The sequence below is a fragment of the Butyrivibrio sp. LC3010 genome (genome assembly GCF_000424385.1).
GTDB lineage: Bacteria > Bacillota > Clostridia > Lachnospirales > Lachnospiraceae > Butyrivibrio.
This window is the reverse complement of sequence record NZ_AUJU01000008.1, coordinates 1-175,652: the sequence shown is the minus strand read 5'-3', so window position 1 is coordinate 175,652 and position 175,652 is coordinate 1. Positions and strand designations below refer to the sequence as shown.

General features: G+C 41.1%; 113 protein-coding genes. 102 read left to right on the top strand and 11 right to left on the bottom strand.

Features of this window, described 5'->3' with window-relative positions:
* Positions 1-201 precede the first annotated feature (201 nt).
* From G622_RS0108110 to G622_RS0108095, 4 genes are all read left to right on the top strand, one after another.
* Positions 202-1,518 (top strand): IS4 family transposase, encoded by a 1,317-nt coding sequence (locus G622_RS0108110; protein WP_026510296.1) that lies wholly within the window; start codon positions 202-204, stop codon positions 1,516-1,518.
* Between the two features lie 441 nt (positions 1,519-1,959).
* Positions 1,960-3,189 (top strand): nickel pincer cofactor biosynthesis protein LarC, encoded by a 1,230-nt coding sequence (gene larC, locus G622_RS0108105; RefSeq protein WP_026510295.1) that lies wholly within the window; start codon positions 1,960-1,962, stop codon positions 3,187-3,189.
* A gap of 287 nt (positions 3,190-3,476) precedes the next feature.
* A complete protein-coding gene (locus G622_RS0108100; protein WP_026510294.1) occupies positions 3,477-4,499 on the top strand; it encodes an Ltp family lipoprotein in 1,023 nt (340 codons plus the stop codon).
* A gap of 244 nt (positions 4,500-4,743) precedes the next feature.
* The gene (locus G622_RS0108095) at positions 4,744-7,440 is read left to right on the top strand and encodes a glycosyl hydrolase (RefSeq protein WP_026510293.1); all 2,697 of its coding nucleotides are present in this window, start codon (positions 4,744-4,746) and stop codon (positions 7,438-7,440) included.
* 254 nt (positions 7,441-7,694) lie between these two features.
* Here G622_RS0108095 and G622_RS0108090 read toward each other — a convergent pair whose 3' ends face one another.
* Together G622_RS0108090 and G622_RS0108085 are read right to left on the bottom strand one after the other, a co-directional pair.
* A complete protein-coding gene (locus G622_RS0108090) occupies positions 7,695-9,257 on the bottom strand; it encodes a response regulator transcription factor (RefSeq protein ID WP_026510292.1) in 1,563 nt (520 codons plus the stop codon).
* A gap of 38 nt (positions 9,258-9,295) precedes the next feature.
* Positions 9,296-11,038, bottom strand: a complete 1,743-nt coding sequence (locus tag G622_RS0108085; RefSeq protein WP_026510291.1) for a sensor histidine kinase — start codon at positions 11,036-11,038, stop codon at positions 9,296-9,298.
* Positions 11,039-11,273: 235 nt separating this feature from the next.
* Between G622_RS0108085 and G622_RS0108080 the strand changes: the two genes are divergently transcribed.
* From G622_RS0108080 to G622_RS0108055, 6 genes are all read left to right on the top strand, one after another.
* On the top strand, positions 11,274-12,923 hold the full coding sequence (locus G622_RS0108080) for an ABC transporter substrate-binding protein (protein ID WP_026510290.1): 1,650 nt from the start codon (positions 11,274-11,276) through the stop codon (positions 12,921-12,923).
* An 84-nt stretch (positions 12,924-13,007) separates the two neighbouring features.
* Positions 13,008-13,958, top strand: coding sequence for an ABC transporter permease (locus G622_RS0108075; protein WP_044914406.1), 951 nt, complete (start codon positions 13,008-13,010; stop codon positions 13,956-13,958).
* Between the two features lie 17 nt (positions 13,959-13,975).
* A complete protein-coding gene (locus tag G622_RS0108070) occupies positions 13,976-14,866 on the top strand; it encodes a carbohydrate ABC transporter permease (protein ID WP_330363586.1) in 891 nt (296 codons plus the stop codon).
* A 294-nt stretch (positions 14,867-15,160) separates the two neighbouring features.
* Entirely contained in the window at positions 15,161-17,068 is a 1,908-nt protein-coding gene (locus tag G622_RS0108065; RefSeq protein WP_026510287.1) for a glycoside hydrolase family 2 TIM barrel-domain containing protein, read from the top strand.
* A 139-nt stretch (positions 17,069-17,207) separates the two neighbouring features.
* Complete coding sequence (locus tag G622_RS0108060; RefSeq protein ID WP_044957339.1) at positions 17,208-19,748, top strand: glycoside hydrolase family 3 protein; 2,541 nt, start codon at positions 17,208-17,210, stop codon at positions 19,746-19,748.
* Positions 19,749-19,750: 2 nt separating this feature from the next.
* Complete coding sequence (locus tag G622_RS0108055; protein ID WP_026510285.1) at positions 19,751-21,274, top strand: DUF1593 domain-containing protein; 1,524 nt, start codon at positions 19,751-19,753, stop codon at positions 21,272-21,274.
* Positions 21,275-21,446: 172 nt separating this feature from the next.
* Here the strand turns inward: G622_RS0108055 and G622_RS0108050 are convergent, their stop codons facing one another.
* Positions 21,447-22,451: a LacI family DNA-binding transcriptional regulator gene (locus tag G622_RS0108050; protein ID WP_026510284.1), complete on the bottom strand. Its 1,005-nt coding sequence runs from the start codon at positions 22,449-22,451 to the stop codon at positions 21,447-21,449.
* 347 nt (positions 22,452-22,798) lie between these two features.
* Here G622_RS0108050 and G622_RS0108045 point away from each other — a divergent pair, with 347 nt between their 5' ends.
* From G622_RS0108045 to G622_RS0107980, 14 genes are all read left to right on the top strand, one after another.
* Positions 22,799-25,357, top strand: a complete 2,559-nt coding sequence (locus G622_RS0108045) for a glycoside hydrolase family 3 protein (protein WP_049945749.1) — start codon at positions 22,799-22,801, stop codon at positions 25,355-25,357.
* Positions 25,358-25,845: 488 nt separating this feature from the next.
* Positions 25,846-27,132: a prolyl oligopeptidase family serine peptidase gene (locus G622_RS0108040; protein ID WP_026510282.1), complete on the top strand. Its 1,287-nt coding sequence runs from the start codon at positions 25,846-25,848 to the stop codon at positions 27,130-27,132.
* Between the two features lie 72 nt (positions 27,133-27,204).
* Positions 27,205-28,626 (top strand): L-fucose/L-arabinose isomerase family protein, encoded by a 1,422-nt coding sequence (locus G622_RS0108035; protein ID WP_026510281.1) that lies wholly within the window; start codon positions 27,205-27,207, stop codon positions 28,624-28,626.
* Positions 28,627-28,695: 69 nt separating this feature from the next.
* Positions 28,696-29,520, top strand: coding sequence for a transketolase (locus G622_RS0108030; RefSeq protein ID WP_026510280.1), 825 nt, complete (start codon positions 28,696-28,698; stop codon positions 29,518-29,520).
* Positions 29,521-29,549: 29 nt separating this feature from the next.
* Positions 29,550-30,482, top strand: a complete 933-nt coding sequence (locus G622_RS0108025; protein WP_026510279.1) for a transketolase family protein — start codon at positions 29,550-29,552, stop codon at positions 30,480-30,482.
* On the top strand, positions 30,479-31,957 hold the full coding sequence (locus G622_RS0108020) for an FGGY-family carbohydrate kinase (protein ID WP_026510278.1): 1,479 nt from the start codon (positions 30,479-30,481) through the stop codon (positions 31,955-31,957). Before G622_RS0108025 ends, G622_RS0108020 begins: the two co-directional genes overlap by 4 nt.
* A gap of 30 nt (positions 31,958-31,987) precedes the next feature.
* Complete coding sequence (locus tag G622_RS0108015) at positions 31,988-32,947, top strand: GTP-binding protein (RefSeq protein WP_044957338.1); 960 nt, start codon at positions 31,988-31,990, stop codon at positions 32,945-32,947.
* Between the two features lie 158 nt (positions 32,948-33,105).
* The gene (locus G622_RS0108010; protein ID WP_026510276.1) at positions 33,106-35,133 is read left to right on the top strand and encodes an HlyD family efflux transporter periplasmic adaptor subunit; all 2,028 of its coding nucleotides are present in this window, start codon (positions 33,106-33,108) and stop codon (positions 35,131-35,133) included.
* Positions 35,130-35,852, top strand: a complete 723-nt coding sequence (locus G622_RS0108005; protein ID WP_044957337.1) for an ABC transporter ATP-binding protein — start codon at positions 35,130-35,132, stop codon at positions 35,850-35,852. The genes G622_RS0108010 and G622_RS0108005 overlap by 4 nt, the downstream gene beginning before the upstream one ends.
* A complete protein-coding gene (locus G622_RS0108000) occupies positions 35,842-37,119 on the top strand; it encodes an ABC transporter permease (protein ID WP_026510274.1) in 1,278 nt (425 codons plus the stop codon). Before G622_RS0108005 ends, G622_RS0108000 begins: the two co-directional genes overlap by 11 nt.
* On the top strand, positions 37,112-37,819 hold the full coding sequence (locus tag G622_RS0107995; protein WP_026510273.1) for a response regulator transcription factor: 708 nt from the start codon (positions 37,112-37,114) through the stop codon (positions 37,817-37,819). The genes G622_RS0108000 and G622_RS0107995 overlap by 8 nt, the downstream gene beginning before the upstream one ends.
* Before the next feature lie 2 nt (positions 37,820-37,821).
* On the top strand, positions 37,822-39,543 hold the full coding sequence (locus G622_RS22175; protein WP_049945748.1) for a HAMP domain-containing sensor histidine kinase: 1,722 nt from the start codon (positions 37,822-37,824) through the stop codon (positions 39,541-39,543).
* 168 nt (positions 39,544-39,711) lie between these two features.
* Complete coding sequence (locus G622_RS0107985) at positions 39,712-41,142, top strand: TldD/PmbA family protein (RefSeq protein WP_026510272.1); 1,431 nt, start codon at positions 39,712-39,714, stop codon at positions 41,140-41,142.
* 37 nt (positions 41,143-41,179) lie between these two features.
* Positions 41,180-42,460 carry a metallopeptidase TldD-related protein gene (locus tag G622_RS0107980; RefSeq protein WP_026510271.1) on the top strand — a complete coding sequence of 427 codons (1,281 nt, stop codon included), beginning with the start codon at positions 41,180-41,182 and terminating at the stop codon, positions 42,458-42,460.
* 49 nt (positions 42,461-42,509) lie between these two features.
* Here the strand turns inward: G622_RS0107980 and G622_RS0107975 are convergent, their stop codons facing one another.
* On the bottom strand, positions 42,510-44,051 hold the full coding sequence (locus G622_RS0107975) for a DUF5597 domain-containing protein (protein ID WP_026510270.1): 1,542 nt from the start codon (positions 44,049-44,051) through the stop codon (positions 42,510-42,512).
* A 153-nt stretch (positions 44,052-44,204) separates the two neighbouring features.
* Here G622_RS0107975 and G622_RS0107970 point away from each other — a divergent pair, with 153 nt between their 5' ends.
* From G622_RS0107970 to G622_RS0107760, 42 genes are all read left to right on the top strand, one after another.
* Positions 44,205-45,032 (top strand): AraC family transcriptional regulator, encoded by an 828-nt coding sequence (locus tag G622_RS0107970; protein WP_026510269.1) that lies wholly within the window; start codon positions 44,205-44,207, stop codon positions 45,030-45,032.
* A 396-nt stretch (positions 45,033-45,428) separates the two neighbouring features.
* Positions 45,429-47,306 carry an extracellular solute-binding protein gene (locus G622_RS0107965; RefSeq protein WP_026510268.1) on the top strand — a complete coding sequence of 626 codons (1,878 nt, stop codon included), beginning with the start codon at positions 45,429-45,431 and terminating at the stop codon, positions 47,304-47,306.
* A 191-nt stretch (positions 47,307-47,497) separates the two neighbouring features.
* A complete protein-coding gene (locus G622_RS0107960; RefSeq protein WP_330363585.1) occupies positions 47,498-48,415 on the top strand; it encodes an ABC transporter permease in 918 nt (305 codons plus the stop codon).
* Between the two features lie 14 nt (positions 48,416-48,429).
* Positions 48,430-49,323: a carbohydrate ABC transporter permease gene (locus tag G622_RS0107955; protein WP_242832982.1), complete on the top strand. Its 894-nt coding sequence runs from the start codon at positions 48,430-48,432 to the stop codon at positions 49,321-49,323.
* Between the two features lie 35 nt (positions 49,324-49,358).
* The gene (yicI, locus tag G622_RS22170; protein ID WP_044957334.1) at positions 49,359-51,626 is read left to right on the top strand and encodes an alpha-xylosidase; all 2,268 of its coding nucleotides are present in this window, start codon (positions 49,359-49,361) and stop codon (positions 51,624-51,626) included.
* A 71-nt stretch (positions 51,627-51,697) separates the two neighbouring features.
* Positions 51,698-52,201, top strand: coding sequence for an Ig-like domain-containing protein (locus tag G622_RS0107945; protein WP_026510265.1), 504 nt, complete (start codon positions 51,698-51,700; stop codon positions 52,199-52,201).
* A 529-nt stretch (positions 52,202-52,730) separates the two neighbouring features.
* Positions 52,731-55,067: an Ig-like domain-containing protein gene (locus G622_RS24500; RefSeq protein WP_026510264.1), complete on the top strand. Its 2,337-nt coding sequence runs from the start codon at positions 52,731-52,733 to the stop codon at positions 55,065-55,067.
* A gap of 350 nt (positions 55,068-55,417) precedes the next feature.
* Positions 55,418-55,687, top strand: a complete 270-nt coding sequence (locus tag G622_RS0107935; RefSeq protein ID WP_026510263.1) for a hypothetical protein — start codon at positions 55,418-55,420, stop codon at positions 55,685-55,687.
* Between the two features lie 54 nt (positions 55,688-55,741).
* The gene (hisS, locus tag G622_RS0107930) at positions 55,742-57,010 is read left to right on the top strand and encodes a histidine--tRNA ligase (protein ID WP_026510262.1); all 1,269 of its coding nucleotides are present in this window, start codon (positions 55,742-55,744) and stop codon (positions 57,008-57,010) included.
* Between the two features lie 103 nt (positions 57,011-57,113).
* Positions 57,114-57,773 carry an HAD family hydrolase gene (locus tag G622_RS0107925; protein ID WP_026510261.1) on the top strand — a complete coding sequence of 220 codons (660 nt, stop codon included), beginning with the start codon at positions 57,114-57,116 and terminating at the stop codon, positions 57,771-57,773.
* Between the two features lie 47 nt (positions 57,774-57,820).
* Positions 57,821-59,131, top strand: coding sequence for an HlyC/CorC family transporter (locus tag G622_RS0107920; RefSeq protein ID WP_026510260.1), 1,311 nt, complete (start codon positions 57,821-57,823; stop codon positions 59,129-59,131).
* Positions 59,132-59,256: 125 nt separating this feature from the next.
* Entirely contained in the window at positions 59,257-59,403 is a 147-nt protein-coding gene (scfA, locus tag G622_RS22160) for a six-cysteine ranthipeptide SCIFF (protein WP_044913305.1), read from the top strand.
* Positions 59,404-59,590: 187 nt separating this feature from the next.
* The gene (gene scfB, locus G622_RS0107910; RefSeq protein WP_026510259.1) at positions 59,591-61,018 is read left to right on the top strand and encodes a thioether cross-link-forming SCIFF peptide maturase; all 1,428 of its coding nucleotides are present in this window, start codon (positions 59,591-59,593) and stop codon (positions 61,016-61,018) included.
* 21 nt (positions 61,019-61,039) lie between these two features.
* Positions 61,040-63,319 (top strand): protein translocase subunit SecDF, encoded by a 2,280-nt coding sequence (locus G622_RS0107905; protein WP_026510258.1) that lies wholly within the window; start codon positions 61,040-61,042, stop codon positions 63,317-63,319.
* A 121-nt stretch (positions 63,320-63,440) separates the two neighbouring features.
* Positions 63,441-65,222, top strand: coding sequence for a single-stranded-DNA-specific exonuclease RecJ (gene recJ, locus G622_RS0107900; RefSeq protein WP_026510257.1), 1,782 nt, complete (start codon positions 63,441-63,443; stop codon positions 65,220-65,222).
* Between the two features lie 265 nt (positions 65,223-65,487).
* Positions 65,488-66,984 carry a UDP-N-acetylmuramoyl-L-alanyl-D-glutamate--2,6-diaminopimelate ligase gene (locus G622_RS0107895; RefSeq protein WP_026510256.1) on the top strand — a complete coding sequence of 499 codons (1,497 nt, stop codon included), beginning with the start codon at positions 65,488-65,490 and terminating at the stop codon, positions 66,982-66,984.
* A complete protein-coding gene (gene priA, locus G622_RS0107890) occupies positions 66,984-69,248 on the top strand; it encodes a replication restart helicase PriA (RefSeq protein ID WP_026510255.1) in 2,265 nt (754 codons plus the stop codon). Before G622_RS0107895 ends, priA begins: the two co-directional genes overlap by 1 nt.
* A gap of 66 nt (positions 69,249-69,314) precedes the next feature.
* Positions 69,315-69,806: a peptide deformylase gene (gene def / locus G622_RS0107885; protein ID WP_026510254.1), complete on the top strand. Its 492-nt coding sequence runs from the start codon at positions 69,315-69,317 to the stop codon at positions 69,804-69,806.
* Between the two features lie 62 nt (positions 69,807-69,868).
* On the top strand, positions 69,869-71,644 hold the full coding sequence (locus G622_RS22155; RefSeq protein ID WP_081675232.1) for a L,D-transpeptidase family protein: 1,776 nt from the start codon (positions 69,869-69,871) through the stop codon (positions 71,642-71,644).
* 328 nt (positions 71,645-71,972) lie between these two features.
* The gene (locus tag G622_RS24495; RefSeq protein WP_049945746.1) at positions 71,973-73,388 is read left to right on the top strand and encodes a sensor domain-containing diguanylate cyclase; all 1,416 of its coding nucleotides are present in this window, start codon (positions 71,973-71,975) and stop codon (positions 73,386-73,388) included.
* Positions 73,385-75,283 carry a peptide ABC transporter substrate-binding protein gene (locus G622_RS22140; RefSeq protein WP_049945745.1) on the top strand — a complete coding sequence of 633 codons (1,899 nt, stop codon included), beginning with the start codon at positions 73,385-73,387 and terminating at the stop codon, positions 75,281-75,283. The genes G622_RS24495 and G622_RS22140 overlap by 4 nt, the downstream gene beginning before the upstream one ends.
* 20 nt (positions 75,284-75,303) lie before the next feature.
* Positions 75,304-76,254 (top strand): ArsR/SmtB family transcription factor, encoded by a 951-nt coding sequence (locus G622_RS0107860; protein WP_044957333.1) that lies wholly within the window; start codon positions 75,304-75,306, stop codon positions 76,252-76,254.
* Between the two features lie 300 nt (positions 76,255-76,554).
* Positions 76,555-78,348, top strand: a complete 1,794-nt coding sequence (locus G622_RS0107855; RefSeq protein ID WP_026510252.1) for a glycoside hydrolase family 2 protein — start codon at positions 76,555-76,557, stop codon at positions 78,346-78,348.
* 353 nt (positions 78,349-78,701) lie between these two features.
* Positions 78,702-79,859 carry an MFS transporter gene (locus tag G622_RS0107850; protein WP_026510251.1) on the top strand — a complete coding sequence of 386 codons (1,158 nt, stop codon included), beginning with the start codon at positions 78,702-78,704 and terminating at the stop codon, positions 79,857-79,859.
* A 1-nt stretch (position 79,860) separates the two neighbouring features.
* Positions 79,861-82,980: an alpha-mannosidase gene (locus G622_RS0107845; protein WP_026510250.1), complete on the top strand. Its 3,120-nt coding sequence runs from the start codon at positions 79,861-79,863 to the stop codon at positions 82,978-82,980.
* A gap of 203 nt (positions 82,981-83,183) precedes the next feature.
* Positions 83,184-85,196 (top strand): ABC transporter substrate-binding protein, encoded by a 2,013-nt coding sequence (locus tag G622_RS0107840; RefSeq protein ID WP_026510249.1) that lies wholly within the window; start codon positions 83,184-83,186, stop codon positions 85,194-85,196.
* A 203-nt stretch (positions 85,197-85,399) separates the two neighbouring features.
* The gene (locus tag G622_RS0107835; RefSeq protein ID WP_026510248.1) at positions 85,400-86,398 is read left to right on the top strand and encodes an ABC transporter permease; all 999 of its coding nucleotides are present in this window, start codon (positions 85,400-85,402) and stop codon (positions 86,396-86,398) included.
* 72 nt (positions 86,399-86,470) lie between these two features.
* Positions 86,471-87,307 carry an ABC transporter permease gene (locus G622_RS0107830; protein ID WP_026510247.1) on the top strand — a complete coding sequence of 279 codons (837 nt, stop codon included), beginning with the start codon at positions 86,471-86,473 and terminating at the stop codon, positions 87,305-87,307.
* Positions 87,308-87,313: 6 nt separating this feature from the next.
* Positions 87,314-88,297: an ABC transporter ATP-binding protein gene (locus G622_RS0107825; protein WP_026510246.1), complete on the top strand. Its 984-nt coding sequence runs from the start codon at positions 87,314-87,316 to the stop codon at positions 88,295-88,297.
* Positions 88,290-89,273 (top strand): ABC transporter ATP-binding protein, encoded by a 984-nt coding sequence (locus tag G622_RS0107820; RefSeq protein ID WP_026510245.1) that lies wholly within the window; start codon positions 88,290-88,292, stop codon positions 89,271-89,273. Before G622_RS0107825 ends, G622_RS0107820 begins: the two co-directional genes overlap by 8 nt.
* 104 nt (positions 89,274-89,377) lie before the next feature.
* Positions 89,378-90,922, top strand: a complete 1,545-nt coding sequence (locus tag G622_RS0107815; protein WP_026510244.1) for an alpha-amylase family glycosyl hydrolase — start codon at positions 89,378-89,380, stop codon at positions 90,920-90,922.
* A 118-nt stretch (positions 90,923-91,040) separates the two neighbouring features.
* Positions 91,041-92,630, top strand: coding sequence for a sensor histidine kinase (locus G622_RS24490; protein ID WP_026510243.1), 1,590 nt, complete (start codon positions 91,041-91,043; stop codon positions 92,628-92,630).
* Between the two features lie 18 nt (positions 92,631-92,648).
* Complete coding sequence (locus tag G622_RS0107805; protein ID WP_242832981.1) at positions 92,649-93,497, top strand: response regulator transcription factor; 849 nt, start codon at positions 92,649-92,651, stop codon at positions 93,495-93,497.
* A gap of 149 nt (positions 93,498-93,646) precedes the next feature.
* Positions 93,647-95,950, top strand: coding sequence for a response regulator (locus G622_RS24485; RefSeq protein ID WP_026510241.1), 2,304 nt, complete (start codon positions 93,647-93,649; stop codon positions 95,948-95,950).
* Between the two features lie 277 nt (positions 95,951-96,227).
* The gene (fmt, locus tag G622_RS0107795; RefSeq protein WP_026510240.1) at positions 96,228-97,169 is read left to right on the top strand and encodes a methionyl-tRNA formyltransferase; all 942 of its coding nucleotides are present in this window, start codon (positions 96,228-96,230) and stop codon (positions 97,167-97,169) included.
* Between the two features lie 28 nt (positions 97,170-97,197).
* Complete coding sequence (locus G622_RS0107790) at positions 97,198-97,914, top strand: zinc metallopeptidase (RefSeq protein ID WP_026510239.1); 717 nt, start codon at positions 97,198-97,200, stop codon at positions 97,912-97,914.
* A gap of 1 nt (position 97,915) precedes the next feature.
* Positions 97,916-99,301, top strand: coding sequence for a 16S rRNA (cytosine(967)-C(5))-methyltransferase RsmB (rsmB, locus tag G622_RS0107785; protein WP_026510238.1), 1,386 nt, complete (start codon positions 97,916-97,918; stop codon positions 99,299-99,301).
* On the top strand, positions 99,301-100,371 hold the full coding sequence (rlmN, locus tag G622_RS22125; protein WP_044957328.1) for a 23S rRNA (adenine(2503)-C(2))-methyltransferase RlmN: 1,071 nt from the start codon (positions 99,301-99,303) through the stop codon (positions 100,369-100,371). The genes rsmB and rlmN overlap by 1 nt, the downstream gene beginning before the upstream one ends.
* Positions 100,372-100,639: 268 nt before the next feature.
* Positions 100,640-102,121: a DUF1846 domain-containing protein gene (locus G622_RS0107775; RefSeq protein ID WP_026510237.1), complete on the top strand. Its 1,482-nt coding sequence runs from the start codon at positions 100,640-100,642 to the stop codon at positions 102,119-102,121.
* Positions 102,122-102,325: 204 nt separating this feature from the next.
* Complete coding sequence (locus G622_RS0107770) at positions 102,326-102,781, top strand: hypothetical protein (protein ID WP_026510236.1); 456 nt, start codon at positions 102,326-102,328, stop codon at positions 102,779-102,781.
* A 259-nt stretch (positions 102,782-103,040) separates the two neighbouring features.
* Positions 103,041-103,553, top strand: a complete 513-nt coding sequence (locus G622_RS0107765; RefSeq protein WP_026510235.1) for a CarD family transcriptional regulator — start codon at positions 103,041-103,043, stop codon at positions 103,551-103,553.
* A gap of 285 nt (positions 103,554-103,838) precedes the next feature.
* Positions 103,839-105,254 (top strand): carbon starvation CstA family protein, encoded by a 1,416-nt coding sequence (locus G622_RS0107760; RefSeq protein WP_026510234.1) that lies wholly within the window; start codon positions 103,839-103,841, stop codon positions 105,252-105,254.
* A 19-nt stretch (positions 105,255-105,273) separates the two neighbouring features.
* On the opposite strand, the gene G622_RS0107755 is transcribed toward G622_RS0107760, so the two are convergent.
* The gene (locus tag G622_RS0107755) at positions 105,274-106,248 is read right to left on the bottom strand and encodes an AraC family transcriptional regulator (protein ID WP_026510233.1); all 975 of its coding nucleotides are present in this window, start codon (positions 106,246-106,248) and stop codon (positions 105,274-105,276) included.
* Positions 106,249-106,538: 290 nt separating this feature from the next.
* On the opposite strand from G622_RS0107755, the gene rhaB reads away from it, so the two are divergent.
* The 3 genes from rhaB to rhaD are packed head-to-tail and all read left to right on the top strand — an operon-like array spanning position 106,539 to position 110,223.
* Positions 106,539-107,966, top strand: coding sequence for a rhamnulokinase (rhaB, locus tag G622_RS0107750; RefSeq protein WP_026510232.1), 1,428 nt, complete (start codon positions 106,539-106,541; stop codon positions 107,964-107,966).
* Positions 107,960-109,381 carry an arabinose isomerase gene (locus G622_RS0107745; protein ID WP_026510231.1) on the top strand — a complete coding sequence of 474 codons (1,422 nt, stop codon included), beginning with the start codon at positions 107,960-107,962 and terminating at the stop codon, positions 109,379-109,381. The genes rhaB and G622_RS0107745 overlap by 7 nt, the downstream gene beginning before the upstream one ends.
* A 14-nt stretch (positions 109,382-109,395) precedes the next feature.
* Positions 109,396-110,223 carry a rhamnulose-1-phosphate aldolase gene (gene rhaD, locus G622_RS0107740; protein ID WP_026510230.1) on the top strand — a complete coding sequence of 276 codons (828 nt, stop codon included), beginning with the start codon at positions 109,396-109,398 and terminating at the stop codon, positions 110,221-110,223.
* 77 nt (positions 110,224-110,300) lie between these two features.
* Here rhaD and G622_RS0107735 read toward each other — a convergent pair whose 3' ends face one another.
* Positions 110,301-111,077 (bottom strand): response regulator transcription factor, encoded by a 777-nt coding sequence (locus G622_RS0107735; RefSeq protein WP_026510229.1) that lies wholly within the window; start codon positions 111,075-111,077, stop codon positions 110,301-110,303.
* Between the two features lie 55 nt (positions 111,078-111,132).
* Positions 111,133-112,833, bottom strand: coding sequence for a sensor histidine kinase (locus G622_RS24480; RefSeq protein WP_049945744.1), 1,701 nt, complete (start codon positions 112,831-112,833; stop codon positions 111,133-111,135).
* Positions 112,834-113,016: 183 nt separating this feature from the next.
* Here G622_RS24480 and G622_RS0107725 point away from each other — a divergent pair, with 183 nt between their 5' ends.
* The 3 genes from G622_RS0107725 to G622_RS0107715 all read left to right on the top strand — a co-directional run bounded on the left by G622_RS0107725 (position 113,017) and on the right by G622_RS0107715 (position 116,568).
* Positions 113,017-113,925 (top strand): ABC transporter permease, encoded by a 909-nt coding sequence (locus G622_RS0107725; RefSeq protein WP_026510228.1) that lies wholly within the window; start codon positions 113,017-113,019, stop codon positions 113,923-113,925.
* Between the two features lie 22 nt (positions 113,926-113,947).
* Positions 113,948-114,871: a carbohydrate ABC transporter permease gene (locus G622_RS0107720; protein ID WP_044913329.1), complete on the top strand. Its 924-nt coding sequence runs from the start codon at positions 113,948-113,950 to the stop codon at positions 114,869-114,871.
* Positions 114,872-114,969: 98 nt separating this feature from the next.
* Positions 114,970-116,568, top strand: a complete 1,599-nt coding sequence (locus G622_RS0107715; protein ID WP_026510226.1) for an extracellular solute-binding protein — start codon at positions 114,970-114,972, stop codon at positions 116,566-116,568.
* Positions 116,569-116,681: 113 nt separating this feature from the next.
* Here G622_RS0107715 and G622_RS0107710 read toward each other — a convergent pair whose 3' ends face one another.
* Positions 116,682-117,113, bottom strand: a complete 432-nt coding sequence (locus G622_RS0107710) for a flavodoxin (RefSeq protein WP_026510225.1) — start codon at positions 117,111-117,113, stop codon at positions 116,682-116,684.
* 230 nt (positions 117,114-117,343) lie between these two features.
* On the opposite strand from G622_RS0107710, the gene G622_RS0107705 reads away from it, so the two are divergent.
* The 13 genes from G622_RS0107705 (at position 117,344) to G622_RS0107645 (ending at position 141,683) form a co-directional block, all read left to right on the top strand.
* On the top strand, positions 117,344-118,723 hold the full coding sequence (locus tag G622_RS0107705; RefSeq protein ID WP_026510224.1) for a sensor domain-containing diguanylate cyclase: 1,380 nt from the start codon (positions 117,344-117,346) through the stop codon (positions 118,721-118,723).
* A 539-nt stretch (positions 118,724-119,262) separates the two neighbouring features.
* Positions 119,263-121,323, top strand: coding sequence for a response regulator (locus tag G622_RS0107700; protein WP_026510223.1), 2,061 nt, complete (start codon positions 119,263-119,265; stop codon positions 121,321-121,323).
* Complete coding sequence (locus G622_RS22115) at positions 121,320-124,568, top strand: DegV family protein (RefSeq protein ID WP_049945743.1); 3,249 nt, start codon at positions 121,320-121,322, stop codon at positions 124,566-124,568. The genes G622_RS0107700 and G622_RS22115 overlap by 4 nt, the downstream gene beginning before the upstream one ends.
* Before the next feature lie 12 nt (positions 124,569-124,580).
* A complete protein-coding gene (locus G622_RS0107690; protein WP_081675230.1) occupies positions 124,581-126,704 on the top strand; it encodes a sensor domain-containing diguanylate cyclase in 2,124 nt (707 codons plus the stop codon).
* 236 nt (positions 126,705-126,940) lie between these two features.
* Positions 126,941-129,718, top strand: a complete 2,778-nt coding sequence (locus tag G622_RS0107685) for a family 78 glycoside hydrolase catalytic domain (protein ID WP_026510221.1) — start codon at positions 126,941-126,943, stop codon at positions 129,716-129,718.
* 211 nt (positions 129,719-129,929) lie between these two features.
* The gene (locus G622_RS0107680; RefSeq protein WP_155831434.1) at positions 129,930-131,702 is read left to right on the top strand and encodes a sensor histidine kinase; all 1,773 of its coding nucleotides are present in this window, start codon (positions 129,930-129,932) and stop codon (positions 131,700-131,702) included.
* On the top strand, positions 131,692-132,480 hold the full coding sequence (locus G622_RS0107675) for a response regulator transcription factor (RefSeq protein WP_196814193.1): 789 nt from the start codon (positions 131,692-131,694) through the stop codon (positions 132,478-132,480). The genes G622_RS0107680 and G622_RS0107675 overlap by 11 nt, the downstream gene beginning before the upstream one ends.
* 102 nt (positions 132,481-132,582) lie before the next feature.
* Positions 132,583-134,145 (top strand): ABC transporter substrate-binding protein, encoded by a 1,563-nt coding sequence (locus tag G622_RS0107670; protein ID WP_026510218.1) that lies wholly within the window; start codon positions 132,583-132,585, stop codon positions 134,143-134,145.
* Between the two features lie 27 nt (positions 134,146-134,172).
* Positions 134,173-135,099 carry an ABC transporter permease gene (locus G622_RS0107665; protein WP_155831433.1) on the top strand — a complete coding sequence of 309 codons (927 nt, stop codon included), beginning with the start codon at positions 134,173-134,175 and terminating at the stop codon, positions 135,097-135,099.
* Between the two features lie 21 nt (positions 135,100-135,120).
* The gene (locus G622_RS0107660; RefSeq protein WP_026510216.1) at positions 135,121-136,008 is read left to right on the top strand and encodes a carbohydrate ABC transporter permease; all 888 of its coding nucleotides are present in this window, start codon (positions 135,121-135,123) and stop codon (positions 136,006-136,008) included.
* A gap of 123 nt (positions 136,009-136,131) precedes the next feature.
* Complete coding sequence (locus G622_RS0107655; RefSeq protein WP_044957326.1) at positions 136,132-137,472, top strand: carboxylesterase/lipase family protein; 1,341 nt, start codon at positions 136,132-136,134, stop codon at positions 137,470-137,472.
* Positions 137,473-137,492: 20 nt separating this feature from the next.
* A complete protein-coding gene (locus G622_RS0107650) occupies positions 137,493-139,391 on the top strand; it encodes a family 43 glycosylhydrolase (RefSeq protein ID WP_026510214.1) in 1,899 nt (632 codons plus the stop codon).
* A gap of 150 nt (positions 139,392-139,541) precedes the next feature.
* Positions 139,542-141,683, top strand: a complete 2,142-nt coding sequence (locus G622_RS0107645; protein ID WP_026510213.1) for an ATP-dependent helicase — start codon at positions 139,542-139,544, stop codon at positions 141,681-141,683.
* Between the two features lie 37 nt (positions 141,684-141,720).
* Here the strand turns inward: G622_RS0107645 and G622_RS0107640 are convergent, their stop codons facing one another.
* The 3 genes from G622_RS0107640 to G622_RS24475 all read right to left on the bottom strand — a co-directional run bounded on the left by G622_RS0107640 (position 141,721) and on the right by G622_RS24475 (position 145,975).
* Complete coding sequence (locus tag G622_RS0107640; protein WP_026510212.1) at positions 141,721-142,302, bottom strand: ECF transporter S component; 582 nt, start codon at positions 142,300-142,302, stop codon at positions 141,721-141,723.
* A gap of 43 nt (positions 142,303-142,345) precedes the next feature.
* Entirely contained in the window at positions 142,346-143,326 is a 981-nt protein-coding gene (locus tag G622_RS22110) for a nucleoside hydrolase (RefSeq protein ID WP_044957325.1), read from the bottom strand.
* A gap of 537 nt (positions 143,327-143,863) precedes the next feature.
* On the bottom strand, positions 143,864-145,975 hold the full coding sequence (locus G622_RS24475) for a methyl-accepting chemotaxis protein (RefSeq protein ID WP_049945742.1): 2,112 nt from the start codon (positions 145,973-145,975) through the stop codon (positions 143,864-143,866).
* A 564-nt stretch (positions 145,976-146,539) separates the two neighbouring features.
* Here G622_RS24475 and G622_RS0107620 point away from each other — a divergent pair.
* The 17 genes from G622_RS0107620 to G622_RS0107540 form a co-directional block, all read left to right on the top strand.
* Entirely contained in the window at positions 146,540-148,309 is a 1,770-nt protein-coding gene (locus tag G622_RS0107620; RefSeq protein ID WP_026510211.1) for an ammonium transporter, read from the top strand.
* A 61-nt stretch (positions 148,310-148,370) separates the two neighbouring features.
* Positions 148,371-149,954 (top strand): asparagine synthase B, encoded by a 1,584-nt coding sequence (gene asnB, locus G622_RS0107615; RefSeq protein ID WP_026510210.1) that lies wholly within the window; start codon positions 148,371-148,373, stop codon positions 149,952-149,954.
* A 53-nt stretch (positions 149,955-150,007) separates the two neighbouring features.
* Positions 150,008-152,116, top strand: a complete 2,109-nt coding sequence (locus G622_RS0107610; protein WP_044913345.1) for a glutamine synthetase III family protein — start codon at positions 150,008-150,010, stop codon at positions 152,114-152,116.
* A gap of 108 nt (positions 152,117-152,224) precedes the next feature.
* Positions 152,225-156,772 (top strand): glutamate synthase large subunit, encoded by a 4,548-nt coding sequence (gene gltB / locus G622_RS0107605; RefSeq protein ID WP_026510208.1) that lies wholly within the window; start codon positions 152,225-152,227, stop codon positions 156,770-156,772.
* An 85-nt stretch (positions 156,773-156,857) separates the two neighbouring features.
* On the top strand, positions 156,858-158,414 hold the full coding sequence (locus tag G622_RS0107600) for a glutamate synthase subunit beta (RefSeq protein ID WP_026510207.1): 1,557 nt from the start codon (positions 156,858-156,860) through the stop codon (positions 158,412-158,414).
* Between the two features lie 181 nt (positions 158,415-158,595).
* Positions 158,596-159,558, top strand: a complete 963-nt coding sequence (locus tag G622_RS0107595) for an alpha/beta hydrolase (protein ID WP_026510206.1) — start codon at positions 158,596-158,598, stop codon at positions 159,556-159,558.
* A gap of 159 nt (positions 159,559-159,717) precedes the next feature.
* On the top strand, positions 159,718-160,467 hold the full coding sequence (locus G622_RS22100; RefSeq protein WP_049945741.1) for a L,D-transpeptidase family protein: 750 nt from the start codon (positions 159,718-159,720) through the stop codon (positions 160,465-160,467).
* A 292-nt stretch (positions 160,468-160,759) separates the two neighbouring features.
* Positions 160,760-161,935, top strand: coding sequence for an aldo/keto reductase (locus G622_RS0107585; RefSeq protein ID WP_026510205.1), 1,176 nt, complete (start codon positions 160,760-160,762; stop codon positions 161,933-161,935).
* A 251-nt stretch (positions 161,936-162,186) separates the two neighbouring features.
* Positions 162,187-165,015, top strand: a complete 2,829-nt coding sequence (locus tag G622_RS22095; RefSeq protein WP_049945740.1) for an ATP-binding protein — start codon at positions 162,187-162,189, stop codon at positions 165,013-165,015.
* A complete protein-coding gene (locus G622_RS0107575) occupies positions 165,015-166,328 on the top strand; it encodes an ABC transporter substrate-binding protein (protein WP_026510204.1) in 1,314 nt (437 codons plus the stop codon). The genes G622_RS22095 and G622_RS0107575 overlap by 1 nt, the downstream gene beginning before the upstream one ends.
* Before the next feature lie 129 nt (positions 166,329-166,457).
* A complete protein-coding gene (locus G622_RS0107570) occupies positions 166,458-167,471 on the top strand; it encodes an HD domain-containing phosphohydrolase (protein ID WP_026510203.1) in 1,014 nt (337 codons plus the stop codon).
* 139 nt (positions 167,472-167,610) lie between these two features.
* Positions 167,611-169,458: a S41 family peptidase gene (locus tag G622_RS0107565; RefSeq protein WP_026510202.1), complete on the top strand. Its 1,848-nt coding sequence runs from the start codon at positions 167,611-167,613 to the stop codon at positions 169,456-169,458.
* Positions 169,459-169,579: 121 nt separating this feature from the next.
* Entirely contained in the window at positions 169,580-171,211 is a 1,632-nt protein-coding gene (locus tag G622_RS24470) for a hypothetical protein (RefSeq protein ID WP_049945739.1), read from the top strand.
* Between the two features lie 80 nt (positions 171,212-171,291).
* On the top strand, positions 171,292-171,858 hold the full coding sequence (locus G622_RS0107555; RefSeq protein ID WP_026510201.1) for a rhomboid family intramembrane serine protease: 567 nt from the start codon (positions 171,292-171,294) through the stop codon (positions 171,856-171,858).
* 751 nt (positions 171,859-172,609) lie between these two features.
* Positions 172,610-173,299 (top strand): PBECR4 domain-containing protein, encoded by a 690-nt coding sequence (locus G622_RS22085; RefSeq protein ID WP_044957324.1) that lies wholly within the window; start codon positions 172,610-172,612, stop codon positions 173,297-173,299.
* Positions 173,300-173,475: 176 nt separating this feature from the next.
* Positions 173,476-174,447: a site-specific tyrosine recombinase/integron integrase gene (gene xerA / locus G622_RS0107545; protein ID WP_026510200.1), complete on the top strand. Its 972-nt coding sequence runs from the start codon at positions 173,476-173,478 to the stop codon at positions 174,445-174,447.
* Between the two features lie 291 nt (positions 174,448-174,738).
* Positions 174,739-175,652, top strand: a 914-nt coding sequence (locus G622_RS0107540; protein WP_026510199.1) for an ABC transporter ATP-binding protein, incomplete at its 3' end; no start/stop codon positions are given.

The window sequence follows — 175,652 nt, the reverse complement described above, 5'->3', positions numbered from 1 at the left end:
CAATGTCATTTACTTTAGCAGATTTTCGTAAATAACGAAGATCTGCTTTTTTCTTACCCCTAACAAAAATTATTATGAAAAATAGTTGACAAGCCGTTCAAAATGCGCGGCCGCACTCGTTACTGATGCTGTTTAGAGGTAACGAGTGCGGCCCTTGTAGTGAAGGCATAAACGTTACTTTCACTACAAGGAGGCACTTATATGAAACATTCTGACGCAATTAAGGCACTGTTACTTGCTACCATTAGCGAAATCGCAGATAACCCCAAATTGTATGCAGTCAATCCGGGTAAGGATTTCACAAGAAATCGCAAACTTGGATTTCACGAAACTATCATGGTGTTACTTACGATGGAGGCCGATTGTATCAAAGAAGAACTGTATCGATATTTCGGGAGATCTACATCAGCACCATCAAAGGCCGCATTCTATAAGCAACGAAAAAAGCTAAATGAGAACGCTCTCGCAAATCTGCTGTTTGCATTTAACTCAAAACTTTCCAAGAAACTCTATAACGAAAAATATCAGATCATCGCCTGTGATGGTTCAGCAATTGATATCTATCGTAATCCCAATGATCCTGACACATTCTTTGAACCTAATGGCAAGTCTACGCGAGGGTTCAATCAAGTTCATGTCAATGCATTCTATTCCATACTTGACAGAAGGTTTACAAATCTTGTAATCCAACCCGGAAGAAAACGCAATGAGTATTCCGCCTTTTGTGAAATGCTTGATGAGGCAGGAAACGACGGACCTCCCACAATCTATTTTGCCGACATGGGATATGCATCCTATAACAACTTTGCACATGTTATCGAAAACGACCAGTACTTTCTAATTCGATGCAACGATAAGCGGCTTAAAGGCATTCTCGGCTATTCAATAGAAGGACTAAAGGAAGTTGATTGCCGTGTCAACCGCATTCTTACGAGGACACAATCCAAAAAGAAATACAACTGGCCTGACCTTGCAGATCAGTACAGATATATCTGTCAGGCTGTTCCAATGGACTATCTTGATGATGAACATCCAGAATACAATATCTCGCTACGCATTGTCAGATTCGAAATTATGCCTGGTTGCTACGAGAACATAGTTACAAATCTCCCAGACATAGAGTTCGACTTCGAGGATTTTAAAGGTCTCTATCACATGAGATGGAACGAGGAAAATTCATTCCGTGACCTCAAATATCCGCTTTGCCTTAAGGCACTTCATTCAAAAAAATATGAGTATATCGTACAAGAGATATGGGCACGTGCAATTCTCCATAATTTCAGTTCAGAAATCATAAATGGAGTAGAAATTGAACAGCAAGATACCAAATATCTGTATCAGCCAAATTTTGCAGAAGCCTTTAAAATATGCAGAGATTTTCTGAGAATTCATGACTGTCTAACCGTAATGGAGGTGGAATGCCTGATTGCTCAAAATATTGAGCCAATCAGGCCTGGAAGAACCTTTGCCCGCCAGCACAGGTTTAAGCTTCCGATAAGTTTCTGCTATCGTAATTAAACAATAGAGTTCCACCATTTCCATATACAATCATACAACATTTATACTGATGAAGGCACCTCTCTATTAACATTAGGTGATTTCGTCTTTTTGTCATGCTTGTCAATTGTCAATGTGCAGTATAATAATATTTCTATAGCGATAAATTATGCTGAGGGTAGTGCAATAGCTTGGCTTTCGGAACTTATTGATGATGTATCATGCTAAAGTTAACCGAACATATCTTTGGCGTTGGTTAATTCATTCTAAAGTTAATGACATTGGGTGTGAACAGTAACGCATAAATAATTCTATATAAAAGCATTGCAATTTTTTCCTTAGTAGTTGATAATAAATGTGATACAATTAGATTGCTCAAAATGATTGTTTCAACTGCAGTGTCATAGGGTTATTTTGCCGTCTGCATTATTTAATGCATTGGTATAAGGAAAGGATTCATAGATGAGTACACTATACATTGAATGCAAAATGGGCGTTGCCGGGGATATGCTGTCTGCGGCACTTTTAGAGTTGTGTGAAAATCGAGATGATGTTGTGAAAAGACTTGAGAACATGGGAGTTCCGGGTGTCACTTATTCGCTTACTAAAAGTGAAAAATGTGGAATCATAGGCAGCCATCTTGAAGTTAAGGTCAACGGCGAAGAAGAGATAAGTGAAGATGTGGATGGCATGTATCATGACCACGATCACGAGCATCATCATGACCACGATCATGAGCATGACCATCATTATGACCATGACCACGATCATCATCACCATCATGTACACAGAAGCATGAAGGATATTGAAGATATAGTTAATACTCTGACTACTGATGCTATAGTTAAGAAAGATATTCTGAATGTTTATAAGCTGATAGCTGAGGCAGAAGGTAAAGTCCATGGGAAAGATGTTTCTGAGATTCATTTCCATGAGGTTGGAAGCATGGATGCTGTTGCAGACATAGCTGCTACATGCCTTATCATGCGCATCTTAAATCCTGATAATGTAGTTGCTTCACCGATACATGTTGGTAGCGGACAGGTAAAATGTGCCCATGGAATTTTGCCGGTTCCTGCTCCTGCAACAGCATATATTCTTAGTGGAGTACCAAGCTACAGTGCAGATATAAGAGGTGAGTTATGCACACCTACAGGTGCAGCACTTATCAAATATTTTGCAAAAGGATTCGGGCCACAGCCTGTTATGAGTGTTGATAAGATTGGCTACGGAATGGGCAGGAAGGATTTTCCTCAGGCAAACTGCGTAAGGGCTATGCTTGGCGGTGAAAGCGCATCAACAGATACTATCGTTGAGCTTGTTTGCAATCTTGATGATATGACACCTGAGGCTATAGGTTTTGCAACAGAACAGCTTATGGATGAGGGAGCAGCTGATGTTTTCACTACTCCTATAGGGATGAAGAAAAACCGTCCAGGAACCATGTTGACAGTCCTTTGCAAAGAGAGTCTTAAGGAAGAATTTGTAAAAAAGATTTTCAAATATACTACAACAATAGGTATTCGTGAGAGTATCTGCAACAGATATATCCTTAACAGAGAAGAGAAGGTTGTACATACTAAAGACGGAGACATCAGAGTAAAACAGGTATCAGGTTATGGTGTCAGCCGTGAAAAGAGGGAATACGAAGACCTGGCTAAAATTGCAAGAGAAAACGGAAGAGGATTATAAAAGATCTTCTATAGAGAAGTTTGATGTCTGATACGCAGCTTTATGCAGTAAATTACTATGGCTGACAGACTTAAAAATCTTTGCATTTTGTAAGTGTGAATGAATTAAATAGGCGTAAGCAGAGCATTTGGACATTTCCATGAATAGAGCTTTGTGATAAACTTTCTTTTGATAAAAGTTTAAATGACCTTACTGGCACTTATTAGTTTTTATGTCAGGGCTAACACATTCAGATTTTAGTTAATCGGGAATGTGTCATTACAGGAAGGTTATGGAAAGAGGGAAGTATGGAGAGATTTTATGTTGGAAAATGTCCTAAATGCGGGATGGAAATTTACAGTGATAATGGCATGGCCGCAAGATTCTGTACACATTGCGGGGCAGAGCTTACATCAAACGCTAATAACGGGGGAATGGCAGTAGCCTATATGGAAAAAGAGGAAACTGCTAAAAAGGATGAAAGAAAAACTGTAGAAACTGCATCAACCTATGCGGATGCACAAAGCAGTACTCTTCAGTTTGATACTTCGATTCCTAAATTCGATGTATCAAATGCTTCAGGCATGTATGATTTTCAACAGGAAATGGTTAACGAAAAAAACAGAAAACGTGCCGTTTATGTTGCAGGTGGAATAGCTGCTGCAATTATCGGTATAGCAGCTTTGGGATTTACAAGCGGTGTGGCAAACATTCATACCGAGCCTACAGCTCCGATTGTAACTGAGGTGCCAAGTGATCCGGATATTGATCTTGTTGAAGATACAACAGTAGAAGAACCTTCCTCTGAAGAGGTTCAGACTGATAATAAGACCACTGTAACGAATATCGATGATCTTACAATTCCTGAAAAAGAGGCTGTAAGAAGAGCCTCACAGCTTCTTACTTCAATTCCTTATTCAAAGACAGAGCTTATCGAGACAATGCAGGAAGAGTACTATGGTTTTTCAGAGAGCGAAGCTACCGCAGCAGTTGAATATATGGAGAACGCGGGACTTGTAAACTTTAAGGAAGAGGCTGCCAGATGGGCAAAGACTCTTGCTGAGGATACATCCTTTTCAAGAGCAGAGCTTTTAAGAATGTTATCAGGAGAGTATTCTTCACACTATACCCGTGAAGAAGCTGAATACGCTGTTAATTATATAGAGCAGAATAACTTAGTCGATTGGAATGAGATGGCAAAAAAGGAAGCTGAGCTTTACCTTAGCCTTTCCAGCAAATATACAAGAGAAGAGCTGATTAACCAGCTTGTGGTTGGTAATGAATTTACTCAGAGTGAAGCAGAATATGCTGCAAACGCTCTTGGATATTAGACTTAAGTATTGTTGTTTATATCTAAAAAAAATACAATTATTTCTAAAAAAAGTGCAATGAATTAGAAATACTTAAATGCTATACTTCACGTTGATGATGGAATACTGTATTCATCAACCGGGTATAGCATTTTTATTTTGAGCAGAGCACTTAGCGAGGTTTTTCACGAGCTTAGTGCGAGCCATGCAAGTCCACTTGGCGAGATTTTTTACGAGCTTAGTGATATTACGATTGGAGGATAATATGGATTTAGCAGTTTTGGATTGTATTAGGGAACAAAATGGTAACTACGTTCTTCCGTTTTTTTGGCAGCATGGAGAGGACGAAGCTACTTTAAGAAAATATGTTAATGTAATTCATGATGCAAATATGAAGGAGATATGTCTGGAGGCCAGACCGCATCCTGACTACGCAGGTGATGGCTGGTTTCATGATGTGGATATAATTCTTGATGAAGCCAAAAAGCTTGATATGAAGCTTTGGATTCTTGATGATGCTCATTTCCCGAGCGGACAGGCAGCAGGAAAGATGGCAGATGCGGATCCTTCTCTTTGTAAGCAATTTCTTAAATATGCCTGCTTTGACGTGGCAGGACCTAAAAAGCAGGTTACCCTGGATGTTGCAAAAGCGGCAAAGCACTATGACAGCCCCTTTGCAGCGCCTGACATTTTTGGTGGCGGCGAAAAAAGAAAGTTTGATGATGACGAGCTCTTTGCTGTTATAGCATCAAGACTTGATGGCAAGGAAAATGATATTTATCATCTTGACGATTCACTGCTGGATCTTACTGACATGGTTAAGGATGGTAAGCTTTCATGGGATGTACCCGGCGGCGTCTTTAGAGTATTTGTAATTTACTCTACTCATAATGGCGGCGGAAGAGATGGCTATGTTAACTTCCTTAGCAAGAAGTCCTGCAGAATTCAGATTGATGCCTGCTATGAGCCCCATTATGCGCACTATAAGGAAGAGTTTGGAAAAACTATCCTGGGATTTTTCTCTGATGAGCCGGAGATTGGAAATGTGTCAGGTTACAGCGGAAGTGATTCAGCCATTGGCAATCAGAATATGCCTCTTCCCTGGAGCGAAGAGATGCCTGAAGAAATGGAAAATAGATTTGGTGCTGATTACAGAAGGCTTATTCCGGCACTTTGGATGAATGTTGGAAGCGGTGAGTTTACGGCAGATGTGCGTGTAGGCTTTATGGATATTGTCAGCAGGCTCTGCAAGAAAAATTTCGGAGAGCAGCTCGGTGAATGGTGCAGAGAACATAATGTTCAATATATAGGACACATTGTCGAAGATAACGACAACAGTACAAAGCTTGGTTCTTCTCAGGGGCATTATTTCAGGGCTCTTTGGGGTCAGGACTGGGCTGGAATAGATAACATCGGAGGACAGGTTACTGAGGGCGGAGCAGATATCAGTCACAAAGGACTTTTGGGACTTGGTTCAGATGGAGAGTTCTATCATCACATTTTGGGAAGACTTGGCACATCTCTTGCTGACCTTGATCCTAAGAAGCATGGTAATACCATGTGTGAGATATTTGGTGCCTATGGCTGGGAAGAAGGTACAAGGCTTATGAAATATGAGCTTGATCATTTCCTTGTAAGAGGCGTTAATCATTATGTACCACATGCCTTTAGCCCCAAGGATTTCCCGGATTTTGATTGCCCGCCTCATTTTTATGCTCATGGTAAAAATCCGCTCTATAAGCCCTTTGGAGAGCTTATGAAATATGCCAACAGAGTATCTCACCTCATTAGCGGAGGAAAACACTTAGCAGAAGTTGCAGTATTATATCACGCCGAAACTGAGTGGTCCGGAATGAAGTACATGGATGCTGTGAAGGTAGCAAGAAAACTCGACGAAGCGCAGATAGATTTTGATGTAATTCCTGCTGATGCGTTGGTAATGGGAGGCGAATATGCTCCAATTCTTGATAAAGAGGGACTGCATATCAATGGACATCTGTTTAAGACACTTATAATTCCCGGAGCAGAATATCTTCCTGAAAGCGTTATGTCATTCCTTGAGGATGCAAAGGACAAAGAATTTAATGTTCTTATTGCAGACTTTGCACCGCAAAATAACAGTGCGTCATCCGATGATAAAGATGCAAAAGCACTGATTAAAGGACTGGAGATTGTACCTCTTCCGGATTTAGCAGACAAGGTAAGAACACTTGGAATTGCTAATGGAAGAATAAATAAGGGCAGATCTAAAAACCTAAGAATATATCATTATGACAGAGGGGCTGAAAAAGTTTTCCTTATATCTAATGAAAGCATTTATGAAAAATTCGAGGGAGATGTAGAAATTCCCGCAAATGGCACACCCTACATCTATGATGCCATGAAGAACCGTATCATCTCTGCTGATTACAATTGCGATGACAACATTACATTAAATATTACTCTGAAACCCTATGAAATGATTATTGTTGTTGTTCCTGAAAATGATGAAGAGGTAAAAGAAATTGCAGTGACTTTGCCTAAGTGCGCAAATGAGGGCAGAAACATTTCAGGAACCTGGACAGTAAGCTTTACTGATAATGAAAACTATCCTGATTTCAAGGATGAAATAAAGATGGAAGAGCTTAGTAATATCCTTGAGCATGATCCTGATTTTTCCGGAATTATCAGATATGAAATAAGCTTTGACGGAAAAAATGAAGATAATTATCTTGTTCTTGAGGATGCCTTTGAAGCGGCAGAAGTATGGATAAATGACGAATATGCAGGAAGTGCTCTTTGCCCGCCGTATCTGTTTGAAATTGCAGGCAAAGTAAAGGATGGGGAGAACCACTTAAGGATTGAAGTAAGAACAACCTTGGAGCGCCTTGTAAACAAGATTACAGGTGGCGCAGGCTTCCTTGGTCCCGACATCAAAATCGTCAGCCCCGCAGGAATAATTGGCGACGTAACAATCTACTAATGACATAAGTAGATTATTCATTTTTGAGACCGCGGAATGAATTCAAAAAAACATATTAAATGTAACCAAAACACAGTCTCAAAATAAATATCTGAAATTAGTAGACTATTCTTCTTTGAGACCGCAGAATGAATTCAAAAAAACATATTAAATGTAACCAAAATACAGCCCCGGAATATATATATGACTTCAACCGATTATGCGTTTTTTGCAACGAGGGTGAAGTCATATATATATTCCGGGGCGTCCTATTATCACTTATTTTTGAATTCGGACCGATAGGCATTGGGGGTCAGCCCGGTTGCTTTTTTGAATTGTTTATGGAAGTAAGATACATTTGAGAATCCTGTCTTTTCAGCAATCTCCTGTGAGGAAGCCTGTGAATTTATGAGGAGCTTTTTCGCAGCTGCAATCCTTTCTCCATTTACATAGGATGACAGAACTTCCCCTGATTCCTTATGGAAAAAGTAAGAGAGATAGTCAGGCGAAATATGTACCGCCTCAGCAATGGTCGTTCTTGAAAGATCTGCATCTGATAAATGATCCTTAATAAACTGCTTGATCTGCAGTACAGTGTTTTCCTCATTTCCACTATCAGCTGTTACATCTGAAAAAGTCCTGAGCAGAGACTTGGCCCAATTAATAAGACCGTTTACAGAAGAGGTAATGCTTCTTGGATCAGCTGTCCTTGCCATTTCCGTTGAAATGCGGGTAGGAGAGCAGTTTTTCTGAGACAGCACTGCAAATACAGCAGACAAAAGCCCATAGTAAATCGACCGAAGAAAACCTGACGAAAATGTGGTATCCGTCTGCATTAGAAGTCCTTTGATACTCAGAAGAACATCATCACATCGACCCTCGGATAAAAGCTGTTCCCATTTTTCAACTTCTATTCTTTCGCTATGTTCCCTGGTTTTGGCAGATATATTTGAGAGTTCGGGATTCATGATAGATATCACTTTGCTCTCTGAGGAAATGATGCTCTTTGAATATTGGGCAAGCAGCTCATATGCATAGGGAGCCGCAGATAGCGGGGCATCTGCAAAGGAATAGAACAGGAACTTACAATTAGGATAAGATTTACTTAGCCTTTCAGTTACATTGGATAATCTTGAAACAATGCCTTTTTCGTAATCAGCAGCTGCATTTATGGGGAGACAGATGCTGAGCATAAAACAGCTTCTGTCCACTATAGTGATATTAAAATGCTCCGTAAAAAGTTCACCTACAATGCTTTTAACGGGAAGGACTGAAAAGGCATCGTCAGGGGAATGGACCTGAAGATAGGCATAGTAGTAGGAGCGGTCCGCGATCCCGTCAGGAAGAAAATTATTATCTATATATTCTGCGATTGAATCGGGGTCAGGAGACAGTGTCCCATCGAAGAGATATTGCCACAGATCATCTGCAGCCTGGGCGATTTTTGCAGCCCGTTCTTCTTTGATGGAAAGCACTTCTTCAACAGCCTTTTTAAGAACTTTAGTAAGTGAATCCTGTTCGATGGGCTTTAGTACATAGTCCAGGATCTGCAGGGATATGCCTTCTCTTGCATAGTCAAAATTTGCATGACCTGTAAGAAGAATGTTTACGGAGTTGTAGCCGTTTTCTTTTACCCAGTGAATAAGTGAAAGTCCGTTTTCTCTTGGCATCTCCACATCAGATAAGAGAATGTCTATCTGATGCTCCTCATAGACTGCTCTTGCCTGATCTGCGCTATATGCCTCATAAACTTCAGTGATACCAAGGGCGTTCCAGTCAATTGTCTTTTTTACACCCTGAACCAGTAAAAATTCATCATCAACAATAAGTAAGGTCATTTTGATCTCCGTTAATTACAATGCGTATTTACTATAATTTAAGATATTATTCCGTGAACAGTTTCTTTTTTGTTTTTGCTTTCCTGAAACTCTACATATGGAATATCAATATCAATCCGTGCACCCATACCCGGTTCATTGGTCAGGTTCATGGAAGCTGTCTCACCGTAGTAGAGCTGAAGCCTGTGGATTACATTATTAATTCCGATATTAGAACCATCAGCTTTTTTAATAGTTGTGGCATGATTTTTCTTAAAATCCTCTAAGAATGCATCATCAAAACCTTCACCGGAATCAATATGTGTGATATGAAGCCTTTTGTTTCCATCATTTTCATATACATCAATCTTGTCAATTACCTTAAGCTGCTCGCCCATTACAAGATTATGCTTAAAAGTATTTTCCATAAACATGATAAGCATTACCGGGAATATGGCGGCATTGAGGGAGCTTTCATCAATGCTCTTTTCATAAATAATACAGCCCGGAAAACGAAGCTTTGTAAGTTCTACATAATTATCAAGAAACTCCAACTCTTTTGAAATAGGAACCTGCTCGTCCGTGCCAAGTGTGTAGCGCAGATGTTTTGATAAGGTTTCTATCATCTTCCGAAGCACAGCAGTATTTTCAGGTGAGCCATCTGCAAGATAAGTTATCATATTAAGGCAGTTGATCAGGAAATGCGGTGCAACCTGAGAACGTAAAAAGAATAATTGGAAATTCTTCTTTTGCAGTCCTTCCTCATAAACGTCTACTTTAAGCTTCTGGATATGATCGACCATTTTGTTGTAGGTTGTTGCAACCTCAAGAACTTCTACACATTTTTCATTTGATATATCGATTCTGTGCTCCGGTTCGCCTGCAATTATGGCATTATTCATGGTAGTCATCATACTCATGGTTCTATGGATAAGTCTGTTGAAAAAGTAAACAATAACTGAAAATGCCATAAGGAGGATCAGGATAAACATGATTGCATAACCCCAGAAAATATCTGTACTTGAAATGATTTTTCTCATGGGTATCATAGCAGTAATAAAGTAGTCACAATACTCAAGTTCAGCAGTTGTGACCATATAGCTTTTTCCTGCAACCGTTATTACAGAGTAGGAGTTTAATGATTCATTTACCGGAAGCTTTATGTTTTCTCTGTAATCTGAAATATCATTTATGAGTTCCTTTGCCTCTGAGTAGGGACTTTCTATGCTGACAATATCCCCTGTCTTATCTGTAAAAAGAATAAGGGCATCCATGTCCTTTAGACTTCGAAGTGAAGAAGCGAGAGTCTTAAGATCAGTCCATGCGCCGACCATACTGTTGTCATAAAAAAATGTTTTAACCAGATAGGTATTATCTTCATAATTATATGGAATCCATTTTAAGCCATTTGTATTTTTGATGTCTGCAAGAATTTCCTCATTCTGAAACTGTTCCTTTAAATAAGGCTGCAGGGATATTCTTGAATCCGATGAATTACTGTAACCAACCCACCTCTTACTTCTGGGGAAATATGCGTACATACCCTTTATGGTAGGAAATGATCTTAAGTTAAATTCAAACATCTGTGATATTCGAATAATACTGTTATAGTTATCGCTTATATCATCAAGAAGTGCTACTGAAGATATGTCCGTGCTGTAATTTGAGAGCTCCATAAGATAGTAGTCAACGCTCTTAAGGTTTGAACTGGTTTGCTCATTATATAAGGAAAGAAGCTGCATAACATCTCTGTAGGTACGCTGCTGAAGCGTGTAAGTAAACAGCCCCACATATATTGACATGGCAACTATAACCACTCCTAAGAGAAGATAAAAAAAGCTCCTTAACCTGCTTTTGAAAGAATATAATCCCGTATTGTTTTTTTCTTTGATCATCATATAAGAAATTTACATAAACAACTAATAAAAGTGCAACTTTAAGTTTCCCATCTATTTTATAATTTGCATTAGTTGATGACAAGACACATGATCTGGTGTCTGTGAACAATTTGGACTTTAATAAGGGAGGTAACTAATAATGAAGAGAAAACTTATGGCATTGCTTTTATCAGGCGCTATGGTTTGCGGAGCACTCAGCGGATGCGGCCAAGGCGGTGCAGAAAAAGCTGATACAGCAACAGAGCAGTCAGAGGATGCAGGAGCAGAAGATGCTGCAAATTCATCTGAGGATGCAGGAGAGAGCACAGCAGAAGCTACAGGCGACAGCGCAGCAGCTGAGGAAGCTATCCAGGCGAGAAAAGATTCAGGCGAGACACCTACAGTTGTGATCGCATACATGAACTTTGCAGGTTCACCTGCCGGAATCGATCGCATTTCAGAGAAGCTTTCAGAGATTACAGAAGAAAAGCTTGGCGTTAAGGTTGAGCTTCAGATAATGGATGCAGCTTCATATTCACAGAATATGAACCTTATGCTTGCATCAGGCGAGCAGGTTGATCTGTTCAATGCAGTATCAGTTGGATTTATGCCTTGTGTAAATAAGGGATACACACTTGACCTTGAAGAAGATGATCTTATTCAGAATTACGGACAGGGAATCCTCAATGCATTCAGAACAAATGAAATTGATGGTTGCCGTGTAAGCGGAACATTATATGGAACACCTGTTAAGAAGGATGATGCAGCAGGTAAGTTTGGTATTTCTATCCCTGCAGCACTTCTTGACGAAATCGGATTTGATTACAACTCACTTTACAAAGATGGTGAAGAGATCATTTATTCAGATTTTGATACTATCGAGGATATCTTCACAAAGCTTCATGAAGCACATCCTGAAAAGACAGTATTCTACATGGACGTATCTTCAGTTGTAAGCCAGTGCCTTGCAATCGATATTCCTTCAGATAACTTCGGCGTTCTCCTTAATCCTACAGAGAGCCTTGAAATCGAGGATCTATTCGAAAGCGATCAGTATAAGGAACTTTGCCAGAGAATGTACGACTGGAATCAGAGAGGATGGATTTCCCCTGATGCTATCACAGAGACAAATGCTACAACAGTTCAGGTTAAGTCAGGTTCACTTATGGCTTATAAGACAGCTACAAAGCCCGGCATCAAACAGCAGGAATCCAATCTTTGCGGTGAAGATATGATTATCTTCCAGCTTGGTCCTGATTTCAAGGGCTCAAGTGCATACAACACAATGCCTTGGTGCATCAACCAGAACACAGATGATCCGGTAGCAGCTATGCAGGTTCTTAACCTTCTTTACACAGATCCTGACGCATCAACACTTATCTGCTGGGGCGAAGAGGGCGTTGAATGGAAAGAGACAGGCGATGGACACATCACATATGCTGATGGTATCGATGCTAACAATTCTGAGTACTTTAACAACGTTAACTGGGAAATGCCCAACCAGTTCATAGCAAAGATTTGGGAAGGCAACGAACTCACAATCTGGGATAGAATGCAGGAGTTCAACGACAATGCTACAGCTTCAAAGGCTATGGGATTCACATTTGATAACAGTGATGTTTCAGCTGAGTATACAGCACTTGCAAACGTTTATTCAGAATATCAGTCACAGCTTGAGCTTGGATTTATTAATCCTGAGGAAGGTTTACCTGAACTTGTAAATCGTCTTAAGGAAGCAGGTCTTGATGACTATATGGCAGCAAAACAGGCAGCACTTGATGAATGGGCTGCAGCAAACGGAGTTCAGTAATTTGTTCTGACATTATTTCAAAAAAAGTATTTCATTTCTTAAGTCCTGCGCGAAAGCGCAGGACATATTAAAGGAGACGGGGTTATGGCACAGCAAAAGAAGATAAAACAAAAGTTATCTCCCGAGAAACGCAAGTCACTGCTTAAGCGTTCTATACCGATTTATATCATGGCACTCCCGGGCCTTATATATATGTTTATTAACAACTATATGCCTATGCCGGGAATTATTCTTGCATTTAAAAATTATAAAGCTAAGTACGGAATTTACGGCTCCAAATGGGCGGGCCTTAAGAATTTTAAATATTTATTTTCAACTCAGGATGCATTTATCATTACAAGAAACACGATATGCTACAACCTTGTGTTTATCATAGTAAACACAGTATTCGCAATTCTAATAGCAATCATTCTTTCTGAACTTACACATAAAATCAAGAAAGTGTATCAGTCAGTAATACTTCTTCCTTACCTGCTTTCAGCGGTTATCGTAAGCTACCTTGTATTTGCATTTTTATCAGCAGAAAACGGATTTATCAACAATTCAATTCTTGGAGCTTTAGGAAAAGATCCTGTTAGCTGGTATCAGGAAAAACAGTACTGGCCATTCATCCTTGTATTTGTAAATCTTTGGAAGGGTATCGGTTATAACTGCATCATCTATCTGTCAACAATAATTGGTTTTGACAGAAGTTACTATGAGGCAGCAGCCATCGACGGAGCTTCAAAGTGGCAGCAGATCAAGAGTATAACACTTCCACTTTTAAGACCTACAGTTATCATGCTCACACTTATGGCTATCGGTAGAATTTTCTATTCAGACTTCGGACTTTTCTATCAGGTACCTCAGAACTCAGGAGCATTGTTATCTGTAACCAACACAATCGATACTTACGTTTACAGAGGACTTATCGAGCTTGGCGACATCACAATGTCTGCAGCAGCCGGTGTTTATCAGTCAATAGTCGGATTCATCCTTGTTATGGCAGCTAACATTGCTGTTCGTAAGCTTGATCCGGATAGCGCATTATTCTAAGAAGGGAGGATTTAATCGTGGGACAGGAAAAAAGATTTCAAATCTTTGGTCATATAGTAATGACAATCGTAACACTCTGTGCAGTAATACCGCTCATACTTCTCGTGATTTCATCCTTTACGGATAATGATGCACTTGTAAGAAACGGTTATTCATTCATTCCGGAGCAGTGGAGTTTAGAAGCTTATAAATACATATTTACCAGTGGTAATTCAGTGCCGCACGCTTACATGATTTCAATTTTACTTACAATCTGCGGTACAGCACTTGGACTCTCCATAACAACTCTGATGGGATATGCTTTATCAAAAACATTCCTCCCCGGAAGAGGAATACTCACATTCCTCGTATTTTTTACAATGTTGTTCAATGGTGGTCTGGTTCCTACTTACATTAACTACACAAATGTATTTGGACTTAAAAATACATTCTTTGCACTTTTGGTTCCCGGACTTTTGATGAATGCATTTAATGTTATGATGATGAAGTCATACTTCGTAACAGGCGTTCCGGATGAAATCCTGGAAGCAGCTTACATAGATGGCGCAACAGAATTCCAGGCATTTTTCAAGATTGCACTTCCTCTTGCCAAGCCTATCGTAGCAACAATTGGACTTTTCATCGGAATTGCTTACTGGAACGACTGGATGAACGGTTATATCTACCTTACAAAGAGAACAGATCTGTATTCAATACAGAACCTGCTTAACCGTATGATTCAGAACATACAGTTCCTTACACAGAACAGTTCAGTAGCCAGCAACGCAAACACAGCACTTGCTTCAATACCCAGCGTAGCTGTTCGTATGTCAATGGCAGTTGTAGGTGTTCTTCCTATCATAATCGTATATCCTTTCATCCAGAACAACTTCGTGAAAGGTATCACACTCGGTGGAGTTAAGGGCTGAGAACACTTGGCGAGGTTTTTCCGAGCCTAGTGTGAACGTGTTCCAGCGAGCGAAGCGAGAGCGGAACTTCCTTGTGAAGGCAAACTTAGTGAGAATTATATAGGCGAGCGAAGCGATAGCGGAACTTCCTTATGAAGGCAAACAATAATTAAATAATCAAAATCATTTAGACTCGGGGTATTCGTGCTCCGAGTCTAAATATAGTTTTTTGTTAGTTACTCCCTTTGCGGAAATGTAGTTTTGGTCTGCAATCAGTCTAATCGCGAAGAAATATATATGGAAAGAAGGTAATGTATGAAGAGTTTATTATATCCAATTACAAATGAATTTAGAAATGAGAAGAAGCTGGATGGCTTATGGCGTTTTTGTTTTGATCCTGACGAGAGAGGAATAAAAGAGGGCTGGAATAATGGGCTTCCCAAGGATGCTATAAATATGCCTGTACCGGCTTCTTTTAATGATTTTTTCACTGATAAAGCATCCAGAGATTATTGTGGTACATTCTGGTATCAGTGCGAGTTTCATATTTCTAATGCAAATTTAGAGCATAGAAATTACATTCGTTTTGGAAGTGTTACCCACAGAGCAGTAGTATATGTAAATGGTATAGAGGTTGGAAGACATGAAGGCGGATTTTTGCCTTTTGTATGTGATATCTCTGATGCAGTAAAGCCTGGTGAAAAAAATGTGCTGGTGGTAAAAGTAAGCAACGAGCTTGATGAAACTACACTTCCCTGCGGAAAAGTAAGTACCCTCAAAAATGGGAATAAGTTGTTAAAGCCATACTTTGATTTCTTCAATTATGCAGGTATCCATCGTTCAGTATGGCTAATGAGCATCAATCCGGCCAGTATAACAGATTATGGAGTGATTACTGATATTACGGATAATACCGCAACAGTAAAGCTTTCTGTTGATGCTTTGGGAATAAAGGAACTTGATTATTCTGCAAGAGCAATTCTTAAGGATGAGGATGGAAACGAAGTAGCAACTAAGGACATTACATTAAATCCCGGATGTAGTAAGGAAAATGAATTTGAAGATGATGAAGACAATGCAGAGCAGCCTGGATTAGAGAAGCTTTGCGGAGAGTGTGAGCTTACAGTAGATGAACCCGTACTTTGGGATGTCCACAGGCCTTATCTTTACAATATTGAAATTGTCTTATTAGAATCAGGAAAAGAGCAGGATAAATATGAGGATAGAATTGGTATCCGCACAATAAGCATACAAGGAACAAAGATTTTGCTTAACGGAAAGCCTGTTTATCTTAAGGGCTTTGGAAAGCATGAGGATTTTGATGTAATCGGACGTGGCTTTAACTATGGAATTGCAAAAAGAGATTTTGAATGCATGAAATGGATTGGAGCTAACTGCTTTAGAACAAGTCACTATCCGTATGCAGAGGAGTGGTACAGATTTGCTGACGAAGAGGGATTTCTTATCATCGATGAAGTTCCTGCAGTTGGTATGATGAGATCCTTCTTTAACTTCATGGATGCAGGTAGCGGTGGAAAGTACACTTATTTCTTTGAAACAGACACTGTGCCACAGCTTCAGAAAAACCATCTTAACGCAGTTCGTGAGATGATAAGAAGAGATAAAAATCATCCTTCAGTAATTTCATTTAGTCTTTTCAATGAGCCTGAAACCATAAGTACTTTTGCACATGACTATTTCAAAGTGATATTTGAGGAAGCAAGAAGGATTGATCCACAGAAGAGACCTTTGACGGGAGCTTTGGAAAAGACATCTTCTCCTGAAAAATGTCAGTGCCATGAGTTCTGCGATTTTATAAGTCTTAACAGATATTACGGCTGGTACATTAGCGGCGGATCAGAGCTTTCTGATGCCAGGGAATTGTTCATTGAAGAGATGGATAAGTGGAAGGAAAAAAATACAGGAAAGCCTTTCGTATTTACCGAGTTTGGTGCAGATACTCTTTCTACTGAACATAAGCTTCCTTCAGCTATGTGGACTCAGGAATATCAGAATGAGTACTATGACATGAACTTTGAGATATTTGATAAATATGATTTCGTGCAGGGTGAGCTCACCTGGAACTTTGCGGATTTCCAGACTGTTGAAGGAACCTTTAGGGTTGCAGGAAATAAAAAGGGTGTATTTTCAAGAAATCGTCAGCCCAAGGATATAGCATTTAGAATAAAGGACAGATGGGAAGGTATTCCTGATAAGGAGTAAGATAACGTAAGCACTCATCATTAAGGCGTTTATGGTATCCGTATCTATTGAAATGAGTCATATATAAATTACCTTTTTAGAGGAGAAAGGATTAATCCAATCACCTTTTTGGCATGATTGGATTATATGAGAAGTAATTATGGGTTATGAAAATGAGAATGAAAGACAAATACTGGCAAGGAATATCGCAACTGAAGCGATGGTTCTTCTAAAGAATGAAAATGGGGTGCTGCCTTTGGAAAATGGAAAAAAGGTAGCTCTTCTTGGAAGAACTCAGAATGCCACCATCATTGGAGGCGGTGGATCAGGTGCTTCAAGATGTGATAATCCGATGCAGATAAGAGATGAGCTTATAAATGCGGGTATTAATCTGGAGAAGGGCTTTGATGCTTTTTATCAGGATGCTGATAAAAAGGAAAAGGAAGAGGCTAAAAAGCAGGGCATGGATATGGCAGGCATGGATTTTGAAGGCCTTGTTGCAAGCGGAATTATCTATGAGCTATTTGGAAAATATCAGGGAATTACACCTGAGCCGGTTCCCGGAGATGAGCTTTTTAGCGAAGGAGCAAAGGAGACAGACACCGCTATTGTTGTAATTGGAAGACAGACAGGCGGCGAAGAATGTGACAGAAGAATAAAGGATGATTATCTTTTAAGTGACCTTGAAAAGGAGCTTGTTAAAAAGACCTGTGACAGCTTTGAAAATGTGATCGTTGTTCTCAATGTAAATGGCATGATTGACCTTAAGTGGGTGAAGGAAAATGAAAGAATTAAGGCCTGCATATTTATGGGAACTGCCGGAGAAAAGGGTGCCGGTGCGCTTGCAGATCTGATAAGCGGAAAGGCATATTTTAGCGGAAAGCTTGCCCAGACATCCGCCCTTAAATATGAAGATTATCCTACCGCGGAGCATTTTTCCTGCAACAAGGATGATAATAAAAATATTAAATCCTATGAGGACTATAATCTGTCTGCTACGGAAAACGGCAGCATAGACAAAGCTTTAAGCCCTGTTACTGCCTACATTGAGGATGTATATGTGGGCTACAGATATTTTGACAGCTTTGAAAAAGATGTGTGCTATCCTTTCGGATTCGGACTTGGCTATGCTTCCTTCAAGACTGAAGTCATAAATCTTGTTAGTGTCGGGGGCAGGGCGCTGGTTTCTCTTAAGGTGAAGAATACCTCTGAAAAGTTTTCAGGAAAAGAGACCCTGCAGCTTTATGTACATAAGCCCGAAGGCACTCAGAAACGTGTTTACAAGGAACTTGTGGATTTTGAAAAGACTTCTAAACTTAAACCGGGAGCAGAAACAAATCTTGCGCTTTCCTTTGATCTTGCAGAGCTTTCAGTATTTAATGATATGGGAGAAAAGGGCGGAGAGTATGTTATTACGAAAGGAGAGTATATTCTCCTTTTAGGTAACAGTTCAGATTCTGTAAGTCCCTGCGGTAAAATTGAAGTTGCAAAAGACATCACTGTAAGGAAGGTGACTGCTGATATCGGTATAAAAGCCTGCAACAAAGATAAGCTGGAACTACTTGATGCAGGAAATATAAAAGAAGCAGAAGAGGTAAAATCAGCAAATATCCCTACAATCAATATATCATCCGATGATCTCATAACAGAGGAAATCACAAAGCACGACTATAGCTTTGAAAACATTGAAAAGAGTGATGAAATCATCACACTTGAAGACGTAAAGTGTGGAAGAAATAGCATTGAAGAGTTCGTATATCAGATGACTACTGAGGAGCTTGCTGTTTTATGTAATGGTTATGGACCGGGACTTCCTTTTGGCGGCATCGGACAAAAGGCACCGGTGACAATTCAGTATCCGGATGGTACTGACATAGGCTTAAATTCTCATCCGTCAGCTAATCCGGGATACATTAATCCTGCTATTAAAAAGTATGGAATCTATTCCTGCTTTTATAAGGATGGCCCTGCGAGCGTTGGAAAAACAGCCTGGCCCACAGGGATGATGTTGGCCTGCACTTTTAGTAAGGAGCTGGCCTATGAGTTTGGTAATGCATGCGGAAGAGAGGCAGAGGAACAAAAAGTTGCTGCATGGCTCGCGCCCGGACTTAATATCATAAGGAATCCGATTGAGGGAAGAGCATTTGAGTATTTCTCAGAGGATCCTTACCTTTGCGGAACCATGGGAGTTAATATCTGTAAAGGTGCCATGGAAAATAATAAGGTCACAACCTGCCCGAAGCATTTTGCATTAAACGAGCAGGAAACCTATAGAAGAGGAAGCTTCAAGAAAAATATTGATGCCGTAGATTCCATAGTTTCTTCAAGGGCGGCAAGAGAAATATATTTGAAGCCATTCGAGATGGTAGTAAAAAATACAGATACCGTCTCATTTATGAGCTCTTTCAATAAGATTAATGGAACCTTTACTGCAGGAAACAAGGTGCTTTGTACAGATATTCTCAGGGATGAATGGGGATATGATGGTGCCATTGTCACTGACTGGGGAGACATGGATTTTGTTGTAGATGGAGCAGATGCGGTTGCTGCCGGAAATGACGTTGTTATGCCGGGTGGTCCTCCGGTCATAGAGCAGGTTCTTAAGGGCTTTGAAGAAAAGAGAGTCACGCTGGATGAAATGAGAATAGCAGTTATTCATCTTATGAATTTCGTTATGAAAATGGAAAACTATGAGGTGTGAAGATGGGGAAAATCAGAACAATTATTACACAGGATGCTGAAGTAGATGATCAGAATTCTCTTAGACACTTTTTATTTTATGCAAATGAAGTCGATGTTCAGGGAATAATTCAGACATCTTCCAAATTCCACTGGAAGGGTGTGCCTGGGGCTGTAAAGGCTGAAAAAAAGGTAAAAGACGATTTTGATGCAGGAGAATATGTAGAAAACTCCGGACCTTTTGATCAGCCCTACAGATGGCCGGGGACAGACTGGATGATGAGGGTAATAGATGACTATGAAAAAGATTACCCCAATCTCTGCAAGCATGCAGAAGGGTATCCCACTCCTGACTATTTGAGGAGAATAACCAAGGTTGGCAACATTGGCTACGAAGGCGAGATGGAAAAACCGTCAGAAGGATCTGATCTCATAAAGGAGAGAATCCTTGATGATGATGAGAGAACTCTTTTCATCCAGGTGTGGGGAGGTACCAATACCATTGCAAGAGCACTGATGGATATTGAAGAAGAGTATAAAGACAAAGATGAGTGGTCAGTGCTTCATGAAAAGATTTCCAAAAAGGTGGTGATCACTGCCTGCGGAGAGCAGGATCCTGCCTATAAGGAATATGTGGCAGAAGTGTGGCCGGGCATTCAATTTGTTAAAACGCTCCAGATGATGAGCTATGCATATCCCTGGTTCACCATGCCTGAGGGAGAGAGCAAGGATACTCTTAAGGCTGAATTTATGCAAAAGGAATTGCTGTCAAAAGACAGTGCATTGATAAAGGGATATTGTACCTGGTTTGATGGACATCACTATGAAGGCGAAAATAGTGAAGGTCAGTTTGGATCGAACCCCAATATTTTGAACGAGTGGTTTGGTGCTAAGTTTTTAAAGGGTGAAATAAATAAATACGACTTCCTGTCTGAAGGTGATTCACCTACGTTTTTTGTGCTTCTGCCCTTCGGAACAAGGACACTTGAAGACTTTACCTACGGTGGCATTGGCGGGCGCTACATGAAGGTTGATTATAAGAATTCAAAGGGCGTAAGCTGCAATGTCTTTGATGTTGCAAAGGATGCATATACAGACAGAGATGGAAATATCACAGAGCAGGAATCCATGTGGGGATATGTCGCTGATATTCAGCGGGATTTTGCTGCAAGAGTATCCTGGGCAGCAGAGGACAGCTATGAGAAGGCGGAGCACTCACCTCTGTTAAAAATATGTGAGGGCTGCGATATAAGTGCCGCAGCAGGAGAGCACGTTACCATATCTGCGATTGCGGAAAATCCAGATAAGCTTGGAATTGATTATTCTTTTAGAGTTTATAAAGAAGCAAGTGCAGAATGTGCAAATGAGATAAAACCTTCAAATGAATGTATTTCGAAAGAAGTGCTTGATAATAAAGCAGTTACTACAGAAATTGTAATACCTGATACAGCTGTGAGCGGAGATAAGATCCACATCATTGCAAAGGCAGCTTCCAAAGGATACTACAAACTCTTTGATTATAAGCAGATTATTATTACGGTTAAATAATAATAGAACTATAGAACAATAGGGAACTAATTGCGAAGATTTAGTGTTTTTTGTTATTATATGATGATAGGAGCAAAAGGTCATAATGTGATTATACTTAATATAATTACGAGTAAGGATCACACTAAGTGCTCTGTTCAAAATAGAAGGAACAGAAAGTAAATAGAATACACTAAACTGAGTATCTGTCTACCAGGGAAGCAGATACCTGAATTCTGACATATGAAAGTGCAGGATCGTTTATTCGCATGATAAGCCGCTTAACTGCTTCACCACCAAGGGCAGCCTTTGGCACATTGATGGTGGAAAGTGAAGGGTCTATTATCTGGCTTATGGGAAGATTGTCAAAGCCAACTATTGCGATATCATCCGGAATTCTGTAACCTGCTTCCTTTAAGGCACGCATGGCTCCTACAGCTATGAGATCATTTTCAGCAAAATAGCACCTTGCAAGCTGCTTCCTTTGAGAGAGGATATCACACATATCATGGTAAGCACCATCAATGGAAGGAGAGAGCTCATGGATAATACTCTGAGATCTTGAGAGCCCATTTTCATGAACTGCTTTTCTGAAACCATCATACCTTTCTGCAAAATTCTGAATGCGATAGCTGGACATAAGGTAGCCTGGCTGTGATTTGATTTTTCTTATAAGATATTGTGTTGCCCTGTAAGCGCCCTGGGTATTGTTTATGGTCACAAAATCTCTGTCCACGGATTCGAAATAGCCATCAAGTATGACCAGCGGAATAGGTAACTTGAGGAACATTCCAAGGTCTGCGGAATTAAGCTCGGTAGCAAGTAGAATGATTCCGATACAATCTGAAAATTGTATCGATTCAAGGTCGGATTGTGTGAAATCAGATTCGTAGTAGTATTGAACTCTTAGTTTGTATCCCTGTTTTTGACATTCCTTAGTAATACCTTCTGAAAGCTCAGCATAAAAAGGCGTATCGGCAACGACTACGCCGCTTTTTTTATATATGACAAAATATATTTTTCCGTTTTTTATAGCTGAGGTTTTGATCTTGCTAAAATCATAGCCATATTTTAAGGCTTCATTTTTAATTTTCTTTCTTGTGGCGGCACTTACACCCGGCTTGTCATTAAGCGCCATGCTCACTGCGGCTGCGCTTATGCCAAGCTTTGCTGCCAGTTCTTTAGCTGTAATTCCCATATTTTTTCCTTTATGATTCCTGATGTACTGTCTCACTCATAATTAACCAAATTGTTATATATGATTTTTTCTGCTTCGTCTGAAAATCTTGATGATGCCAAGTAATACAACATAAGAAAGCAGAAGATTAATTCTACTTAATTTAGGTTAATTTTATCATAAACTTAAGTAAAACAAAAAGTAGTATGTGAAATTATATAAAAATAAGTGATTTCATATATTATTAAGATTTTTAAATAGTAAAATACCATTATATAGAATTGCTGAAATGACGGTAGTCATGGAGCAAAACATATCTCAGATTATATTGAATACGCTAAACTTTTTTAGAGAGGAGACAAGGAATAATGGGTATTTGGAGAGCTTCAACTGAGGCAGAGATGTCAGCTAGAGAAAAAGCTCACATGGATAAGGTTCGCAGATTTGCAGCGGAGGGAATGGTGCTTTTGGAAAATGATGGCACACTTCCTCTTAGCAAGGACGTTAAAAAGGTAGCGCTTTTTGGTAACGGTGCAAGACACATGATCAAAGGAGGAAAGGGCTCCGGAGATGTAAACAGCAGAAGCGTTGTTGGAATTGAGCAGGGGATAAAGGATGCAGGTTATGAGATAGTTTCAGGTTCATGGCTTGATGAATATGATAGAATCTGCGTTGATTGCAGAGCAAAGTATGATGAGCATATTCAGGAGATGGTAAAGACTGCCGGTAATCCGATGATAGCTTTCATGGAGTATTTTAATAATCCGTATCATGATCCTGATATTCAGAAAATTTCTGATGCTGACCTTGTGGATGCAGATGCTGCAGTTTATGTAATAGCAAGAGATTCCGGTGAAGGAAGAGACCGTAAGCCTGTTGCAGGTGATTACGAGCTCACTGAAAATGAAAAGAAAAACATTGAGAAGCTGGCAGGACGCTATGAAAAGCTTGTAGTTGCTCTCAATGTCGGCGGTGTAATAGATACTAAGGCATTAAGAAGCATAAAAGGAATCGGCGCGGTTCTTCTTATGAGCCAGGCCGGAAATGTTATCGGTACTGTATTTGCAGATGTTCTTTTTGGGGATTCAATACCCACAGGACATCTTGCTATGACCTGGGCAGAGAATTATTCAGACTATCCGGCATATGATACCTTCAGTTCACAGAACGGTAATGTGGATGATGAATACTATAATGAAGGTATTTTTGTAGGATATCGTTACTTTGATTCCTTTGGTAAAAAGCCTGCTTATTCCTTTGGCTATGGCCTTTCATACACAAGCTTTGATATAAAGACCGAGGATGTAACACTTGATGGAGAAACACTTACTGCAAAGGTAACCGTTAAAAATACCGGTGATAAATTCAGCGGAAAACAGCTCGTTCAGTTGTATGTATCAGCTCCGGATGGAAAGCTTGAAAAGCCTGTTAAGGAGTTGAATGCATTCGCTAAAACAAAGGAGCTTGCACCGGGTGAAGCAGAGACTCTTACAATTAAAGCAGAGGTTTCAAGCTTTGCTTCTTACGATGAGAAGTCAGCATCCTATATTCTTGAGGCAGGAAAGTATTTCATAAGAATCGGTGAAAATGCCGGATGTACACATGTTGTTGCTGCAGTTGAGATTGAAAATGAGATTACAACCTGCAAGCTTTCAAACAGATTTAAGATTGATACGGAGCTTAATGAGATTTCTGCTAAGAATGAAAAGCCTCTCACTTATGATGGCGAAGAAGATGAGAAAGCATCCGCAAAGATTCTTAAGCTTTCAGCTGATGCAATTAAGACAGTAACTGCAGAATATGTAAAGGAGCCTGCTGAGCTTAATAATACAAGTTCCGATAAGGTTACACTTGAAGATGTTAAGGCAGGAAAAGCAAGTCTTGATGATCTTTTAGGACAGCTATCAAGAGAAGAAATGGCTGATCTGTGTGTAGGTACAGCCAGAGGCGGCTTTGGCGGGACTTCTGTTATTGGTACAGCTTCAGCAGTTGTTCCGGGTGCTGCCGGAGATACAAGCTCCAAGCTTGCAAGTGAGAGAGGTATACACAATCTTGTACTTGCGGATGGACCTGCAGGTCTTCGTCTTACTCCTTATTTTGCTGTTGATGAGGACAACAAGATTATACCTGAGATGAGTGCAATGGCATTTGATTTCCCTGGAAGTGATGACGCACCCAAGACAGAAATAAAGGGCGAAGTGACAAAGTATTATCAGTACTGCACAGCTATTCCGATTGCAACAATGCTTGCTCAGACCTGGAATATGGAGGTTATTGAAGAAGCAGGTGACCTTGTGGGAGCAGAGATGGAAGAGCTTGGTGTTAACTTGTGGCTTGCACCCGGAATGAATATTCAGAAGAATCCTCTTTGCGGCAGAAACTTTGAGTATTATTCTGAGGATCCTCTTCTTGCAGGTATGTGTGCTGCAGCAGACACAAAGGGTGTTCAGAAGCATAAGGGCTGCGGAACAACAATCAAGCATTTTGCCTGCAACAACCAGGAAGATAACAGAATGCACACCAATGCTCATGTAAGTGAACGTGCACTCAGAGAAATCTATCTTAAGGGCTTCGAAATTGCGGTTAGACAGTCACAGCCTCTTTCAATCATGACAAGCTATAACCTTATAAATGGTTTACATGCTGCCAACAACTATGATCTTCTGACAGCTGTATGCAGAGATGAGTGGGGCTTCAAGGGCGTGATTATGACTGACTGGGGAACAACCGGTGGCATCGAGATGGAGCAGAGAAAGTTCAAATACGGCTCATCAAATGCTGCTGACTGTGTAAGAACAGGTAATGATCTTACAATGCCCGGATCAGAAGCTGATGTTCAGAACATTCTTGATTCTGATGTATCAAGAGCAGAGCTTCAGGTATGCGCAAGAAGAATCCTGAACTGTGTCCTTGAGTGCAGATATTGATCTGAATGCAAATTTGAAAAAAAATAAGACGGGATGAAGGCATCTTAAAACTGCTTTCATCCCGTTTTTTATTCAATAGGAAATTCCTTCGGATTTCCTATTGAATAAAAAGCGCTCCGCTATGGATGCGACTGGTGCGCAGATGAATTTTGCAAGCTAAAGCTTGCGCGCACCAGCGCGCAAAGAGTCGCGAGCGACTCTTTGTTCCAGAGTTTTCAAAGTGGTTTTCAGAAGCTTAGTGTTAAACATGCTTAGTACAACATCTCTGAAAGTATTCGGATTAATTCTACCAATTCTATAATATGCTGCGTTGTCTTTAGTTCATTTAGCGAGAGGAATTAAGTAAATAATTAAGTGAATTATACTTAATTATATAATGAGATTAAGTTTTACGAATAATATATTTATTTATGAAGGTAATTTTCATATGAGACAAAAATATGCCACTTTATGTGGGATTAGTGACTTTAAATTGGGAGGCTTACAGCATGAGAAATTTATATTATCAGATGATTGATGTTACGGATTTTGGACCCTATGTAACAAAGCTTATTCTTGCGATGCCAAGAAAGGTTGCTGCAGATGAGCTGAGTAAGGACAGCTTTAATGTGTTTGTGGAAATGCTTAGTAAAAAAGGGGATATTATTGAGCTTCCAAAATCTTTTATTGAGAGAGACGAGTTTGTACCCAGTAAGGGCTACAGAGTGATAAAGGATGTATATCCAAGTGACATTAAGGGAAACAGAAGCTCTGAACCTTCAAGATATGTGACTCTTGAGCTTGAAATAGGACCTGCATATAAATGTTCTTCAGCTCTTGCAGCTGATTTTAAGAACATCAACGGACATGAGAGATATACAGTAAATGATTATGTGGTTACTCAGATCAAGGAAATCGGTGAGGGAGATGAACAGCTTAGAGGACTTGTCTTTGATCTCTGTGCAGGAGTATTTAACCCGAAGAAGGAACGTTTCCTTGAGTATGATTCTGAGGATGAGAGTAAAATCCTTCGCTATGGCTACTTTATTCCTGAACTTAAAGGAGGTAAAAAGCCTCTGATAGTCTGGCTTCACGGTGCAGGAGAGGGAGGAGATGACACCTCAATTTCCTACAGTGGTAACAAGGTTCCGGCGCTTACTGAAAAATGGGCTCAGGACAAATTTGGCGGAGCGTTCATTTTATCACCTCAGTGTCCTACCATGTGGCTGGATAACGGAAGCGGAGAGTATGGCGATTCCGGTGAATCCAGATATGTTCAGGTATTAAAGAACACCATTGATCATTTCATAGACAGATTTGAATACGTTATAGACACAGACAGAATCTATGTTGGTGGTGACTCCAACGGAGGATTCATGACCATGAGAATGATAATGGATTATCCGGACTTCTTTGCAGCAGCTTTCCCAATCTGCGAAGCCATGATAGATGAAAAGATAACCGACGCTCACATAGAAAAAATGAAGGAGCTTCCAATCTGGTTTACCCATGCTAAAAACGATCCTATCGTAGTTCCTGAGAAATATGTAAAGCCCACCTATGACAGGCTTATGAAGGCTGGAGCAAAGAATGTTCACTTTACTTTCTGGGATAAGATAATGGACCTTCACATGGGCTTTAAGGATGAGAACGGGAATCCTTTTGAGTACCTTGGACATTTTGCATGGATACCTATGCTGAATGATGACTGCAGGCTTGATTATGATGGAAAACCCGTTGTAGTCTCTGGCAAAGAGGTAACTCTTCTTGACTGGCTTGCACTTCAGAAAAAATAAATCGGATTGTTAATGGGAACAGGGGATGATCGTATATCGTCCTCTAATGTAAATAAAAAGGAGATTAAGACTATGGAAAAAGCAAAGATCAGAATCGGACTGGCACCCACAAGAAGAAGCATTTTCAGTGCACCGGATGCTATCAAATTTGCAAATCTTACAAGAGATAAGCTTGATGAGCTTGGTGTTGAATATGTTGACATTAAAGATATAAACGAAGAGGGACTTCTCTATGATGATGATGACCGCATAAAGATTGCGGAGAAATTCAAGAAAGAGAAGGTTGATGGACTTTTCATTCCTCATGGTAATTTCGGTACAGAGTACGAGTGCGCAAGACTTGCAAAAGAGCTGGGAGTTCCGGTTCTTCTCTGGGGACCAAGAGATGAGAGACCTGAACCTGACGGGATGAGACTTCGCGACTCACAGTGCGGACTTTTCGCGACAGGTAAGGTTCTTAGAAGATTCAGAGTTCCGTTCACTTACATGACAAACTGCAGACTTGATGATCCGGAATTTGAGAGAGGTGTTAAGGACTTCCTTGCTGTATGTAATGTGGTAAAGAAATTCAGAAGTATCAGAATTCTGCAGATCGGACCTCGTCCCTTCGATTTCTGGAGCACCATGTGTAACGAGGGAGAGCTTCTGGAAAAGTTCAATATTCAGCTTGCACCGATTCCGATTCCTGAGCTTACAGCAGAGATCAAAAAGGTAAAGGAAAAGACACCGGATAAGGTTTCTGAGGTCGTTAAATACTGTCACGAGAATATGACCTGTGATATTTCAGAGGATCTTCTTACAAATGTGGCAGCACTCAAAATAGCTATGAGAAATCTGGCAGATAAATATGGATGCAGTGCGATTGCAATCCAGTGCTGGAATGCCCTTCAGGGAGAGATTGGAATCATGCCCTGTGCAGCAAATGCACTTTTAAATGAAGAGGGACTTCCTGTAGTCTGCGAGACAGATATTCACGGTGCAATCACACAGATAATCGTCGAAGCTGCAGGCATGAATGAAAAGCGCGGACTATTTGCAGACTGGACAGTTCGTCATCCTGACAATGAAAATGGTGAGCTTCTTCAGCATTGCGGTCCATGGCCGATATCTGTTGCAAATGAAAAGCCTACAATCTGTGTTCCTGTAGCATTTGATCACAACGGTGCAATTTCAGCTGAGGCTAAGCACGGTAAACTCACACTTGCAAGATTCGATGGAGATAACGGAGAGTACTCCATTTTGCTTGGACATGCAAAAGGCGTTGACGGTCCTTATACAAAGGGGACATACCTTTGGGTAGAGGTTGAGAATTTGAAGCGTCTTGAGGCAAAGGTTGTAGAAGGACCTTACATCCATCACTGTGTAGGAATTCATGAAGATGTAGTTCCGATCATCTACGAGGCATGCAAGTACATTGGTGTTACGCCAGATCTCTATGATCCTATCGAGGACAAGGTCAAGGCATATCTTCACGGCGAAGATGTTGAGTTTTAAAAGAAACACTTTTCCTCTGGAGTGATGAGCTTACTTCAGCAGCGGATGAGGGATAAACAGGAGGCAAAATTGAGTAATTTAAAAGCATTAGCATACAAATTAAGGAAAGATACCATAGACATAATTATGGAGGGTGGCGGCGGTCATATCGGCGGAGATATGAGCGTTATGGAGATTCTGGTTGATCTTTATTTCAAACAGATGAATATATCACCGGATAATCAGGACAGCCCCGATCGAGACTTTTTTATATTGAGTAAGGGACATTCAGTAGAAGCCTATTATGCGGTTCTTTGTGAAAAGGGATTCCTTGACTATGAAGAGGTTAAGAGTAAGTTTTCTAAATTCGGTTCACAGTATATCGGACATCCCAATAACAAGCTTCCCGGAATGGAGATGAATTCAGGCTCCCTTGGACACGGGCTTCCGGTGAGTGTAGGAATTGCACTGGGTAACAGGATGAATGGCAAAACAAGTCGTACCTATGTGGTTATGGGAGACGGAGAGCTGGCAGAAGGTTCAGTGTGGGAAGGCTTTATGGCAGGAAATATGTATCATCTTGATAAACTCTGCGCCGTCATTGACAGAAACCGTCTTCAGATATCAGGAAGCACGGAGGATGTAATGGCTCATGAGGATCTGTTTAAGAGAGTTCAGAGCTTTGGCTGGCATGTCATAAGCGTTGATGGAAATGACCTTGATGAGCTTGATAAAGCCTTTGAAGAAGCAAAACAGACTAAAGGAAAACCAACCTGCATAATCGCTAATACCACAAAGGGCAAGGGCTCTAAGGTTATGGAAAATAAGGCATCCTGGCATCATCATGTTCCTTCATTGGAAGAATATGAGCAGATAGTAAAGGACCTTGAAGAATGCAGGAGCATGCAAGGCTAATTGATTTTGATAACGGAGGCTGATTTTTCATGAATAATATACCAAACAGAAAAGTAATATGTGATGTTTTGATGGAGCATGCAAAGGATGATCATGACATAGTTGTTCTTTGCAGTGATTCCAGAGGATCCGCGTCACTTACACCATTTTTTGAGAACTTCCCTGAGCAGGCTGTGGAGGTTGGAATCGCAGAGCAGGATCTTGTGAGCATAGCGGCAGGTCTTGCAAAGGTCGGAAAGAAACCATTTGCAGCATCTCCTGCAAGCTTTTTATCCACAAGAAGCTATGAGCAGGCTAAGGTTGACTGCGCATATTCAAATATGAATGTGAAGCTTATCGGAATAAGCGGCGGCGTTAGCTATGGAGCTCTTGGAATGAGCCATCACAGTGCTCAGGACATTGCGGCTATGGCAGCAATTCCCAATATGAGAGTTTACCTTCCATCTGACAGACATCAGACAAAATATCTTATAGAGGCTCTTCTTAAGGATGAAAAGCCTGCTTACATCAGAACAGGAAGAAATCCTGTGGAGGATACTTACGCAGAAGATAACTGTCCTTTTGAGATGGATAAGGCAACTATAGTAAATGAAGGCAGTGATGTAACAATAATTGCCTGCGGAGAGATGGTTAAGCCTTCCCTGGATGCTGCAAAGCTCCTTGAAAAGGAAGGGATAAGTGCAGAGGTTATTGATATGTACTGTGTAAAACCACTGGATACTGAGGCCATTATAAGGTCTGCGAAAAAGACAAAGGCAGTGATCACGGTAGAGGAGCATGCACCTTTTGGAGGACTTGGCTCTATGGTGGCTCAGGTTGTATCAGCAAACTGCCCTAAAAAGGTATTGGAAATTGCTCTTCCTGACGCACCTGTTATAACAGGAACTTCCAGGGAAGTGTTTGATTACTATGGAATGAATGCAGAGGGAATTGCAAAGAAAGCAAAGGAAGCACTCTCATGAGTAAATATATCATTGGAATAGATCAAAGCACTCAGGGAACAAAGGCAGTTTTGTTTGATGAGAAAGGTTCTCTTTTAAAAAGAGAGGACCTGCCTCACAGACAGATAGTCGACTCCAGAGGATATGTTGAACATGACCCTGAGGAGATTTACAGAAATGTCATACAGGTTGTGAAAAATCTGGTAGAAGCATCCGGGATTGATAAAAATGAGATTGAGGGCGTCGGCATAAGCAATCAGCGAGAGACCTCAATAGCTTGGACAAGAGACGGAAAACCGTTATATAATGCTATCGTGTGGCAGTGCAAAAGAGCAGAAGATATATGTGACGATATTATGAGCAAGGGCTATGGGCAGATGATAAAGGAGAGAACAGGAATCAATCTTTCTCCATATTTTCCTGCCGGAAAGCTTTCCTGGATAATGAAGAATGTTGACGCAGCAAAAAAAGCGGCAAAGGATAAAAAGCTTTGCTGTGGTACGGTGGATGCTTTTCTTGTTTACAGGCTGACAGGCACAAGAGAGTTCAGGACAGATTATTCCAATGCCTCCAGAACCCAGCTCTTCAATATCGGTAATCTCAAATGGGACGAGCAGATATGCAAAGTATTTGAAGTTCCCATTGAAGCTCTTCCGGAAGTCACAGATTCAGATGGATATTTTGGCGAGACAGATTTTGAAGGGTTTTTGCCACATCCTGTTCCGATACGAGGTGTTCTTGGAGATTCTCACGGTGCACTTTTTGGGCAGGGGTGCTTGTCCGAAGGAATGGTAAAGGCAACTTATGGCACAGGTTCATCAGTAATGATGAATATCGGTGATAAGCAGGTGCTTAGTTCTCACGGACTTGTAACCTCACTTGCCTGGAAAATCGGCGGAAAGGTTGATTACGTTCTTGAAGGAAATATTAACTATACAGGAGCTGTGATTACCTGGCTTAAGGATGATCTGCAGCTGATAAATTCAGCGGCAGAGACAGAGGCCCTTGCAAGGGAGGCTGACCCTGAGGATCATTCATATATAGTACCTGCGTTTTCAGGTTTAGGTGCACCATACTGGGATGGGAAAGCAGAAGCTGTTATCTGCGGAATGACAAGAACTACAAAAAAGGCAGAAATTGTCAGGGACGCACTTGACTGCATCGCCTATCAGATTGCTGATATTGTAGGTGCTATGAACGATGATGTCAGTTTTTCCATTAAGGAACTTCGCGTCGATGGCGGTCCTACAAAAAATGCATATCTTATGCAGTTCCAGACAGATATGGTAAGGGTACCGGTACTTGTTCCTCCGGCTGAAGAACTATCTGCAATGGGCGCGGCTTATGCTGCGGGAATTGCCCTTGGAATCTATGACAAAAACAAGCTGTTTTCCGGAATAAAGCGCACTGAATATAATGTAAAGATGAGTGAAAAAGAGTACGAAGGCCATTATAATGGCTGGAAAGCTGCTGTCAGAAAGGTTCTGCAGCCCTGATCTTTTACCTCTCTTAGATTGGTGGGTGCAATGGTTAAGATAGACCTGATAACCGGCTTTTTAGGATCCGGAAAAACAACTTTTATAAAAGAATATGCAAAATTCCTTTTGGAAAAAGGTGAGAAAATCTGCATTATTGAAAATGATTATGGTGCGGTAAACGTGGATATGGTTCTTTTACAGGACCTATATGGGGATAACTGTAATCTTGAAATGATTGTTGGAGGAGACGGGCAGGAAGCCCATAGAAGGCGCTTCAGGACGAAGCTTATTTCCATGGGAATGCACGGATACGACAGAGTTATAATTGAACCCTCCGGAATCTATGACGTGGATGAGTTTTTTGATGTGCTCTATGATGAGCCTTTGGACAGATGGTATGAGATAGGGAATGTCATATCGATCGTCGATGCCAATACCGTGACAGATCTGACGGATATATCCCGTTATATTTTTATGACTGAAGCTGCATGTGCAGGAAAACTGGTACTGAGTAAGCTGCATGAAGATGTCAGAGAGTCTGACATAGAAGGTATCGTTAAGAGAATAAATGACATAATGGCTGAGTTTACAACCGGAATCAGTTTCAGCCAGGGAGATGTGATTGCCAGGCCTTTTAATGAGCTTGATGCCGGGGACTTTGAGGGAATCATGGGCTGCGGCTACAGGCATGCTTCCTATGTGAAACTTCCTCTTGAGGACAGGCAGTTTACGCCATTATTTTACTTTGACGTTGAGATATCTGAAGAAGAACTCATTAAAAAGGCAGAAGCACTATTTACTGATGTAAAAGCCGGTCATATCATCAGAATTAAGGGCTTTGTCAAGACCGGCAAGGATGCTCAGGTACAGCTAAATGCCACTGAGAAAAAGACGGAGGTAAAGCCTGTCACAAGTAGCAGAAATGTACTGATAATCATTGGAGAAAACCTTAACAAAGAGTATATAAATGAAATATGGAAGGATTACTGCTCGGTGGTATCCTTGTGATATTCAGGTATAAGGACTACGATTAAGCCAAATCCTTACAATTTAAAACAAAATTTTGAGCCTTTGCTAATCTTAAGAAATCTTAAGATTACGCAAAGGTTTTTTTTATGTGCGGGTTTTATACTTCATTCAACAGACTCTTGAAAGGTGACAAACTTATGAAAATCAAAGAATTTTTAAGTGGAAAAAGAACCAAAGTATTAGTGATAACTTCAATTATTCTTATTGCTTCAGTGACAGTCGGAACAATTAATTACACAAGGATTACTCATGCCAGTGCAGCTGCAGATGAATCTGTAAGTATGATCGAGACAGCAGAGGTTACACGGCAGGATTTAAAGAAAACAATAAGCCTTAACGGAACGATAACAGCTCTCGACAGTCAGAGCGTTGCAAGTGAACTTACAGGAGTGAAGATTAATTCATTAAAAGTAAGAGTAGGTGACAGGGTTAAAAAGGGCGATGTCATAGCGGTGCTTGATACTACAAGTATAGAAAAGTCCCTTGCACAGGCAAAGGAGGCACTTGAAATAGCAAAGAAAAAGGACTCACTTGAGCTTGCAACTGCACAGAGAAATTATGATGCTGCTGTTGAGACAGCCAGAATTCAGATCGAACGTGCTGAAAGGGATGCACAAAAAGCTGACAAAGCTTATAACGATGCTGTTGCTGCTTCAGATGCTGCAAATGCTGAAAACAGTAGTGCGGAAAGCTCTGTTAACGATATGACAGCCGCTGCAAGCGGAGCAAAGGATGCAGCAGGAAATGCCGCAGCTGAAGTGACAAGAAGTGATGACAAGTATTCAAAGGCCCAGGAAGCCTACGAGACTGCCAATAAAGACGTTGGTGCACTTGCTGATTCCATAAGCACCTTAAAGACAGATTATGAAGCTTTTACCAAAGGCGATTTCACAACGGCTTCAGACAGATTCAGTAAAGCGGGCGATGATCTTACAGCAGCCAATAATGCACTTAAGGATGCTGAGAGTAAAAAGACCGAGCTTGATTCAAATCCTGATGCAAACCCTCAGGATGTGGAAAATGCCCAGGGAGTTCTTGATAAGGCAAGGACAGATGCAGCAACTGCCCAGGGTGTTTATGATGAAGCAAAACAGAATTATGAGAATGCAAAGACTAAGCTTGAAGGTATTCAGAGTGCAATCAGCACAGCAGAGGGTCAGTACGAAGCTGCTGTAAAAGCAAGGGATAAAAAAGAAAAGAAAATGACCAAAGCTCAGGGGGAAAATGAGAGGGCGAAAAAAGACCTTGAGGAAAAGCAGAGCGCTCTGGAGGATGCCCAGACAAATCTTGCGGAGGCTAAGACAAAACAGGCAGAAAAGGAAGCGGATGCCAAGTCAGCAAAAGAGTCAATTCAGAGTGCCAAAGACAATGCAGAGAAAGCAAAGGAAGAAGAGGAAGATCAGAAGAGAGAAAACGGAAAAACTGTTGCGGACTCAAAAGACAGCTTTTCAGAGACACAGCTCAGTCAGGGCAGCAGTACGATACAGGCTCAGCAGGAGGTTGACAAGTACGAGCAGGAGCTGGAAAAAGCTACGATTGTCGCTCCCTGTGACGGACTTGTTACATCTGTAGGTGTAAAAGAGGGCGGTATCTATGATAACGGAAATGAAATTGCGCTGATCCAGAATGACAGTGGCTATAAAGTTACTGCAACAGTTGATCAGTATGATATCTGTGATATCAAAGAGGGTATGAAAGTTACGATAAAGACAGATTCTGTTGATAATGAGATGAATGGAACACTTTCATTTGTTTCTCCGATACCGCAGGGGGCAGCATCCCAGAATAGTCAGGAACAGAGCTCTTCCGGCACCTCCAGTGATTATCCTATCGAGGTTTCCATAGATGGCGGAATGGAAGACAGACTCAGAATAGGAATGACTGCCAAAATAACCATACTTCAGCAGGAAGCTGATAATGTTCTTACTGTTCCCGATAGCTGCGTTCAGACAGCAGAGGATGGAAGCCTGTATGTTGAAAGAGCAGATCTTGATGAAAATGGAAATGCAGTTGCAACAGGTGAACATATCACAGTAAGTTATGGAATAAAAACCGATTATTATGTGGAAGTAAAGGGTGATGGATTAGAGGAAGGAATGAACCTTGTTGTTCCATCCTACGATGAATTTATGAGTACTGATACAACCGGCGGGGTGGAAGAATGACAGATATAGTGACTCCAAATATCATGATTGATGCGAAGGGGATTGTAAAAAGCTTTAATATCGGAAGCGAAAATGAATTAGAGATACTTCATGGCATAGATATATGCGTAAAGAAGGGCGAATTTGTTTCTATAGTAGGTACTTCCGGCTCAGGTAAATCCACGCTGATGAATATCATAGGGCTTTTGGATAAGCCAACGGGCGGTTCATATCTTCTTGACGGTGTGGATGTATGTAAAGCAGGGGATACTGAGCTTTCCCATATCCGAAATAGAAAGATAGGGTTTGTTTTTCAGACCTACAATCTTATTGCCAGAACCAGTGCACTTAAAAATGTTGAACTTCCGATGCTCTACGGAGGTGTGAGGGCTAGGGAGAGAAAAGAGAGGGCAATGGAACTTTTGGAACTTGTCGAGATGAAGGAGAGAATGAATCACACTCCTGATGAATTATCCGGTGGACAAAAGCAGAGAGTTGCAATTGCAAGAGCTCTCGTAAACAGACCTTCAATAATTCTGGCAGATGAGCCCACAGGAGCTCTTGATTCTGCAACCGGAAGGAAAATCATGGACATTTTTCATAAGCTTCATGAGGAGCAGGGAATCACCATTGTTTTCATAACCCATTCACCGGAGCTTGCGCAGGAGACTGAGAGAATACTTACGCTTAAGGATGGCAGGATAGTAGATGAGAGGATGGGAATAAGATATGCTTCTTGAAAATGTAAAGCTTGCGCTTACGGGACTTCTGGCAAATAAAATGAGGACGTTCCTTACTATGCTTGGAATTATAATAGGAATTGCTTCTGTAATCGCCATTATGACAGTTGGGGACGCAATGAATAAATCTGTCATGGGGCAGATGGGAGATATGGGCGTAAATAATATCAGCGCTTATGTAATGCAGAAGATGACTGAGGATTTCGATTACTCAGAGGATGCTTATATCCGCGAGATGAAGGATAAGGACTACTTTTCGGAGGATATGATTAATGATCTTTCGGAACATTTTTCAGACAGAATAGAGGGAATAGCACTTAAGAAAAGTGCAGGGGAAATCAAAGCTGAGGACGGTAAAAAATACGCAAACATTACTTTGGAAGGAGTTAACGCAGCAGCCCTTAAACAATCAAAGATAAAGCTTATAGCTGGAAGAAGCTTTTCACAAAATGAGCAGCAGGAAGCAAGGAAAGTAATAATAGTATCAGACAGATATGTTAATAACATGCTTCAAGGCGATGCCAAAGCAGCCCTGGGGAAGGCTGTAGAGGTGGTTATAGACAACAAATATTATGACTATACGATAGTCGGAGTCTATGAATATTCGGAGAGCAGCGTCGGAGGTATGAGTGCAGGTAAAAATCAAAAGGATATAAGGACTTCCGCATATCTTCCGCTTCAGACCGCACTTATACAAATGAGAGATAAGCAGCTTTATGATGAGATGGAAGTTGTTGCAAAAACAGGCGCAGATCAGGGAGCACTTGCACTGGATATCCAACAATATCTGAACAATAAGTATTACAAGGACAATGATACCTATGAGGCATATGCCTACAGCATGAAGGAAGAAATAAAATCGATGGAATCCATGCTGAATACACAGACTTATGCTTTTGCGGCAATTGGTGCCATATCTCTTTTGGTAGGAGGAATTGGTGTGATGAATATAATGATAGTGTCTATCACGGAGAGAACCAGAGAAATCGGCACCAGAAAAGCCCTTGGAGCAACCAACGGATATATCAGACTGCAGTTTATTACAGAGGCAGTTGTGGTGTGTTTTATCGGAGGAATTTTGGGCGTAATCGTTGGTCAGATTTTTGGAATAATGGCCTCCAAAATGATGGGGTATAGCGGTAGTGCTTCAATTGGCGGTATAATATTCTGTGTACTGTTTTCTATGGCGTTTGGAGTATTTTTCGGATACTATCCTGCCAACAAGGCTGCAAAGCTGAATCCTATCGAGGCACTCAGATATGAATGATAAAAAGTACAAAATACTTATAGCCGAGGATGATGTTGATATCATAGATCTTCTAAGGCTTTATCTTGAAAATGCAAATTATGAAGTGATATCTGCAGAGGATGGAGAGGCGGCACTTAAAGCTGTTGAGGCTGAGAGTCCCGACCTTTTTATCTGCGATATTATGATGCCTAAGTTAAATGGTTATGAAGTAATAAGAACTATCAGAGAGAGGAAGAACAGCATTCCGATTCTTGTTCTTTCTGCCAAAAATCAGGACAGTGACAAGATTCTTGGCCTCGACATTGGCGCTGATGACTATATGGTAAAGCCTTTTAATCCGCTTGAAATCGTTGCCAAGACAAAGGCTATGCTTAGACGTTTCTATAAATTCGGAAGCAGCCTTCAAAAGGACAATGACATCACGGTTGTGGGCGAGCTTTCCCTGGATGTGCCAAGGGCGAAATTCACAAAGAACGGAGTTGAGATTCTTCTTACTCCAACAGAGTTTAGAATCATGACTCTTCTTATGAATAATCCCGGAAGAGTTTTTACCAAGGTGCAGATCTACGAGTACATCAACGGCGAGTACTATGAAAATGATGACAATGCTCTTATGGTCCATATGAGTAATCTCAGAGACAAAATAGAGGATGACAGCAAAAATCCCAAATATATTAAAACGGTGCGTGGGCTTGGTTATAAAATGGAGCGGGGCTGAAAATGAAATTATTTTTTTCTTCGATGAGGCGTGAAAAAGGTACGCTTTATTCACTTGTTACCAGGTATTATATTTTCTTTGCGGCAGCAGTTCTGCTGCTCGCTTTCATTGTGGTAAGACTGACTGATGAATCATTGGAAATGGCAAACATTACCATTGATGTAGACAAGATAATAAACAACAAAGAAGCGCTAAAGAGCGAAAAGTATGACAGACTAAGTACCGGAGGAATGCTGGGTAAAGGCAGCTATTTTGAAGTACTTGATGAAGCTGCAAAGGTCATTTACTCAAGCGATAAATCAAAGAGTAATGAATATAGTCCTGAGGTGCTTCAGTTTATTCCGGATGTATCAGGAAATACTTACTATTATCTTGACTCTGTTATTGGAGATGATGGGAAAAACAGGGGATATATCCTAAACAAATATATGGCTGTGACTTCAGATGAGGATGAACAGTTTGGGCTTGGAGGAATAGCTGTTTTTGATGAAGACAGGAATGTTATTTTTCAGAATGAGGGAATAAACATTAAGCATATTTCAGACTCTGAATATAAGATATTGTTCGAGAATGATGAAGATACATATCTTCAGAAATTTGAGTTTACTACAGGTAGCGGTGATGTGAGAACTATGCTGATCCATCAGGATTTCAGCAGTTCTTCTGCAAACAATGCGTACAGGAAAATCTATATGACCGCAATTTTATCCTTCCTGTTTATCCTTTCTATTTTTGTGGTGTTCTTTGTTCTAAATACTGCATTTGCAGTGAGAAAGCCCATAAAAATGCTGCAGAATGCCATGGATGATTTTGGCAGTGGAAATAAGGATGTTGCGATAACCTACTCAGGACCCAAGGAATTTGTACAGATAATGGATTCCTTTAATGAAATGGCAGGGAAACTTGCCACAGCGGAGAGGGAGAAAGAAAAGCTTGAGGAAGAAAGGCAGAAGATTCTTGCTGATATTTCCCATGATTTAAAGACTCCTGTAACAGTAATTCAGGGATATGCCAGAGCAGTAGCAGACGGGTTTGTTCCGGAATCTGAAGTAAATAAGTATCTTGAGACCATCAGCCGAAAATCAGATAACCTTGCTGAACTTATAAATTCTTTTTATGAATATTCAAAACTCGAGCATCCTCAGTTTAGGATCTACAAAAAAGAATGTGATATCTGCGAGTATTTCAGAGAATATCTCGCTATTAAATATAGTGAGCTGGACTTATCAGGATATGAGATGGAGATCAGCATACCTGAAAAGGTGATTAAAAAGAGCATTGATGAAGCACAGCTTAAACGGGTATTTGAAAATATCATCTCTAATTCTGTAAAGTCCAACCCAAAAGGCACCGTAATCTATGCAGGAATGGAAGTGCTTGAGGGTAAGACTGATATAGATAATAAAGTCTATAGAAATGATAATGTCAGCAAAACAGCTGGCAGTGAAAGAGGTAATAAAAATGATAGAATGGCCCAAAACTATGATGACAGAAGTCCCAAGGTAGTTATTTATCTTGGAGATAATGGGGTGGGAGTCCCGGCTGCTATCAGGGATGATGTTTTTAAACCCTTTATAGTCGGAGATGACGCCAGAACCAGCGGGAAAGGAACAGGCCTTGGCCTTGCCATAGCAAAGCAGATCATTGAAGCCCACGGCGGAACAATAAGACTTATGGATGAAAATGAATCAGATTATTCAACAATGTTTGAAATAATATTGTGATGATGGTGGCAAAAGGTCATATTATAGACAAAAACTTGCAATTTTCATATGGATTATTGCTTATGACATTTTAAATAATGTAAAATAAAACTCTGGGCTTGCTTATAGCTCAGAGTTTTTTAGTACAAATAACGAGGGGAATTAATATATTTGGAGGTAATGAAGTTAATGAAAGCAAAATTTTCATCATATCTGGAAAAGCTTGCACCAAGCCTCAAGAAGCTGATTGATGCACTCTCTTCCGATTATGATTATGTAAGCGTTCTTGCAAGTGATTCCAAGGGCTTCTCTATCCAGGCATCACAAAAGAGCAAGGCGATAACAGGTGAAAACATGACAACAGAAAGAGGTTGTGTTGTCAGAGTTTATAAGGATGGACTTTACAGTGAGTATTCTTTTAATAAGCCTGATGTGGATGTGCAGGCCATGGCAGCTAAGCTTAAGACAATTCTCGATGATCAGATAGAAATCCTGAAGAGGACAGGCACAGAAATATTTGATACTGCAAAGCTTGAGGATGAGCCGATTGAAGTCTTCACAGAGATGGAGACAGATGTGATGCCAGAGGATGTTGATCTTGGCGCTCTTATGAAAAAGCTTCAAAGCTACAGTGATAAGGCGGTTTCTCTTAAGGAGTTTATGATCGACGCTCCGGTTTCTGCAAAGTCTACTCATGTTTGTAAGCTTTTCCTTACAAAGAACAGAGATATGCGTCAGAGTTATGTGTATACTGAAGGATCTGTTCTTGCAATCGGTATGAAGAACGGAAGAAATACCATGACAGTTGAGGGCGTATCTGGAAGAACAGGCGCAGGCATACTTGACGGCCTTGAAGAAAAGGTTGAGATTGCAGTAAATGCAGTGGGAGATATGCTCAGTGCTTCTCCTGTTGTTCCCGGGGAATATGAGATTATTACAAGCCCCGAAGTTACAGGACTTATTGCCCATGAAGCCTTTGGCCACGGCGTTGAGATGGATATGTTTGTAAAGAAAAGAGCACTTGGAGCAGAGTATATCGACAAGCGCGTAGGTTCAGATCTTGTATCTATGCATGAAGGTGCAAACTGTGTTGTTGATGTTGCAAGCTATGCCTTTGATGATGAGGGTACTCTTGCCGGTGATGTGACAGAAATAGATCACGGAATTCTTAAGACAGGAGTCTGTGATGCTCTTGCGGCTCTTAGACTTGGAACCAAGCCCACCGGTAATGGAAAGAGAGAAAACTTCGAACACAAGGTTTATACAAGAATGACCAATACCATGTTTGATAGCGGAAGTGATTCCAAGGATGACATGATTGCGTCCGTTAAAAAGGGATATTATCTCGAGGGTATGTTCTCCGGCATGGAGGATCCCAAGCACTGGGGAATCCAGTGTATTGTGGCAAGAGGCCGCGAAATCATAGATGGTAAATTTACAGGAAAAGTAGTGGCACCTGTTGTAATGACTGGTTATGTGCCGGATCTTTTAGGATCAGTTTCCATGGTCAGCACCGACCGTGAATCCTTTGGTAATGGTGGCTGCGGTAAGGGACATAAGGAATGGGTCAAAGTATCTGATGGCGGCCCGTACCTTAAGGCAGTAGCAAGACTTGGATGATTTCATTGATTATAAGGCATATACGAAAGGAAACAAGATGACCGATAAAATTATAGAAATACTCAAGGCATCTTCTGCAGATGGCTTTGAGATTACAGATACAGTAACTCTTGGTTACGAATTTTACTTTATAAAGCATAAGCTTGATCAGAACAGAGTAAGAGACGTTGAACATATAAATGTTAAAGTTTATAAGAAGCTTGATGACGGGAAAATGCTTGGAAGTGCGTCTGGCGAGATATATCCTACACTTTCAGAGGAAGAGATAAAAGATGAGATAGATAAACTCATAGGACGTGCGGAGAACGTAAAGAATCCCTTTTATGAGTTAAATAAACCTGGTGATTTTGAGGCTTCAAAGGAAAGCAATGTTGATGTTTCAAAGATTGCAGAGAACTTTGTTGCTGCAATGAAAGAGCTTCCGGAGACTGACACAGAATACATAAACTCCTATGAGATTTTTGCTGAAAAAAACAAGAGAAGATTTGTCAACTCTGAGGGGATAGATATCACTTTTGAATATCCCTCATCAATGGTTGAAGTCGTTGTCAATGCGAAAGACGATGATCATGAGATAGAGCTCTACAGAATGTACAAGGCAGGAACCTGTGACAAGGAAAACTTAAAGAAGGATATCTCAGAGGTTCTTAAGTACGGAAAGGATAAGCTTATAGCAAAGCCTACACCGAAGCTTTCAAAAGCAGCAGTTGTATTTCCTACAAGTGATGCAGTTCAGATTTACAGCTGGTTTGTAGAAAAGTGTAATGCAGGATTTATCTACAGCAAGTATTCCGATTGGGAAATTGGAAAGGATGTTGCTCCTAAAGCGAAAGGTGACAAGGTTACACTTAAATCAGTGAGAAATCTTCCAAACTCATCCAGGAACTTTGATGTGGACGAAGAAGGTGCTGCTATTTACGACATGACAGTTCTTGAAAACAATGTGCCTCAGACTTTCTTTGGTGGCAGGAGATTCAGATATTATCTGGATATAAAGAATTCATACCTTGCATACAACTTTGATGTAACAGGCGGCAGCAAGACAGCAGAGGAAATCAGAAGCGGTAAATATCTCGAAATAGTAGAGTTTTCTGATTTTGAGGTGGACTCTATTTCTGGTGATATTGCAGGTGAAATCAGACTTGGCTATTACCATGACGGAGATAAGGTGACACCTGTAAGCGGTGGCTCCATATCAGGATGCATGGAGAACTTTATAAATGAAATGTATATGTCAAAAGAGAAAAGACAGTACGATAATTTCAATATTCCGGCTCTCACAAGACTTGAAAATGTTATCGTTACCGGAGTTGAGTAAATAAATGACTTCCTGCGGGCAAAGTAGAAGTGCCCGCAGGAAGAAATTATCAATATTTATACAGTTCGGCAATGTATGCCTTAGGTATATCACCGAATTTCAAGGTCATCTTTTCATCGCCATTTAGAATGCGTCCGGGTTTCCATTCTCCGTTAATGAATTCACCTTCTTCAAGTTTTAAATAATCTGCCTTTTTATCCTCACCTGGCTTTGCTCTGAACTTAAGGGAGCACTCTGTCCCGACAATTATGAACTTATTGGGAGAGAGCTCGAATATGGATACATTTCCAAGAGGATGAGTTGCCATTCTCGGAGAATATGAGATTGCTACATCATAGCTTTCAAAACCGGCAAATACTCCAAAGTCATTTTCACCATGCCTTACAAAGGATTTAAGATGCTCTGTTCCTCTGTATTTAAGATATATTGGCTCCATGTTTTTGATAAGTCCGTAAGCAGCACTGAGTTTTTCCTTACTTCCCGTGATATCAAAGGCTGACGGATCGATATTGAGTGCAATCATCACTTCCATCGGCGGCTTGTCCACTACAGACGGATCAAGCGAAAGCTCCTCAATTCCAAAGGGTGAAAAGCATATTGCATTTTTACCAAAGAAGGAATACAGGCAATATGATGAAGCCACAGCATCCTTGCGGATTTCCGGAATAAACAGGGGATTCTCATCATATGTATATTCATCAATTACATCAGCACAATATGGCACATAAATATCAGGCGCCAGAGCAAAAAGGCTTTTTGCAATTTCCTTCCATATCTTATGAACGCCTCTTACAGGGCCGCCGGTGGGGTAGGAGCCTCTATACCAGGGGTATTGCTTAAGCCAGGCATTTACATAGCATGGAAGATCATATTCCTTTTTACCTGTACTTGCGATTTCCTCCACAGCTTTTGCATAGTAATAAGCCATGAAATATTCTTCTGCATCATCACCAAAAGCTTCCTTCCAGCTTCCTTTGGCATCGTAGATTTTTTCAACAACCTCAGGTATTTTACTGTCAAATGCATCGTTTGCAATCTTGCAATAATCCCTTTCACTGCCGAGTACTCCTATTTCATTTTCAACCTGCATAACAATGACAGTAGACTCTTTTTCATCATATTCTCTGATATGCTTCATGATATTTGAAAAAGCGCTCTTATCCTTTTCAACGGCCTCCCGGCAAAGGGGGGATATGATATTTAGCTTTTCTCCGTTTACCTTTTCTACATGAAAATACTTTTCCTGATCCTTTTTCATCCAGCCCGGAACATACATGGATTCACTGTTTTTCCAAAGTCCAAACCACAGAAAAATCAGCTTCATATCTTCCTTGCGAGCTTTATCAATTATACTGTCAATAAGTGTGAAATCATATTTGCCTTCCTCTTCCTCGATTTGTTCCCAGTAAAGCGGAACTATTACTGAGTTCATGTTGAGTCCGCTTAGCCTTTCCCACACTTCTTTTTCCATGAAATCCATGTTGGATGCGCTGGAGTTGTGAATTTCACCGCTTCTGCAAAAGAACGGTTTATCGTTTACAAAAAGTGTATATATTCCTTTTTCATCCTTCTTTACAACTGGTGTACTCATCCTGTTTCCCTTCCTTGTATAAATAATAATTCTGCTGTCACAGCTTTATCGACGCTTTGCTTTATGGATATTCTATTATTGACCGGTTGTTTGTCTCAATATTAAAATAGTGTTATGAATATAAATATTTTAATGTAATCTATAGAGGTAATTATGATTGAGTCATTTGAAATTATCCCGGGTGAGAGAAAAATGCTTCCGCTTATACTAAGAATGATAGGAATAAATCACCACCAGGAGCCTATAAACAGGCCAAGAGGACTTCCTGTTTATCAGTGGTTTTACTGCTCAGAGGGAATCGGAGAACTAATAATAAATGATGAAAAAAGGATAATAGAGGAGGATACCGGATTTTTTATAAATGCAAATGAAGGTCACAGCTATAAAGGACTCTCTGATAATTTCACTCTTCATTTTATTGGATTTGAAGGGCCGATCTGCAGCATCCTGTTACAGACACTTGGACTTGTAAAATCGGGAACCTATCATCTGCGTTCCCCTGAGGAATTTTGCAAAAAACTGGAAAGTCTTTATCAGATGACAAAACGTGATATACCTGACAAAAAGTATATGTTTTCAGAGATTCTTTACAGTATTCTGGTTCAGCTATCCTTAAATATTTCCATGATAAATGATTTTACCAAAGTTGTTGATTCCCCTCTTGTTAAAGAAATAATGCTGGAGTTGGAAAACCACTATCAGGAGAATATTTCTATCACTGATATCAGTGAAAAACTTGGGAAAACACCTGAATATATCTGTACAATTTTTAAGCACCATATGAATTCTACTATCATTGCTGAACTTACCAAAATCCGAATGATGCACGCACAACATCTGCTTATTGATAATCCTGAGAAAAAGGCCTCAGAAATCGGAGAATTGTGCGGTTTTCAGAGCCCCAGCTATTTTGGCATGGTGTTTAAGAAAATGATGGGAATGACTCCAAATGAATTCAGAATGAGTAAATTAAAGAATTGATGGAACTTTTTTGATAGATGGTTGGTGATTTATAAGCATAGTATCTAAAAAAACACCCTACATTTTTGACATCTTAGTAAAAATGACTAAATTGTATTGACTAAACTACAATATATATCCATAATGTATTACAGAACAACTAATTTCGATAAATTCATATACAAATTTCACAAAAAGCAATACAAGTTGAATACATTTAAATTTAGATCAAGGAAAAACTCAATGCTAATGGGTTAACGTTAACACTGAATAAATATTCAATCAGATCATGTTTTTATGATTATATCTGAGAATATTGCTTTTTGACGAAAAGCAGGAAGATGCTTTTGATAAGACGAAGGCTGATCCTATATATACAGAGAATTTATCGACAATATTTTTCTAAGGAGGGTGAATATGAAAAAGAAGGTTTTAGCAACCTTGCTGGCTACGGTTATGACAGTCAGCATGACAGCATGTGGAGGGTCAGGAAGCTCTTCAGGCGGAACTGCTCCGGAGAGTACAGATTCCGGCAAAACTGAGACGACCACAGAGGATTCTTCCCAAGATACTGCATCAGAAGAAACAGCAGCAGATACTACAGAAGAGAGCAGCGAGCCTGCAGCATCAGGTGAAGGAATTCAGGCTATCTGGAAGTCAGCAGATTCCGAGGCAGATGATGCGGTTCCCGGAGAGAATGATGACAGAGCATTCAAGAAGTTTGATCATGTAGTAGAAGTTCATTACGGCTATCAGGTTAATCCTGTAGATACCACACTTCCTGAGGGTGATGCGGTTGATAATAACCAGTACACAAGATATCTTCTTGATAACTACAACATTAAGATGGTTTGTGACTGGACAGCAGGTAATAATGCAGATTTCCAGCAGAAGGTTTCTCTTGCTATCGCATCTGATTCACTTCCGGATGCAGTTATAGCTCCTAACCGTAATTATCTTGTTCAGGCTGCAAGAGCAGACGAGCTTGCTGATTTGGGTTCAGTATTTAATGATTATGCTTCCAAACAGGTTAAGCAGATTGTAGAGACAACAGGCACGAGAGCATTTGAAAATGCTACGGTTGACGGAACATTCTGTGCACTTCCAAATATCACTGTTGATACAGATGGTGTTTATATTTACTTTATCCGTCAGGACTGGCTTGATAAGCTTGGCCTTGAGGCACCTAAGACAGTAGAAGAGCTTGGCGAAGCAGCTAAGAAATTTAAGGAAGAAGGACTTTCTCCTGATTATTCAATCGCAGGCATAGATGCAGGCGGACGTACATATTCAAACTTCCTTAATTCTTCAAATAACGGATATGGCTTTGATGCCCTTTATCAGGCATTTGATGCAACACCCGGATATTTCCTTAGAAATGATGCAGGTGAGCTTTATTGGGGAACAACAACTGATGAGATGAAGGAAGCTCTTACAACACTTCATGACTGGTATGAGCAGGGTCTTATCAATCCTGAGGTTGGTATCACTACAAACGGCGATAATGCAAACGGTGTTAAGAACGGTACCTGTGGTATCTTCATGGGACCTTGGTGGTCACTTGGATACGGCAATGGCGATTCCTTCAGAAATGATCCTAATGCTGACTGGCAGGCTTATCCTCTTTACAACAATAAGGGTGAGTGGAACATTCACATGAAGGATATCGGAACCACATACACAATGGTAAATAAGAATGCTTCTGATGATGTTAAGCAGGCTGTTATCATTGCTAACAACGTACTTGTAAGAGATGAGTCAATATTTGATACATCCGTGGCTATTGACTGGTATCCGCTTAGAAATACCATGGCAGCAGCAGATGAGTGCGAATACGAATATGAAGCTTTGATGAGTATTCTTAAAGGTGAGACTTCTGTTGAAGATTATCAGCAGGGCGGCTCCAAGTTCAACGGACTTTACAAGAATCTTGCAAATGATGCTGCTACACTTTCAGAGGTTATATCCCCTGATTACGATCCCAACAATGAGCTTCATGTAACAGATATGGATGTTATGACAAACAACGGCCAGTTCAATCGTTTCTATGCTATTTTCATAGGCGACCGTCCATATGCTACCGTTACACCTGACAAGAAGATCTATTCAGAACTTTATTACACAATCGATGGTATGGATACATACTGGACAACAGTATCTGATCTTGAGGATGCAGAAATTCTTAAGTTCATCACAGGTGCAAGAAGTCTTGATGAGTGGGATCAGTTCTGCTCAGATTGGCATGTTCAGGGTGGTGATCAGATTCTTGAGTTGGTTGATGAGTTTTTGAAATAATCCAGAATGCTTAATTAACCATTACTAAAGTTAGTCCGAGGCATTCCGGCAAAGAATTGCCGGGATGCCTTTTTAATTCAATAGAAATTCCTTCGGATTTTCTATTGAATAAAAAGCGCTCCGCTATGGGGATGCGCATTAGAGCGCAGAGCACTTGACGAGATTGTAATTACATAAAGGGGGTAATTGATTTGGCAGAAAAGAAATCTTCAGCAAAAGGAAGGACGCGCAGCAACGGTATAGCATACTGGATAATGGTAATTCCGGGATATATATGGTTGTTTATGTTTTCCATAGTACCTATGGTGGGTATCATAATGGCGTTTCAGGACTATAACCCCAGCAAGGGCTGGTTTGGATCAAAATGGGTAGGATTTAAATGGTTCGAATACCTGCTGGTTATACCTGATGCAAAGAGGGCGCTGGCGAACACTCTTATCATCGCTATATCTAAGGTGGTACTCAATATCGTGATACCCCTTATATTTGCACTTCTCTTAAATGAGATAAGGAATATGAAATTCAAGAAAACCGTGCAGACGATAGTTTACCTGCCTCATTTCATCTCATGGGTTATTCTGGCAAATATTGTCACAAATATGCTTGGTTCCAGCGGTATTTTGAATCTGATAATAAAGACCTTCGGAGGTGAACCCATACTTTTGATGACAATGCCTAAGACCTTCAGGCAGCTTCTTATCGGAACCGATGTATGGAAGGAATTCGGATATAACGCTGTTATTTACCTTGCAGCTCTCACAGGAATAGATCCTACATTATATGAAGCTGCAGCAATAGACGGATCCAGTAAATGGCAGTCTGTATGGCACATCACTATTCCCGGTCTGATCCCGACAATAGTACTTCTTACTACTCTTGCAATGGGTAATGTTTTAAATGCAGGTTTTGATCAGGTATTTAATATGTACAACTCACTGGTTATGGAAACCGGTGATATTCTCGATACTTATGTTTACAGAATAGGTATCACCAACATGCAGTTCTCACTTGCAACCGCAGCAGGTCTGTTTAAATCTGTTGTAAGCTTTATTTTGGTTGTGACATCTTATGTTCTGGCAAATAAGTATGCCGATTACAATATCTTCTAAGGGGGTTGCTGAATATGAATATGATCGAAAGTAAATCTCTGGGAAGTAAGATTTTCAAAATTTTTAATTACACATTGCTTACAATACTTGCCTTTAGTTGCCTGTATCCTTTGTGGTACACATTATGTGTATCTTTGTCGAACAAACTGGCAGCAGAGGGAGGTCTTGTTACTTTTTATCCTATAGGACTGACGGCAGCGACCTATAAGCTTATCATGAATGACGGTGCCTTCTGGAATTCCTTCAGAATTTCCATTATAAGAGTTGTTCTTGGTACGATATGGTCGATGGTTGCCATGATCATGATGGCGTACCCGCTTTCAAAGTCAAACAAGGTGTGGAAACCTAGAGGAATCCTTATGTGGATTCTGGTGTTCTGCATGCTTTTTAACGGTGGTACAATTCCGTGGTTTATTACAGTGAAAAATTATGGTCTTATTGATACTATGGCTGCACTGGTATTTGCAGGTTCAGTGCCGGTTTTCAATGTGCTCCTTCTGATGAATTTCTTCAGAAATCTTCCTTCAGATCTTGAGGAGGCAGCAGCAATTGACGGCGCAGGTCCCTGGCGTATACTCTGGCAGATCATCGTGCCTTGTTCAAAGCCTATAATCGCAACTGTAGTGCTCTTTGTTTCAGTAGGATACTGGAACGAGTATTTCCAGGGATTGGTTTTGATGAATAAGGAAACGAATTATCCGCTGCAGACATACATAAGACAGATATCCGTTCAGATACCTGTTGGAGTAACTCTTACAGCAGAGCAGTATCAGCAGTTGTCTCAGAATTCAAACAAATCATTGGAGGCTGCAAAGGTATTCATATCTATGGTGCCTATGCTTATAGTTTATCCTTTCCTGCAGAAATACTTTGTTACAGGTATCACAATAGGTGCAGTAAAGGGCTGATATGAAGGATTATTCTTAGGGAAGGGAATGACAAAATGAAATTTATAGATGGAAACTGGCTCATGGCCGACGGTATAAAGCCGGGATATGGTTTTAATATATTTGATTACGATATGACAGAGGACTCACTTACATTCTATCTGGCTGAAAGACCGGGTATGGACAGGCATACGGCGGTATCCTTACCATATGATACTGAGACGATCACTTCACCCATGGAAGGAGTTATAAAAGTAAATCTTGTCCACTTTGCCGGACAGGTTGGAAAAGTGCCTGCATTTAACATCAATGAGCAGCCGGTGAATCCGAAAGTCAGCTATGAAAATAATGAGTTTTCCTTTAAGACAGGCGGCCTTGAAATGAAGGCTGCCCGCACGGAACCATTTGATATCCTCTTTTATGGGGACGGGAAGCTTTTGACTTCCTCAGGAACGAGATCCATGGCACATATGGAGGATGTAAAAAATGGTAAGACCTACATGACAGATGAACTAAGACTTAATGTAGGTGATATGGTTTATGGACTTGGAGAGCATTTCACGAATTTTGTTAAGAATGGTCAGAGTGTTGATATTTGGAATGAGGATGGCGGGTCAGGCACATGGCAGGCCTATAAGAATATTCCTTTTTATATCACAAGTTCAGGCTATGGCGTATTTATAAATACTCCCGGCAGAGTATCACTTGAGATAGAGTCACAGAGAAACTTTAAAGTAGCGCTGTCTGTTCCCGGAGAGGAACTGGAGTATTTCATAATATATGGAGGAACTCCAAAGGGTGTTATTGAAAAGTATACAGCTCTCACCGGAAGACCTCCCATGGTTCCTGCATGGACAATGGGATTGTGGCTTTCAACATCATTTACGACAGAATATGACGAAGAGACTGTTACCAGCTTTATTCAGGGAATGGCAGATAGAAAGATTCCCTTGAGAGTATTCCACTTTGACTGTTTTTGGATGAGAGAAAACGAGTGGTGTAATTTCAAGTGGGATGAGAGATTTTTCCCCAATCCTCCTGAGATGTTAAAGAGACTAAAGAGCAGGGGAGTTAACATCTGTGTATGGATAAATTCCTACATAGGTCAGAAATCCTATCTTTTCAAAGAAGGAAAAGAGAACGGGTATCTGTTAAAACGTCCTGACGGAACGGTCTGGCAAAATGATGACTGGCAGGCAGGAAAAGCCATAGTGGATTTCACTAACCCTGATGCAGTTAAGTGGTACAAGGAAAAGCTTCGTGAGCTTCTCAAAATGGGTGTTGATGCATTCAAGACTGACTTTGGTGAGAGAATACCCACAGATGTAGAGTATTTTGATCACTCTGATCCTGAGCGTATGCATAACTACTATACATATCTGTATAACAAGGCAGTTTATGAAGTTATACAGGAGGAAAAGGGCGAAAAAGAAGCTGTACTTTTTGCCAGAAGTGCCACAACAGGCTGCCAGCAGTTCCCGGTTCACTGGGGAGGAGACTGTTTCTCCAATTATCAGGCAATGGCTGAAACCCTCCGCGGCGGACTGTCACTCGGACTTGGCGGATTTGGTTATTGGAGTCATGATATAGGAGGCTTCGAAGCCACAAGTACTGAGGATGTTTATAAGCGCTGGATTCAGTTCGGACTTTTATCCTCACACAGCCGTCTCCATGGAAGCGGCTCCTACAGAGTACCGTGGAACTATAGTGATGAGGCCTGTGATGTTCTTAGAACCTTTGTAAATCTGAAGATGAGGCTCATGCCTTACCTTTATCTGACAGCAAAGGATGCAAGTGAGCACGGTTATCCTATGATGAGAGCAATGTTCCTGGAATTCCCCGAGGACAGAAACTGTAAAGTGCTGGACAGACAGTATATGCTGGGTGAAAACATCCTTGTGGCCCCGATTTTTAATGATCAGGGAATTGGAGAGTACTACCTTCCTGATGGTACCTGGACCCATCTTATTTCCGGAGAAAAGAGAGAGGGTGGTAAGTGGTATACAGAGAAGTATGATTACTTCAGCCTGCCACTTTTCGCAAGACAGGGCTCAATAATTCCGTTTGGTGCGGATGAGACCAGGCCGGACTACGACTTTGAAGATGGAGTAACCTTCAGAATATTCCCTACTGATGAAGAAAAAGAAGTGACCTGCACTCTCGTAAAGCAGGATCAGACTTCAGGCTGCTCACTGACCGTGAGATTTAAGAAAGACAGTATAAGCTATAGCTATAAAGCAGAGGGAGAAAAGAAACCATACAAACTTCAGATTGGAGAGAAAGTGATAACTCCGGAATCTGATGAAGGAACAATAGAATTGTAATTACGAAAAGGCGCAGCTATAGGAGGTTGCGCCTTTTGTTGCAGTTTATATAGATTTTATGCAAGATTAAAGTGTCATGGGACAAGACTGATGGAGTATATAGATATGAAGTTTACGCTACATATTGCGGAAAGAAGTTCCCCAAAAAGCCTACAAAGACTACAAAATCAACCTCAGTCACAATCAAGAAGATTGACTTTACTAAGAACTTCAAGCTATATGTGAAGGCTTATGACAGCAACGGAAATGTAGTAGGTAACAGCGTACATACCCACTTTGCAGGAAAAGACCATGAAAAGTACAAGAACCCTAAGGACATAAAGCTTGGTGCAAAGACCATAACTCTTGACAAGGGACAGAGTACTAAGATCAAGGCATCAGTTAAGATGGAGAATGGCAAAAAGAAGGCTCTTCCTGATGACCATGTAGCAAAACTCCGCTATAGATCAAACAATCAAAATGTAGCGAAAGTAGACAGCAAGGGCAATGTCACAGCAGTTGGAACCGGAACCTGCACAGTATATGTATATGCAAAGAACGGCTTTGCTAAGAAGGTTGCAGTGACGGTCAACTGATATGTCTGATTTAGGATAAGTTTGTAATGGCAACTAACCAATTAGTGTAATTGAGAACTAAATAATTGCGAGGGCCTCCCTTTAGCTATAGTCTGGAATTCCGGATACGAAGCTAAGGGGAGGCACTTTTTCTATAAAGAAATTAATTGTTATTGAATCATATTCTAGCAACGCATTGACAAAATAAATTTATTTGTGTATTGTCATATCAGGTCAGACGACCATATAGGTATCCGGGTATTCACCCACTTATACCCTGTCTGGTTCGGTGGTTTTTGTTGTTTATCGGTATGTAAAGGAGTTTGGTGTCCGCCCCGCATTGTCTGATTGCCAGAAGTGTATGGAAGGTTCCATGCGCCAGTGTATCGACAAAGGAAAACGGTTTCTTTTCTGCGGAAGCCTCCGCGGGAAAGACATATGCTGTCGGAGACTTTGGACGCGAAAGCTTTCAAAGCGTTGGGAGTGGGTAATGTCCCCTATTCCTCCGGCAGCCGATTAGAAGAAGATGAATATGAGGAGGTAATGACAGATGAAACAGAAAATGAAACAGTGGTTAGGCGCTTTGCTCAGTATAGCGCTGATACTGGGCTTGATGCCTGGCATGAGCCTGACGGCGTATGCGGCCGGAGCGTATAATGACTATCTGGTAACTACAGATGCTAATAAAAATAAAAGCGGCGATGATCTGACGGCGTTGCAGGTGAAATTCAACGAGAAGCCATGGTATATCATCGCAGACAATTCTACAGCGGTGAATGCAGGTACCGTAACGCTGCTGGCAGCGGACACGAGCTTTGGAACGTCGGCGTTTGATCCAACTGACCCATATAGCAAAGCTTACAGCGAATCGACCGTGAAGAGCAAGCTTGATGCACTCACCGCAGAAGGTGATTCTTTTGCGGGTGTAAAAGATGCCATAGTAGAACCTGATTTGAGGGATGTTAATGTTACTGGAGCAAAGCTGTATTTGCTGAGCACAGATGAGGCGGAAAATGTGCCTGTGAATGTCCGAAAGTTCAGAAACAACTGGTGGCTCCGCTCGCCCGGTAGGGATGATGCTAATGCGGCGTTTGTGGGCTGCGGGGCCGGGGATGTCTACGCTATTGGTCACTATGTCGTCGACGAGTTTGGTGTCCGCCCCGCTTTAAAGCTCAATCTGGCATCTGTCATCTTCTCATCTGAATCAAAAGAATTTTCGCTGAAGCCGGCGGGATATAGTGTGATTTTTTTCGACGGTGCGAATGCAACAACAAGCGGCGGGGCAACGAGCCAGACCGGGCTGATAGGCGCTATGACCACAGTGACCTATACGGCGAACACCGGATATTACTTTGCGGAGTTTACTGATATTACTGACAATGGTATTACTGCCACAAGAACGAGTAGTAAGGTTGTAACGGTTTCGGGTACGCCGACTTCGGATGCGACCATCACGGTTCCGGACGCAGTGGAGAAGACAGCGGCCACTGTTACAAAGGCTCCGACAGCCAAGTCTCTGACCTACACCGGACAGGCTCAGGGGCTTGTAAACGCAGGTGAGGCGGAAAATGGCACAATGCAGTACGCCCTCGGTACAGCGACCGAAGCCACACAGCCTTATACCACATCCATCCCTACAGCCACCGACGCCGGAACCTATTATGTTTGGTACAAAGCAGTGGGGGATTCTATGCACTCAGATAGCGCAGTGGCTTTCGTTAAAGTAACTATAAGAAGACCGGAACCGGCTCGGATTACACACACAGTTACCTTCAAAGTGGCGAATGGTGCATGGAATGACGGTACAACAACTGATAAGACTGTAATACTTAATGGATATGCAGGAGGTACACTAAAGCTTAATGCTGATCAGATTCCAGCAGTTGGCGATAAGCCCGGAGATAATTACAAAGAAGGAAGTTGGGATCAAACTCCTGATACAAGTAAAGCAATTGCCACTGACGTAATTTTTACTTATACATATGCGGTAAAAGAAACCAACAATGAGAATCCTGAAGACCCGGCTAACAATAATGAGAATCCTGAAGACACGGCTAACAATAATGAGAATCCTGAAGACACGGCTAACAATAATGAGAATTCTGAGGAACCGGCTGACAATAATGAAAACCCTGATGAATCTGCTAACAATAAAGAAAATCCCAAAGAATCAGGTAACAACACTGGTGCTACTGAAGTAACAAGTGAAGTAGTTCAGGAGGTTGATACAACCAAAACTATTGAAAAAAGAATGTCAGACAGATCAGATCTGTTCTCAACTTACGCGTATGGGTATATAGATGAACCTATAAAAACAGCTGATTTTAATTCGGGTCTTAAGATATCCCAGAAAAAAGGAAAAATCAAAGTATCCTGGGATAAGACAGAGGGCGTGGATAAATATGAAGTATATGTAGCTTATTGTGGAAAACAGTTCTCAAAAAAGCCTATAAAGACTACTAAGTCTACCTCAGTCACAATCAAAAAGATAAAAAGTAAGAAGATTGATTTTACAAAGAATTTCAAACTCTATGTAAAAGCTTATGACAGTAATGGTAATTTAGTTGGAAGCAGTATACATGCACATTTTGTAGGAAAGGATAATGACAAGTATAAAAATCCTAAAGAAATAAAACTTTTTACAAAAACTTTAAACCTTAATAAAGGACAAATCGCGCAGGTTAAGGCATCCGTAAAGATGGAGAGCGGAAAGAAAAAGGCTCTTCCGGACGATCATGTGGCAGAATTTCGTTACAGATCAAATAATGAAAATGTAGCAAAGGTAGACAAAAAGGGTAATGTCACAGCTGTTGGCTCCGGAACCTGCACAGTCTATGTATACGCCAGGAATGGTCTTGCAAAGAAGGTATCTGTGACAGTTAACTGATATGCCTGGTTCATTGACAAAACCATAGGATACTGTAAGAAATATGAGATTGAAAAAGCAGTAAATATGGCAATTACAAATATGCCAGATGATTTTATGGAAGAATTACTAAAACATTAATAGATTACTCTTAGGATAGTCCTTGGTATATATTGGATTTATATATTTTTTTAGCAGGATGATGATAGATAAATGGCGGATTTGACAAGGATAATATGAGCCTTGCCAGGTTCGCCTGTCTTTTATGCTTTGGTATGGTGCAGAAATCATATTGTCGACTGACTTGTAATTTTTGACGTTTACGTTTATTATTTTTGGATGAATATATTTCTTATTATGAGGGTAAAAAGATGAAGAATTTCGGGCAGTCGTTTAAGATGACACAGACAGGGTTCCTTACATCAAAATCAGGAAAGACCTTTATCCGGATTTATTTTACAAGACCCAGGAACCTTAGAGAGAATGATACAGCAGAAGGGATTATTCCCGGTTATAAGATTCTTAAGTCCGACGGCTTTAAAGAGGATGAAATCGCTGCGCTCGAATTCTATATCAAGCATAACCGTGAGGAAATAGTGAAAAGGGCCAGAGAGCTCAGCAATCCACTTAAATGGCTGTGAGCACCTGACGAGGTGTTCTCGAGTCAAATTAATAATAAAGAAGAGGTAACCTATATGGCATTAATTAAGAAACCGGTGACAGGCATGAAAGACATTCTTCCTGAGGAGATGAAGCTCAGGGACTATGTTATTGGAGTTATCAAGGAGACCTATGCCGGGTTTGGATTTACATCTATTGATACCCCCTGTGTTGAATCACTTGCTAACCTGAACAGTAAGCAGGGCGGAGAGAATGAAAAACTGATCTTCAAGATTATGAAGAGAGGTGAGAAGCTTAAGCTTGAATCGGCTAAGGAGGAAAATGATCTTACTGATTCAGGACTTCGCTATGATCTGACAGTTCCGCTTGTAAGATATTATTCAAATCATCAGAATGAGCTGCCTTCACCTTTTAAGGCACTTCAGATGGGCTACGTGTGGAGAGCAGACAGACCTCAGAAGGGTAGATATCGTCAGTTTATGCAGTGTGATATTGATATCCTTGGCGAACCTACAAACCTCGCTGAAATTGAGCTTATCCTTGCAACCACAACTACTCTTGGAAGACTTGGATTTAAGGGCTTCCAGATAAGAATAAATGAGAGACGTATGCTCAAGGCCATGGCGGCTTACAGCGGATTCCCCGAGGAGAGCTATGATTCTGTTTTCATAACTCTTGATAAGATGGATAAGATTGGACTTGAGGGTGTTGCAGAGGAACTGGAGAAGGACGGCTTTTCCAAGGAGAGTATTGATAAGTACCTTAATCTTTTCAAGAACGTGGAAGGAAAGGGCGCAATTGACGGCATAAGATTCCTTGCAGATGAACTTGGTGACTTCCTTGATAGTGACGTAAAGAACAATCTCGAAGAGATTATCTCAAGTGTGGATTCCACTAAGAGTGCTGAATTTGAGCTTGTTTTTGATCCTACACTTGTTCGCGGAATGTCATATTATACAGGCACAATTTATGAGGTTGCTATGCCTCAGTATGGCGGAAGCTGTGGAGGCGGCGGACGTTATGACAAGATGGTAGGTAAATTTACAGGCCAGGATACACCGGCCTGCGGTTTCTCAATCGGATTTGAACGAATCATCATGATCATGATGGATGAGGGCTTCAAGATTCCTGATGAGAAGGACAAGGTGGCATTTCTTGTTGAGAAAGGCATCGGAGGAGATCAGCTTTCAGAGATTATTTCTGAGGCTCAGAAAGAAAGAGCCAATGGTAAACAGGTTCTGGTGGTCAGAATGAATAAAAACAAGAAGTTCCAGAAGGAACAGCTTACCAGCCAGGGCTATAATGACTTTAAGGATTTCTATAAGACAGAACTTAAACACTAATGTATGTAAATTAATTGCCGGATGAGGTTCCTCATCTGGCAATTTGCACGATATGAAACAAAAATAGTTTCCAATTGGAAACGGAAAGGCAGCATTGTCATAAATGTCAAAATTTAAAGCAGTAATATTTGATCTGGATGGTACACTTTTATATACTCTGGAAGATTTGAAAAACAGTGTAAACTATGCCTTGGCCAGGCATGGGATGGAAACCTGTACGCTTGGAGAAATCCAGTACAGAGTAGGAAACGGTGTTCAAAAGCTTATGGAAAGATGTGTCCCTGATGGACTTTCAAATCCGGAATTTGAAGATACTTTTCAGGACTTTAAAAATCATTATAAAATACATTGTAATGATAACAGCGGCCCTTATGAAGGGATTCCTGAAGTTCTAAAAAAACTTAAGAAAAACGGATATAAGCTGGCTATAGTCTCGAATAAGTTTATGGATGCCACAAAAGAGCTTGCTGATCTGTATTTTAAGGATACTATTGACGTTGCCATAGGAGAGACTAAGGATATTCGAAAAAAACCGGCTCCGGATACAGTAATTGAGGCAATGAAAATTCTTGGAGTAACTTCGGATGAATGTATATATGTTGGAGATTCCGACGTGGATATAAATACAGCGAAGAATTCCCAAATGCCCTGTATAAGCGTGGCATGGGGATTCAGAACCAGGCAGGAGCAGATAGATGCAGGTGGAACAATTTTTGCTGAGAAACCTGACGATATTTTTGGTATAGTAGAAGGTAACAGATAATTTTTGAAATTCTATCAAAGAATATAAGACCTAAGGAGGTTACTAGCTTGCAACAGAACATAATACAGATGATCATTTTGATTCTTCTGGTATTCTTATCTGCATTTTTTTCATCTGCAGAAACAGCCATGAGCTGTGTCAGCAGAGTAAGGATAAAGACTCTTGTGGATGAGAATAACAGGCAGGCTCTGAGAGTCCAAAAGATATTGGATGATTATCAGGATATGTTATCTGCAGTACTTATAGGTAACAATATAGTCAATCTTTCTGCTTCAGCTCTGGCTACGATCTTTGTCCAGAGAATATGGGGCGACTGGGCGATAAGTATAGGAACCGGTGTACTAACGATAGTTGTACTTATACTTGGTGAAATTATTCCCAAGACTATAGCTACGACCTATGCTGAAAATATGGCTCTTTTTTATGCCGGAATAATCCTCTTTATAATGAAAATCCTTACTCCGCTGATCTGGATAGTGAATGCGGTGGCTGACATGGTCCTTAAGATTTTCAGAGTGGACAGAAATAATCATAAATTGATGACTGAAAATGAATTAAAGACATATGTTGATGTAAGCCATGAAGACGGTGTTATAGAGAGCGGCGAAAAGGAAATAATCTACAATGTGTTCGAATTTTCGGATGCAGTTGCCAAGGATGTAATGATCCCCAGAATAGACATGAGCTGTGTCAGCTCTGACGCCGAATACCATGAGGTATTAAGAGTTTTCAAGCAGGAGATGTACACAAGAATTCCGGTGTACGAAGGAAATCAGGATAATATCATAGGTCTGATAAACATTAAGGATATGGTTCTTGTTTCAGACAAAGATAATTTCAAAATCAGTGACTATCTGCGTGAAGCATATTACACCTACGAATATAAAAAGACAGCCGATCTTCTTATGGAAATGAGAAAAAATGCTCAGAATGTTGCGTTTGTTCTGAGTGAGTACGGAGCTACCGTCGGAATGATAACCCTTGAGGATCTTCTTGAGGAGATTGTCGGTGAGATCAGAGATGAATATGATTCTGATGAGGAAGAGCAGATAAGAGAGCTTGGTGATGGCAGATTCCTTGTAGAAGGCAATATGAAGCTTGATGATGTGAATGATGCTCTTGGAACTGCTTTTGAATCTGATGATTATGACTCGATTGGTGGTCTTATGATTGAGAATCTCGACAGACTTCCCAGAGGTGGCGAGACCACAAGGCTTCCAAATGGCGTTGAACTTACAGCAAGTGCCATAAAGAGAAACAGAATTACGGATGTTCTTGTCTATATTCCGGAAGGGGCATTTGAAGAGAAGGAAAGCATGGCAGAGGCTGAACAGCCCACTGAAGAGATTGTGAAATAGTCATATTCTTAAATTTATATAAATCCAAAAAGTTGCTTTTCGCAGTGCTCAAATTATGATATACTACTGAATTGTGGAAAACTGTTGTTTTTCAGTATTATTCCTGAATGAAAAGGAGATGTATTATGAAGCATGTAAAAACACTTGCAACAAGAAATCTTAAGGAGTCCATGAAGAAGGGTGGCTGCGGCGAATGCCAGACATCTTGCCAGTCTGCTTGCAAGACTTCCTGCACAGTTGGTAACCAGAGCTGCGAGCAGGTTGCTAAGTAATAGTTGTTTAAACTAAATAGTTTTTTTAAAACCAGGCAGCGGCCATGCCGCTGCTTGATTTATGAAAACTATATCCGGCAAGAATCCGACAGGATTTAAGGAAACTGATGAATTGGCAGAGAGGGCTGTAGCCTGTATGTCGATCAATTAGTCATATTTTAATTAGAAAAGGTAGTGAGAATTTTATATGGTACATGCATACAAGAACAACGGATATGATATTGTTCTGGATGTAAACAGTGGTTCTGTTCACGTTGTGGATGACATTGTTTTTGATCTCATCCATCCTGTGGAAGAGAATTTGATTAAGCGCTTTGGTTCTGCAGATATTACTGCAAAGGGCGCAGAGGCTGTAAGTGATGAGGTGCTTTTAGGAGAGCTTCTTTCTGAAGTGGCTGATAACTTTTCACAGTACAGCACAGAGGATATAAGTGATGCGATATCTGATATACTTGAGCTTCGCAGAGGCGAGGTTTTGTATACGGATGATGTATATGAGAATTATGTTGAGGAATTCAAGGAGAGAGATACCGTAATCAAGGCTCTTTGCCTGAATATAGCTCATGACTGCAATCTCAGATGTAAATACTGTTTTGCTGACGAGGGTGAATACCACGGAAGGAAAGCACTTATGACCGAGGAGGTCGGTAAGGCTGCACTTGATTTCCTTATCAAGCACTCAGGCAGCAGAAGGAATCTTGAGGTTGATTTCTTTGGCGGTGAGCCGCTTTTGAACTGGGATGTAGTCAAGAAAATAGTTGAATATGGTCGAAGCCTTGAAAAGGAGCATGATAAGAACTTCCGTTTTACCCTTACTACAAACGGCACACTTCTTAATGATGAGATTTTAGAGTTTGCCAATAAGGAGATGGGCAATATAGTTCTTTCCATAGACGGACGTAAGGAAGTCAATGATAAGATGCGTCCTATGCGTGGCGGACAGGGTACTTACGATAATATAGTTCCCAAGTTTAAGAAGGTGGCAGAGAGCCGTCATCAGCTCAGATATTTTGTGAGAGGAACCTTTACTCACAACAATCTGGATTTCTGTGAGGATGTTAAGCATCTTGCAGATCTTGGATTTAAGCAGATATCTGTTGAGCCTGTTGTGGCAAAGCCTGAAGACTGGTATGCTATCAAGGAAGAGGATATTCCTTATCTTTGCGAGCAGTATGACGAACTTGCAAAATTCTATCTTCAGAGACAGAAGGAAGGAAAAGGGTTTAATTTCTTCCACTTCAACATAGACCTTGAAGGTGGTCCATGTGTTGCCAAGAGACTTTCAGGATGCGGTTCAGGGTGTGAATATCTGGGTGTAACACCCTGGGGAGATCTTTATCCCTGTCATCAGTTTGTTGGTAATGAAGACTTTATTATGGGTAATGTTTTTGAAGGAATCACAAGACCTGATCTTCAGAAACAGTTTAAAGAGAGCAATGTGTACTCCAGACCTGAGTGTCAGAAGTGCTTTGCGAGATATTATTGCAGCGGAGGTTGTGCTGCAAACGCCTACAATTTTAACGGCGACATAAATACAACCTATCATACGGGATGTGAACTGCAGAGAAAGCGTGTAGAATGCGCTATAATGATCAAAGCAGCTCAAGCCGAATGAGCTTAATGGAGGGTGAAAGAAATGAAAAGAGTAAAATCAGTAGTCGCTTTGCTTGTGGCACTTTTGCTGCTTGCAGGTCTTGGGTTTACATCTGTGTATGGCCTGGGAAGCGATAAGTCAGGATCACTTAAGAGTATTGATCTCGGACTTGATCTTGCGGGTGGTGTCAGCATCACTTATGAAGTACTTGGGGATGGAACTCCCAGTGCTGAAGACATGTCAGATACTATTTACAAGCTGCAGCAGCGTGTAGATCAGTACAGCACAGAGTCACAGGTTTATCAGGAAGGTTCAAACCGTATTAACATCGAAATTCCCGGTGTTACAGATGCTAACAAGATTCTCGAAGAACTTGGACAGCCCGGTAATTTGTACTTCATTGCGCAGACTGACAGTGAGGGTAATGAAAACTATACATATAATTCCGGATTCACAGTTGATGATGACGGCAATTATGTTCTTAGTGAAGATGGTCAGATAGGCTATGCTCTTAACAAGTCTATCGAAGAGCTTGAAGCAAACGGTTCAATCGTACTTAAGGGTGAGGATGTTGCTGATGCTCAGGCCGGCTATCAGAATTCAGGTACAGCAAATACTCAGGAAGTAGTTGTTTCTCTTGAGTTCACTGATGAAGGAAAACAGAAATTCGCTGATGCTACAAAGAAGGCATTTGCAAATGGCGAGTCAATCGGTATCTACTATGATGGAGAGTTTATTTCCGTTCCTAATGTTCAGGCTGAGATTACAGACGGAAGAGCAGTAATCACAGGTGAGGAATCATTTGAGTCAGCTTCAAACCTTGCTTCAATGATCCGTATCGGTGGACTTAAGCTTCAGCTTAATGAACTTCGTTCAAACGTTGTAGGTGCCCAGCTTGGTTCAGATGCTATTCATACAAGTATGATCGCTGCTATTGCAGGTTTTGTAGCAATCGTCCTGTTCATGATCGTGTTCTATAAGCTTCTGGGTGTAGCTGCGAGTGTAGCTCTTGCATTCTATTGCGGACTTGAGATACTTCTCCTTTCAGCATTTGAGATTACACTTACACTTCCCGGTATCGCAGGTATCATCCTTTCAGTAGGTATGGCGGTAGATGCTAACGTGCTTGTATTTGCCCGTATCAGAGAAGAGATTACAGGCGGTAAAGATGTTAAGGCTGCTATCAAGACCGGCTACGGTAAAGCTCTTTCAGCTATTCTTGATGGAAATATCACAACACTTATTGCTGCAGCAATCCTTGGTCTTCGTGGAACAGGTACCGTTAAGGGATTTGCTTCAACACTTGCACTTGGTATTGTTGTATCAATGTTTACAGCTCTGTTTGTTACAAGAGCAATCACAAATATCTTCTATGGCCTTGGCTTTGAGGATAAGAAGTGGTATGGAAAAGCTAAAGAACTTAAGCTTCGCGATTTCACCACAAAGAGAAAGATGTTCTACGGAATATCTGTTGCAATAATCGTTATCGGTTTCGTAGTTATGGGTATTAACGGCGGACGTGGCGAAGGCGCATTTAACTATAGTCTTGATTTCGTTGGCGGTACATCAACAAGTGTAACATTTAATGAGGCATGGACAACAGAGAAGCTTGATAGTGAAGTAGTTCCTAAGATCAGAGATCTTACAGGCGTTGATTCAGTTCAGGTTCAGACAGTTGCCGGTTCAAACCAGGTTATCTTCAAGACAGTAACACTTACTGTTGCACAGCGTGAAGCTATAGATAACATGTTCAGAACAGATTATTCTGTTCCTGCTGAGAACATTTCAGCTGAGAGTATCAGTTCAACAATCAGTAATGAGATGCGTGCAGATGCTACATCAGCTATGATTATTGCACTCATACTTATGCTTGCATATATCTGGATCAGATTCAGAGATATCAAATTTGGTGCAGCTGCAATTATTGCACTTGCGCATGATGCACTTATTGTTATTACCTGCTATGCACTTACAAGAATTCAGGTTGGCGGTACATTTATCGCAGCTATCCTTACTATCATCGGTTACTCAATCAACGATACAATCGTTACCTTTGACCGTATCCGTGAGAATCAGGTATTCATGAATCGTAAGGATCAGCTTGAAGAACTTGTTAATAAGAGTGTAAGTCAGACTATTACACGAAGCCTGTTTACTTCAATTACAACCTTTATCATGGTTCTTTCACTGTTCATTTTCGGTGTGCCGGATATTCGTAACTTTGCACTTCCGCTTATGACAGGTGTAGTTGCAGGTACATATTCATCAATCTTTATCGCATCACCGATATGGCTTGATCTTAAAAAGAAGTTTTCAAAATAATTATTTTAAATAATTTTCAGAGGGGCTGCCGCATACGCGGCAGCCTTTTCATCTTTAAGGGGCATTACTTTTGAATGGACTTTGAACTGTAAAGCCCCAAATGACAAGACAGAGGTTTAATATGGCAAAATGGTTAGAAATCAGAAAAGGTGCGGATTTTCAGAAAATAGCTAAGGATCATGGAATTTCACCAATAACTGCACGCATATTACGAAACAGAGATGTTTTTGAAGATGCAGATATAGATATGTACCTTAGCAGGGATGAAAAGTATCTGCATGATCCTCATCTTCTGAAGGATATAGATCTTGCAGCTGATATCATGAAGAATAGGATAGAGGCAGGTGATTCCATAAGAATAATAGGTGATTATGATGTAGACGGAATATGCTCATCCTACATATTGCTTGCAGGAATTAAGCTCTGCGGTGGAAATGTAGATGTTGTATTGCCACATCGTATTCATGATGGATATGGACTTAGCGTTTCACTTGTAGACAAGGCCTATGAAGATGGAAAGCAGATGATCATTACCTGTGATAATGGTATCGCCGCTATTCCTCAGATAGCACATGCTAAGGAACTGGGAATGACAGTTATTGTAACAGACCATCATGAAGTGAGCTATTCAGAGGAGGACAAGGATCAGATGGTTTTACCACCGGCTGATGCTGTCGTTGATCCCAAAAGAAGGGATGAGACTTATCCTTTTCATGAGATATGCGGAGCTATGGTTGCATATAAGTTCATCCAGGTTCTGACTGAAAAAATGGGACTTACAAAAGAGAAGGATCTTAGATCATTTTTTGATGAAATGACCATATTTGCAGGATGGGCTACGGTATGTGATGTCATGCCGCTTAAGGATGAGAACAGAATAATTGTCAAAAGATCCTTTGATGCCATAACACGAACCGGTAATGAAGGTTTAAAGGCACTTCTCAGGGTTAATAATATAGATCCCTACAATGTAAGCTGCTATATCTACGGGTTTGTAATAGGCCCTTGTTTGAATGCCACAGGAAGGCTTGATACTGCAATGAGAGGCATTGAGCTTTTGACGGAGCAGAATGTGAGTAAAGCGGCTGAGATTGCCCTAGAGCTTAAGGAACTAAATGACAGCAGAAAGGATATGACTCAGCAGGGAAAAGATGAAGCTATGGAGCTTCTTTCTGAATATGGTGATAATTTGCCGGATGTTCTTGTTTTGTACATGCCAGAGCTTCATGAATCATTGGCTGGAATAATTGCAGGTAAGGTCAGGGAAGAAGTAAACCATCCGGTAATGATAGTAACTGATGCGAAGGATGATCTTGTAAAGGGCTCTGGAAGATCAATAGAGGCGTATCACATGTTTGACGGCTTAAGCCAGTGCAGAGAACTTCTTACAAAATACGGCGGACATAAGCTTGCTGCAGGATTTTCATTAAAGAAAGAAAATCTTGAGATGTTCAGGGAAACGCTTAATAAGAACAGTACTTTGAAAGCCGGGGATTTTGTGGAGATTCTTCATCTTGATATGGAGCTTCCAATAAGATATCTTTCTTTGAATCTTTTAAGAGAAATTGAGAGCCTCGCACCTTTTGGACAAGGAAATCCCGAGCCTCTTTTTGCAGCCAGAAATGTCAGGCTCATAAAAGGACGCATTATTGGTAAGAATGCCAATGTTGCAAAGATGACGGTAAGAGATGAAGAGGGCCAATGCTTTGAAATGATGGTGTTTGGAAGCATTTTCGACAGATGGAATGAATTTCTTGACATTAACTTTGGTGCAGAGAGAAGAGAAAAGCTATATAATGGTGGATGTAATGATAATATGTCAATTAAGATTGCATATCAGCCAAAGATTAATGAATTTAGAGGTGAAGAAAGTGTACAGATTATACTCAAGGACTTTTGCTGAAAATCTTTCAAAAATAAAAAGGACTTTATCTGCTGAATCTATATGGTTCACAGATAAGTCCTTTATAATCTTCAAAAATTTCTTCATAAACCACAAAACACACGCTTAAAAAGCGTGTGTCTGCGGTTTCTTATGAGGGGGAGATAGTTAGTTCATCAACTATCTTGATAATAATATACATTTAAAATGTGAACTGTTTGTGTTCAAAAACTTAAGAAAAACAGTAGATTTATTTATGAATTTATTAAGAATAGGAGAGAGAGTTATGAAACTTGAAAAATTGCTTGAAAAGCTGGAATTTGAAGCTTATGTAGGGGGAACTGACAAAGCTGCTGATGTATCTGCAGTAGAGATAACAGAAGTGGTTAATGATAATAGAAAGATCACTCCCGGATGCCTTTTTATCTGCATTGAAGGCATGAACTTTGACGGACACAGTGTCGCTAATGAGGCAGCTAAGAAAGGAGCTGCAGCTATTCTTGTTCAGAAGGATGTAGAGATTGAAGAAGGAACAGATACAGTTGTTGTTAAGGTAGACAGCACTAGATATGCCATGGCATTCGTATCAGCCCAGTGGTTTGGCAATCCTGCAGAAAGTCTTAAGACAATAGGTATTACCGGAACAAAAGGAAAAACCACTACAACTTATCTTATTAAGAATATGTTGGAAAATGCAGGACACAAGTGCGGACTTATCGGAACGATTGAGGTAATAATTGGTGATGAGCATATTCATGCTGAAAACACCACACCTGAGTCCTACGATCTTCAGAGATATATGCGCAAAATGGTAGATGCCGGTTGTGATTGTGTTGTTATGGAGGTGTCTTCACAGGCGCTTATGCTCCACAGAAGTCAGGGCTTTATATATGACATTGGCGTATTTACCAATATCGAAGCTGACCATATTGGTCCTGGTGAGCATAAGGACTTTGAGGATTATATGCACTGTAAGGGATTATTGTTTAAGCAGTGCAGAATTGGTATTGCCAATGCAGATGACCTTAGAATGGAAGAGGTTACAAAGGATCACACCTGCAAGCTTACAACCTATGGATTTTCAGAAAAAGCGGATCTCAGAGCCATAAATCTTGCATATCTTCACAAGCCGGGTGAACTTGGTGTTATGTTCGATACCACAGGAGTAGTTGAGATGCATGCACAGGTTCCCACACCTGGTAGATTTAGTGTCTATAATGCTCTTTGTGCAATCGATGTTGCAAAGCAGCTCGGATGTGAAGAGGATGTAATAGCTGAAGCACTTAAAAAGGCTCATGTTAAGGGAAGAATTGAGATGGTCAAGGTGTCAGATGATTTTACGCTTATGATAGATTACGCTCACAATGCAATGGCACTTAAGAGTCTTCTCAGCACTCTTCGTGATTATCATCCTACACGTCTTATCAGTGTATTTGGATGTGGCGGTAACAGATCAAAGCTCAGAAGATTTGAAATGGGTGAAGTCAGTGGAAAACTTGCTGATTTTACTATCATAACCTCAGATAATCCACGTTTTGAGGATCCGATGGATATCATGAATGATATTGAAACCGGCATGAAGAAGACCGATGGCGAATATATTAAGATTGAAGACAGAAAAGAAGCTATACGTTATGCTATAGAGCATGGAGAGCAGGGAGATATTATTGTACTTGCTGGAAAAGGACACGAGGACTATCAGGAAATCAAGGGTGTTAAGTATCCTATGGATGAAAGAGTCCTTATACAGGAGATTTTGAAGGAAATTCAGGAAAAGGCTTGATGGAAAAGCAGAGCTACTCTTTTGCAAACATAATAGTTGATATCTCACATGAGAAGGTAGACAGACCTTTTCAGTACAAGATTCCTGCTGAGCTTGCAGGCAGAATTAAACCGGGGAACTGCGTTAGTATTCCATTTGGGAAAGGAAACACGGTAAGAACGGGTTATGTTGTTGAGATAACTGACATCCCTAAGTTTGATCCGGAAAAGACCAAGGAAATATTAGGTCTGAATGAAGGTGAGATGTCGGCAGAGGGCATCATGATAAAGCTTGCCGCCTGGATGAAAAATAACTACGGCTCAACGATGATAAATGCTTTGAGAACAGTTATTCCTGTGAGGAAAAAATCAAAAGCGCTTACACATCGCTATGTAAAGCTAAAAGTTGACAGCAAGGTAGCCCGGGAGCTTTATAACACTTTTGTGAAAAAGCATCAGGTTGCAAGAGCCAGGCTCCTGGAAGCTCTGCTTGAGAATCCTGCGGAGCGGATTCCTTATGAGCTGGTGACAGGAAAACTTAATGTAACCTCGGCAGTTATTAAGGCACTTTCTGATAAAGGAATCATTCTGCTCGAGAGTGAAGAGTACTACAGGAATCCTGTAGGAGATGTCAATGCTTTAGAAAAACAGATTGTTCTTAGCAATGAGCAAAGAGAAATAGTCGACAGTGTGATAGGTGACTATGACAATGGAAAAAGACAGACATATCTTATACATGGGATAACAGGAAGCGGCAAAACAGAAGTATATATCGCCATGATTGATGAGATAATAAACAGAGGGAAGCAGGCAATAGTGCTCATTCCTGAAATAGCGCTTACATATCAGACACTTATGCGATTTTACAGGCATTTCGGGGAGAGAGTTTCAGTTATGAACTCAACGCTCTCTTCGGGAGAAAAGTATGATCAGGCAAGGCGCGCGAGAGAAGGAGATATAGATATAATTATCGGACCAAGATCTGCGCTGTTTACACCTTTTCCTAATGTGGGACTTATCATAATTGATGAAGAGCATGAAACCTCCTATAAAAGTGAAACAATGCCTAAGTATCACGCAAGAGAGACAGCAATTGAACTGGCAAAGCTTGTTCCGGGAGGAGCCAGCGTAGTACTTGGGTCAGCAACTCCATCACTGGAAGCTTATTACAGGGCGCAGCTTGGAGAATATAAACTTTTTGAGCTAAACAGAAGGCTGACCGGAGGTACACTTCCTGAGGTTGAAATTGCAGATCTCAGGGAAGAGCTTAGGAGTGGAAATAGATCAATTTTCAGCAGAAGTCTGCAGGAAAAACTACAGGATTGTCTGGATACAGGACACCAGGCGATGCTTTTTATCAACAGAAGAGGACTTGCGGGCTTTGTGTCATGCAGGTCCTGTGGCTATGTATTTAAATGCCCTCACTGTGATGTTTCAATGTCAGAGCACAGAGGCGGCATGCTGGTATGTCATTACTGCGGATATACAAAGCCTGTTTCCAGAATTTGTCCGGAATGCGGATCTAAATATGTTTCAGCTTTCAGAGCAGGAACTGAGCAGATAGAGAAGGAAGTAAATAAGCTTTATCCAAAGGCACGAGTACTTCGAATGGATGCAGATACTACAAGAGCCAAGGGCAGCTATGAGAAGATTTTGTCAGCCTTTGCGTCAGAAGAGGCAGACATCCTCGTGGGAACTCAGATGATAGTTAAGGGGCATGATTTCCCAAACGTGACACTGGTAGGAATCCTGGCAGCTGATATGTCTTTAAATGCCTCAGATTATAGGGCAGGAGAGCGTACATTCCAGCTTCTGACCCAGGCTGCAGGAAGAGCCGGAAGAGGAACTCATCCCGGAAATGTAGTGATACAGACTTATCAGCCTGACAACTACGCAGTGGTAAGCGCTGCAGCTCAGGATTACAAGGCTTTTTACGAGGAAGAGATTTCTTACAGGAGTCTCCTTCGTTATCCTCCTGCGGCGCATATGCTGGCGATACAGATATGGGCTAAGGATGAGAGCTTTGGAAAAGAACGGTCAAATCAGCTCAGAGCCTACATAGACAGAATGCAGATAAGAGATGCTGCTGTCATAGGGCCTTCTTTTGCTGCTATAAGTAAGATTAACGATATATATCGCATAGTTATTTATGTAAAGCACAAGGATCATGCCGAGCTTATGAGAATAAAGGATGTATTGGAAAAAGTTCTCGATACATGGGAGATGAAAGGCATTATGAGGCAGCTCCAGGTACAGTTCGATTTTGACCCGATGAATTTTATGTAATTATTTATATTTCTGTGTTATACTAATGTACTAATTATATTAATAATATTATAGAAAGGTAGAAAAATGGCACTTAGAGAAATTAGAGAATATGGTGATGATGTACTTGTACGCCCTTGCAAAGAGGTTAAGGAAGTTACTCCCAGAATCCGTGAACTTATAGATGATATGTTTGAAACAATGTACGATGCAAATGGTGTAGGTCTTGCTGCACCTCAGGTTGGAGTTTTAAAGAGAATTGTTGTTATCGACTGCTCACCTGAGTGTGATGAGCCTCATCTTCTCATCAATCCTGTTATTTTAGAGACCAGCGGAGAGCAGACAGGATATGAGGGATGTCTTTCAATCCCCGGAAAATCCGGAATTGTAACAAGACCCAATTATGTTAAGGTAAGAGCTTTGGATATAGACATGAAACCTTTTGAGCTTGAAGGAACAGAGCTTCTTGCCAGAGCCATCTGCCACGAATGTGATCATCTTGACGGACACATGTATGTTGAGAAGGTAGAGGGTGAGCTTGTTAATAACGAGGATTTACAGCAACAGGAAGAAGAATAAACTTGAATTGAGGAGTTTGTTTTTATAGAGGGGTTCGGGGGCTTCCCCGATTATGAAAAGATATGAGTAAAGTTAAGACAAGAGGCAACATGGCAGGCTTTGTCATCGGAGCTTTAATTCTGGTTCTGGTGGCTGTTTATGTAGGAATATCAGTATATTTTATGAGTCATTTTTCATTTAATACTTACGTTAATGATATTCCTTCTTATAAACTGACTGCAGCTGATATTGAAAAGATTGTAACAGACGGAGTAAAACAGTATTCCCTTACAGTTCATGCCAGAGGTGATATTACTGATGTCATCAGTTCAGATGATATCAGTCTTTCTCTCAGGATGGACGGGCAGTTTGAGGATGCACTCAAAAAGCAGAATCCGTTTCTATGGCCGAAGTATCTTTTTACTGAGACTCATCTTACGACGGATAATATTGTTGTTTATTCCAAGGATGTTGTAGAGGCTAAGATAGCTGCACTTGATCTTTTTTCACCGGCCAATGTCATAGAGCCTGTGGATGCTTATATTCCGGAGGAATCAGGTGAAGACGGATTTTACATTGTACCCGAGGATTATGGGCAGACACCGATAATGGAAAGCGTTTCTGAAAAGATATGCGCTGCTCTGGACGTTCTTGACAGTGAAGTAACAATTGATGATGAATGCTATAAGGTTCCTGAGATCTACTCAGATAATGCTGAGCTGGTTGCATTTTGTAACAATTTAAATACCTACTGTAAGGCATCAATTACCTATGAGTTTGGTGCTGATACTGTTGTGGTAGATGGCACTAAGATCAAGGAATGGTGTAATATAAACGGCACAGAGGTAAGCCTTGATGAGGAAAAAGTCAGAGACTTTGTAAATAGTATGGCAAGGCAGTATGACACTTTCGGAAAAGACCGGACAATCACTTCTCACAGCGGAGAGCAGGTTACTGTAACAGGCGGTGATTATGGCTGGTGGATGGATAGGGCAACTGAGACATCAGAACTTATCTCTGCAATCAAAAATGGAGAAAAAGGAGTAAGAACTCCTGTCTATTTTGGAACGGCTGCTCAGTACGGCGAGAACGACTGGGGGAATTCCTATGTCGAAATTGATCTTTCCGCACAGCATCTTTGGGTATATCAGGATGGTGCGATGGTTATTGATTCTGATTTTGTCTCAGGCTGCGTTAATAAGAAGAGAGCGACGCCCAGAGGCTCCTATGCCATCACATATAAGGAGAGAGATGCTACCCTTGTCGGAGAGAACTACGAATCAGCAGTAAAATACTGGATGCCCTTTAATGGCAACGTGGGTATGCATGATGCGAGCTGGAGATCCAATTTTGGAGGTTATGACTACATTCTCAATGGTTCACATGGATGTGTAAATCTTCCTACAGCCAAGGCAGAACAGATTTACGAAACAGTTACTAAAGGAGAAGCTGTTTTTGTATACGGCGGACTAACGGATCCTGTCCCTGTCGTGGAACAGGAGATTGTTAATCCGGAAACCGGTGAAGTTACGATAAAAAGAGTTCCTGTGATTAACGGAAAAATAGCAGGAACAGATACTCCGGTACAGACTACATCACCTGCGGAGACAGCACCGGCAGCAGAAGGTCAGGCACCTGCTGCGGAGACAACACCAGCAGCGGAAGGTCAGGCACCAGCAGCGGAGACAACACCAGCAGCGGAGACAACACCAGCAGCAGAAGGTCAGGCACCAGCAGCGGAGACAGCACCAGCAGCAGAAGGTCAGACACCTGCTGCGGAGACAACACCAGCAGCAGAAGAGCAGGCGCCCGCAGCGGAGACAGCACCAGCAGCAGAAGAGCAGGCGCCCGCAGAATAGTCATCCCCGGAAACAGAAGTCTAAGTCAGGCTGTCACACTATTATTTAGTGTGACAGCCTGTTTTTCTGTACTCCATAGTGGCGATTTGTGTACATCTTTCAGTAAATCTAATTACTTCCGATAATCCATATTTAATAAATAAATTCATAAAAAAACTATAAATTCAATGTCGCTGAAGGCATTAGATTTAGATTTTTACTGATAATTCTTAATTCTTAAATAATATATTCCCGTTTATTTTATAGTTTGTATATATTGCGATGCTATAATCAAGCTAGTTAAGTTTACCCTTTTTTATTTATGTGATTAAGTGAGAACTTAAATAGAATGTGGAATAAGGAACAGGATAGTTATAAAAAGTATAGCTTGATTGCTACAATTCTGATGGTTGTATGTATCAGTATTTTTTCTGCTATCTACGTTATTGTAATTTACGGATACACCTACGATCAGAGCTTTATGAAGCTTAAGAGCGCAACAGAGGAAACCATCGATTCAATCGAGGGTGAGTTTCGTGCGGACAGAAATATGCTTCGAATTATAGCTAATATCATATCGTCTTCAGATGATTCACTACATGCACTAAGTGTAAATACATACCTGAATATGTATGATGTGAACTCGCTTATTTCTGATATTGCCATCCTCACATCTGACAATAAAGTCATTAGAATCAGTGGCATGGATCTGGACTCGGAGGGAGTCCTTAATTTTGATGAGATTAAAACCCGTGGAGAGCATATTTCCACGCTTCTTAAGGATCTGGAAAAAGAAGGAGTATATGACTTAAGAAGCTTTGTACCAATTAGAAGAAATGATGAGACTATTGCATTTTTGTATGGAACTACAACTCCGGAAGACATCCTGAATGCATGGGTTCCTGAGATTTATGACGGACATGCCACAGTAAGTGTGATAGAGAGAAGCAGTGGAATTTTCCTCATAGATGGAGCTGGCAGAATGAATAAAAACCTTGCTGACGTGGATATAAATGTTACGAGCATAAGTGTTGATGATACACTGAAAAATGCTATTTTAAGTGGGCGAAGAGGCTATGCCATAGGTAAAGACAATGAGACAGGTATCACGAAGTACTATTGTTTTTTGCCTATGAGGCTGGCAGATTGGGAGATGGTTGTAAGCGTATCCGAGGAAGATGTTTTTGCTCAGGTTAAGCCCATGAGAGTATATCTGTATGCTTACCTTTTGGTGGTTATTGCGACACTTGTAGGATATCTGCTGTTCCTTCTTAAAATAACCCATGGATCCCTTGTAGGAATTGAAAGAAGAGCCAATATGGATGCCCTTACGGGATTGCAAAATAGAAACCGGTACGAATACTTTTGCCAGCATCTGCAGCAGGGAACAGATGGCCTTGCATGCATTTATTTTGATGTAAACGGGCTGCATGAAGTTAATAACACTATGGGACATATTGCAGGCGATGCGATGCTTAAGACCGTAGCCAGGATAATCAGTGAAGAATTTGGCGAAGCTAATACTTACAGAATCGGCGGAGACGAGTTTGTGGCGTTTCGCTACGAGAGAGAAGAGGAAAATGTAAGAAAAGACCTTAGGAAGGTAGAGAAGGAAATCGAGGAGAAGGGATATCATGTTGCCAGCGGCCTTGCTATGGCTACACCTGATAAAAAGCTAGCGGTTGTAATTAAGACTGCTGAGGAGGAAATGTACGACAACAAGCGTAAATACTATGAATCCATAGGAAAGGAGATGAGAGGATGAGCAGGAGACTAGGTGTTATTCTTGGCTTTTTTTTCATCCATATGGTGATTCTTTCCGGGTGTGGATCCAAGCTGCCGGATATCGAAAATCATGTTTTTGAGGAAGCTTTTAAGGATGATGCAAAGGTTTTCAGGACTCTGTATTCATCCGAAGTGCAGGATCTTCATTATTTGAGAACAATCTCAGCGGTTGATACTGCTATTACGGCAAATATTGTTGATGCTCTTGTGGATTATGATTCCAAGGGTAATATTATCCCCGGGCTTGCAAAAAGCTGGGAGTCTAACGATGATGCCACAGAATGGACTTTTCATCTGAGAAACGGGATAAAATGGGTTGACTGTGAAGGAGAATATTACGCAGATGTGGTAGCAGATGACTTTGTTACTGCAGCTGAATATGTTAATAATGCAGCAAATGGCTGCGACTGTCAGTACATGTATTCCACCGGATCCGTTGTTTTAAATGCTCAGGAGTACTATGATTACACATCATATCTGATTTCTCCTGACAGTTTTAGTGAAGCTCCTAAGAAGGTCGAGGCGTCGGAGCTTGGGGTCATAGCGCTTGATAGTAAAACTCTTGTCTACAAGCTGGAACGACCCTGTACATTTTTCCCAAGCGTTTTGTCATATACATCATATCTTCCCATATGCAGAAAGTATTTAAATGAAGTCGGCAGTATGTTTGCAAGAAGCAATAAAAATTTGCTCTATAACGGTGCCTATATCCTGGAATACTATCAGCCCCACGAAAAGCAGATTCTTGTAAAAAATCCTTATTATTGGGATTCTGATCATGTATATATAGACAGGATTGAGAATTACTATGACACAGAGAGCGTTTCTATTGCTCCTGAGCAATATATGGAAGGTAACATTGATAAAGCTGTCGTAAGTCCTGATAAATTGGACGAATATATGGAAAATCCGCAGATCATGGATGAAATTCATCATTCAAGACCGGATGTTTCTTTTACATATTTCTATGCATTTAATTTTGCTCCAAATTTTGATTCCAAGTATCAGCCTGAGAACTGGTCTAAAGCTGTCGTAAACAGTTACTTTAGAAAAGCGATAATGGCATCAATCAATAAGAGTGAAATAATGAAAATATACGAGCCCTATAATCCTGAAAGTCTCGTAAACAACACATTCACGCCTCAGGGAGTGTTGTCGATAAATGAAATTGATTATACTTCTATGGGCGGTCTGGAAGCCATAAAGGAGAGGGACAGCTATAATCCTATATTGGCTAAAAAGTATGCAAAAGTTGCCAGGCAGGATTTATCCAGCGAAGGAGTTATATTTCCTGTAAAGGTTCTCATGCCCTACAATCCCAATGTGAAAGGCTGGCAGGAAGAGGCTTATCTTATAGAAAAGCAGATAGAGTCTACTCTGGGAAAAGACTTTATAGATATCAATGTCGAGGTTGGAGGTGATACGGGATATCTTATAGGGGCCAGAAGAAGTGGAAAATATGCCTTTATGAAATGCAGATGGGGAGCTGATTATGAGGATCCACAGACCTGGACAGAACCCTTTATGGACGATGGCGAGTATATGTTCTGGCATTTGACTGACAATAGTAATATAATGAAAATCCGTGAAGAATGGAATGCCCGAATTGACGAAGCTTCCAGGATCACCTCGGATATTGAAAAAAGAATGGAAACCTTTGCACAGGCAGAGGAGCTTATACTGAAAAACACAATTGTAATACCATTATCCATAATGAATGGTGAGGGGTATGTCATGTCAAAGCTCAATGATTTTGAGGGCGAATATGCACCCTATGGAATGGCAAATCAGCGATATAAAAATTATAAGCTCCATGAAGATTCAATGAATATCGAGGAGTATGAAGCTGAGTATAAAAAGTGGTTAGAGCACTAAAAACAGACAGGAAAAATCTGATGGCTAAAAATATTTATCTTAACCTGGGAAAACCCGACGAATTAACCGCTGTCGGAAGAGCGTTGTCGGTACCAATAAGAGCCCGCATACTTTCTATTATTTCAAAGGAACCGCTAAGCATAGCAGATATCGCAAGGCAGCTTAATATTCCCGCATCCAGTTGTGCAGCACATGTTAAAGCGCTGCAGGAAGCCAACCTTGTGAGGATAGAGCAGGTTCCCGGGACCCGGGGAAGTGTAAAAATGTGCAGACGAAGCGTTGACAGGATCGATATCAGGCTGGTGGAACCAAACGGAAATGTTGATGATGTCATCAGGATTGAGATGCCTATAGGTGCCTATACGGACTGCCAGGTGTTTGAGACCTGCGGACTTGCAGATGAGAATGGCCTTATAAGTATGGATGACCGGGAGGAAAACTTTTATCTTCCTGAAAGGACGAGAGCCAAAATACTTTGGACATCAAAAGGCTATATAGAGTACTCTTTTCCTAATCAGATTTTCTCACTTCCGTTTAAAGCAAGGCTTAACAGGATATCCGTCTCTGCTGAGATGTGCTCAGAGGCACCGGGATTTAACCCTGACTGGAAATCAGATATCACGCTCTGGATAAACGGAGTCGAGTGTGGAACCTGGACCTGCAGGGGGGATTATGGTGAGAGGAAAGGACTTAATAATCCTGACTACTGGAGTAGCGGAAGAACCCAATATGGTGAGCTTACCATTTGGGAGATAACAAGGAAAGGCGCTTATATAAATAATAACAAGGTCGGCGCGCTCACCATTGATGAGCTTGGTATAATGGATTCCCACAGAATCAATGTGAGAATCGGAAATAAGGAAGATGCCAAAAATGTTGGCGGATTTAACCTTTTTGGTAAAGAGTTCGGAGATTATAAACAGGATATAGTTATGGGACTTGCATATGAATATGCAGGTGGGAAACATTAGAACACAGAGAATGTCGCTTGCGACATTCTTTTTGTATGTACGGAAAAAAATCACGGTATTTGAACAAAAATCATGTTTAAATACCCCGAAAACGTTAAAATTCTGCATGTTTAAACAACATCTTTGTTGAATAAATCACCGCATTTTTCTATAGTTTAGATAGGGCTTTCCGGTATCAGTATCAAAACGAAATTAGTAAGAGTAGCATCGCTCAGGAAAAAAATGAGTGGGTTACGATACTGGTGACAGACCGGATTGAGTCACATAAAAACATTTATTTATAGATGAGGAGAACGAGTGATGAATAGCTATATAAAAGATTATCCAAGGCCGCAGCTTGTAAGAAGTGATTGGATTAACTTAAACGGACCCTGGGATTTTGCCTTTGACGATGATAACTGTGGTGAGAAACATGGGTGGACGAAGGGCTTTGATGCCGATTATGAGATAAATGTACCTTTTACCTATGAAACAAAAATGAGCGGAATAGGAATAGAGGAAGCTCACGAGCATGTGTGGTATCACAGAGAGCTTAATCTGACAAAAAAGGAACAGAAGAGATACATCATTCACCTGGAGGGGAGTGATTACAATTCCAGAATCTGGGTGAACGGGAAGTATGCAGGATCCCATAAGGGGGCGTATGAGCGTGCAAGCTTTGATGTCACTGAGCTCTTGAATGATGGAAACAATAATATAGTAATTTCCGTGTCGGATTCAAATAGCATAAGGCAGCCAAGGGGCAAGCAGCGCTGGATCAAAAACAACTTTGGCTGCTGGTACGTGCAGACCACCGGAATATGGAAAACCGTATGGCTTGAGGAGATTCCGGAGAAGCATATAAAGAGTATCAAGCTCACTCCTGACCTTGATAATGCAAGCATTATTATTCAGGCAGAATTCGGGAATATTCCGGTTTCTGTATTTGAAGATGAAGATAAGCCATATTCACTGTCAGGAGAAATATCCTTTAGCGGCGCTAAAATCAAGGAGTTTACTTCATCAATAAGCAGTGACCATTTGAAGGTAGTAATTAAGCTCTCCGATTACGCCGAGGCTGAGTGGGGAATACACGCCTGGACTCCTGAAAATCCCGAACTGTATGATCTTTCACTGACCCTGAAAGAAAATGGAGAGGACATTGATACTGTACTTTCCTATTTTGGAATGCGAAGTATCAGAACAGAAAACGGGCAGGTTTTGTTAAATGGGACGCCTCTTTACCAAAGACTTATCCTGGATCAGGGCTATTGGAAGGATTCCCACCTTACACCTCCAGGCGAAGAGGCTCTTATAGAGGATATAGATAAGATAAAGGAGCTTGGCTTTAACGGATTAAGAAAACACATGAAAATTGAGGATGAGAGATTCCTTTATTGGTGTGACGTTAAGGGAATGCTTGTGTGGAGTGAAATGGCAGCCTGCTATGACTTTGATGATGAAGCAATAAGTGCGTTTACGGATGAGTGGAAGGCTGTGGTTATGCAGAACTACAATCATCCCTGCATCATTACCTGGACACCTTTTAATGAATCCTGGGGAGTCTCTGACATCAGGACAAACGAAAGGCAGCAGGACTTCACAAAAGCCATATACTTTATGACTAAAGTCATCGATCCCATGCGCCCTGTTATAACCAATGACGGCTGGGAGCACACTGTTTCTGATGTTTTGACTCTCCATGATTATGAGGAGGACGGAGCTGTATTTGCTGAGCGTTATACCACAAAAAAAGATGAAATACTGAGTGGAACCTTTGCCCATAGCAAATATAAGAATGCCTTTGCAAAGGGATATACCTATACCGGTCAGCCGGTCATAATCAGTGAATATGGCGGCATTGCGTTCAACACATCAAAAGAAGACGAGTGGGGGTATGGAAATACCGTAGCTTCAGAGGATGAGTTTGTTGAGAGATACAGACGCATAACGGATGCGATATTAGACATTCCATATATTGTGGGCTTTTGCTATACGCAGGTCAGTGACGTGCAGCAGGAGGTCAACGGACTCATGACTATGGACAGAGAGTTCAAGGTTGATCCTGGAAAAATAAGGGCAATAAATGAGCGTGCCACATCTTTTCATAAGTAGATGACTACGACTTTTTGAATTGACAATGATATGGAAAATCTTGTGATACAACATGCCAATTTTTTATATTAATTGCCAATATATTTCATTTATGCCAAAAAAGATTGATGCTAATATCTAAGAAACCAATCAAAGGATAATAAAGTAATCATTTGATGGAATCGGGCTAAATGGAAACGATTTTTGCAGGCTAATCACCGTAAGCACGAATTTATGGGGACTTGCGGTATCTGACAGTTATAAAGCAAGGTGCCGTTCAAGAATGCGAAACATGATTGTGAACGGTACCGGTAGCAGACCGTAGTGAGTCTGATAAAAGGATTGGTTATAGATGTGGAGGAGTAGGGAATGCTATGAAAAAAGGTCATTTATTTCTGATCAATTCATTCATGTACATTGCCTGCGCGATATACATTCCCTTTTTAAATCTCTATTACAGACAAAACGGAATTACTTCTACCCAGATAGGAATTCTGGGAATGCTGGCCTGTGTCTCATCTTTGTTTATTCAGCCCCTGTGGGCGAAGAGAGTTGATGATACGGGAAAGGCGAAAAAGTATGCAGTGCTGATCGTATTGGGGACAGCTTTGGCACTGCAGACTTATTATCTTGGTACAAGTTTTGCCAGCTTTTTCTTTGCAGCATCATTCCTGGCGGTGTTTTCGACAACCATAATACCGCTGACAGATACCATAACACTGAGGAATGCTGCAAGATACGGCCATAGCTTTTCAATAATAAGACTTGGCGGGACCATTGGATATGCCATTGCAGTATATCTGTTTGGTATTTATCTGAAGGGAAGACCTGAGAGGTCCTTTGCAATAGCAGGGATAGCGTACCTTATAATGGCAGCTCTGCTCATGGGGCTTCCGGCACATGAAAACAGCCTGCCGATAGCTGCCCGGCATACTAAGAAGCAATTTCGCATATCTGAAATTTATAAGGACAATACCGTATGGCTGTTGCTGGTTCTGGCATTCTTTTTCCAGCTGGGAGCGAGCTTTTACAATGGCTTTATCACAGTTTTTGCAGCGGATAGAGGAATGGGCGAATCAGGAGTTGGACTTTTGCAAAGTATTTCAGCACTGAGTGAAATACCGATACTTCTGAGTTTTGGACTTATACCAAAAAAAGCCAGAGGTCTAAAACTCCTTTCCCTTGTGACTGTGCTTATGGGACTAAGGCTTCTCATAGCATCGATAGGAGTATTGCCTGCATTTCTTGTATCCCAGTCAATGAACGGACCAAGCGGAATGATATTTTATCTTGTCTGCATGGAATATATCTTCAGTCATGTTAAAAGCGGGAAAGAAACTGAGGGACAGAGCGTTCTTTACATAGTTCAGGCAGGCGCAGCAAGCATTCTGGGTAATCTTGCCGGAGGCGTTGCAATTGATGTACTGGGAATAGAAAAGGCGTTTGCATCATTAGGAATAATAGTAGCCTTAAGCGCGGTGATAATACTTTTATCACTCATGTTCAAGGCAAAAGAAAGGGGAGGACATTGAGATGAATGTTATGCATTCAGAATGGAGAGGCAGGATATCTCATTGGGTGCGGACTTTAAAGGACGACTTCTATACGCCTCTTGGAGAGATTAAATGGGAAGCAGCAAGAACCATGGAGGAGCTATCTTTTGATGATCTTGGCTCTTTGAATTTTAGCAAGGTGAAACCCGGATTTACCTGGGGAAATGTCTGGGAATACTGCTGGTTTAGAGGCAAGGTTGTACTTCCAAAGGAGGCTGAAGGAAAACGAATAGTATTAAAGCTTGATCCCGGAGGAGAGAGCACTCTTTTTGTAAACGGGAAAAGCTTCGGAACCCACCGAGCAGAATGGGTATGGGTGCCGCATCATTACATAGAGGATAATGCGCTTACTATTTGCGGAAAAGAAGGGCAGGAATTTGAAATCCTGATGGAAACCTATGCAGGACATTATTATCCTGAGGCTCCGACAGGGGGCTGTGCTACAGGACCTGTTCTTCCGGGAAGCTATGAGGATCCTCTAAAGGAGGGCGAGAGAAGGACTCTTGGACTTTGCACCTATGGCATCTGGGATGAGGATGCATATCAGCTTTATATGGATGTTGATACATTGCAGCAGCTCCTTGATACGCTTGATCAGTCATCTCTTAGGGCTTCCAAAATAGCAGAGGCACTGGAAAAATTCACATTAGTAGTTGATTTTGAGCAGGATAAGGAAAAGAGGCAGCAGAGCTACAGGGAAGCCAGAGAAGTGCTAAGGCCTGTCCTGGAAGCGGAAAATGGCAGTACGATGCCAACCTACTATGCAGTGGGCAATTCGCATCTTGATCTTGCATGGCTATGGCCCATGGCTGAAACATACAGAAAGACAGCAAGAACTTTTGCGGCACAGCTAAGGCTCATAGAGCAGTACCCTGAATATAAATATATTCAAAGTCAGCCGGCTGCATACGAGATGGTAAAAGAGTATTATCCCGAACTGTTCGAAAGAATAAAGGAAGCTATAAAAGGCGGCCAGTGGATTGCTGAAGGAGCAATGTGGGTTGAACCCGATACCAATATGGCAGGTGGTGAAGCTCTTATCAGACAGCTATTGTATGGAAAGAAATATTACAAAGAAGAACTCGGAGTAGACAGTATAGTTTTGTGGCTTCCGGATACATTCGGATACACAGCAGCACTTCCGCAGATACTTAATGGATGCGGAGTAAAGTATCTTGTTACTCAGAAAATCTTCTGGTCATATAACGAGGGCGATATCTTCCCATATCATTACTTCACCTGGGAAGGAATGGATGGCTCGAAAATAACAGCTTTTTTGCCCACAAGCTATACCTACAGAACAGACCCTTCACAGCTTGATGAAGTGTGGAAGGGAAGAAGCCAGGCGAGGGATCTTGATGCATTTCTTTTACCCTTTGGCTATGGTGACGGAGGCGGCGGACCAAGCAGAGACTACCTTGAATATGCCAAAAGAGAAAGTAATCTCGAAGGGGCACCAAAGGTCAAACTGGCAGGACCTGTAGAGTTTTTTGAGGACATGGAGAAAAAGGGAGGGCCGGTAAATACCTATACCGGAGAACTTTATTTCTCAGCTCACAGAGGAACTTATACCTCACAGGCTAAGGTTAAGAATAATAACAGACGCGCAGAGCTTGCTCTAAGAGATATGGAAATATGGGGCGCGGCAGCTCTTGTAAAAGGAGCTTCCTATGACACTAAGGAAGCAGAAATCTTCTGGAGAGAGCTTTTACTTCATCAGTTCCATGACATACTTCCGGGCTCAGGAATACAGAGAATATATATTGAGTCCAATGAACGAATGGAAAAGCTGATTGAAAAAGTAAGAAGCAATACAGAAAACTTTGCTGCAGCTGTTTGTAAGGAATCAGATGAAGCCGTAACAGTATTAAATTCATTATCTTTTGAGACCACAAGTCTCATAGAACTGCCAAAGCAGTTTGAGCACGGAGCATCCTGTGATAATGGGGAAATAGTTCCGGTTCAGGTAGAAAACGGCAAGGTTATGGCACTTGTAAAGCTTCCTTCACTTGGTGCGGTTACTCTTATACCGGCTGAGGGTAATAGCTGCAGGGACATTGCAACAGCAACAAAGGAAGGCAATGAGTTCATCCTTGAAAATAAGAAGGTAAGAGCTTCGATAAACGAAAAAGGTGAAGTGACAAGCTTTAAATTAAAAGCCCCAGATACTGAGTTTGTAAGCGGAATCTCCAATCGTTTCCATATGTATAAGGATGTACCGAGATTATTTGATGCATGGGATATAGATTCAAATTATAAGCTTCAGGAGATAGAGGGAGTACGTAACACAAAGCTGGAAATAATAAGTGATTCGGGTCTTAAAGCAGCGGTTATGGTCACAGGTGAAATAGGGAATTCCACATTCAGGCAGGTGATATCCCTTAGATGCGATCTTGACAGAATAGAGTTTGAAACCGATGTCGAGTGGAATGAACTGCACAGACTCTTAAAGACAGAATTTGCCACAAACATTTACGCAACTGAAGGCATAAACGAGATGCAGTTTGGATATGTAAAGCGTCCGACCCACAGATCAAGGGCATATGAAAAGGACAGATTTGAAGTATGCAATCACAGATATTCAGCTCTCGAGGATGGAGGAAGAGGAGCAGCAGTATTAAATGACAATAAGTATGGAATAAGCATGAACGGAAGCTCTTTGGAGCTTACCCTTTTGAGAGCTGCAGCATCTCCTGAGATGAGAGCAGATAACGGACATCATCACTTTACATATGCTTTTACAGCCTGGGAAGGCACTTTTGCAGACAGCGATGTGATCCGCGAAGGATATGAGCTTAATGTAAGTCCACTGATTACAGCAGGACATGCAGAGAGATTCTCAATGGCGCAGGTTGATAAAAAGAACATCTTTATTGATACGATAAAACCTGCTGAAGACGGAAGCGGAGACCTGATACTCAGATTATATGAGGCAGCAGGGGCAGCAACAAAAGCGAAGGTTACAACAGACTTCAGGGGAGCAGCATACAGCTGCAATATGCTTGAAGAAGATAAAAAAGAAATCAGCTTTGATGAAGGAATTCTTGAACTTGAATTTAGGGGATTTGAAGTTAAGACAATAAGAATTTCATTAGACTAAAAGAGTTAATTAAAAGCTGACCTTAATGGACTTCCCGGATGTGTCCGGATTGCAGGCTCCAAGGTGATGAGCTTGCACAGACATTGGGAAGAAGCTGGTACCTATCTGTGACAAGGGATAAATAAAAAAGGGAGGAGGCTTATAAGGGGAAATATTTTTTGTCCAGATCAGATATGACAATTTAGAGGAGGTATGACAATTATATGAGAAAGAAATTGGTTTCCATTTTAATGGCATCTGTGATGACTTTTTCACTCATGGCATGTGGTGGTGGTTCAGCTCCTGCAGGGACAGGTGGAGATACCGGAACATCTGCAGGTACATCAACTGACACTTCCGCTTCAGAGCAGACAGATGCGACTGCTGCAGAAAGTACAGATACATCTGACAGTAATGCTGAGTCAGCTCCCAGTGGAGAAATGACAGAAGTAGGAACACCGCGTAACGAGACACTAATTGTTGAAACACAGTCACCTACAGATGTTCCCGGACAGTTCAACACTTATATGCAGGGAACACAGGCAGGCTTTGGTATACATCAGCTTATGTCAGCTATGATGTGGGAAATGGACACTGCAAAGGGTGAGCAGTTTGGTGAAGTTGCAGATGGCATGCCGGAGTCGAATGAGGACTTTACAGAGCATACCGTAAAGATCAGACAGGGTATCAAGTGGTCAGATGGTGTGGATCTTACAGCTAAGGATGTGGCATTCACATTTAACATGATTATGAACACTCCCGGCATTGCAGCAAGTGATTACTACAACTCAATATTTGAATCTGTTGAAGCAACAGATGACTATACCGTAAAGATTAAGACTAAGGAATCTTTCCCGAGACTTGCACTTAAGATGGGTGTTACCATCTGGGGAAATGACCTTCGTATCGTTCCTGAGCATATCTATTCACAGGTTGACGATCCTTCAACCTTCAAGGATGAAAATCCTGTAGTTGCAGGTCCTTATACAGTTAAGTCCTATGATCCTCTTGGAAAATGGATTCTGTATGAGCGCCGTGAGGATTGGGAGAACACCACAGTAGGCGTAGTAACAGGAAAACAGTGCCCGGCAAAATATGTATGGATTCGTTATCTTGGCGATGACACAACTCGTCAGATGGCTATGATCCAGAATGAAGTTGATATCCTCTGCGAAGTTACTCCTGAGATTCTTCAGACTATGATGAGCTCAAATGATAAGATTTCAGCATGGTATAACGAATTCCCTTATGCTACAAGTGATGACCCCTGCTCTAAGGGCCTTGCTTTCTCAGAAGGACAGGGAGCTCCTTATGACAGCGCAGATTTCCGTTGGGGTATTGCACTTGCCATGAACTTTGATGAGATTTCAATGAACGTCTTTGACGGTGCCGGAAGATCATCACCGTTCGGTATCCTTTGCAATACATCAGCTTTCCAGGAACTCTATGGAAAACCGCTTGAAGGATGGCTTAAGGATTTCGAGCTTGATCTTGGCGATGGAACCACAGTAAAGCCTTGGGATTCAGAATATAAGAATCGTATGGCTGAGAAACTTGGTATCACAGGCGATGATGCATATCTTGAAGATATGTTCGGTATGGGATGCATTAAGTATGACCCTGAAGCTGCAACAAAGCTTCTTACTAAAGCCGGCCTCGAGAAGAAGGATGATGGCTGGTACTTTAACGGTGAGCCTTTCACAATCAATCTTACTTACCTTGCAGACACAGAAGCGCAGGCAGGACGTGGCGTGCAGGCAGCTTATGACCAGCTCACAAAGTTTGGTTTGAACTGCAACATTTCTTCTGAGTCATCTGCAACATGGGATGCAAATGGTGGAACAGGTAACTTTGAAATTGCAGGCTACTGGCCTACAGGTTTCATAACAAAGGACATCTACTCACAGATTAACGGCTGGGATGCTGATCTTATCACTCCTCTTGGAGAGATAGGCTCAGGTCAGGGTTCAAGATGGAACAATAAGGAAGCTACAGAGATTATTCACAAGCTTGCAAAAGTTTCTCCTGATTCTGATGAAGCATATGAGCTGGCAACTGACTTTATAAAGGTTCAGTTTACAGAGATGCCTTTCGTTTCTTTCCATTCAGGTGTTAAGTTTGTTCCTACAAATGCAACATATTGGGGCAACTATCCTAATGCAGATAATGCTTACAATGGACCATGGTGGTGGTGGAGCTGCTTTAAGTACATTCTTGCTGAATTCACTCCTCAGTAATATGGCAGCTTGGTTTATATTTTAGATTCTTGTTTTTCTAAGGAAATTCAGGGAAATGTTAAATTCGTATCTTGAGATTATCTCAAAAGCGAATGAAGATCGGGAGGCCGGATGGATATGTAGGGGTATCCATCCGGTGCAACCCACAACTATTAGTAATATATAAAGCAGATGCAGAAAACTAGTTAAAGGTTGGTGGTTTTGTGAAATTCAGGACATATTTCTTAAAACGTCTTTTGACGTGGGCGCTGACCATATGGATTGGCGTTACATTTATATTTTTTATACCCAGAATGTTCCCCTCTGACCCCGTAGAATCCATGATAGGACAGATATCTGCCCGCTCGGGTTCAATGGATCCTGTTCAGATGGAGTCTCTTAGAAGGTCACTCAGAGTCCAGTTCGGACTTGAAGGATCTTTGATGGAACAATATACAACATTCCTTTGGAAAGGACTTTTACATTTTGACTTTGGACCTTCTCTTATGAGTTATCCTGAGTCAGCAGGTAATATTATTTCGACTTACCTGCCTTATACTGTAGGACTCTCCATGACCGCTTCTTTGCTGGCATGGATAATAGGTAATATCATAGGTCTTTTGGCAGGGTTCAGGAAAAACAAAAAATCATCGAAAATTCTGGAGGGCATTGCTATTTGCATATACCCTATCCCATATTTCATAGTTGCACTTGTTTTGCAGATTTTCTTTGCATATGTTTTGGGATGGTTCCCTCTTACAACTACTATAAATAGCTTCCAGGGATTTGCAGTATTTTTTGCTTCACTGATAAAATCCTCAATCCTTCCTGCAATATCTCTGTTACTTGTCGGAACAGGCTGGTGGATCATATCAATGAAATCTCTTGCAGCAACAACATCAGAGGAAGATTACGTACTCTATGCCCGTTACAGAGGCTTATCAGAGGGAGTAATAGGAACAAAATATGTTCTGAAAAACTCAATTCTTACTCAGGTAACAGCCCTTGCAATGAGTCTTGGTGGTGTGTTTGGCGGTTCAATCATGACAGAGATCATCTTCGGATATCCCGGCGTAGGTACGCTTATCCAGAAGGCTATACTTCAGTCTGATTATAATATGATACTTGGCTGCATAACAATTTCTATTGTAGCTATTGCAACCGCGACACTTATTGTGGATCTGGTATACCCGTTCATCGATCCCAGAATCAGGTATTCTTAGCATCGCACCGACCGACATGGCAGGATTACGAAGTAATAGTGCCGTTACATAATAATAAGAGAAGGATGAAGGATGAAAAAGTTTTGGAAAAATGCTAATTTCGCCCTCCGCTCGGGCTTGATAATAACGTCTATATTTTTGATCATTGGGTTTGTAATTTACCTGATTCCTCATAATGATCCATTTATGTTTAACACTTATGATCCGAAGCTCGGTTCAAGCAGTGAACATCTTTTGGGGACTACCTCAATGGGGCAGGATGTTCTGTGGCTTCTTATTGAAGCTATCCATAATTCACTGGTTATAGGTCTTATCGTTGCCACAATAGGAACCGTTGTTGGAGTTTTTGTGGGACTTCTCTCAGGATTTGCAGGAGGTGCACTGGACAGAATTCTTATGGTTATCACTGATACCTTTGTGGTAATCCCGTCACTTCCTATTTTGATTCTGATGACATCCCTCATGAAGGGAACATCTACGGTTATTCTTATAGCTTTGGTTCTGGCCATGTTTGCATGGGCATGGCCGAGCAGACAGATAAGATCAATGGCGCTTACTCTCAAGGAAAGAGACTTTATACAGACAGCAAGATTTTCAGGGGAGAGCACTATTCAGATAGTTGTGACAGAGATACTTCCCTTTGCACTTACCTGGTCACTTTCAAACTTCATGAATGCGACCTTGAATGCTATTGCTTCTGAATCATCCCTGGCAGTTTTGGGACTTTCACCTGCAAACCTTGTATCCCTTGGAAACATGATACAGTGGGCAAGGGAAAGAAATGCCATATTTAATAAGCAATGGCTCTGGATCGGATCACCGATCGTGGCTACTATCGTGATGTTTATAGGCTTGTTCCTGCTGATCACGGGATATAACGACTATCTGGCAATGAAGAGAGGCAGGTGATTATAAATGATAAAGGTTGAGAATCTGTCGACTTCATACAAGACGATCGATGGAGATGTACATGTTTTAAATGATCTTAATTTTACTATAGGCGACAATGAAATTTTTGGAATAGCCGGGGAGTCAGGCTGCGGTAAGACAACACTTCTTAAGACGCTTTACGACATCATTGAGTGGCCCCTGGTAATAGATAAAGGACAGATTGTACTGTCAGGAAAAAAGAACGCCAGGGATTTTGCCTATTCCTCAGGTGAGATCAAAAAGACCTGGTGGAACAACATAGCATATGTTCCGCAGGCTGCCCAGTCGGTTCTTGATCCCATAACAAGACTAAAAAAACAGTTTCTTGATTCCATTCCAAAGGAGGACAGGAAAAAGGAAACTAAAGAGGAGACTCTTAAAAGAGTGGCTAATTATCTTGAGGAGCTAAGTCTTTCACCTGATATTCTTGAAGCATATCCCTTCCAGCTGTCAGGCGGAATGAGACAGCGCGTTATCATAGCCCTCGCAACATTTATGTCGCCCAATGTTGTTCTGGCAGACGAACCTACAACTGCGCTGGACGTAGTTGTTCAGAGGGGAATTCTGATGATGCTTATGCGTTTGCAGAAGCAGCTCAAAAATACCATGGTAATTGTCAGCCATGATATGGGTGTTCACTATCAGATTACAGACAGAATGGGAATAATGTACTCAGGAAGCATGATTGAACTTGGACCTACGGAAGATATTTTCGAAGACCCGATTCATCCCTATACAACAATGCTTGTAAATGCGCTTCCAAAGGTTGGCGATAAGAGTGCGAAGGTTGGTATTCCCGGAAGACCTCCGGCACTTAGGAATCCTCCGCCGGGATGCAGATTTGCACCGCGTTGTCCCTATGCTACAGATAAGTGCAAGGCATCTGTTCCGGAATTCAGGGAGATCAGGCCCGGAAGATTTGTTGCATGCCACTTACTGAAAGAGGGAGGTGGAATGATCAATGTCTGATAAATATTTACTTGAAGTAAAAGGCGTTACCAAAAATTTCCGAATAGGCGGAATGATCAGAGGAAAAAAGATGACGGCTGTTGATAACGTATCGCTTTCAATAGATGCTGATAAGCCTGTCATTTTATCAATAGTTGGAGAGTCCGGATGCGGTAAGTCTACACTTTGCAAGATGATCTTAAGACTTCATACACCGGATGGAGGAGATATCATCCTCAATGGAAAATCCTACAGTGACAAGGAAAAGTATGACGCAAAGCAGTTCAAACTGGACGTACAGCCGATTTTCCAAAATCCTTATGAATCTTTTTCTCCAAGAAAAGCTGTGGATACATATTTGTATAACACCGCGTTAAAGCTTGGAATAGCTAAAAATCAGCAAGAGGCAGAGCAAAAGGCTGACGAAGCTCTAAAGAGTGTAGGAATGTCCCTTGCAGTTGTAAAAGGTAAATATTCAGCACAATTTTCAGGTGGTGAGCTTCAGAGAGTTTCCATCGCCAGAGCGCTAATAACAAGGCCAAAGCTGATAATAGCAGACGAACCGGTTGCGGCTATTGATGCTTCAATGAAGATGAACATTGTCAATCTGTTCAAGGAGCTTAAGGATAAGTACAACATTTCATTTATATATATCACCCATGATCTGTCAACGGCATATTATGTGTCTGATTATATAGCAACTCTTTATCGCGGAGGCCTCATTGAGTACGGCCCCGCTAAGGAACTTATGGACAATCCCGCTCATCCCTATACACAGCTGCTTATGGAAGCAGTTCCGAGAGTCGGGGACAAATGGAACCAGGAATTTGTCATGCCGGACATGGAAGCAAAAGAGTATGCGCTTACCTGCTGTAAGTTTGCACCACGCTGTCCTTATGCTACAGATGAATGCAGACAGAATAAGCCGGATGAAACAAAGCTTGATGGCGGACGAAGTGTTTACTGCTTCCATCATTTAACCGCTAAAGAAGCATAGATTCCTGTTTTTCCTCGGAAAAAAAGTGGTTTCAATTTAAAGTAAAAAAAATCTTTGATGGGAAATAAATTTAATTTTTTGAAAGAAAGGAATAATAATCTAATATGGCAGCTACATGGTTAAAGGATACAGTGTTTTATGAGATTTATCCTCAGTCCTTCTATGACACAAATGGGGATGGAATCGGAGATTTTAATGGAATTATAGAAAAACTTGACTACATAAAGTCCCTTGGATGCAACGCACTCTGGATCAATCCCTGCTTTGATTCACCTTTTGCAGATGCGGGATATGATGTGAGGGATTATAAGAAGGTTGCTCCAAGATACGGTTGCAACAATGATCTTTACAGATTATTTGGAGAAGCTCATAAAAGAGGAATAAAAGTTCTTCTTGATCTTGTTCCCGGTCATACATCAGAGGAACATGAGTGGTTCAGACAGAGCCAGAAAGCTGAAAAGAACGAATACAGCAACAGATATATCTGGTCAGATTTTTGTTTTCAGAGGACAGCGGACCTTAATTATATTGGCGGTGAAAGTGAGAGAAGCGGGACCTATGCTCTTAATTTCTTTAAATGCCAGCCTGCTCTTAACTATGGATTCTTAAATCCCGAGGAGCCCTGGCAGCTTCCAATCGACCATCCTGACTGCATTGCAACAAGAGAAGCCATAAAGGATGTTATGAGATTCTGGCTCGATCATGGCTGCGATGGATTCAGAGTAGATATGGCAGGATCACTGGTAAAGCATGATGATGAAAAACAGACAGGAACCAGTGCGGTATGGCTTGATATCAGAAAAATGCTTGATGAAGAGTATCCGGAGGCTGCAATGGTCGCTGAGTGGAGCAGACCTTCAATAGCATTAAGAGCCGGATATGACATGGATTTTTATTTGAATCATCCGGGAAATGGCTATTCCACTCTTATGAGAGATTATTTTGTAAATGATAAGGAAAAAGAGGATAATTCATTCTTTAAAAAGGATAGTGACGGAGACATAAATCGTTTCCTTGATGAATATGTGAAGTGGTATGAGGATACAAAGGATATAGGTTATATTTCCATGCTAACCTGCAACCACGACACAAACAGACCCAGATATACACTTGAACCCGATGAGCTTAAGATAGCCTATGCATTCATCTTTACTATGCCCGGTGTTCCGTTCCTGTACTATGGTGATGAGATCGGCATGAGATATTTGGAGCTTCCCACAAAGGAGGGTGGCTATTACCGTACAGGTTCACGTACTCCCATGCAGTGGAATAAGGGTAAAAACCTTGGATTCTCCGAGGGCTGCAAGGACAGCCTGTATCTGCCTGTTGATGAAGCAGAAGATGCTCCTACCGTCGAGGAGCAGGAGAAGGATAAGGATTCACTTCTTAATGTAGTAAAAGAGCTCCTTAATCTTCGTCACAGAGAAGAAGACCTGCAGGCAGATGCTGATTTTAAGGTTCTCTGCGCAGAAAAAAATGCTCCTTTTGTATATAAGAGAGGAAGTCTTACAATAGCGGTTAATCCTTCTGATAAAGAAAAAACTGCAGCTTTAACAGTAAAGGGAGAAAAAATATACAGTCTTGGAAATGCTGAAATTGGAGAGGATAAGCTTACTCTTTCTTCTCAGTCTTTTGTAGTAATACGTTAAAATAGCAAGAAACTAAGGCAATACCTTTCAGTTTTTACCTTTCCTATGCAACCCCGGTGCTATAAAATGGTACCGGGGTAAATGCGCTTTAAATATTTTGACTTCCCGGAGGAATTTTTTGAAATCTAAAACGCTTTTTATACTGTTTTCAATATCATGGCTGATTCCAATAGCAGTATTGTTATCATTTATATTTAATCAATATCAGAACGCATACATAGACAGAACTGAAAGTGAGGTTATGAATGCGGTCAATGTCTCGGGGGTTTTATTAAAATCCCATATTGATGAGGCGGCCTCGCGAATATACCGCCAAAGTTCCGGAGAAGAGTGGAAAAGTAATTACAGAAAACTCCAGACGGGGAACCTTAGCAAAGAGGACTATCTGACCTGGATCCGTCTTCAGATTATCAGTAAGTTTTCTCCGGATGATCAGTTTGCTTTTACGGCATTTTATCTGATAAATGAGGATGAGCCTTCGGTTTATGCTGCAAAAAGTGATTTTAATTATGATGACTATATGAAAAATGTGGATGGATATTTAAAGCCCTTTGTTCACAATAAAGAAAAGCAGGCTCAGGTTGCCATAGTCGGTGATCAGATTTATCTTGTTCAGAATCTGTTTTTCTCAATATATGACATCAGTTATGGCGCAGTGGTAGTAGGTCTTGAAAGAGATAAATTCTTTAAGGACATACCTTTGGAAGAGCTTGAGAACATTTTTGTTGAGGTAAATAAAACCGGATATTTTCTCACATATTTCGGAGAGGTTAAAATTCCTGACAACAAAATGAATGTCCTTAGTGGGTTACGAAGCGGCTCTGCAGAGAAACATGAAAGGGGAATACGAAGAACCTTTCAGACAGGATATACAGGCTATAGATATAATGTTGATGAAAGTAATTACAGTCTGGACTTTTACTATATTAAGGATATGGGAGATCTGTACTATGAGATTTCCAGAGTCAATCTGATAGTAATAATTTCAGTCCTTGCAATGCTTCCAATAATGATAATGACTTATTATTACATGCAGAAGAACTCCAAGTACCAGCAGAGAATGGCCACAAAGGATGCCCAGATTGCGGCGCTTCAGGCTCAGATAAATCCGCACTTTTTAAATAATACGCTGGAGATGATGAATTGGCAGGCCAGGATGAACGGGGATACTGAGGTCAGCAAAATGATCGAGGCACTGGGAACAGTTCTTTCTTCCGGAATAAACAGGGACAATGTTGTACTCACAAGATTATCTGATGAGATCAGGTGCGCTGATGCATTTTTATATATCATGTCCATGCGTTTTGGTGACAGGCTGGAGGTTGAAAAGCTGGTGGACACTAATCTTGTAAATGCACTTGTTCCTCAGCTTATTCTGCAGCCAATATTGGAAAACGCCATAAAGCACGGAGTAGAGAGTGTAAGTCATGGTACAATCTGGCTTAATATCTTTGAAGATAATAATGAGCTTATTATAGACGTAATAAATAGCGGAAAGAAAATGAAGACTGAGGATATCGATAGGATAAGCAGGATTATAAGCGGGGAAGATGCTCTTGATAAGAGTGTTCCCGGAGTTCATACCTCAATTGGAATATATAACGTAAACAAGAGAATAGAGCTTATTTTTGGAGAAAAGTATGGTCTGTCCGTTCATCTCATCGATGAGGATAAGATGCAGTTCAGGATGGTAATGCCACTATCCTGAAGCAGGTAGTACAAATCAATGAATATGGAGTATGGTAACCAGATGTATAAAGTGATGATAATAGATGATGAGCCGATAATAGTGGAAGGGCTTAGGAGAAGTGTTGCATGGGATAAGTTTGGCTGTGAAGTAATTGCTACAGCTTACAACGGAGTTGAAGGAAAGACGCTTATCACGGAAAAAAAGCCCGACATGGTTTTCCTTGATATATGCATGCCGGAAATGGACGGACTAAGCATGGTGGCAGCCCTTAAGTCAGAATACAGTAACATGCAGGTGACAATACTTACGGGCTTTCGCGATTTTGAATATGCAAAGACGGCCCTGAATCTGGGGGTTCGACGTTTCCTACTAAAGCCTTCAAATATGGAAGAGATTGAAGAAGCGATTGCATTTATGGTAAGTAAGCTTGACTCTGAAAGCCAGTATGACAAAGCTGTATCAGAAGTGGATGCTGAGCCCGATTTATCAAAAGCAGGAGACCGAAAAGATGCAGATAATGGGAGCAGCATCGGGGAAAAGGCTGATAAGCATGAGGATGCTGCCAATAATTTCATAGTCAGAAATGCAATAGCATATATGGGAGAGCACTACAGTGAAAAAATAATGCTTGCAGAGGTCTCCGAGAAGGTATATGTGAGCCAGTGGCATCTTAGTAAGCTTCTAAACAAGGAGATGGGACAGAATTTTTCAGAGATATTAAACGGCATACGCATTAGAAAAGCCGAGGAGTTTCTTAAAAATCCATCGCTACGGATAGCTGATGTTGCGGAAATGGTCGGCTTTGGTGAGGTCAATCATTTTTCTAAAGTATTTAAGAAAATAAATGGTGTTTCACCTAACGAATACCGCAATAATGGTTCCTGAAGTTTCCTAAAGTGATTCGTTATTTTATAAAAAATTTATGTGCAATAGCGATAATATCAAATTATAATTAAATTAATATATTGCGACTTCTTGTGGGCAAGAATTTAATGCAATTATTCTTATAAAGATATTTTATAATTGGAGAGATTATGAATTATTCAGGGTTTGGATTATTATCGCTTGCTGTGTATGTGATCATAAACAACAGACTTCTAAGGTCAATATCTAAAAAAGAGTTGTCTGAAAATGATATTAAATACAGGTCTTTTCTTATAAGTGTCATACTCTATATGTTCACGGACATCATATGGGGAATTGCGTATGAATGGCATCTGATTAAGCTTGTTTATATTGATACTGTTGTATATTTCATGCTGATGGCCCTTTCTGTTTTGATGTGGACAAGGTTTGTGGTTTCATATCTGAATAACGGCAATTTGTTTGATACAATTCTGACATACACAGGGTGGATAATGTTCACCTTTGTAATGTCGTGTCTTTTAGTTAATTTCATGTATCCAATTCTTTTCTCATTTGATCAGAACGGAGTGTACACTCCTCATCCTGTCAGATATCTGTTTCTTATAGCCCAGGTTTTTCTGTTTGCAGCAACAACTTTATGTGCCCTGATTACATTTTTTAAGTCATCGGGAGAAAACAAACAGCGTACAATTACGATAACTATTTCATGTATTGTCATGATCTTATTTATAATTCTGCAGACCTGTGCGCCATTACTGCCTCTTTATAATATTGGCTGCCTTTTTGCATCGTGTCTTGTTCATGTTTTTCTTGAAGAGAATGAGGCTCGGAAGAAGAACAGGAAGCTTTCGAAGGCATTGTGGGATGCTGAGAAGGCAAGTGCTGCAAAGGCAGCTTTTCTGGCAAATATGAGTCATGAGATTCGCACTCCCATAAATACTATCATTGGAATGAATGAGATAATTCTTCGCGACAGTAATGATGATAAGGTCATATCCTGCGCAGAAAATATCAGGGAGTCTGCCACCAGTCTGCTGAGAATAATAAGTGGAATTCTTGAGTTCTCTAATGTTGAAATAGGAGAAACAGAGCTTGTAAATGTAGAATACTACATGCCTGAACTTATAGATGATCTCTACAATTTTATCCGTTTCAGAGTGGAGGATAAGGGACTGGAATTACATATGGATATAGATCCAAATCTTCCTAAAAGAGTGATAGGTGATGAACTAAAGATAAAGCAGGTCATCACGCATCTTCTGACTAATGCAGTGAAGTTCACGGATAAAGGCAAGATAATTTTCAGGGCACGTCTACGTGGCATAGAAGGAGAAAATGCCCATATCAGATTTACTGTCACCGATACTGGTCTTGGAATCAAGGATGCGGATAAGGAAAAACTGTTTATAGCATTTGAGCGTATAGATACTGAAAAGAAAAATTCAGAAAAAGGCCCAGGTGTAGGTCTTGCCATGTCAGCCCATTTGCTTGATATGATGGGATCAAAATTTAATGTTCAAAGTATCCATGGCATGGGCTCTGAATTCAGCTTTGAACTCACTCAGCAGATCACTGATAAAAATATTATCGGTTCAAACTGGAAGAATGAAGTTAACTCAGTAACTGAAACTAAAAAACAAGAGCACCATTCATTTAAAGCGCCTGATTGCAGAATGCTTCTTGTTGATGATACGGATCTTAACCTTGAGGTTATCTGCGGACTTCTTGAGCCTACAAAGATAAAGATAGATACTGCAAGTAGTGGAGAGGAATGTATCCGCAAATTCGGAGAAAATTCTTATGATATTGTTTTCCTTGATTATATGATGCCTAAGATGGATGGAATTGAGACATTAAAAAGGATGAAGGAAGACTATCCGGAAAAAACTCTGGCAACTCCTGTAATATCCTTTACCGCAAGTGCTGTTTCAGGGGAGCGGGAGCGTATGCTATCTGAAGGCTTCACCGATTATCTGACAAAACCGGTCGTGATTTCCAAAATGATGGATATGCTCATTAAGTATCTGCCGGAAAGTAAGATCAGTACAACGGATGAAAGCGATTTACAGGCTCAGGATGTAAGTTCTGAACAGACTCATGAGGTCAGCTTTGAAGGAATACCCCGTGAGCTTTCTGAGCTTCCATGGATTAATGTAAGTGAAGGTATCGATTACTGTGGAACCCCGGAAACCTATATGATGGCACTTTCAATATTCGTGAAGGGAATAGAGGAGAAGGCGGCATTATTGGAAGACTGCCTTTCAAAGGATGATATAAAGCTGTTTACGATAAATGTTCACGCAATAAAGAGCAGTGCGCTTACCGTAGGTATGGCTGATATTTCAGCTAAGGCAAAAGAACTTGAACTGCTTGGCAAAGCCGGCGACAGGGAAAAGATTGACGATAAGTTCCCTGACTTTATTGAAGATTTCAGAAATCTTGCGACGGTTTTGGAGAAGCTTGTAGGCTGAATTTTCTCTGAATAATATAGACTGGCAGAGTAAAAATATTGTTTTTAGCAATAACTTCGCTTATTGTAGTAAAATGTTTGTAGATTTTGAATATCGAATTTCTGAAGAAATTCGGTATCCTATAGATTATTGAATTTCTTCAGAAATTCGATAATCGTATTGGACCAGTTCCTTGCGAAGCAAGGGGCGTGTCTGGCGAAGCCAGATTTCCGAACGATTTTCCTTGTTATCGTTCGGAAAGTCATAACTTATGTACTGCGAAGGAGATGGAAACGATATGAGAATTGTTTATATGGGAACGCCGGATTTTTCCGTGCCGCCTCTTGAAAAGATGATAGAAAACGGACATGAGATAGTAGCTGTAGTTACTCAGCCTGATAAGCCCAAGGGAAGAAGTGACAAGCTTATGCCCTCACCTGTAAAGGAGTGCGCATTAAAGCATGGACTTAAAATTCTGCAGCCGGTGAAAATAAGGGAAAAGGAGACAGTCGAGGAGCTAAAGTCTCTAAATGCAGATATTTTTGTTGTTGCTGCATTTGGTCAGATTTTATCCCAGGAGGTTTTGGATATTCCTAAGTTTGGATGCATAAACATTCATGCTTCCCTTCTTCCGAAGTACAGAGGGGCTGCTCCGATACAGATGTGTATCCTGAACGGAGACAAGACAACAGGTGTTACAATTATGCAGATGAATGCAGGAATGGATACCGGTGATATACTTATAACCAGGGAGATTCCCATTGAAGAGGAGGATACTGCAGGTACACTTTTTGATAAGCTCATGTATCTTGGAGCTGATCTTGTAGTTGAAGCTCTTCCCATGATTGAAAAAGGTGAGCTTACACCGGTACCCCAGAATGATGCAGAGGCTACAAAGTGCGGCAAGATTTCCAAGGAAATGGGACATATTGACTGGAATGATTCTGCAGAAAAGATTAACAACCTTGTAAGAGGCATGAATCCATGGCCCAGTGCATATACAGGTCTCAACGGGAAAATGCTTAAGATCTGGAAGGCAGGAATCTGCAGAATCGCTGATGAGAAAGCTACGGCAGGACAGCCGGGAACCATTAATTCTGTTTCCAGGGACAGCTTTTTCGTTAATACCGGTGACGGAATCCTTGAAGTCACAGAGATTCAGCTTGAAGGAAAAAAGCGCATGCCTGTTTCAGCTTTCCTTGCAGGAAACAGTATAGGTGCAGGGGATAAGCTGCAGTAAAAGATTTATAGATGTGGAGGAATGAAAAATGTATACATATGGATATTACGGCGGAATGATGTTTGATTACACATATATTCTGGTTTTAATAGGCGCACTTCTTTGCATGCTTGCAAGTGCAAGGGTGAATTCAACCTATAACAAATATGCAAGAGTAAGAAGTATGTCAGGCATGACAGGTGCACAGGTCGCAGAAGAGATATTGAGGAGAAATGGAATTAATAATGTCTGTGTGGCGCATGTTCCGGGTAATCTTTCAGATCACTTTGATCCGAGGAATAATACGGTTAATCTGTCTGACAGCACCTATGGCTCAACCAGCGTAGCAGCCATCGGTGTTGCTGCTCATGAGTGCGGTCATGTACTTCAGCATCATCAGGGCTATGTGCCGATCAAGATCAGGTCTGCACTTGTTCCTGCAGCTAACTTTGGTTCGAAGATAGGGCTTCCTATTATTATCATAGGTCTTATCATAGGTATGACACCTCTTGCTAAAATAGGAATTTGGGTGTTCTCACTGGCAGTTTTATTCCAGCTTGTAACACTTCCTGTAGAATTTGATGCTTCTCACAGAGCACTTGTAATGCTGAATGAATACGGAATCCTTGCTGAGGATGAGGTAGATAAATCAAGAAAAGTTCTTAATGCAGCTGCACTTACCTATGTGGCAGCGGCCGCTTCATCTATTTTGCAGCTTCTCCGTCTGGTTTTGATTGTAAATGGCGGAAGACGCAATAGGAGGTAAAATGGCTGGAAAGGTCAATGAAAGAAAAATCGCATTGGATATACTGACAGAGATGGGAAAAAGTGAATCCTATCAGAAATCTGCAGTAAAACTGGCGCTTAATAAATATGATTTCCTTGAATCAAAACAGAAGGCTTTCATAAAATACCTCGCAGAGGGAACGATAGAGCGTCAGATAAGCCTTGATTATGTTATAAGTCAGTTTTCCAAAACTCCTATATCAAAAATGTCTAAGGTGATCCTGTATATAATCAGGATGGGAGCCTTCCAGATACTGTACATGGATTCAGTGCCTGATTCAGCTGCTGTAAATGAAGCAGTAAAGCTTACTTCCAAGATGCATTTATTTGGATTGAAAGGTTTTGTAAATGCAGTGCTTAGGAATATTTCCAGAAATAAGGAAGAAATAGTATGGCCAAATCCCGGTGAGTCAAAGGAATCCAGGATAAAGTTTTTATCGGTTAAATATGCTGAGCCGGAGTGGTTATCAGAGATGTTTCTTGAGAACTATGGCTTTAAACAGACCAGAGATATTTTTAAGTTCTTCCTGGAGCCAAGACCTGTGACTGTGAGATTCAGCTCCAGGTTTAGCAACGAGGAGCTTCGTAAGATTCTGCTTAAGATGAAGCATGCAAATAACGGTACGATAGAAATGAAGCCAAGCTCTTTACTTCATTACGCCATGGATCTTTATCATACAGACAATATAAGATATCTGCCCGGATTTGAGGAGGGTGCTTTCATGGTTCAGGACATCAGCTCCATGCTGGTTACTGAGGTGGCAGGCATCAAAAAAGGTGACACAGTTATTGATGTCTGCGCTGCTCCCGGAGGAAAGAGCCTTCATGCAGCTGACGTACTTAGTCAGACAGGAAAGGTTATAGCAAGAGATATATCTGAAAATAAGTGCATTTTAATTCGTGAAAACGTCATGAGAATGAAGCTTTCAAATGTGACTGTTGAAGACTATGATGCTGAGAAGCACGATGCGGGACTTGAGAATAAGGCAGATGTTTTGTACTGTGATCTTCCCTGTTCAGGACTTGGAGTTATTGCAAGAAAGCCTGATATCAAAATGAACACGGACATAAATGCAATAAATAACCTTCAGATAAAGCAGCGCAATATCTTAAACAGCGTCTGGAATTATGTAAAGCCCGGCGGTACACTTATATACAGTACATGTACCATGACTAAGCAGGAAAACGAGGAAAATTTCAGATGGATACTGCAAAATCTTCCCTTTGAAGCAGTGAGTATAAAGGAGCGGCTTCCTGAGAAAATGAGGGAGATTCCTACAGCATGCGCGGGATATATTCAGATTATTCCCGGAGAATATGGAACTGACGGATTTTTTATAGCAAAGTTTAAGCGTAAGGAAAACTAATGACAGATATAAAATCACTTACAAAAGAAGAATTAACAGACTTTATTAAAGACATGGGTGAGCCCGGCTTCAGAGCCGGGCAAATTTATGACTGGATGCACAAGAAGCAGGCAGCAGGTTTTGATGAGATGACTAATCTCTCAAAGGGACTCCGTGACAAGCTCTCGAAGGAGTGCGAATATGTATCTCTCAAAATTGAGAGAGTACAGGAATCCAGGATTGACGGAACCAGAAAATACCTTTTTGAGCTTGCTGACGGCAATCTTATAGAGAGTGTTTTCATGAAATATCGCTTTGGAAACAGCGTATGTGTTTCATCACAGGTAGGATGCCGCATGGGATGCAGATTTTGTGCGTCAACTATCGACGGAGTTGAGAGGAATCTCAGACCCTCCGAGATACTTGATCAGATCTATGCAATAATGCGCGACACCGGGGAAAAGGTATCACGAGTTGTTGTCATGGGAAGCGGAGAGCCCCTCGATAACTATGATAATGTGATCAGATTTGTAAAACTCTTAACTGACGAGAACGGATACAACTTAGGGCAGAGAAATCTTACAATTTCAACCTGTGGCATAGTTCCTAATATGAAGAGACTGGCAGAGGAAAAACTTCAGATCAATCTTGCGATTTCCCTCCATGCATCCAATCAGACAAAGCGTCAGGAGCTTATGCCTATCGCTAACAAGTACTCGATTGAAGAACTGCTTGATGCCTGCAGGGATTACTTTGATAAGACCGGACGCCAGCTGACATTTGAGTATTCACTGGTTGGTGGTGTTAATGATACGGATGCTGATGCTGATGAGCTTGCAGGTCTTCTTAAGGATCTTAACTGCGTGGTAAATCTCATTCCTGTTAATCCTATTAAAGAACGTGACTATGTAGAGAGCACAGCTGAGAGAGTTCAGGCCTTTAAGAGGATGCTTGAAAAGAGGCATATAAATGCCACAATAAGGCGAGAGATGGGAAGAGATATCGATGGCGCCTGCGGACAGTTAAGACGCCGCCATATAAGTGAGAAGAAGGGTTACTGTTCAGACAGCTCTGCGCACTTGCTGCGCTGAGCGTGAGAATGTTCTACGTCTTGAATATAGGATTTGCCCCTTTGCCGAAGGCAACTGGAATGGGCAAATCCAGTTGCTGTGAGCACCGTAAGGTGTGAACAGTAACGAAGAAGCAGGAAAACTGAGAAATTAAAACTTTTTAGAATTTACAGGAAAATTGCAGTTGACTATTTTTCCTAATTTATTGTAAAAAATATTTTGGCTTGCATATTCTTGACTATCGGATATAATGCTAAAGAAAAACTTTGTAAGAAAAGAGGAATCATACATGAAACAGGCATTTGATAATGACAAATATCTCCAGATGCAGTCTGAGCGGATCCGTGAAAGAATCGGACAGTTTGGCGGAAAGCTCTATATGGAGTTCGGAGGAAAGCTTTTTGATGATTATCACGCTTCAAGAGTTTTACCCGGATTTCAGCCTGACTCAAAAATCCGCATGCTCACTCAGTTAAAAGAGGATGTTGAAATTGTTATAGTTATAAATGCGGGAGATATCGAGAAGAACAAGGTCAGAGGTGATCTTGGAATCACTTATGATATGGATGTTCTCAGACTTATCGATGCTTTTCATGGATATGGTTTATATGTAGGTTCTGTCGTACTTACAAGATATGACGGAACTGAGCAGGTGGTTGCTTATCAGAAAAAACTTGAAGCACTTGGACTTAAGGTTTACAGACATTACACAATTCCCGGATATCCGTCCAATATTCCTATGATAATAAGTGAAGATGGATACGGAAAGAATGAGTATATAGAGACCAAGCATTCTCTTGTCGTTGTGACTGCACCGGGTCCCGGAAGCGGAAAGATGGCAGTTTGCCTCTCACAGCTTTATCATGAAAACAGACATGGTGTTAAGGCAGGTTATGCTAAATTTGAGACATTCCCTATCTGGAATATTCCTCTTCAGCACCCTGTAAATCTTGCGTATGAAGCAGCTACCGTAGACCTTGCAGATATGAATATGATCGATCCCTATCACCTTGAGGCCTATGGCGTCACAACTGTTAACTATAACCGTGACGTTGCGGTATTCCCTGTTCTTAATACGATGTTTAAGCAGATTTACGGCGATTCACCCTACAAGTCACCTACTGATATGGGTGTTAATATGGCAGGTAACTGCATCATTGATGATGAAGCAGCACAGGCAGCAGGTAAGCAGGAGATAATAAGACGTTATTTCAAGGAATTGTGTGAACAGAGAAAGGGAGAAATCAACCAGGATAGAATTGATACCCTTGAGATTTTGATGCAGAAGGCCGGCTGCAGTATTCAGGACAGAGCTCCGGTTGCTGCCGCAAATCTGAAGGCTGAACTTACAGGTGCTCCCGCAGCAGCCATAGAGCTTCCGGATGGACAGGTTGTGACAGGTAAGACCAGTGCACTTATGGGTGCTACAAGTGCCATGCTCCTTAATGCTCTTAAGGTAATGGCAGGAATTCCTGATGAAGTAGAGCTGATATCCCATACGATCATTGAGCCTATACAGAATCTTAAGGTTCAGCAGCTTGGAGGACATAACCCTCACCTTCATATCGGTGAGATTCTCATTGCCCTTACAATCTGTGCTGCTACGGATGAAACTGCAAAGGCAGCTTTGGACCAGGTTGATAAGCTGAGAGGACTGGAGGTTCACTCCACAGTAATCCTTTCTCCCGCAGATGAGTCTACATTCCATAAGCTTGGAGTTAATCTTACCTGCGAGCCTAAATATCAGACCAAGAAGTTGTTCCACGGCTGATAATACGATTCTCTGGACGTCATAAGCAAAGGATGATTCCTTTGTATGACTTGTAATAAAGAAGCAGATATGAGCAGAGTTTTACACGCTTAACGAAAAAACATTTACTTCATAATGATTTTAGATATTGTTCAGAATTGTTTTTGACAGAGCGTGCTATAATTAACTCATGAAACTTATATCGGCGTGTGTAGGAGGTTCTCTATGAATCAAAGCTTATACGATGCGGTATTTTGTGTGGATGTTGGTGGACAGAAGATTGATCCGTTTGCAGCTGCCACAATCGATTTTGGAAAAGTTATTGGCGATATGAAACTTGGCGGATATGAGATTACATCTCTTCATGTGGCTGAGTTCATAGTTCTTCATTGGCTTGATGATATAAGAAAAAATAAAACGCAGCTTATCCATGATACTATGGATATGGATAACAGAGATGATTTCTGCAGACAGAAATATGGATTATCCTGGAAAGACATTGACGCCCTGGATCCGACTTCGGATTTTGAATTCGATTTAAAGAGCGGACAGGTTATTCTGTTCCTGGCACATGATGCTCAATATAAAGAAGATGCTTATATGAAGATGTTTGGCCAGGAACTCAACAGATTCTGTCAGGAGACAGGATTCCTTTATACGAAGCTTGGCGAGGCTATTTAATTACCTTGCTTTACATTTTATTCCTCCTTTCCTTTCTAAAATATTGTTACAAAGATGGCCTGACGAGAGTATACCTCCGCCGGGTCTTCTTTTTGCGTGAAAAAGCAGAGCCATGTGGTTTGAAAAACAACTTAATCCTTCTAGTTTCTTAAGGTTTTCTTAAAAACAATCCTCCAATATTATATTTTTATTACAAATTTGCTATGATATTTTTAGTGTCGCCTTAGTCTTTTTTGTTTTGTACATAGGAGGAAAAAATATGCTGAATAGAGGAGATTGCGTTGTTTATGGTAATCATGGGCTTTGCGAGGTAAAAGACATTTTGGTTCCGTCTTTCCTTGAGAGAGGTAACGAAACGCTCTACTACAGCATGGTTTCAAGTATTGACAATAAGGGAATCCTTTATGTTCCTGTTGATGGAGCAGAGGAGAAGATGAGAGAAGCTATTGATGCTGATGAAGCAGAAGAGCTTATCGATGAGATTGAGGAGCTTGAGGTTTATGATATTCCTCAGGGTAAGAAAGCAGAAGCAGTTATCGTTGATGTTATTAAGAGAAATAAGGCTCCTGAGATGATGTGTCTTGTTAAGTCACTTCGTCAGATCAAGGCTACCAGAGCCGCTGAAGGCAAGAAGTTTGCATCCATGGATGAGAAGTATTTAAGCATTGCAGAGAAGCTTCTTTATTCTGAGATGGCTTACTCCATGGAGTCAAAACTCGATGAGGTTAAAGAGAGGGTTTGTGGTGAACTTTCACAGCTTACTCTTGTTTGATTAAAATTTAATAAAAGAATTATAATGAATTGCTAAAGATGTCAGTGATTTTTCTCTGACATCTTTTTTATTTTTATTTTATAAAATTTATAGCCATTAAAACGTATAATTATTACATAGATATATTATTGATGGTAGGGTAGAAGTCCATAATGCGATTATGGCTGTATAAATCGCAACGTGACATATTGACTGCAAAGCATGGGAAAGTAGCAATTTCTTTTGATGCACACATCATATTTTCAGGAAGTGCAAAAAATAAAGTTGCAGAATGGAGGACTTTATATGGTTTCATTTCTGATTGCTTTAGGAGTACTTGTTATAGGATATAACGGATATGGAAGAGTGGTGGAGATGATTTTCGGACCGGATGATCGGAAAACTCCTGCCTATGAGATCAATGATGGAGTTGACTTTATTCCCATGCCAACCTGGAAGGCACTTCTTATTCAGTTGCTAAACATTGCAGGTACCGGACCGATTTTTGGTGCTATCATGGGGGCATGCTTTGGACCGATTGTATTTTTCTGGATTGTGCTTGGAGCTATATTTGGAGGTGCAGTACATGATTTCATGTGCGGAATGATTTCAGAGAGACATAATGGTGCCTCTATATCAGAGCTTTCCGGTATATACATGAACAAAGTAGTGCTGTATATAATGCGTGTATTTTCACTGATTCTGCTGATTCTAACCGGAACTGTATTTGTTACCAGTCCTGCGGCGCTTATTGCCAGAATTACGCCGGATTTTCTGACGGAATCATTTTGGGTAGTTCTGATACTTATCTATTATTTGATTGCAACGCTTTTACCTATTGATAAGGTTATCGGTAAGCTTTATCCGATTTTTGCCGTAGTACTCATTATAATGGCTTTTGCAATTGCAGGTGGAACGCTTTTTTCAAAACAATATCATCTTCAGGAGATCTCACTTGTAAACATGCATCCGGACGGATTACCGGTTTGGCCATATATGTTTGTGACGGTAGCCTGTGGCGCTATTTCGGGATTTCACGCGACTCAGTCACCGATGATGTCCAAGTGTATTATAAGTGAGCGCAGAGGTCGAAGGGTTTTCTATGGAGCGATGATAATTGAGTCTGTCATTGCTCTTGTGTGGGCTGCCGGAGGATTGGCTTTTTATGGCAATACTACAGACTTAAATTCAGCAATAGCAACCTTGGGACAATCCGGGACAGTATATGACATCAGCAGAACCATGCTTAAAGGAGTTGGAGGTTTGCTGGCAATTATAGGTGTTGTTGTATGTCCAATAACATCCGGGGATACTGCATTTAGAAGTGCAAGACTCATTCTTGCAGAGTGGACCGGGCTTGATCAAAAGAGCATAAAGAAACGACTTATTCTCACGATTCCGCTCCTGCTGATCGGAGCGGTGCTTACACAGCTTGACTTTAATGTACTGTGGAGATATTTCTCATGGAGTAATCAGACACTGGCCATGATAGCACTGTGGATTGCTACATCTTATCTGATCAAAAAAGGAAAAAGAAGATTCGATTCATTGATAACAGCGCTTCCTGCAACATTTATGTCAGCTGTCAGCATGACCTATTTCATGATGGGTAAGGAATGCCTTGGAATGTCAAAGACTATAGGTTATCCTGTCGGAATTATTTTTGCAGCAGCTCTGTTTATTGTATATTTAAGGATAAATGCAAAACAGTGGAGCAATTAAGAATGACCTCTTAACTCTGTCAGGACTGGGGCTGACCAAGGCGGTAATCTCTGGGAGAAAGTCCATAGGCTTCCTTGAATTTTCTATAAAAATAGCTGCTATTGTCATAGCCGATGTAGGTGTAAATATCCTCAATAGTGAGGGTGGTATGGCTTAGAAGATAGGCAGCCTGTTGAAGACGCCTTGCAAGGAGCTGCTCTTTAAAATTTTTACCGGTATGCTTTTTTAGCAGTCTGCTTATGTAGTAAGCAGGCTGCTTTGTTTGTTTAGCGATAGTTTCAAGGGTTCCATGTTTGTAATGATCATCAATATACTTCAAGACCGTCAGCAACAGATTCTGCTCATACTGAGAAGGAGTCCCCTGGTTTACAAGTCCTGCATAGACAGACAGGGTTTGCAACAGAAGCCCCATAGTAGTGCGGTTGATGGTGTTTATAACTGTCTCGGATTCCTGATACAAAAGGGTGTATATCATGTTTTCCATAAGGTTCTGCACCGGAAGAATGTCTGAAGTAGGAAAGTGCAGGTAAGTAAGGAAGGATGAATCCGGAGAGAGGACTGAAATCAAAAAGTCTCTTAGAAGATCACCCTCCGGGATCATGTTCAAAGCTTCATCAAAGAATTCCGGTAGCAGTATGAAATTAACGGCAATATCATTTTCACCTGCGGGCATTATCTCCTGAGTAGTGTTCTGATTAAGAAAAAGCAGCTCGCCGGCTTTTAAAGTAATCTCATCAGTATCATTTAAAATGTGATGTGTTTCTCCCAAAACCATGTAGACCATTTCAACATAGTTGTGACTGTGCTTTGGAAAATGCACAAAGCGGGTATGGGGACGAATCTCTATAAGACGTCCCTTTTTTAATAACAGATCACTGTTAACTATGAAATTCTGACCTGTGGAGTATCGGCTCTTGTCAATTTCAAGACCGCTTAATATCTCTTTTTCTTCACCTGTCAGCTGCCTTAGCTGCTCTATAATCTGCTTATTCATAGCTATATTATAAATTTTTCGAATATGCAAATAAAGTCCTATTTTTTGTAGTATAAGGTCCTTAAGAATGGAGGTTCATATTTATATAATAATTTTAGATTCATGGGAATCACCTGGCATAAGCATTTGTAATCGTAAACTTATGTCAGGTGAAGCATATCCTTAGAATCTACAAGAGAAGTTTACAGAGGCGGAACCATCATGACGAAGTCATGATTTGGAATGGTTCCGACCGATAGGGCAGGATTACGAAGTAATCGTGCCGATACACACAGTGAGGAATAATTATTATGGGTAAGTATTACTTGGCGGTTGATATAGGGGCTTCAAGTGGACGCCATATGCTTTTTCATATGTCTGATGGGAAAATCCGCATGGAAGAGATCTATCGCTTTGAAAATGGCATGGTCTCAAAGGATGGGAAACTTCTCTGGGACACAGATAAACTGTTCAGGGAAATTGTAAGTGGAATGAAGGAATGTAAAAAACTTGGGAAGATTCCTGTTTCGATGGCAATAGATACCTGGGCGGTTGACTATGTTCTCCTTGATGAAAACGACAGGCTACTGGGTGACACCTATGGCTATCGAGATCACAGAACTACAGGGATGGATGAAGAGGTTTATAAGTGTATTCCGGAGAAGGAATTATATAGCAGGACAGGTATTCAAAAGGCAATCTTTAATACAATATATCAGCTCACTGCTGACAGGATTAAGAGACCGGATGTATTAAGAAGTGCAAAAACTTTTTTGATGATTCCGGATTATCTGAATTTCCTTCTGACAGGAAGAAAGGCATCTGAATATACAAATGCCACCACAACACAGCTTGTAGATCCTGAGACAAAAAAGTGGGATAAGGAGCTTATCAGAAAGCTTGGACTTCCCGGGGACATTTTCCTGGATTTGCAACTTCCCGGAAATGAAGTCGGAAAACTCAGGGATGAAATAAAAGAAGAAGCAGGCTTTGACTGCAGCGTGATCCAATGTGCAAGCCATGATACTGCATCAGCTGTAATGTCCATGCCTGATCCCGGCGATGATGGCTTATATATAAGTTCAGGAACCTGGTCACTCATGGGAGTAGAGACAAAAAAGGTGCTTTCAGGGGAGTGCGACAGGGAAAAGAACTTCACTAATGAAGGCGGTTATGATTACAGATTCAGATATCTTAAAAATATCATGGGACTTTGGATGATTCAGTCGGTAAGACATGAAGCTGATGATCAGCTTAGCTTTGCGGAGTATGCAAGTCTTGCGAAAGAGGCGGACAGCTTCCCGTCTTTAGTGGATGCAAATGACGACAGATTCTTATCACCTGAGAATATGACTGAGGAAATAAAAAGAGCCTGCAAGGAGTCAGGGCAGGAAGTTCCACAGACTCCGGGAGAAATAGCGGCGGTCATATATAAGAGTCTTGCCAAATGCTATGGAAATACCGTAAAGGAAATCATCAGCAACACCGGAGCGGATTACAAAGCGGTCCACATCATAGGTGGGGGCTGCAAGAACCGATATCTTAATCAGCTTACAGCAGATGCTACAGGACTTAAGGTTCTTGCAGGACCTTCTGAGGCAACAGCTATCGGAAATGCTATGGCTTTGATGATAAGAGAAGGAGAGCTGAAAGACCTTTCCATAGCAAGAAATGTAGTCCACGATTCATTTGAAATAGAGGAATTTAATCCTAATAGTAGGAGGATAATAAAATGTTAGTAGAAACAAAAGCGAGAGTTGGAGTATTCTCAATTGCTTTAGGGGCATATTTACCGCAGTTTCCCTCACTTGTACCTGAGTTTAACAAGCAGTTTGAGGATTTTAAGGCATCTATGCCTGATACGGTAGAGGTTATTGATGGGGGAGTTGTAACAACAAAGGAACAGTCACAGGAGGCAGGAGAGAAGTTCCGAGCAGCAGATGTTGACCTTGTTTTCATGCAGCTTCTTACATATGCTACCTCATACAATATGCTTCCTGCAGTAAAGGACCTGGATGTTCCCGTGGTTTTGGTAAATCTGCAGAAGCTTAAGGCACTTGATTATGATACAGCAGGAACAGCGGAGTGGCTTGGCGAAGCTTATGCCTGCGGTGCAGTAGGAGAGATGGTTGCAGATCTTAACAGATATGGCAAGCGCTCTGCGGTTATCACGGGTGTAGTAGAGGGCGGAGACCCGGCAGTAGCAAAGCAGATTGATGAGTGGTGCCGCGCTGCACAGGTGAGAAGACGTTTCAGAGATACAAACCTTGCCCAGATCGGAAGACCTTATCCCGGAATGATGGATCTTTATATAGATGAATCAAATCTCTACAGAAGAATGCATGTGTACACAAAACAGTTCGACTGGGAAAAAATCTGGGCTATTGCCGATGATATCACAGATGATGAAGTGATAAGGGCAAAAGCACAGGATATACTTGATACCTTTGATGTTGAAGGCGGCGGAACCATTGAGAAGGTATATGAGATGGCTAAATATGTTGTTGCTTTTGAGAGATGGGTAAAGGATGAGAAGCTTGGCTTTGTTGCTTCGCATTATGACGGATATGCGAAGGGACAGGCAGGTGTCGTTGACAGTCTTCTCATTCCGGCATTCTCAATGCTTATAAAGCAGGGAACAGCCTGTGCAGTTGAAGGCGATATCAAAGTGGCAATGGCTATGAGTATCCTTAAGACAATAGCAGGATCCGGCCAGCTTGCAGAGATGTACACCATTGACTTTAATGATGATGTTACACTCATTGGTCACAGCGGCTCAGGAGACTACGATTTCTCAACAGCAAAGAAGCCTACCATGAAGATTGTGGACGTGTTCCACGGAAAAACCGGTGGTGGATATCTAACACAGTTTTATCCACCTGCAGGAGATATCACTTATCTTGCAATCACTCAGGATGGTGACGGACATTTCAAATTCGTTGCAGCTGAAGGTGTTAATGAAGAGGGAAAAATCCTCCAGAACGGTGACACTATGATGCGAACAAGATTTGCATGCTCTGCAGCTGAGTTTGTTACAAAGTGGAGTGAGTGTGGACCTACCCATCATTTTGGTGCAGCAATAGGTCATCATATCGATACAATTGCAAAGGTTGCCAAGATATTTGATGTACCGCTTGAAATTGTGACCAGATAATAAAAGGAGAAAAAATGAGTATTTTAGATGTTAAATTTGTTAAGGGATTTATTCGTATGGCTAACGATGGATGGGAACAGGGCTGGCATGAGAGAAATGGCGGTAACCTTTCCTACAGAATGAAGGATGAGGATGTAGAAGCCGTTAAGGAGTACCTTAAAGAGGACGGTCCGTTTGCCGAAATCGGTACCGAGGTTCCGGGACTTGCAGGTGAGTATTTCATGGTAACAGGCAGCGGTAAGTATTTCCGCAATGTGATCATCGATCCTGAGGATTCGATCGGTATCATTAAAGTGGATGAGACCGGAACTAAGTATCAGATTCAGTGGGGCTTTGTAAATGGCGGGCGTCCTACCTCAGAGCTTCCTTCACATCTTATGAACCTTGAGGTTAAAAAGCGTGTTACCAACGGAAAATACAGAGTTGTTTATCATGCTCATACAACCAATACTATTGCACTTACATTTGTTCTTCCTTTAAAGGATGAGGTGTTTACAAGAGAACTTTGGGAGATGGCTACTGAGTGTCCTGTTGTATTCCCTTCAGGAATAGGCGTTGTTGATTGGATGGTTCCGGGAGGAAAAGACATCGCTGTTGCGACCTCTAAGCTAATGGAACAGTATGATGTAGCAATATGGGCTCATCATGGTATGTTTGCGGCAGGTGAAGATTTTGACCTTACATTTGGTCTCATGCACACTGTTGAGAAATCTGCAGAAATACTGGTAAAGGTATTGTCAATCACACCAAATAAGCTCCAGACCATAACACCTGATAATTTCAGGGATCTTGCAAGGGATTTCAAGGTTGAACTTCCTGAAAAGTTCCTGTTTGAAAAATAATAGTATTGTGCAACAGATATTACTTTTGCGGACTGTTTCATCTTTTTCGCAAAATGGCAAATATTTGTTGCACTTTTTTATTCCGGAGTATCATCACCGCGGCCACGGTATTCAATAGGAGTGATGCCAAAGCTCTTTTTAAAAAGCCTTGTGAAGTAGGAGTAATTATCATAGCCCACATACTGAGAGATATCGTGGATTGGATAATCAGACTCTGATAACAGTTCTTTTGCAAGAGATAGGCGTTTTTCTATGACATAGTTTTTGTAGCTCATTCCGGTCTGTTTTTTGAAAATTTTTGTGATGTAATCAGGATCAAAGAAGAACATGACAGAGAGCTGTTCACGGCTTATGTCTTCTCTGAAATGATCATCAACATATTTCAGCATGGCAGTGATGTTAGATTCATTTTCAATAGAATCTGTACCGATATCAGGAATATCAATCTTGCCTTCTAAGGACAGGGATTTCTGGTTTTGGACTTCCTCAGCTTCCTTTAATGCCTTTTTTATTATTCGTGTAAGTTCAGCATAATCTATAGGCTTTAGGAAATAGTGGAAGCTCCGCAGTTCAACGGCCTTCTGGGCATAGGAGAAATCTGCATAATTGGTAAGGAAAATAGTCGGTACGTTATTTCCCTGCTCACGAATATATTTCAGGAGATCCAGGCCTGTTCCATGGGGCATATCAATGTCGCTAAGGAGCAGGTCTATATCGTTGCTCTCCATTATTTCCTTTGCACTGTTTATATTATTTGCTGTAAAAACTTCGGTTATTCCAAGGCTCTCCCAGGCTATTCCCTTTTGAAGAGCTGCAATAACAAAGCGGTCATCATCAACCAGTAAAACTTGCATAGTGTATATCCTTTATGCTTTCTCTTTGCTTAAATACTTAGTTATTTTTGGGAATCTATGACTGTTCTGCTGTGTTTTTAGGGATACCTAAAATCACAACTCCGCCACCATTTTCCATGTTTTCAAGTCTGAATTCAAAATCGTCATTATAAAGAAGTTTAAGTCTTCTTATGCAATTGGTTATACCGATTCTTGCTCCATCGATAGTAAGGTACTCACCATTTCTGATCTTTTCAATAACTTCAGAGGGGAATCCCTGTCCGTTATCTCTTATGGAAATCTCCAGGTAATCCTCACCATTTCTCATGTAATCCTTTCCGGTGATTGAGATTTTCAGGCTGTCCTCATTGGGCTCGGCATACTTGATGATATTCTCCACAAAACTGATCACAAGAAGAGGAGGTATAAGCACATCAAAGTCCTTTTCATCAATATCACAGGTGTATTCAATATCATCGGAAAGACGCATCATCTGGATATCAAGGTAATCCTCTGCATGGGCAATCTCACTGCTCAAGGGAACGAAATCCTTATCAGCCTGGAAAAGGTACCTGAAGTACTTCGAAGTAAATTGAAGCATCTTCTGGGCTGCTGATACATCACCAAGGCTCAGCATGCTGTCGATGGTTGTAAGGCAGTTCAGATAAAAGTGCGGCTTAATCTGCTGCTGTAAAAACAGGATTCTGAATTTATTCTGGTCAAGCTCAGCCTCATAAATGTTGATTTTCAGTCTTGTAATTTCATGGATCAGACTCTTAAACTGATCGTTTATCTGGTTCAGCTCCTGTATCTTACTGTCTGTAAGATCAAGTGAGAGAGAAGCAGTATCAGATATAGAATCCATCTTTGAAAGATTACTCGAAAAAATCTTTATGGGAAGTATCACTCTTTTATAGGTCGCAAGTATGTAGCCGCCCATGATGACGCTAAGGGCAAGGGCTGTCAAAAATACCAGAAACTGTAAAAGAAAAATCTTTCCATAGCTTCCAAGCATATCTGAGTCAATAACAAGAGTAAAGGGAAGTCCAGACTTTTCACCGGGGAAATACAGCTTATTGTAGTAATAGCTTAAAAATCCCCTGGGACTTTCCGCAGTCTCATAGAAGGACTCATCATTAAGATTCTGAAGCTTTATGTTCCCATAGCGTCCAAGGTTAGTCTTGGAGAGTGGAGCAACAATATCCTCCGCTGCGACAAACGCCACAAAGGTGCGGTGATTATAGGTTATCTGGTAGTAAAGGTATGGAACCCCGTCAACTACGCAGGTGTTCCAGGAAAAGCCCTCCGCACCGATTATCTTTACCGTATCCATTATGACTCGTTTTCTTATGGCCTTATAGGTTTTATAAGATACCTTGAGCTCAGAAGCATTCATAAAAATGTTCCCCTGATCCCAATAGAAAAAGTACATAAATTCGGAACCGGTTGAATACTGCATATCGCTTACTCGTAGTCTCAGATCATTTCCTGCCTGCCTGAAGATTCCTATGCTGTTATCCAGTGAAAAGGAATCCAGGATTGGATCGTGAACTACAGTCCATTGAACAAAATGTGCAACGGCATTAAGTTTTCCTTCTAATTCTGTTTGATAAATATTTACTGCATTCTCAACTGCAAGATTATTTTGTTTTCTTATTTCCAAAAAAGAAAAACTACTTATGATCACGAAAATTATCACAACCGGAATAGCGGACCAGAGAGTTTTTCTTAAAATCTGTACAACCGTGTATGCTCTGCGTTTTTCTAAATTTTTCATACGTTCATTATAATTAAAAGCTTTTTGTATCGCCACTTATTTTGTCAGCATGTTCGGAAAAGTGCTATCCATAAAACAGAAAAGTGCTATTTTTGGATTCATAAAAACGATAAGATTTGAACTGTCAAAAATACAAGTTTTAATCAGCTTAAAGAAATTACGTTGAAAAGAGGATCGGACATAATGAAAGAAAAAGCCCTGAAAAACATTAAAAAGTATTATCAGTTGTATCTGTTACTATTACCATCAGCGGTTCTTTTATTCTGCTTCGCATACCTGCCCATGGCTGGGATTGTGATAGCATTCCAGAATTATTCACCGGCGCTTGGAATATTCAAAAGTCCGTTTGTCGGAATGAAAAATTTCATACAGTTTTTCAAGTCTTATCAGTTCACGGTAACGATAAAGAACACACTGGTGATTAGCTTGTATAGCATTCTGGTAGGATTTCCGCTTCCGATTCTTCTGGCACTTATGTGCAATCAGATGAAAACGAAGTTGTTCAAGAAAGTCTTCCAGGTTATTACATATCTGCCACATTTTATATCAACCATGGTTATGTGCGGTTTGATACTGATCTTCCTTTCACCAAGCAGCGGTCTGTTCGCTAATCTTTTCAGACTGTTCGGACAGGAATTTCCAAATCTTATGTCAAGCGCAAGCGGATTCAAGCACATCTATGTATGGAGCGATATCTGGCAGCACCTTGGATGGGACAGCATAATCTATCTGGCAGCTCTGGCAGGAATCGATCCTACCTATTACGAGGCTGCAACAGTAGACGGCGCAAGTACACTACAGAAGATTAAATACATAGATATACCGATGATCCTGCCAACAGCAATGGTACTTCTTATCATGAGAGCAGGCAGCATCCTGGGAATAGGATTCGAGAAGGTTTTCCTTCTTCAGAATGTTCAGAACATAATGAGCAGTGAAATCATATCAACCTATGTTTACAAGATGGGTATGCAGAGCATGCAGTACAGCCTTTCAACAGCAATCGGTCTGTTCAACACAGTGGTAAATGTAATTGTTCTGCTTTTAGTAAATCTTCTTGCTAAAAAGTTAACTGATAGTAGTTTGTTCTAAAAACAAATAAGGGGAATGGAAAATGGAATTAGTTGTTAGAAGTGTAGAAGAGACAGAAGTTAAAAAGAAGAGAGTATTTACTCAGGATAAGCTGGTGAATATTCTGTTTCATCTGATAGCAGTAATTATGATAATTGCGGTCATATATCCACTTTGGTTCGTTATCATAGCATCCTTTAGTAATCCCGCGGATGTAGCCAATGGAAAAGTCTGGTTATGGCCAAATGTAATTGATGTAAGGGGATACCAAAAGCTCTTCGAACAGAGTCAGATCTGGAAGAGTTATTGGAACACCATTGTATATACCTTCACCGGCACGTTCGTCGCGTTGTTCGTTAATATCACTGCCGGTTATGCTATGTCAAGAAAGGATCTGCCCGGAAGAAAATGGATCAATGTATTCTATTTGATTCCAATGTTTGTCGGAGGAGGCCTGATACCAACCTATCTGATAGTTAAGCAGTTCGGACTTCTTGACAATTTCCTCGTAATGATCGTTCCATTTGCGGTATCCACTTACAACATCATCGTGGCAAGGACATTCTTCCAGAACTCTTTGCCAGAATCCTTATGGGAAGCAGCCCAAATAGACGGATGCAGCACCTTGAGATACTTCGTTCAGTTTGCAGTACCTCTCTCCAAAGCGGTAATCGCTGTAGTAGGACTTTGGACCGCGGTAGGTCTTTGGAACTCCTGGTTCAATGCTCTGATTTATCTTCAGAACGAAGATCTCATACCGCTGCAACTACTTCTTAGAAGAATTCTTATTGCCAATGAATCTCTTCTTGGTGCAGCGACAGGTACCATGGCTCAGGAGCTCAGACAGCTCTCAGACATGATGAAATATGCTTCAATCGTGGTTTCTACATTGCCAATCATGGCTCTCTATCCGTTCTTGCAAAAGTACTTTAATCAGGGAGTAATGATAGGCGCAGTAAAGGGTTAATCAGGCTCAGTTTTTTATGAGCTGAAGATTCCTGAATACATTTTCATCTGTGTTTTCAGGAAGTCACTATTTATATAGTTAAGGAGAAGGAGAAGAAAATGAAAAAGACACTAAAAATGACAGCAGGCGTGTTAGCACTTAGCACTGTACTTGCAGCATGTGGTCAGAGCGCACAGGTTTCTGAGAATGCAGGAAACACAAAGACTGAGACTTCAGCAGATACTGTAGCTGCTTCATCAGAGACTTCCTATAAGGTTGCGACTGTAAGATGGGCAGACTGGGGTGAGGACTACCATACAGGTTTTCCGGATGCTGCAGCAAGTGAAGCGGGAATAACAGTTAATTGGGATACTATCCTTAATTCTGACTGGGGCGATAAAAAGGCTGTTCTTCTTGCAGGTGGTGATCTGCCTGATGCATTTATGGGTTCAATATGCTTTTCAGAGTCAGACATACTTACTAATACAGGATCTTTCATAGCTCTTGATGATTACATCGATGAGTATATGCCTAATTTCAAGGGCATAATTGAAAGTGATCCTACAATGAAGGCACTGGCAACATCAGCTGACGGTCATATCTATGGTCTTCCTTCCAAGAAGCCCTGCAGACCTACTGTTGCAAACCAGATGTTCATAAATAAGCAGTGGCTTGATAATCTTGGACTTGAAGTTCCTACTACCTACGAAGAATTTGAAAATGCTCTTGTTGCTTTCAAAGAGCAGGATGCAAACGGCAACGGTGATCCTAATGATGAGATTCCTTTCGGACAGGGATATGCTGATTCTGTAATGTTCTTCAGCCTTCCTTTCGGAACAACATTAGGTGCAGACGGAACATACATGATGGCAATTCAGAACGGTGAGCCTGTATACCTTCCTGTTACTGAAGGATACAAGGAAGGTGTTCAGTGGATGCACGAGTGCTTTGAAAAGGGCCTTATCGATCCTGAGCTTTTTACAGAAGATTCTTCCATGCGTGATGCTAAGCTCATGAACGAGACACCTATTATCGGTGCAGCTCCCGGCTGGACAGCAGATTCAACCTTTGGTGCAAATGCAGGAGAGTACGTTGCACTTCCGGCTCTTACAGGTCCCAGCGGAGAAAGCTATATCTCATCTGATCCTGAGCATTGGAACTACAGCAGATATGAGTTCGTTGTAACTTCTTCATGTGAGAATCCCGGTCCCCTTCTTTCATGGGTAGACAAGTTCTACACAGAGGATGCTTCAATCCAGAACTTCTATGGTTCATTCGGTGTTGGTATCGAGAAGAATGATGCAGACGGAACATACACAGTTCTTGAGCCTCAGGACGGAAATTCAGCAGATACATTTGCATGGATCGAGTCACTTCGCGATTTTGGTCCTAAGTATGTAGCTGAAGGCTTTAACGATAAGGTTAAATATGCTGCAGAAAACGGTGATGCTTCCAAGCTTGCTCTTGATAAGGAACTTGGAAAATATGCAAAGGAAGCATTCCCTAATGTAAGTTACACAACAGACCAGCTTAATACACTTTCTACACTTTTCACAGACCTTGATGCTTATGTTGCATCTAACCAGGCAACATGGGTAACAGAGGGCGGAATTGATGAGCAGTGGGATGATTACATCAAGATGCTTGAGACAATGGGCTACAATGAGTTCATCAAGATCCAGCAGGATGCATACAATACCTATAACTCAAATAAATAAGGTGATCTGATAAAATAAAAACCACCATTTCCTTGAAGCGATAAGGGCATGACCGCTAACAGGATATGGTGGTTTTTGGTGTATAAACTATAAGAAGTGTTGATGGAAATATATCACGCCTGGGCCAGCATTCTTCCGAGATCTTCGCACTGGGAAACTGCATCATCGTCAGGTGCATTGTTGGCAATCACGCCTTCTCCGCCAATGATTGTAGCTCCTGCAGCTGCAAGTCTGTCCTGCCAGTCTCTCATCCACTGACCATCTCCCCATCCATAAGAACCAAAAAGTGCAACCTTTTTACCGCTGCATTTTGTTTCATAATCTGCAATGAAAGGCTCAACAGTGCTTTCTTCAAGTACCTCTGCACCCATAGCCGGGCATCCGAATGCAATTACGGACTCATTTGCTGCATCGGAAGGAGTGATAGAACCAAAAGTTGCAACTTCTGCTTCGCCCCCTGCACTCCTTATACCATCTGCTACTGCATCTGCCATAGCTTGTGTATTGCCACTTCCACTCCAGAAAATTACTTTAACTTTACTCATACTTCCCATCCTTTCTAGGTTTTGAATCATTAAAAATCATATTACCTTCGGAAAATATGTTAGCAAATGCTAACAAAATAATCAAGACAGCTTAATGATAATAGTTATCACGGAGGTTTTTTTGAATAAAAATAAAATTTATAATAATTTAATCATTAATTCACGAAATTATAGATAAAATAGTAGTATGAAATCATGCGGGCATTTCAATCTTTTTTATGGTGATAAGTATGGATTTTAAAGCTATTATTGATTCGCTGGTATCAACTTCATGCATCATGTCAGTGGAAAAGCTTCCTGATGATGAAATAGGGGAAATACGCATTGTTGCAGCCAACAAAAGGTATAAGCAGGATTTTTCAAGCTATTATGACGGGATACTTTATACTGAACTTTTCCCAAAGGACAGGAAGTTTGAGCATTTTGTTTTTACTGCAGCTATAAAGCATAAACAGATACATACATATATTGAAGCAAAGGTCATCAATATGTGGATGGATCAGGTTTATATTCCACTTGAATCAGACAGGGATGACACAGGCTACTGTATATTTTCATATGAACTTACTGAGAAAGCAGATCCCGACAGGCTTGGAAACGTAACAATGGACACAGCAAGCTCTGTGATAAAAAGCTGCGCTGTATTTCGTACTGCTGACAGTTTTAAATCTGCTGTTGATGAAGTTGTGAAGGAAATTTTTGAGAAGTGTGGGGCTGAAAGAGTTTCGGTTGTCAGCATAGATGAAGCGACAAATGGGGTCAGATATATCGGTGGTATAGCAAGAAGCAGAGATGAAGAGACACGTGGGCGTGACATTGAGGATATCCCTCCGGATGTTGTAAAAACCTGGGATAAAACAATAGAGAAGAGTAATTGTCTTATCATCGCAGATGAGTCAGATATGAAGTCTCTTGAGGACAGGAATCCTGCCTGGGCAAAATCGATGATCGAAGCAGGTGTTCAGAGCATTTGCTTTGTGCCTTTGCAGCAGAACAGGAAAACTATAGGTTATCTGTATGTGGTGAATTTCGATACCGACCGCACTATAGAGATAAAGGAACTGCTGGAGCATACTTCATTTTTCCTGGCAGCGGAGCTGGCTAATAATAATCTTATGGAAAAAATGAAGGAACTCAGCAACAGTGACATGCTGACAGGTGTTATGAACAGAAACGCCATGAACATCAGGGTTGATGAGTTTGTATCAAGGCTTGAGCTAAGATGCAGGCCATACGGCGTGGTATTTGTTGATCTTAATGGACTAAAATATGTCAATGATAAATATGGGCATGAGGCAGGAGATCAGATGCTTTGGTCCGCCGCATCCATTATTTCATCAGTCTTTGGAGATGATGAGATATACAGAGCAGGCGGAGATGAGTTTACGATTATAACCACTGGTAAGTCAGAGGATGAGTTCCTTGACAAAATATCAAAACTGAGAGATAAGACGACGTATCCTTCAGAGATAACCATGTCTATAGGGTATTTTTATTCAAGCGGAGGAGACGATATTCGTATTGCCATGAGAAATGCAGATATTCTCATGTACAAGGATAAGGAGGAATTCTACGCAGTCCATCCTGAATTAAAGAGCAGAAAAATCTAAAAGACAAGGAAGAATGTCGCTTTCGACATTCTCGCGCCGAGCGCGGTTGCTGAAGGCAACATATTCCTATCGCGCGAGTGCGCATCCATAGCGGAGCGCTTTTTATGATATAGGAATTTCGGAGAAATTTCCTATATCAAAAAAAGCAGGACATGCAGATAGCGGCATGATCCTGCTTATTATATAATCACTGAAACTTCGAATACCCAAAAAATCTCCGGGTTAATATTCATCCAGATCCGCGATATAGTATTCTGACCAGCTATACTGGTTCATATATTCTCCGTTATTAATCTTTTGACTCATCACTATCATCAAAATGAACAATTCAGAAGTATTAACGATTGGTATTTTTGAAAATGAAGTTTATACAAAATTTATTCATATTTAATTGCGTTCATGCAGTAATTTTAGTGTAATTATAAGGAGGGTACTGTGTCTTTTTGTGGGTACAAGCGGAGAAATCCCGCAGGATTTTTGTACTGAGCACTGTAGTTAAATTTACGACTGCTAAGAATCCGTAGAGTGGAGATATAGTTGTGGGCGAAAAAAATGATCAGATAGCCAATAAGCATAATGTCGTAATTATCATTATTTCCACCGCCAGTATGGGTGTTTTGTTAGAGAGCATTCTGCAGGGATGGGAGTTCTGGATGCCGCCCCTTATTATACTTGGCATTGTTATATGCTGGGCTATCCATGTCAGAAGCTATCTTGAGCCAAAGATCAGAGAAAATATCTACATGATTTACTCGATGTTTTTGGCGTTTTATCATGGTGGGCATGGAAACAGCTTGTTCGATGCCGTTGTTTTTTCAATTCTGATGATGGTCACGGCAACGCTTCTCAAGCGTGAAGAGTATCTTTTCCCATTATTGATAGAGTTTTTTGCAATCATAATCATGCAGTTGTTATGGATTGCCGGAAGCAAAGAAGTGGACCTTAGTGGATATGATCTACTTCGTATAGCGTTTCAGGTGCTGCTTGAGATATGCTGTTACAGAGCTTTGAAGGCTGTACTTAAGAATGAGCGCACGGTAGAGGATGAACTGCAGAGTAAGAATGACGATGAGGAAACTGAAAGCATAGGACTTGAGGATTTCCTTGTAAACATATCCCATGAGCTTCGTACCCCTGTTAATGTTATAAACGGTATGACAAGTCTTATCTTAAAGAAAGTAAGAAACAATGATGTTATAGCGATACGAGATGCAGGTGTAAGGCTTTCTCTTCAGATCGAAGATATTCAGGATTACAGTGAAATACAGCGTGGAGATGCCAGACTTGAAGAGGATAGATATGAGCTGGCATCGCTTCTTAATGACATCATTACCAATTACAATATACTTTCAAAGGATGAAAGTCTCGAATTCGTCATTGATCTTGATCCCAATATGCCTTCTCTTCTAAGGGGAGATGCTGCTAAAATCCGTAAGATCGTAGATCATCTTCTTGATAATGCCTTCAAATTCACAAGCGAGGGTGGCGTTTATCTGAAAATATCAGGCATAAAAAAAGCATATGGAATGAATCTGCTAATCGAGGTATCGGATACCGGTATCGGTATGACTGACAGTGATATCGAAAGGATAACCAGAGGACGGTATCAGGTTAATAAGAGGCGTAACAGAAGCACCAGCGGAATAGGTCTTGGTCTGTCACTGGTATTTGGATTTACCAGGCTTATGAAGGGTTTTGTTACGATCGAGAGTCAGAAGAGGAAGGGCACAACTGTACGAGTAAGTATAGCCCAGGAAATCATAGATCCCTCCCCTTGTATGACAATTACGGAAAAGAAATTCATAAACATTGCCTTTTATTTTATCCCCAATAAATACAAGCGGCAGGAGGTAAATGAATTTTACAAGTCTATGGGCATGAATTTTGCCGTGGGATTAAGAATTAATTTGTATGCAGTACCAAATATGCTTGAGCTGAAAAGACTGATGGAAAAAGGTAAGATCTCACATATATTTATCGGTATTGAAGAATACAGTATTGATCCGGATTATTTCGAAAGTATTGCATCAGATGAAGTGATAGTTGCTGTGTCCAGTAAGTATGATTTTGCCCGTCCCGGAAATAGCAGAGTGATCCGGATTGCAAAGCCTGCAAGCGGTTTTCAGATGCTTAGAGTATTGAACGGAGATACCTACGTTCCTTCACTTTTGTCAGATGAGACAAAGCCTGTACTCGACGGAGTTCGTGCACTTATTGTTGATGACGAACCCATGAACCTGGTTGTGGCTTCGGGGCTTTTTAAAGAATATAACATGGATATCGATGTTGCTCATAGCGGAGCCGAGGCACTGATCAAATACACGCAATCCTTCTATGACGTAATATTTATGGATCATATGATGCCGGAGATGGACGGTATTGAAGCTATGAAACAGCTTAGGAGAATTGCTTTGGATAATCGCAGGAATGTCTGTGTGATAGCACTGACTGCCAATGCCATAAGCGGTGCCAGGGAGATGTTCCTTCAGGAAGGTTTTGATGGCTTTATCAGTAAGCCTATTAATCTTAGTGCATTTGAACGTGTAATGAACCGTGTCCTTAAAGACGGAACTCTTCAGAAAAGAGGAGGTGCAAAATGAAACTACACTTCCTTGACAAACTGATAAATACGGTAAAAGACCCGGGACGCAGCTTCAGGGAGCGTGTCTTTGTGCTGCTCACCATTATCACGGAATTCTTTGTATTATGTGGACTGGCGGGGGATGTTGCTTTTTCTGAAAATCCGGTTGAAACCACCATGGTTGCAATAGTTGCGATTATCATCCCGCTGGTGACTTATGTAGGTGTTAAGACAAATAAGGTAAAATCTGCCATAAGATTTATTGTTATCGGTATTGTTCTGGTATTTTTACCGATATTGTTCTTCTTCGGTGGAGGAATAAAGGGCGGCGGAATTCACTGGATAATTTTTGCCTATCTGTACACGGGACTGGTTCTTAGCGGTAGATGGAGACCGCTTATGCTTGTTGTGCTTACGATAGAAGCAGGCATTTTCTATGTGAACGGATATTTCTATCCAGAAATCGCAAACCAGCATCAGGAAAGCATGTTTTACATAGACTCGTATATTTCCCTGATTCTTGTAGGACTTATCTGTTGTGTTATGGTCTGGTTCGAGGAATGGCTTCTTAATGAGGAAAACAAAAGAGCCAGGGAAGAGACCAAAAAGGTTGAGGAACTGAACCGGACACAGAACCGCTTTTTCTCAAATATGAGCCATGAAATAAGGACTCCCATCAATTCAATCCTTGGTCTTAACGAGATAATTTTAAGGCAGGAGGATGCTTCAGAGGAGATACTTAAAGATGCTGCCAATATTCAGGGGGCCGGAAGAATGCTCCTTGCCCTTGTAAATGATATCCTTGATTTTTCCAAGATCGAAGCGGGGAAAATGGATATTATCCCTGTTAATTATAATCTTGAGATCTTGCTTTCCGAAATAGTAGGCATGATATGGAAGCGTGCTGAGGAAAAGGGGCTTGAGCTCAATATCGAAATTGATCCTTCAATACCGGCAGAGCTTTTTGGCGATGAAATGCGTATCAAACAGATACTCATAAATCTTTTGAACAATGCCATAAAGTACACCAAGCATGGTTCAATCACTCTTACCGTGGAGAAGGAAGAGATAAGAGAAGAACAGATAATGCTGCTGTTTTCAGTCTCTGATACAGGTATGGGTATAAAGCAGGATGCAATTCCTTATCTCTTTGATGCTTTCCAGAGAATGGATGAGGATAAAAATATCAAGATTGAGGGAACAGGTCTGGGTCTTGCCATAGTTAAGCAGCTGGTAGAACTGATGGGAGGAAGAATCACAGTTAACAGCGTTTATACCCAGGGATCTACCTTCATGATAGCCCTTTGGCAGCAGGTTTCAAGAAAGGATGCCATAGGCGATGTAAGCTTTGTAAAATTTGGAAATATCAGAAAGACAGAGAAATATATCCCGGCATTTACAGCTTCTGAAGCAGCAATACTTATTGTTGATGACAATGAGATGAATCTGGAGGTGGAGAGAAAGCTTTTGTCAGATACGGATATGACCATACATACTGCAACAAGCGGACAGCAGGCGCTGTCTATGACTCTCAGCTATCGCTATGATCTGATTTTTATGGATCATCTGATGCCGGAGATGGATGGTATTGAATGTCTGCAGAATATCAGAAATCAGGAGGGCGGCTTAAACAATAATATACCCGTTATAGTTCTTACAGCCAATGCGGACAGTGAAAACAGAGAACTCTACAGCCGCAGCGGTTTTGATGATTATCTTGTAAAACCTGTCACGGGACTGCAGCTTGAAAACATGTTGCTGAATCATTTGCCTGAAATAAAGATCAATATGACGGAAGGGCAGGATGGCGAAAAGGCTCAGATGAACACTGCAAGTGGTTATAGCAAGAAGCTTTCTGTCGCCATCTGTACAAGCACGATGTGTGATCTGCCATCTAAAGTGGTAAATGGGAAAAATCTGGATATATTACCGTTTAGTGTTATCACCGGGGACAGATCTTATAGAGACAAGGAAGAGGTTAGTACAGAGGATCTTGTTCACTATATGCATGAGGGTATTGAGTTTAATTCAGCGCCGCCTACAGTTGAGGAATTTGAGAATTTCTTTGGCCGTGTGATGAAAAAGGCACACCAGATAATCTATCTGACACTGGCTCCTACGTTTAGCAAAGAATATGAGAATGCAAAGACTGCAGCAAGGGCATACGAGAATGTAATAATATTCAATTCAGGCTTCAATTCCTGTGCACTTGGACTTATGGTACTCATTGCACACAGAAGTGCCATGCAGGGAAAAACAACTGATAAGATACTTGAAGAACTTACGAAAGTAAAAGAGAAGGTAAGGTGCAGTTTTATCACTACTGATGCCTACTTCATGATGAGGAGGGGGATTATCGGTAAAACCCTTCATGGAATCATGAGTACTTTTTCCTTCAAACCCGTAATTCGTGTCATCAACGATAAGGTGACAGTATGGCGCCTGTTTATGGGAGAGAAAGAGGAGTGCTATACAAAGTATATAGACCATGTTCTTAACAGGTTTGAGAATCCTGATACAGACCTCATTATTGTGGAACACATTAATCTTACGGAAGCAGAAAAGGACATGATAAGAGAGAGAATCAGTAAGAGGTTCCATTTTGAGCACATAGTATTTCAGAAGGTCTGCGCAGCAATGACCATTAGTTGTGGTGCCGGAGCAATTGGTTTGTCATTCCTTGAAAAGGGAGATGTGCCCTATAATCTCAGCATGATGCTTTCAAATGATAAAAATGATGAAGAAGAAAGCTTATCTGATGAGGTAGAGCTTCAGGAAATCGCTAAGAAAGAATCTATTTATTATCCGGTAAACAACTCCTATGAAAAGGTGGGAGATGAGAGTATAGAGAGGATTGCGGATGAAACATCATATATAAACAGAGATGATTTAAAGGTATCTCCAAAGGAAGAATATGCAGAAGAAATCTTCGAGAGTATCGAGGGAATAGATTATTATAAGGCTCTTGAAATAGCAGGCTCAAAGAAAACACTGAATGCAGTTTTGAAGCTGTTCTATCAGACTATTGAGCTAAATGCCAGTGAAATAGAGAAATGCTACAAGGCAAATGACTGGGATAATTACATAATTAAGGTTCATTCCCTAAAAGACTCAGCAAGAATCATAGGTGCAGACGAATTATCAGAGCTTGCGTTAAAGCTCGAAAATGCAGCAAAAGACGGAAATACTGAATTTGTTCATAAGAATACTGACAGACTACTTGGCAATTACAGAAAATATCTGAAGTATCTGGCAGAAGAATGATAAAAAGGAAGCATGATGAAAAAGAGGTCAGGGATAGCAGGAAAAGTATATAATATTCTATTTGGTATTATTCTGGCATGTTTTTTCATTGTAATACCAATCAGATCAGATATACGTAGCACCAGATATACGCAGGTGCCTATTAGCTTTTCAGAAAAATGGAGGGTCGGGTCAGAGCCTGTCAAAAGGATAGAGCAGGTTATGGCAGGTGAGCATGGTGGAACCGTAATACTTGAAAAGAGACTTCCGGCTCGTCTTTCTGAGAAGGATTCGCTATGCTTTGAATCTCAGAATTCTAATTTATCTGTTTTTATAGATGATAAATTGGTGTACAGCTTTAGAACTAAAGAGAATCTTACCGGCAGAAGTACAGGTATAGTATTTCATGAGGTTGGAATTGGAACGTCCAATATTACAAAGACCGTGAAAATCATAAATTCATGCTGTTATGACAGGCAAAAGACAGGCAGAATCATGAATGTGTATATCTGTCCGCCATCTGATTATATGCGGCTTACCTTCAGGAGAATGCTGGGTGCCTGCATCTATTGTATACTCATGATACTTTTTGGCGGATTGCAGATGCTGGTATACAGATCAGTTCCTGACAAGGATACGCTGCCATTCAACATAAGAGCCCTTGGTCTTACATCCATAATAGCGGGAACGTGGCTTTTTATAGATACAAATGTCATGCAGGTGCTTACAGGCTCCATATATGCATGGCGCGGAATGAGTAAAGTTCTTCCGTTTATGGTGGGATATCCTCTGATAGCTTTCTTTAATTCACTCACAGTAAGAAAGCGTAAAATATATCAGCATATCAGCTTCTGGATGTCGATATTCTTTGAGATAGCCCTCATAGGTTCCAGATATCTTTTGAATATGGATATGGCATATTCCTTTTCTCTTTTCCTGATACCGTACATAGTTCTTGTGATGCTGATAATGCTTATCATAGCCAATGATAATGCTCATTATTGCAGGGTCAACGGTCTGGCAATTGAGATCAGGAGTATATATTTCATAATTATTTTTGTACTCGGCTGTGGACTTTTGGACCTTATTAAGGATTTCACTGATCAGACTTTTACAGATGTTCAGGGAATATATACCAGGGCGGGCATGGTCATATTTGTAGTGTATATGAACTTCAAATTCCTGAAATGGTGGACCAAGGATCATGCTCAAATTATGCGTGAACGATTTATAAATCACGCTCTGCAATATGCTGTATCTTCAGATTCTCCTGAGCATAACATAAAGGCTATGCTGAATTTTATGGGAACTGAGCTTGAAGCTGACAGGATATTCATCTTTGAGAGTCAGATCAACGGAACATTCCGTGGAAGCTATGAATGGTGCAGGGACGGATTAAAGCCTGAATCGGTTGAACTCATACATTTAACGTATGAGGGGGTCCTGGATAAACTCTATAAGCGATACCTGGATAATGGCAGAAAATTTATAGTAAATGATATAGAGCAGTTAAAATCAACAGATCCATATTTTTATGATATTTTAAAAAATTATAAAATAGATAACCTGGTGACGGGTGCCCTTGAAATTAATGGTAAATTTATGGGAATCTGCGGAGTGAGCGGAGCTCCTGAAGATAAACTTACGGATATTTCAGAGATAATAAATCTGATATCCTACTTCCTCTCTCAGCTGATCCTCCAGAGGGAAGAGCAGAAGAGAATGTTTTCATATAATTACAGGGATGCGCTTACAGGTGCAAAAAATCATATGGCTTACAGAATGTTTCTTGAAAATTCGCTTGATATGTCCAAGACCTTTGGATATATGAGAATGGGAATTATTGGACTTGAGGATGTAAACAGGGAGCAGGGCTATGATGTGGGAGACAGGATTCTGATAGAGGTTTCGAAGTGCCTCATGGAAATCTTTGGATCTGAGAATGTCTACCGCATGAACGGTAATGAGTTTGTATGCTTTGGATTTGAGACAGAGGAGTCATACTTTGATAATGACGTTGAATGTGCAAGGAGAATGATAGAGAGGAAGGGCATAAATATATTTGTCGGAGCTGCCTACTGTGCCAACGGAACGACTGATATGGAGATAGTGTTCAGTCGTGTGGATGAGCTGATGCAGGAAGATCTGGTGCACTGAAACATACATATTCTTCGCAATTTGATTAAAGATGAACATGTCAGTTCTTGACCCTTACATCATTATGATAGATAAACCAGCTTAAAAAATGTCGGGTTTTACTGAAAAGCACCTATGGAAAGCAGGAGTGGTTTTTATGTATCATTAAGTGATAAGAGTATGATAAGAGGTGCGTGTACCTGTCATGGTGACAGATACCGCAAAATGTATCGGACTAATTCCGGAAAGGACTGAACATGCTGATTAAAGAAATGAAAATAAATGGGGTAAAAGAGCCCATAGGATACCTTACAGAATACCTTACTGCGACCTTTAAGATCACGGATACTAAATCTCACAAGGCGGATATATGCAGGCTGGAGGTAGCGCAGGACGAGAATTTTGATGATATCATTTTCACAGAAGATAATGCCAGCCCAATAGGGACAGCTATAAATATCGAATTAAAGCCAAGAAGCCGTTATTTCTTCCGCGCCTATGTCAAGGGAGATATGGGAGATGAGGCGACAGGAATGTCCTTTTTTGAGACAGGTAAAATGGAAGATGAATGGGCTGCGGACTGGATAACAGCAGGGAAGGGTGACCTTCATCCCATACTTCGCAAGACCTTCACCCCGGAGAAGAATGTAAAACGTGCCAGACTCTATATCTGCGGTGTAGGCCTGTTTGAGGCATACCTAAATGGTGAGAAGGTGGGGGATGAGTATCTTACTCCTTATGTGACCAATTATGAAAAAGGGATTCAGATCATTACTTTTCCTGTAGAAAACTACCTGCAGGGCGGCAGAGAGAACGCCTTGGAGATATATCTGGCAAAGGGATGGTATATGGGAACCTTCGGCCTTGAAGGTACAAAAGAAAACTTCGGGAATCAGATGGCAGCCATCGCTGAACTTCACATTGAGTATGAAGCCGGAAGTGAACTGATAAAAACTGACGGTTCCTGGGAATACAGAGGCTCTGATTTTGAGGATACAGGTATATATGACGGTGAAGTATTAAACAGAACACTATGGGATGGAAAAGAAAACGAATGGAAGAGTGTGTCGGTAATTTCAGAACCTCAGGATGACAAGGGCACCGCTAACCTTGTAAAAAAGAACCTCAGGGACAGACTCTCCATCCCCGTAGTTGTCAGAGAAGAGATAAATGCAAAAGAAGTTATTGCCACACCCGCCGGGGAGAGGGTGGTAGATTTTGGCCAAAATTTCGCAGGATTCGTCGAATTTAAGGCCGATTTCCCCAAGGGCACAAGAATTGTACTTAACTTCGGTGAAATCCTCCAGAAGGGCAATTTCTACAATGATAATTACAGAGAGGCAAAATCTGAATACGTTTATGTCTCCGGGGGAGAGAAGGAGACGGTAAGAACACATTTCACCTTCTTCGGATTCAGATATATGAAAGTCTCAGGGTGGCCGGGAGAGATTAGCACCAATGATTTTACCGGAAAAGTATTGTGCTCTGACGTAGAAAGAACCGGTTTTATTGAGACAGGAAATGCAAAGATAAACAGACTCTATGAGAACACTTTGTGGGGCCTGTATTCTAATTTTATAGACATGCCGACCGACTGTCCCCAGAGAAATGAGAGGCTGGGCTGGACAGGCGATGCGCAGGTATTCTCTTCAACCGCAACCTACCACACTGATACCCTTGCTTTTTTCAGAAAGTTCAACAAAGACCTGAGGGATGAACAAGAGCTTATAGACGGTGCAATCCCCAATTATGTGCCTAATATATGCCATAAGAAGGATGCAGGTCCTATATGGGGAGATGTGGGTACAATTGAACCCTGGAATCTCTACAATGCCTATGGGGATAAGGAATTCTTGAGATCAGCCTATCCGATGATGAAGGACTGGGTTGATTATATAGACAGAGAGGATGCAAAGAGGGGTGAAAGAAAATACATCAATGATTTCTCCTTCACATTCGGTGACTGGCTTGCACTGGACGGGGCTACTGAAACCAGCTTCAAGGGCAGCACAGAGGATGCATATCTAAGTACTGTGTATGATTACAGATCTGCGGTCATAGTGGCTGATGCGGCGAAAATACTGGGGTATGAGCAGGATGAGATGAAATACAGAGCCCATGCCGAAAAAATCCGTGAGGCAATTTTAAATGAGTATTTCACCCCCAACGGACGTCTTGCAATGGATTCACAGACGGGGATTCTTGTGGCACTTAAGTTTGGCATCTGCAAAGACAGGGAGAAGCTCATATCGCAGCTTAAAGCCAGATTTAAAAAGGATATGTACAAGATCAAGGGAGGCTTTGTCGGAGCTACCATGATGTGCACCGTTCTTGGTGAGAATGATATGTCAGACATTGCCTATGATTTTCTCTTTAACGAGAGCTTCCCGGGATGGCTCTACGAGGTGAATCTTGGAGCAACTACCATCTGGGAGAGATGGAACTCTGTCCTTGAGGACGGCACAATATCTCCTACAGGCATGAACTCGCTAAATCATTATTCCTACGGTTCTGTCGAGGAATTCATGTACGCTTATGCAGCGGGAATAAGACCTAAAACCGCAGGATACAGAGAGATAATTATAGATCCGCATCCGGACGTGAGACTAAAGTTCCTCAAGGCTTCCTACAACAGTGTCAGAGGAAAGATTGTATGCGAGTGGAAGATTCGTGATGATGGAGATATCAGCCTCCATGTGGAGATCCCCTTCGGAACCCATGCAACTCTCCATCTTCCGGGGAATTCATCGGAATCGGTAAAGGAGCTTGAAAGCGGAGTGTATGATATTACCTACACACCTGACAGAGATTACAGGAAGCCCTTTGGATGGGATTGCAGACTTTCAAGACTTGCAGGTAATGCAGATGCCGAGAACATTCTCAAAAAGTATGTTCCGCCCCTTGCGGGGATGCTGCATGACCCTGAGACTTCATGCAATACCTTCAGAGAACTGTCCCATATGGGATTTTTGCCGATAGATCCTGAGGGACTTAAAAAAGCAGTGGCAGAGCTTGAGGAAGTAATTGCCAGGTGAATGGCAGACACTAAACTTATTTGATTACTTACAGAGACATTCGGCAGAAGTCAGTGAATATTTTCAGAGTCATCCTGAGCATTTTATACCTTTAGCGGGAGACCATATATAGAGACGTTGAAGAGAGTGAATATTCTGTTCCCCGGGAAAAAGAGCAAAACCGGAGAGATTAATAAATTGGAATGGGTATTATCGTTCCAAGGAGTTTAATGTGAAAGTAAAACGAGGACAAGCTATATCAAATATGGGAAGTTTTCGCAAGGCTCTTTCGATGTACACCGTGAGAGCCTTGTTTTTTGTGTCGGGATTTGTAGTTGTCATATGCATGATCACAATCTTTCTTGTAGTTACTGTTATGAACGGATTGTATACCCAGCAGAAAAATAATGCTGAGTCTGCCATAAAGGTGTATGTGTCTGAACTGGACAATTCCATATTGCAGGTCACAAAGCGCATTGCCAAGGAGGCCTCCGAGAACTACGATTTTTCATATCTGAATGATGCTGATATTGCAAGAGAAAATTATTACAAGATGATGGAAAGTGTTGTCAGTGTCCGGCTCAAAATGGATGACATCAGAACGGATAATGGCCTGGTATCAGGAGTATATATAGATTATCCGGATATTGATATGTTTCTGGTAAGCAATAATGATACAACAGGAAACAGCATGGTCGTCTTGCAAGAGTATGTCAGGGATACAGAAAAAAGCGATGAGGCGCAGGGAGCCTGGAAATTTGTGGATACAGGCGAAATGAAGCTTCTGGTATATGTAAGACAATTCAGAAATGCTTATTATGGTGCGTGGTTCGACATTGATAACTGCGCAAAAGAGTTCTCTTTTTATGATACCGATATGGCGAATATCAGCGTTTTTTGTGACAAAGAAGGAACGGTAATAGGGCCGACTGACAGGCTTGCGGATAACTTCTCGGATAAGGTCCCTTCGGAAAACAGCTGGAGTAATTCCAAAGGATTTCTCTATGAGGTTGCACGGGTTGAATCTGCTGTTGCCGATTATGAGATTGCTCAGCTGATTCCTCTAAATTCAGTTCTTAGCGGGGTGCCGTCACTCATATGGATATTGGTTATTCTGACTGTCCTGTCTATACTGATGGTCCCGGCCGTTATCTATGTTCTTAATAAGTGGATGGTAAGACCTATCACAGATCTTAACCTGGCGATGGATGAGATAGGCTCGGGAAATGTGGACTACAGAATTAAGGAAAGCGGTGCAATAGGAGAATTCGAGAAGCTAAACCATGAGTTTAACAAGATGATGGATGATGTGCAGCGTCTCCAGCAGGGAGTTTATGAGGAGCGTCTCAAGGAGCAGAATGTTCGCCTGAAATTTTTAAGCCAGCAGATTCAGCCACATTTTATCATGAACACTCTAAATATCCTGTACAGCTATGAGCAGGACGAATATCCCCTTATACAGAAGATGCTGATAAATCTTTCAAGATATTTTGCATACATAGTCAATGCCAGCAGGGATGAGGTGCTTCTCAAGGAGGAGATGAAACATATTCAAAACTATTTCGCTATCCAAAAAGTCAGATATCCCGATACTTTTTCCACGATCATAGAGTGGGAAGATGAGGTGGCAAATTGCCTGATTCCGCCACTTCTTATCCAGAATTTTGCAGAGAATACCATAAAGCACTCCATCAGGATAGGAGAGGAGATTCAGATTATAATAATAGCCAGGAGATATGATAAGAACCCGAATAAAGTGCAGGTACTTATGCTCGATACGGGCAAAGGCATCAATGAAGAGACACTTGCAGTAATTCACAGATTTCAGGAAACGGGGGTCAGGGATTCTCAGCTTGGCGTGGGAATACAGAACGCCATAGAGAGGCTCAAGATCCTCTACGGCGTAGAGACCAGACTGGAAATAATGAGGGATGAGCCTCATGGAACAAGAATAGAGATAATACTGCCGCTCAAGCTGGCAGAGGATGAGGAAGATGATGAATAGGAAGCTTAATGCGCTGATTGTGGATGATGAAGCGGTTGTATTAAATTCCATGAAAAAAAGGATCATGTGGGACAAATACAACGTGGAGAATGTATATGTAGCAGGTTCGATGGCGATAGCCAAGAAGATATTTGAGAGGGAACATATTGATTTTATGCTCTCTGATGTGGAGATGCCGCAGGGCTCGGGGCTTGAACTGTTCGAATGGGTGAAGCTTCACTACCCTGCAACAGAGTGCATATATGTGACCTGCCACCCGGAATACGACTACATGAGAAAAGCGATGCTGCTCGGAAGTGTCGACTATATATTGAAACCAATAGACTACAGTGAACTTGATGAGATACTGACTAAGCTCGTGGAGAGGCTCCAAAGTGAGAGAGAAAAGGAGGAAATCCCTGGGGATATAGTCATACGTGTTGCAGTGCAGGAGTCACAGGAGAATCATAACCAGTCTGTACATGATGCCAAGCGGTTCATATTAGAGCATATTCAGGACGATATCTGCGTGGATGATATAGCTATGACTGTACATCTGAATGCCAGTTATCTCATGAGGACTTTCAAGAAAGAAACGGGGGTTTCGATTCTTGAGTACATCACGAATGAAAGAATAAAGCTTGCGAAGGAGATACTTTTATCCACTGACTATCCGGTCACCAAAGTGGCGGAACTTGTGGGGTACCCAAACTATTCGTATTTTACCAAAATCTTCAAGAAATCTGTTGGAGTGGGACCAAAAGGCTATAGGAATGAAAATGCAAAAAGTCATTTTTGAACATATAACAGGTAAGGATTTTTCTATTTTGAAAAAACCTTGCCTGTTATCATTTGAGCAGTAACAAACATTACAGCATTAATAAAGGGAGGTAACAAAAATATGAAGAAGAAACTTGTCAGTATTCTTACAGCCGGGGCTGTTGCAACAATGACTCTTGCCGGTTGCGGAGGATCTTCAAATACTGCAACAGGTGAGGAAGAGGCAGCATCAGCGGAGACATCGGAGGACGCAGCAGGGAGCGAAGAAGGCACATCAGAGGCAGCCATAGACATGAGCGAAGAGCCTTATGAGATCGCGGTTCAGTTCATAGGACTTAATGAATCCAACAATGATCTGGAGGCAGTTGAGGCTGCTATAAATGAGATTACTCTTGAGAAGATAAATGCGACGGTTGACCTTCAGCCTCTTTTTATTGGGGATATGGGAACAACTACTTCAATGGGTATCGCCGGTGGCGAGAAGATGGATATTGTGACTGTAGGACTTGTATATGCCATGAGTTCAGCAGTGAAGGATGGAGTGCTTCTTGAGCTTGATGATCTTATCGCAGAGAGAGGAAGCGCTATCACAGAGGTATGTTCAAATGTTGAGGCAGCTCAGAAAATAAACGGCAAAACCTATGCGGTTTCAGGCTACCCTTATCCGGCAGTGGCAGGTGGCTTCGTATATAACAAGACTGTTGCCGATAAACTCGGACTCGATATGCATGACGGAATGACAATCGACGATCTAACAGCTGTGGGAGAGACTTTGAAAGAGAATGGCATGTATCTTACAAGTTTCTCTAATTCCGCACAGCTCAATTTCAAATTTATGAATTCCGTAGATGTTTACGGTGCTTCGGGAGACTATGGCGTAGTTATGGATCCTTCCAATGACACTACAGTAGAGAATGTATTTGCAACAGATGAATTTAAGCATTACTGCGAGACCGTAAAGACATGGTTTGACAACGGATATCTTCCGGAGGATCAGATGACAGATACAACTTCTGTTCAGCAGCATTTTGCCAATCAGAAAGTGTTTGGAACATCTACTGCATATACACCTGATCAGATAGCTGTATGGACAAACCCTGACTTTGAGACAGGAATAGTATCTATGAGTAATCCTATTATCCAGACATCCTTTGCCCAGGAGATGATGCTCGGCATTGCTGCAACATCAGAGAGACCTGACAAATGTATGGATCTTATCAACCTTATCTACTCTGATGCAGATGTTGCCAACCTCTTTAATTACGGTATTGAGGGTACAGATTATGTTGCAGTTGATGGAACCGATAATGTTATCACATATGACGGCACAGCCAATGCAGATCACAGCGGATATTACACATCCTTTATGCACTTTGGCAATCCCACAACAAGACATATTGTGGCTCCTCTTACAGATGAGTATGTGAATGATCTTGAAGCATTCAATGATTCTGCAGTTGTTTCCAAGGCTTTTGGATATGCATTTGACGCAGAGGCTTACAGTACACAGACAGCCGGAATATCTGCAGTACTTGCAGAACAGCTTCCTCTGTTAAATGCAGGACAGGTCGAGGACGTGGATGCAGCTATCGAGAAGCTTGTCGGTGATCTTCAGACAGCAGGAATTGATGAGGTAATAGCAGCCAATCAGGAACAGCTTGATGCTTACCTTGCAGGTAATTAAGAGCAGGAGTTTTGAAGGAGCATGAGCATGAAAGGTAATAAAAAATCTCTCGGGAAACAGCTTCTGCACTGGCTTCCGTTTTATCTTATGGGACTTCCCGGATTGACTTATCTTTTTATAAATAACTATATGCCCTTGGCGGGTCTGCAGATAGCTTTCAAGGACTTTAACTACGCTAAGGGCATGTGGGAGAGTCCCTGGAATGGGGTAAAGAATTTTGAGTTTTTGTTTAAGAGCAATGACGCATTCGTTATGATCAGAAATACCCTGCTTTACAATATCCTATGGATTTTCCTTGGGATGGTACTTGGGGTTGGAGCGGCTATTCTCTTAAATGAGGTAAAAAATGCTGCGGCAAAGAAATTCTATCAGACAGTGATACTTCTCCCTTATCTGATGTCGATGGTTGTAATTGCATACCTTGTATATGCTTACTTATCGCCCACATCAGGCCTTATATCAAAAATGATCGGGAGAATTACAGGAAGCATACCTCAGTTTTATCAGGAGCCAAAATACTGGCCGTTTATCCTGACCTTTGTGAATCAGTGGAGAGGCATAGGCTTCGGAATGATCCTGTATCTGTCGAGCCTGCTGGGAATAGATCCCGCATACTACGAAGCCGCCTCATTGGACGGAGCCTCGAAGTGGCAGCAAATCCGCCTGATAACGATACCACTCTTAAAGCCGACTATTCTCATGCTCCTGATATTAAATATGGGGCAGATTTTCAGATCCGACTTTGGTTTGTTCTATCAGGTTCCCATGATGCAGAGTGCGCTTATGCCTGCGACACAGACTATTGACACCTATGTGTACAGGGCGCTGCTTAAGCTCAACAACGTGGGTATGTCATCTGCGGCATCATTTATTCAATCAGTTGTAGGCTTTATATTCATCGTCGTTGCCAACAAGATTGTAAGCAGGCTTGATGAAAACAGTTCGGTATTCTAAGAAAGGGGCTATACAGGATATATGAAAACAAAGACACAAAAACGCTGGTCTTTAGCAGCGAATATCATATTGACAATCAGCTCACTTCTGGCAATACTGCCGTTCATACTGTTGGTGATTGCTTCATTTACTGATGAGGAAGTTGCCATGAATGACGGCTTTTCATACCTGCCAGCAAAGCTGTCTATGGCAGCCTTCGGGTATATTGGACAGCAGTGGGCGATGATAGGAAGAGCATATCTGATGACGATTATTGTCACAGCAATTGGAACCGGTGCAAGCGTTGTAATGACAGCAATGCTGGCCTATATGCTCTCTCAGAGGAAGCTTCCGGGAAGAAAGATTTTGAATTTCCTTGTAGTATTCACCATGCTGTTTAACGGAGGCCTCGTTCCCACCTATATCATGTACGTGAGAATTTTTCATCTGAAAAACAGCATAGGAGGACTTATAGTGCCAAACCTCATGCTGAGCGGTTTCATGGTAATGCTGGTGAGAAACTATTTTGAAAACAGCATTCCCGAAGAACTCTATGAGGCTTCGAGGATAGATGGGGCAGGTGAGTTTTACAACTTTTTCCATATAGCCCTTCCACTGTCTGTTCCGATACTTGCCACCAGCGGACTTATGACGGGACTTGCATACTGGAATGACTGGCAGAACGGATTGTACTATCTTGATTCCAAGGGAGCAAAACTCTATACGGTACAGAACATTCTCAACAACATAAATGAGAATATCCAGTTTCTTGCATCCAATGCGACAGGCGGTGTTAACGTAGGAGATCTTCCAACAACTACAGTGAGGATGGCTATTGCACTGGTTGGAATACTTCCTGTGCTGATAATATATCCCTTCTTCCAGAAATACTTTGCAAAAGGTCTTACAATGGGCGCTGTGAAGGGATAATAGGATTTGGGACTATACTTTATGCCCGGGCTACGGCTCGGGCATGGCTTGTATATGAAGAAGAGTCATAATGGCTTGATGTGCCGACAGTAGAGGATTAAGATTAATTGAGGAGCAGTGATCATGATAATAGATACAAAATACGGAAAGATACAAGGGCTTGATAAGGAGGGGTATTCCTGCTTCCTGGGAGTACCTTATGCGAAACCACCTGTGGGAGATCTCAGATGGAAGGCACCTGTGGAACCTGAGCACTATAGCGGTGTAAGGAAGGCTACGGCTTTTGGGAACAGATGCATGCAGGAGATTATCGAAGATGATCTTTACACGAAGGAATTCTACAGTAACAATGAGTACAACTGTACCATGTCCGAGGACTGTCTGTACCTGAATATATGGACGCCATTGACAGCAAAAGACGAGCGGGATTTGCCCGGTTCTGCAGAAAATAAGCGCTATCCTGTTGCCTTCTGGATTCATGGCGGGGCGTTTATGGGCGGCTATGCCAGTGAGATGGAGTTTGACGGTGAGGCCTACTGCAAAAGAGGCGTGGTGCTTGTAAGTGTTGAATACAGGTGCAATGTATTTGGATTTTGGGCACATCCCTGGCTGACAGAGGAGAATGAGAAAAAGATATCCGGCAATTACGGGATACTTGACCAGATAGCAGCACTTAGATGGGTTCATGATAATATTGCAGCTTTTGGAGGTGATGCTGATAACATTACTATTTTTGGACAGAGTGCGGGAGCGATGAGCGTGCAGACACTTCTGTCCAGTGAGCTTACAAATGGCCTTTATTCGAAAGCCATAATGCAGAGCGGCGGCTCCTATAAATATGGGCTTCACAGGGATATAACCCTGGGGGAACAGGAAAAAATAGGAAGAATGCTGCCGGAGGTACTTGGCGCAGCCGGTCTTGAGGAAATGAGAAGCCTTGATGCAAAGACAATAATCAGAAAGATGGGAGCATTTATTGGCAAGGGAATAGCCTCTTTTGACGGTTTATTCCTTATTCCGACAATTGATGGATATGTACTAAAAGATGGCTACTATAAACTTATGGATGAGGGTAAAATGCCCGACGTGCCATGCCTGATCGGATCAAATGCAGATGATATACTTCAGGATGAAGATAAGAGCGGTATAGCCAAAAAGCAGCCGCTTCATAAAGGAAGTGTAGCTTATAGCTTAAAACTTGAGGAGACGGGAAATCAGCCTGCCTATGTGTACTTTTTTAACAGGAAGCTTCCGGGGGATGATCATGGAGCCTTCCACTCAGCGGAGCTGTGGTATATGTTCGGAACACTTGGCAGATGCTGGAGACCAATGGATAAGCATGACTATGAGCTATCTGATGAGATGATGGATGCCTGGACCACGTTCATGAAACAAGGTCAATTTGGGGATGATGAATGGAAGAGGTGCATAAAGAGCGAACCTTATTATAGGGTATTTGAGTAGAGTTTGGAAGGAGTATAGCAATGAAAAAGTATTTTTGTAACCCGATAAACATCGATTATCACTATCAGTTTATCAAGGACAGTCTTAGAGGCGGAGAACTCCATATCTCGAGGGAGGCAGCTGACCCCACATTTTTATATTGGAAAGGGAAATATTATATTTTTGCTTCAATGAATCTCTCGGTGTGGGTGTCTGAGGATCTTGCGAATTGGAAGAGTGTGAAACTTCCTGATAATCTGCCGCTTGATGATTATGCACCAGATGTCAGAGTGATTGGAGACTACGTATATTTTTGTGCATCTAAGAGGGGCGAGATCTGTAATTTCTACCGCACCAAGGACATAGAGAACGGACCCTATGAAGAAATCCCGGGTACTTTTGATTTCTGGGATCCCGATCTTTTCTGGGATGATGATGGGAAGGTTTATCTATACTGGGGCTGCTCAAATATGACTCCCATATGGGGCGTAGAGCTGGATCCCGAGACGATGAAGCCGCTTACTGACAGGGTGGAACTTGTCCACGGAAGACCCAGGGAGCTTGGCTATGAGAGAGTGGGAGAGGATCACAGTAAGCCTCTGATCGAGGGCGAGGAGCTGGACAGACTTTTTGAGGGCTTTATTAAAAACATGGGTCAAGAGATGCTGGCCAATGCTTCGGATACGGATAAGGCGTTTTTCAAGAGCATGCTCAGCAATAATCCTTTTATTGAAGGTGCTTACATGAACAAGCATAATGGAAAATACTATCTCCAATATGCAGCAACGGGCGCTCAGTACAATGTTTACTGTGACGGTGTATATGTGTCTGATTCACCCCTGGGACCATTCGAGCTTGCTGAGAATAATCCCTATTCTTATCAGCCGGGAGGCTTTATGCCGGGTGCCGGACACGGATCAACCATGGAGGATGCAAATGGTAACTTATGGCACACCTCGACAAGCCGCATAAGTCTTAATGACAGTATGGAGAGAAGGTGCGGCATATGGCGCGCAGGTTTCGACAAGGACGGCGAGCTCTTCTGCAATATGGGCTACGGCGACTGGCCGCAGTACGTGGATGGGGGCAAACTGGATCCCTGGCAGGAGCCTGAATGGTATCTTCTTAGCCGCGGCGCTAAGATGACAGCATCTTCTTACTGCGTAGGCGAGGGAAGCGGCGCCGGCGAAGGAGATACGAAAGTAGCAGTATGGGACAGCATATCAACCGCACCGGACAATGCTCCTTCAAGAGCTTCAGAGGAAGATGACAGAACCTGGTGGAGAGCTGCCGGGAAGGACGCCGGTGAATGGCTTATGATGGATCTTGAAGAGGTGAAGGACGTACGTGCAATTCAGATAAACTTTGCAGATGACCGCGTTGATGCACAGCCGGAAAAAGAGATAACAGGACAGGGTATGGGCGTAAGGCTGATCGACGACAGAACTCATCACACCAGATGGACTTTGGAAGGCTCATTGGACGGTGAGACCTTTGCTGTTTTGATGGATAAGTCCGATGCGGATACAAACCTTCCTCATGACTTTATAGTTTTGAATGATGGTGAAGGTCAAAAGCTTCGCTACATCAAGCTGACTGTTTGTGAGACACCCTTTGATCAAAATGCTGCCATATCAGGGCTTCGCGTATTTGGTAAGGGCAATGGAGAAAAGCCCCAGGAAGTGAGTTTTGAAGCGTCGAGACTCGATGACCTTGATATGCGTGTATCCATGCAGGCTCAGGGTGCAGAAGGCTACAATATCTGCTGGGGTCATGCTGCTGATAAGCTCTATCACAGCTGCATGTTTTACCCTGCGAAAGGCGCTGACAAGGCTGAGCGCATCATTGGCGCACTCATTTCCGGACAGGATGTATATGTAAGAGTTGATGCATTCAATGAGAACGGCATAACCTGCGGCAAGGTCAGGAAGCTCAAATAACGCCTTGCTATATGCCTAGTTCTTAAAATACTTTCAGATTTGCCCCTTATTAATGTTATGATATATCTTACTTTAGTGAAGTTCCTTTCCGAATGTTGCTGGTAAAGCCTTCAGAAAGGCTGAATAAAAGGAGATTGCGTAACTGTTCTCATGACGGAAAATGAATTTTTTGAAAAATATGCCATAGGACTTAGCGAGCAGCAGCTGGATGCAGTAAGGACGGTGAAGGGGCCGGTACTTCTTCTTGCTGTTCCGGGGAGCGGAAAGACTACGGTTTTGGTTAACAGACTTGGCTATATGCTTTTTTGTAAAGATATAGCACCGGAGAATATTCTGACCCTGACCTACACGGTGGCGGCTACCAGGGATATGGCTGCCAGGTTTGAAAAAATATTTGGAAGTGACATATCATCATTTCTTGAATTTCGCACTATCAATGGAATATGTGCAAAGATAATTGCCCATTATGGACGTCTTATCGGTAAGAATGCTTATCAGCTGGTCACTGATGAAAAGGTGATAAGTAAGATTCTTACCGAAAACTATGTCCGTATCTATGAAGAATATCCCACGGAGAGTGATATAAAAAGCGTGAGGACGCTTATCACCTACTGCAAGAACATGATGCTGACGAAGAAAGAAATCATGGAGCTTGAGAAAGAGGAAGATACGGCCATTCTGGATATATATGAAGCCTATAATAATGAGCTTAAAAAGAGAGAGATGATGGACTATGACGACCAGATGATCTATGCATACAGAATGCTTAAATCATCCCCGGATCTTCTTTCTTTTTACAAGAATAAATATCGTTACATCTGTGTGGATGAAGCCCAGGACACATCGAAAATACAGCATATGATAATAAGTCTTCTGTCAGGGACGGAGGGCAATCTTTTCATGGTAGGAGATGAGGATCAGAGTATTTATGGTTTTAGAGCAGCTTACCCTGAGGCACTCCTCAATTTTGAAAAGGATCATCCCGGAGCCAGAGTCCTTATAATGGATAGGAATTACAGATCCAATGCCAATATTGTAGAGGCAGCAGACCGGTTTATACTTCACAACAGCATGAGGCATGATAAGCATATGAAGGCCAACAGGGGAAAGGCCTCTGATATTGGATATATCCATCTCAACAGCAGGAGAAATCAGTACAATTATCTGCTTAAGGTGGCAGCTGATGTGACAAGTCAGACGGCGGTTCTCTACAGAGATAATGAGAGTATTCTTCCCCTTGTGGATATTCTTGAGAGGGAGAATATTCCATATAGGATAAAGAGCGCTGATATGGCATTTTTTACTCACAGAGTAGTGACGGATGTCATCAATATGCTGCAGTTTTCCATTGATCCCTATGACAGCGATATTTTTCTGAAAATATATTTTAAATTCCAGACCTATCTAAAAAAGCCACAGGCTGAGAGGCTCTGCAGGATTTCTGCATCAAGTGATATTCCGATACTGGATGCTCTTGAAGAGACGGATATGATAAATGCAAGGGTAAAGGGTAAATGCAGATCAATAAGAACCCACTTTGCAAATATGAGGCACGAAGCACCGATAAAGGCGATTAACAGAATAGAGCAGTACATGGGATACGGCGAATATATGGAGGATAATCATCTCGATACCAACAAGATGTTCATCCTGAAGATGCTGGCAATGAGAGAGGAGTCCATCGATGGATTTTTAAGGCGGCTTGAAACTCTAAAGGATTTGATAAGCAATAAGGTTCCGGATTACAAGGCTCAGTTTATTCTGTCGACCATCCATTCCAGTAAAGGATTAGAGTATGATGAAGTCTATCTGATGGATGTCTGTGACGGAGTATTTCCGGATGAAGTAATCAAGAATTACAACAGGGCGACACTTAAGGAAAAACGGGATTTTGAAGAAGAACGCAGAATTTTCTATGTGGGAATGACGAGAGCCAGAAACAAGCTTAATATATTCCTTTACAATGACGAAGAATCCACATTTGTAAAGGAAATCACCAGCATCTCAAGAAATGAAGAGCAGAGTATAAAAGAGAATGTCAAAAAAGCCAGGGCTTCCATTAAGAAGAGTCTTGAATCAAATAAAAGGAATCAGAGTACTACATCAGAGTACCCGTCAAATCTGGTGATTGGGCAAAAGATTGCGCAGCCCAAATACGGAAATGGCACTATAACTGATGTAGTCTATGATGATGATAATATCCCCTCCAAGTTCTCTGTAGTATTCGAGGATGGGAAGGAGAGGCTGTTTGCTTATCCCTTTGCATTTGTCATGGGGATGAGGCTTGTGTAATTAGTTCCATAAAGGCTCATTCAATATTGCAGTTTTATTAAAATTTAGGAGTATCTGCGTTATTTTCAATGTCATCAAAGTGAGTAAGCTCATAGGGAAGACGCTGCATGCACTGATAAACAAGTATAATTGCAATCACCTTATCAACATAGTCTGTAACAGCCTGTGTTAAGAAGGCACTTCCCAAAAGCTTTAATGCTGTCTGCGAGAGAGCCTGAACAAGAAATGTTGTGAATGCTGCAGAGGTTATTCCTCCAAAGAGGAAGGTCTCTATACATGCTGAAAGGGCAGAAGCAGGAACTGTAACAATAAGACATTTCCAAAGAATGGAAGAAATCATTATTCTCTTATTGTAGAAAAGAAGACCGGCAATTATGCCCATAAGCACACCACTGAAGGAAAAGTATATTGCGTAGATATCTCCCAGCACGCCGTTTATTAAGCCTCCAACAAGTGCTGTAAGGCCGCCGGCTATAGGACCTAAAGCCATTCCGGCGAGCATGGTTCCGATACTGTCTAGAAATATCGGAAGATTAAAAAGCAAAGCAATCTTGCTCCCAATAATATTAATGGCAACCGCAAAAGCGACTAAAGTGATTTTTTTTGCATTGTTTTTCACGATTTTTAATTCTCCTGTTTTTCGTCACTTGAGATTCCTAATGTCACCTCAGAATCAAATTACTGAATTTTGCCTTGCAATATTCAGGTTCTATATTAAGTACTCTTGTCAAAAACATTTCCCAGAACACGGCTTTGTCTACTTTCGTGTAGATGAGTGCATTACTTTCTTTCCTGTAAAAACTCATGGAATCAACTACTGTCTGACCAAGGCTTATGCCACCTGTTTCCACTTCTGTAAAGGCTTCAAATCCTGACAGGATATCAGGGTTTAGGAACTGTGCAACAGCAAGAGGATCATTTATGACGCAGCCTCTTATGTGCTCCCATTCCCAGTGAAATTTAAAGTAGAAGCTGGTGATTTTTTCGATGAAATCACCTGTAATGGGATTGGCTCTTTTCATTTCAGCCAAAATCTCAGGGGTAAGAACAATTTCTCTTGTTACATCAAGGCCAACCATCTCAATCTTCTTATGGTTCTCATAGAGCGTGTCGAAGACGAGCTTTGCACTGTCGGGATCCTCCCAATAGTTGTATTCTGCAACGGGAGAGCAGTTTCCGTGACTTCTGAAATTGCCGCCCATGGAAACCAGTCTTTTGATGGAAAGAAAAGCGGAAGGGGCCTTATCAATAAGCTCTGCCAGATTAGATAAAGGACCTAGTGCTATAACAGACACATCGCTTTGAAGTAAAGACTCCTCCATAAACTTTACTGCTGATTTTTCAGGAATCTTCTGACCTTCCACCTCTGGCAAAAAGCTCTCACCAAGACCGTCACTTCCGTGAGTATCAAGGGCATTTACGTACTCTCTTTTTCTGGGCGCTGAAGCACCTGCATATACCGGTACATCGAGCCTTCCGAGGAATTTAAGTATACGTTTTGCATTTTTAAAACCAAGTTCCACCGGAGAGTTGCCGGCTACGATGGTTATTCCGATGACATCTATCTCCGGACTGTTAAGAGCCAGCATAATAGCTAAAGAGTCATCGATACCCGGATCGCAGTCAATGATTACTTTGTTCATAAATAACAACCTCTTAAAATGTCATATGTAAAAGACTATAGTAAATTTTTTTTGCAGGGCAGTCTGTTACTTCATAAAATTATAATACATGCAATTCAGAATAGTTAACAAAAAAAGTTATTCAGTCGTTTCTGTTTTGTAAATTTTGGAAAATATTTAAGAGCAATTGTTATTGTTAATGACATGAATATTGTTTGATGATATAAATATACTCACCACTTACGACAGCAATTATATCGGAGGAAAAACATGGCTGAAGCAAATGATATGGCGATGCTTTCGCAGGAAGAAATTGACAAGCTGATCAAGAAATTGGAAGAAGAAAAAGAGTCATAAAATTTACCAAAGCGTTCATTTGGAGCAGGTTCCACCAAGGCCCTAATAGATTTTGCCAGGTGGACTTACAAGGCTCACACTTGGCTCGTATAAAAACCTATTAAGTGTGCGGCTCAAAGTCAAGGGGCGAAGACATCAGGTATTTACCAAAATGTCTTCGCCTTTTGAGCATATTTATAAGAAAGGAAATCTGATTATCTATCAGGATTTGAAGAACTGCATTTCCTCGTTGAGCTTTTCAGCTATATCCTTAAGTGTTGAAGCGGAGCCTGCAAGTGTAGTAACCGTAGCTGACAGCTCCTGCATGGATGCTCCTGTTTCTTCTGAAGAAGCTGCATTTTCTTCAGATATTGCGGAGAGTGCGCTCATGGTATCAACAACTGCATTCTTGGAGTTCTCACAGGTGTTTGCGCCTTCACTGATAAGCTGAACACCGCCAACGGTACTTCCGATATCTTCAAGCATACCGTTTACAGCAGCAAGGGTATCACCGAGGGCTGTCTGTTGGTCGATATTGCCTTGACGAACATCTTCGGCGGCATCAACAGCAGCTTTAGCCTGATTAAGGAGTGACTCCATTTCAACCTTGATATCATCAGCAAGTTGCTTGGAGTTTTCAGCAAGTTGTCCGATCTCCTCAGCAACAACCGCAAATCCTTTTCCTGCTTCGCCGGCTCTTGCTGCTTCGATAGAAGCATTGAGGGAAAGGAGATTGGTCTGGGTAGCTATGGAGGTAATACCTTCTACCTTGCCACCGATATTGGTAACGGCTTCCTGAGTTGCCTGAATGGTTCTTGATATTTCATCAATCTTAGCTGTCATCTCCTGAGAGGAATCCTGAAGTGAAGCAAGGGATTTGCTGGAAATCTCGGAAGCTTCCTTCATCTTACCTGCAGTAGTTGAAAGACTGTCAGTAGAATCCTGGACATCCGTTACAGCGTCACCGATACGTCCAACATTTTCGGATGCACTCTGGATTTCATCAGCCTGCTGTGTAGCTCCTGATGCAATTTCCTGAACGGCATTTGAAACGTCCTCAGCAGTCTGGGAAATCTGATTAGCCATATCAGATAATTCCTCTGATGATGAACTGACTGACATGGCAGAATCTTTGATATTGGTAACGATGCTTTCAAGTCGATTGATTACGTCATTTGTTGATTCCGTCATCAGACCAATTTCATCTTTTCTCTTCTTGACGCCGGTTATTTTGACAAATTCACCTTCTCTTAAGTGGGCAAGAGAATTAGCTACAACAGAGACTGCTTTGGCAATGCCGGTAGCCTGATAGATGATCACTATTGTAGTAAGTAAGACTGCTACAACACATACGATAATAGAGATGTACATGAGTGCATTAACCTGCTTTAATATCTCAGACTCAGAAATTCTAAGGCCGACTTTCCAGGTCATTTCAGGAACTTTACTCCAGAATAGAAGACGCTTGCCGCCTCCTGCTACAAAAGAACCTTCTCCGGAATCACTTGACTGCACGCTCTGAACATACTCACCTAATTCAGTCGAATCTTTGATATTCATCTGATCTTTACATGCATCAGGAAATTCGGGGTGACATATATAATTACCTACACCGTCAATTAAGAAAAGTGTTCCTGTTTCTCCAACTTTAATGGAGGCTATCTGTTCACTGATCTCTGTCAGCATAATGTCGACGGTGACACAACCGATAAACTGGCCATCAATAGTTTTTATGGGGGCAGAACAGGACGCCATGACGATTCCGCTTGCCGGATCGTAGTAAGGGTCAGTTATTGTTGCATTTGGCAGTGATTTGGCGTTTACATAGTATTCCTGTGAAAAATAGTCATAATCAGCATTTGAATAGTCCCATGTAAGCTCAAGATCTTTCCCATCCCAAACACCTTCTGATGTTGTGTTTTTATACCAATAGGGGCCGCAATATTGCTGCTCTTTATCAAATACATTTGGTTCAAACCAAAGACCTGCTCCAAGTACCAGGTCACTTCCTTCAATAACTTCGGTGAGGGCTTCTCCATAGCCATCTAAAGGGGTTGTCTCATAGGTTCCTGCAACCATTCTTGCTACGGAATCAGCCTGCGCCCGGATATTCTCCAGCTCAGAATAAATATAATTCGTATGCTCTCCAAGAGTTGCCTTCATTTCACTCGTGGAACGCTCAATTATCATATTTCTGCTTATGACGGTTGTAATTACGGTAAGGGCTATAAGAAGGATAGCAACAATAGGAACTATAGTTACAATAAGAGTTGCCTTAAGACTCATTCCCTCAATTTTCAGAGCATTGGAATTCTTGTTTTTTTCAGCAGCCATAATGACCTCCTTTAAAATAAAATCAGTATATAATTATGATAAAATATGGCTTTTATTTAGTTAATTAAAATTATATTAAATATCTCTTAAATCGTATTTTATTAGACTATGGATTAATAAATTTGCTTTGAAGAGATTGAGATAAATACAAACGCATAAAGCAAAATGTCCGGAATTTAGGCACCCGGACAAATAGTTAGGAAATTTATTTTTAAAAAACTTCAAAAACATCTTGACACTCATTTAATGCAAGCGTAAAATCACAACCTATAAAGACAAGGGCGTCTTAGAGATAACACTCTAAGGCGCTTTTTCTGTATATTCAGGCAGAGCATTTGACGTGGTGTTTTTCGAGTATAGTGAGAACCATATGAGATCACTTTACGATGCATTTAGTTGGGTGTGACATGCTATAAGAATACGACTCCGGAGAAATGTATACACGTATTCAAACTTCAAATTTAAGACTTTAGCGGTGCAATGGGGCATCAGTTTCAGGACTGGTCTCTGCTGCGCCGCTTTTTTTGCATAAACGACACAGTTATGCTTTTGGAGGAGCGGATTATGAGTGAAGAGTTAATGAGTATTATTGATGGAAAAATCTTTGGAGTGTGGTTTCTAATTGGCGCAGCTCTTGTTTTCTGGATGCAGGCAGGATTTGCAATGTGCGAAGCCGGATTTACAAGAGCAAAAAATACAGGAAATATCATCATGAAAAACCTGATGGATTTCTGTATCGGTACTGTTGTGTTTATCCTCATTGGTTTTGGACTTCTTCTTGGTGAAGATGTCATGGGGATAATCGGAAGACCGGGATTTGATATTTTTACAGGCTATGCAAATTTTGACTGGTCAAATTTCGTATTCAACCTTGTGTTCTGTGCTACAACAGCAACAATCGTTTCAGGATCAATGGCTGAAAGAACAAAGTTCATTTCCTACTGTGTATATTCAGCAGTTATTTCAGCAATCATTTATCCCATTGAAGCACATTGGATCTGGGGTGGCGGATTTCTTTCTCAGATAGGTTTCCACGATTTTGCAGGATCAACAGCAATCCATATGGTAGGTGGTATTTCAGCACTTATCGGAGCAACTTTCCTTGGAGCCCGCATTGGTAAGTTCGAGAGAGATAAGAACGGAAAAGTTACAAAAGTAAATGCTTTCCCCGGTCACAATCTCACAGCAGCAGCGCTTGGTGTTTTCATTCTCTGGCTTGGCTGGTACGGATTTAACGGAGCAGCAGCAACATCAATTGATCAGCTTGGTTCAATATTTGTAACAACAACAATAGCACCTGCTCTGGCAACAGTAACATGCATGATCTTTACATGGCTTAAGTATGGCAAGCCTGATGTTTCAATGTGTCTTAACGCTTCACTGGCAGGTCTTGTAGCAATCACAGCACCCTGTGATGTAACAGATGCTTTTGGTGCAATTGTGATCGGTATCGTGGCAGGACTTCTGGTTTGCTTTGGTGTATGGCTTCTTGATTATAAGCTTCATATTGATGATCCTGTTGGAGCAGTTGCAGTACATTGCTTAAACGGTATCTGGGGAACAATTGCAGTTGGTCTTTTTGCAACAAATACAGCTCCGGGATACAGCATTGCAGATGCTGCCGGAAATGAGATGACAGGTCTTTTCTATGGCGGTGGTCTTAAGCTTCTTGGAATTCAGCTTGTTGGTTTTGTAGCAGTTGCAGGCTGGACAGCAGTAACAATCTCTATCACATTTGCAGTAATTAAGGCAGTTTTAGGACTCAGAGTAACAGAGGAAGAGGAAATCACAGGTCTTGACGCAACAGAGCATGGTCTTGCATCAGCATATTCAGGATTTGCTCTTATGGATATTTCAAACACATTGAACATGGATGTGAATGAAAACACAGACCTTGGTGCTAGTGACTATGATACAGCTACTGAATTCCAGAAAAATGCATCAGTACCTGTTGTTACATCACCTGTTAAAACAGAGACAGCTATTCATAAGGTAGTTATTGTAACCAAGCTTTCAAGATATGACAAGTTAAGAAAGGCAATGAACGAACTTGGCGTAACAGGAATGACAGTTACTCAGGTTATGGGATGTGGAGTTCAGAAGGGCTCCGGTCAGAAGTATCGCGGCGTTGAAATGGATGTAACACTTCTTCCCAAGATCAAGCTTGAAGTTGTTGTCAGCAAGATTCCTGTTGAGGATGTCATTGAAGCAGCTAAGAGAACACTTTATACAGGAAAAATCGGTGATGGTAAGATCTTCGTTTACAGCATCGACAATGTTGTTAAGATCCGCACCGGAGAAGAGGGTGTGCTTGCTTTAGCAGATGCAGAGTGATAAAGAGATTCAAAGTCAAATACGGCTATCATAAATAAAATTTTCAGGAGGAACAATCAATATGTGCGCAATACTCACATATGCCAGAGATGAAATAAGTAAGGAGTTCTTTGAAGAAATGCTTGAAAGAACTGCATCAAGAGGTCCGGATAAGTCCAGGACATTAAAGGTTAATGGCGGCTATCTTGGTTTTAACAGGCTTGCAATCATGGGCCTTAACTGTAAAGGAATGCAGCCCTTTACCTTAAACGGAAATGCAGTTGTTTGTAACGGGGAGTTATATGGATTTAAAGCATTGAAGAACTATTTAAAATCTCTTGGCTATGCTTTTAATAGCGACAGTGATTGCGAAATAATACTTCCTCTTTATGAAAAACTTGGAACAAAAATGTTTGACCTTCTGGATGCTGAATTTGCAATGGTAATCTACGATTCTGAAAAACGCAGTTTTATTGCAGCCAGAGATCCGATAGGAATAAGACCTCTCTATTACGGTTATGACGATGATGGATATATCGTTTTTGCTTCAGAGCCAAAGAACCTGACAGGGGTATGTAAGAAAATAACTCCGTTTCCTCCCGGACATTATTACGAGGACGGTAAGTTCATATGCTACAGAGATATGACTTACGTAAAAGAAATTAAAACAGACAATCTGGAAACAATTACAAAAAACATTCACGATAAGCTCCTAAATGGAATAAAGAAGAGACTGGATGCAGATGCTCCTGTAGGATTCCTTCTTTCAGGAGGTCTGGATTCATCTCTTGTTTGCGGAGTTGCAGCAAAGCTTTCAGATAAACCAATTGAAACCTTTGCCATAGGAATGGATATAGATGCCATAGATCTTAAATATGCAAGGGAAGTGGCAGATTACATTCACAGCAGACATCATGAGGTGATAATCAGTAAAAAGGATGTAATTGATGCCATTGAACCGGTAATAGAAGCTCTTGGAACCTATGACATAACAACCATAAGAGCATCAATAGGAATGTACCTCCTATGCAAATGGATTCATGAAAACACTGATATAAAGGTGGTTTTGACAGGCGAAATATCTGATGAACTCTTCGGATACAAGTATACGGACTTTGCTCCGAGCGCAGCAGCTTTTCAGCAGGAAGCGGAGAAGAGAGTAAGAGAGCTTCATATGTATGATGTGCTTCGTGCAGACAGATGCATAAGTGTTAATTCACTGGAAGCAAGAGTTCCTTTTGGAGATCTTGATTTTGTGGATTATGTAATGAGTATAGATCCGGAGAAGAAGCTCAATACTTATGGAATGGGTAAATACCTGCTTAGAAAATCCTTTGAAGAAGACAAGTTCATCCCTCATTCAATACTGATGCGAGAAAAGGCAGCATTTTCAGATGCTGTGGGACATTCATTAAGGGATGACCTGATCGAATATGCTGAGTCTGTTTATTCAGATGAGGATTATATTTCCAATATTAAGAAATATGAACATGCAACACCTTTTACTAAGGAATCATTGCTTTACAGAGAGATATTTGAAAAATACTATCCTGATCAATCGGATATGATCATAGATTTCTGGATGCCCAATAAGAGTTGGAAGGGCTGTGATGTAAACGACCCGTCAGCAAGAGTGCTATCCAACTATGGTGCAAGCGGAAAATAACAAAAAGCATTGAAAACAATATATAGTTCAGAACCGGACTAAAGGAGGAAAATATGATAGAAGCATCAAAACTTACAGAAGAATTCGGATGTCTTGTATTTAATGACAAGATTATGAGAGAAAGACTGCCAAAGGATATTTACAAGGCAGTACATAAGACAATTGAAATGGGTTCACATCTTGAACTTGATGTGGCAAACACAGTGGCAGCAGTCATGAAGGAATGGGCTATTGAGAACGGTGCAACACATTTCACACACTGGTTCCAGCCAATGACAGGACTGACTGCAGAGAAGCATGACAGCTTTATTTCACCTACAGATAACGGATCCATTATTATGGAGTTTTCCGGAAAAGAGCTGGTTAAGGGTGAGCCTGATGCATCAAGCTTTCCTTCAGGCGGCCTTCGTGCAACATTTGAAGCTCGTGGCTACACAGCATGGGATCCTTCATCTCCTGCATTCATAAAAGACGGTTCTCTTTACATTCCTACAGCATTCTGTTCCTATGGCGGAGAAGCGCTGGATAAAAAAACACCTCTCTTGCGCTCGATGGAAGCTCTGTCCAGGGAATCAGTTAAGTTGCTCCACCTCCTGGGGTATGAGGATGTAAAACGCGTAAACACCACAATCGGCTCTGAGCAGGAGTATTTTTTGATAGATAAAGATTTTTATAAAAAGAGAAAGGACCTTCTTTTTACCGGACGAACCCTCATTGGAGCTCCGGCTACGAAAGGTCAGGAGATGGAGGATCATTATTTTGGAGTTATTAAGCCCAAGGTTTCAGCTTACATGCATGACCTTGATGAAGAACTCTGGAAGCTTGGAATCCCTGCAAAGACAAAGCACAACGAGGTAGCACCTTCACAGCATGAGATGGCACCTGTATTTGAAACAGCCAACATTGCAGTTGATCACAACCAGCTCACAATGGAGGTTATGAAGAAGGTTGCAGATAAACATAATTATGCATGTCTTTTGCATGAAAAGCCCTTCGAAGGAATCAACGGTTCAGGAAAACACAACAACTGGTCAGTATGCACTGATACAGGATTAAACCTTCTTGATCCCGGCAAAAATCCCGGTGAGAACATACCGTTTTTGCTTTTCCTTATGGCTGTAATTTCTGCAGTTGATGAGTATGCACCGATTTTAAGACTTTCTGTTGCATCAGCAGGAAATGATCACAGACTTGGTGGAAACGAAGCACCGCCGGCTATCATATCAATCTTCCTTGGAGATGAGCTTGCAGAAGTACTTAAGGCAATAGAAGATGGAAAATCCTATATCAGCCAGGGTAAGGTTCAGATGGCTATGGGTGCTAAGGTACTTCCTCATTTCACAAAGGATAATACAGACAGAAACAGAACATCACCTTTTGCATTTACAGGAAATAAGTTTGAGTTCCGTATGCCGGGCTCCTCAGTTTCAGTAGCAAACGCTAACATTGTTCTTAATACTGCAGTTGCTGAAGAGGTTGCAAGACTTTACGAGAAACTCTCAGCTTACAGCGGAGATGAGTTAAAGGAAAAGATAACAGAGGTTCTTAAGGAAGAACTTGTAGCTCACAAGAGAGTACTCTTTAACGGCAACGGATACACAGATGAGTGGGTAGAGGAAGCTGCAAAGAGAGGTCTTCCGAATCTTAAGTCACTTCCTGATGCAATGCCTTACTGGATCAGTGATGAGTCTTTAGAGCTTTTCACAAAGCACGGAATATTTACTAAGGAAGAAATTCATTCAAGATACGATATTCTTCTTGAGAATTATTCAAAATCAGTACACATTGAGTCACTTACAATGCAGGAGATGGTAAGAAAAGATCTTACAGAGGGTATCGTATCTTACCAGAAGGATCTTAGCAAAGAGATTATTCAGAAGAAGAGTCTTCTTGGTGATGGTGCTTCAGTCCTTGAGACCGGAGTACTTGCAACAATAGATAAAGCATCTGCAGGAATGTGCAAGGCACTTGAAAAGCTTGCAGCAGATACCAGGGTGGCAGAAGAGAAGGAAGAACTTCTTGAGCAGGCAAGCTATTATCAGCAGACAATTCTTGCAGATATGGATGAACTTCGCAAGTATGCTGATGAGGCAGAAGCACTTATTCCTGATAAGTACCTCAGCTATCCCACATATGGTCAGATGCTGTTTTCACTCAGATAACTGGTTATTAAAGCACAATGGTGCTGGCTCAAACGGAAATCAAACACAGAGCTAAAAATATTCCCTCATTCGGTGTAAAAACCGGATGAGGGCAAAAGGCGGTAAGGAATGGATAATTGGATGAATGAGCGCGATGCCTGTGGTATCGGCGCAGTAATTAATATAGATGGCAAGGCTGACAATAAAGTTCTCGACGATGCGCTTAGCATTGTCGAGAAACTTGAGCATAGAGCCGGAAAAGATGCTACAGGAAAAGTCGGCGATGGCGTTGGAATCCTTGTCCAGATATCTCATAAATTCTTTTCAAAGGAAGCATTAAAGTCCGGTATACAGCTGAAATCTGCTGGGGATTATGGAATAGGTATGTTCTTTTTTCCTCAGGACTCCATGAAAAGAATGTTTGCAAAGAGAATGCTTGAAGTCATAGCGGAGAAGGAGAACCTTAAGGTACTTGGCTGGAGAGATGTGGAAATTCACCCTGAAATACTGGGAGAAGTAGCAAGAAACTGTATGCCCCACATAAGTCAGTGTTTTGTTGAGAGACCTTCCGATGTGAAAAGAGGTATAGATTTTGACAGACGACTTTATCAGCTTAGACGTGAGTATGAGAAGTCCTCTGAGGATACATATATTTGCTCCTTTTCATCAAGGACAATTGTGTATAAGGGAATGTTTCTCGTAGGCCAGCTGCGCAATTTCTATGAGGATCTGCTATCACCTGACTATAATACAGCAATCGCACTTGTTCACAGCCGTTTTTCAACAAATACCACACCCTCCTGGCAAAGAGCTCATCCCTACAGGATGATAGCCCACAACGGAGAGATAAATACTATTCGAGGTAACAGTGACAGAATGCTTGCCCGTGAAGAGACTATGTCATCTGATGTTTTTGGTGATGATCTTGGTAAGGTTTATCCTGTCATCGCTTCTTCAGGCTCTGACTCAGCAATGTTGGATAATACCCTGGAATTCCTCTACATGAACGGAATGGATCTTCCACTTGCAATGATGCTGACCATACCTGAACCCTGGAAGCACAATGACTTCATGGAGCAGTCAAGAAAAGATTTTTATCATTACTATGCAACTATGATGGAACCCTGGGATGGTCCTGCTGCAGTACTTTTTACGGATGGCGAAGTATTTGGTGCAACTCTTGACAGAAACGGACTAAGACCCTCCAGATATTATGTCACAAAGGACGGAAGACTCATCCTGTCATCCGAAGTAGGTGTTCTTGATATACCCGAGGAAAACATAATCAGGAAATCACGCCTTTCACCGGGCCATATGCTTTTGGTTGATACAAAAGAAGGACGAATCATCTCTGATGAGGAATGTAAGGAGAAGTATTCTACATCAAAGCCCTATGGTGAGTGGCTTGACAGATATCTTTTACATCTTGGCACACTTGAAATACCGAATAGGAAAATACCCAGAAGCTCTCAGGAGATGAGAGATAAGCTCTACAAAGTCTTCGGATACTCCTATGAAGATGTGAAAAATCAGATTATGCCAATGGCAATGAACGGAATAGAATCTACAGTTTCAATGGGAACTGATATTCCGCTGGCAATGTTATCACAGCATCATCAGCCGCTATTTTGTTATTTTAAGCAGCTTTTTGCACAGGTTACTAATCCGCCCATTGACTCCCTCAGAGAGAAGGTTGTAACCGACACCACGGTTTACATTGGGTCAGACGGTAATCTTCTTAATGAAAAGAGCGATAACTGCCGCGTGTTGGAGGTCAATAACCCCATTCTTACAGGCGTAGACCTTATGAAAATTGAAGCCTTGGACCAGCCGGGCTTTCATGTAAGAAAAATATCACTTCTATATTATAAGAATGCTCCTGTTGAAAGAGCGCTTGAACAGCTTTGCATCTCAGTGGACAGAGCAGTAGCAGACGGAGTAAATATTGTGATCCTCTCAGACAGAGGCGTAGACGAAAACCACATGCCAATACCGTCACTTCTTGCTGTATCTGCCGTTGAGCAGCATCTTGTCAGAACCAAAAAGCGCACTGCGGTATCACTTATTCTAGAGAGTGGTGAACCCAGAGATGTTCATCAGATAGCAACACTGCTTGGATTTGGTGCAAGAGCCATAAATCCTTACCTTGCTCAGGAATGTATTGCTGAGCTTATAGACATAGGAATTCTTGATAAGGACTATCACACTGCGATTGCTGATTACAATAAGGCACTTCTAGGCGGCGTTGTTAAGATTGCGGCAAAGATGGGAATATCAACGCTTCAGTCTTACCAGTCCGCAAGGATTTTTGAAGCTATTGGACTTTCAGCTGAGTTTGTTGATAAATATTTTACAGGAACCATAAGCCGTGTTGGCGGAATCGGAATTAAGGAAATAGGTGAAGATGTAGAGCTTCGTCATAACAAGGCATTTGATCCGCTCGGATTATCTACGGATACAACACTGGATTCTATCGGATTCCATTCCCTTAGAAGCGGTGAAGACAAAGAAGACCATATGTACAGTCCCAAAACAATCGTAACCCTGCAGAGAGCAGTACGTGAAGGAGATTACGAGCGCTTTAAGGAATATACGAAAATGGTTGATGATGAGGACAGACCTCATACACTTCGTGCACTTTTATCCTTTGTCCCCTCAGGAAATCCTGTACCACTTGAGGAAGTAGAGAGCGAAGAGGAGATAGTAAAAAGATTCCAGACAGGTGCAATGTCATATGGCTCCCTTTCAAAGGAAGCCCATGAAACTCTTGCCATAGCGATGAACAGGCTTGGCGGAAAATCAAATACCGGTGAAGGCGGCGAAGATGTTGCACGTTTTGGCACAAACAAAAACAGTGCAGTAAAGCAGGTTGCATCAGGAAGATTCGGCGTAACCAGCAGATATCTTCAAAGTGCAAAAGAGATTCAGATAAAGATGGCACAGGGAGCAAAGCCAGGAGAGGGTGGACATCTTCCCGGAAAGAAGGTATACCCCTGGGTTGCATCAACCAGATTTTCTACTCCCGGTGTAGCGCTGATATCACCGCCACCTCATCATGATATTTACTCAATTGAGGATCTGGCTCAGCTTATTTACGATCTTAAAAATGCTAATGATAAAGCAAGAATTTCAGTAAAGCTTGTGTCAGAGGCAGGAGTTGGAACTATTGCATCAGGTGTTGCCAAGGCAGGAGCTCAGGTTATTCTGGTTTCAGGTTATGACGGAGGAACAGGCGCTGCTCCCTCATCCTCAGTCCATCACGCAGGACTTCCCTGGGAGCTTGGAGTAAGTGAAGCTCACCAGTCACTTCTTGATAATGGACTCAGAAGCAGAGTAGTTCTTGAGACTGACGGAAAACTTATGACCGGACGAGATGTGGCAATCGCTGCACTTCTGGGTGCTGAGGAATTCGGTTTTGCTACGGCTCCCCTTGTATGCATGGGCTGCATGATGATGAGAGTCTGCTCCAAGGATACCTGTCCTGTGGGAATCGCAACTCAAAATGAAGAACTTAGGAAAAGATTTGCAGGAAAGCCTGAACATGTTATGAACTTCATGCTTTTTGTGGCAAGACAGCTTCGTGAGATCATGAGTGAGCTTGGATTCAGGAAGCTTACGGACATGGTTGGAAGAACAGATTGTCTCAGGATGAGAACTGTCGCAGGTGCAAGATGCAAGGATGCTGCAGACCTCAGCAGAATCCTGAATAAGTCCTATGCCGGATGCGAAAAGAATCACTTTAATCCTGCTAATGTATATGATTTTGGACTTGAAAAGACGCTGGATAAAAAGATTCTTGTTCCTGAATATGAAAAGGCTAAACAGTCATTAAAGGAGAATCTTGAAGCTGCTTTTGTTGACGGTGCTGCAGGAGCTTCTAAGTCAGTCCTTAGCCTCGATGTAGATATATCAAGTACAGACAGAAGTTTTGGAACACTTCTTGGAAGCAGGGTTACAGCTGATTTTAAAAACTCACTTCCGGATGATTCAATTGTAGTAAATGCCAGTGGCGGAGGCGGTCAGTCCTTTGGTGCATTCCTTCCTAAAGGTGTTACTTTAAAGCTTTATGGTGATGCAAATGATGGCTTTGGAAAAGGACTTTCAGGCGGAAAGGTAATTGTAAGACCTTCCCAAAAAGCTACATATAAAGCTCATGAGAATATCATAATCGGTAATGTGGCTCTCTATGGTGCAACGGCAGGAAAGGCATATGTATGCGGCGTTGCAGGCGAGAGATTCTGTGTAAGAAATTCCGGTGCCATAGCAGTTTCTGAAGGATGCGGAGATCATGGCCTTGAATATATGACAGGCGGAAGAGCAGTTATTCTCGGAATGACAGGTAAAAACTTTGCAGCCGGTATGAGTGGCGGAATAGCCTATGTTCTTGATAAGGAGCATACGCTGTATCTCAGAATGAACAAGGATATGGCATCTCTATATGAGCTCACTGAAAAGTACGATATAGCTGAACTTAAAGAAATACTTGAAGATTATGTTGCTGAGACAGGCTCTGAATATGGTGCAGAAATCCTTGCCAACTTTGAAGACTATATTCCTGATTTTAAGAAAATAGTTCCGAATGATTATCAAAAGATGCTGACTGCAATCGGTAAGTATGAGGAGCAGGGAATAGATCACGAGCATGCAATTTTAGAGGCATTTAAGGAACTTGCTTAAATATTTTTGATGGATATCAAACTGAAAAAAATACAGTCCTGAGGAATACAGAGAGTTATTCCTCAGGACCGGGATGAGGTGAAAGATGGGAAAGGATACAGGCTTTCTGGAATATAAAAGAACAAATAATACAGATATCCCTCCTGCAGAGAGAATACTGAATTTTGAAGAATTTCATAAGCCACTTGATACAGACAGCAGACGCAAGCAGGCGGCAAGATGCATGAACTGCGGTGTTCCGTTTTGCCAGTCAGCAATGAATCTTGGCGGCATGGTCACAGGATGCCCACTGCATAATCTGATACCTGAGTGGAATGATGAATTATATAAGGGACATGATGAGCATTCATTTGCAAGGCTTCATAAAACCAGCAATTTTCCTGAGTTCACAGGTCGTGTCTGCCCCGCTCTTTGTGAGAAAGCATGTATGTGTGGTCAGTATGGAGATGCGGTAACTGTACATGATAATGAATTATTCCTTGTGGAAACAGCTTTTGAAAAGGGATATATAAAGCCGGTGGTACCTAAGATCAGAAGTGGCAAAAAGGTAGCTGTTGTAGGAAGCGGACCTTCCGGACTTGCTGTGGCTGATGAGCTCAATCACAGAGGACATCTGGTGGAAGTATTTGAAAGAGAAGATGAGATAGGCGGTCTTCTCATGTATGGAATCCCCAACATGAAGCTTGATAAAAATGTTATTAAGCGAAGAAGAAAACTGATGGAAGATGAAGGTGTGATATTCCACACAAGCGTAGATGTGGGAAAGGATAAAAAAGCTTCTTCAATTCTTGATGGTTTTGATGCAGTTGTGCTTTGCTGTGGATCCAAGAAAGCAAGACCACTTGCATTAACAGGTTCTCAGAAGGGTAATGACCATGGAAGCATCCTTGATCCGTCTGCTACAAAGGGTGTTTACTATGCTGTGGATTTTCTTACAAGTACCACAAAGGCATTGACACAAAACGATTCTAAATCTTTAATGGATGCTATTGGCTCCGGGGATAAATCAGTTGAGGCATTTAAGAAAAAAGGCGGATACATAGATGCAGCAGGTAAAAATGTTGTGATCGTAGGTGGCGGAGATACCGGTAATGACTGTATCGGAACTGTGATAAGGCATGGTGCAAAGTCAGTTACAGCACTGGAAATGATGCCAAAGCCTCCCGTAGAGAGAACAGCAGGTAATCCCTGGCCTGAGTGGCCAAAGGTCTTAAAGACAGATTATGGTCATGAGGAAGCGATTCATGTTTTTGGAAATGACCCCAGAGTTTTTGAGACTACAGTTAAGAGCGTTGAAACAGATAAAAAGGGAAATTTAAAGCAGATAGAGACTGTAAAGGTCGCCTTTAAAGATGGAAAACTTACAGAAGTTCCGGGAACAGAGAAGAAAATTAAATGTGATCTTTTGCTTATAGCAGCCGGCTTCGTTGGATGCGAGGACTATACAGCTGATGCGTTCTCCTTAAAGAGAACAGGACGCGGAACAGTTACTACTATAGATAACAGCTACCGTGTTGATGGCACAAAAGTTTTTTCAGCAGGAGATATGAGGAGAGGCCAGTCCCTTGTTGTGTGGGCTATTGCAGAAGGAAGAGCCTGCGCAAAAGAAGTTGATGAATATCTGATGGGATATACAAATTAAGGAAATAGTAATATAAATAAAAACTTCCGGCAGTAAAAAGGTGAAGAACCATTTTTCTGGCGGAATTTTTTATTTTTTTTGAGCACACTATTTCGTTTCCTATGGTATGATTTAATAGTTGCGTCTATCTTATATTTTATAAGGTGAATTCAGGAAACTATTAAAAGGAGAAGTTGGGGAAATGAAAAAGGGAATACTTAAGAAAGTACTGATTATCGCAGTGAGTGCGGTGGCAGTACTGGTAGTTGGCGGATCTGTAGCTATGGGCGGATATGTTACTGACCAGATTCTATACCAAAACAGAAATAACGATACAGTAGCTAATAGTGTTTTGCAGCTTGAGATGTGGAATTATGATCTTGAAGGATTCCAGAGCAGGTATACGGGGCAGGACATAAGCGTTACAGCAGAGGATGGAAACGAGATTCCCGGTACGTATTATGATAATGGCAGCGATAAATGCGTTATTCTTGTTCACGGTGCAGGCGGAGACAGAGTATTTAATGCACCTTGGGCAGAAGCTTATCTGGAGAGAGGATTCGATGTTATAACCTATGATCAGAGAGGGCATGGAAAGAATCCGGATAAAAAGGTCACCTTTGGAATTCATGAGCAGAGGGATGTTAAGGCACTTGTTACGTACGCGAGAACTGAGCTTGGAAAATCTAAAGTAATTGTTCACGGGCAGTCAATGGGCGGCCAGACTACGGCTTTATATGCATCAAATGTGACACCGGGAGAAGTGGACGCTGCAGATGCGGTTATATGTGACAGTCCGGTTCCTGGTATGGAAAGCTTTCTGAGATTAATGTTTGGTGATGGACCAAAGGGTGCATATTCACCTATGTCCAATTATCTCATTGCCACCAGTAAAATATATATGAAGCTTTTTAAAGGAATTGATTATGCTGACGGAGATACAGTTAAAGCGGTCAAAAATGATAAGCTTCCGACAATGATTCTTATTTCTGACAGAGATGAAGTATGCCTGCCGGATATGGTGGAAGAGGTATATGAAAATGTTGGAACCGAGGATAAAGAAATGGCGATTATTGACAGTAGCCATATCAGAGGAATCGTTGATGACAAGGAAGAGTATATGGCCTTTGTTGATTCCTTTCTTAAAGAATACGGACTATTTTAATTAACTAAAACCTGTGCTGTTTATTTGAGGCATGGGGAATCAAGGTAATTATAATTAATGTTTTTCCTTGTTGGACATCTGTTGGACAGTCCCTTTTATACTAAGATACATGTTCGCTGGTAAGTTAACATTATTACTTATGTATCAGAGGTTTGTGTTTTGAGGACCGTTTTATTTGTAAAAATAATGGCAGTATATGCTCTGGTATTTACTTTTACCGGATGTACTTTCAAGAGTTTCAGCAAAGCTTCAGATCCTGTGACAAAGGATACGGCAGTAGTGACTCAGCTTCGGGAATCTCCCGAATGGGTTGCAGACATGCCGGAGGCTGAAAATGCAGATCAGCTATTTGTGGTAGCCAACTATGAAGGTACAACAGCCTGGGTTTCCATGCATGAAAAAGATGCAGACGGAAAATGGCAGATGATCATGACAACACCTGGCTATATTGGCAAAAACGGCCTTGGCAAAACAAGGGAAGGAGATGGTATGACTCCCCAGGGAGTTTTCACTTTCGACAAAGCCTTTGGAATAGCCGAGGATCCAGGATGCTCAATGAATTACATACAGGTTGATGAGAATGATTATTGGTCCGGTGATGAGGCATCGGGAATGCACTACAACGAGATGGTAGATATAAACGATTATCCAGATCTTGATGTAGCAGATAGCAGACATATAGCAGATTATATCAGAGAGTACCGATACTGCTTGAATATAGATTACAACAAGGAAGGAGAGGCAGGAAAAGGTTCGGCAATTTTCCTTCACTGCCTTGGTGCAAGAAAACCGTATACAGGGGGCAGTATTGCAATACCTGAAAATCAGATGAAGTTTGTTATGCAGCATGTGAAATACGGCTGTGTAGTGGTTATTGATTCTGTCAGTAACCTTGGAGCAAGCTTCTAAACATAAATTGCTTATTTCCTATCCATATTTTTCCATACAAAAATGACATGCCTGAGTATTATGGCATGTCATTTTTGATATATAAAGGATTTCCCGGAAGCATTTACTTTTGATGATAAAAGTTATATATTTGTATATATAAATTGCACACAATAAAATGTTGCTAAATTATGAAACAGGTAAAAAGTCCTAAGGAATCAATGACAGTAGGACTCATCCCATAAATGGGATCCTCCTCATGCCTAATAACCGTAAGCTGTAGCCCTTAGGACCAGGTACGGAGGTTATGACTATGCAGTACAGAAAAGACAGGTATGGAAAAGATATATCCCAGTTGGGATATGGATGTATGCGTTTTACAAAGAAGGGGACCGCTATTGATTATGATAAGACCAAGGGCGAGATACTTCATGCAATTGAGTCAGGGATCAATTATTTTGACACGGCATATATTTATCCCGGAAGCGAAGAGTGCCTTGGACGCATACTTGAAGAATCAGGTAAAAGAAAAGATGTGAGTATAGCCACAAAGCTTCCGCAATATCTTATGCGTTCAGATAAGCAGATAGAGAAGACTTTCAGAGATGAGCTTGCACGCCTCAGAACAGATTACATAGACTATTATCTTATGCATATGTTCACAGATTACAGCGAGTGGGAGCACCTTAAGAGCCTTGGAATAGAGCAGTGGATCAAGGATAAAAAAGCATCCGGAGAGATTAGAAATATAGGCTTTTCTTATCATGGCGACACAGATATGTTTTTGAAAATATTAAATGCCTATGATTGGGATTTCTGTCAGATCCAGTACAATTATCTGGACGAAAATTCCCAGGCAGGAAGAAAGGGTCTCGATGCAGCTGCAAAGAAGGGAATACCTGTTGTGATAATGGAACCCTTAAGAGGAGGCAAGCTGGTTAATCTTCCCACTAAGGCTAAGGAAGAGCTGGCAGCTCATTCCACAAAGTATTCTCCGGCTGAGCTGGGATTAAAATGGCTTTGGAATCAACCGGAGGTTACCTGTGTACTTTCAGGAATGAACTCCATGGAGATGCTTGATGAAAATATTAGAATAGCATCAGAGACTACTCCCGGAATCTTTGCAGATGCGGATTATAAATTAGTAGACAGAATTAAAAAGATAATAAAGGAGAGGGAAAAGGTAGGATGTACCGGCTGCAGATATTGCATGCCATGCCCTAAGGGAGTAGATATTCCCGGTAACTTCCATTATTACAACCTGATGTACATGGAGAAGAAATCTGCAGCAAGATTTGAATTTGCACAGAATATGGGACTTAGAAAAGAACCCGGTTTTGCTTCCCAGTGCATTGAATGTGGTAAGTGTGAGCAGCACTGCCCTCAGCATTTAAATATCAGAGAAAAGCTTAAGGAAGCTGACAGAGACTTAAGACCATTACCATATAAGATCGGAATAGATATTGCGAGAAAGGTTCTGGTACATTAAAACATAATCAGCTGCATAAAAATCTCCGCCCTTTTTAGAGGCGGAGTTTTTTTCGCTTTATATGTTTTTGTTTAGCCAATAGGAGCTTGTTCTTACATAATTTTAATTGTTTTTTCATAGTTTATTACTCTATTTTTCATGAAGGGATTTGTATAATTGAAATATATTTACTGAGTTTTTGTTAGTGTAACTTGTTTTATATCAGCCTTACATAATTGCAAACTTTTTGACCAGCATCGGGAGGTTGAGGCGTGAAGAAAACGCTTATCATTGTTATCGACCTGGCAATAATGGTGTTGATACTTTTTTTCATAATTCAATATGCCAATGCCAAGATGCGTGAGAGCAATGAGAGCGTTATCGTGGCTTTTGAGAAAATGACTGTCACTGCCGAACAGATTATCACGAACTATCTTGAGGATGAGCAGCATCTTTGTGATATATGGGCAAATTATATTAATCGTTCAGCTGAAGCGGGAACGCCTATGACTGCTGAGGAAGCGATTTCATTTATCAGAAAGGCTAAGATTTTACCGGTTATCTATGGCCATCTGATACTATTGGATGAAACTTCAAAAAGCGGAATATCTACGCATCCGTCCTCCAAGGACCCAAATGATTTTTCGGTTTCATACCACAAGATCAATCTCTTTGACAATCTGGATGAAATCAGCAGAGAAGATGGAGTTATCAGTCTGACAAGGGCATATACGAATCCCCAGAATGGGGTACAGTCAATTGCATTCATGAATTATGTCACCATACTGGATGAGGATAACGGGAAGACTAAAGAAGCGCTTTTGATGCGCGTTGAACCGGTAAGCATGTTGGAGGATAAGTTTGTCTTTCTAAAAGGTGAGTATGAAAATGTTGAGATTTCTCTAATTAATAAAGACGGAGATTATCTGGTACATGGTAAATCTCTGAAAAATTCCAATTTTTTTGAATATTATAAATCCTATAACGATGTGAATATCACAGATTATAAAAAAATGACGGACATGGTTACGACCAGGACCGGGATCATGACAATGATGAATTCAAAAGGAGAGGAATGTGTAATTTCATATACTCCTATTAAATCGATGAATACCTGGTTTCTTCTTTCATATATACCGTCTGTTGAACTGAAGGCAACGAATAGTGTTGTAGACTGGCTGCTGCTGGGTATGGTTACCCTTGGTCTTATGGGGCTTCTTGTTTTCAATTATCTGGTGCTTATGTTCTACAACAAAAAGCTGGTAGAAGCTGCGGAGGAGGCAAATCAGGCGAATGAGGCTAAATCTCACTTTTTATCTACCATGTCACATGATATCAGAACGCCCATGAATGCTATCCTTGGACTTAATGAGATGGTTCTGCGTAATAGCCGCGAGGAAGAAATTGTTGCGTATTCCGAGAGTATCAGGACAGCCGGGAAAACTCTGCTTGGGATTATCAATGATATTCTTGATTTTTCTAAAATAGAAGCGGGCAAAATGGACATTATATGTGTGGATTACAATTTTGTTTCCATGCTGAATGACCTGGTGAACATGGTTCAGGGAAAAGCTGCGGACAAGGGGCTTTTATTTAATCTGGATGTGGACAGGAATATCCCTATGATAATGAATGGAGATGAAATCCGCATAAAGCAGGTTATCACAAATATACTTTCAAATGCTGTGAAATATACAAAAGAAGGCTCTGTTACCTTTAAGGTCGGCTTTGAAAAAATGGAAGATAATCCTGATTCGGTAAGGCTTCTCATAAGTGTCAGCGATACCGGAATTGGTATAAAGCCGGAGGATATGAAGAGTCTGTTTAAGGCTTTTGAGCGTATAGAAGAAAATAGAAACAGGAATATTGAAGGAACAGGACTTGGAATGAGTATTGCCCAGAGCTTTCTCGATATGATGGGAAGCCACATAGAAGTTGAGAGTGAATACGGAAAAGGGTCGACTTTTTCTTTTAAGCTGGTGCAGGGCGTAAAAGACTGGAAACCCATAGGAAATTATGAGGAGACCTTTAAGCGTACTGTTTCAGAAAGAAAGAAGTACCGGGAGAGCTTTTCTGCTCCCAATGCAAAGGTGCTTGTGGTTGATGATACTATCGTAAATCTGTCTGTTTTCAAAAATCTGTTAAAGTGCACTAAAGTACAGATAGATACAGGAAGCAGCGGAGATGAAGGCATATCTCTTTATAGAAAAAATCATTATGATGTCATTTTCCTTGATCATATGATGCCTGAAAAGGACGGTATCGAGACACTTAAGGAAATGAGAACAATTAATGATTCTTCAAATGCCAAGACTCCGATAATATGTCTAACCGCCAATGCTATTTCAGGTATGCGTGAAATGTATATAAATGCAGGATTTGATGATTATATAACTAAACCTATTGATCCGGACAGGCTTGAAGCGATGCTGCTTCAGTATCTTCCGGAGGATAAGATCAATTCTTCAGATGAAAATGTCGTGGAAGATGATAACTTTATACCGGATTTCATCTGGGAACTGGAATCGATTGATGTGAATACAGGTCTTACTTACTGCGGAAGCAATGATACATATATGTTCACTCTGAAGGCTTATCTTGATTCCGCCGGGAAGAATGCGGATGAAATTGAAAAGTACTGGAAGGCAAAAGATTATAAGAATACTACGGTCAAGGTCCATGCTCTAAAGAGTACCTCAAGAATGATCGGGGCCCAAAGGCTTGGAGATTTTGCAGCCCGCCTTGAGAAGGCAGGTGAGTCAGGGGATGTGGAAACTCTTGAAAATGAATTAGGAAATCTCCTTTATATGTACAAGGAACTTGTTAAAGATCTTGAGCCTATAAGGGATAGAAAGAGCGAAGAGGTAAAGGCTGAAACAAATGATGAGAGACCGCTTATTTCAGAGCAGGATATGAAAAAGGCATATGAAGAACTATCAGAATTTTGTGCATCATTTGATTACGATAGCGTGGTGAATACCGTGAAATCTCTTGAAGCCTATAGATTTCCCGAGGAGGAAAGAGAGCGGTTTGAATCACTCAAAAAAGCTGTTGATGATTTTGACTATGACCTGATACCGGGGATACTGGAGGACAATTAATGTTTGTTAAGAAAGTAAATGCAAAAAGAATTATGGCATCAATACTTGCCATGGTAATGGTAATAGGTACTTCTGCCTGCGGACAAAAACAAGATAAAAATGCAGAATTCAAACCTGCGTTGCCAACAGAAACAACCTGCAAAATCAAGGTTGCCGGAAGCTATTCAAATTTTGAATCACTCGAGAGCGAATTTGAGCGCTTCTATGAATACTATCCAAATGCAAGTCTCAATTATGTTTATCTGGATGATTACGATAATACCATTGCCAGTGCACTTATGAGTGATGAAGCTCCTGATATTTACGTCACGGCATCATGGATGCTTGACGAAGAGAGAATGAAGCCGGTTTTGGACAATGCTGAGATTTTGTCTGATCCTGAACTTAATATTGATTTGGAGTGCATACGAAAAGGAGCAAGGTGGAGCCTTGAAAACGGAGATGTCATAATGCTTCCTATTTTCACAAGGTCATATGGTATGCTTGTGAATATGGATATTTTTGAAAAGAACTCCCTTAAGGTTCCCGGGAATTACAAGGAGCTTGTTGATGTATGTAACAAGCTGAAGGCAGCAGGCTACGAAACGCCTGTTATGGGAGCAAACGGAACCACTGTGGCAGGAATGTATTATGCTTTTTCATTTCCTCTTTTTTGCGACAGTGTCCTGAAAAATCCGGAATCGGTGGCTTCTCTTAATTCTATGGAGAAGTCCGCGGGAGAGATGATGCGCCCTGCTCTTGAGAAGATAAAGACCTTTGTGGATGAGGGATATTTGAATCCCGGTGTCTGCACAGATGAAATCGCTGATGATTATGATGCAGTAATCATGCGCTTTTTCGAGGGAGATGTTCCTATTATGCTTGGAAGCGGAGATATGGTTTCCGGTACACAAAAGCGTGAGAGTAAGTCAGAGGCTTTTCTTGCAAATCCGTTTAAGTACAAATTTTTCGTGGTACCGATTGGAGATGATGGCGGGTATTTCCTGGATTCGGTCAACCTGTTTTTCAGCGTAAATAAAAACAGCGCCAACCTGGATATGACAAATGAATTCATTAGATTCCTTATGAGAGAAAAAGAACTGGGCAACATGGCTGCAATCAAGAGACTTATTACTCCAACCAATGATTTTTCACTGGATGAAGTCTATTCGTCTCTTGAAGGATTTCCGGAGGACCGGGCTTTCAGTTATCAGGAAACGGGACTTAATGATGCTGTTAACAAGGAGTTTCGTGCAGCTGCTTATAAGGTTGCAAACGGCACCATGACTGTGGATGAGGCTGTTGGTGCCTATGGAAGCTTGTGGGATCAATGATTGTAGACATGTGTAATCTGGTGTGAATAGAAAATCATGGGATAACATAGGTGTGTTTGGTTTTATGGTGAACCAATATTGCCCATGGCGGATTTTGTGATTGCCAGGTGTCATCAGAAAGGATATTTAATGGAAGAGCGTGTAGTAGTTGTAGATGATGATGCAATTATATTAAGGAGTGCCAATACTGTTCTTTCAGAAGCCGGCTTCAAGGTTACATGCCTGAAAAGCGGCAGGCTTTTGCTGGATTATGTAACGAAAAATCCGATAGATATGCTTCTTTTGGATATTAAAATGCCTGAGCTTGATGGTTTTGAGACCATGAGACTTCTTCGTGAATGGGAAAAAGAAAACGGAAAAAAGGAGATACCGGTTATTTTTTTCACTGCGAATGATGATTGTGCTGCAGAGACAGTCGGGCTATCTTTGGGAGCTATGGATTTTATAAGAAAGCCCTTTGCAGCTGAAGTATTAACGCTTCGTGTCAGACACCTGATCGATCTTATAAGACTCCAGCGTGATCTACATGCTGAAGTTGAGAGAAAGACGAAAGAAATAGAAGGTATGTCTCTTCATGTGGTGCAGACCCTGGCAGATGCCATAGATGCTAAGGATGCTTATACAAAGGGACATTCAGGAAGAGTTGCCGAATACTCCAGGGAAATCGCAAAAAGAGCAGGTTACTCTTTTGAAAGTCAGGAAGAAATATATATGATGGGACTTCTTCATGATGTGGGAAAAATCGGAGTGCCGGATGCGGTAATCAATAAGCCCGGAAAACTCACAGATGAAGAGTTTGAGAAGATAAAAACACATCCCGGCAGGGGTGCGAAGATTCTGCAGAATATTGAAGAGATGCCCAAACTTTTCATTGGAGCCAGGTGGCATCACGAACGCTATGATGGCAGAGGCTATCCCGATGGATTATCCGGGGAGGAAATTCCCGAGGAGGCAAGGATCATCGCCGTTGCAGATGCCTATGATGCCATGACAAGTAACAGAAGCTATAGAGGCGTTATCTCGCAGGATGTTGTCAAAGAAGAGCTTGAGAAGGGCGCCGGAACTCAGTTTGATCCGCGATTTGCGGCGATAATGCTTGAGATGATAAATGAAGATGTTGATTATAAACTTCATGAGCACTAGGTAAATTAGTATATCGACTTGGACACCGTTTATATGTGATAGTTTTGGAATGTATTTTTTGTAAGCTATTGATTAATTGTAGAGAAAGCTTAATGCTGGCTTTTTGCACATAATATAAGAAAGTATAGAGAGTGTAATTATGACTAGGAGAGCAATTTCTGTTTTGATTTTAGTGTTGTTTACAGCTGTAATAACATTATGGGTGTTTCCTAAAAAGGGTGGATATACAGAACGTTCGGTCAAAGTATTATCCTTCGAGGATGAAATTGGAGAATTCAGCCTTCGATTCTACAATGTGACGCCTGACATTCCTTATATGGGAATGAATGAATATGCACAGTTTATTGGTAGACAGCCCTTCAATGTTCAGCAGAGTGAGGATGGGACATATGTGCTGGAAAATTGGAATGGTGCAAAGCTAATCTGCGATTCGGAGAAAGGACAGATCTTTGTACAAGACTGGAATGCCTTCATGGCTTTGCCAATGCCGCTTGAGAAAAGGACAATGGGATTAAAGGACGTGAGCCTTGATTTTGTAAGGATTGTAGATGTTACCTATGAGGGGGAGGCAACTCCTGTTACATTCGATTTTGCAAAATACGGTATCAGGTTCTATTCCGATGAGCACGACATCTATTTTCCGGTATCAACTTTGTCAAACATGATGACGGACATTGCGACTAATTATATGGTATATGATGGAGAGAACCTCCATATACAGCGTATAGTTGAAAATGGCGTAATTTTTGATTCAGCGTATATTTCAGATGTGATATTGGCTCAGATTTGTGGGGAGGATAGGCCGGAAGACATCATAAGGCAGTGCTATGCGGATATTTGTTTTAACTTCGATTATTTCTACGGACATCCCGGGACGGCAGTTTTAGATAAAGCGCTTGATGATAAAGGGCTGGATATGGCCCTGGAAAGTCTTGGGGAAGAAGGAAAGTCAATTAAAGAAGGTTTGCTTTCTTCATCCCTTGAAATATACTTGGGTAATCTGACAAAACTGTTTTTTACATATTTAGGTGACGGACATACTGTATTTTCAGGTGAGAGTGGAATAGCTACGATTCTGGATCGTGGTATTAATGATGCATTTGTTAAAAGAGCAGGATCATCGTATAAGGAAGCATTTTTAAATAATCCTATTCATTCTCAGCAGATGAAGAATGAGATGATCAATGTACAGAGAGCACTTTGCTGGGGAGAAGATAACTATCGTGAATATGGTCGTACAGCAATCATTCGTCTTGATTCCTTTTTGCCGGATGAAGCCGCCTGGGACAGCTATTACAATAATGATGGAGAGTTTCCTGATGACAGTCTTGGAACAGTCATAACCGGTCTGGAGAAGGCATCTCAGAATCCCAAAATTGATAATGTGATATTCGACTTATCCTGTAATAATGGAGGAAGCCCGGATCCAATGATGATGATTTTGGGGATGACTACCGGGCAGGATAAGCTTTATGGTTGGAATAACATTACCCGTCAACCAATGGCTGTCACATTTGAAATCGATGCAAACTTTGATGGAGTGTATGACAAAAAGGACAAGGAAGTGAAATATGATTTCAATTATGGTGTGCTGGTGACGCGACATGCCTTTTCCTGTGGGAATTTGTTTCCGATAATTATACAGGAAGAAGGGGCGGTTCTTATAGGAGAACCTTCCAGTGGAGGAGGATGCAGCGTCCAGATTGGAAGCGACATAGAGGGCTTATATTATTTGATGTCAAGCGGTCAGTGGAAGTTAATGGATTACGAAGGTAATTCAGTGGAAGGTGGCTGCAGCATAGATGTTCCGATCAAAACAGGTACAATGCAGATTACTGAACTTGCCGGTGACCCCTATGCCGATATGATTTCCGCATTATTTGGCAAGGAGTTGATAATTCCAGCGTATCAGGAATATTTTGAAGACAAGGATTTGGATGAAATTATGAACGAGTGGTTCAGTGAAGAACTGGATAAAGCTTCATAATAGAAATTACTTATTTGCTGATATAATGAGTCTGTTGTTATAATAAGCGTCAGATAAATCTGCCGCTTATTTAACTTTTAAGAAATTTACGATAATTTGAATTACGAGAGGAGATTTGGGGATGAAAAAGTTTTCAAGGCTAATTGCTATTGGATTAGTTATAAGCAATATACTTGTTCTGGGTGCTTGTGGGAAGCAGGCTACCTTCAATGGAAGCAAGACAGGGGATGCAAATCATTTTGATATTGACTTTGAGACACTTAATACATCATATTCCTATGATTTAGAAATGAAGGCAGGAGAGAGTATCGATGTATCTGTTGAGAAACAGGCAGGAGACATTTCCATAACTATACAAAAAGGTGATGAAAAGCCTATCTATCGTGGAAATAACATGGAAAGTACTGACTTCAAGGTTGGCATAAACGAAGAAGGAACTTATACATTGACAGTATCCGGTGATAACGCAAAAGGTCATGTAGTTATGACAAAGGAACAAGCGGAGCAGGATGAAGTTGATACCGAAGATACTGCAGGCGAAGTTGTTACAAGTGAAGAAGACACCACTGGCAAGACGCAGGAAGAAGACACTACGGGCAAGGCAAAGGGAGAAGACGCTGCTGACAAGGCTAATGAAGATGACACTAGTGCTAAGGCGAAGGGAGAAGGCACTACTGGCAAAGCGAATGAAGGAGATGCTTCTGCCAAGATGAAGGAAGAAGATAAAACCATGAAGCTATATGACGAGCTGATAAAAAAAATATTATCAGGTAAAGAATCGCTATCTGATGAAGCTGAGTCATATTCATACAGTGATGCTACAGCTCCGGGCTACGCTCTTTACGATATAGATAAAGATGGTATATGCGAATTCTTCGTAACAACAGATATCAAAAACTTATGGCATACTTATGCTGTCTATTATATAAAGGATGGCAAAGTTACATATGGTGCTCTTTTGAATGGATATATGCCCAAGGATGGTTTGTGGACATTTGGCTTTGACTTCTATGATAAAGCTTACAAATACACCGGTAGCGATGGATTTGTACAGGTATGGGAGTTAACATATCCTTTTGAAGATGAAACTTACGGTAGTATTACGTATGAAGGGAAAGAGTCAAAGGATATTTCTTTGACTGAAATAAATGAACTTTTAGCTGACGAGAGCATTCAGCCCGATGATATAACTTGGGAACCACTTACAGAAAGTACAATTCTGACAGGTAAAATAGAAGAGAGCATTTTGGGCGATAAAATTGTGGAGAAAGTGACCTGGAATAACGGGCAGGATGAATATGACTACAATGGTGGAGCAGATACAGAATTTTCTTTTCATATGAGCGATGGAACTGTGCAAGTATTAAGTGCAAAGTATAACCCCATGATAACCGGGATGGAAATGGTTGATATAGATAACGATGGAATAGAGGAATATATTCTAAATGCATCCTTTGCTAATACTACAGGTGAATATGCCTTTCTTTATGCTTTTAAATTTGTAGATGGTAATGTTATTCAACTCTATCCTACAACAGATATTCCGATATTTGCAGAGGAGACCTGGCCGGGGCAGACAAGGGGAGACCTTTCAAATACAAGTATTGTAACCGTGGAAAAGGACGGAAAGACACTTAACGCTCTGGAAGTTTCCTTGATTGAAAAGGTGTATAGCGAAGAAGGTAATACAGTAGATGAAATTTACCATGAGACGCTTATCTATAACGGTGATCATTGGGAAGAGCTTAAATAATGGATACAATCTTCTTTAATTATCTGTAATGTACTAATGCATTAGTATTTGATAAGTAAAAGTGGACAGGATTATTACATATGAAAAGATTCAAGATTACGTTCAATTCTCCGGTTGTATTGGGGTTCATATTCATAAGCTTTTTTGCTTTAGTATTTGGATATTTGACAGCTGGTATGAGCAATAGGCTTCTGTTCATCACATACCATTCAGCACTGAGTGATCCGTTTACTTATGTGAGATTCTTTACGCATGTGTTGGGACACAGCGGGTGGGATCACTATATTGGTAACGCAGCGTATATTTTGCTTCTGGGACCTATGCTTGAGGAAAAGTATGGCTCTAAGAGGATTCTGCAGGTGATTCTGATTACAGCTGTAGTGACAGGACTTATAAATTATCTTCTGTTCTGGAATGTAGCTCTTTGTGGTGCAAGTGGGGTGGTGTTTGCATTTATTCTTCTGACATCTTTTACAAGTTTTAGAAACGGAGAGATTCCGTTGACATTTATTCTTGTAACTATTGTCTTTATCGGACAACAGGTGTATGAAGGCCTATTTTTGATGGATGATATTTCTAATTTAAGCCATATAGTTGGTGGAATTATAGGAGCAATAGCAGGATATAAATTGAATAGGAAAAAATAAGAGAAACAGCCTGCTATTTACAACTTGAAATGGCAGGTGGATTATTGATTATTATATTACGTAAAACGGAGAACAGAACCAGAAATATGACTGCTCTCCGTTTTTATATGGGAAAATTTTGAAAAAAGAATCAGATTAGAAGTTTTTACAAATCCCTCCTGACATGTTAATATTTATTCGCTGTGTCAGGACTTTTTTACATTAATATGGTGTAAAAATGGTGCCAGACGTGGTACTCGGTACAAATACCAGAGATAACAAATGGTTTAAACAAGGCTTTTTTAGAAGGAGAATATACAAAAATGAAACTAGGCATTGCGCGGCTCCACCATTTTCACTTTTCGTAATGCTAGGTTCCAAATGCTTATATTCCAGTTTAATGTGGTCGTTAATTGCTTCACATCCGGTGTATAAAACGTATAAAAATACATTTTAGATAACACAAAAAGGTATTCATGATCGACTAATTTTAGAATTTTTGGAGAAAATGTACATTGTTTTTATGGATGAGCCGATATATGATATAGGTAAGAAAAGGCAGAAGCCTTGGTGGGTTGACACCTAAAATCTGATATTTTTTCCGGACGTAGGTGCCGGAGGTTGGCAGGCAACGGAAAAACCTGATATTATCCAGACATAGGTGCTGGAGGTTGGCAGACAACGGAAAAATCAATCACTAAATGGGAATGTTCACTGCTGCGGCGATGACATTCCCATTTTAAATTTGTAGTATAAGGATTTGCAAGCATAGATGGACAAGAAAAAAGCAATATCAGTGATAACAAAAGCAGCTAAACTTTATCACGAGAATCTTGAAGACCAGAAGGTGCTGTTTGTATATGGTGTTCCTGCCACAATCAACAAGCAGATTGCTCAGAAGGCTGAGATAATAACAGACTTACAATTTTATGAAGTTGTGTTTCACAGATCTAATTTCCTGCATTTGACAGGCGTTATCATCAATAAGGAGACGACGGCTTCATCAATCAACTTTTATGAGAAGTGCATAGATGGAAGGTTATCAGAAGATGATTTCATGCTGTCGAGAGATGGTACTACTGAGCAGAAATTAGATGTTATCGAGAGTATGATGAATCTCAAGAAAGTAGCATCCATGATAGGAGAATTCACAGATCACGGACCTAAGCTGTATTCTGAGAAAGTAGCTGGAAACGTGTGCGCATGTATGGGCTTTGTCACAGATGGCTATACAAAGCTGAATGTGCCTAATACGCTTTTGAAGAAAGATATTAGGGACGTATCTTCCAAGCCACAACAGAAGGTATTTGCTGTAATGAGCAAGGAGTATACTGACGATAAGTACTCTGTTATCGAAAAATGTGATAAAACTCTTGAACTTATCAAGGTGAGCGGAATACTTGACTATGCAGATATAAAAAAAGAAAACTGTGCAGATGGCAACACAACTGAATTGAAATGAGTTTTAAGGAGCTTCACGATGCTGAGGTTCCTTTTTTATAGTATGAAAATGGCATTTTTGATATTTTCAAATGAATATATGAGATAAAAGTTCATATAATGGTTTTAAAATGCAGAATGGCAAATTTCGTTCCATGATTCATTATAATGACCTCAGAAGGAGGTACATTACCTATGATGAATCAGGAAACTATTAACTTTATCTTGCAGAGAATGGTAGTATTTCTGGACAATGCTCAGATGCTCAAGCTAAAGGATATCCTGGACGAGATAGCCAGGCAGGAAGATACAACTCTGTTGTCGAAGAGCTCTGAGGAGCTTCTGGAAATGTTCCTCGCTACCAAGAGACTGGAGGGCAGGTCGGAAAACACACTTTTTCTCTACCGCTTCAATATTGGAAAAATGCTTGAAAAAGCCGAGAAGAATGTTTGCGTCATGAATACTGATGATGTACGCAGTTATTTATCTTCTTATCAGGAAAACAATGGTGTGAGCAAAGCCACAGTAGACAATGTGAGAAGAACTCTATCCAGCTTCTTCAGATGGTTAGAAGATGAAAACTATATTTTCAAGAGTCCAATGCGCAGAATTCACAAGATAAAAACGTCTGTTACAGTTAAGGAAACGTATTCAGATGAGGAACTGGAGCGTCTACAGGATGAATGCAAAGCTCTCAGAAACCTTGCCATAATAGATATGCTAAACTCAACAGGGGTGCGCGTTAGCGAACTTGTTAGTCTCGATCTTGATGATATAGATTTTGAAGAACGCGAGTGCATTGTTCTGGGAAAAGGCGATAAAGAACGCATAGTCTATTTTGATGCAAGAACAAAGATACATCTTCAAAAGTATCTGAAGATGCGCAATGATCCAAATCCTGCACTGTTTGTAAGCACAAGAAGCCCGCATCATAGATTAAAATCTGGTGGTGTAGAGATAATGCTGAAGAAGATGGGAAAGCAGACCAATGTAACCCACTGCTACCCTCATAAGTTTCGCCGCACTATGGCCACCACTGCTATAGATAAAGGAATGCCCGTAGAGCAGGTGCAGAGATTACTTGGTCACGACCAAATTGATACGACCATGCAGTACGCCATGGTAAAACAGAGCAACGTAAAGATTTCACATAAGAGATATATCGGATAGTGCATTGTTCTATATTAATTGGCTTTTTGTGTTGTATTAAAAAGCAGGAAGAGTATGGTATAGCGTATGGGGTTTTAAGGAGCTTCACGATGCTGAGGCTCCTTTTAGAAGCAATCGACTTGAAAAATTGATAGCAAAATATGAACATAAGATATGAAAAAGTGAGTAGAGTGCTAATTCCTTTTTGACATATAATTAACATGCGTCATTTATATATGTCTTCTTACGGCAAAAAGTGGAAAAAACCGTGGGAATCTATATTGCGATTATGGACAAAAAGGGGTAGACATCATGGAAATCGAATATAAAGAAAGCAAAGATAACCCGCTTCACAGAGAATATGGGATATGGAGCAACACAGTCTATATATTAAAGAAAATGTGGCAATATAAGCCTGGAGTTCTCTTTCTGGTTATTCTTGGAATTGTATGTAATTCCGTCTTATCGTATTTCTGGGGAATTTTTGGAAAATACGTCATCGATATTATCCAACTTGGATTAAGCAGGCAGGAAGGGATACGGCAGCTTGCTAGGCTCATGCTGGTAGCTGGAAGCATAAATCTCGTCCTGAATTTTGGAAGAGCATTATCAGATAACAGAGTCTGGTTCAACCTCATAGACATTCGAATGAGAATGCTCACAGAAAGAATTGCCAAGGTACTAACGCTGCGCTACGAACTTATTGAAAGACCGGATGTACTTGATATTGCAGAGCGTGCAACGAGGGCAACTAATTCTGATGACAACGGTGTACAGGGTATGATGCAACTAATGAGGCAGGTTTTAACAAGTGCGTTTACACTTGTTGTCACTTTTGCTGCTATTCTGATTCTTGATTACAGGCTTATCATAGCGCTTATCATTCTTGGACTATTACAGTTTCTTTATTACAGAAAAATAGTCAGAGTTGATAAAGAAGAGGTGTGGGATAAGATGTCTCCCGCATCCCGCAAATCAGAATATATGACCAGGATTACTCAGGATTTTGACTTTGCCAAGGATATAAGACTCTTTGGACTGAGCGATTTTTTGTCCGGTAAACAGGAAGAAGTAAATAAAGAAACAATTGAAAAAATGGATCTTCACCGCGATCTGTGGTATAAGCATGCCTTTGTTGTTCAGATAGCTTATGTCATTATAAAGGGGCTTATTTATGCAACTCTTTTTGTGGCTGTGTTTAAAAAGAACCTCTCAATTTCTGATTT

Bases quoted from the DNA above. Each gene is read 5' to 3' on its own strand.
- G622_RS0107985 (WP_026510272.1), top strand. From the start codon at position 39,712: ATGAAAGCAAAATTTTCATCATATCTGGAAAAGCTTGCACCAAGCCTC.
- def (WP_026510254.1), top strand. From the start codon at position 69,315: ATGGCACTTAGAGAAATTAGAGAATATGGTGATGATGTACTTGTACGC.
- G622_RS0107690 (WP_081675230.1), top strand. From the start codon at position 124,581: ATGATGAAAAAGAGGTCAGGGATAGCAGGAAAAGTATATAATATTCTA.
- fmt (WP_026510240.1), top strand. From the start codon at position 96,228: ATGAGAATTGTTTATATGGGAACGCCGGATTTTTCCGTGCCGCCTCTT.
- recJ (WP_026510257.1), top strand. From the start codon at position 63,441: ATGGCAAAATGGTTAGAAATCAGAAAAGGTGCGGATTTTCAGAAAATA.
- G622_RS0107840 (WP_026510249.1), top strand. From the start codon at position 83,184: ATGAGAAAGAAATTGGTTTCCATTTTAATGGCATCTGTGATGACTTTT.
- G622_RS0108060 (WP_044957339.1), top strand. From the start codon at position 17,208: ATGGGTTATGAAAATGAGAATGAAAGACAAATACTGGCAAGGAATATC.
- G622_RS0107790 (WP_026510239.1), top strand. From the start codon at position 97,198: ATGTATACATATGGATATTACGGCGGAATGATGTTTGATTACACATAT.
- G622_RS0107975 (WP_026510270.1), bottom strand. From the start codon at position 44,051: ATGAGTACACCAGTTGTAAAGAAGGATGAAAAAGGAATATATACACTT.
- G622_RS0108010 (WP_026510276.1), top strand. From the start codon at position 33,106: ATGAAAATCAAAGAATTTTTAAGTGGAAAAAGAACCAAAGTATTAGTG.
- G622_RS0107765 (WP_026510235.1), top strand. From the start codon at position 103,041: ATGCTGAATAGAGGAGATTGCGTTGTTTATGGTAATCATGGGCTTTGC.
- G622_RS0107570 (WP_026510203.1), top strand. From the start codon at position 166,458: ATGGAAGAGCGTGTAGTAGTTGTAGATGATGATGCAATTATATTAAGG.
- G622_RS0107595 (WP_026510206.1), top strand. From the start codon at position 158,596: ATGAAAAAGGGAATACTTAAGAAAGTACTGATTATCGCAGTGAGTGCG.
- G622_RS0107905 (WP_026510258.1), top strand. From the start codon at position 61,040: ATGAAAAGAGTAAAATCAGTAGTCGCTTTGCTTGTGGCACTTTTGCTG.
- G622_RS0107585 (WP_026510205.1), top strand. From the start codon at position 160,760: ATGCAGTACAGAAAAGACAGGTATGGAAAAGATATATCCCAGTTGGGA.
- G622_RS0107955 (WP_242832982.1), top strand. From the start codon at position 48,430: ATGAATATGATCGAAAGTAAATCTCTGGGAAGTAAGATTTTCAAAATT.
- G622_RS0107770 (WP_026510236.1), top strand. From the start codon at position 102,326: ATGAATCAAAGCTTATACGATGCGGTATTTTGTGTGGATGTTGGTGGA.
- G622_RS22140 (WP_049945745.1), top strand. From the start codon at position 73,385: ATGAGCAGGAGACTAGGTGTTATTCTTGGCTTTTTTTTCATCCATATG.
- G622_RS0107925 (WP_026510261.1), top strand. From the start codon at position 57,114: ATGTCAAAATTTAAAGCAGTAATATTTGATCTGGATGGTACACTTTTA.
- scfA (WP_044913305.1), top strand. From the start codon at position 59,257: ATGAAGCATGTAAAAACACTTGCAACAAGAAATCTTAAGGAGTCCATG.
- G622_RS0108065 (WP_026510287.1), top strand. From the start codon at position 15,161: ATGAAGAGTTTATTATATCCAATTACAAATGAATTTAGAAATGAGAAG.
- G622_RS0108095 (WP_026510293.1), top strand. From the start codon at position 4,744: ATGGATTTAGCAGTTTTGGATTGTATTAGGGAACAAAATGGTAACTAC.
- gltB (WP_026510208.1), top strand. From the start codon at position 152,225: ATGGATAATTGGATGAATGAGCGCGATGCCTGTGGTATCGGCGCAGTA.
- G622_RS22115 (WP_049945743.1), top strand. From the start codon at position 121,320: ATGAAACTACACTTCCTTGACAAACTGATAAATACGGTAAAAGACCCG.
- G622_RS22175 (WP_049945748.1), top strand. From the start codon at position 37,822: ATGAAATTATTTTTTTCTTCGATGAGGCGTGAAAAAGGTACGCTTTAT.
- xerA (WP_026510200.1), top strand. From the start codon at position 173,476: ATGAATCAGGAAACTATTAACTTTATCTTGCAGAGAATGGTAGTATTT.
- G622_RS24475 (WP_049945742.1), bottom strand. From the start codon at position 145,975: ATGGCTGCTGAAAAAAACAAGAATTCCAATGCTCTGAAAATTGAGGGA.
- scfB (WP_026510259.1), top strand. From the start codon at position 59,591: ATGGTACATGCATACAAGAACAACGGATATGATATTGTTCTGGATGTA.
- G622_RS0108000 (WP_026510274.1), top strand. From the start codon at position 35,842: ATGCTTCTTGAAAATGTAAAGCTTGCGCTTACGGGACTTCTGGCAAAT.
- rhaD (WP_026510230.1), top strand. From the start codon at position 109,396: ATGAGTATTTTAGATGTTAAATTTGTTAAGGGATTTATTCGTATGGCT.
- G622_RS0107670 (WP_026510218.1), top strand. From the start codon at position 132,583: ATGAAGAAGAAACTTGTCAGTATTCTTACAGCCGGGGCTGTTGCAACA.
- G622_RS22085 (WP_044957324.1), top strand. From the start codon at position 172,610: ATGGACAAGAAAAAAGCAATATCAGTGATAACAAAAGCAGCTAAACTT.
- G622_RS0108080 (WP_026510290.1), top strand. From the start codon at position 11,274: ATGAAGAGAAAACTTATGGCATTGCTTTTATCAGGCGCTATGGTTTGC.
- G622_RS0107665 (WP_155831433.1), top strand. From the start codon at position 134,173: ATGAAAGGTAATAAAAAATCTCTCGGGAAACAGCTTCTGCACTGGCTT.
- G622_RS0107720 (WP_044913329.1), top strand. From the start codon at position 113,948: ATGGAATTAGTTGTTAGAAGTGTAGAAGAGACAGAAGTTAAAAAGAAG.
- G622_RS24480 (WP_049945744.1), bottom strand. From the start codon at position 112,833: ATGAAAAATTTAGAAAAACGCAGAGCATACACGGTTGTACAGATTTTA.
- G622_RS0107860 (WP_044957333.1), top strand. From the start codon at position 75,304: ATGGCTAAAAATATTTATCTTAACCTGGGAAAACCCGACGAATTAACC.
- G622_RS0107725 (WP_026510228.1), top strand. From the start codon at position 113,017: ATGAAAGAAAAAGCCCTGAAAAACATTAAAAAGTATTATCAGTTGTAT.
- G622_RS0107555 (WP_026510201.1), top strand. From the start codon at position 171,292: ATGAAAAGATTCAAGATTACGTTCAATTCTCCGGTTGTATTGGGGTTC.
- priA (WP_026510255.1), top strand. From the start codon at position 66,984: ATGGAAAAGCAGAGCTACTCTTTTGCAAACATAATAGTTGATATCTCA.
- G622_RS0108025 (WP_026510279.1), top strand. From the start codon at position 29,550: ATGAATAATATACCAAACAGAAAAGTAATATGTGATGTTTTGATGGAG.
- G622_RS0107825 (WP_026510246.1), top strand. From the start codon at position 87,314: ATGATAAAGGTTGAGAATCTGTCGACTTCATACAAGACGATCGATGGA.
- G622_RS0108055 (WP_026510285.1), top strand. From the start codon at position 19,751: ATGGGGAAAATCAGAACAATTATTACACAGGATGCTGAAGTAGATGAT.
- G622_RS0108045 (WP_049945749.1), top strand. From the start codon at position 22,799: ATGGGTATTTGGAGAGCTTCAACTGAGGCAGAGATGTCAGCTAGAGAA.
- G622_RS0107655 (WP_044957326.1), top strand. From the start codon at position 136,132: ATGATAATAGATACAAAATACGGAAAGATACAAGGGCTTGATAAGGAG.
- G622_RS0107620 (WP_026510211.1), top strand. From the start codon at position 146,540: ATGAGTGAAGAGTTAATGAGTATTATTGATGGAAAAATCTTTGGAGTG.
- G622_RS0107935 (WP_026510263.1), top strand. From the start codon at position 55,418: ATGAAGAATTTCGGGCAGTCGTTTAAGATGACACAGACAGGGTTCCTT.
- G622_RS0108015 (WP_044957338.1), top strand. From the start codon at position 31,988: ATGGTTAAGATAGACCTGATAACCGGCTTTTTAGGATCCGGAAAAACA.
- G622_RS0107650 (WP_026510214.1), top strand. From the start codon at position 137,493: ATGAAAAAGTATTTTTGTAACCCGATAAACATCGATTATCACTATCAG.
- G622_RS0108005 (WP_044957337.1), top strand. From the start codon at position 35,130: ATGACAGATATAGTGACTCCAAATATCATGATTGATGCGAAGGGGATT.
- G622_RS0107685 (WP_026510221.1), top strand. From the start codon at position 126,941: ATGCTGATTAAAGAAATGAAAATAAATGGGGTAAAAGAGCCCATAGGA.
- G622_RS0107575 (WP_026510204.1), top strand. From the start codon at position 165,015: ATGTTTGTTAAGAAAGTAAATGCAAAAAGAATTATGGCATCAATACTT.
- G622_RS0107775 (WP_026510237.1), top strand. From the start codon at position 100,640: ATGAAACAGGCATTTGATAATGACAAATATCTCCAGATGCAGTCTGAG.
- hisS (WP_026510262.1), top strand. From the start codon at position 55,742: ATGGCATTAATTAAGAAACCGGTGACAGGCATGAAAGACATTCTTCCT.
- rsmB (WP_026510238.1), top strand. From the start codon at position 97,916: ATGGCTGGAAAGGTCAATGAAAGAAAAATCGCATTGGATATACTGACA.
- G622_RS0107845 (WP_026510250.1), top strand. From the start codon at position 79,861: ATGAATGTTATGCATTCAGAATGGAGAGGCAGGATATCTCATTGGGTG.
- G622_RS0107645 (WP_026510213.1), top strand. From the start codon at position 139,542: ATGACGGAAAATGAATTTTTTGAAAAATATGCCATAGGACTTAGCGAG.
- asnB (WP_026510210.1), top strand. From the start codon at position 148,371: ATGTGCGCAATACTCACATATGCCAGAGATGAAATAAGTAAGGAGTTC.
- G622_RS24500 (WP_026510264.1), top strand. From the start codon at position 52,731: ATGAAACAGAAAATGAAACAGTGGTTAGGCGCTTTGCTCAGTATAGCG.
- G622_RS0107980 (WP_026510271.1), top strand. From the start codon at position 41,180: ATGACCGATAAAATTATAGAAATACTCAAGGCATCTTCTGCAGATGGC.
- G622_RS0107995 (WP_026510273.1), top strand. From the start codon at position 37,112: ATGAATGATAAAAAGTACAAAATACTTATAGCCGAGGATGATGTTGAT.
- G622_RS0108100 (WP_026510294.1), top strand. From the start codon at position 3,477: ATGGAGAGATTTTATGTTGGAAAATGTCCTAAATGCGGGATGGAAATT.
- G622_RS0107660 (WP_026510216.1), top strand. From the start codon at position 135,121: ATGAAAACAAAGACACAAAAACGCTGGTCTTTAGCAGCGAATATCATA.
- G622_RS24485 (WP_026510241.1), top strand. From the start codon at position 93,647: ATGAATTATTCAGGGTTTGGATTATTATCGCTTGCTGTGTATGTGATC.
- G622_RS0107715 (WP_026510226.1), top strand. From the start codon at position 114,970: ATGAAAAAGACACTAAAAATGACAGCAGGCGTGTTAGCACTTAGCACT.
- G622_RS0107805 (WP_242832981.1), top strand. From the start codon at position 92,649: ATGAATATGGAGTATGGTAACCAGATGTATAAAGTGATGATAATAGAT.
- G622_RS0107745 (WP_026510231.1), top strand. From the start codon at position 107,960: ATGTTAGTAGAAACAAAAGCGAGAGTTGGAGTATTCTCAATTGCTTTA.
- G622_RS24470 (WP_049945739.1), top strand. From the start codon at position 169,580: ATGAAAAAGTTTTCAAGGCTAATTGCTATTGGATTAGTTATAAGCAAT.
- G622_RS0108035 (WP_026510281.1), top strand. From the start codon at position 27,205: ATGGAAAAAGCAAAGATCAGAATCGGACTGGCACCCACAAGAAGAAGC.
- G622_RS0107970 (WP_026510269.1), top strand. From the start codon at position 44,205: ATGATTGAGTCATTTGAAATTATCCCGGGTGAGAGAAAAATGCTTCCG.
- G622_RS0108020 (WP_026510278.1), top strand. From the start codon at position 30,479: ATGAGTAAATATATCATTGGAATAGATCAAAGCACTCAGGGAACAAAG.
- G622_RS0107830 (WP_026510247.1), top strand. From the start codon at position 86,471: ATGAAAAAGTTTTGGAAAAATGCTAATTTCGCCCTCCGCTCGGGCTTG.
- G622_RS0107965 (WP_026510268.1), top strand. From the start codon at position 45,429: ATGAAAAAGAAGGTTTTAGCAACCTTGCTGGCTACGGTTATGACAGTC.
- yicI (WP_044957334.1), top strand. From the start codon at position 49,359: ATGAAATTTATAGATGGAAACTGGCTCATGGCCGACGGTATAAAGCCG.
- G622_RS0107815 (WP_026510244.1), top strand. From the start codon at position 89,378: ATGGCAGCTACATGGTTAAAGGATACAGTGTTTTATGAGATTTATCCT.
- G622_RS0107820 (WP_026510245.1), top strand. From the start codon at position 88,290: ATGTCTGATAAATATTTACTTGAAGTAAAAGGCGTTACCAAAAATTTC.
- G622_RS0107565 (WP_026510202.1), top strand. From the start codon at position 167,611: ATGACTAGGAGAGCAATTTCTGTTTTGATTTTAGTGTTGTTTACAGCT.
- G622_RS22110 (WP_044957325.1), bottom strand. From the start codon at position 143,326: ATGAACAAAGTAATCATTGACTGCGATCCGGGTATCGATGACTCTTTA.
- G622_RS0108040 (WP_026510282.1), top strand. From the start codon at position 25,846: ATGAGAAATTTATATTATCAGATGATTGATGTTACGGATTTTGGACCC.
- G622_RS0108050 (WP_026510284.1), bottom strand. From the start codon at position 22,451: ATGGGAATTACAGCTAAAGAACTGGCAGCAAAGCTTGGCATAAGCGCA.
- rlmN (WP_044957328.1), top strand. From the start codon at position 99,301: ATGACAGATATAAAATCACTTACAAAAGAAGAATTAACAGACTTTATT.
- G622_RS0107610 (WP_044913345.1), top strand. From the start codon at position 150,008: ATGATAGAAGCATCAAAACTTACAGAAGAATTCGGATGTCTTGTATTT.
- G622_RS0107675 (WP_196814193.1), top strand. From the start codon at position 131,692: ATGATGAATAGGAAGCTTAATGCGCTGATTGTGGATGATGAAGCGGTT.
- G622_RS0107895 (WP_026510256.1), top strand. From the start codon at position 65,488: ATGAAACTTGAAAAATTGCTTGAAAAGCTGGAATTTGAAGCTTATGTA.
- G622_RS24495 (WP_049945746.1), top strand. From the start codon at position 71,973: ATGTGGAATAAGGAACAGGATAGTTATAAAAAGTATAGCTTGATTGCT.
- G622_RS0107600 (WP_026510207.1), top strand. From the start codon at position 156,858: ATGGGAAAGGATACAGGCTTTCTGGAATATAAAAGAACAAATAATACA.
- G622_RS0108085 (WP_026510291.1), bottom strand. From the start codon at position 11,038: ATGTCAATATATGTGGGGCTGTTTACTTACACGCTTCAGCAGCGTACC.
- G622_RS0107755 (WP_026510233.1), bottom strand. From the start codon at position 106,248: ATGAATAAGCAGATTATAGAGCAGCTAAGGCAGCTGACAGGTGAAGAA.
- G622_RS0107710 (WP_026510225.1), bottom strand. From the start codon at position 117,113: ATGAGTAAAGTTAAAGTAATTTTCTGGAGTGGAAGTGGCAATACACAA.
- rhaB (WP_026510232.1), top strand. From the start codon at position 106,539: ATGGGTAAGTATTACTTGGCGGTTGATATAGGGGCTTCAAGTGGACGC.
- G622_RS0107705 (WP_026510224.1), top strand. From the start codon at position 117,344: ATGGATTTTAAAGCTATTATTGATTCGCTGGTATCAACTTCATGCATC.
- G622_RS0107760 (WP_026510234.1), top strand. From the start codon at position 103,839: ATGGTTTCATTTCTGATTGCTTTAGGAGTACTTGTTATAGGATATAAC.
- G622_RS22155 (WP_081675232.1), top strand. From the start codon at position 69,869: ATGAGTAAAGTTAAGACAAGAGGCAACATGGCAGGCTTTGTCATCGGA.
- G622_RS0107735 (WP_026510229.1), bottom strand. From the start codon at position 111,077: ATGCAAGTTTTACTGGTTGATGATGACCGCTTTGTTATTGCAGCTCTT.
- G622_RS0108075 (WP_044914406.1), top strand. From the start codon at position 13,008: ATGGCACAGCAAAAGAAGATAAAACAAAAGTTATCTCCCGAGAAACGC.
- G622_RS0107855 (WP_026510252.1), top strand. From the start codon at position 76,555: ATGAATAGCTATATAAAAGATTATCCAAGGCCGCAGCTTGTAAGAAGT.
- G622_RS0108090 (WP_026510292.1), bottom strand. From the start codon at position 9,257: ATGACCTTACTTATTGTTGATGATGAATTTTTACTGGTTCAGGGTGTA.
- G622_RS0107850 (WP_026510251.1), top strand. From the start codon at position 78,702: ATGAAAAAAGGTCATTTATTTCTGATCAATTCATTCATGTACATTGCC.
- G622_RS0108110 (WP_026510296.1), top strand. From the start codon at position 202: ATGAAACATTCTGACGCAATTAAGGCACTGTTACTTGCTACCATTAGC.
- larC (WP_026510295.1), top strand. From the start codon at position 1,960: ATGAGTACACTATACATTGAATGCAAAATGGGCGTTGCCGGGGATATG.